Source organism: Legionella drozanskii LLAP-1 (genome assembly GCF_001467585.1).
Lineage (GTDB): Bacteria > Pseudomonadota > Gammaproteobacteria > Legionellales > Legionellaceae > Tatlockia > Tatlockia drozanskii.
In genome coordinates this window covers 431,002-603,331 of record NZ_LNXY01000027.1, presented here as the reverse complement: position 1 = coordinate 603,331, position 172,330 = coordinate 431,002, and the positions used below count along the sequence as shown (strand labels likewise).

The following is a 172,330-nucleotide window of genomic DNA, read 5'->3' as shown; positions in this document are numbered from 1 at the left end:
TTCTTGCCTCTTCATTATTGTCTTCTTTTTCGGTTTTTTCGTACATTAGGTTCTATGGTATCCAGCAGGGGTTTCATTGTATTTTTATTATTCATAAAAATCAAATTAAAAACACCCAAGCGCAAAGAGCTCTAGCTGCTGTCAGTATCTATAGATTGCAGGCTAAATAAATTAATGCGTCTGCATTTCTCCTAAATGGAAAGGGTACTGATAACGGCAGCGCTTAAACGAATGGTAAACATACTGCGGATCCTCCGAATAGCTATAATGGGTCGCATCATAAGCGCAACAGGGAATAGAGCTCATAAAACAACCGCGTTTGGCATTCCAAACAAAGCCAGTCGAACTTGTGGCAAGTGTTCTGCCATCAAAACAAACATAACGAGGACGGTCCGGTTTATTACCAATAATGCAACCTTGTGCAAACAAAAGGCTTGGAAAAAGGAAAAGTATAAGAGAGAAAATTCTGTTCATGCCACGACCCTGTAGCTCTGGTATACTATACAAATTATACGAACTTTTTTTCATTTCAAGACTTTTCTACAAAAACCTTAAGGTAGAGTTAAGAAATAAAGATTAAAATTAATTAATATAATTGCTATTTGTAAATCCGGAGTAAGCTCATGCCAAAAAATCAAGAATTTATTGACGCATTAAAAGACCCTCAATTGGCAAACCGACCAAATTCTATTTCTGCATTAAATGCGATATTAGAATCCATTGCTAGTAATGACGATGGTGCTTTTAGAGCCGCCATCCTTAGCCACCCTGCAGTTTGGAATGGCTTAGGAACAACAGCTCCATTTAGAGTAAGTTCAGCTGATCTCAATGATGCGCAGTTTTTGGACAGGGCTGTATCTGATTTTGCTCTGATGCAACGTTATGCAGCTGGATTGCGTGTACTTTACACTCTTAAAGAAGCTAGCGAAGCGCAGCTTGAAGCGATCATAGCAGCCAATTCTCATACTGAAACACGCAAAAAACTTTTCGGAGACGATGGAGTAAGTATTTTCGGGCAACCTCAGGTAACAATCCAACCTGCGAGCACAGGTGCGGGCAAATGGGACCCAGCAACTGAAGCAGTAATTACCAATCCTTGGGTTGACCACATTAAAGTAGTAGCGCGGCGTCAATTATTAATTAAAAAAATTGTGGGTTATCGTGATACTAACTATCTAAGGGAGCTACTTGTTAGTAAAAACGATAAGGATTTCCGAAATGCAGCAAGAGCAGTTTGTGAGATTGCGTCAGGAGGAGCTCATTTCACCGATAATATGTCCCATGCTGATCTTAAAGGGGCGATAACCCATGCCGCAGCTAAAAGAAGAGTTTCTCTAGTGATTGATGCGTCGTCGGATGAGCAAGTAACGAGCGCATTGGTCAAAAATATTCTCTTTAGGGCATCTGACTTTAAGGGTAGTATAGGAATAGATGGGGCTAGAGATCTAGCAGATAGCGATGTCGATGAGCTCAGAGGCCAGTTAGGTACTCGCTATTTAATTGCAACCTACTCTAGCTTACCCGCCAGAGATATTAAAGGCTTAGAAGCGATTGCTAGTTCTGTGAATACTGCAGCGCTCCTAAATACGATTAAAGGACTGCCAGAAAATGGTCCATATCTAGTCCATGCAGTAACGGATGCTACCTTTGCGAGTATCCGTCAGGCCGCTGCCAGTCGAGCGCTAAAAATAAGAATAGATACCTGCGAAGACGAGGCTGCTCTTAATGCATTAATAGCTGTAAAAGACAACAAAGAGCTACAACAAAAACTAGAGACTGAAGAGGCTTTTGGTTTTTCAGGAGTGATAGGAAAACCATTCCGTGAAGCTTTTACCGATCCTCATGTAGAAGATATCGTCGCACTAGCCCATATTCGTAAGAATATAACCTTTTTGCCAACAACCGATGAAAAGAATGATCGTTTAGATGTGCTGAAGCTGCTTGTATCTAATCCTAGTCATTTTGCTGCTAATTACCTAAATCATCTTGCAATCAACCAGCCTAAAGAGGTGCAAGATAAGATAAAAGCTTATTTTGATGCAGATGTTGAAAATAGCTACAAAACCTGCGCTCAAGCTTTGCTTACTTACCTAGAGCAAAAACTTCCAGATTTAACTACTACTGACTTAGATAATTTGATTCATGCCAGTGATGTTGCAAGTGTAATTACTCCAGTTAATAAATTATTAGGATTATCTCCGGGAGATAGAGGGTTAACAGCCTTAATTAAAAATTACGATAGAAACATAGGAAAGCAAATTCGTGCTTATGCTGCTGCCGAGTCAGAAATAAGACGGGCAAAACAACCAATCGATTTGCGGAACTGGGCGACTGGTAATAAAAATCAAACTGACTTATTAGATAAGATTAATAATCCTAATAGTAGTGTACATCTCGATGCCCTAATTACAACTCCTGACTTTCCCGCTAAGCAACAACAAAGAGTTCAGACAAGTTTAGTCGAATCTTTAATCCGCAATTTACCTTCTGAAAAAATTCCTGCAGTAGCTACACCAGCTTCACCCAATGTATTAGAAATCTTAGCCAACGCAGCGGATATCGATCAGTTTAAAGCAGCACTTACCACGCTCCAGGTCACTGATCATAGCTGGGTAAACGCTAAAACAATGGAGCAGATGCAAAAAGCAGCTTGCACTCAGCTTGTTAAACTAGATCTGAACCGGCGTTTGTCGTTTTTTGGTTCTCTACATCCAAGATTAATCAATTTAGTAGATAGCCTGCCCTTAGATAAACAACGTGCTTTACTCGCAAACCCTAAAGCAGTGGTTGCTTTAAGCGAAGCGAAAGAAGATAAAGAAGTTTATCGCATATTGGATGGAAAATTTGTTGATGCTCTCATAGTTTCTGCATTGGTTGCAGAAAATAAATATTTAACTGCTATGTCTAGCATTCCAAATAGTGCACTGGCGAATGTATTAGTAACGATACAACCCTCTTTAAATAAAGATCAAATCGATCAAGTAACTGGCTATGTTTTAAGTCTTAATCAAACTAATTTTGATTACGGTGTTGAATATGATACTAGAGTTAAACATATTATTTACAACATAATGGGTTTGACTAAACCAGCTGATAGGGTAACTATTAATACGATAAAGGGTGCCTTTAACGCTAATCAAATTCAGCAGAGTATTAAGAATCAACACACCTATAATCAACATGTATTAGCAGCATATAATGCCCGACCAGCTCCAAATGCAAAATATAAAGCAATCTATGCGATGATAGCTGCCTTAGGCAAAACTGCTCAACTATCAAATGCGCCAGCGCCGGGAGAGGTAGCAGAGCTTCGCACAGCTTTAGCTGCTGAGACTTACAGAGAGTTTCTTGAGAAGATTAATAAGAAACCTGCACCTTCTTACTTAGCGAAATTTGACCCCTCTCTAGATAAACAAATCACGCCAAAACGTTTTGCCGAAATGAAAATTGCGGGAAGAAAGCAAGCTCTACTGGACAGTAATTCGTATGTAGCAGAGCTTACTGTCCTGGATAGAAGGCTCACAACTCAAACAGAACAATTTACTAACACAAAATTAAGTTCTCTCTCGCCGCTAAAGCGACTTGCTACCGCTAAACCCTTGTATTGGCTTAATCCGGCGTTTCAAGCTGCCTCAAAAGAAAATGCAAAAAAAATGGGCAGCCAACTTCGCGAGGTATCAACAACTTGCGATACCATGATAACCCATCTGCGAGACCAATTTAACCAAGCTCAGCAAGAATTAGATAGTTTGCCTTCTAATAAGGATATTGATGATATTCGTCCTCGTCTCTCAATCCAAGATAAAGAGGAAATGCAGGAAGCAATGACTGACAGAAGAACAAAAATAACCAAGCTACAAGCTCAAATTAAGAAAGAACTAGACGAATACGAAAAATTACAGATTTTATTTAGGGGAGAACCCACTGCTCCGGATAATGCTCCTCTTGTTATCAGACAAGGAATTTTAAAAACCCTTAAGCAGGCGGAAGAAGGCAAAACAGATATTCGTATAAAGGGTTCTAAAAGTTATGCGAAGGATTATCCAAATTCTGATCGGGCAAGGCATTTTACTGCGACCTGGAAAAGTGAAGGTAAACCCTCTGATGATGATAAAAATCTTAAGCTAATATCAGCGGTGTCTCCAGATTGTTTTGATCTTGTGGGCATGGTTGAGCCAGGTCACTTTCGCGAATATACCGTGATTTATGAAAAAGTAGATAAAAATACTGGAGCTGTCACAGGTGAAGAAAAAAGTTCCTACATAGAAGAACGTAGAGCGGGTGATTTAAGCCCCATAGTTGACAGTAAAGGGGTTACCCAATATCAGTCAGCAATGACGCTGACGGCTAATAAGTTTCCTCAAGACACGGGAGCTCAAGTTCATCAGGTGATGGACATGGCAACTCGAATGATTGCTGCACGTGGCAAACCACCGACCCCCGATGATCCTATTCTTTTAAAAGGTTCACTTGAACAAGTGAAATTTGCATGGACGGCGTTAATGGTAATCGGAAGAAATGATCCCAATATGAGATTTGATGAAAAATCAATCATTATAGATAATGCACAGTTTAATCCAGAAAAAGAGTTTGGAAGCGTATACGGGTTTGCAAAGGGATCTGCTTATGAAAACTATTTTAAAGATCATCCTAGCGTCACTGTACTCCTTAAAAACATAAAGAAAGTTGATGAGTTAAAAGTAGATAAAAAATCTAAGCAAACGACTGAGAAAGATACAACTCATTTGACGAGGTTTTATAAAGGAAAGCGAGAAGAAATTGAAAGTGTAGAAAAAAAGAATAAAGAGAGTGATGATACTATCAGGCCAGCCCCGCCTGTTTAAAAGTGGAAAATGGATTTTTAAACGATTAAGAAGAATAAAATGAATAAAAATAATTTGCCTATAGGTGTATTTGATTCAGGGATGGGTGGTTTGACTGTACTGCGTGCCTTAAAGACCACCCTTGTAAAAGAGTCCTTCATTTATTTGGGCGACACCGCGCGGCTGCCCTATGGAACTAAAAGTCCTAATACCATCCAGCAATACGCGATTCAGATGGCACGCGTTCTCGTGGAAAGACAAATCAAAGCCCTGGTAATTGCTTGTAATACAGCAACCACTGCTGCGTTGCCGCATTTGCAAGCCATGCTCCCTGATATGCCAGTGATAGGTGTGGTGACTCCAGGAGCCTCAGCGGTCGTTGCTGCCACTAAAAATCATCGCATCGTCGTATTAGCCACTGAAACCACGATTGCTTCGAATGCGTATCAGAGCTTAATTACAGCCCATTTACCGCAGGCGACGATTAATGCGCGTGCTTGTAGCCTTCTAGTGGCCTTGGCAGAAGAAGGGATGATTGGGAATGCTATCGCGCGAGAAACTTTAAAACATTACCTAGCCGATTTTGGCAGTGAAGATACCCTGCTTTTAGGCTGTACGCACTTCCCAGTTTTCAAACCATTACTCACCACGCTTTTGCCAGAAGGGGTTACCATCGTCGATTCTGCTGAAGCCACAGCCAAAGCACTACAGAAGGTGCTTGGAGAGGCTAATTTGTTTAACCAAGAGCAACCTTCGGGCAAGCGAATCAATTATTTAGTGACTGACTCGGTAAAACGCTTCCAAGCCGTGGGCGAAATCTTTTTAGGTGAACCCTTGCAGATTCATCAGATCGAACTAGTGGACGCCCAAAGCCCTTCTTAAAGACAAGCTATGAATATAGGTTGGCCAAGCCCTAGAAGATCTTTACTTTTTTTTTTGGATAATATTTCGAGCCAAATCCAGTGTTTTACTGAACCGTTCAGCCTGAGGAGGAGCGCCAGCGACGTCTCGAAGGCCTGTCCTGAGGCAACCTCGAAGGGGCTTTGCACCAAGGCTTCGAGACAGCGCTACGCGCACCCGAGCATCCTGAGGCTCTCGAAGGACTCAGCCGAACGGATCGAGCTACTGATTGGAGCAACACCTATTTTTGTTCAAAAAAAGTGAAGATACCTCAGGGCCAAGCCCTAGCCGTCAGGCTAAGGTGATTTCCCTCTCCCCAACCCTCACAGCCATTAGCCAACATGCCTACGTCATCCCGAGCACAACGAGGAATCTCCTTCATGGAGCACTGTTCCTAAATCAGAAGATCCCTCGCTGTACCTTTCCAATTAGCCCTGAGATATGGAATTTATATGTTTCTAATCCGTTCGTGCTGAGGAGGCGCATTAGCGCCGTCTCGAAGCATAATGTTTTAATGTACTCCAATCTTGAGAAATAAGCGCTTCTTTTTTTCTACGACTCCATCCTTTAATTCGTAGCTCGTCTGCAAGAGCTTCTTCCCTTGTATTAAAGGATTGAGAATACATTAATCGGATAGGTAAGCGAGTACTTGTGTAACCATTTGGAATATCTTATTTTGATGTTGATGAAGACGATGTTCAAGATTATCAGTATGACCTGACCTGTATAATAGCTACGATCATTACATTGAAGAATGTATACACAAAACACGCTGAACTCCTTTGTAGTGTTGGACTATAATGCTTCGAAACGGCGCTAATGCGCCTCTTCAGCACGAACGGATTAGAAACATATCAATTCCATTTGGCAACAAATACTTAGGGTCAATTGGAAGCGTTATGCTCCGGATGACGTGGCTCAACTATTGAAGCAACTCCTTCTCCTTCCCAAGTTTTTTATGCTCAATTTGCTTTTCACGCGCCGATTGATAACGAGCCTCCATTTCCACATCGATATAACGATCGGTTGTTATGCTAGAACCATGACCAGCATCATCACGCACATGCTCGCGGGGGCGGATTTTTACATCTTCTGAAATACCGGTGTGCCTTAACCAATGCACAGTAGCAGAGGCTAAACTATCGGCAGCTTCCGTCTGACCCTTTAGACGTAATTCTTCTGCCGCTAAATCAAAACAAAGTTGAACTAGTCGTCTAATGGGGGCGGTATCACTCATTGGCCCCGTCCCTTTAATTTTTGGAATGAGCGGGGAGTTTTCTGAAGGAGAGGGTAGCGGGGTTAAACCTAAAAAACTTCGCCAACGCATCAGACTTTCCAACATGGCGTCACTGACAGCAACCTGACGTTCCTTATTGCCTTTGCCCACGGTTGTAAACCACCAATAACCATTACTGTCTTTTGCAAAGTCATTCATGGTAGGAATCCATCGTTCACTGGCAGCAAGCTCAGAGATACGCAAGTACATTCCAAAAAGCATGCTCAGAATAAAACGAGTCCGCTCATGCTTTTCAGGATTTTCTTCAGCCAATCTCTCGCCTGCACTTAAAACCGCATCCCATTGCAGCATACTAAGGCGTCGAATAGGCGCATTTTGCTGCCGTTTACGAATAAATTTGCTTTTTTGACGGATCAAAGCGACTGGATTTGATACCAGATATTCTTCTGCAATTAAGAAATTAAATAAGGTACTTAAAATTGCAAAAATTTCCTGAACTGCACCCTGAGATAAATTAAATTCCTCAATCGATGCGGTGCTGCCCTGTTTTCTCGCTGCTTTTTTTACCGTAACAACAAAAGGTCGCCATTCTAAATTAGGTACTCGTTTTCCTTCTTTCTCGATAAACCGCGGGACCTTTTTTAAACTAATCCAACTTTCGGGCGGGTTTTGGCAAAAGCGAACGAATTGCTCGATATCTTCACGTTTAAGGGCAGTTAGCGCCATTTTTTTTATATGCCAACACCATTGTAAAAGGCGTTCTGTCTCGCGCCGATAACTATTAAACGTACCCAAGCTACCGGTGTAGCTTTTAAGAAAGTTGAGGCAATAATAAAAATCCTTGTGAAAAATAGGATTGGGTAAGAGGACATTGTCCAGATTTTTATGCAGATTATCTAGACTATCAAACAAAGGTAAAAGTTGTATTTTCATGTAAAACTTGGTGATAGAGAATAGACTAATGCTAGCTTATTCTGACTTCAAGCAGCAAACTTAAAATTTATCGAAATAAATTATTGACCTCAAGTACAGCTCCGAGTATTATTTGCGCTCTGTCCTTGGGGACGGGTTTAAAAACGGGGTGTAGCGCAGCCTGGTAGCGCGCCTGCTTTGGGAGCAGGATGTCGGGAGTTCGAATCTCTCCACCCCGACCAAATTTTTTTGCGCCCGTAGCTCATCTGGATAGAGCATCGGCCTTCTAAGCCGAGGGTAGCAGGTTCGAATCCTGCCGGGCGTGCCAGCCTTAGAGCAAGATTCTCTTAAGATAAAAATGGTGAGCGTAGCTCAGTTGGTAGAGCCCCGGGTTGTGATCCCGGTTGTCGTGGGTTCGAGTCCCATCGTTCACCCCAGACTTCGAAATGTTTATGCTAAAGATTTATTCTGAGTCTTTACAAGATAGACTTACTGTTTGATAATTCCACCCTAATTTGCGAAAGTGGCGGAACTGGTAGACGCGCTGGATTTAGGTTCCAGTGGGGTAACCCGTGAGAGTTCGAGTCTCTCCTTTCGCACCATTTCATGACATTATCCGAGAGGTGACTAGATGCAAGTTTCTGTTGAGACCTTGAAAGGTTTGGAACGTAAAGTAACAGTTTCGGTACCCACCGAAAAAGTCGAGGAAGAAGTGAGCCTTCGTCTCCATAATCTTGCTCGTAAAGTAAAAATGGATGGGTTTCGTCCTGGTAAAGTACCGTTTCACCTGGTGAAGAGCCGATTTTCCGATAATGTGCGCGAGGAAGTTGCCAGAGAAATGGTGCAATCGACCTTGTTCGAAGCATTGCAACAGAATGAACTAGTGCCTGCTGGTTCGCCGGCAGTTGAGCCTGAGCAAATTGAATCAGGGAAAGATTTCAAATACACCGCTATTTTCGAGATATTCCCAGAAGTGAGCATCACTGAGTTAAATAAGGACGAAATTGAAGTAATCCATGCTGAGCTCAAAGACAGTGATGTAGACCAAATGATAGAAAAATTGCGCGAGCAGAACAAAGAATGGCAAGAAGTTTCACGCGCTGCCGCAAAAGATGACAAAGTTATTATTGATTTCGAAGGATTCATTAACGATAAAGCCTTTGAAGGCGGTAAAGCTGAAGGCTACGAAATCGTTATCGGTTCAGGTGCAATGATTCCAGGTTTCGAAGATGGTTTAATTGACGGTAAAAAAAATAAAACCTTCGATATCAAAGTCACTTTCCCAGAAAACTATAATCATCAAGAATTGGCTGGCAAAGAAGCTACTTTTAAAATTACTATCCATCAAGTGTTGGAAGGAAAGTTACCTCCATTAGATGATGCTTTTGCTGAGAAATTTAATATTAAAGAAGGCGGTATGGATGCGCTGAAAAAAGATATTAAAGAAAATATGATTCGTGAGCTTGAGCGTCGCGTGAGTGCAATGAATCGTGAGCGCATTTTTGATAAATTGCTTACGGTTAATCAATTCGACTTGCCCAATGCACTAATTGATAAAGAAATCGAACATCTGAAGCATGATATGTATCACCGTCTCTTCGGTCATGAGCATTCAGACAATGAGCAAATTCCAGATTTCCCTCGTTCATTATTCGAAGAGCAGGCAAAACGTCGCGTTCATTTAGGTTTACTGTTCTCAGAATATGTCAAAAAACATGAACTTGTTGCTGATAAGGAAAGAGTTGATGCGATGATTGAAAAGTTCGCAAGTGCATACGAAAATCCTGATGAGCTGCGTGCATGGTACCAAGGAAGCAAAGAACGTTTGGCAGAAATTGAAGCGTTAGTGATGGAAGAAGTCGTTGCCGAAAAAATGAGTGAAAATGCTAAACTTGTTAAAAAAGCAATGAATTATGATGCTGTAATGAATCCTACTAAAGAAAATGAAGCTGCCGCCAAGGAAACTAAAGGAGAATAAATAGATGGGTTATTCAGAAAACTTGATTAGAAGTGCCAGTGGCTTAGTACCTATGGTTATTGAGCAAACCTCAAGAGGTGAGCGCTCCTATGATATTTATTCAAGGCTTTTGAAAGAACGTATTATTTTTCTTTTAGGAGAAGTTGAAGATCATATGGCGAATTTGGTTGTCGCTCAGCTATTGTTTTTAGAGTCAGAAAACCCTGAGAAAGATATTTCTCTGTATATTAATTCACCAGGTGGTGTGGTTACTGCTGGGCTTGCAATCTATGACACAATGCAATTTATTAAGCCTGATGTCAGTACTCTCTGTATTGGTCAGGCAGCAAGTGCTGCCGCCTTATTGCTTTGTGCTGGTGCTGATGGTAAACGTTTTTGTTTACCAAATTCTCGTGTAATGATTCACCAACCTTTAGGTGGCTACCGAGGACAGGCGACTGATATTGAAATTCATGCCCGCGAAACTTTAGCTGTTCGTGAACGTTTGAATAGCATTATGGCTAAACATACTAAAAAAACGTCCGATCAAATTATGCGAGATACTGAGCGCGATAACTTTATGAGTGCAACTCAGGCTTGTGAATATGGTTTAATCGATAAGGTACTCTACGATCGCGAAGCGATAGCTACAGTTGAATAGTCTATAATAAGCTTGCCAATTTGTTATAGTTGTTAACAAATTGGCAATTTTACTGGCGTTATTATTTCAATTGTCTAAAATTTTACTAGAGTATCTAGTTTGGGCTAGATAGCAGTAAGAAAGGGGTTTGTAGATGAGTAAAACCGGTAACGGCAATGGCGAAAAAGTTTTATATTGTTCATTTTGTGGAAAGAGTCAGCATGAAGTAAAGAAACTGATTGCCGGCCCTTCCGTTTTTGTTTGTGACGAATGTGTTGAGCTTTGCAATGACATTATCCGTGAAGAGACTCAGGAAACACCTGAAGAAGCTGAAACCCATTTGCCAACACCTAAAGAAATTTCCAATTTTCTTGACGAGTACGTTATTGGTCAACCTCATGCTAAAAAAGTATTGTCGGTTGCTGTCTATAACCATTACAAACGATTACATCACAAAACAGAAGATGGTATCGAATTAGGTAAGAGTAATATTCTTCTTATTGGTCCAACAGGTAGTGGTAAAACCCTGCTGGCTCAAACTTTAGCTCGATTACTCAATGTTCCATTTACCATGGCTGATGCAACAACCTTAACGGAAGCAGGCTATGTAGGTGAAGATGTTGAAAATATCATTCAAAAGCTATTGCAAAAATGCGATTACGATGTCGATAAAGCCCAACAGGGTATTGTATATATCGACGAAATCGATAAGATTTCGCGTAAATCAGATAATCCTTCAATTACTCGTGATGTTTCAGGTGAGGGAGTGCAACAAGCCTTACTGAAGTTAATCGAAGGGACTATTGCATCAGTACCTCCACAAGGCGGACGTAAGCATCCACAACAAGAGTTTTTACAAGTTGATACCTCAAATATTTTATTCATTTGTGGCGGCGCTTTTGCTGGACTTGATAAAGTGATTCGTGAGCGAAGTGACAAATCAGGTATCGGTTTTTCTGCTCAATTGAAAAACCAAAAAAGTTCTAAAGACTTGGAAAAAATCTTAGACCAACTGGAATCTGAAGATTTAGTGAAATATGGTTTGATCCCCGAGTTTGTAGGACGATTACCTGTAGTGACAACACTACATGAATTAAATGAAGAAGCATTAGTAGACATCCTCACTCGTCCTAAAAATGCACTTACTAAGCAATTTCATGCTCTATTTAAGATGGAAAATGTGGAGCTTGAATTCCGCGATGAAGCACTTCTCATAATTGCTAAGAAGGCCTTAGAGAGGAAAATAGGTGCTCGAGGTTTACGTGCCATCCTTGAAAATATACTTTTAGACACCATGTATGAATTACCTTCTCTTGAAAGGGTTAAGAAAGTGGTGATTGATGAAAGTGTCATCAATAATACTGGAAAGCCTATCCTTATCTATGAAGGTGAGGAAAGCAAACAATCTGCTGCAGGTGGAAGGGAATAAGAAGTCGTGTAGCAGCGTGTTGCCGTTCTATTATCGGTTGGTTACATTTAACTGTTGTAGAGTTGGTTTAAAGTTTCTGTTTACTCTCCAAGTGAGAGTAAACAATTCAACTCAAAGGCTGTGCTGTTTCTCATAAGATTGTCGTTTGAATAAGGGCTCATTATGTCTAGCGAAAGCGAAAATGAAATCATGCCGTCTAAAAATGAAGTAATGTCACCTTTACCTGTATTACCTCTCAGGGATGTTGTAGTTTACCCGCATATGGTCATTCCTTTATTTGTAGGGCGCGAAAAATCCATTAAAGCATTAGAAGCTGCTATGGTGGATAACAAGCAAATTTTCTTAGTTGCACAACGAAAATCCTCTAATGACGATCCGAGTCCCGAAGATGTTTATAACATAGGAACCGTTTCCAGTGTTTTGCAGTTGCTGAAACTTCCTGATGGCACCGTGAAAGTTCTTGTAGAAGGGGAACAACGTGCCAAAGTTATTCAATACACCCAGGAAAATGGGTTCTTGGAAGCTCACTTAGAGCCGATCGATGAGATCAGCGACTCTTTAAAAGAACAGGAAATTGAAATTTTAATGCGCTCTTTGATGTCTCAATTTGAGCAATACATTAAACTTAATAAGAAAATTCCGCCAGAAGTGTTAAGTTCTTTAACAAGCATTGAAGAGCCAGGTCGCCTTGCCGATACAATCGCAGCCCACCTGAGCTTAAAAGTAGATGATAAGCAGGATTTACTAGAAATTGTCGATGTAGGCACACGTTTAGAACGATTAATGGCCGCTATTGAAGGCGAAATCGATCTGTTGCATGTTGAAAAACGGGTCCGTGGACGCGTAAAACGACAGATGGAAAAAAGTCAAAGAGAATACTATCTTAACGAGCAAATGAAAGCGATTCAAAAAGAACTCGGTGAGCTTGGGGAAGAAGGCAATGAATTAGAACAGTTGGAAGCCTCTATAAACAAAGCGGGTATGCCAAAAGAAGCGAAAGAAAAATCGCTAGCGGAACTGCAAAAATTGAAGATGATGTCACCGATGTCAGCTGAAGCAACCGTCATTCGCAATTATTTGGATTGGATGCTCAGTGTGCCATGGAAGAGAAAAAACAAAATTCAATTTGATTTACGTAAGGCTGAAAAATTGCTAGATAAAGAGCATTATGGTCTTGAGAAAGTCAAAGAGCGCATTATTGAATATCTAGCTGTTCAACAGCGTGTAAAACGCTTAAAAGGCCCTATTTTGTGTTTGGTTGGACCACCTGGAGTGGGCAAAACTTCTTTGGGTCAATCGATTGCTAACGCAACTGGAAGAACTTTTATTCGTATCGCTTTAGGGGGCGTAAGGGATGAGGCTGAGATTCGTGGCCATCGACGCACCTATATTGGTTCTATGCCTGGAAAAATTATTCAAAAATTATGTAAAGCCGGGGTAAAAAATCCGCTTATCATGCTTGATGAAGTCGATAAAATGGCGATGGATTTTCGTGGCGACCCTGCTTCTGCCTTGTTGGAAGTTCTTGATCCGGAGCAAAATCATACGTTCAACGATCATTATCTAGAAGTGGATTATGACTTGAGTGATGTAATGTTTATTGCAACGGCAAATTCCTTAGAAATTCCGGCACCACTGCTTGATCGGATGGAAGTTATCCGCTTGGCAGGGTATACAGAAGATGAAAAAATAAATATTGCTGAGAGTTACTTAGTACCCAAACAACTGGTTCTAAATGGGCTTAAACCTGAGGAAATAAGTATTGGAGAAAGTGCGCTTCGCGAGATCGTGCGTCATTACACACGTGAGGCTGGGGTACGTAACCTTGAGCGTGATATAGCTAGTATTTGTAGAAAAGTAGTAAAAGAAATTTTAACAGGAAAACGCGTCAAAAAAGTCTCAGTAACTCGCACTAATATTGAAAAGTATCTTGGTGTAAAAAAATTCCGCTATGGTCTTGCTGAAGAATTTGATCAGGTTGGTCAAGTGACAGGCCTTGCTTGGACAAGTGTAGGAGGGGAATTACTGACTATCGAGGCATCCATGATGCCAGGTAAAGGTAAAACGACTCATACAGGTCAGTTAGGTGAAGTCATGCAGGAATCTATTCAGGCGGCTATGACTGTGGTGAGATCTCGGGCTAAATCGTTTAATTTAGCTGAAGATTTTTACGAAAAGAATGATTTCCATGTCCATGTTCCAGAAGGGGCAACTCCTAAAGATGGGCCTAGCGCTGGTATCGGTATGTGTACCGCACTTGTTTCGGTGGTCACACAAATACCGGTTCGCGCAGATGTCGCAATGACAGGCGAAATCACCTTACGTGGTCAAGTTCTTCCTATTGGTGGTTTAAAAGAGAAACTTCTCGCCGCTCACCGTGGTGGAATCAAACATGTTCTTATTCCTGAGGAAAATCGCAAAGACCTTGAAGAGATTCCAGATAATGTGCTGAAAAAGCTTGTAATTCATCCTGTAAAAACGATTGAAGAGGTTTTAGAGCTCGCTTTACAGCGTAGTCCTATTGGAAATTCTTCCGAATCAGGCTCTTCTAAGATTATTTCGAGCGAAAGTTCTAAAAAAAATAAAAATAAGGATTTACACGCTCATTAATACCGGGTATATTTCACTCCGTTGCCCGCTACTGGCGGGCGATGCAAGGATGTGACTGCTTGACTGAGGTAAATGATTCTGTTTTAATCGCCTCGGCTAAAGGAAGAATAACTGATAGGGGAAATGATGAATAAGAGTGAATTGATTGAAGCAATTGCAAGTGGTTCTGGTCTAACTAAAGCAGACGCTAGCCGAGTTCTCGATACTTTTATGATGACAGTTACTGACGCTTTAAAGAAAGGTGATCAGGTAGTATTGCCAGGTTTCGGTTCTTTCTCCACCGGCAACCGTTCTGCGCGAACAGGTAGAAATCCGCAGACTGGTGCAACGATTGAAATAAAAGCTTCAAGAGTTGCTAAATTTAAAGCTGGTAAGGCTTTGAAAGAAGCTGTACAAGAAAGCTAAAATTTTGGGTGCTTAGCTCAGCTGGGAGAGCATCGCCCTTACAAGGCGAGGGTCGCAGGTTCGATCCCTGCAGCACCCACCAAGAATAGGAGTGGTAGTTCAGTTGGTTAGAATACCGGCCTGTCACGCCGGGGGTCGCGGGTTCGAGCCCCGTCCACTCCGCCAGATTAACGCGCCGAATGGCGCGTTTTTTTTATCAAGCATTTCCTTGCGAATTTACCAAATATGGAATTTCGAACATGTTGCAGAAGCTGAACGAACGCATACAGGGTGTTATAGCCTGGGTAGTTATTATTCTGATTGCTGTTACCTTTACATTATTCGGAGTAGATTACTTCATGCAGTCTCATCAAACCTCGGATATCGAAGTTGATGTGAATGGGCATCCTATAAGCAAACAGGCTTTTGAAAATAACTATCGCCGAGCTCGCCAGCAACGCGATCCTTCGCAATTCACAGCTGCTACTGAAGCAACGCTCAAGAAGCAAGTACTAACTGACATGATTACTAATGAAGTCAGTGTGCAAGCCGCAAGAAAAGCCGGTTTTGAAGTCAGTAGAGATCAAGCGAATGCTGCAATTCTAAATATTCCGCAGTTTCAACAAGATGGTCATTTTTCTCAAGAAAGATATCAACAAGCCTTGACTAACGCGATGTTTACTCATGAATCTTTTCAGAACGAAGTAAAACAGGGCATGTTGCTTAATCAACAACGATTTGCATTCATAGGTAGCTCTTTTGTTCTACCCGCTGAGATTAAACGTTTTGTTAAACTTTATATGCAAACACGGGATTACGATTATTTAGAAATTCCTACCAGCTTGTTTACCCAAAACAGTCAAGTTTCTGACGGCGTAATTAATGATTATTACCAGCATCATCAGAAAGAATTTTTAACTCCTGAAAAGGTTAGTATTGATTTTGTTCTTTTATCCACACAAGAGATGAAAAACAAGGTTCAAGTGAGTCTCGAAGATCTAAAACGCTATTATGATGAGAATCAAAGTAGTTTTCAGACTCCAGCTCAGTGGCAGGTAGCACATATTCTTTTTGCTGTCCCTGAAGATGCTTCAGAAGAAGTACAAAATCAGGTGAAACAAAAAGCAGAAGAAACTTATCAAGCCTTACAAAATAACCCCGCAAAATTCGCGGATTTTGTCAAAGCAAGCTCAGATGATAAATTATCAATCGCCAATGGTGGATTGCTTCCTTGGTTAGTGGCTGGTCAATCAGGGTTTGATAAAACTTTGGCGAATTTAACACAACCAGGACAAATTACTCCGCCGGTCAAATCACCTCATGGGTATGAGCTTTTTAAACTTATAGCTTACAAGCCTGCAACAGTGAAGCCTCTGGAAGAAGTACAAGCCAATATAAAAGAACAATTAGTTTCAGATCTTACTCAGGCACAATATGCCCGAGCTCTAGAACAACTTGGTGATCTGAGCTATCAAAGTCCTGATTCACTAAATCCCGTTGCAGATGCTTTAAAGCTACCAGTTGAACATACCGAAGCTTTTTCGCGTCAGGGTGGCAGTACTGATTTAACCAAAAATAAGCAGATAATTAATGCTGCATTTAGCCATGATGTTTTGGGACTTGGTAATAATAGCGATCCAATACAGCTTGATAATGACTCTGTTCTCGTTTTACGAGTTAATCAACACCTTCCTGCTGCAGAAAAACCATTAGCAGAAGTCAAAGATTTTATTGCTAAAAAATTAGCACTTATAGATGCTGAAAAACAAGCAAAGCAGCTAGGCACTGAATTATTATCAAATAAGGAAAATGGTAATCTGCGAGAGAAATTAATAAAAGACAAGCAATTGCAATGGCACGAAATCGAAAAAGCAACACGCGATACCGATAAAGCCGATGTTGCGATTAACGATTTAGCGTTTAGCTTGCCTCGCACTAATAGTTATAATGGCCGAGGTTTAACTAATGGCAATTATGTGATTGTGCGTTTAAAGAAAATTAATGACGGACAATTGAAATTACTAGATAAAGAACAGCAAGGCAGTATAGCCCAACAGATTGAAGCGAACTATGGTGTTATGGATTATGATTTGTACATTAACCATTTAGTCGCCGCTTCAAAAATTCAGAACCCTTAATTACCAGGGAGATTTAAATGGCGGATAAGTTTACCGACAATTTACTTACTCAATTTCAACTGAGTATGTTAAAAGATTTTCAGAAATTACAGGCGGAAGGGAAATCTATCAATGAGATTTCTAAGTTTATACGTGAAAAATTTGAATTCAATCTAAGATATAATCAAGATAGTTCTTTATACGGTCTACCTGATGGAGAATGGCAAAAAGCGAAAGCAGTACTTGATACCTTTTTAGTCGCTGTATTACCTAAAGAAGAAGCAAGTTCACCACAATTGTTTTTCCCACCAATTATGTTTACTCTTATCCAAATAAAAGAGTTTAAAAGTAATGAGGATTACTGTTATTGTTCTACTCTGGATGCCATTTTCTATTGGTCTTTGCTAGATAGTCTTACTTATCATCATCATTTGCATGGTGTCGGTGCTATCGCTGTCGGCGGGGTTCATGATCATTCTGCTGGTGATGCTCTTAACAATGTTAATGATAAAGATAAAGCTAATTTATGGGCTTTTCTGCTTTTGTTATTACTTTGTACCGTAGCAATTATTTTGACTTTGATTGCCCTTGCTTATCTTTTTGTTGAATTTTTTGACTCTATGGAGCGTTTGTGGCATAACGAAGGTTTATGGCAGGCAATGATATCCATGTTGAGTGCTGTAGCCTTTGGTGCTGCATCAGGCTGGCTGACTGCTGCCTTTCTTGCTGCACCTATAACCGCTTTGGCTGTTGCTGCAGGTGCAAATCCTGTTGGTATGGTGATTTTAGGCGTGATCTGCTTAACATTAATCGGTGCTGGTGCCGGTTGTTTTATTACTAATACCCTACAAACTAAACTCCTTACAATAAGAAATTCTGATGCGCTTGATCCTACAGATTCTCGATTTACTCTTACTAAAGCGGAAGAAGCCAATTTAATTGAGCAGAATCTTGATCCGATAAAAGTAAAATGTGCAATAGCAGCTCTTCGCCAGAAATTAGGTAAGGGGGATATGCCTTACTATATTACTCGCTTATTTAACAGTGATAAGCAAGAGATTTTAGATCAAGTTAGAGACTTGCGGCGTGGTAAATTAGCAAAAATTGAGATAGAAGTTGGTGGTGTTCAAATGAATTTTGATTTGCGACCTTTATCAAAAGAACAATATCAGGCTTCTAATCATGACCATTATAATTCATCAGAAGATACTAGAGAAGAGGATATAGAACCATCAGATGATGTACCTCCTCCCTACTTTGTACCGTACTCTGGACATCATTACTATCCACAACAACCGCAACAGTTCTATTCCCAACAGCAGCATAGCGGTCAGCAGCAGTTTTACCCACAACAGCAGCATGGCGGTCAGCAGCAGTTTTATCCACAACAGCAGCATGATGGTCATCAGCAGTTTTATTCCTCTACTCAGCAGCAAGTTCCCTTCCAGCAGCCTCCATATCCTGGATTTAACCCTTATATTCCTCAAGGATGTTATCCTTATCAACCAGGCGGACAACAACCTATATATCAGAACCCAAACAATTTTGGTTAAAGGGTTATCAAATTAGGCCTTGATAAGCTTTGCTTATTAAGGCTTACAGAGTGAGAATCATGAAAGTCGGTTGCCTTGGGTCAATCTGTTTATTTTTTCATTTATGATGAATTATTGGAGCAAAGCACAACTTACACCTTTGTCGGCTTTTATAGATGAATTGTTTGGTTTAAATCGCTTGGGCTTTCCCAAGCGATGAATACTTTGAATACAATAACAAATTGTTTTATTCTAAATCAGACATTGCTATAGCATGATATCCAGCGTCAACATGGACTACTTCAGCAGTTATACCAGAAGCTAAATCAGAGCAAAGGAAAGCAGCAGTATTGCCTACTTCTGCTGCAGTAACATTCCGTTTCATTGGTGTAGTATTGGCGTAGGCAGCTTGCATTTTACGAAAATCTTTAATACCTGCAGCAGCTAGGGTTTTAATAGGCCCGGCAGAGATAGCATTGACGCGTAATCCACGTGGTCCTAAGCTTGCTGCCAAATATCGCACTGAAGCTTCTAAGCTCGCTTTGGCAATACCCATGACGTTATAGTTAGGAATTGCTTTTTCAGCGCCATAATAACTCAGTGTCAGAATTGCTCCTTGTGAATCTTGCATCAAGGGTAAAGCTGCCTTAGCAAGACCAATTAAACTATAGGCACTGATATCATGAGCGATGTGAAAACCTTGACGATGCACACAATCCACAAAATCACCACTAATTTGATCGGCTGGTGCAAAAGCAACTGAATGAATAAGAATGTCTAATTGATTCCAGTGACGGCCCAATTGCTCAAAAACTGCTTGAATATCCAAATCATTGGCTACATCACAAGGAAAGGTCAAATTGGAGTTAAACTCCGCTGCCATCGTTTCAACACGACTTTGTAACTTTTCATTTTGATAAGTAAACGCCAATTCAGCACCTTGCTCATGAAATGCTTTAGCAATTCCGTAAGCAATAGAGCGATTGCTTGCTAGTCCAACAATTAATGCTTTTTTTCCTTGTAAAAACCCCATCTTAATCTCCTCTAACCGTCTAAGTGTTTCGCCAGTAATTCACGCATTTTCGCCTGGATCATATCAATAGCGATACGATTTTCTCCTCCTCGTGGAACAATGAGATCTGCATAGCGACTGGAGGGTTCAATGAATTGTAGATACATTGGCCTGACTGTCGTCTCATACTGATGAACAACAGATTCAAAAGATCGTTGACGCTCAACGACATCACGCTTTAAGCGACGGGTTAAGCAAACATCTAGAGGCGTTGACATAAAAATACGAATATCCATTATTTCGCGTAATTGCTTGTCAGTAAATAATAAAATACCTTCCAAAACAATAATTGCATGTTGCCCAACACGACGAGTTTCTGTCAATCGTAGGTGTTTGGAATGCGAATAGATAGGAATCTCAACGGATTCACCTTGTCGTAATTTACGCAAATGCTCGCACAGTAGGGCATGATCAAATGCATCAGGATGATCGTAGTTAATTTTTTCTCGTTCAGCGAAGGGTAGATGGCTATTGTCTTTATAATAGGCATCCTCTGATATGACAACCACTTGCTCAGAGCCTAATTCATTGACAATCGTATTTGCTAGAAGACTTTTTCCGGAGGCTGACGGGCCAGAAATTCCGATAATAATTGCTTGTTTGTTCATGACGCCACTATTCAAAATTTTGTGCAAATGTTAAGGCTTTATGACAATAAATTCAATTTGTTTCTTTTAAGAAGAACATATAGAGCTCCTTCGCCACCATCTCGAGCTAAGGCACTGTGAAATGCTAACACCTGCGAAAATTGTGGTAACCAGTGATTAACTAAATTTTTTAAGACAGGCGTCTCGCCTTGGCGACTTCCTTTTCCATGAATGATTAAAAGGCTACGATGGGCTAAATTGGTTTGCTGTGTAATAAATTTAATTAAAGATTCCCTAGCTGCCTCTGTCTTTTGACCATGCAGATCTAATCTCGCCTCCCAAGGAATTAACCCCATTTTGAGCTCGCGTAGGCGTTTACTTGGAATACTATGACTAGAGTAAGATAAAATTGTTTGCGCTTGGACTTCGTTGGTGTAGTAATCCGAAAGATAAATTGTCGGTATATCCTGCCTTGGAATCGACTCCCTTTTGTGGATTTTGGTTACCTTGGGGGGAGTGGATAATTGAATTTTATTGGTTTTCTGCAGTGGTTTTACGCCACTCATCATCTTACGAAACAAGGCTTTGTCTTCGTCAGACAAAGAATCATCAGACATACGGATATAAAATCGAAACAAGAATATTAAAATTATAATGTATTTATTAGGGTAAACGCAGGTATTGGGCAAAATAAACCTAAGTTTACGGGTTGCGAGAGGGCTAACCTAGGCTTGGCCAAGGCTAACTTAGGCAATTAAAGTGAGGACAAAATCTCTAAGTTAGCGTACAATTTGTGATAATTATGTTCGTTACATTAACACCTTTAAAGTTGTGTCTATCAACTAGCACATTTTAATAGTACAAGGCAATTTATGACTGACTCTTATGCGACAATGACTACTCATTTTGAAACAATTATTGATTTTCTTCGTTTTGGTATAAGCCAAGCCTATGCCTCTAATCTTTATTATGGCCATGGGACTGATAATGCTTGGGATGATATACTTGCATTGATCCTTGATAGTCTATCTTTACCTATAGATTGCGATCCAATGCTTTTACAAGCTCGCTTGACCCCCGCAGAAAAGCAAACTCTGGTGTATCGTTTATCGCGACGAATTATCGATAAAGTTCCTGTCCCTTATTTGACGAATGAAGCCTATTTCTGTGATTTAGCGTTTTATGTGGATGAGCGTGTTTTAATTCCGCGCTCGCCAATTGCTGAATTGATTCAACAACAATTTTCTCCTTGGTTAGAAGCAGAGAGGGTAGAGCGAATTTTGGATCTCTGTACAGGTAGTGCTTGCATTGCAATTGCCTGCATTGATGCCTTTCCGAATGCCCATGTTGATGCGGTCGATATTTCTGCAGATGCTTTAGAAGTTGCTGAAATTAATCGAGAGCGTCACGGTGTACAAGAGGTATTGACTCTGCTTGAATCCGATTGCTGGTCGAATGTACCGAAAGAACGTTACGATTTAATTGTTAGCAATCCACCCTATGTTGGTGCAGAGGAAATGCAAACTTTACCTGAAGAGTATCTTTATGAGCCACGACTTGCTTTAGAAACAGAGAATAATGGCTTGGCAATTGTTGAAAAAATTCTTGCAAACGCCCATGATTATCTGACAGAAGATGGTATTTTGGTAGTTGAAGTGGGTAATAGCGATGAAGCACTGGCTAATGCTTTTCCGCAAATCCCTTTTACGTGGCTTGATTTTGAGCATGGTGGTCATGGTGTATTCTTACTGACTCGTCAACAATTGGAAGCCTATTTTGCATCTGCAGGTAATTAAATGAGTGGAAACACATTCGGAAAATTGTTTACCGTAACAACTTTTGGTGAAAGTCATGGTCCCGCTTTAGGTTGTATAGTAGACGGTTGTCCTCCAGGATTAGCCTTATCAGCCGAAGATATTCAACCTTTTCTTGATAAACGCAAACCTGGACAATCAAAATACACAACACAAAGACGAGAAGAAGATAAAGTTGAAATTCTTTCAGGTGTATTTGAAGGATTAACAACAGGCACTCCCATCGCTTTATTGATTCAGAACAGTGATCAACGCTCCAGTGATTATGAAGCGATAAAGACTATTTTTCGCCCGGGACATGCCGATTTTACCTATCATCATAAATATGGTCACCGCGACTATCGCGGCGGAGGACGTTCCTCTGCTCGCGAAACAGCAGCGAGGGTCGCTGCGGGTGCAATTGCACGCCTTTATTTACAACGTGTTTTAGGTATAGAAATTCTTGGTTATTTGCAGCAAATGGGGTCGCTTGTTCTTGATTTTGTTGATGAAAAAGAAATAAACAATAATTCCTTCTTTTGTCCCAATCAGCATCAAATCCAAGTCTTGGCCGACACTATTGATCAATTGCGTCGCCAAGGTGATTCGGTGGGTGCTCGTGTGACGGTAATGGCACGCGGAGTACCTATCGGACTGGGCGATCCGGTTTTTGATAAATTGGATGCCATGTTAGCTTATGCCATGATGTCAATTAATGCCGTAAAAGGTGTGGAAATTGGTGCTGGGTTCGCTTCAATAAGCCAATTGGGTAGCGAACATCGAGATGAGATGACGCAAAAAGGTTTTCTCAGTAATCATGCTGGTGGCGTACTCGGAGGCATCTCCACAGGACAACCCCTCGTTGTCAGTATGGCTTTAAAACCTACGTCGAGTATCATTAAACCAGGTAAATCAATGAATACCGAAGGTGAAGAAGTTAGCGTAGTAACGAAAGGACGTCACGATCCCTGTGTGGGTATTCGTGCTGTTCCTATAGCCGAAGCCATGATGGCTTTGGTGTTAATTGATCATTATTTGCGGGATAAAGCACAGAATAAATGACGTGCCTAATTTTTTTTGAAATGATAATAATTTGGTTCCTAATTTGAGGTAGTGATGAGTAGACGACTTAATATTGCAATTGTGGGTGCAACTGGTGCAGTGGGAGAAGCACTGCTTACCGTTTTGGAAGAGCGTGATTTTCCAGTTGATAAGCTTTATCCTCTTGCAAGTCATCGTTCAATAGGTAAGACGGTTATCTTTAACAATCGCAATTTAGATGTGCTTGACCTCGCTACCTTTGATTTTAGCCAGGTGGATATTGCATTATTTTCTGCAGGGGGCTTGGTCTCTAAAGAGTATGCACCCATCGCTGCTAAGGCCGGCTGTGTTGTTGTGGATAACACTTCATTTTTTCGTAATGAAAAAGATATTCCCCTTGTGGTCCCAGAGGTCAATCCACATCGCATCGCTGATTATAAAAATCGCGGAATTATCGCTAATCCGAATTGTTCAACCATCCAAATGGTTGTCGCGTTAAAACCGCTGCATGATGCAGTAGGTATTAGCCGCATCAATGTTGCAACCTATCAAGCGGTTTCAGGAACGGGTAAGAAAGCGATCACCGAATTAGTGACTCAAGTAGGCGAGTTATTGAATGGTCGAGCAGCAAAGGCTGAGGTTTATCCTCAACAAATTGCGTTTAACGTTATACCACATATTGATGAGTTTCAAGAGAATGGTTACACCCGTGAAGAAATGAAAATGGTGTGGGAAACTAAAAAAATTATGGAAGATGAGTCGATTCTTATAAATCCAACTACAGTTCGTGTGCCTGTCCTTTATGGCCATTCTGAAGCGATTCACCTGGAGCTGAAAGCACCGATGTCGGTCGAAGAAGCCCGTAAGCTATTATCAAAGGCCCCAGGCATTAAGTTAATTGATAATACATCTAAATTACAATATCCAACACCTCTTACCCATGCAGTTGGTCGTGATGAAGTATTTGTTGGACGCATTAGAAAGGATATTTCTCACCCTAATGGCTTAAATTTATGGGTTGTCGCCGATAATATTCGTAAAGGGGCAGCGACAAATGCTGTACAAATTGCAGAAATTCTGCAACGAGAGTATTTATAATTTATAATTAAACGTATGAGCGAATTTAGTAAAAGAGACATTGATTTTCCAACCCGATTATCTGGTAATAATCGGGGCGGTTCCATTTTGAAAGATGAAACCTGGGAAATGGAAAATAAACGACGTGAAGCGGAAAAAACAGGTCATCGTAAATTGGGTGCAAAAGTTCATGATCGTGAGCATTATGAACCACAAGCAGGGCAAGAACAAAATTTTCAAGAAACCATTCAGAGCCATCCGCTCTTAGATAATCCTTATTTTGACGGAATTGCAGATAATGAAAATCCGAGGGGTGATCCTGAAGCATTGATAAAAGCCCAAAATGCTAGAAATGAACAAGAGTTGCAACATCGTATGAAATTAGGGCTTCAACCAAAATTAAGCTCAGCGCCTGAATATAAGCCTTAGGACCGCTAAATGACTATTGCCAATGATATTATCAGCTCACGCATGCCTGATTTTGACCATTATCTACGTCAAGGTGAATCTTTAGACGATATTGATGAATATGGTTTTACACCACTTGTTGAATGCGCAATTGCTCGTCAAACCGACATCGCTGAGCAATTATTGTTGCGTGGCGTTGATGTGAATAAAGGGGATATGACAGGAAGGACACCACTTCACTGGGCAGCTGATAACAATGACATTGAGTTAGCGCGATTGTTATTAAATCATGGGGCTAATCCTAATGCTTACACGACTTCTGGTCTTTCTATTTTAGTTTATCCTGTCTTAAGGGGAAATGATAATCTCAAGCATTTACTCTATCAACATGGAGCAAGACTTGATTTTGCTCTCGATTTTATTAATGGCAAATTGATAGGGCATCGCTATGAATTAACGGGCCATGTCGATATCGCTAATGCTGAAAATGAGTTTGTCGAGCTCAATTATGAAGGCTTTATGCTTGAATTTACTGTGGCTGTGGTTAAAGATTCTCTGCGTCGCTTTATAAGCAGTTATTCCACACGTCATTTAAGAGAGTATTTTCCGTTTATTTATCCCATCATGGATGCTTTCTCTGTCGCAGGCGAGTTATTAAAATTACAACATAATTTCTATTTGAATTTAAATGATAAGCATAAAGCCAAGCTTGCAAGTCTATTAGCACAATCACCCATGTTAATTTTACCAGCAGCGAGTCGTGGCCATGCTCTTGGTTTTCTGCGTTATAAAAACTGGTGGGTCAAAATAGATCGAGGTGAAAATAGTTTAAAGGAAGGAACGGTTAATATTTATCGTATCTCGCGCCCTGATGCCCTTAATCTTAATTTTTTACTCGAATTTCTTTATAAAAAACAGCCTCGTAGTTATTTTCATGAAACGATCAATAAAAAATTAGGCTTAGTACCTGTCGCTAAAATGCCTATCAGTGCACAGATTACAGGTAACTGCTCTTGGGCTAATATACAAGCCATTGTACCGGTCGGTTATGCTTTACAACAACTCGATTTAACTGGCGAATTTTCTACTCAAGCCTCTATCGATCTTTATAACACCTGGGTTGAATGGGATAAGGATCGCGCCCTGGATGAGTGTATCCAGCGGTTTTATCTAGCCAATTACGTACGTAAAGCAAGTTTTGTAGCCATGCTGGGCGCAATACTTTTTCAAGCTTGTGATTATAGTAATGCTCACCACGTAGAGCGTGCTGAGAAAATTCTTACCATTCTCACTCTGCCGGAATATTATTATATTTTGGAGAGTTATTTAGAGGCCTACTGTACTAAGCGCTTAACTCGTCGAGGCAATAACTTACTTAAGCTTCTTGATGATTGTGGGGTCAATCCAAATATTGGTATTACGCCAATAGCAACGGGTTTAAAAGAATCGGAGTAGGACTCCCTCCCGCGAAGAGGGGTAAATCGGGTTGTCTATCTACTTGCCTGCGAAAGAAGTTCAATAAATAGTATGATTTCCTTCGGGGGGAGGGGATAGAACAAAGGTCTGAGAAAAAATTGCTGCAGAACTCTCAGAGTCCAAACAAGTAATTGTTAACCTTCAAGATCGAATTATTCGCTAAATAAGGCTTAGCCTGACGGCTATGGGCCAATGTCCAATACCAATCTGCGAATCCCCATGGCTTGATACCATGGGGATTCGCAGCAGGTTTCGAGCTATGAATTATTCTTTATTCACTGATTCCTTTTTTTTATTGGAATCAGGTTTTAAAGGCACGACACGACCTGTGGCTTGTTGACCCGGTTGATTTCTGCGTCGTTGTGGATTACCACTGGTATTATTACGCTGTTGGTTTCCTGAGCGGCGACGACGGTTAGATTGATTCGACTGACGTTTTTCCCCACTTGCACCTTGGTTTGTTTGACGATGCGGTTGAGGGCTGCGAGTACTTCTCTCCTGGGAGGTAGGCGTATCAGTAGGTGCCGATGAGGAGGTAGATGCTTCCGAAATACTACCGAACAAACTAGACCATAGACGCTTAATGAAACTATTGTGTTGCGTTTTTGCTGGTTGTTGTCCAGAAAAACCCTTCACTGCAGGCTCATCATGCTTAGTAGCTTCCTGATCGGAGCGAGTTACCGTAAGTTCCGGTTGCTGAATCAGCGTGTAGCTGGGTTTCTTATTTTTTCCAACATTGTCTTCTTTTAAACGTATAATGTTGTATTGTGGTGGATGCATGTAAGGATTAGCAATGATTAGTACCTGCACATTATGACGCTTCTCGATATTTAGAATAAATTCTCTTTTTTCGTTGATGATGAAAGTAGCCAATTCAACTGGCAATTGCACTTGCACCTCAGCGGTTTTTTCTTTTAAGGCTTCTTCTTCAATAAGCCTAGTGATTGATAAACCATGCGATTGAATATTTCTTACAGTACCGCGCCCTTCACAGCGTGGGCATACTTCTTGTGCATTTTCACCCAGTGAAAGACGTAGGCGCTGACGTGACATTTCAAGCAAGCCAAAGCGAGATATACGGCCCACTTGGATGCGCGCTCTATCGGCTTTAAGAGCCTCTTTCAAGCGATTTTCAACATCGCGTTGATTTTTGCTAGAGCTCATATCAATAAAATCAATGACAACCAGACCACCTAGGTCTCGTAAACGTAATTGACGAGCAATTTCATCGGCTGCTTCAAGATTAGTGTTTAAAGCAGTTGTTTCAATGTCTGCACCGCTGGTTGCTTTAGCGGAGTTGATATCAATTGAAATTAATGCCTCCGTACGGTCAATCACTAATGCGCCACCAGAAGGAAGCAGGACTTCACGTTGGTAAGCGGTTTCAATTTGACTTTCAATTTGATAGAAATTAAATAAGGGTATTGTGTTGTTGTAGAGTTTTAAGTTGGGTAGAAAATCAGGCTTTACCTGCTCAATGTATTGTTTCGCTTTAACATAAGAAACTTGGTCATCGATGATAATTTCATCAATGGATTTGCGCAGATTATCGCGAATAGAGCGAATAATAACGTCGCCTTCTTGATGAATCAAGCAAGGGGCAAGTTGAGTATTATAAGCTTGACGAATGGCTTGCCACTGATTGCACAACATATCAAGGTCAGCCTGCAACTCATCTATATTTTTGCCGACACCTGCGGTGCGAATAATAAGACCCATACCATCAGGTAACTGCAATGCATTTAAAGTTTCTTTAAGCTCATCTCGATCATCGCCTTCGATACGACGGGAAATGCCACCAGAATTTGGATTATTAGGCATTAAAACGAGGTAACAGCCTGCTAAGGTGATATAGGTAGTGAGCGCCGCGCCTTTATTTCCTCGTTCCTCTTTATCAACTTGAATAAGTAATTCTTGGCCTTCACGAATTAAACTAGTAATAGGTGGCTTATCATCACCAAAGTCATCAGGATTTCTACTGAGGTATTCTGGTGCGATTTCTTTAAGTGGTAGAAAACCTTGGCGTTTGGCACCATATTCAACAAAAACAGCATCTAGACTCGGTTCACGGCGCGTTACTAGTGCTTTATAAATATTCCCTTTCTTTTTGACCTCTGAAGGACATTCAATGTCCAGGTCATACAAATCATTATCTTTTACCAGCGCAACTCGAACCTCTTCGGTTTGAGTCGCATTTATTAACATTTTTTCCATTATTTACCCCATAAAAGGGCGCTATACACTCAAGCAAAGATAGTATAAGGCTATCTATTTAGTGTTTTGAGGCTAGGTTTTGCTTGAGCCAGATTTTGGCCTGAAGCTTCACTGGAAAATTTCCAAGAGCTTAATGTAGCAATAAACCCATATCTCATTTGTAACTATTGTCAATTTAAACTTAGGTAAGCTGACAACAATCCCTCAATAACAAAAAATATCCACTTTAAGCAACACCCAAGACCATAAAGACAGACCGCACGCATGGTACCGGTAAATATAGCGGCGCATACTGGGTAGGATACATCTGTAATAACTGATTTCGTGATAAATAAGGTGTAATGGTTGTTTCATGCATATGAAACCCCCTCTTGCCTAAAATCTGCAAAATAAGTGGTGACTGATGTAAGGCATGTCTGACATGCGTGGGTATCTGATATATTCGTTTTCAATTTAGCTCTGGTATTGGGTTGCTTCCTTATATCATACACTTAAGGGGAAGCGCGTTTGGTTTGTTTTCTACTCTACTAAATTATAGCCTCAAATAAGCGCTTTTCATCGAAAGAACTGTAACGCTAGGAGAAATACTAGGTTCCAGTGCTTGAAAATCTCTTATTTAAAGCTCATGCTAGCGAGCAAATAACAGAACCCCAACATTTGGTCGAATTGCTTTCGACCGATAAACTTTTTCTTTGTTTATGCGTTATAATTCGGTCGTGTGATAATTTTCACACGATTCTGAATAGTAACAAAAAAAAACAGCTACAGCAAATAGGTTTGTACAATGAGTGACGTACGTTACACTGAAATCAGTGCCGAAGAAGAAGGGCAACGCCTTGATAATTACTTGATGCGAATTTTGAAAGGTGTCCCTAAAAGCCATATTTATCGCATAATACGCGCAGGCGAGGTACGTATTAATAAAAAAAGAGCACAAGTCTCTTCACGATTAGTTAAAGGGGATTGTGTACGCATACCACCGGTACGCACCGCTCAAGAAAAAGAGATTCATGTGGGTGCAAAATTGGAGCAGCGTCTGCGAGATAGTGTTATTTTTGAGGACTCTAGTCTATTAGTGATCAATAAACCTGCTGGAATTGCAGTCCATGGAGGTAGTGGTTTGAGTTTAGGGGTCATTGAAGCGGTTCGTAAAACCCGCGATGATTTGTCCTATATTGAGCTTGTTCATCGTTTGGATAAAGAAACTTCAGGTTGTTTATTGCTGGCAAAAAAGCGCAGTATGTTACGTGCGATTCAAGCCTTGTTAGAGGCTCGAGAAGTCAATAAAATGTATTGGGCATTATTGCATCATCCATGGCTGGGCAAAAAAACTATTGTGGTTGATGCTGCACTCGAAAAAAACATTCTTAAGTCAGGTGAGCGTATTGTTGTAGTGAATGAAGAGGGTAAATCATCGCAGACACGCTTTAAGCTACTCGAAAATTACCAGCAGGCCTGTTGGGTCGAGGCATCACCTAAAACGGGGCGTACCCATCAAATCAGAGTGCATAGTGCCCATTTAGGCCATGCGATTGTAGGTGATGAAAAATATGGAAAACCGGAGCCAATCGAAGGTTTGGAAGCAAAATCGCGACTATATTTGCATGCTAGGGCAATTCAATTTAACCTGAACGGAAAAAATTATCTGTTCGAAGCAAACTTAGACGAACGGTTTGCCGAAACACTGAAAAGATTACGTGCAAGGAGTTTGTTGACTCATGGGTAAACCATATCGTTTGGTGGTATTTGATTGGGAAGGGACCTTAGGCGATATCCTAGGACAAATTTTAAATAGTGTATCCACCGAAGCTAAACGGTTACAATTTGGTGAATTAGATGAACAGCTAGCTCGTCAGTCGGTAGGGCTTGGCTTGGTTCTCGCTTTGAAAAAATCATTCCCACACTTGAATGAAGAACAACAAGAGCAGCTTTTGCTGGCGGTACATCAATCTTTAGTTTCCCGAACAACTGAAGTCTATTTGATTCCAGGCGCACGAGAAATTGCTGAGCGTTTGCAGCACGCAGGTATCGATATAGGAATTGCCACCAATAAAGGGCATCAATCCTTACAACGAGTTTTGCAAGCAAGTGGATTAGATCAATTGTTCAAGGTGACTCGTTCCGCTGGTCAGACTCCTGCAAAGCCTTGTCCACAAATGCTGGAGGAAATTATGGACACTTATGGAGTGAACGCAAAAGAGACTTTAATGGTGGGTGATTCAGTGAGCGATATCGAAATGGCAAAAAGCATTGCTGTGGATGCAATTGGGGTGGACTTTTATCATCAACAAGAAGCTGCACTCCTTAATGCAGGTGCTTTGGCCGTTTTTGATGACTATCAGCAACTTGCTAAGTATTTACAATTGGATTAAAGGGGATTTTAGTGACTAAGATAACCAATTTACCCAATTTATTGACTTTGATGCGTATCGCATTAATACCTATTTTTATTATTGTTTTTTATCTCCCATTTTCTTGGGCGCATGGTTTCGCTGCTGCTATTTTTGCTTTGGCTAGTTTTACTGATTGGTTAGATGGTTATTTAGCCCGTAAACTGGAGCAAATGTCGCTTTTTGGTGCTTTTTTAGACCCTGTAGCGGATAAGTTATTAGTAGCCTGTAGCTTACTCCTTTTGGTTGGCGCGAAGAATGTGGAATACATTACTATTCCAGCAATTGTCATTGTAGGGCGTGAAATTGTTATTTCGGCTTTGCGAGAATGGATGGCAGAAATTGGAAGCCGTGCAAGTGTTACAGTCAGCTATATTGGCAAGATAAAAACAACATTGCAGATGTCAGCGCTTTTTTTACTCATCGCTTTCTCACCTTCAGAGTCTTGGTGGGGTGTTTTTGGGTTTATTATGCTTTACGTGGCAGCGATTTTAACGATTTGGTCAATGATTATTTACCTTAGTATTGCTTGGCCACAGTTGATGAAAAAAGGGCATGCGATAAGTTAATTTTTTTAATTTTTATTTGTTGACAGCAGTTTAAATTTCGGTAGAATTGCACCCCGTAGAGACGCGGGAATAGCTCAGTTGGTAGAGCACAACCTTGCCAAGGTTGGGGTCGCGAGTTCGAGTCTCGTTTCCCGCTCCAAATTAAAGCGACGACAGTCGCTTTTTTTTTAGCGAGTTACTATAGGCTAGGCCCATAGAATTCCTAGTAGTAGCTCAAATCAATTATCGACCCCCTAAAACAGGCGCGTCGAGTGTAGATTGAGTGATTTACGACGGTTCGGGAAAACTGAACTGCTAGTCTTATAGTTTGGCTGTGTGGCAGAGTGGTTATGCAGCGGCCTGCAAAGCCGTGTACGCCGGTTCGATTCCGGCCTCAGCCTCCAAGATTTGCCCAGGTGGCGAAACAGGTAGACGCAAGGGACTTAAAATCCCTCGGGAGTTAAATCCCGTGCCGGTTCGATTCCGGCCCTGGGCACCATTAATTGTTCGCAAGTATCAAATTACAACCTAATCACATTAACTCACTACCCCTTTTATTTCAGCTTGGGCGCTAATTTAAATATTGCTTTGCAATGAAGTCTCATAAAGGGTAATTATTCGAGTATAATACTGCCTTCCCTGTTTTTATAATTAATCCATGCCACACTTCATTATTGGTAATTTCGGTAATCATTCTTTAGCTGTTATGCAGGCTTTGGTTGAAAGAGATTTGGCTGAGCTTCATTTTGTATGCGTTAATACTGGTTGGGCAGCCACTTCCTGGCCTGAACGAGTGTTGGCTTGTTCTGATTATGCAAGTAGTCAGGGGGTAAAGGTTCATTTACTGGATGCTCAAGCAAGTTTTTCTGAAATGGTTAAGGATCGTAAACAGTTTCCTAGTCATAAGTTTCAATGGTGTGCTAGTTTTTTGAAAGGGCTAACTATACTAAATTTTTTGGATGAATCTGATCCTTCTTGTGAAGCGCTCATCGTATCCGGCAAGCGCAGATGTGATTCTCGTCGTTATGCCAATTTGCAAGAGTTTGAGAAAGAGGAGGAGTTATATCAAGGCAGAACAATTTGGCACCCGCTTTGGCTAATGAATAATCAGGAATTTGCTGAGTTAATCAAAAGAACCGGGTTTAAACCTCTTCCTCACCAAAGTTTAGAATGTAGTCCCTGCATTCACACCCAAACAATCGAATTAACTTACCTTGATGAGCAGTCTATAACGCGACTAGAGACGCTTGAGCAGGCGATTGGGAAGTCAATGTATAAAGATCCTATCCGTGTCCAATATGCAGCCGCAAAAGATTCTGAGCGTTTAGATAGCTTAGATTTACAGCAGTTTGATCGGGGGTGTGGTGCTGCTTGGGGGTGTGGAGAATGAGATACTGTTGTTATTGTGATATTTTATTTCAGAAAGAGCAATATTGAAAATCTCATTCCTTGACGGCTTAGTTGGCTCTCTCCTGATTTTTTTCGTCGAAGTCTAGCGCAAGCGAGTGAGGTGAAATTTTATTCTTCTCTTGGGGAGCGACTCATCAAATTAGTCACTGCTTGTTGAGGAGTAATTTTTCCTTGTAAAAGACTGTTAACTTGCGAGCAAATAGGCATTTCAACTGCAAATTGCTCTGCTAAATGACATATTTGTGCCGCATTATGTTTGCCTTCTACAACTTGCCCGATTTGTTTCTCTGCATCGATTAGATTCGTGCCTTGGCCTAGCTGGATACCAAATCGTCGGTTACGAGATTGATTGTCGGTGCAGGTGAGTACTAGATCGCCAAGACCAGCCAAACCCATAAATGTTTCTTCGCGTGCTCCCATTTTAGTACCCAAACGCCTCATTTCAGCTATGCCTCGGGTGATTAAAGCCGCTTTTGCATTGGCCCCATAGCCTAAACCGTCACTAATACCACAGGCAATGGCTAATACATTTTTTACTGCCCCGCATAATTGCACACCTATAACATCATTACTCAAATAAACACGAATATTGTCATGATGCAGCAACGTTCTTATTGTTTTTTGATAGATAGGATTATTTGAAGCCAAGGTGAGTGCAGTGGGTAAAAAGTTAGCTACTTCTTGGGCAAAAGAAGGGCCAGAAATGACCGCCAAAGGGAAGGTTTCTCCCCATTGTTCTGCGACCAAGTGACTAAGCAAGCGATGACTATCTGGGTCGACTCCCTTTGTGAGCCAGGCAATGCCGTGTTTGGGTTTATCTAATTGTCGCAACAAACTCGCAAAAGCATGAGAGGGTACTGCGATAATTGTCTCCGTGGCTTCAGTGAAGCATTGCTTGAGTTCATTCGTTGGGACAAGTAAATCTGGAAAAGGAATAGAGGGTAGATAACGTTGATTAGAACGTAGTTTAATCATTTCTTCAACATGCTGGGGATTGTGTGCCCATAGCATAACTTGACTACCATTTTTAGCTAAATGGATAGCAACAGCAGTGCCCCAAGAGCCGGCACCAAGTATGGCAACCGTTGATTTTTTCATGGTTTAAGTACTCAGCCCCACCTAGGAATGGCCATATCTGACTCACTTTCGAGCAAAAACAGCCATTCGTGAAAACATTACACTCCTCGAGTTAGAGCTTCGTGGTTTAGTGTGTTGTTGATTCTGTCTCTACTTGCTTACCTTTTTGTTTCTCTTCAAGTTGCTGCATGTAGAGCGCATCAAAGTTAATCGGAGCTAGCACTAATTGTGGGAAGCTACCACGAATAACCTGAGCAGTAACCGTTTCGCGCGCATAAGGGAAAAGAATGCTGGGGCAGAAACTGCCTAGTAAATGATCGAGTTGTTCAGATGGAGCGCCTTGAATAGTAAAAATACCAGCTTGTTTGACTTCGGCTAAAAATGCGACGGCATTTTGGTTTTTTACTGTAGCAGTGACCGTTAAAACTACTTCATATACACCCTTTTCTAACTCAACATGTTGAGTGTTTAAATCTAAAGATAATTCAGGTTCCCATTGTTGTTGGAAAACCGCAGGAGTATTTGGAGTCTCAAAAGAAGAATCTTTAACATAAATGCGTTGGATCATAAATTGCGCTTCATCTTGTTGAGGAGCATTGACTTGTTCTGACATTTTTTTTCCTATTTTTGTAAAAGTTCATCTAATAGCCCTTTACTTTCTAGGGCGTACATATCATCACAACCGCCAATGTGTTGGTCGTTTATGAATATTTGTGGCACGGTATGTCTTCCACTTTTGGCTATCATTTCATCGCGTTTACTAGGCTCTTCATCGACACGAATATCAGTATACTGTACGCCTTTTTTTTCCAGCAGCGCTTTAGCTGAGTGGCAATAAGGACAATAACCAGTACTGTACATAATTACTGTGGCCATATTCTATTTTCCTTTTACTAAGGGTAATTCAGCAGTTTGCCAAGCGGCTATTCCGCCGGCTAAAACCATGAATTTTGAAAAACCCTCTGTTTGTAATTTAGCTGCGAGTTGCGCAGATTGCAAACCGCGAGCACAAACTAATATTAGCGTTTTCGCTTTATACTTATCCATGCGTTGTTGAGAAAAATCATCGGGAGTAGCGCGTACTGCATCAATGATATGGCCATTACGGAAAGCATCTACCTCACGTAAATCGACTACCACAGCATTTTCATGGTTGATTAAATTGACTGCTGTTTGAGGAGATATTTCTTTTGCTCTTTTTTTACGAGAGAGAAGTTCATTGATGAAAATTAACAATAAAATCACGACTAAGGCGAGCCAAAGTCCCCAATGATTAGTAATAAATTGGCTTATATATCCCATATTTTACCCGGTAAGCTAGCTACAAAAAATGAATTATCCTTAGAATGGTGTTTCAACGCAAGTTATCAACCTCTATACACTTAATATTTTTCCTAGGCTGATTAATCATTCTCTGGGACAAGGGGAGATGGATAATTTTTCCGGCAGTGTCACCATTCCACCGCAGGCATTGTTTAATTCTTCTTGGGTTAAACCGTAGGAATTACGCAAGTCAGCATTAGTAAAATTGGTGTTTTGAAAGACGACTTGATTAAACCAGGCATGTTGTAGATTGGCTCCGGCGAAATTAGTCATAATGAGATTTGTCTTATCAAATTTACTAAAGGTTAAATTAGTATTTGCTAATTTGGCTTGCGTTAAATTTGCCTCCTTAAAATTGACGTATTGTAAATTTGCTGAATTCAAATTGGCGTCAATTAAATTTGCTTGAGATAAGTCTGCATTTCGCAAATTAGCTTTGACTAAATTGGCTCCTTGTAAATTAGCATTTGAAAAATTGATATTACGTAAATCACGGCCTTCGAGATTGGCGTTTTTTAGGTTTGCCCCCACTAAATAACCCTGTGAATTAAAAGGATTATTTGGATTAATGATATCTTGTTTGTTCAGTAGTCGCGAGAGCTGTAACTTTGAGGAAATCTTGCCAATATTAATCAAAGGCAAAGCTAAGATGAGATAAATTAATCCGATCACAAAGGCCATAATCGTATTCGCATTTTTTATCATAGATAGCCAAGGTTTAGAACTAAAGAAAATGGCTAAGCTATACCAAAAGTGGTAGGCAAAAATAAATGCAAGTAATAGAAATAATAGAAAAACTTGCGGTTTAAAACCATAATTCTGTATTTCAAGAAGGGGGAATTTCAAAATATAAAAACTATAAATTGTGATAAGAATAAATGATGCATAGACGACAATAGAAAACCAGCGTGGATAGGGTGACTGGGTAGAGCTAGCTTGAAAAATTCCATTAAACAAGAGAATGTTAATGATGCTTAAACCGACAATAACTAGCCAAAAATCGGCGAAATCTTTGTGTGCAAAGGGTAGGATTAACAAGAAACTTAAACTAATGACGACGAAAATTGGATAAAGGAATTGACAAAAAGCCAATAAAATATTGCGTAATTTAGTTAAAATATCTTCAAAATGATACAAGATAGCCATTGCGACACCAAAGAAAAGAGGAGGCAAGATATAGGTGAATGGTTTACTAAAAACTAGGTTACTTATTATAGTAATATTCAACAATTCGAATAACTTCGCTGCCAAAATAAATAAGCCCCAAGTTAAAGAAACAAGTAGCTTCGCAAAAAATAGTTTTAAAAGTATTTGCCAAGATTCACTAAATAAACTGGAATAGGGAAAATGGAAATCTCCCTCTTCAACAATCACACAATAAAAAACAAAAAAGATAAAAAGACTTACACCACATTGGACAGCTAAAAGAAAGGCAAGAAAACCGCTCGAAGTTTGTAACGTTTCCATAAGATGATAGGCAGCAAAACCGTAAATGAGCCCCATTAAAATAAGAATCGTCAGACCCAGGAAAAGGGTTTTTTTAGAAGGTAATTTTATTTGCAAAGCGAGCAAAGGGAAGGTGAAAACAATAAGAGCGCAGACAGTACCTGCTATAGAAAGATGAGCCTTTGTGATTATAAAATAAGCAGCTACCCCTTGGATTAATCCAAGCAACGGCCTTAAAAAAGTAATCATCTTTTCTTCCTGTTGAACTTGCAATTCTATTGTAAGCGCTCAGTTTTTGCTGACCTGGGCGATTACAATTTATTCCATTATCTCATCTTACCCATGATTCTTTTGCCATCGCTTGTAAACGTCTTATTCGTTCTTCAGTGGGTGGGTGAGTAGAAAATAATTGGGTCAATTTTTCTGCGCTTAACGGATTAACAATAAACATATGGGCGGTATTTGGGTGTTCATCTGCTGCTTGGAATTGGCCTTGCTGATTGGCTTCTTCGAGTTTTGCTAACGCACTAGCTAACCACAAGGGGTTCCCACACAGTTTAGCACCACTGGCATCGGCATCAAACTCACAAGAGCGTGAGACAGCCATCTGAATCAGTCCTGCTGCTATAGGTCCAAGAATGGTCATTAATAATGCACCGATGGGATTAACGCGATCGTCTGAATCTGATGAGCGGCCTATTGAAGTCCACATGAAAATATTGGCTAAAGAACTAATAGCTCCGGCAAGAGTGGCTGTCACAGCACTAATAAGGGTGTCTCGATGAATGACATGTGACATTTCATGAGCAAGCACCCCAGCTAATTCTTCTTCATTCATACGATTTAAGATACCTGTAGTCACTGCGATACTCGCATGCTCGGGATTACGACCAGTGGCAAAGGCATTCGGCACAGGTGTTTCAACATAATAGACTTTGGGCATTGGAATTTGTGCTTTTTTTGTTAATTGAGCAATGATGTTGTAAACAGGGTGGCTTTCATCCAATGGTTGTGCTTGATAGGCGCGCAATACGATTTGGTCAGAATACCAGTAGGCGCTAAAGTTCATAAAAACAGCTAAAGCGAGCGCTATGAGCAGCCCGATGTGTCCTCCTAACAAATTACCAATAATAAGAAGCAAGGCTGTCAGGGCCGCTAAAAGAACGAAGGTTTTTGCTTTGTTTTCCATAACCTACTCTTGGATTTTAGACCCTTATTGTTTAAAAGTAGCCAGAAGCGAGGTTAATTGCAAGATGACTTTTTAACTTCCTTAGCTTTTCACCTCAAATTCGTGCAGAACTTCCATAAGTGGTTGCCCAACCGCTGCAGAAGGCTGTTTGATAGTCAAGAGAGCCGCTAAAGTAGGTGCGATATCGGTGGTGTTCACCGCATGATAAATACGTTGTGCTTTAAACTTAGGATTGACGAATAATAAAGGGACGTAGCTATCATATTGCCAGGGTGTACCATGAGCGACGCGTTGTTCGCTTTTATCAGCCAATGCTTGATAAGGTGGCGGCACTAAATACAGATCGCCAGAACGCTCAGGAAATGCCATTTTATCGACCTTAGCACTTAACCAGTCGCGTTCAATATTGGTTAAAGGCAGGGAATAAGCTTGGAAAATGCCAGGTTGTTGCCGCAAAACATCAGCTAAGTAAGCACTCACTTCATGAACTGATAATTGCCGTTCATGAATTAATTGATGATTAAGATAAATGTAGGGTAATGAGATTGCTTGCAAGGTATTCGCAGCTAAGTGATAACGTTTAGCTAAGGTATCTTCGATGATGGTTTGCAGTTGCGCTGTTTTTAAAGAATGATTTTGGCGAATTTGATGAGCAGCTAAGTAAGCTTGCGAATCACTGACCCCATGATCAGCGGTAAGTACGATCAAAGTATTTTCCAGTCCAACCTGTTGCTGAAGAGCGGCTAATAATTTTGCCAAGGTTTTGTCCAAGCGTAATAAATTATCTTCTGATTCAAGGCTATTCGGTCCAAACTGATGTCCTATTCCATCGACAGCTGAAAAGCTGATGGCTAAATAATCAGTTTTATCCTTAGTTTTACCCAAATTTTCTTGTGTTAATAAGGTAATGGCAAAATCGGCGGTTAATTCATCGGCTAAGGGGCTTATGGATAAAAATTTGAAATACTCGGCACTGCCCGGAGTCCCCAAATGATGAGGGAAGTTTTGTCCAAAGCCAGGAAAGCGATTGATGAAGCGTGGGGCTTTGGCAAAATGATAACTATCCACTTGTTGGCTTAGATTCCAAGTCTCATCTTTGGTTTCATAGCGTTTATTCCATTCGATTGCCCATTGAGGATAAGAGGAATAATAGTGCTGACTGGTAACAAAACCACCATTTTCTTTATCAAACCAAAATGCTTTACCTGCATGACCTGCCAAGGTAATGGCAGAACGATCTTTTAAAGATACGGCGAAAGCACGACCTGCCTGTGCTAAGACTAGCTCGTCACTCAAAGTGGAGGCCATTAGTTGGCGAGGAGAGCGTCCTTCCAGCATTTTTTGCGTGCGGGCTGTCGGTAAGATCGCACTTTTTTCATCTTCGACACAATAAAGGCTTTTAGCTATTTTTTTATCATACCAATCATTATTAACGATGCCATGTAATGCAGGGTATGAACCCGTTGCAATGGTCGCATGCCCCACACAGGTTACCGTATTGGCATGAGGATGATGGGCATTATGGTAGTCAAGCGCGTGGGCTAACAAGTAATTAAATCCATTTTTGCCAAACTCATGGCGATATTGATTGATTAAATCGCCACGTAATTGATCAATGACCAGTTGAACGACGAGTTTAGGCGGATTAGCGAATGATATAGAAGAGAAAAACAATACGATTAAAAACAGCCCTTTTTTCATCTTGATCTCTTAACGAAAAAATTAATGTGTGCATCCTAAATGAGTTTCAGTTGAGCGTAAATAGCAAAAAAGCAATTTAAAACGGGAAAAATGATTTTAAATAATTCAGATTGATTTTTATGCGATGCTCTAACATTGCTCAAACGATTTTTTTTTAGTCTAATCATGAGCTTTCTAATTGGTTAATTAGTTTAAAGAAAATCCATGACGAATTAATTTAATTAGTTTACACTGAGTCCTCGATGTACTTTATCAACCTATTTCATGGAGTCTAAGGAGAGAAAAGATGGGTGATTTTGTTATTAGGCCGTATAGTGAACAACTTAACGGATCTGTACCTAAAGAAGGACAGCTTCGTAATCCAGGGTTTGTGCATGCTATTGAAGATTTAAGAAGAAAACATGGGAAGGTTCTTACTGTTGAAGAATTACCTCCTCACCGTAAATACCAAGCTCAATTTTTAAATCGAATAACTGAGCTATTTCTCGAAGCTGAAACTGAAAAGTTAATGGAGCTGCTTTGTGAATCTGATCGCGATGCAGTCAATAAACTTACAGAACAAGAACAACAGCAGGAGTTACTAAGGGGGATAATCTTCACCAGTCTTAGTACGCTGGTAGCTGCAGAAATCGCAACTGGCAATAGTGAAAGCATTATGGATCCTAGGCATGTCGAAGGGGCAAGTACTACCTACAAAGGGGGTTACATAGGGGACGGAAGTGAATTTTTCCGTGGATTACTCGCGAGTTCTGGCCGTACTAAAGAGAATGAGATGAGCCATGAGCGGATGCAAACCTTTATGCAAACTGCGAAGAATTTTATTGAATCTTATGTTTATGTTCCACACGAACATATGGATAAGCAATCCACTCAAGGATTTAGGGAAAAGCATGCGTTTTCTGATATTCAAGATCTCGATGTAAGTGCCTATCTTAAGTTAAGTTCTAACATAATCCTTGAAGCTTCGCTTGGGATTGTTGAGCGAAATGTGGCTAAACAGGCAGAAGACCTAAAAGCTCGAAAGGAAGAAGAGCTGAAGCGTGCTAAAGAGGAACATGAAGCACAATTGGCAAGAGTAAAAGAAGAGAAGAAAAAAGAACGCGAAATGCAAAAACTGGAAGATGCGAAAAAAGGTGGGTCATCATGGGGCTTAACTGATTACCTTTCTTCTTTTGGCATTTATACCACTCCTAAACCTGCCCCAACTGCTGCGTCAACTACCGACCCGAGCAATAGGCAAGACAATGCTGAGCCTGCACCTGGTGCTACTCTAAACTAATTGCTAAATGCCTTAGTGTCCTCATCCCGTATTAGCATTGTTAATACGGGGCTATTCAAAGGATTCTACTGGATAACCAACCATCGCCCATTCAGCAATCCCGCCATCGATCGAATACACTTCTTGATAACCCATATTAAGTAAACAATTTGCAGCATAGAGAGAACGTACTCCCGCTTTGCAATGTAAATAAATAGGTCTATCTCGTTCCGGGATTAGCGCCTCGATGTTAGCCGGTAATTCATCCTTGGGAATATGCAAAGCACCTGGGATACGTAGGGCTTGCCACTCATGTGATTCTCGTACATCAATCAAACATAGGTTCAGGTTTGCATCACGTCGTTTTTTTAATTCATGGACATCGATGGTATTGATTTTAGCTTCTCTCATAATGATTCTCTCTGAGCATAGGTCTGGTAAGAGTGGAATGGTGAATAAACCAATAAATTGCAGCAGTAACTACCCCGCCAAGCAGCGTAGCAAAAGCCCAGGTTCCTGCAGATACTAAGGCAGGGCGTTGGCCTAATTGATAAAGGTTTCCTGCATCACGTGCTACAGCGCCGGCAAAAAGGACATGCAGAATTGCATTAATAAGTACTAATAAATAATGAAAGGTCTGAATTTGATTATCATATTGTTGAATATAGTCGGTTAGCATGTCCTATGCGCCCTGAATTGTTTTTGATTGCCGCCATGATAACAGAAAAAGTGCAGAAAGCACGCAGGCAATCGCTAGGCTCTGTAACGAACTGGGTTTCTCGTGAAAAATAACAAATCCCCAAAATAAACCGGTTAAAGCGACAATTCCACCCGTCAAACTATAAAAAACCGGGCCGGCTAGATTGACTAATTTGAAGAAAAGTAAGTAGCCGATACTTGAAAGGGCAATTTCTAAGAGTACAACTCGCTCAACAGGCGTAAAAGACAAAGTAAGCGGGTAGAAGGCATGTTGCTGGATTACCAGCGGAGTGAGTAATAAAGAGGCGCTAAGTAACATGCCACTCGCTGATTGCAAAACGTTTAAAGTCGATGGCTGTTTCGCAGTGATGTAAATTGAGCAGAACGCAAAGGCTAAAGGGCTGATTAAGGCAAGTAAAGTCCAACCTGAGACTAAGTCTTGGTTGGTTGGAGAAATAATTAACCAAATACCAGTCATACCTAATAAAAGAGCAAGAATGCGCCAGCTATCGAAACGTTCCTGACCTGCTATTAACGCCATGGGATAAACCAGTAGAGGTACGGTATTCACCAATACGGCAAGAAGGCCTGCTGGAATATGGCTGGCGATGAAATACATATTCGTATTGGGAATGGCAATACCGACTAAACCACAGACGAGAAAATAGATCCAATATTGTGGTTGAAACAGGGGGCAGGATTGCTTACTGAGACAGAAGAGGGTTAATAATAAAGCGGGTCCGAGTGATTGCCAAAAAGCATAGCCTAAAGGAGGTACGCCATTAGTCATTGCAAATTTGGCGAGTGTATATCCTGAACCCCAGATAAATCCTAGTACAATTAAAATAATTAAGGCGAGCACGGTTTTGGCGTTATTCACAGTTTAGTCTCAATTAGAGCCACGAAGAATTATGACAGGAAGGTGGTTATTTAGTAAGTATTTTATAACCCTCGTCCGCGAAGGGTTTGAACAGAGAGTATGACCCTATTGGAAAAAGGGAGTTGATAGAGCGGGTTTAGTGAGGAAAAAATTGGTAGGAACTTTCAGCGAGGGAACCGATCAGTAGAAAATTTTCTAACTTTTTCTATAATAAATGAATTCATAAAGTTTTATTTCATTCAATCCTTAACCTGAGTTAACATCCTTTGATAAAGCTTGTTACTGGAGAAATTATGCATGCAGAGGATGTCCCCGTACCTCATTTAACTACTGCCCACAGTGGTCCCTTATATCATGTGGAAAAAATTATTTTAAAACAAATTGTTACCATTGAATCCTGGTTTCGCGAAAAGTGGCAAGAAACCGCTCCACCGATTACTTCCTCCGTGGATTTACGTCATGCTGGATTTAAACTAGCGCCGGTCGATACTAATTTATTTCCCGCAGGATTTAATAATCTTAATCGTGATTTTCTACCGTTATGTATTCAGGCAGCTCAATCAGTTTTGGTTGATTACATGCCAAGTTGTAAGCATATTTTGCTCTTACCCGAGAGTCATACTCGAAATCGCTTTTATTTAAGCAGTTTATTGATGCTGCGTGATATTTTTATGAAAGCGGGATTTGTAGTGCGAATAGGAAGTCTAGATCCTGAAGTAACCGAAGATACAGAAATGACTACGGAAGAGGGACAAACTCTATTAATTGAGCCTCTACATCGTGAGAAAGATAGAATAGGGCTAGATAATTTTGACCCTTGTATGATCCTGCTTAACAATGATCTCTCTTCGGGTGTTCCCCAAATTTTAGAAAACTTGCAGCAACGCATAAGACCTACACCTAAATTAGGTTGGGCTTCCAGGCTTAAATCCAGCCATTTTCATTTTTTTGATGAGGTAGCTACCGAATTTGCCAAGTTAGTTGGCATGGATCCTTGGTTAATCAATCCCTACTTTAATGCAGTAGACGGAGTCGATTTTATGGCTCAAGAAGGCGTGGATAATTTAGCTGATCATGTGGATAAATTATTGGCAATGATCAAAGACAAATATACAACTTATGATATTTCAGACAAACCCTTTGTCGTAGTTAAGGCTGATAACGGCACTTATGGTATGAGTGTCATGACGGTGCATGAAGGTGATGAGTTGCGCCAACTTAATCGCAAACAAAGAACAAAGATGGCGGCAAGCAAGGGAAGCCGTAAAGTCGAGAGGGTGATGATTCAAGAAGGAGTCTATACCTTTGAAACAATGCCTAATGGTGCGGTGGCTGAACCTGTGGTTTATATGATTGGCCAATTTGTTGTTGGAGGTTTTTATCGAGTACACCAAGGTCGTGGTATCGATGAAAATCTTAATGCGCCGGGTATGCATTTTGAACCACTTGCTTTTGCACAAGCCTGTAATATGCCACGTAACGATTTAGCGGCTGTGGATTGTCCTAATCGGTTTTATGCCTATGGAGTTATAGCGCGATTGGCGGCTCTTGCTGCGGCAAGGGAAATTGCAGCGATTGGAGGCGAGTAATGAAACTAGCCGTATTGATGGATCCAGTACATAAACTTAAGGCTTATAAAGATTCGACAGTTGCTATGCTTAAAAGTGCGCAGGCTTTGGGCTGGTCCTGCGTTTATTTTACTCAAGACGATTTATACTGCCGGCAAGGTCATGCCTATGCTCGCGTGTTTTCAATCAAAATAGGCGATGAAAACGCTAGTCAGTGGGCTGAGATTAAAGAGCAAGGCGAACAGGCTTTAAATGAATTCGATATCCTATTGATGCGCAAGGATCCGCCTTTTGATATGGAATACATTTATTCAACCTATGCCCTACAACTTGCTGAACGAGATGGCGTTTTAGTTGCGAATAAACCAAGTAGCCTACGCGATGCGAATGAGAAATTTTTTACCTTAAATTTTCCTCAATGTTGCCCGCAAACTCTTGTTAGTCGCGACATAAAGCGACTACGTGCCTTTTGGAAAGAACATCAAAATGTGATCTTTAAACCACTCGAAGGCATGGGAGGTAGCTCTGTTTTTCATGTCAATGAGAATGCCGAAAATTTATCTGTCATTTTGGAAATGCTAACCGAAGGTCAAACAGCTAACATTATGGCGCAGCAATATATTCCCGAAATTACCAGTTTAGGCGATAAGCGAATTTTATTAATCAATGGCGAACCTGTTCCCTATGCTTTGGCCCGTATTCCTGCCAAAGGTGAACTGCGTGGTAATCTTGCTGCAGGTGCTCGAGGTAAGGTGGTGGCGATCACCGAGCGTGATCGTTGGTTATGTCAGCAGATTGCTCCGACGCTTAAATCGATGGGCCTCTACTTTGTTGGTATTGATGTTATTGGCGATTATTTAACTGAAATTAATGTGACTAGCCCAACTTGTATTCGCGAAATCGAAGCTGAAACCAATTTAGACATCGCGGGAGATTACCTACGTTGCTTAGCTGAATTAGTTTCCTCTTGGCTATAATTACTGTATTCGGCCATGGCCCTAGCAGTAAGGATACTCTATGAGTCTCGATAGCTATCATAAAAAAAGGAATTTTAAAAAAACACGCGAACCGAAGGGCCAAGTGCATAGCACTAAAAATTCCCTTTTTGTCATCCAAAAGCATGCGGCAAGTCATCTGCATTATGATTTTCGTTTGGAATTGGAAGGGGTACTTAAAAGTTGGGCTGTTCCAAAAGGACCCTGTCTTGACTCTAAAGTAAAGCGCTTGGCGATTCATGTTGAAGATCATCCAATTGAATATGGAACCTTTGAAGGCATTATTCCCAAAGGAGAGTATGGCGGTGGTACTGTCATGTTATGGGATGAAGGACAGTGGCATTCGCTGGATGATGATGCCGTCAAAGCCTATCAAAAAGGACATCTTCGTTTTGAATTAATTGCTAAAAAATTACAAGGTCGTTGGGATTTAATTCGTTTTAAAGAGAAAGAATGGTTTTTGATTAAATACAAGGATCAATACGCTAAATCCGAAGAAAATTATGATATTACTCAAGAAGAATCGCTCAGTGTGCTTCATCATCAATCGATGGAAGAAATTAGTCTCCATTATGATGGCATCTGGACTAAAAAAGGTTATAAGTCCAAGGATATTAACTCCGAATTAAAAGCAAAGTTAGGCTCTTCTAGTCTATTTCCACAAAAGATATCTGCCCAATTAGCAACTTTAGTCGATAAAGCGCCGCAAGGAGATGAGTGGTTGCATGAGGTAAAATTAGATGGCTATCGTATGTTTGCTGTGAAAAAAGGAAAGGATCTGCAGTTCTTTTCTCGGAATGAAAAAGATTGGACAAAGGAATTTAAAAGTTTGATCCCCGATATCCAAAAACTTCCCCTTACGAAGGGTATTTTTGATGGCGAAATTGTCATTTTGGATAAAAACAGCCGCTCAAATTTTCAATTATTGCAAAACGCTATCAAATCAGAAAAAAATGTTCATTTTTATTATTATATTTTCGATCTGTTATACCTTGAAAAATATGATTTACGTTCCTTACCGCTTATTGAACGAAAAACGATTTTGGCTTCACTGTTGCAAGAAGCGCCTTCCTCCATCAAATACAGCAACCACATTGTGGGACACGGTGAAGAAATGCTGGAACGGGCCTGCGAGTTTGATTTGGAAGGAATCGTATCGAAACGCGTGGATAGTCGTTATATCGGTAAACGTAATAAATCTTGGTTGAAAATTAAGTGTTCAAGCCGACAGGAGTTTGTAGTGGGCGGATTTTCAAAACCTAAGCGATCACGAGAATATTTTGGTTCACTTTATCTAGGTGTATTTAACGAAGAGGGCGAGTTGGTATTCACCGGCAATGTCGGAACTGGATTCTCTGCGGCATCTTTAAAAGCGGTTTATGATGAGTTAAAACCGCTAATTAGCAAAAAAAATCCTTTTAGGACGCTTCCTCCAGAAGCAAAAGTTGCCACCTGGGTTGAACCAAAACTGGTTGTTGAAGTTGAGTTTTCACAATGGACCCAGGAGGGGAGATTAAGACATCCAAGTTTCAAAGGATTGCGAATGGATAAAAAATCAAAAGAAGTAACCGCAGAGAAAGAAACATCGATAGAAGCAATTAAATCGAACGCTTCTTTATCGAGTTCTTTGCAGCTGACTCATCCAGAAAAAATTCTGTATAAAGAGGATAAAATTACCAAGCAAGATCTTTATCATTATTATGATGAAATCAGTGATTATATTTTACCTTATATAAGTCATCGGCCATTAACTTTAGTGCGATGTCCCTCTGGGTACGAAGAGTGTTTTTATCAAAAACACCTCAATAAATCCGGTAAAAAATTGCATAGCATTCCTGTTGAAAATAAAAATGGTACCGTGGAGCAATATATTTATCTGGATAATAAAGCCGGGCTGCTTAATTTAGTGCAGATGGGCGTATTAGAAATTCATCCCTGGGGAAGTAAAATCGAACATCTTGAGTATCCTGATATTCTTATTTTTGATTTGGATCCCGGGCCTGATGTTGAGTGGAAAATGGTTGTTGAGGCAGCGTTTGATATCAAAGAGCAATTAAGACAGTATCAGCTTAGATCTTTTGTAAAAACGACAGGAGGGAAGGGGCTTCACATAGTCATACCAATAAAACCTGAATTCCATTGGGATGAGGTGAAGAATTTTACTCGTATTTTTGCTGAATATTTGGAAAAAAGGAACCCGGAAAAATACGTTAGCAAAATGGCAAAAGTAAAAAGAAAAGGGAAAATTTTTGTCGATTATTTGCGTAATCAACACGACGCCACAGCAATTGCCCCCTATTCAACCCGCGCCAGGCTTCACGCTCCAGTCGCTACTCCAATTAGTTGGGATGAGTTAAGCGATAATTTTGCAGAGACCTTTTATACTGTTCGTACCCTCCCCAAACGATTAGCGAAATTAAAATCGGATCCTTGGAAAGAGTTTTACACTATTCGGCAGTCTTTAAGGTTGGATGAGCTGGAATAGTGCTTTCATTTTAAGAACCTAAATTGATAGCTGAATTCAAAAGGCCCGCTTTGAGACGTTCCCCTGATCAAAGAAACCGAGATATCCGGAGGGATTTTTCTTGGCCCGCGAAGGAGTGTTTGGTAACTGTCTCCTCCACTTGCTGTTTGGGAGTTTCTATAGTGCTTAACTTTGTTTTCTATCAAAAGAAGTAATACTTTTTCTTACCCTGAACTGGGCGGTAAAACTAAAGTTAATGGTATTGATATATATAACTTTCTATGTTTAGATGCTTTACCATTTTCACCTCTGTAGAGCCGGTTAAGGTTTGCGGCCTGAAATGTCGCGTAGGGATACATTATGAAATTATTGCGTTTGTTGCCTCTATTAGGTCTTAGTTTAATTAGTTTGAATTTTTTCACTGTAGCTCAGGCTGGCGTTCCTTTATGGACATTTACGCCAGATCCAAGTTTTCCATCCAAAATTACATTGAGTCCAACGGGAACTGCAACAATTAAGTATCTCGTAACTAATCAATCAAATAAATCACATACTTTAGTCATGCAACCGATTCCCGGTATCACCCAAATGTCGTCAGGATTCGGAATCTGTGGTAACCCTTTTCCATTAGGGTATTTACAATCCTGTACCTTAGTTTTGCAAGTGAATGGCAGCGACATACCAAATAATTTATCCGGAGGTCCTGTGGTTTGCAGCCAAGGCAATCCTTTACAGTGTTATCAACCGAGCGCCTCAGATGTCTTGAACGTCACTACAGCAGCGGCGACAAGACTCTTCGTTAATGGAAGTTTAGCTGTAAATGGTAATGGAAGGAGTTGGGCTACCGCATTTAATAATTTACAATCCGCGCTAGAAGCTGCTGCGCTCAATGCGAGTGCAGTAGAAATTTGGGTAGCAAGGGGGGTGTATAAACCTACTCAAGTCTATTCCGTTCAAGGAGTTGTGGGTGGTGCTTTTGGAGTTAATACTCCTAAGCTAAGAACTTTCCGTATAGGAGCTGATACGGCCATCTATGGAGGTTTTCTCGGGAATGAAACTTTACGCGAAGAAAGAAATGGATTACTTCATCCCACAATTTTATGTGGTGATATGGCTTCCAATTGCCTGACTCCCTATACCCCTAGCAACGATAGAGTTTGGCATGTGATTATGGTTGGCGATGATATTCCTCCGGGTTCAGGGTCTAAGAATGTTAAACTTGATAGCTTGATTGTCAGAGGTGGATTCGCCAATGGCCCGGATCAAGGAGTTTTGGGAACGAACAATGTACTCCTAAGTTTAGATTTCGCGCATGCTGCAGGTGGAGGTCTTTTAGCTCGCTATGGCTCAACCGTTGAACTAAGTAGAGTGCTCTTTGACCAGAATGCAAGTGATGGTGTTAACTCATCGGTGACAGAGACCTTAGCAGGAGTGCTTCTTGCTTTAAGTTCAGGGGGAGGGGCTGCTGCAGCAGTAGATTTTGGTACCTCAATAACTATTAATTATTCACAGTTTTTTAATAACGTTGCTCTATTCCCGGGCGGAAGTGGCGGGGCTTTGACAGCTATGATTGGTGCCAGCTTTAACGTTAGTTCAAGTCAATTTGAGGGAAATGCTGCTTTTCGTAATGGTGGAGCTATTCGAAGTAAGGATTCTGCAGCCCTCACTGTTTCATCCTGTAGTTTCAATAATAATGCATTGTTAGGTCCTGAGTCAGATTCTAGCGGCGGAGCCATTGGTACTATTAATACTAATTTATCAGTATCTAATTCAATTTTTACACGAAATGTAACTACTTCTACAGGTTTCGGTGGCGGAGCCATTTTCTTCCACGTTCCTTTTGATGATGGTAGCCCTCATTTTTTAACTGTTACAAGCTCAAAGTTTGCAAATAATTTTGCCGCAGCATTTGGAGGAGGAGGGGTCAATGTTTTTGGAATACTCCCCAATGCAGGTTCACAAGCACTGATTAGTGGCTGCGAATTTACTCACAATCTCGGGGGTGTTGGGGGAGCAATTTATTTGGACTCCATCGCTACAACAGTAACGCAATCTTCTTTTTCTGGTAATGCAGCGCAATTGCAAGGCGGGGCAATTTTTTCCTCTAATTTTGGGAATTCTGTATTTGGTGTTCCTCTGCCCACACAATCGCGAATTGTAAATAATGTTTTTGCAAATAATGCAATTGTGGGAGTACCAGCGGGTACCTCCTCGCCTCTATTCTTCTTTAACCAAATAGCTAATCAATTTAGTAATAACAACAGTGGTACAGTAACCACTATGGCACCAGGAGGAGGAGCAATTGCTGTTGATCTTTCTGGAAATGCTAAGATTTCTAGTAATGCTTTTACAGGAAATATTGCTATAAGTTCCTCAGTGGGAGAGCCTGATCGCGGGGGAGCAATATTAATAGGTGGTTCAGCAGGTACACCATTGACCATGAATCAAGCTCAGGTTTGTCTTGCTTTAAATTTATTTACCAACAATAAAGCGGATATAGATGATAATGTTGCTGTCTACAACCCAGCAAATATCCCAGGCGCTGTAGGTCTGAGTTTCTGCCCTGTTCCTGTTAAAAGTTAAGAGTGCCACTGTTTAAGTGGCTCTGTTGAACAAATCAACCCCGCGGTCACCGCCGCGGAGAGTCGCTTGGACAGGAGGACAGAATCTCATGACAGTTACTACCTTCCTTAGTAAAATTGAATAAATAGGTTCTGTTTATTGGTTTTAAAATAGAGTAATATCTTGATGCTAGTTTGATTCTAGTGTGCAAAAAATATCTAACAATAAGGTTGTAAAAATGAAGAAATTACTTTCTATCTCTGCGATTACTCTTATTATCAGTGGTTGCGCATCGATTCCTCCCGATCCGCAGGCAGCTCGTATCATTGCTTCGCCTAATCCCGTTCCTAAAGGATGCAAGTATCTAGGTCAAGTGGTCGGTAACCAGGGTAATTTCTTTACCGGCGGATTTACTTCCAATCGTAACCTAGAAGAAGGTGCGATGAATGATCTTAAGAATAAAGCGGTGAAATTAGGTGCAAATTATATACAACTAGTAACTAATCGAGCAGGAGTCACCGGATCAATGAGTGGATCATTTGATCGCCATGGTGGTTTCATGAGTGGCGGTTCTCAGCAAACTAACGTAACTAATTTAGGAAATGCTTATCGCTGCCCGTCCAAATTAATTGGATTAGAATAACCTCATTGAGTAATGTAGTTCAAGGTTATTCTTGGATTCCCGCGAAAGCGGGAGTCCAGGAATATAGATTTAAGACGACTTCTCCTGATTATCTACCTTCTATTTTTACTGCTAAGGCGGATAAAACTCGAGGCACCATCGAGTAAAAACTAGCCGTCATTACTAATTCAATCATTTCTGCTTGGGTAAAATGCTGTGCGGCTTCTGCATGAATGTCATCACTGACCTGGCCTTGTACTATCGCCTCTGTTAGGCTTAAGGCGGCTTTTTCTTTTGCGCTAAATGCATTAGAGGAACGCCACATAGGTAATTCAGCAACTTGATGTTCATCGACTCCAGCGGCAGTGGCCATCTTTCTATGTTGATACCATTCGTAAGCCGAATTCTGTAGTTGTGCAGTTCTTAAAATCATTAATTCTCTTAGCGGTCGTGCTGTCTTCGCTAAAAACCGTATGCTATAGGCAAACTCTAACCAGGCATCCAACATTTCAGGTTGATTTGCTAAAATTCGATAAAGATTAATCGGTTTTCCACCCAGTTCTATGATGCGGTCAGCAGTTAGCTCATTAATCTCTGCAAAGGTGTATCGCTCCGTCATACTTAACCTCGTCTGTCTGAATAGTTGATATTACGAGAAAAATTATAGGAATATTATCCCTCGTTGCGTCAAGTGAAAGCGGTTATTTCTTTTTTTTTTTTCGGTTCATCGAATAAATTGGACAAGGTGATATTAGACAACTAAACTTATATTGTGCGTTGCAGCATAAGGAGAATGCCATGCAAAATAAAATGAAAGATACTTATAAACGACTTCAAATTCCTATGCAGGAATTGGTTCAGTTAAATATTAAGACTGTACAAAGTATGTCCTATATTAAACCTGAGGAATGGGCACGGTTAAGACAGCCACAAGATATTTTTGAAAAGCAAGTAAGTGTTTTTATAGAGAATGGTCATAAAGTGCTTGATTATTTAGAAGAGGCTACTGAAATTTTAGAGAAAAATTTGTTCTCTGCTACCGCAGAAATTCGAGAAAATGCTGAGCGAACCATGCGGGAAGCTAAATCAGCCATGAGCAAGAAACCAAAAACGACTAAGAGAAAAATGAATTGATTAGTTATATCTTATTTTAAGGAAACTAAAATGAACATTGAACCTAATAAATCCAAACTTAATCAATATAGTTCCCACCGAGAAGAAATTGCTGAGCAAGCTGATCATGTCTACCAAGAGGCTAAAAAATTGGGTGGCCAAATATATGACGAAGGCAGAAGCCAATTTGATCATTTGCATGGAAATATAAAAGAACATTCGGATAAAGTTGTACAAAAGGTCCATGAAAGCCCTCTATCAGCTTTAACGGTCGCTGCAGGGATTGGTTTTCTATTAGGCCGACTATTTTTGCGAAAATAATTAGTATCCAGCTTGCAAATGTAGCAATTGTCTTTTCAAGACAGCTGCTACATTCTTTGCGGGAAATTTAACATGAAACAACGCCCATTGTTGCGCGAATTTGAATGGGCTAGAGCTAGCCTACTCAATGCATTTCATGGAACTCTTCCCATTCAAAATCTACATAATTTTCAATTAATTTTTTAATCTCTATCTTTGCACCTTTTTCACTAAAATGTTCCGTATGAAATTTTTGTGGTGCGGAAGATTGTTCTTTTCCTTGCTTAATCACTTTCCCATCCGCTTTGTATAAACGATTTTTAGACGAATTTATCTCATAGGAAATCTGAAATCCCCTATAACTATATTCCGGCATGATTATTTTCTCTCATAATTTTTTGATTCATTCACTATAAGAATAGGATATTAAATAGATTAAATCTAAAAATTTCTTGGTAAATGCTCAGGTCTTAATTTTTTTTTGCGATTAAAATGAGTTTATCGATATACTGGGATCAAACTGACCGAGATCAAGGACGAAAGATGGACGGTGCCCAGGAGTTTGTTGATGCGTTAAGAGAGGGAGATTATTTTAAGGCTCTGGAGTTGTCTCGTTTTATAAATCAAAAATACGAACAGATGAAGAAGGTTCTTGGTGCAGATGAACTAGTTCAACTGGGGGCCTACGAGCTAAGCAAGACCGATATCTGTGAAAAGGATATCTTGCCAATTAATTTTTTATATAACTACATCCAATATCATCGCTCACTTGCTTATGGCGAAATAGGCTATACCCTTACTACTTTTCTTGCCCTAATCAACATTGTTTTAGCAATTAAGATGGATGTGAATTTTCAAACGACCATTGATATAACTTCTATTAGCGATTCAACTCAATTTGTAAGTTTTCTTCAAGATACCTCCGATTTTTCCAAGCTTGTAGAAAGGAATATGAATCAGCCTGGATGGATGGTCGTGATGACCATCCCAATGAATGAGTTTGAGTTATTAGAAAGCATAGCGGCTATGAGCGACAATGTTTTTGAAAATTTCCGCAGGTGCGTGCAGCAAATCCAGCTGAAATTGCATGCCGATGCGGTTAACTTTTTTTGTCCTTTAGTGCAAGCTTTTGAAAACGTAAGCGCTTTGAAAGAAAATGTAACGAGTTTTAAATTGCGTTTGCAAAATAAGTTAATGTTAGAAGAGATAAAAGTGACTGAGAAAGGAGAGGTTGTCTCACCCGATGAGCCTACTAGCAAACAACAAAAATTAATCAATCGATATCAAGCATTGCATGTATTGTGTCAAGAACTTCAAGGTAAGAAATTGTTTGATTGCAAAGATAGAGAAATGATCGCTGGAGTTTTAGAAATTTGTGCTTTGAATGGGGCAGATTGGCATGAAAGAGATTTTAATCAGAAACTCACCGATATTTTAAGCGTAGGTTTAAAACCTTTTTATCGCACTTTTTTTTCAAAAGAAGCTGCATATCAACAGGCAATAGATGGAATAGTTCCCAATTTGCCGTTTACAGCGTAATTGATGAGCGGTTCTTTCCTCCAGCCAAGAGAACCTCGCGGTGGTGACTGCGAGGTCCATGGATCTAGATTAGCTCCCTTTAAAATAGATCCTGCGTTGAAGCCACGGGAATTCGTTTCACTGCCCTTTTATAATATGACGATTCAAACACTGCCAATAAAATCAATCTGTCGCCAAGCTTCAAAAAGTATAATGGCTACAGAATTTGATAAATTCAGGCTGCGATTATTAGGGCACATCGGAATGCGAATCGCAGTGTAGCCTTCTCTTAATTCGACAGGTAACCCGCGAGTTTCGGCGCCAAAAAGCAACATATCTTCGTCTTGATAAGAAATGTCGTTATAATTTTTTTGCCCTTTTGTCGAACAGGCAAAAATCCGCCTTTGTTGGTTCTTCTCTATAAAATCTTGATCATTTGAATAATGAACAACATTGGCCCATTCATGATAATCTAGCCCTGCACGACGCATACGCTTATCGTCAAGAGTAAATCCTAAAGGGTGGATTAGATGCAATTGTGCGCCAGTGTTAGCGCACAAACGAATGATATTTCCTGTATTAGGCGGGATTTCTGGTTGATGTAACGCAATATGCAACATGTCTATTATACTAAATCGTGTTCATGAAAAACTATTTCGCCTTAGCTTGTATAACTGGTTTTTTCGTGGCGGGGTTTTCCTCATCCACATACCCATTAACATCATCCCCGTCGACATATAATGAAGCATCGGTGTCTGCTTGCTCACCCGTAATTAAGAAATTACGATGTTGTAAGTAGGCATCTCGGATAAATGAATATTTATCAATGGCTTGCTCCATAAGTGGTTCAGCCTCAAGCAATTGTGAGCGTAGATCTACGTATCTTAATCCAGCAATGGAATAGATAGCTACTCCACTAGGCAGATAAGGATAGGGAGTAAAGAGATAATCAAGGGGTAAGCCTAGCCCATCACGAATCGTGCTTGGACCTAAGAATGGGATAACGATATAAGCTGAGTTTTTATTTCCCCATTTAGCAAAAGTTAAGCCGAAATCATTGTAATGAGGTGGTAAGCTGAAACCTTTATCGGCTACATCAAAGAAACCCGCAATTCCGATAGTAGAATTGATTAGAAAACGCCAACTGTCTTTGACTGCTAGATTAAACTGGCCCTGAAAAACATCAGAGGCTACAGTGGGCAACATATATACGTTGTTATACATGTTGTTAATACCCCTACGGAGAGGAGAAGGAACGACTTTTTTATAAAACTTAGCAGGCGGTTTTAACATGGTTGCATCAAATGCCATGTTAAAATTGTGAATATTTCGGTTAATTGACTCGTAAGGATCAACAGGGTTAGTGCCTTTATGAATGCAGGCAGAAAGCAGTAAGGATCCTATTAAGATTGAAAGAGTAGCAATTAATCGCATGATTCTTCTATTTTTTTTAAGTGCGAAAATTGATGTTACACCACTTTCTTAGTCTTGGGAATATTCTTCAGCTTTCAAGGTAAAACCTCGCCGTAAATACCTAAAACTGGAGTAAAAAAGTGACCGGCCCCTCATTGCATAAATGAACTTTCATATTGGCCCCAAATTGACCACTCGCGACAGAAGCATATTTTTCCCGAGCGAGATCTATTAAACGCTGAAACAAGGTGAGGCTAGAATCAGGGGAAGCTGCATTGGAAAAGCTAGGACGTAAGCCTTTTTTAGTATCAGCCATTAAAGTAAATTGCGGTACAAGCAAAAGTCCGCCATTAACCTCTTTTAAACTTAAATTCATCTTGCCCTGCGCATCACTAAAAATACGATAATTCAAGCATTTTTCTAACATACGCAAAAGGGTTGCTTCTGTATCCTGGCTTTCAAAGCCACAAAGAATCATTAAGCCTTGAGTGATTTCTCCGACGGTCTGTTTATCGACGACCACTTTTGCTTCACTTACTCGCTGAACTACCGTTAACATGCATCTAAACCCTGGCGTGAAATTTCTTTGCTGGCATCAATAATGGCGTCAATAATTCCTATCTCTCGATCAGAATGGCCAGCGTCTCTAACAACTCTTAAACTAGAAGCAGGTAAAGCTTGGTATAATTCCCAGGCTCCTTCGAGCGGGCATATCATATCGTAACGGCCATGAATGATAAAAGTAGGTATGTGCCTGATTTTATGGGCATTAGCGATAATTTGATTTTCTTCGATAAAATAATGGTGGTTAATGTAATAAGTTTGTAAGCAAGCGAGGGCCAGGGCAAAATGAGGATCGCTATATTGATCAATGACGGTGAGATGAGCTTGTAAGCTGTTACAGTGTGCTTGCCACATAGCCCAGTTTTTTGCAGCAGACATTCGCACTAATTCATTATCGCCTTGTAAGCATTGGGCATAATAGTGTGGAAGGTTATCCTGATTTTCACAAGGTACAAAATTAAAAAATTCCTGCCAATAATCAGGAAAAACGAGACTTGCTCCGCTTTTATAAAACCAGTCGATATCTTTTTTTCGTCCCAAGAAAATTTGATGCAACACTAAAGTGGACACCTGCTGGGGATAAAGTTGAGCATACAATAATGCAAGCAAAGAACCCCAACCACCACCAAATAAGATAAATCGGCTAAGTCCTAAATAATCACGTATCTTATCAATGTCTTCTAGCAAATTTTGCGTGTTATTCTCTTGTTGTTCTATATGAGGAGTAGAGCGCCCGCAGCCCCGTTGATCAAAAAGGATAATGCGATAGATTTGTGGATCAAAAAAACGCCGCAAATGATTATTAGCACCTTCACCAGGTCCTGAATGTAGGACTATTACTGGCATTCCTTGAGGGTTTCCTACTTCTTCTATATAAAGAATATGGGGTTCGTTAACCAATAACTCATGGCATTTATAAGGTTTTATGGTTGGATAAAGAGTATGCATAATTGTCTCAGCAATTTTGGGCGTTCAGTTCTTAAATCTTATACCTAGCTCGATGAAATTGGAAAGGGAGTCTTGAAAGATATCTTTCAAGAACGCCGGCCAAGCCCCTGCGATTTGCTAGATTGGGTAGGGTGGGCCTTGGTCCAACCGACTATTCAAGAAAAGGAGTTTCTTTCAAGATATTAATAAACTGCTGTGCATTTGTGCTGAGTTTGTGTCCTTTCCGATAAATTATGAAATATCTCACTGATAAATCTTCGTGCTCATAAATGGTTACCAACTCTTTATCAATGATATTTTTGGGAAGAAAACTCCATCCAAACCCTAATTTGCTTAACTTAAGTAAAGCAAAAATAGGCTCTGCCTCATGTTGGATATGTAAAAATAAATTTTTCCGAAAAAGGTGATTATCCAAAACTTGTCGAGGGGGAGCGTATTTGGGCATGACTATGCCAGGGTAATTGATTATCTCTTCTAGCGTTACTTTTTTCTTTTTTGCTAAAGGATGTGAACGAGCTACTTTAATCACAAACGGAAGAGTAAATAGCGGTATCAACTCAAATTCGTGGATGATTTTATTACTAATACAGTTCAAACAAATCTCTATTTCTCGATTGCGTAATGCCCGCATACTCATCAATGGGGATAAGTAATTGACAGAAAAATCAATATCAGGATGGTCTTTGTTAAAAAAAGCCAGTAAGTCAGGAAGCATGAAGCTGCCCATTAAAAAATCCAAACCCACTTTCAATGGTTTTTTTTGTTTTTCAAGAAACAGATTCACCGATGAAATACCCGTTTGTACGGTTTGTAGTATTTCTATTGCATAGGGTAAGAAAATTTTTCCCGCATCGGTGAGTATCAGACGATTGTGATCTCTAATAAATAATGGAGTCTTAATTTCCGATTCCAGCGAGGCAACACGTTTACTTATTGCCGATTGTGTAATGTAAAGAAAATCAGCTGCTAGTGTGAAGGACCCAAAATCTGCAGCAGCCATAAAAGCGCGAATTTGATTGAGATCCATATTAATATTATGCATAAGGGGTTTCGCTGTAATTTAAGTATAACTTATAAGATTGGGTTAGCAATTAAAGGTAAAAAAGGTATTGCTATACTTATCTAATTTCAATTTTAACTAATATTAATATATTTTAATTTGTGAATCCCCTTTTATTGGGCGTTGCTGGAATAAAAGTCTCAGAATAAGTGCTGTAATTATAAAAAAACTCAGCAAAAAAACTTTAAGAGGAGTCTCTGATTCCAATCGGAGATGATCTGCTAAATCAACTCCGGTTTCTTTTTTATTGAATGTTGCTCATAATCTTAGGCATTTATTTAAAGCAAAGAGGATTTTAAATGCAAGTGAAAGCAGCGGTTGCGCATCAAGCAGGGATGCCTTTAACTATTGAAATGGTTGATTTAGAGGGACCAAAGCAGGGTGAAGTGCTTATTGAGATAAAAGCAACGGGCGTCTGTCATACCGATGCGTTTACTTTATCCGGTGATGATCCGGAGGGTATATTTCCAGCCATTTTAGGTCATGAAGGGGCTGGGGTTGTGGTTGAGGTCGGTCAAGGCGTGACTTCTTTAAAACCCGGTGATCATGTTATCCCTCTGTATACTCCTGAATGTAGAGCTTGTGAATATTGTCTTTCACAAAAAACAAATCTTTGCCAAGCAATTCGAGCTACTCAAGGTAAAGGATTGATGCCAGACAGCACCAGTCGCTTCAGTTTGAATGGTGAAAAATTGTATCATTACATGGGCACCTCGACTTTTGCTAATTACACCGTATTGCCAGAAATCGCTGTGGCCAAAATTCGCAAAGATGCGCCTTTTGAAAAAGTATGTTACATCGGTTGTGGCGTTACTACCGGGATTGGTGCCGTCATTTATACTGCAAAAGTAGAGCCTGGCTCAAGGGTTGTTGTCTTTGGTTTGGGTGGGATTGGATTGAACGTCATTCAAGGAGCACGCATGGTTGGAGCGGCTCAAATTGTCGGTGTGGATATCAATCCTAACCGTCGTGCTTTGGCAGAAAAAATGGGAATGACTGATTTTGTTAATCCCAATGAATTGAAAGGAGATCTAGTTAACTATTTGGTTGAATTAACAAAAGGCGGCGCTGACTACAGCTTTGAATGTGTGGGTAAGGTAAATCTTATGCGCCAAGCTTTGGAATGTTGCCATAAAGGTTGGGGGGTTTGTACCATTATTGGAGTGGCGGGGGCGGGTCAGGAAATTTCCACTAGACCGTTTCAATTAGTCACTGGCAGAGTATGGAAGGGATCTGCCTTTGGTGGTGCGCGAGGGCGAACTGATGTACCCAAGATAGTTGATTGGTATATGGATGGCAAAATTAACATCGATGATTTGATTACTCATGTCTTACCCATAGAGCAAATTAACGAAGCATTTGCGCAAATGCACAATGGGGAATCGATACGGACAGTTGTCACATTTTAAAAGGAACAATTCATGTCGATTGAATTGGTTGAAGAGAATCGTTGTTTTGGTGGGATGCAATATGTTTATGCACATCCTTCATTGGTAACTAAGTGCACGATGCGTTTTGCCTTATATCTTCCTCCACAGGCAAAGCAACATAAAGTTCCGGTATTATATTGGCTTTCTGGATTAACCTCCAATGAGCAAAATTTTATTACTAAAGCGGGTGCTCAACGAGTCGCAGCTGAATTGGGATTGGCTCTCGTTGTTCCCGATACCAGTCCACGGGGTATTGAATTACCTGGGGACAGAGTCTCTGCGGATTTCGGTGTTTCAGCAGGTTTCTATCTCGATGCAATAAAAGAACCTTGGTCTAAGCATTACCGAATGTTTCAATACATCACTGAAGAATTGCCAACTATCGTCAATACTCATTTTCCCCTGGATGAAGAACGTACAGGAATTTTTGGCCATTCAATGGGGGGGCATGGTGCATTAACAATAGCGTTTAAACGACCGCAACAATATCGTTCTCTATCAGCTTTTGCTCCCATTTGCGCCCCGATGCACTCGCCATGGGGGCAAAAAGCGTTTAAAGGTTATTTAGGCGAGGATAAAGCGCTTTGGAAAAACTATGATGCCTGTGAATTGCTAGTAGAAAAAGGCTGGCCCCATGGTACGATCCTAATTGATCAAGGAACAAAGGACCCTTTTCTTGAGAAGGAATTAAATCCTAAGTTACTCGTAGCGGCCTGCGAACTTGCCGGTGTTAATTTAAATCTGCGATGGCAGGAAGGATATGGTCACAACTATTATTTTATTGCTAGTTTTATCGATGATCATTTACGCTTTCATGCTTCTCAATTAAGTGAATAAAAAAGAATGGTTTTTACAACAGATAATCGAATTGAAACAAGCTCTGTTTGGCTGACGGATTGGAAGTTATCGCGAGTTTATTTTAAAAACGAAGCTCATTTTCCTTGGGTTATTTTGGTGCCAAGAGAAGAAAATATTCAAGAAATTTATCAATTATCACCGACTCAGCGCCAAATTCTTACTGAGGAAATTGCAGAGATTTCAAAGATCATGCAAGAATATTTTCAACCAGAAAAGTTAAATGTCGGTGCCTTGGGTAATATTGTTTCGCAGTTGCATGTCCACGTTGTTGCACGGTTTAAACAAGATATCGCTTGGCCCCACAGTATCTGGCAGCCCAATTTGCCTGCAAGCCCTTATCGAAAAGAAGTATTAACCGAGCTGGTTAATGCATTAAAAGAACGGTTAGTTCGCTTATAAGTATTCAGGTAAGGGCTGTTGATCGGGGAAAATTTCTGCCAGCGAAACAGAAAAACCATCTTCCCTAACAATACGTGCATGACTGCGTTGTAATTCTCTCGGCTCATTAACCCCACAAGAATGACATAACACAGCAACCTCGTGCGCCATATTCGTCGCATAATGATAAACACGTTCTGCTTTATCTTCAATGACTAAACCACGTTGCAAGCGGGCATCATGGGTGGTGATTCCTGTAGGACAGGTATTTTTATGACATTGCATTGCTTGAATACAGCCTAAAGCAAACAAAAATCCTCTCGCTGAAATGACAAAATCGGCACCGGCACAAAGTGCCCAGGTCACACCAGAAGGAGTGATCAGTTTTCCACTAACAATGACTTTAATGCGCTCTCGTAAATTATAAAGAATGAGAATATCAACAAGGTTAGGCAAGGATTCTTGAATAGGTATGCCCATGTAATCCATAAGACCTTGTGGAGAAGCCCCGGTACCACCGTCTGAGCTATCCAAGGAAATGAAATCGGGAGCAAACTCTTTACCTCGTTGATGAATGGCGTAACAAAGATCATTAACCCATTCATAGCTTCCTAATACAAATTTACAGCCTACGGGTTTACCAGTAATTTGGCGAACGTGTTCAATCTTGTCCAAAAGCTCATCCACATTTGCGATATCGGTATGCCGATTAGGGCTAATTGAATCGTGATAAGGCGGGATCCCGCGAATAGCCGCAATTTCCTCTGTAACTTTGATTGCAGGTAGAAGCCCGCCTTTCCCTGGCTTGGCTCCTTGGCTTAATTTAATTTCAAACATCTTAATACAGTCATGTGCTGCCATTTCGCGTAAGCGATCATCGGATAAATTACCTTCTGCATCCCGAAAACCATATTTCGCAGTGCCAATTTGGGCCACAATGTCACAACCTTCTTCAAGATGATAAGGCGAGACGCCTCCCTCGCCGGTATTAAGCCAGCAGCCCGCTTTTTTTGCTCCCTTTGCAAGAGCGCGAATGGCTGATTTTGAAATCGCACCATAACTCATCGAAGAGATATTAAAAATATGGGATGAGGTGTAAGGATGTCTGCAATAAGGTCCGATGGTGACAGGTCGAATGACTGCTGTATTCGTTCCTAAGGGAGGAAAAGGAGCGCTCACAAAATAAACTGTGCCTGTGCTGTGCAGAGGACGTGTTGAGCCGAATCCAATGGTGGTATCTAAATTCTTAGCTGCTCGATAAACCCAAGAACGATCAGCTCTATTGAATGGGAGTTCTTGCCTATCATCAGCAAAAAGATATTGACGCAAAAAGACGCCTAAGTATTCGAGGAAATAGCGAAAATGACCAATAATAGGAAAATTACGTAAAACGGTATGCTCTTTTTGGTTTCTATCCCAGAGATAAAGTGAAACCAATAAAGCAATTAGAGCAACACTCAATAATACGATGAGAAACTCATCAGTTTCTAACGCTCGTAAAAAAAATACATCCCGCTTCTTAAGTTCAATAGATTCCACGAAAATATCCTTATACAACCTATTCGAGAATAAGAAGTATACACCGTGTTTTAAGTGAATGAGAACTTGTTTTAAGTGTTTGTATCCGGTGGGCGTTGTTGCATGGTTGAATTGAGCCTTGGGCCTTTGCTCAGCACTACATGATGGGTGCAAAATTCAACCCTGCAACAAACCTAAAAAAGTCAATTCAGCTTGTGATTAAAAATAAATCACTTAGGTGAATTTATTTGGTATATACTTAAATTAAATCTAGTGAGATCTTATATAGGGAGGTAGACATGGCACATCAATCCTCATTGGCCAACCACCTTCTGATAGCCATGCCCTCCCTGACTGACCCTAATTTCGAACGGTCTGTAATCTATATCTGTGAACATCATATTCAGGGAACGGTAGGTTTAATTATTAACCGGCCGATGCAATTTCCATTGAGCTTGGTTTTTGAACAAATGCAAATTCAGCCCACATCGATCGAACGCAATCAAATGCCACTTCTTTTTGGTGGTCCAGTACAACCTGAACGTGGTTTTGTTATTCATCGTCCTATTGGGGGATGGCGGTCGAGTCTGTCTCTACGAGATGACGTGACGGTTACAACTTCGAATGATATCATCCGAGCAATAGCCGCTGATGCAGGGCCAAAAGATGTTTTAGTGACCTTGGGTTATGCGGGTTGGAATGGAGACCAGTTAGAGAAGGAAGTACTTGCTAACGTTTGGTTAATTTGTCCTTTCTCTTCCGAGCTTCTATATGAAGTACCATTCTCTGAGCGATGGGAATATGCTGGTTTGACAATAGGCGTTAAAATGAATGAATTAACTGGTCATGCCGGTCACGCATAGGAATAATGGCTCTCACTTTTGTTTCCATCAGTTCAATAATACTATTCAAATCTAAAAGGGGAGTTCATGCCAGAAGGTTTTTTTGTAGGGTTTGATTTTGGCTACAAACGAATCGGTGTTGCTATAGGTCAGCAAATTACATGCAGTGCGCGGCCAATAACGACGCTGGATGCCAAGCAAGGTGTTCCCAACTGGCTTGATGTGCAAAAAATAATCAATGAATGGCGTCCCCAAGCATTAATTGTTGGTTTGCCTACCTGCATTGATGATTCAGAATTATACACAACTGAAGCAGCGAGGGAATTTGCACGTCAGTTACACCAACGCTTCTCTCTTCCGGTGCATTTAGTGGACGAACGTCTGTCGACAGTTGAGGCACGTGCCCAGTTGTTTGCTAAAGGCGGGTATCGTAAAATTAAGCAATCTAAAGTCGACAGTTTTGCTGCTTGCATTATTCTCGAGCAGTGGCTGCAGCATCCAAGTGAAGACAATGAAGCATTTTTTAGAAATTAGTCAACTTTCAAGCAAGCAAATTAACTCTCTCTTAGAGCGTGCCCTTCATTTTAAAAAAGGCGGGCAATTGCCTAACTATTCTCAACATACAGTAGCGAATCTTTTTTATGAGAACAGTACTCGAACGCGCGTAAGCTTTGAGTTAGCAGCCAAAAGGCTGTCCATGTCGGTTATTAATCTTGATTTGCACAACTCCTCGGAAGCTAAGGGCGAAGTGATTGAAGACACCATCGATACCTTGTCGGCAATGGGTATCAATGTATTTGTGATAAGGCACCGCCAGGATGGATTGCAAAAGGAATTAGCAGACAAACTGACGAACCCAGTTCATATAGTCAATGCAGGGGACGGACAACATGCTCATCCTAGCCAAGCCATGTTAGATCTGATGACTATTGCCGAAAGAAAACCTGATTTGAGTCAAATTAAGATTGCTATTATTGGAAATATTCGCCATTCAAGAGTCGCCAATTCACTACAGTGTCTTTGCGCCACTTTAAATGTTGGTGAATTGGCTTTGGTGGCACCCACTATTTGGCAACCGCAAACAATTCATTATGGTCGAGTGACTAACTCTCTAAAAGAAGGACTCGCTGACGCTGATGTCGTGATCTCTTTGCGGGTTCAACATGAGCGCTTAATGGAACATGAGCAGATGGATTTAGCCACTTACCGTCGCGAATATGCTCTAACTCAAGCTGCACTCAATTATGCTAAGCCTGATGCAATGGTTATGCATCCTGGGCCTCTTAATCGGGGTGTAGAAATTGATAGCGAGGTTGCTGACGGCTCCCAGTCTTTTATTTTACAGCAAGTAGCTAATGGTGTGTTTATGCGCATGGCAATCCTGGATTCACTTATTTGTGATTAAATAGACCTCTTGAAGACATATAAGACAAAGAATGGTCTTTAAGGGCCTTATGTTCCCCTTTTTCCCTTATAGTTTCCATTCTGAAATGGGGCGATCTTCATATTGATTATCCAAATAGCATCCCATCATATTATGGAAATCCTTGCCGTATTTTTCGATGAAACTGATTTGCCATTCGCTGCCATTGGTTTTTGCTTTCACTCGTTGTTCTATAATTTCCAAATAAAATTTACTATCTATTAAAGAAACCCCAAGTGCCTCTAAACCTTTATGAGATAAAGGGAGTAATTCTTCCAACAGTTTTAATGCAGAGATTTCATGATTAGCAAACCATCTAAATTTAGCTTTTAAGCCGAAGCGCGCAGCATTTAAAAAATTTCGACGAGCGTCATAGAAGGGTAAGAGATGATCAATCGGGACAGTCTGAGTGGCATAATAATAAAGAAGGCCATAAAAAAAAGCCGCATTGGCAACCATATCTATAACAGTTGGCCCGCAAGATGGGCCACGATGCTCAATACGTAAATGAGGTTTTAAATCTGAATTGAAATCGATGACAGGGCGGTTCCAACGATAGACTACGCCATTTTGTCGTTTCACATGATCCATTTTTTCTGGCGGTAAATTGAAGAAAACTTCGGGCATCAGTCGCGGAAAAAAATGAAAGTTTTGATCGAATAATTCGAAAAAGGAATCCCGGAGATAATTAGTGCCAAATAAACAAGATGTAAATCCGCTTTCTTGACCAAATAAATGCAGTGCCATGGTTTGTTCAAATAAGGCGATTCTTGTTTCACTCCAAAGTTGCTTGCCAAATAAAAAAGGACTATTAGCAGTGATTGCCAAAATGGGGCCTGCAATTGCTTGGGCTATATTATAATATTGAACCGATTGGCTTTGCCCAACTTGAATATGTAACTGGAAGGCTGACATTAATCCACTAATTGCCAACGATTTAGGTACTATTGATAAGGTTTCTTGACCTTCAATATGCAATTTTGGCATCTTTCCTTTACAAAGACTTTTCATGTTAGAAGTCAGCGTTTGATACCTTGATTTATTGGTCATAAACTTGAGTGAATTATATTCACTCGTGGCGGTGGGTAGCGTACCTATGAGAGCCAAATGATAATTATGGTCTTTGGCCACCTGCAGACAACGCTGCCAGTACTCTAAAATATTATTATGAAAAGAGCTAAAGCAATCACCGATTAAGCTGAAATGCGAACTATTGATTTCAAGCTGAGCTGCGCCCACCTCGGGTTTTAAAAAAGGTTGATTGACTAAGTCAATGAATGTTAAGTTTTTTGGGAGAGGAGTGTAGTGTTTATCAAGAAGAAAAAATTCAATTTCAGCACCAATAGCTAGTTCACGCTCCATGAAATCTTGCTTAATAAACCACTCTTCAAGCAGCGCTGTTTCGTCAAATAAATGCTGCTCAAATTCTTGAGGGTCAATCTTAGATGTCTGGGTAAATAACTTTCTCTGATAAGCCATTAATAATCCGTTATTAATTGATTGCTATAAAAATTATAGCCACAAAAAAAAAAGTTACTTTTTATTTTAATAACTAGATTACTAACGTTCTGAAAATTAACTGAGTTTCTTTTGATTAAAAAATTAGTCTATATTTTATATAGAATGTTTTGTTTAATCTTATTAACTCGAAGTCTTACCTGGCGGAGAACTTTTTGGAGAAAAAGATGTCTTTAGTAAAACGTGAAAAGGGAGAGCAAAAATTAAGTAAAGTTGTTATTGACCTACGTTCAGAATTGGAAGAAATTTGTTTGGATACACAAGAAAAACTTGCGAGAACCAAAGAGGATTTTAAAGAACAATTAAAACATACCATCTTAATGTTAAAAAATGAAATCGATCACGCCGATCTGATGAGCATGAAAGATATAGAAGCAATAAGTCAGTGCAAAAATAATGAAATTGATCAATTACAAACTCTATTAAATGAAATGATTAGGAAGCTAGAAGTGGGTAGTCATAGGAATAAAAACTAAGTCATCAAAACGGATTAGATGGTAAAATAGGTTGGGCCGAAGTCCAACCTAATAGGTTGTAACGCACCTAAACCGAGGCTTTAATCGTTTGCTTAAACGATAAGGCCTGTTGTAGACAGCCAAGTTCAACGCTCTCTAGCTCATTCATATCCGCAATTGTTCTAGCTACTTTCAAAAGACGATGATAGGCCCGAGCTGATAATTTCAGTCGCTCTAAAACTTGACTTAAAAATTGTTGTTCCTCTTGTTTCAGGGCGCAAAATCGTTCGCAATCTTTTGTGTTTAATTCCGCATTCAAACAAGCTTGACGGTTCAATTGTATAAGACGAGTTTTTTCTACGCGCTGCTTGATTGTCTGGCTTTGCTCCGCTTCTTTATCACTAGGTTTTACCAACTCGGCCTGTGAGAGGGCTTGCACAGTAATTTGCATATCTATTCGATCGAGCAGCGGAGCTGATAATTTAGCCAAATAACGATTAATACGATCCGGCGAGCAGACGCAATTTGCTTGTGGATTCCCCCATTGACCGCAAGGGCAGGGGTTCATTGCTGCAATAAGTTGAAATTTTGCAGGAAATTCAATTTGAGCTGCTGCCCTTGAAATGCAAATATGGCCCGATTCTAAAGGTTCACGCAATGTTTCTAAAACACGGGTATGAAACTCAGGTAGTTCATCAAGAAATAAAACCCCACGATGAGCAAGTGAAATTTCACCCGGTTTAGGCGGATTACCTCCGCCTACCAAGGCCGCTTGCGAGGCCGTGTGGTGAGGTGAGCGAAACGGTGGATAACGCCATTCATTATAATTGGGCAGTCGCCCATGTATTGAATTAATTGCTGCACACTCAAGGGCTTCTGTTTCAGTTAATTGAGGTAATAAAGTACTAAAACGTCTGGCTAGCATCGTTTTCCCACTACCCGGTGGACCACTTAACAATAGGCTATGCCCCCCACAAGCGGCTATCTCAAAAGCGAGTTTGGCGTGAGCTTGCCCTTTTACCTCTGACCAATCAATTGCATTCTTGGAAGAATCGGACTGAGGTTGAGGAGGAAGAGCTTGTAATGGAGTATCTTGGCATAAATAACTGCATACTTCGCGAAGATTGTTTGCTGCATAAACATTGTTTGGTCCCGCGAGCGATGCTTCTTCGGCATTAGCTGTGGCGATAATTAATAATTGTTGGTCTCGACGAGCGGCAAGCACAACAGGGATAATTGCAGAGACGCCTCGTAGATTACCGCTGAGAGCGAGTTCGCCAATAAATTCATGGGAGGCTAATTTGTCGAGAGGTATTTGTCCCGAAGCTGCAAGAATACCAAGGGCTATAGGTAAATCAAAACCACTTCCCGATTTGGGTAAATCAGCAGGGGCCAGATTAACGGTGATTTTACGGCAAGGAAAGTCAAACTGACTATTAATGATTGCACTACGTACGCGGTCTTTACTTTCTTTGACGGCAGTTTCTGCTAAGCCAACGATAGTAAAACTGGGTAAGCCATTAGATAAATGGACTTCAACAGAAACAGGTTGCGCCTGAATGCCTACCGTCGAACGGGTTTTGCTAAAAGCGAGATTCATAAATCTTCCTTAAGATTGGACTAATTTTACTCTGCTAAGAAGAGTTCCTATCCCCTAGCGAATAATTTGAGCAGCTCATAGCTGATTAAGGCTTTGCTTTTTTCTCTTTGATTTGTTTTGCTGTCTGTTGAGCTAACAAGGCATCGACCTGTTCTTGTAATGCGTCTAATTTCTCACGGGTTCTTGCTAATACTTTGGTTTGCACATCGAATTCTTCGCGAGTAATTAAATCCATACGAGCAAAAGTTGCTTGCAGGATTTCCTTAAATTTTTGTTGAATATCATTTTCAAAATTTTGAAAGCTAGTTGGTAAGCTAGAAAACAGTTTTTTGGCTAACTCATCGAATTGTTTTGGATCGAACATTGCTAAACTCCCGCATGATAGTTGTGATAGCACAGTCTAGCAATGCTTAGCTAGTAATTCTACTAGCAGATCGGCGGCAGGCTTTATTTCTCGATGAATAGGCTTAACTTCCTAGACAAGAAGACAACGGTAAGGAAGTCATTGGACTATCTGGGTCAACTCTATGCATTAAGCTTTCTGCTCTTTCGCTTTCTTTGGCAGCCTCTTCTTGTTTTGGAGAAAAGAAAACAGGATAAGAATTTTGAGCATATTGAGGGCTTGTCTTTTTTTGAGGAATGGAGACGGGTAATGATGATTGATAGAATATTTTAGGCATAATTCTCTCCCTAGATAAAGATTGATTTATTTACAAAGCGATTATATTTTAATTCATATTAATCTCAACATATCGATTTTACAATAGCAATAATTTATAAATTTGTTCTTAAAAAATTCTCGGTGTTTTTTTTAATTTCAATCAATCTAATTGTTATTTTTCATGGAAAGGTTGTAAGTTCATGGATTAGTGCACAATAATAACTTTTGCAAAATCAAATTCATTCGGTAAAGGGAGATTCTAAACTATGAAATTTGATGCCATGGTGCTTGGTGGCGGAATTGTTGGCGTATCAGTTGCGATACATTTGCGCATGCGAGGGTGTTCGGTCGCTTTAGTTGATTTAAAAGTTCCTGGCTCTGAGACTTCTTTTGGTAATGCTGGATTGATCCAACGTGAGGGTGTCTACCCTTATGCTTTTCCCAGAGATATGCGCTCCCTGATTAAATATGCATTTAATCGCTCGCCTGAAGTCAGATATCATCCAGGTTCAATACCAAAATTGGCACCTTTTCTATGGAAATATTGGTTTAATTCTCATCCTCAACGGCATGCTCAAATTGCTCGAGCTTATGCAACATTGATCCAACACAGTGTTAGCGAGCATCATCGCTTAGCTGAATTAGCTGGGGCTAAGCATTTATTGCGTGCGGGCGGATGGCTAAAAGTGTTCAGAACTGCGAAAGTACAAGATACAGAAACACGATTTGCTGAAAAATGCCAAGATGAACACGGCATTCAATTTGAACATTTAGCTGCGGCTTCATTGCGTCAGGTTGAACCTGATCTTGATCAAACTTTACTCGGAGCTCTTCATTACACTGAATCAGAATCAGTGAGTGATCCTGGCGGATTAGTAGCTGCCTATGCAAACTATTTTGAACGCATAGGTGGTCGCTTCTTTTTCGGCGATGCGCTTAGCTTAGCTAATCGATGGACTGTTAAAACAAAAGAAGGTCAAATCAAAGCCGATTCGGCTGTGATTACTTTAGGACCCTGGTCAGATCTGTTGAGCTCTCGACTGGGCTATCGTTTTCCACTAGCGGTCAAGCGTGGTTATCATATGCATTACAATGCTAAGCCAAACACGCGCCTTACGCACCCAGTATTAGATATTGAGAATGGTTACATGGTGGTTCCGATGGCACGTGGCGTTCGAATAACAACAGGAGCTGAATTTGCTAAGCGAGATTCGAAAAAAACACCGGTACAACTTAATACCGTAGAACCGATTGCACGAAGCCTTTTTCCTATTACTGAACGACTTGAAGAATTGCCTTGGATGGGATCTAGACCCTGTACACCTGATATGCTTCCTATTATCAGTAAAGCCTCTCGTCACAAGGAGCTTTGGTTTGCATTTGGACATGCTCATCATGGATTGACATTAGGTCCTGTGACTGGACGATTAATTGCGGAAATGATGACCGGAGAGGAATTACTAACTAATCCACAGCCGTTTAGTGCGAGTCGTTTTGGAGAATAAATTATGAAAATGCTGACAGCGATTATCAAGCCTTTCAAACTTGATGACGTTCATGAAGCTTTGATGGAAATTGGCGTGCCCGGTATCACTATTTCGGAAACAAGAGGTTTTGGCCGGCAAAAGGGGCATACTGAACTTTATCGCGGCGCGGAGTATGTTGTCGATTTTTTGCCTAAAATAAAAATTGAATTGGCTTTAGCCGATGATATGGTTGAGGCAGCGATTGATGCTATTTGCAAAGCAGCCTACACGGGCAAAATTGGTGACGGTAAAATTTTTGTCTATGAATTACAACAGGTAGTTAGGGTAAGGACAGGCGAAGTAGGGGGGGATGCGCTTTAAGCTCATTAATAGCGAATCCCCGCGGGCATTGTCACTCATCCCGCATTCAACTCCTGTGTGATAAATAACCATTCATCACGACTGACAGGCAAAACAGATAAGCGGTTGCCTTTACGAACTAGAGGCATGTTTTCAAGTTCAGGGTAGCGTTTTAAGGTATCTAGTGGAATAAGTTCTTTAAATTTCTCTTTGAAACGAATATCGACCATAAACCATCGTGGATTATCAGGACTACTTTTGGGATCGGGGTGTTCGCTAGTCGGATCAAAAGCAGTATAGTCGGGATAAGGTTTAGAGGTGACTTCTGCAATCCCAATAATCCCTGGTGGGTTACAATTCGAATGATAGAATAAGACTTGATCACCAATTGACATCTCATTGCGAATAAAATTACGTGCCTGATAATTGCGTACACCATCCCAATGAGTGGTTTGATTGGGTGAGGCACGTAAGTCGTCGATACTAAAACAGGAAGGCTCTGATTTCATTAACCAATATTTAGTCATTTTCTCTTTTACTCCAGTGCGTGTTTCGTTCAGTTATTACTGCCTTGAGGGGAATATCCCAGGTCTGTGGTTCAATATAAGGATAGCGTTGAAATTCATAGGCAACCCCAATAAGCATAGGATGATCCTCATTCGCTAAAGTCCGATCATAATAGCCAGCACCCATACCTAGTCGAGTTCCATAAAGATCAAAAACAACTAAGGGCATAAAAATAATATCGAGCAATTTAGGTGCTATAGCTAGAGATTTATCCACATCGGGTTCTGCAATCCCGTACTGATTATTAACAAAAGGGGTTGCAGGGGTGGCAGGCAAAAATAATAAGGATTTACCCTCAGTAAGAACGGGAAAATAACAAAATTTCCCCTGAAGAGGAGCTGAATTCCATAATCGATTTAAGTTGATTTCACCACCCTTTGCTTGATAAAGAGCGATACGCTTAGCATGACGATATTGGTGTAAGTGGCTTATACGTGTGCAAACTTTTGCGGAGGCTGCATGCTGGTATTCAAGTGATAATTTTTCACGTACTTGTCGGCAACTTCGTCGAAGGGCCAGCTTAAAGCGATTAGACATGGTTTGATTTTTCGGCATTTTTACTCGATTATTGCTCAGATAGATACCTTACCCATCCTACCTGAAGAACCTGTATTTTTGCTATCGCTTTTTGCGCCTGAGAAATCTAAAAAATCGCAATAGAGCTTGCTATTCCTCGCATTTTTAAAAATTCTCAGGCACAAAAATCAAATGACAGGTTCTTCAGGTAGGATGGGTCTAAGTTCAAGTCAGGAAAAATGAAAGATTTTTTTTTCAGATCTAGGCAGAATGAAAAAAATAAGGTATATACCGCAAAGTTATTGCTGTTATCTAACTCATAGAATAAGTTAACCCTTGAGAGATTGAAATGAGTGATATGTTTGAAGAAGATGAAGATTTAGTAGAGAGTGATGCGTTTGCTAATCCTGTTGAAGAGGTGGATATTGAAATAAGCGAAAACTCGACAATGGATGCACGTCGACGACTTGAGAATAAGCTAGATGACCTGCGTTTAGAGGCTGAGCTTAAAGATGAGTTTGATGAGGATTATTAAGCGCTAATGCCTACGCTCATTTTTATTCAAGAAAATGAGGCAGATTTTTCTTTTGCTCTCGATGATCGCATTTTTATAGGAGAGGGCCTTTTTGAGACAATTCGGATTGTAGAAAAGAAGCCTTGTTATCCCAAAGCTCACTGGCAGCGGTTAAAAAAAGCTGCCGCTTTTTTGGGTATAACATTCGAGGTTTCTTTTGAGCAGTGGCTCGAAAATCTTAAGCACTGTATTCGTTTAAAAAAAATACAAGAAGGGGGCGTTAAAGTTATTTTAAGTGGCGGTAGAGCACCGCGGGGCTTAGTTGCACAAGGCAGTGAAACCTATCTTATTTTTAACGCATTCCACTACAGCAGAAATTCACAAGCACTTGATCTTATTAGTGCTCCCTGGCGACGCGATGAAAAAAATCCCATTTATCAATTGAAATCGATAAACTATTTAGAAGCGATTATTGCTCGTCGCGGTGCCGAGACAGCGAAGGCCAATGAAATCTTATTTTTTAATTTTCAAGATCATGCCACTGAAACTTCCGTGGCTAATTTTTTTATCATCAAAAATGATTGTCTAATAACTCCCCCCACCCAAAGCGGTGTTTTACCTGGAATAATCAGAGGGCGATTATTGGTTCTTTGCAAACAACGCGGAGTGAATTGTTCAGAGCGTGAATTAACGAAAGAGAATTTGATGCAAGCGGATGCCGCTTTTACTTGCAATGCATTACAAGGACTACAACCGGTTCGTTCTTTTGATGGGCAACTGTTTAATGTGAATCATCCAATGCTGCCATTACTTTCACAATTATTGGTTGACGATCGGGGCTAATTATTTTTTACAATTCTGGTGATAATGACTGACAAGCTTAAATACTAGAAAAAGTATCACTAAACTAAGCAGGGTAAGAAGGCTGATATTTTTATAAAATGGCGCTGGACGAGTAAGCGCATCCATCCCTACATGTCCACAATAAGTGTAAATAATTTCACCGGGAATTAAAAAAATGAAGGTGGTTATTACATAATGACTAAATTTGATGCGAGTCATTCCTAAACTATAATTCACTAAACTAAAGGGTACAGGTAGTAAACGTAGCAAAGCAACCGATTGCCAACCGCTACGTTCCACTTGTGAAATTAACTTCTCTAACTTAGGCCCACGTTTAGCGGCCAGCCAATCAATAGCTAGATGACGACTAATGTAAAAGGCAGATGCAGCTCCGAGTGTTGCACCCATCAAATTAAATAGGGTGCCTAGCAAGGGACCAAATAAAGCGCCTCCTGCAAGGGTCAAAACCATGGTAGGTAGTAGAAAAATACTAGCAAGACAATAAATCAACAGAAACAAAATAGGTGCTAGCCAACCTAATCCTTTAATCTTATTAAGAATAATCGGCACTTTCTCTTGAAAAACTATCGCACAGATGATGAACGCTACTATTATTATTAAAAGAGCAAGCGTTTTTAGATTTTGATGTTTAAGCCACATGCCCTCCACTTTATTACACCACAGTATTTTGGGCAAGTATTGCAATGGTTAGGGCAATTAGGTATATACTCAAAAATGCTAGATTTTAGACTAACCCCTTTTGGGATTAAAAACATGTTAGAAAGGAATTGGCAGACATTCTTAGCAAAGCCAATGCATCGGCTGATTAAACTCATTTTAAGTGCATGGTTTCGAGTAACAATCAAAAATGACCACAATCAACTCGACAGACCCGCTATCATCATTGCAAATTGCGCCTCGAAGATTGATCCGCTATTGTTGACCTTATTTTTTTCTGAGCGACTAAGTTTTGTACTTCCTCCGCGACTCAGGAATAAGCTATGGGTTAGGATTCTGTGCTTATTCGCTGAAGTCATTTTTCTTGATCTGTCGAAGTTGTTAGATAAGCAATTGCTAATCAATGCGCTTCAGTCTGGAAAATCCTGGGTATTATTCCCGCAAGAATTCACAAAAGAAGTGAAGAGTTTTGATGAGTATGGATTTGTCTTGGGGCATTTGAAGAGGAAAGTTAACCCTGTGCGGATCGAGGGCGCTCAGTACAGTTTGTTTTCGCTTGCTAAAGATAAGTACGCCGTTCATTTTTTTCCCAAAATTACGCTTCATGTGATGAGAGGGTTGTCTTTTATTGCTGAACCGAACAGGTCGAAAGATGAAAAACGGATTGGCAGGAAGCTGTTCCTACTAATGAGCGAAATGAGTTATGCAAATTTTAATCCAGAAAAATCTCTTTTTTCTGCGATACTTCAAGGTGCAAAACACGCCAGTAAACAATCAGCTCTTATTGAAGATAGTAAGCGCGAGCCTATCTCTTTTCGCCAATTTATCACACGTTGCTTTATTCTAGGACGACAATTTAAAAATGAAACGCAAGTTGCTGAAATTGTTGGTGTGATGATGCCATCGACTATTGCTGGAATAGTTAGTCTTTTTGCTTTACAAGTGTATCGACGAGTTCCAGCGATGCTAAATTTTAGCAGTGGTTTTTATAATCTCTATTCAGTCTGTCAAATTGCGGGGATTAAAACTATTTACACTTCGCGCCAATTCATTCAAACAGCCAAACTGGAAGGGTTAGTGGAAGAGTTACGCACTGCGGGATTTAAATTAAAATATCTTGAAGATTTTGCCCCTAAAATTAACTTATTTCACAAAGTTGCAGGTTTGTTAAAAGCGGTATTGCCGAATTTAACTTACTCTCTGGTTGGTAAAGCCGTTAAGCCAACAGATACCGCTTTGGTGTTATTTACTTCAGGCTCAGAGGGTGTGCCCAAAGGGGTGCCCTTAAGTCATAAAAATATTTTGGCCAATTGTTATCAAATGATGTCGCGAGTCGATTTTTCTTCTCAAGATATCTTTTTTAACGCCTTGCCTATTTTTCATTGTTTTGGTTTAACCGCAGGGTCTATTGTACCTTTGCTTGTAGGAAATTCTTGTTTTTTCTATCCTTCGCCTTTGCATTTTAAACTAATTGCAGGACTAGTTTATGAAACTAAAGCGAGCATTTTCTTTGCCACGAATACTTTTTTAACAGGATATGCTCGCGTAGCTGGACCAGAAGATTTTCGTTCCTTACGTTATATTTTTGCAGGAGCGGAAAAAGTTAAACCCGAAACAATACATCATTGGCAAGAAAGATTTAAGGCCCAAATCTATGAGGGTTATGGTGCAACAGAAGCTTCACCAGTGATTTCACTCAACTGCCCCCTCGCCTCGAGAGAAGATAGTATAGGTTTAGTGTTGCCAGCCATCGAATATCGTATCGAACCTGTCGAAGGAATTGCGCAAGGAGGACGGCTATTTATTCGCGGCCCCAATGTTATGGCGGGTTATTTGACTGAGGATATGAGCAAATCCATTGAAAATGATGGATGGTATGACACCGGTGACATTGTCAGTACAGATGAGGATGGATTTTTATTTATTAACGGTCGAGTGAAACGCTTTGCTAAATTGGGCGGTGAAATGATTTCTTTATCGGTGGTTGAGTCAATCGCTTCCGCATTGTGGCCGGAACAGTTGCATGCGGCTCTAAGTAGAAAATGTCCTCGCAGAGGAGAGCAGATTATTCTCTTCTCAGAATATTCTGAGGCTAGCAAATCGGCTTTTGTTCATCATGTGCATGCACAAAAATATCCTGAAATACTTGTTCCTCAGGCCATTTTTTCAAACGTTAAAATTCCATTATTAGCCTCGGGCAAAATTGATTACCCTTCTTTAGAGCGCAATTTAGCGAACTTTTTCCCAGATTCGTCTTCTGCAGAAGCAAATTTTTTGTAATTTCTTAAGATATCTTAAGAAAACCTTAATATTTTACTGTTATGATGAAATTATCAAAATTCTCTTCGGAGCTAATCATGGCAAAGGGCAGCAGCACTTTAAATATTTTAGGAGGCTTAGTATTAAAGCCGGCTAAGTCACCGAGTGCACAGAAAAAAAGCAATACACATGATGCCGCCGCAGCAGATAAAAAGAAAAAGCATGCTCCAGCACAAACTATTAATTCTTCTTTAGGAAATCCTGCTACTGCACCCGCCCTTGCTCGTAACCTTATCAAGCCAAAAGGAAATGAATTAAACCTAGGTGATGAATTAAAAGCGATTCTTACACCTAAAAAGGGTGGTCCTACTCTTACTCCCAAATCATAAGTACTCTTACAAAATTTAACTAATGAATGTTGTGCCAAGGATCAGCCTGCAGGCACAAAATCCTGTAGCCAGCGTTGGGCCTTGTCCTGAGGTCGTCACTTTTTTTTGAATAATATTTCGAGCCAAATCCAGTGTTTTACTGAACCAAGGCTTCGAGACAGCGCTACGCGCACCTGAGCATCCTGAGGCTATCGAAGGACTCAGCCCGAACGGATCGAGCTACTGGTTGGAGCAACACCTATTTTTTTGTTAAAAAAAAGTGACGATACCTCAGGGGCCTTGTCCCAACAAATTCTTTGAGATGAGAAAGTACCACATTAAACTTTGTTCCCTTTCTATCCCCTTGAATTCTCAACACTGGACGATATACTTAATTTATATTGTTTTTTCATCCTTGAGGTTTTTATGGCAGGTTTTGCTGAAACATCACACTGGCGCGATTCAGCTAGAAATGCTCGTTTCTTCCTAGTCGATGCAAGAGCCGCTTTCCCTATTTTCCTTTTTTTAATGCACATAAGGGTTTGGACCGGTGTTTTAGTTCTTCTCTCTGCTGTTTTTTTTGGCGTTATTGAACACTATGGGTTTACCGTTCCGGTTTTTTTGCGTTGGCTTAGAAGTTTACTGGCTGGCTCCATGCGTTCATCACAACCTTGGTGGAAGTAATGGAAACTGATATTCGTAAATCTTTGATTAAAATTGCAGCCGCCTTAAATGCGAAATTCTATTTAAATGATCGTTTTGTTAGTTTTGAAGAAGTATTTGCTGATACTGGCTTACTACCAGCGATAGCTCGGCGTGCTGACCAGCTCTGCTCGCTATGTCTTGGGTATGGCTTAGGTGCAACCTTCGATGAAGCAGAAAATGCATTGTTAGGCATCCGGGTGGTGTTTGATGAAGTAACACCTAATTCCTTGCGTTTACTATGTATGACGGATGTATTAAATGAGTTAATTCAAGGAGGTCCGAGCAAGGACTACACCCCTTTAGACGAGTTAATGTATGATTAGTTGTTTTTATCAAACAAAGTGTAAAAAAAGTGAAAGTTTAACCCTCTTTAAGTTTAACTTAAGGAAATATTTGGTATCGTTATACTAAATTAGAATTTGGTGTTGGAGTACCGTTTATTATGCCAATAAATCCTTATGCTCATTTTAGTAATCTGCACAGAGAACAAAAAGAAAATTCTGCGCAAGAGAGTACTGAACAAATTTCTAGGACGCTAGGTGCTGAAGTAGCGCGTGGAATTAGGACATTATTGACCCAAATAGAGAAAATGGACGCGATTCGACCTAATGAAACACATAATTTAGCAAAGCAAGTTGTAAAAAAATGTTACAATACGATTCATGGTAATACAAGCGGTAACGAGAAAGAGGTCAAAGTCGAAGCTGAACAAGAAGAAATAACTTCAAGTTCACCAAGATCTTCCATGTAGCTAACAGTTACTCAGCGTTAGAGGCTGAATACTGTTATAATTTCTTTAGAAACTTAATTTTATCAGTGTGGATCTGATGTTACCTTTATTTATGCTATGAAAGATGAATTAACGAAAGAACAAGCTAATGCGATTCTAGCCGCTTTAGATGAAGCATTGGAGGCAGGTCCTTGGGAAGAGTCAAATTTTTTACGTGTAATAGGTAAGAATCTTCAAGAAATACGTGATAAATTTGCTTCTCATGTTAGTGGTGCCCATTCAGATACCCCAAAAATTGAAACCCATCATATTAATCGAGTTGTACCGCGCCCCGGTCAATTAGAAGTATTTATTTCTCTCTATTCTTCTGAGGGATCTAACATACAATGTTGGGAGCGTATCCTCGCTAATCTATCTCGGCAAATTATTGCCCGGCCAATCTATTCCGATGAAGAAGCAATCCAATTTTCTATTAAATCAAAAGAAAACAAGGCTAATGAAGCCTATGTGGCTATTTATATCAACGAGGCAGACATATTAACGATGCCTCCAGATAAGATACCATTAGATAAGTTTGGCAAGCCTCTATTAACTCTTAAAGGTCATGCTATCAATTTGGAAAGTATAACGCGATTTGTTCATCTATCCGGTACTTATCATTATTTTAAGGGCCGCTTAGTCAAAAATACTCAATCAGAGTAAGTTGAATAGTCGCGTGGCAGTAAAACAAAGTATATACTTGAATTTATAATCAGTTTATTGAAAATTGCATGGGTCAACAATCACAACAGCAAGGCGGTGGTAGTAGTGATAATTCGATGGCACCCGTATGGATTACGGTGCTGCTGTTCCTTACTGCCTTTATCATTTGGAAAAGCGCGCATGAATACATCGTTGCCTTTGTGTTTTATCTGAATGTATTGCAGGCCAAATTGGTTGGGTATTTTGTTAGTAATCCTCAATTAGAAAATAATGTTTATGTCATGCAGACCATTGATCCCGCAACAGTTGACTGGGAGCAATTTGTTGGATTAACTCGAAGTGTAGGCGATTACATTCGCTATCCGGTGGTTGTTATACTCATTGTACTCGCTATTTTTCTTTATAAATCAGATATTACCCTTAAATTTCGTAAAGCCCATAATATGAAAAGCTTACGCGCCCAGGAACAACATAACTGGCTTGCGATTATGCCAATTATCAAAGAGGATTTAACAAATAGTGATATCAGTAAAGGCCCCTGGGCAATGGCGCTAACTCCTATGGAATTTGCGCGTAGATATCATCTTCTAAAGAAAGAGGATGCAATTTTAGATAATCCCGTTCCTGGGCAAGAAATGACTGCCGGAATTAGAAAAGGGGATGCTAAAAGAGTATTTACTTTGCAATTAGGTCCTTATTGGGATGGATTTGAGCGCTGTTCTCCACAAGCCTATGCTTTAGCGGCTGTGTTTATGGCTCGTATGAATCGGGATAGGGATGCAGCCACCTTAGTTTTAGAAACACTAGATAAAACCTGTACGGCTGGAAAACCTGACTTCAGTGTCGCAAGACCGGTATTAAGGAAGTACCAGAATTCGGAAAATGTACAGGAAATTATAGCGAAACACGCTTATCTTTTAACTGTGTTAGCTTCTCTATTAGCAGGAGCACGTGAGGATGGTGTGGTTCCAACCGCAGAGTTTTTGTGGTTAAAACCCCTCGATCGTCGATTATGGTATATGCTTAATAGTATTGGTAGACAAACTCCTTTCGCAGAGGTAGGCGGGCCTTTTGCTCATTGGAGGGCTGAGAAGGAAATGGGTAGACGTTCGTTAGTACCCATGATTGATGAAGCAATTAAAGCACTCGAACTGGCTGTGAAAGAAGTTAAATTGACCCCAAAAGAGTTGCAGGAGTTAGAGCCGTAATGCGTGGTATAGATTCGCGTCATGAAATAGATCCTACTTTATTGCTAAGGGACACTCGTACTCTTGGCCAACGTATGGGTGATTTTTTTTCTGACCCAACTAATGTATCTATTTTTTTAATTTCCGCAGCGGCCGTTGCTTACTATCTTCCTGAAATTGCAAGTTTAGTCCTGGTCTTGGGATTTTTATTTTTTCTTTTTAGCTATTCCCGCAAACAAAAATTACCCTTTAGATTGCCTCAAATTGCCAGAGTGAAAGATTACAATGACTTAAAGCCTGGAGTGGGCACTCCGAATATTGCCCGAGGTATTGCTTTTTTTGGTAATGACCGAAAAACCAATGAAGAATTATGGTTTGCTAACGACGATTTAAGAACTCATGCGTTAATTTTTGGTTCTACCGGTAGCGGTAAAACGGAAGCTTTAGTTTCACTCGCTTACAATGCCTTAGTGCAGGCAAGTGGTTTTATTTATGTCGATGGAAAAGGAGATAACTCTCTCTATGCTAAAGTGTTTTCCATGGTGCGCAGCATGGGTCGAGAAGACGATTTATTGCTGATTAACTTCATGACAGGTGCTCGAGATATTATTGGCCCTCAAGAAAAACGTCTATCCAATACACTTAACCCTTTCTGTCAGGGCTCCTCAAGCATGTTAACTCAGCTTGTAGTCAGTTTGATGGGATCTTCTCAGCAGTCATCTGACGGCGATATGTGGAAAGGTCGTGCGATTAGTTTCGTTGAAGCACTGATGAAATTGCTCGTCTACATGCGCGATGAGGGCGCTCTTTTACTTGATGCAAATACCATAAGAAATTACTTTGATCTACAACGTTTAGAGGCGATAGTGATCGACAAAGTCTTTCCACGTGATGAACAGGAAAGCATCAATATTGAATCAGTACCTAAACTAGTTACGGATCCGCTGCGTAACTATGTTTTCAACTTACCAGGTTACAATAAAGAGAAAAAAGGTAAGCAAGTTTCACAGGTTTTAGAGCAGCATGGTTTTATTACCATGCAGTTGGTGCGGGTATTTTCATCACTTGCCGATACTTATGGCCATATCATTAGAACTAATTTAGCAGAAGTGGACTTTAAAGACGTTGTACTTAACCGACGTATTCTGGTTGTGTTGTTACCTGCTTTGGAAAAATCACCCGATGAATTATCCAACTTAGGCAAGGTCATTGTCTCTTCCTTAAAAGCAATGATGGCTGCAGGTTTGGGCGATCAAGTGGAAGGTGATTATCGCGATGTTATTTTAAGAAAACCCACCAATGCACCTACCCCTTATATGTGTATTTTGGATGAGTATGGTTATTACGCCGTACAAGGTTTTGCTGTTGTACCTGCGCAGGCGCGTTCGCTTGGCTTCTCCGCAATTTTTGCAGGACAAGATTTACCTGCATTCCAAAAAGCGTCAAAAGAAGAAGCCGCTTCAATCGGTGCGAATACCAACATAAAAATTTGTATGAAGCTTGAGGACCCAGGAGAAACCTGGGACTTTTTCACCAAAACTGCAGGCGAAGCGTATGTAACTAAAGTGGATTCATTCCAAACCAAAGATACGAGCATTGCCAATAGCTATATGGATACGAAAAGTTCTTCTTTTGAAAAACGCTCTCGTATCGATTTATTAGATTTAAAAGATCAAACCGAAGGTGAGGCGCATATCTTCTTCAAATCCAAGATTGTGCGAGCGCGGATGTTTTATGCTAATCCGTCGCCAGTTAAGCACTTGAAGCTGAATCAATTCTTAAAAGTTGAACCACCACCCGATGATTATTTAATTAAATTACAGAAACAACTTGCTGGCTTCCAACAAGTATTGGACAGCGGTAGTCTCAGTATCGACAAAACCGTTGAAACGGAAGAAATTACCTTAATTACTAAAGCGCTGCACGAATCCAATATTACTGAGCCTATTGAACGGGGTGTAGCAGCCTTGCTGGCATTCCATGGTTTCCACGAACCTGAGCCCATCGAAGAATTAGTTGAAGAAGAGGAAGAGGGGGCATTGACTATCTTTAGTAGACTGCGTCGTTCTGGAGTTGGCTTACCATTATTGGTTAAAGATATTGAACAATTTTCAATGCCCTTACTGCCGATTAATGAGACGAGGAATTATCTTTCTGCCGTTGAGCGGGCCAGTGGAGCAAAAGATAAATATGCTGGAACCGTGGCCAATGAATTAATCAAAGATTTCCAAATGGCAACAAGTTATCCCCCCTATGAACGTGATGCGATTAATCCTGAGGACTTAACGCTCATGGTGAGTGAGCTTGCAAATAAGATTGCCAGCGAACGGGAAAAAGCAAAAGCTAAGGCTCAAGAAGAAACCTAATCTTAAGCTAATACTAACGCAGATTATTGCCGCAAAAACCCAGCGCTTACAAATACCAAACAATGGAACTAATCATGGTAGAGCAAATATTGCTTTCTTTGCCATGGAACTTAGCTTAATTATTAGAATTTTCAAGAACTGCTTGTAACGCAATGATTTGTATGTTTTTATTTCATTACTATGGGTAGGTCTATATTTAATGAATCTGAGGGGTTTAGGTGAGACGATTGCGTGTTGGTTTATTTGCTATTTCAACATGGCATGTTGTTACTCTACTTGCACTTATAATCCTAACGGGGTGTGGGAAGTTAAGGGTGTATCGTCCTTTGGAAGGCGAGGCTTTGAAGTTACCCTATAAAGTAGAAGGCGCAGAAGATAGAGCAATAATAGGATTGCAAAAAAGTCTTAAGCGCTGCGGTGTTGCCGTCATTACTATAGGTCAAGATTATTTAATCAGTATCCCTTCTGCTTCACTGTTTCCAAACCAATCCCCTCAATTAACCTGGGCTTCTTATGGATTACTCAATAATGTGGTGCGGTTTTTAAAGCAATTCCGTAAAGTTGCTGTAAATATTACCGGTTTTAGTGGGAAATATGTTTCCGAGAGACGTGAACATGCTTTAACATTAGCGAGAGCAAGAGCGGTTGGCGATTATTTATGGTCACAAGGCATTGATAGTCGTTTTATTTTTACCGAAGGAATGGGAAGTGATAAACCGATAATGGGGTACACTTCGGGTGGTGATAAATCACCTAATTCACGCATCGAGATTACTTTCAGAGATGCAATTGTTTAGATGAGGCAGCGATGAGTCGAGAGACTTGGAATACAATAATAAATTCTAAATCCTTTTATGTTCGCACTTATCGAATGGGAGGAAGAACTCTTATTATTTCGTTGATTATCAATATATTATTAGGACTGGCTATTTACTACCTCTATTTCCACCAACCTGAACGTGATTTTTATGCGACAAGTGGCATTACTCCACCGATCCAATTAAAACCAATGGATGAGCCGAATTACTCGGCAACGCCATTGCTTGCACCTGATCCAATTGAGAATAATACCGTTAAGGTCATACCGCAATAATGAGGAACTTATGGCTCAAGATGCTCTAACTGCTGTTAAACTGAGAAATGAATTTTATCGTGATGGTCAACGTAAGATTATATTTGCTTTATTATTTTCTGTTCTTATTAATTTTATTTTGGCTTCGCTTTTGGTCTATATGTTAACGCATCCGCCCGCACCCAAATATTTTGCGACAAGTATAAGTGGTCGAATTACTCCCTTGTACCCTTTAGACGAACCTAATCAATCGGACTCAGCAGTATTGCAATGGGCAAACCAGGCTGCGATTGCAGCATTTACCTATAACTTCGTGAATTATCGCGATGAACTACAAGCGTCATCTGGATTTTTTACTTCGGATGGATGGACACAGTTTTTGAATGCTTTACAGCAGTCCAACAACTTAGATGCGGTTAAAGCAAAAAAACTTATTGTGTCGGCGGTGGCTACTCGTGCTCCGATCATTTTACAAAAAGGTTTATTAAATGGAGTTTATTCCTGGCGGGTACAAATGCCCATTTTGGTTACTTATCAAAGTGCTAGCGAATTTTCTCAACAAAATAATGTGGTGACAATGTTGATAACACGCGTATCGACCTTGAATTCTCCACGCGGCATTGGTATAGCTCAATTTGTGGTAGGCCCTGCTAGTGGTGGAATAGGTCAATGAAGAAAAAGAAGAATTTATTCCCTTACATCGGATTGGCCATAGTGCTTATGGCTAATTCTATCTCTTTTTTAGCGCATGCGACTGCGGAAACTGATTCCGCACAGCAAGCCCTTCAGCAGCTTCGTCTTTTACAGCAACGCTTATCTCAATCAGGTATAACTCCTCCTCAACCAACTGGGGGAGCTAACCAAGCAGCTCAGCCTAATAAATTAGCTGATGCACCTAATCCAAGAACATCGACAGGAAGGGTTGTTCCACCTCTTGCAGCTGCAGGCGCCAGTCCTACAGCCGGACAACAAAATGCTGAAGCTGTTTTAACTACTGAGGATAATGAATTAATTGATATTAAGGCTTTTGAAGGGGTAACTAGACAATTATTCCCGCTTACCCCGGAGCAGATTCTTCGCTTGAAGCAACTCTATCATTCCAACGAATTTGCTGAAGCCTCTACAGCTGGAACCCCACCGAAACCGACAGCAACCTCACAAATTGTTAACTTATCGCCAGGTTCTACCCCACCTGTTATTCGTTTATCTCAAGGATTTGTGTCTTCATTGGTTTTTCTAGATTCAACTGGAGCTCCTTGGCCAATTAGCGCCTACGATTTAGGCGATCCTTCCGCTTTTAATATTCAATGGGATAAAACAAGTAATACCCTCATGATTCAAGCCTTAAAATTATACAATTATGGCAACCTTGCTGTAAGACTACGTGGTTTAAATACCCCAGTTATGTTAACCCTTATTCCTGGCCAGAAAGCGGTAGACTATCGAGTAGACTTAAGAATTCAAGGCTTTGGTCCTAATGCTAAAACGATGCCTATGGAAGAGGGTTTACCCCCTAGCGCAAATGATGTTCTTTTGCACGTGCTAGATGGAGTACCCCCCGCAGGAAGCCAACGCTTAACAGTAAGCGGTGGCGATGCGAGGGCATGGATACTTAATGACAGAATGTATGTCAGAACAAATCTTACAATTTTATCTCCAGGCTGGATAGGAAGTATGACTAGCGCAGATGGTATGCATGCTTATGAGATGCAAAAATCACCAGTGCTACTCGTTTCATGGCATGGAAAAGTTATGCAGCTCAAGGTAGAAGGGTTATAATCAAATGGCAGGTAGAAAAGAGAATCTTAAATCGCTATTTACTAATACTCGGACACGAGTGATCATTGTATTCACTGCTATATTGCTGATTACTGCGGTAGTTATTGGTTTTTTCAAATTAAAAGTATCAAATGAAATAGGTAATGTTTCATCGAATGTATCTAATGCGCCAGGAATTCAATCCATTCCCGGGGCACTAAACCCAACAGTGCAATATGCGAAATTACAACAAGCACAAAATGTCGATCAAGCTACTTCTGCACTCAAAACGGGGGGCAGCGCAATCCCCACGATTATCCGCACTCAAGAATTAGGTGCGGGTGTACAACCGATAGATCAGCCACCAAACGGCCAAGGGGGAGTGGGATTTGCAACCCTCGCTCGTGAAGATGAAGCCGGAACACAGCGTAATAGCTGGATACAATCATTACAAAATAGCAGTTGTAGTAAAGCGGAAGTTGCTAATGTAGTAAGTCAAGGTGCTAAGCTGACGGATTTAAAAGCAGGTTGTACTTGTACTCAATTAAAAGATAATGGTTATCAGATCAGTGACTTGCAACAAATTTGCTCTTGCAAAGAATTAAGAGCATCTGGGTTTAATGCACGTCAGTTGAAAGACGCAGGCTTTACGGCAGGTCGATTACGTCTTTGCGGATTCGATGCTTGCGAATTGCGTAATGCTGGTTTTACGGCTCAGCAAATGAAAGACGGTGGTTTTTCTGACGGCGAGTTAAAAGGAGCAGGATTCTCCGATGATGATATTGCGAAAGCAAGTGGCTTACCGAATGGCATCAGCGAAGCAGATGTTCGCAAAGCAGATTGTCAGGTCGATGCGTTAAAACGTTTACGTGCGTCCGGAGTTAGTGCTGCAGCAATTCGTCGGATAAATGGTTGTAGTGCAGCTCAATTAAAAGCAGCAGGTTATAGTCCTGCCGATTTAAGGAATGCAGGGTTTAGTGCTGCTGATCTCAAAAATGCTGGATTTACACCTGCAGAACTTAGACAGGCAGGGTATACCGCAAGAGATTTATTGAATGCCGGATTCAGCCCCGATGACCTTGCTAATGCAGGTTATACACCTGGTGAAATCTCATCAGCGGAATCGGAGTTACCGCCTGGTATTAGTCCTGCGGATATCAAGAGTGCAGGCTGTGACGTTGAGGCACTCAAGAAAGAACGTCTTGCAGGTGTCAGCGCTAGACTCATAAAACAATATGCTGGTTGTAGTGCAAAAGCACTAAAAGACGCAGGTTTTACTGATGCCGATTTAGCGAATGCAGGATTTACACCCGAACAAATTCGTGCAGCAAGCCTTAGTGATGATGCCATCCGTGCATCAGATTGCGATCCCAATAAATTGAAAGTCCTCTTTGCTCAAGGCGTTTCTGCTGCAAAAATTCGCTCTTTGAATGGCTGTAATGCTGCGCAATTAAAAGCTGCCGGTTATGATGCAAAACAGCTTGCTGAAGCAGGTTTTACTCCTCAGCAACTTTTAGCGGCAGGCTATACGCCTGATCAGGTGCGAGGAGCATTGACTGATGATGCCATTCGGGCTGATGATTGTGATCCCGCAAAACTAAAGCAGTTGTTTAATCTTGGTGTATCTGCAAAACGCATTCGAGATTTAAATGGTTGTAGTGCTGCGGCTTTAAAAAATGCTGGTTATGGTGCAAAAGCACTATCCGATGCCGGTTTTACTCCAAAAGAGTTATTGGATGCTGGTTTTAGTCCAGATCAACTTAGACAAGCTGGTGTAGGCGGTGCAGCAGTTATCGCGGCAGGACGGACAGCCGATTGTAGTGTTGCTTCTTTACAAGCAGCACGTGCAGCGGGCGTGTCAGCTACTACGATCAAACAAACCTTAGGTTGTAGTGCGGCAGCTATGAAAGCTGCAGGCTATACCGCGAAGGAATTGAGAGATGCTGGTTTTACTGCGGGTGAGTTAAAAAATGCAGGTTTTAGTGCCGCGGATCTTAAAAATGCTGGATTCTCTGCGAAAGAGTTGCGTGATGCAGGATTTAGTGCGGCCGATCTTAAAAATGCAGGTTTTAGTGCTAAAGATTTAAAAGACGCTGGTTTTGATGCCACAGCCTTACGCCAGGCTGGTTATCCCGCTAAAGATTTAGCTAATGCAGGATATTCCGCTGCGGATTTAAAAAATGCAGGTTATAGTGATGCCGATATCAAGAACGCGGGACTAACTACAGAAGTTGCAGGTTTAGGAGGCGCTAATATTCCTGGGGCCGCTCCATCTAATGTTTCCCCAATTCCTAGCCTCCCTGGGTTACCTGGACAAACACCTAACGCCGCAGTAACTGCTCAGGCAGCCAATGCTAAAAAACTCCAAGATATTTTAAGAAAGCAAAATCAACAATTGGCTGATCAGAAATATCAGCAAAAAATTCAACAGCGTACTTCGCAGATGCTAGGTACAGCAAATCAATCCCTGAGCGCTTGGCAAAAAGTGACTACTCAGACCTATGTTGCAGGTAATGAGGATAAAAAGGATTCAAGTATGACTGGAATAGCTAAGGGTCGCTCTTTAATTGCGCAAGGCCCTGAAGCAGAAGGAGATAATGCTCCACTCAGACCGCAAGGGGCTTTAATTAAAACAGGTGATGTCCTTTTTGCAGTGCTTGATACTTCAGTTAATAGCGATGAGCCAGGCCCTATACTCGCAACGATTGTTTCAGGTAAATTGAAAGGTGCAAAATTAATTGGCAGTTTTAACTTACCCACTAATGCAGAAAAGATGGTGATTAGTTTCAATACCATGTCTGTACCTGGTGCTCCTAAAACGACTTCAATCAGTGCTTATGCGATTGACCCTAATACGGCGCGTACAGCCATATCAAGCAATACCAATCATCATTATTTGTTACGCTATGGTTCGTTGTTTGCTTCTTCCTTCCTGGAAGGTTTTGGTAATGCCTTCCAATCAGCAAATACAACTGTAACGATTGGTGGTACTGGAGGTGGTCAAAATATAACCGTCCAGAATGGCATTGGCCGGTCAGCGCTGCAAAATGCGGTAATTGGATTGGCAACACTCGGTAAAGCATGGGGACAGGTTGCTCAGCAGCAGTTTAGTACGCCAACGACTGTCGAAGTTTATTCGGGCACTGCTTTGGGGATATTATTCACTCAAGACGTGACCTCACTTTAACATGATGAGCAGGTAAGAAATGGCAGATAATGAGTACAATGATGAATATCAGTTCGCTGACTTAGATTCAATGGGTTCTGATCATATAGGAGATGAAGAACCTATTGCCGGCGGAGAAGAGGAACTAGAAAGAAGGCAGCCTCGCCCAGGTAAGAATATTCTGCGTAATGCATTGATTGCGGTTATTCTCATTGTTCTTGTCATGCTAGGTTATAAATTTTTTGGATCTTATTGGGCTCATCGCAAAGCAGCTGAGGATACCATTGTTCCTTCAATAACTACTACGACTCAACAAGCTCCGCCCCCAGTGGAAGCGCCGCCCGTTCAGGCAGTACAACCCGTTCAGATTGCGCCAGTGACTCAGCCAACGGTGGATAATTCGCAAGTCACCCAGAAGCTTTCTGATTTAGAGATTTCGGAACAGAATGTTCGCTCTGAAATCAATTCAGTGAATAATCAATTAGGTGGTATCAATTCAAATGTGAATGATCTCTCTGAAAAAATTGCTAGTCTTAACCGAATAATTAGTGTTCTGGCTAGCAAAGTTGATCAACAATCCACCCAAATTGCTATACTCACAGAAAGGACAAAACCAAAGCCTCCACCGGTTCGACCTGTTGTTACAAAACCAATCACTTTACCGATTTATTATATCCAAGCAGTTATACCTGGCCGGGCTTGGTTAATTGCTCCAAATGGGTCTACACTTACCGTTAGAGAAGGAACCCAAATTACCGGTTACGGTGTTATTAAATTGATTGATCCAAATCAAGGGCGCATCCTAACCACCTCAGGAAGAGTGATCAGGTTTAGTCAGCAAGATAGTTGAGGGCTTTATGTCTGGAACTGGTTTGCCACAATGGTTAACAAATCAAGTTGATATACTAAGTAATATAGCGAACAATTTGTTACCTGTTGAGCGCCTAATAACAGGAGCGGCCTATTTAATTGGTTTAGCTTTCGCTTTTAAAGCGATCTATACTTTGAAATCTTACGGGGAATCTCGCACGATGATGTCGTCGAGTTCGAGCCTCAAAGAACCTATGATTTATTTGATAGTCGCGGGTATCTTTATCTATTTCCCCACGGGTCTAGCTATTATGCTGCAAACTACGTTTGGGTCTTCAAATATCTTGCAATATGCTCCCGTGAATAGTAATAATCAGACTATTAGTGGGGTATTTGGTAGTGGTAGTCTTGTTGGAAGGCCTTTAGCGATTATAATACAAACAATTGGTGTTATCGCTTTTGTAAGAGGTTGGGTTCTTATTGCACGATCTGCTTCACAAGGACAGCCTCCAGGCGGTACAGGGAAGGGTTTAGTGCATGTTTTTGGTGGAATTTTAGCCATGAACATTGTCGCCACACTAGAAATCATCAATAATACATTATATGGTACAGGTTAACAGTCTTTATACAAAAGGAGAGAGAACAGTGAAAATGCCATTAAATATTAAGCGTTATTTAGAGCCCTTGCTAACGTGGGTTGCTTGCTTTAGCTTAATGGCCATAGCCGGTGAAGTGGCGGCGTCGACAAGTCTTGGTACAATGGCATCAAGTATAACGTCTTCGTTTACCAGCGTGGCTAAACTAATTACCGCAGGATCCTATTTGGCAGGCTTGGGTTTTGCTGTTAGTGCGATTTTGAAGTTCAAGCAGCATAAAGATAACCCAACCCAAATCACAATCGGTACGCCAATTGCGTTAGTTTTCATAGCAGCAGCTTTATTATTCCTACCATCGATTCTAGGTGTTGCTGGACAAACTATGTTTGGAACTACTGGTTCTGTAGCTGGTCCATCAGGTACAATCTTTGGTAGTTAATATAGTTAGGAGGCAAAATATTTGCCTCCGCTATTTAAAGTTTTGCTAATTTGTGAGCATATTTTATGGCTGTTAAAGAGCAAAATAGGTTGAAGCTCGTTGCTAGCCCGGGTTCCTGGCGATTATATTCAGCCAGAAAAGCGGACGAACGCTTTAAAGGTTACGAACTTAAGGTATTTCAGAGAGATCGGTATACCTGCCAATTTTGTGGATTTCAGGCTAGGTTATTTCAAGAAGTAGTTAATCTTGATCATGATTTCACGAATAATAAATTGCCTAACTTGGCGACCGCATGTTGCTTTTGTGCCCAGTGCTTTTTTATTGAGTCTGTAGGTGTGGGCGGATATGGAGGTGGTACATTAGTCTACCTGCCTGAGCTTACCCAGACAGAGTTAAATAGTTTATGTCACGTGCTTTTTTGTGCTATTACAAATGATACTGGCTACAAAAATAGTGCGCAAAATATTTATCGAAGTTTTAAATTCCGTTCCCAGTTAGTTGAAGAGAAATATGGTGAAGGAACCAGTGACCCGGCTATATTTGGCCAGTTGATCATTGACTCAGGAATAACTTCAACAGAGCTTTCTGACAAACTATTTAAGGATGTTCGATTATTACCTTCAAGGGCTAAGTTTCGAAAGCAAATCGAACGTTGGGCTGCGAGTGCCCTGGAGGAGATAACTGAGAGCAAAACCTAGATAAGCTATGAATTGGTAGGGAATGATATGGGAAAATGGGCAGATTCTTTTTTTGAAGGCGTTGATACTTTTTTTGCCTGGCTAAGTACTTCTCTTAAACAGACAACAGAGTCCTATTGTGATTTGGAAACGGCCGATAGCCCAACAGTTTTGGTTAATCACGATGGTTCTTTAGTTTCAGTTATAAAAATTGAAGGGGTCACAGCGCTTGCTGGTGCCGAAGAATTTGAGCGACTGGTTGAAGGCTTAAGTAATGCTTTTCAGGCTGCAATGGGACGACCCGGTCATGCTTTGCAAGTGCATTTTAGTCATGATAAACAAAATATCAGAAAAGTTATTCAAGATATTTATTCGCCTGCAGAAGCAACTGCAAAGCGACTTGAACTCAATTTAGATGATTTATTTCATGAACGTGTAGGCTTTCTTGCGCAGTATTGTGCAGAAGAACGTCTGTACTTTGCTTTATTTACCAGACCTTTCAATTTACCGCAAGAGCAACTCAAAGCGGCCAATAAAGCTAAGCTAAAAATGATCAAGGATAAAAAAGCGCCTTCGTTTAAAAATAGTCAAACTATCTTTGCCGCTATTCCTGAGTTACGCGATACACACGATGCTTATGTGCGCTCCATTCTTAATGATCTTGATGCCTTAAATATCTATGCAAGATTAATGAATGTTCATGATGCTGTTCATGCAATACGGATGACAGCTGATCCAGATTTTACTGCTGATGATTGGCGAGCTAGCCTGCCAGGCGATAAAATCATACCTCGTGAAGTGAATAGCTATAATGGAGACCCCTCTGACTTACTTTGGCCATCTCTAGCAAAACAGGTTATTCCTAGAGATGGTGAGATTTTGGATTTAAGAACAGTTAGAGTGGGTAACAAAATCTATTCTTCTGTCTTTATTGATTTATTTCCAAAAGATATTCGGCCTTTTATTAGTTTATTTTCACGTATCTTACCTTCACATATACCCTGGCGAATTTCATTTTTTCTTGAGAGCGAAGGCTTAAACACGATAAAGTTAAAGGGATTGCTTTCTTCTATTTTAAGTTTCTCCTCAGCACAAAACCGCTTAATTAGCGACTCGGTAAACTTGCTAAAATATTTACAACTGAATACTGATGATGCCATTATCCGTTTGCGTGTTGTAGCGGCGACTTGGGCTCCTGAAGGCGAGCTGCCTTTGTTGCGTCGCCGTAGTTCCGAATTGGTTAAAGCCATTCAGGGTTGGGGTTCGACAGATATCTCTGAAATTTGCGGTGATGCATTTGCAGGGTTTGTTTCAAGTATGTTAGCTACTACGCAGAATAGTGCTGCAGTGCCCTCAGTAGCCCCCTTATCTGATGTGATTTCCATGTTACCAATCACGCGACCAGCATCCCCATGGGAGCAGGGTGCTTTACTTTTCCGCTCCCCTGACGGTAAACCTTGGCCTTTTCAACCTGGTTCAACCCAACAAACGACCTGGATTGATTTGGTTTATGCGCGTCCAGGTTCTGGTAAATCAGTGTTATCCAATGCATTAAATTTAGCGCTTTGTCTTTCTGGTGGATTAACGCGCCTGCCGCGAATTGCGATTATTGATATTGGCCCATCAAGTAGTGGATTGATTTCACTTCTTAAAGAAGCGCTGCCTGCTCCGAAAAGGCATTTGGTAGCTTATCATCGATTAAGAATGACGCCGGAATATTCAATTAACCCCTTTGATACTCAATTAGGATGCCGTTACCCTACAGCGACCGAACGTTCGTTTTTAGTTAACTTTTTAACCTTGTTGACTACTCCCCTTGGTGCCGCTAAACCCTATGATGGTATGCCTGATTTGGCAGGGATGGTTGTTGATGAATTATATAAAAGCCTGGCGGATGAATATAATCCGACGCCTTATGCGCCTGGAGTGGAAGAATTTATTGATAGTATCCTTGAAGAAATTGGTTTTGTGAGGGATTCAAAATCCACTTGGTGGGAAGTGACCGATTCTCTCTACTCAGCGGGCTTTATTCATGAAGCGATGCTGGCTCAACGTTATGCGATGCCTTTATTAGCGGATGCCGCGTCAATTTGTCGTACTCCATCTATTGAAGATTTATATGAGAAAGTGACCGCACCGACAGGTGAGTCCTTAATCAATGCTTTTTCACGGATGATTTCTGGAACCGTACGCGAATACTCAATTTTGTCTCGGATAACCAGCTTTGATATTGGTGATGCGCGTGTGGTATCCCTTGACTTAGACGAAGTCGCTAAAAGTGGGGGAGATGCGGCCGATCGTCAAACATCCGTAATGTATATGTTGGCTCGTTATGTTCTAGCCCGACATTATTACTTGACGGAAGAAAGTGTAAGTAATATGCCTGAGCAATATAAAGAATATCATAAAGAGCGAATTCTAGAGATTAGAGAAGATCCTAAGCGTATTGTTTACGATGAATTTCACCGTACTGCTAAATCCAATGCGGTTCGTGATCAGGTTATTATTGATATGCGGGAAGGTCGTAAATGGAAGGTGCAAATTGCGTTACTTTCTCAATCCGTAGATGACTTTGATCCGGTGATGATCGATTTTAGTACCGCTATCTACGTGATGGATGCAGGTCCTTCACAGGCAGTGGAAAAAACTGCTCAGATTTTCGGTCTATCAAGCACCGCTAAAGTTGCCTTACGGACTCGAGTCCATGGTCCACGCCAAGGTGGGGCTACTTTCCTTGTACAATATGCAACCAAAAATGGAGTAAACGTTCAACTATTAACTCTGACACTGGGGCCGGTTGAGTTATGGGCTTTTAGTACCACTGCTGAAGATGTGACAGTGCGCAACCAATTATATCGTCATTTAGGGCCTGGAGAAGCGAGAAGGTTGCTCGCTGCCTTGTTCCCTAATGGGTCAGTAGCAAAAGAAATTGAAATGCGTCTAGCGTCTATGAGAACGGAAACTGGGCTGATTGAGGAAGATGCAAAGGCATCTGTTGTGTCACAATTAGTTAGTGATATTCTCAATGCTTATGCGAAAGATCCGAATATCAAAATGTTGCCCGCAAAAATATAGTAGGTTGGGCTAAGGTCCTGGTCCTGAGGTATCTTCACTTTTTTTTTGAATAATATTTGGAGCCAAATCCAGTGTTTTACTGAACCGTTCAGCCTGAAGAGGAGCGCCAGCGACGTCTCAAAGGCCTGTCCTGAGGCACTCGAAGGGCCTGTCCTGAGGCACTCGAAGGGCCTGTCCTGAGGCACATGAAGGGTGCTTTGCACCAAGACTTCGAGACAGCGCTACGCGTTTCCTCAGCCCGAACGGATCGAGCTATTGATTGGAGCAACACCTATTTTTGATTATGTCTTGAGGATCTATTAGGCCACGTCTTGCTTAAGTGCAAAACCCGATAAAATCCCAGGACTGAAAGGATTAATTTGGTTTTGGGTTTTCAGTACATATCGCCCCGAATTTCCATTCACTTCAAACAAGATCTGTAAGCTTGAACTGTCATTACTGTCCACCAAGACATTCACTTTCTGTAACATCTTAAAGAACGCCCAGGGGCCTGTTTCTTCCAGTTCGTAGTGGTTTCCTTCAATCGAATATAACACCAACTTCGCATTAGTTTGTGGCCAATTGAATTGGGTGAAAGAATCAGAGCTTTGACTATCAGTCAATTTAGTCGGTCCAATAGTGAGCTCGAAGTTCGCAACAACGGGATCTAAATTGATTTTTTGTAAACTAAATTCAATCTTACTCGTCTCGGTATTGTCCGGGAAGAACATATTAGAAATCACATTGGCACGTATCAATTCATTCGTTATATTGCTTGATATAGGGAGTACATAACCATTTAACTCTTTGGGTTGCCATTGGGGAATAGTGGTATCCAAGAATGGTTTGATATTGTTGTTTACAAAAGAGTTGAGTGTGCCATGTGGTGCAAAAAAATGATCAAAATCGGAAATACTAACTTCGCTCGTTTGTGTCGAATCCAGCGGATAGCGATTGGCGATTGTCATTTGATATTCACGATAAACTACCTGTTGCCATTGCCTATTCAGATAATGTTTACTTTCATTGATAAAAATAAACCAAGTGTCGTCAGCTAATTGTTTTGCCCAAGCTGCAACGGGTTCAGGTAGTTGGCGTGAGCGGTTATACAAAGTACTGAGTGGATCGGAGAGGGTGACGTCTTGGAATCTTGATTTAGTCAATTCAAATACGGTTTTTCCTTGATCGTTAACCAGGGATAAGGTTGTTAAGAATTTTTCCAATTCATTAATGTTTTGGGTCAATTCATTGCTAGCCGAAGCGCTCATCAAGTTCAGATTGGTGAAGTGATTGGCAATTTTTTCATTAAATCGGCTCGAGTCGTCGTTTACTTCGGGGCTGGTTTGTTGCTGAATAAGCTCAATGAGTTTGGCAATGGAATTCGATTGATGCATGCTTAAAGTAAGCTGGCGAGCTTGCTGATAATCTTGATAATGCTGTGGCTTAGTATGGCGGATAAAATTTTGCCACCAAGTGACGTATTCAAAGCTATAAGCTTCTTCCAATAAAGCGGGTAAATTATCAAGATCTTGTCTCGCGAGAACCCAATTTTCATGTTGCAATTGCTGTGCAATTTTAGGCAGCTCAGTAGTGATCTCTTTGAAACCTTCTTTAGTATAAAATTTAGGTAAATCTTGTGTCGCTAACTCAAAGCCTGGGGCTGAAATTTTTTGTTTTTCTTGCGGCAAATGATTCTTAGCGAGCGAATAATAGAGATAAGTAGCGGGCAAAGCATTGAGATAATTACGTACGTCACTGACTAATTGTCGATTAATAACTAGGGATTGGATAGGTTGCTTTAGCGCATTTTTGAGTAATACTAGTTGCTTATCGATATTTTTCTGTTGGCTATGAGCTATCCAATATTGACTGAACCAATTAGTGACCTCTGATTCGGAGTAATGTTCAGGTTCTGCCAGCATTAAATAAATTTTTAATGCTTCATAATGCGCCATTTGAGTTTGTGTTGGATCAGAAAGAATCTTTTCTATGTCAGCAACCAATTCTGGAATAAAATTATCATATAAGCGATGTTTATTATTATTTTGTAATTGTGCTTTTAATTGATCAATCGTTGGAACTGAGAAGAAATTGCTGGGAATTTGCTCCAGTTTCGTCGTTGCCAATGAAAGATGATAGAGTGCTGAAGTTTGGTCCTTATCCTGACCAAGCAGCGCTTCATAAGTCAGTAATTCCTTGCTTGCGTCATCTAGAAGCTTGGTTGTTTTAAAATGATGACTGATAAGCCAAACCAGCGTCAATCCAACGCCTCCAGCTGCGAGACTGGCTAGCCACTTTTGCGAATTACTAATTTGTGGAATATAACGTTTGGTCTGCTCTTGAAAAGCTTTTAACGCGCCTTCAATAAAATAAGCGCGATAATTATTCGATTGCGGAAATTTATCTTGGATGGTTAACGCATATTCATGTTGAATCTTTTTATTTAAACGATCGACGCTCATGCCACCCTGTTCAGCACTAGTAAAATAGATCGCTTTTAAGCGAAAAAGTTGCAAGGGTAAATTCTGAATTAATGATTGAACCGATACTCTTAAGCTTGCGAGTTGCAGGGGAAATTCTCTAATTAGGGTACGTTTGACTGTTGAGCGAGCCGGATGCATTTTATTAATAATTTGCTGGCCTAAAACCTCCAGCATTTGGTCAAATTGTTGGCGATAATTTTCCAGTAACTTTTTCCTTTGTTTGGCGTAATCTAGTGAAAAACCTAAAGGTTTGATTAAATCACTGGGATGATCGGCCTGAAAAAAATCACAAAATCCGGCGACGGCATCAAGTTTAGTAAACAGAAGAGCGGTGTCGACCGTGTAACCCAAGCCTTGGCCAAAGCGTCCAAGTAATTGAGCATGCGATTTACATAGATCCAAGAGATGAATGGGTTCAGCGAGTAATAATTCACTCGAATCCACACACAAAATAATTCCTGAAATTCTGACGTTTTTATGACAGCGATTTAACTGTTTAAGCGTATAAGCAATTAAATTTTCAGTTTGATTAAGCCATGATTCGCCAAGTTCTAGAATCACACCCTGTTGATTATAAAAAAAATTCGCAGAGGTATCATTGTCTACCGGATAGTAGGTTAAATTGCTTTGGCGTAAGAGGGTGGTTTTGCCTTGATTTATTTTGCCAGTCATCAGTAAAAAAGAAATGGCATTATGTTGAGGTTTCAAATGTCCAAGGATTTTTTTTAGCGCGTCACAAAGCGCGGTCAGCGATCTATCCATTAATCATCCAGTTTTGCAGTTACGGTATGCCCAAACTGGACTGTTTTAGCCTGTTTTTCGAGGAGAATTTGACTCGCAAAATAACTTGCGGCTAGTATACCTAAAGCAATAACAGAGACTGCAAGCAAAGGTTTACGATTTTTAGGAAAACTCTCAACTCCTTTTTGCTCGTTGAATAGACGATGAGATTTATTAACTCGATGTTGCTTAATGAGTTGATACAGTTCCTCAATTAAATTATCCAGAACTTGCCTGCCATCAGCACGACCATGTTGTTCACCTTCAAAGCCTGTAATCAAGCAATAATAAGCAAGCTCAAGAAGATCTAGATATTGATTAGGTCTTTGCTTGATGTAGTCAACAATGTCGAAAAATCGACGTTGCGGGCCTTTGTCGTCATGAGATAAAGGAGTAAATGCTTGAAATTCGGCGATTTTTCCATAGAGGCGAAGGTAGTTTTTTCCAATTAATTCGTCAATAGTAGCGCAAAGTAGATAATGCGCAATGGCATCAAATTCCTCAGTGTAGGCTTTGCTATTTAAACGACTATGAAACGCGCGCAATTCATGTTCAATATTTTCGCGGATGCTGTTGATCGGAGGAAGTGAGGGGGTCACATACATACGTTCTAATAAAGATAATAAAGGTCCAGCTGCAGCGACTAACAGATTGGTCGTAAAAGGAGCAATAAATAATTTAGAGCGATAATAGCCTTGTGGCATTTTTTGAGTGCCAGGTAATGACAGGGGGCTGACAAAAGAAGCAGAAATTTGCTCGGCAGCCATGGCTTTCACTCCAAAGTGTGGTATTAAAGTTACTAAATTAGTTGTATTTTGTTTAAGCTCTTCGGCCGTGTTGAATCTAGATTACACCTGCGTTAATGGCGTAAAGAGTTCCTTGATAATACGTCATCTAAAATGCCTTGTCGATAAGAGACAAGAAATTATTAAAATTGTTTTATTCCTTAAGTAATGGAATCTATTGAGTGTTCCGAGTTAAAATAAATTGTCTTTAAAATATCCAGGTTAAATCTAATGTTTGCCAAACTAATTATCGCTTTAAGCCCCATGGTGCTCGCATTGCCTTTAGCAATGGATATTTATGTGCCTGCTATTCCTCATCTTACTCAAGAGTTTCATGCCAGTGACACGCAAATGCTGATGACTTTAAACCTGTTTATGCTAAGTGCGGGTTTCATGCAATTGATAATTGGTCCTATTTCTGATCAGTTTGGGCGAAGAAGAATTGCAATTCTAATGGCATTTTGTTTTGCTTTAGGGTCGATTTTTTGTGGTTTAGCAACCAATGTTAACGAGCTAATAGCTTATCGAATAATTCAAGCTTTAGGTTCTTGTGGCATGATGGTACTTGGCTTTGCGATAGTTCGCGATCATTATGCCGGCGATAAAAGTGCAAAAGCCTATAGTTTTTTAAATGGGATGATTTCGTTCTCGCCCATTTTTGCCACATTTATTGGTAGTTATCTTGATTTATATTTAGGATGGTCATCGACTTTTTGGGCTCTATTATTCGTTGCAATCCCAGCACTATTTACGGTTGGGTTTTGGTTAGATGAAAGCTTACCACTCGAAAGGCGAACCCCCTTAACGACCAAAGTATTTGGGCAATATCTCCATGTCATTCGTAACCAAGAGTTTGCCATTTATACTCTGGCTTCGTCCTTTGGTCATTGTTATTTTTATTTATTCTGTGCTTTATCTCCTTATTTAATTATACGTGTTCTAGAAATTCCTCAAACTCAATATGGTTTTTATTTCTGTTTTATGGGCATCTCCGTATTGGTTGGTAGTTTTATAGGCGGTTCAATTGTTGAGCGTTTGGGCATTTTTAAGACCTGCCTACTCGGTTATTTTCTGAGTTTAATGGGCGGATTATGGATGTTAGTTTGGTATCTCACCCAGGGCTTAAGTATTCATAACTTTATTTACCCTATGCTCGCTATCGGAATCGGTGGTTCATTTTGTATGGGAGCGGGGTCTGGTGGCGCAATGGCACCTTTCGAGGAAGCAAAAGGTGCAGCGGCTGCAGCCGGAGGTGCTCTACGTTTCTTATTTGCAGGAGTTGTAGGTTATTTTCTAATTAATAAGACGGTAAACTCGACTCTACCTTTAGCTGTTCCTGCCGTGGTATTTAGCTTAATTGGCATGAGTACACTTCTTTTAGCATCCAAAGAAGTCGATCACAATGTAGAAAGTACCATAGTTAATATTGATTGATGTAATCGAGATATTCGATTTTACTTATCGCTCTCTTTTTCCTAAAGTAACAATATGAACTTTAAAGCGGTTGGAGTTCTTAGCTTTTTTAGAACTTTATAGGAGAGAAAAATGAGTAGAGTAGGTAGCCAATTTCCCCAGTTTAATTTGAAAGCAACAGTGAGTACTGAAATAGCTGAGGCGTTTCAAACTATTTCTAACGAAACTTATAAAGGTAAGTGGTTAGTGGTATTTTTCTGGCCTAAAGATTTTACTTTTGTTTGTCCCACAGAGATTGCAGCATTTGGTGAATTAAATGCTGAATTTAATGATCGAGATGCGCAAATTCTCGGTGCAAGTATCGATAGTGAATTTGTTCATTTAGCTTGGCGAAATCAGCATCCTGATTTACGCGCCCTCCCTTTTCCTATGCTTTCAGATATTAAACGAGAGCTGACAAAGGCCTTAGGAATATTGGATGAGAAGGAAGGTGTGGCTCAGCGCGCAACGTTCATCGTGGACCCAGAAGGAGTCACTCGTTTTGTTATGGTAACTGATTTAAATGTGGGTCGTAATCCACAAGAAGTACTTCGAGTGCTCGATGCGTTACAGACCGATGAGCTTTGTCCCTGTAATTGGAAAAAAGGCGAAGAAACAATTCATGTGGCATAAGAGGAATTAATCATGCTAGAAATTACAAAACAACAATTACCGGAATTTGCTAAAGATATACGTTTGAATCTGGCAAAAGTATTGGATTTGACGCAAACCGACGGTCTAACTGAACAACAAATTATCGGTGCAGCATTAGCGGTAGCTTATCATTTAGGCGATAAATTAGTTATTGCTGATTTACTCGAAATGAAAAGGGATGAAAAAATTACCGAAGCTGCGAAGCTTGCCGCTAGTTTAATGGCGATGACTAATATTTATTATCGCTTTGTGCATCTGAGTCATCATGCCGAATTAGCTCAAGTTCCAGCGGGTCTCCGTATGCAGGGGATAGTGAATCCTGGAGTTGATCGTTTAACTTTTGAAGTCTTTTCACTAGCGGTATCGATTTTAAACGGCTGTGGTACTTGCATTAGTTCCCACACTGGGCAATTGCAAGAGCAAGGTTTATCGACGCAAGCGTTAGCTCGTATTGGTCGAATCGCAGCGGTGATTCATGCCGTGCATGTGAGTCTTAATTTATAGGCAGATGCCTATGGCTTAGATCAGGTTGGGCCATGTGGCCCAACAAATTCGGAGTCTACTTTCAAAGGCTTTTTCCAATAGATTCTTGTTGATCCGGTTCATTTTTTTCTAAAGTACCATCCTCTTTAATTGTATAAGCTTTGTTATTTGCCAAGTAGTCTTCAATCTGTTTGAGAGGTCCTTGCACGAATTTATTGCCATCAGAGTAAATGCAATGATCCTTCTTTTCATTATAAACCTGGAAGGCCCGACCTTGCTTAGCTTGGTCTTTAAAAAAACTAATGGCATCGTTTTTATTCGCAAAAACAAAAGAAATAGTTTCATCCTTTCTAATCACTTTTCGACCCGTTTTTTCATAATCTTCAATAATCGCATCCCAGTTCGGATTATTTTTTCTTATTGGCAGAGTGTAATTCGCTAGTTCTTCCTCTTTTTTCTGCGCTTTTATTATCGAGGGATCTGCAAGGATGTCATTGCCATATTTAGTTATAAGCTCCTCATACTCCGCTTCTTCCTGCTTATTTCTTGTCCTTTTGTGGAGTAAACCAAGCTTTTCAAGATCTGCTGCTCGCCTAAGCTCTTCTTTTGAGGTAGCCATAATAACTCCAATTTTTAGTTTATCTATAATTAAAATAATCGATCTTGGTCTTTTTTAAAAATTGTAATCTGTTCAAGAAATTATTTAATATTTGGTATTTCTATGTAAGTTAAAGTATATTTTTTGTGAAAAATGAATCCGCTATGTTTGCATTTTGTATGAAATTAGTGGCATCTTTAACTTCCAAAGGGCGACTAAAATAATATCCTTGAATTTCATCACATCCGTTTTCACATAAGAATTTGAGTTGAGTCTCAGTTTCGACTCCTTCAGCAATAACCTTGAATCCTAAACTATGTGACATAGCAATAATTGCAATGACAATAGCAGTGCCGCCTTGCCCAGTTTCTATATCTCTAACAAAGGATTGATCAATTTTTATAATATCAATTGGAAACCGTTTTAAATAACTCAAGGAGGAGTAGCCTGTACCGAAATCATCAAGGGAAATTTTAAGGCCCATATCTTTCAAACCACATAAAATGAAAATATTATTTTCCACATTGTCCATTAAAACACTTTCTGTTAATTCAATTTCCAATGAGTTAGGGTTAAGTTGAGTTTCTTCTAAAATACGCTCTATGACCCCTAATAGCTGTTGGTTTAAATTTCTAACCGATAAATTAATAGACATAATAATGTTAGGAAAGCCTGCATTTTGCCAAGCTTTATTTTGTAAACAGGCGGTTCTTAAAACCCATTCACTAACGGGAATAATAAGGTCACAACTTTCTATTGCAGAAATAAATTGTGCGGGCATTATAATTCCTTCAGGTTTTTGCCATCGAATTAAGGCTTCCATTCCTACAATTTTTTGAGTCAGTACATCAATTCTAGCTTGGTAATATAAAACAAACTCTTTCTTTTCTAACGCCAGGCGTAAATTGTTTTGCAACGTTCCTTTATTTTCAGCTTTTTCTGTCATTTCACGGGTACAGAACTGAAAATTATTCCTACCTTTCTCTTTAGCGGCATACATGGCAATATCAGCACCCTTAATTAAACTCTGGGCAGAATCCCCATCCTCAGGGTAACAACTGATTCCTATGCTTACTGTTATTAAATACTGCTTATCTATTAAGACAATTTGATTTGCCAATTGTTGATGTACTCTATTTATTTCAATAATTTCTTTGTTCTCATGGATTCCTGGAAGAACAATAACAAATTCATCTCCACCTACTCTGCTCACTATATCTTGAGGTCTAAAACATTTAAGAAAGCGGTTTGCTATTTCTTCCAATAAAAGGTCACCTGTTTGGTGTCCCAGAGAATCATTAACATATTTGAAGTGATCTAAATCTATAAACAGAACCGTTAATTTTTGATCTTTCTCCTTTGCTACTTCTAGAGCGGTATATAAACATTGCTCTAATAAACTTCGGTTTGCAAGCCCTGTTAAGACATCATGTTCGGCTAAAAACAACATTTGATTTTCCATATGTTTTCTCTTTAGGAAAAGTCCAAACTGATTGCCAATAGACTCGAACCAGAGCAACATATCATTTTTGGGCGCAATTATGTTTCTACTAAAAAACTCAACTACGCCTAATACCTCATTTTCATAAATAATTGGGAATGCTACTCCCGTTTTTAAACCAATCTTAAGAGCCGATTTCTTTCTAAGAAATAATTCATCATTAGATATTTCTGATCGCCAAATCGCCTTTCGTTCTTGCCACACTTGACCAAGTAGTCCATCTCCAATGGAATAGGTGAGTAGTTTGTTTTCTTCTTGAAAATCGCTATCTTTTATTTGGTCGGTCTGCCATGTCCTTGAGCAGCGCAAAACATCTGCTTGCTGATCTACAGCCCAAATAACGCCGCAATCCCATTGCATACGTTCACAAACTATTTTTAGAATTTTTGAAGTCGCCATATAAAGGGTGGCAGACTCAGCCAAAACCCATGCTATCGCATATTGGACCTCTAATTGTAATTGAGACTGGGCACTTTTTGTAATGTCCCTAATTATCATATAAACAGCAGGTTTTTCATGATAGATAAAATGACTTACAACAATATCCACATCAAGTAATTCATTTTTCAAATTAGTGATTTTTACCTCTGGAAGTAAGGTGGATAATTGATCATTATGCGACTTCAAATTATCTTGAACAATTTTTAAGTACTGTGGTGGAAAAAATTTATCCAATGATTTGTTGAGTAACTCTTCTGAACTATGAGTGCGTAGCAGATTAATCGCAGATTGATTCGCAAACACAAACTTTTTATCTTGATAAATTAAAATGGCATAGGGTGAAATTTCAACGATTTGTCTGTATCTTTTTTCAGAAGAAGTAAGTTTCTCAAAAGTGGAAGCCAAAGCGATTGATTGACCTAATTGATCGCCCAAAGTACGTATAAATTCTTTGGTTATTTCACTGGATAAGTTAGCTAAATTCGAGCCTAAAAATAAAATTCCGACACAATCTGTACCTGAAAACAGAGGAACAAATAAAGCCGATTTTATTTTAGCATTATTAAGAAAAGACTTTAGATCAAGACCAGAACACCGTTCGGAAGGAATTGAAAACGTTATATTTTCTTTTATTATTTGGGGTATTAAAGTTGACAATCCAAAAAAGTCTTCAACATTTGCTTCTTGTATCTTGTTAAACCCTATTTGTTGACACAGGTTCATTTTACCATCGGACCCCATCAGGTAAAGTGCACCTTTAGAAAGCCCTGAAGCGTCTACGCAGAAATACAGTACTTCTTTAAGGGAATCATTGATATCATGACCCGTAATTGTTAAGGAATTCGCTATTCCTGAAATGATGGCTAATTGAGAAGTGAGCATGGAATATCGTTGTGCGAGTTTGGTATTATCTAATACTTGTTGCTCTAGCTGGCGAATTGTCCGAAGTGTATGTTTTTCTTTAATTTTATTAGTTAACTCATGGGGTGCCTCCTTGGAAGGAATTAATTTTTCTTGCAAAATTTTATTTAATTCATAAAGTAACTTTTCCTCATTAGGAGTGCGGGTTAAATAACAGCTAGCTCCTACGCTTTTCGCTAATTCTAGATCTTCATTTTCTAGATAATGCGAAGTGAGCAATATCACTGGTATACTGGAAAGTTCAGGATCACGTTTTATTTCTACACATACATTAAAACCATCCATGTTTGGCATTAAAATATCACTAATAATCACATCAGGTCTTTTGACTTTTGCTTCTTTCAGAGCAAGGACACCATCGACGGCAGTAGTTACTTTAAAACCCGCATTTTTTAATTGCATATCCAATAATTTAAGTTGGATTGGATTATCATCAGCGATCAAAATATGTTTTCCTTTTCCAATGTCGGCATCTGATGAATTAGAAATGGGTAGATGCGCTTTAACCACATCCAACAAATAGGATGGATCTATTGGTTTTAATAAAAACGTGGTAAATCCGGGATGTTCTGATTCTTTATTGAGTTGACTTAAAAATCCTGACAAGCCAAAGATTGGAATACCTTGTATCCCTGGTAGCTCCCTTAATTCTTTATTTAGCGCAAAACCATCAATATCAGGCAAAAATAAATCCTGAATTATGAGATCAAATTTTTGTTTCTCAATTATTCTAAGCGCTGTAGCTCCATCTTTCGCTTCAAAAACGGTATAATGATCACTCTCCAAAGCCAAACGTAACATCTTGCTGGAGATGGGATTATCTTCAATAATTAAAATTTGAATATTATTTAGAACATTCGGCAAATCCTTTTTTTTGAGAGGTACTACTTCTTTTTTTTTATGCAAATATTTTGCAATCTCAAGAGGGAGGGTAGCAATAGAGATTGGCTTGGTTAAATAACCATCACATCCCGCGGCCTTGGCTTTATCCTCATCTCCTTTCATGGCGTAGGCCGTTAAGGCGATAATAATAATGTCTTTATATTGGGGGTCTGACTTCAACTCCCGTGTCAGTTCGAGACCATTTTTCCCTGGTAACTGGATGTCCATGAGAATAAGTTGTGGGTGATGAGTTGATAGAATTTGTAATGCCTCAACTGCATCTACCGCAGAAAGCACTTTATACTGCTCTGCTGCCAAAAGTAAGGTCATTAACTTTAGATTAGTGGGATTATCCTCCACAACTAATATTTCTTCACCAGCCATAGTAGTCCTATATAAAGATAAAGAATAAGTTGGTTGCCTATTACTCACTTCTCACTGAAGTAGGGCAAATACGTTTTATTTCTGTTAGAAGATTAGTCATCGATCCTCCTCCTTTTTGTACAACAGCTGCTACAGACGCTTTCAAACGCCTTCTATCAATGTCCCCCATATCTTGGGAGGTGCAAATAATTACAGGGGTATTTTTTCCATATTCTGTGCAGCGAAAGCGACGTAAAAACTCCAAACCATCCATCTCGGGCATAAGAAGATCTAATATAATTACATCAGGATGTTTTATATTAGCCAGAGTTAAGGCCTTTTCAGCATCACTCTCACAAAAAATAACGGAACCATGATCTCTAAGATATTGCTTACATAAAGCGAGCATTTGCGGATCATCATCAACAAATAGAATAGTTTTATTTTCATTGGGATGAACATCTGTTTGTTCCAAGGCTATTATTAAATCTTCAGATTTGATGGGTTTAGTTAAAAAATTTTGAATCATAAATCCAAAACTTATGGCCTTAGACACCACAACGGTTACCACTATACTCGGTGTTTCAAGATTAGAGCCTTTGGCGCGTAAAGCACGTAGCACCTCCCAACCATTCATATCTGGAAGCAACAAATCAAGAGTAATGAGGTCAAAATGTTTTTTATTAGCTAATTTAATGGCTTCAGCCCCATTAAATGCTACTTCAACGGCATAACCCTCATCAGTAAGTGCGTTCACAATTAATTGACTATCTTCAGGATTATCTTCAATCACCAGAACGAGGGGTGATTTGACAATAGGATCCGTTGTTAATTGATTTAAAGTTACAGTTTCTTCATTACTTATAAGACTTGTTGGTAAATTAGGACTGGGTTTAATGGGGTCAATAGAGCTGGCAATAGTTAATTCCTCTGGGGTAGATCCCGGGCTTGTATTTACACTTAATTTCGGAGCTATCTTGTTAGGCTCTCTAGGTAGAATAATGTAAAAAGTACTGCCTTTAGCGACAACACTTTTTACGCCAACTTCTCCCCCCAAAGCTTCAGCTATACGTCGGGTCAAGGCTAGACCTAAACCTGTTCCTTGGTATTTTTTATTAAGACTGGAATCAAGTTGTTGAAATTCAGCAAACAATTTAGGGATATCCTTTTCACTTATCCCTATGCCACTATCCTCGACTTCTAAACGAAAGAAATCAGCCCCTTCTGGAGAAACGCGGATGGCGATCGTGCCTTCATCTTGAGTAAATTTTATTGCATTTGATATATAATTATAAAGAACTTGTTTCAATTTTGCTGGATCTATAATGATCTTATTAATATGAGGATCGACATCGATGCTAAGATGTATTTTACTTTTGGCAATTAGGGTCCGCAAAATATCACATACCTCAGTGATTACCTGATTAATATCTATTGTTTCAGGATGAAATTCCATTTTTCCTGACTCCACTTTTGCTAAATCTAAAATATCATTAATCAACTGTAATAAATGTCGGGAGCTGGAGAGGATATCGCCCAGATACTCTTTATGTTCTGGAGAAACAGGTCCTACTTTACCTAAATGCATTAATTCTGCAAAACCAATAATTCCATTCAATGGGCTACGTAATTCATGAGACATATTTGCTAAAAATTCACTTTTTAAGCGATTAGCCTCTTGGGACATCTGATTTTGTTTTATTAACTCCACATTTTTGGTTACTAAAACTTCTTCTCGTTTTTGATTAGTAATATCTTTTGAAATTAACACGTAACCAACTGGATTTCCGTTCGCATCTTTACGCAAAGTTAATGCAAGAGACGCTGTAAACCGTTCGCCATTTTTTCTAACACTTTCCAAGACTCCTTCTTCCTTGCCCGTTTTAAGTGCTGAATCCAATACTGTTTGCAGACGTCCAGAAGCAATATCTTCAGGAGCGTGCAATATTCGAGTATTTTGCTTACCAACCATTTCTTCTGCTGTATAACCGTAATTAATTCGCGCGCCTTCATTCCAGGCGAGAATATTTCCTTCTAAATCTTCAGCAATAATTGAATAAGCTGTCGAACTCTCCAATACATTATTTAAAAATCCTGTGGCTTCATTCAGTTTTCTATTTTGAAGGGAGCTTTCTTCTTCTAACCGTTTTTGCTCAGTAATATCGCGAGCCACTGCAAACACGCCTCTAAGAGTCTTATCAGTCCCCTTAAAGGTTGTAGCATTACAAGACATCACCGTTTCCTTTCCATCTTTAGCCTTGATAGTGAGCTCATAATTCTTGACTATCTCATCGGCTAAAACATTGCGGATACAATTTTCAGCTTGCTTATGATTAGTGAAGTAATCCTTAAATTCGGTACCAACTAACTCCTGAAGGGTATAGCCTGTTAAAGCAGACATTTGTTTATTGGCATCAGTGATAATCCCTAAGGTGTCTGTAGCGATTAAAACGTCTATGCTCGATTCGAATAAGCTTCGGTTATAGCTTAATTGCTCCCGTAACTCTTGCTCTTGTTGTTTTTGTACGGTGATGTCTTTAGAGATGATCACATAACCTACCGGTCTACCTTCCTCATCTCGGCGAGTAGTCACAGAATACATCGCTGGAAATCGCCCACCATTTTTTCTTATATGTTCCACTACTCCATCACTGCTGCCTGTTTTAAGAGCTTCATCCAACATTTCTTTGGCCAAACCGGATTGAATATCTTCAGGAGTATTTAAGATATACAGATTTTTCTTGCCTACCATATCATCGGCAGTGTAACCATAGTTGCGTTTAGCGCCTTCGTTCCAAAGAAGAGTTGTACCTTCCAAATCTTGTGCAATAATGGAGTAAGCAATAGAACTTTTAAGCACATCGTTTAGTAAATTAGTGGTTTTTAATAGGGCAATACTTTGTTTGCTACTTTCCTCTTCTAAACGTTTCTGCTCTGTAATATCACGAGCAGTAGTAAAGATTCCCTTCAAATGACCATCAATGGTATGGAAAGTTGCACATTAAAAGAAACGGGCGTTTGATTATTACTCAGTGATTTTATTACCAATTCGTAATTAGCTATTCGATTGGCAGACAGCACTTTTCGGATCAGATCCTCAGCACGCTTTGGATCCGTAAAATATAATTTAAAGGGAGAGCCTATCAATGCTTCGAGAGGTCTTTCTGTCATTTCACAAAACTGTTTATTTACATCAGTTATGATGCCTAAAGTATCGGTTGTAATTAAAACATCGATATTCGATTCAATTAAACTTCGAGTATATTCCTTGGATTCTGTTAAGGTCTTTAATTTATTAGAGAATTCTGTTTGATCATAATCAATAATAGTATAGCCAATGGGTTTTCCTGTTGGATTTGTTCTTAAGGTTATCGTGCTTAAGATAAGCACTGGCGTACCACCTTTTCTCAGGCATTTTAACTCTCCCCGCCAGATCCCCGCTTGTTTAGCAGTATCCAGAATTTTTAGTGAATTACCTGATAGAACTTCTTCTGGACTGAGAAGATCGGAAAGACTTTTTTTACCTATCATCTCATCAGAGTCATAACTATAGAGACGGCATGCCCCCTCATTCCAAGCAATAATTTTCGCATCTAAGTCTGTCGCAATTATGGAATACTCAGTACAACTTTCAAGGATTGAAACAGCAAGAGGTAGTTCATTATCCATAAGGTTTGCTTCATTAAGCACCACTATTCCTTATGTTTGCTATATTTATTAAATTATAGTCCATTGTTGTCATTATAATTTGCTAAGTATTGCAATACCCGTACTTCTCTGTTTCTCCCATTTAGCGAGTTTATTAAGAGGATGGTATATAAACTTGCCTTCGCGCCATGCTAAATGGGCTGTTCACTCGAAACGACTCTCTTGCCTAAAGGTGCGCCTGTTTTACTTTACTATCCCACAAGCGATACGAGCTCCCCCGCCGCCAAGGGGAGGATTATCACTATAATTATCGCCCCCTGCATGGATCATCAGAGCTAAGCCTTTTAGATCCGAGGTTTTTAATCGTGGGGCTAAAATGGGCGTATTTGCATTACCGTCTGTGCCTACGTACAACACAGGCAAATCGCCTAAATGTCCCTTTCCATAAGGTCCTTGATGGCTGTTGCTTTGATTGGGATCAAAATGACCGCCGGCTTCTAAACCGTGATCAGCGCAATTAGGATGTTGATGGAGGTGAAAGCCGTGAAGGCCTGGTGGTAAAGAGGAAAGAGCAGGGAGGATTAGTAAACCATATTCTGTATCATTGAAAATGACTTTGCCAATCTCTTTATTCCCGTCTGTGGAGTAAATAGGTACAGAAGTTTGAGCAGAACTGATAACAGAGAAAAAAGAAGTTAATAATAAAATAAATAATTTATTCATGATATCCCTTAAAAGTTTTATACTGGATTTTTCGTCTTTAGTGTGAGTGCTTCATGGAACTGAGAATCGATAATACTCCCTTTAAGGCTATTTTTCAGCCTTTAGATTTAGGATTTACTCAACTAAAAAATCGCTTGTTAATGGGGTCGATGCATACTGGCTTAGAAGAAGATAAAGAGGGGCTGGATCGCTTAGCTGCTTTTTATCGTGAAAGGGCTCAAGGTGGCGCTGCACTTATCGTTACTGGTGGTTTTGCGCCTAATCGGGCAGGGCGCTTAGCGCCTTTTGCAGCTAAGCTTAGTTCTAGCAAAGAACAGCAACGCCATGAAATCGTCACACATACTGTGCATGAAGCAGGGGGAAAAATCGCCTTACAAATTTTGCATGCAGGTCGTTATGGCTATCATCCCTTCATTGTTGCTCCAAGCGGTATAAAATCACCCATTAGCCCCTTTAAACCTTGGGTGATGAGTAAACGACGCGTGATAAAAACTATCAAGCATTTTGCTCGCTGTGCTCGTTTAGCCAAAGAAGCAGGTTATGACGGGGTGGAAATTATGGGGAGTGAGGGCTATCTCATCAATCAATTCATTGTCGCGCATACCAATCAAAGGCAGGATGAGTGGGGCGGTACTTTTGCCAATCGTATGCGCTTCCCGGTCGAAGTGGTAAAAGCGGTGCGAGAAGCGGTGGGTAGTAATTTTATTATCATATATCGTTTATCCATGCTCGATTTAATTGCCGAAGGCTCAAGTTGGGAAGAAATTGTTCTGCTAGCTAAAGCCATCGAGAATGCGGGTGCCACTCTGATTAACACGGGCATTGGCTGGCATGAAGCACGTATTCCTACTATTGCGACGATGGTCCCTGCCGCTGCATTTACCCAAATCACCAAACATCTCAAACCGGAAGTAAGCATTCCTTTAATTACTTCCAATCGGATCAACACGCCAGAACTTGCCAATGAGTTACTCGCACAAGGGGTTGCCGATATGGTGTCTATGGCGAGACCCTTTTTGGCTGATCCTCAATTTGTAGAAAAAGCAAAATTGGGAGAAAGCGAGGCAATCAATGTGTGCATTGCTTGTAATCAGGCCTGCTTAGATCGTGTTTTTGTTAATAAAACAGCTTCTTGTTTAGTAAATCCTCGGGCTTGTAATGAGACTGAGCTAGTTTATCAGACTGTTCATCATCCTAAGGAAATTGCCGTAGTGGGTGCAGGACCAGCAGGACTGGCCTTTGCTGCCGTCGCCGCTGAACGGGGTCATAAAGTCACCTTGTTTGAGAAGGCTGAGGTTTTAGGTGGCCAATTTAACTTGGCAAAAAATATTCCCGGTAAAGAAGAGTTTCAACATACCATTAATTATTTCAACTATCAGTTGAGAAAATATCAAGTTGATATTCGTTTAAAAACAGCTGCAGATATCGAGCGTTTAAAAGGATTCGATGAAGTAATTTTAGCAACGGGAATTACGCCTCGTATTCCTGAGATTAAAGGCGTAAATCATGAAAAAGTAATGACTTATGTTGAGCTTATTCAAGGTCGAAAAAGCCCGGGAGAACGTGTTGCAGTGATGGGTGCGGGAGGCATAGGATTTGATGTTGCCGAATGGTTAACTCATGAACATCAAGCAGAGAAACCGCAGTTTTATGATGAATGGGGTATTGATATCACCATGAACCATCGCGGAGGAATAAAGCAAGCTGAAATTACAAAAAGTCCACGCGAAGTCTATTTATTGCAACGTAAAAAAGAAAAACATGGTAAGCGCTTAGGTAAAACCACAGGTTGGATCCATCGTTTAAGCTTGAAGCATAAACAAGTAAAGATGCTTGCAGGTGTAAGTTACGAACGCATCGATGATGAGGGTTTGCATATCCGTATTGATGACGAGCCGCGGTTATTAGAGGTCGATTCGATAGTAATTTGTACTGGACAAAATGAGTTGCGTGATTTATTTGAACCTTTAAAAGAAATGGGGCAATCAGTCCATCTGATTGGCGGTGCGTTCAAAGCCTTAGAATTAGATGCCCGTCATGCCATTGATCAGGCTTGTCGCTTGGCGGCTTTGATATAAAAAGCAGGTCGGGGCATGGCCTGACCTGAACATGGATTTTACAATGAAAACTTATAGAAAAGAGTTGTGGTTTCATATTTCCGAGCGCATGGGATTTCTGAATATAACCGACCAAGTCATTCTGTGCTTAGAGGAAAGTGGGATTCAGGAAGGATTGATTTTAGTTAATGCGATGCATATTACTGCTTCGGTTTTTATTAATGATGATGAACAAGGTCTGCATCAAGATTATAAAAAATGGCTTGAAGTAATTGCTCCTCATGAACCAATATCACAATATCGGCATAATAATACCGGTGAGGACAATGCCGATGCTCATATTAAGCGGCAAATTATGGGGCGTGAAGTGGTGGTCGCTATTACAGAAGGGAGCTTAGATTTTGGCCCCTGGGAGCAAATTTTTTATGGTGAATTTGACGGACGCCGCGATAAAAGAGTCTTAGTCAAAATTATTGGACAATAGAGCTAATGGGCCTTGGCCTGTATCAGATCCTCGTTCTATTAGAGTCATGATATGATCTAGAAAATTATAGGGCCTGATTTAACGCTCTATTTGACTAGTGGGGCAGCAAATATGTCAATTTGCATCAAGCACCATTAAATACATTGAAGCAACTTTCTCTTTTACCGACGATGAAAGCAGCTTCTTCGACTTCACAAAGCAGCAACTTAAAACGAGTTAGTCAGACTGGACAAGTTAGCATTATACGTTACCAGCAACTGTATAAAGGCATTCCAATTGATGCCATTTCAAGTCATAGTACTAAGGGAAATTTTGAAGTAGAACAAAACCTGATCCCTCTCCGTTGGTGCAATGATGGTCAACAAATTGTGGGTTCTCAATTCATTTATTTCAAACTGGCAATTTGTCGCAGGGCGGTGTCGAGATGGTGGTAGGAAAATTTAGCTGGTCAATAGAGAATGAACAGCTCATTTACAACAATGCATCGTCACTATTTAAAGATGGTAGTTTAGCCGATGATGCTTCTTCCCATTGTGTTTATAACAAAGAATGAGGGAGGTCTAATCTGGATCTAGCGTATGCGGTCGTCCAGATTAGATGAATTACAAGTTATCTCAGTTCTGATAAGTCATTACTGAGCTTCTATCGTCGTTCTCTTCACCCTCAACAGCACTAGTTACCTCTTCAATGAATGCTTGATATTGATCCGGAGTAGTTGCGTTAACTACCCATTTAATAGGGTTTACTAGACAGTATTCTATCGCGATAAAGGTTAAAGCAGGTGGAAGAGTTACAGCATAGATAGCAAGATTTAAGGTGAGAACAAAGGGAATAAGAAGTAATCCGATTCCCAAATTTAATTCCGTAGCACAAAGGTAGTTCAATAGAAGTAATCCATTGGCGCAGAACATAGCCGCGCAAAATAAATCATAGCCAAAGCTATTTTCATAGCTGGATTCTTCTTTAATTGCAGCAAATACCGCTTCCAAATCGTACTTATTTAAAGATTGCCAAGTTTCCAAGTCTTCTACATAAGATTTAGGCGCCTTATTTAGTCTACCTTTTACTTTCACTTTTTGAGTGACGATATTATCGTAATTATCTATGCCTATATTGAAAAATTTACGAGTCCAAATACGATGACCCATATCGCTAATATGAAATAAGCGATAACCATTTTTTGCTAGCTCACCATCTCTGTATTCCTCTGGATAATTAGTCCTCTTGTCTGATATACCTCGATCAGCGTGTAGTTTTAATTCATCGACACCAAAAGAGGCAAGGAAGTTGCGAAATTGTGCCGTTAAATTAAATGAACTCTTATCTTTGACAGCGGAACGAGCTTCCATTAATACTTTTAATGCAACGAATTTTCGCAAAAGAGGGAGATTACTTTTCAGTTCACTAATTTTTATCTTATCAAGAAAGATATGTTGTCCTGCTCTAGGCATTTTTATAAAAGCGGGAATGGTCATAGCGTCGAGTTCGGCTGACATGTCAATTATCCATAGGTGAAAATGGCTCAATATTAATACAGCATGGGCTTTGAGTCAACAAATGCATTTTTGGTTAAACAGCTCATTGGAAATGAAATGTTAATTCCGAGCGAATGAAGTCACTTTAAGTGACTTCATTCGTCTTAATCTAACAGCGCTACTTGAGTAATAACCAACACTCTGTAAGTAATTCGGTTTCAGCCACTTCATGGTCGAAGTTGTAATAACAAAAAATACAGGGTAAATCACCTAATTCCTCACCTGATTTAGGAAGCCAGTCCCGATACAAGCCATAGACGGTATCACCAATTAAATCTCGTGAGCCTTTATGTACTGCTACTGCATATCGGCCAGCGGGTAGACGTTTTTCAATGACCTCGCCTTCGAGTTTTAATTGTTCTGGTACTTTAATCGCCAAATCGAAGCGAAAATCGGCTGGCAACGTTGTCTTTGGATCATCATAAGCAAAGCCAAACGATTCTCCCGCTTTTGGTTTTAGGTTCATCGCTTGAGATTTTGCCCAGTTAATCAACTTATTGACGCTAGATTGTAACTTTTCAGGGGAACCGCGATGCTCTACGGCTGCCAAACGTTTAGCATCCATGTTTTTAATTAGGACCTTCATCATTATTTCACCTTGTTTAGGCAAACAATAGGGTTGTTTCTCCCAGAGCTGCCAGTTTGAATGCAAGCGAAATGCTTTAGGACTCATACCACAACTCTGTTTGAATGCACGAGCGAATGCTTCATGAGATTCAAAACCCGCATTGACTGCAATTTCAATAATTGTTTTATCTCTATTAATCAGTAATTGATGGGCCGCTCGTTTTAACCGCAGCCATCGAATATATTGCTGTAAAGATAAGCCTGTATAGACCGTAAATAAGCGATGAAAATGATATTTTGAAAAGCAGGCCAGATCACTCAATTGGCTTAGAGTCAGTTTTTCATCAAGATGTTTCCCGATAAAGGCAATGACTTTTTCTAATTGATGTTCATAATTCATAGTTTTCTCGATTCAGATTCACTTAATTACAAAACAAATGTTAATTGCTTAGTGAAACAAAAATTTGACCATTTTTGCTAAATTGAGTACTGGGTCTCTTGTCAATGCGTCGTTAAATTGTTAAATTATTGCGCAATTTGCTCCATCCCTGATTTAGGTTCATAATTAATAGAGCAACCTCCTTAAATCCCCGATGAAATTAAAAGGACTTTATGCAAGGACAGAATAGCATTTTTAAGTACAAGAGTAATTCTGACTTAATAGAAGCTCATCGTCGTCAATATTATATAATTCAGTATATAACTGTTGAATTCTTTATTATTTGCGCTCTTGGCTTATATATTTATATTTCTTTAAAGCTTTGGTATTTAGTGGCGCTAATTGGTACGGCAACTCTCTTAGGCTTGGGGAATTTGTACCTACTAATTCGCAGTAAAAACACATTGTTTTGCGGGCATGTGATCACTTTAATTATCTTTTTAACGGTTTTGATCGCTAATTATCTAGTGCGAGGAATAGGGGCAACTTTTTCAGTCTGGTTTTATATTATACCTGTCCTCAGTGTGGCGCTTGTGGGACGCTCTGGGTTATATGTATATTCAATACTAGTTTTTCTAATTATTGTTGGATGCAGAATCGTTTCAATCCCTCCTTACTATTCTATTCCTGACACTTATTTGTCGGTTATTGAGTGGGTTAACCATTTATTCGCCTTTGTAATCATTGCTACCACGCTAGACAGTTTAATGCGTGAAAGTAAGCGCTATGAACAATTATTATACAATAGAAATTACTCTTTACAGCTTGAAAAAGACAAGTATCATTATTTGGCCTGTTTTGATGAACTCACTGATTTACCCAATCGGCAATATTTTAAATTTAATTTAGAGGCGATTGTTGCTTCTCTATCTCATCAACACTGTGTCACTATTTTTTTTATGGATCTTGATAATCTGAAACATATCAATGATCATTGGGGCCACGATGCAGGTGATTATTTACTTGCAGAAACGGCAAGACGGCTAAGAGGCTGTTTTCGTGAGGCTGATTTTATTGCGCGATTAGGAGGAGACGAATTCACTGCAATTGTAGTACACTCCCGGGGCGAAAAAATTTCAGAAGTCATTACTAAACGAATTAAACATGCCTTCAAACAAGTCTTTAAGTTTAAAAATAAAGACTTTTACAGCTCGATTAGCATAGGATTGGCAACTTATCCCGATGATACTCAATCAATTGAGGAATTAATGATGCTAGCAGATCGAGCAATGTATCTTGCCAAAATGCAAAGAGATGAAATAAATTCCATGAGGCCCCGAAAAATCAAAGGCTGAGGATGGTATTTTCGCAGCCGAATCGGTTGAGCAATTGCAGATTTTCTCTTTTTGTTCAGTCTATTCTGAGGGGTAAAGAATAAAATTTCGTGCATAATCTTGCATATTTTGTTATTATAGTGAGCAAATTTTACATTACTAAACCCATTTTTTGATTATTGCTTTATTTTTGGAACTTCATATGACACAACAATCTCTAAACTTCGCAGACCTCAATTTATCTAATAATATATTAAAAGCACTTGAGGATATGAAGTTTAAAACACCTTCTCCAATTCAGGCACAAACTATTCCTTTATTACTTCAAGGCCGTGACTTAATCGCTCAGGCGCAAACAGGTACGGGTAAGACGGCTGCTTTCGCATTGCCTATTCTCCAAAATATGTCACATTCTTCATCAGCGACGCAGGCCTTAATTTTAGCGCCAACTCGCGAACTTGCCATTCAGGTTGCTGAGCAATTTGAGTTGTTAAGTGCTCGTCAGAACATTACCGTTTCTGTTCTTTGTGGTGGTCAAGATTACCGCCGTCAATTAAAGCAATTACGTGATGGAGCGCAAGTTGTAGTAGGTACTCCAGGCCGAATTCTGGATCACATTGATCGCGGAACCTTACAACTTGGTCAACTTTCTACGTTTGTTCTTGATGAAGCTGATGAAATGTTGCGTATGGGATTTATTGAGGATGTCGAAGCAATTCTCTCTAAATTACCTGCTGCAAAACAAATGGCCTTATTTTCAGCAACAATGCCTCATCAGATTCGTCAAATCGCGAATAATTATTTGAATGACCCTGTCTCCGTAGAAATCCGCGCAGATACCGCTACAGTAAAAAGCATTGAACAACGTTTTGTCTTTGCTTCTGTAGCTCAGAAACCAGATACCTTGCTTCGTGTCTTGTCTGTTGAAGATTATCAAGGCGTCATCGTTTTCGTGCGTACTAAAAGCAGCACTGAAGAAGTCGCTGAGTTGTTACAGCAACAAGGCTATCGCGCTATGGCAATCCATGGTGACATCACTCAAGCGTTGCGCGAGCGAATTATTGCGCAATTTAGACAAGGTGCAATTGATATTCTCGTTGCAACAGACGTTGCTGCTCGTGGCTTAGACGTTGAACGTGTTACTCATGTTATTAACTATGACGTTCCTCATGATTGTGAAACTTACGTGCATCGCATAGGACGTACAGGAAGAGCGGGACGAAGTGGGGTGACGGTTTTGTTTATCACACCTAAAGAGTCACGTATTTTAAATACTATTGAGCGTCATACTCGTCAGCGTATTGAAAAAATTAATGTGCCTAATGATCACATGATTCAAGTCGCGCGACAGCAGCGATTTATGGCGAATATTACTTCACGTTTGCAGCATGAAAATCTTCCTGCTTATCAGCGGATTATTGAAGAATTTCTTAAGAATAACGAAGTATCACCAGTGGATGTAGCGGCAGCACTTGCGCTTCTGCTTAATCAAGATAAGCCTTGGCAGCAGGAATTTCCAAAAGCTCCCCGTGCTGCTAAAGAAGCGCGAGTTAGGGATGGCGAATTTAAAACCGGTCGTGGTGGCTCAAGTCGAGGAATGAGTGAGCGTGGAAAAGTCGATAAAAAGAATTTCCGTGACGATCACCCGCAAGAATTATTCCGTCTTGAGGTTGGCCGAGTTCATGGGGTAAAACCAGGTAATATTGTCGGTGCAATCGCCAATGAAGCAGGATTGCAAAGCCGCTTTATTACAGGATTAAAAATTCATGATGATCATTCGACAGTACGCCTGCCTAAAGGTATGTCAAAAGAAGTCTTCCAAGATTTAAATAAGGCATGGGTTTGTGGTAGACAATTAAAATTGACTTCTTTAGGCGCTACGCAGGAAAAAAATTAATCTTTTATGCCTCTCGAAGAGCGCTAGTGTTGGAACTTCAAGCTAGTCATTGCGCAAAAAAAGCATCCTCATTGATAGCTCGCTACTAAGCGAGCTATAACGCCTTAATCTTCCCTTAAGGTTTTCTCTATATGATGTGCATCTTTTCATCAACCTCTAAAAGAAAATGTACTTAACTTATCTTGCCCAGTTAGAAAAAAAAATTAATGAAACTAGAATACTCTGTAAATCAGCTAACTTCACAGCAGCGAATATACATCTTCAGGATATATTTAAGCTGTTGAAACGTAGCTCTTTTTATAGAACTGAAAGTAGTGTTTATGGGGCAGAGGAGGGGTTCAATGCGCAACTCCATGCTACTTTACTAAGCTATTATGGTTTAATCAATACGGTATATATGGCTGATGCTTATCAGTTGATGGAAGATTGCAATGAATGCATTTTGAAAGGAGATCTTACAAAAGCCACCTTAATTCACCGAGTCGCTTTAAAAAAGCTCGAAACATTAGATCAACTTTATGGTAACGCATTACAGAATGGCATCCATAAGACAGACGCTTATATTGATATGCCAAGGGAGTTTTCCTATTTATATCGTTACCTTAAGCAGGTAGAACATAACTATACTGAAACTATAGCGAATAGACTTTTTAGAACACTAAACAATTATCCAATGCAGGTCCACATCAACGTTGAGAGTCAAATCAGCGTTGGTAAGAATAGACATAGTCAATTTGGTTGCGTTGGAGGAAATCGCCCTGCGGAAGCTGCGCTTAAGCCAGCTCCAGAATACTCGGATGAAGATATTTCAACTGCTATCGATGCTTCACAGCGGTCCTTGTTTAATATCACTTAACGAATTTCTGCAAATATTGTAGCATCTGTCTTCAAGTCAGTTGCTACGCGAGCTAGACAGTTCCTAGCCCCCGCTTTCCGGGGGCAAACAGCGTGGCTTGAGCCTTTAAAGAGCTTCCCTGCAAGAGACAGTTGCCTCGTGTATAAACTTGCCTTTCAAAGCTCCACAACACTTAATTTTGGTTGCTCTAGCCCTCGTTGATTACGTAACAAATAACCAAGAAGTCCACACAGGCAAGCTCCAAGTATTGCGCAATAAGGAATCATAATCAAGGATGAATAATAAGAGTTCAAAGTGTATAACCTTAATCCTTCATTGCTCATTTCGCCGGCCCAGGTGGAATCCATAAGATGTCCAATAAGTGTGTGGAAAAACGAGCCGCCCAGCATATTTATGCAGTTGAGAAAAGCAACCGTAACGCCCAATAGCTTGGGGCTAACTAAGTCGGCGCCAGCAGCAAAAACAATGACTTGATAACAGCACATGATACCAATGACAAAGAATAAGCCGGCAAACCAAAACCAGTTATATTCTGAAGTGGATAGCAATAATAAGAAGACAATCGCCATCAGTACGCCAGCTAAGCTTATCGTTAAATAATTACCAAATCGATTGCTAAGAAAGGCCAGCAACGGACCGCCAAACAACATACCGACAAAAATAAACGAAACTAATTGTGCCGCATCTCCCTTAGGTAAGTGAAAGGCTGTCATAAGGTAGGAAACCCCCCAAACATCAGCAAAGCCTTCTAAGGATCCTACCATCAGAAAATTAGCGATCGCTAAAAGCCATATGAGCGGCGACGAAAGTAGAGTTTTAAAATACCCAAGTTTGAATTGATTTTCGGTGCTTGAACCCTGGTTTTGACCAGGAGTCGACAAGAAAAAATAAACGATAAAACCAAGTAAAATTGCAGTTACAGCTAAACAACTGGCCACGCTTTGCCAACTATAATTTGCAATGAGTAAGCTGATGGGTTTACCCCCATAAATTGCGCCAAGAAGGCCAAAACTAAAGGAGAGACCTACCATTCTGGCATAGCGATTTTTTGGGAACCATTCCGATACAACCTTAGAGACCCCAAGAAAACCAATTGCCGAACCAGCACCGACCAATAGACGGCTTAGGCAGGCGAGATACCAATTATTGGTGTAGGTGAACGTTAGAGTAGCGATACCACAAAGCAAAGCAAAGACACAAATTACCGAGCGAGCGCTAAAGCGTTCAAGCAGAATAGCAGCAGGAATTTGCATACCAGAATAGCCATAATAATAGAGTGCGGCAAGAAAACCAAAATGACTGGCATTAATAGAAAATTGACTCATAATTTGCTGCATCATCAAGCCTGGCCATAAGCGCAAGATAAATTGGTAAGCAAAAAAGAGTAGGGGCAAAAGCCACATGGAGTAGGGGAGGTAATTGTTTTTCTGGTAAGTCATAAGTCACCTTATCGCTTGGTGTTTAAAAAGGTTTTGGAGATAAATTTTGATGTGAGAGTATGAGATCGGCTATCAGCCGATAATTGGACGAGAAATAATTGTAATGTTGATGAGGCGATATAGTTGCATTGTGAAACAGGAAAATATGCGTATAAAAAAACTATACAGTAGTTTTTAGAATCAGAAAAGCTTTTTTTTCCTGAGTAGCTTAATTTTATATACGTCAGGCCGAGCATGCTCAATTTAATGTCGCGATTGTAATAGTTCTCGCACTGCCTTCGGGAGGATGGATTGGACTTTTTTCGTAATTAACGCTTCATGCTTTTGCCATAAAGTTCCAAGATAGATAATAATTAAACCAATCAAGGAAAGGGCAAAAGGGAAAAGTAGGCTATCTTTGAATATTTCAGAGGCAAGATGTCCTAAATATATACAGCATCCCAAGGCGCCAAAAATGACGAAAACTTTCCTAACTAGGATAACTCCTACACCAATCATGAGCAGATTAAGACACATATAAAAGAATTTTGATAGCTCACTATCCGATTGTTGACAAGTTAAGCCACCCCAAAAAGCCATTACCCCGAAAAGATACAACCAAAAAGCATAATCCGCAGAATGACGTGATTTGATATCAGTCAGGAAGGCGATTAGCATAGTCAATAAACCAAAATACATGGATACCTTGGAACTGAGATCAAAACTAGCATCACCGCCAGTAAGCATGGGAGTTAGATCCATCGACATATACCAAAGCGTCACAGCAATAGGCATAATCATAAAGGGATAGCGATAAATCCAGGCCAAGATCAAGCCCACAATTAAAGTACCCAATTCCATAAAAATCCAATGCCATTTAATGAAAGTATGGTAATCGCGATAAGTGGTATCATCAGGCCACCAACCCATACCTCGTTGCAATCCATAAATCGCTAAAGGGGTTAAAGCAACGACAAAGGTTGCACATATACCTGCTGGGATAACGAGATTTTTTTTCTTAAATTTTGAAGATAGGTATAGACCAATGATGGCATAGAGCAGGGACAGATAAAAAATTCCCCAACCACCAAAGATTTCCCAACCAAGATTCATAAACAAGGTCATTGCCCCAATGGCAATTAATCCTCCTAAATAGTAAAGCACATTAGTCATTGTAAAATCGGGACTTTGTTTGGATTCATTTTCGATAAAGTCGAACAAGGCATTTGCCTGGGGCTTAGTGATAATTTTTGCCTCTACAGCCTTAGATAAAAGAGTTCGAGAAATTTGCATCAATTTATCTCAATGAGAGGTGTCTTAAATTAAATTATAGGGTATTGGGAATAAAGCGTTGCATCAGGAAAAGATTCAGAAACTAAACAAGGGCTTAGCCAAGCAAGAAGGCGGGTGATTCACTAATAAAGTCGTTCAGATATTCATAGTGTAAAAAAAATTGATTGCCTAGTGATTTGGATGTTGTATATTATAATCCGTTCGACGTTTTATGAATCTAATTGATAAGGTTGCAGATGAGAGTCCTATTTACTTTATTTGCGTTTTTATTTTCCAGTCTTATTATGGCTAGTCCCTTGAATAATATAGTTATTTTTGGTGATAGCTTGTCTGACAATGGTAATCTTTATGAATACATGGGGCGTAAAATCCCCCAATCCCCGCCTTATTTTGCAGGCCGTTTCTCAAATGGGCCGATTTGGGTTGAGCGTTTAACAGAATCTTATTTTCCCACGAATCTGAATGAGCATTTATTTGATTATGCGTTTGGTGGTGCAGGGATCTCTGATGAGGAAAGTGATGTATTAATGACCTTAAAACGGGAACTTGATATTTATTTGAACGCTCATCAAGGCAAAGCAGATGAGAATAATTTATATATCGTTTGGATTGGAGCGAATAATTACTTAGGTGTTCCAGAAAGCGCAGAAGATACTTTAACCGAAGTCAACAGGGGAATCGTGGCGGGGCTAAAGCGCTTAGCGAATGCTGGAGCTAAACATATCATGGTTGTCAATATTCCTGATTTAGGAAGGACGCCGATTGCCAGCGAGTTTGAAGAGAAAAAAGCGCTCTCTTTTTTTAGCAAACGACATAATTTACTCTTACGTAAGACTGTGAATAAGTTAAAAGAAACGGATCCAGGAGTGCAGTGGATCTATTTAGATGTCGAAAGCGAGATGAGTAAGTTACTTAATTCTCCTGAGAGTTATGGATTTACAAATATCAAGGAGACTTGCTATGCGGCAAAGATTGATAAATCCACAGGAAATTCCATTATTCGGATTGCAGCCCAAGGAAAATTAAAAGCTTCAGATGATATTTGCGAGGGATATTTCTTTTTCGACCCCGTTCATCCTACAGCCCCAGCTCATAAATTGTTAGCTGAATATGCTAGAGCTAATTTGGATGCTGAAGGAGTTGAGTTTGCTGAGTAAGCTAGGTTGGGCCTTGGCCCAACCGTTTTTGTAAATGCCATAGTTAAACACATGAAAACTTGGCAGATTGTTAACAACGCTAGATCTGGCGAAACCCCGTTGCTTGACCATGGGGTCCATTTTCAATAGGGCTAGAAAGCAGAGCGAGCAAGATCTATGAACCCCGCAATCAAGCCGCGGGGATATCGTAAATACAGTTTGCTACGGTTCAACCGAAAAACGCCTGGCCTATCTAACCATTCAACCACTCCGAACAACCGAAAAATTCCTAACAAATAAGGCAGGATTTTTGCTTTATTAATCTATTCTCCACTAAGACTAATTAACAATGCGACTATTTATCGGAATTTGTTTATTGGTCATTTTGACAATTTCTGAGGGTAAGGCTGAAAATCTTGAGATTCAAGCCAATGGACAAAAAATAAGCTTAGCCTATTGGCCTGCGCAAACTAAAAAACAATACGGTGGGATTCTCATTGTAAAAGAAGAGCCATTTGGAGAAGGTTTTACTATATCGACTAATTTAGCGAAACGTTTTGCGAAACTAGGCTGGTCTGTTGCGATATTAGATGCGCAACAAAAAGATAGAATGGCCTGGATTGGGCAATTACCTGATGCCCTGTCAAATTTACGCCAAAAAACGAATAAGCGGATAGTGCTGCTCTATTATGGTTCTCAATTACAAGTCTTATTAGGTTATTTCTCCAAATTACAAGCCAAACAAGTCAATGGATTAATTTTACTCTCGGCGTTTAGTGAACCTATGGCAAAAGACGAGCCGGAGTTACTGAAAAAAATAGCATTTCCCGTGCTGGATATCATGGGGCAATTTGATTACACGCCCGTTTTAAATCAGATTGCAGCCCGTCGGAAGACTAATCAGAATCCACAGTACAGAGTCATACAGCTTCCTGGAGCAACTCATGATTATTTATACAATAGGCGAATGTTGGTGGCTTATTTACATGGATGGATGAAGCATTTACGCCGCACTGAGCGTGCGAAACCACCAGTCACGCTAATGAATGGCTTTCCGACTAGGCATTCTTGAGGTGACAACATCAAGATATTTTGCTGACTTTCTAAAATTACCAACCTTTACTCGTGCAAATTTGTTCATAAGCTTTAGTTATTTTCTGCGTTTTGTCATTAGCAATTTTAATCATTTCTTCAGGTAAACCCTGAGCTATCAATTTATCAGGATGATTTCGACTGATTAGTCGTCGATAAGCTCGTTTAACTTCTTGTTTACTTGCATTTTGGTTTAATTCCAGTATTGCATATGCATACGCTAAACCATTTTGCTGAGGAGGAGCTTGATAACCACGACTGCGGTTATAGGTATAAGAACGTTGATTGCCCGACCGGGATGAGCTCCCTGTATTTTGAAAACCAAAATCTTCATAAAAGCGATACTGGTTACGTATAGGGGCAAAACCTAAACGTTGAAAAACTACATCAAGCGCCTGAATTTTTCTTTCTGAGAAACTATCCGTTAGAGCTGCGCGATATTGGATATCCATAAATAATTTCAACAAATCAGGATTATCACGACAAGCATTTTCTAAAGAATTAAGTATTTCTACCATATCAAAGGTTATTTTTTTTCCTTCATTAAAAAACTGCTGAGCTGCCGTTCTTTGTTCACGATTTAGACGCATCTCATCCATTAAGTTTTTTGCCATTTGTATTTCTTGTTCCGATACACGTCCATCGGCTTTAGCAATATGGCCCATAATGGAAAAGGTGGCTTCAAAAAATACTTTCTGCACGGCATCTCGTTTTTCTGAATAATAATACCAATCAGGTCGATTGTAGTATTCAACGAGCGCGCGATCGAAAAAATTACCAATTAAAAGGCCAAATAGAGCACCTGCTGAGCCCCCTACTATATAGCCTAGGAAGGCACCAATCAGTTTCCCCCACCATTGATTGCTGATAAAAAATTGGCGAAAATTCATTAGCTCGCATTCCAATTTTAGTTATTTCTAATTTTAGCTTTAAAATAGCTTAGACGACACTGTTATTAAGATTAATTTTTACTTAATATGCGTAATTTTTGATTTTATCCCTGAATCCAAAAATTAGGTCAATACCATCAAACTTATTTAAAATGACTCATAACCTGGCTCAAAACAATAAAATAACGATATAATTGCGATTTTTCACCTGAGAATGTTATGCGTCAGATTTATTCTTTCTTAATGTATTTATTGACCCCGTATTTAATTATTCGTCTTTGGTGGAAAGGACGTCGTTTGCCTAGTTATCGTCAGCGCATGTCTGAACGTTTTTCTCTTGATAAGCGGCCGGCACCAGAGGTAGATATTTGGGTGCATGCAGTTTCTCTAGGAGAAGTTATTGCAGTAACCCCTTTGATTGATGCATTGCTCGACAAAAAATGGCGAGTTTTAATTACGACAATGACACCTACTGGAGCGGAACGCGTTAAAGTTCGTTTTGGCGATAAAGTAAGTCATCGCTATGTTCCCTATGATTTGCCTATCGTTGTGAGGCGGTTTTTTAAGAAAACAAAACCACGTTTAGGGCTATTTGTGGAGACAGAGCTTTGGCCGAATTTGATTCATTATGCAACGAAAGCAAAAGTCCCTCTTTTTCTTATCAACGCACGATTATCCGAGCGATCCTGCCGGGGCTATAAAAAAGCAGAATTTTTATTCAAGCCAGTGCTCAACCAATTTAAGGCTATCTTTACTCAAAGCGAAGATGATGCGAAGCGATTTAAATCCCTCGGTGCTGATTTAGAGAGGGTTGTTGTATTAGGCAATATGAAGTTTGATTTACAAACGCAAAATATTAATTCAGAAATCTTTTCACAATTAAAAAATTGCTGGGGTAGTGAGCGTACTGTTGTTATGGTTGCTAGTACCCATGATGATGAAGAACAGCAAATCTTATCCCGTTTAAAAAAGCTACAGGCGGGGTTAGCCAATATGGTTTTATTAATTGCTCCCCGTCATCCTGAACGTTTTCAAAAAGTATATCAATTGTGTGTCGATCAAGGCTTTAATACCGGTCTTCGCTCTAAAATCGAAACCTTAAACACTCAGAATGAAGTAGTTGTTTTAGATTCCTTAGGTGAATTGCTAGGCTTTTATCAAGTCAGTGATTATGCCTTTGTGGGTGGAAGTTTGGTGCCAGTAGGCGGGCATAATGTTTTAGAGCCTATTGCCATGCGTGTTCCCGTTTTTAGTGGACCACAGGTACATAATTTTAAAACAATATGTCGCGATCTGCAGGAAGCACAGGCTATTGAGCTAGCAGATAATGCAGATGATTTAATTGATCGCATCATTTCACTACATCAAGATGAAAATCGCAAAAGAAGCCTGATAAACAGCGCAACTTCCGTGCTCGAAGCTAATAAAGGAGCTGTGAATCGTTATGCTGCTAAGGCGGAGGCGATTTTGGCCTAGAGTAAATTTCATCTTAGGTCTTGGGTCACCTGTTTCTGAGATCCAAAGCTGCATTAGCTTAAAAATTGATTTATCTTTTGTTTTGTTTATACTAAGCAAGTTTTCATTTTGTAAGCAATGTGAGTAATTATGATGCTAAAGGAATACTGGGCAAAAGAATTAAAAGTAATAGCTAATGCAAATGCTAAGAATCTCAAAGAGTTAGCTAAACTTTTTGCAACTTATGGAACCATAAACTCTCGTGCGCAAGGACTAACTGGTCAGTTCTTTGAGTTCGTATCAGATTATAGTGATATAGAAAAAGCAAGAAATGAAATTTGGAACCCTTATTATGAAGTCCCTGATTGGCAGCGAATGGATGAAATCCATGGTGCGCTTTATAGAGGATGGGGCAACTATCGTGGGCCGGGTTACCGTGATGAGTTTAAAGCGCTGAAATCAAAAATATTAGCTGAGCGTAGGGATGAAGATGAGAGTAGTTATAATGTTATTTTTGATAGATTTGAACTAGCCGCGGAACGTTATCTAAGGCATCTCGAGATTAGGCATGAGTGCCTCAAGAAATGGATTAAGGTTTATGAAGAAGGGGAAGAGGATATGAATCCTCATGCCCAATATGGGCACTTAGAATATTTTATTCGAGGATTACAGAATGAGATTGATGATTTTCATAATCATCTCTACGACTGTTATTTATATTTTAGTGAAGATTCCTTGGAAGAGCCGCTGCCAGAAGAAAATTTAGATGAGATTTTGGAAACCCTTCATAATAGTTACAAAGCCAGCTATCAAGCGATGAATTTTCTTTGGCGATTGATAAAACAGTTTTTTCAAAGAAGTGAGAGAGACCAAGAGATTGAATTTCTCGCTACTTTATCGAAGACGGAAGGTTGCACTGATTCAATAAGAATGGATGCCATTGCCTTGGTGCACAATAAGATTGCGAATGAAACCTTTGGTTCAGAAACTACCTTTGGTTCAGGCAGTAGGTTAAGAGAGATATTAGCTAATTTATTTGCTCAAAAAGAAGATACTGTCGAGATGAGTGAGGAAGATGAGTTATCCTTATTTATTAATGAGCATAATTTAGAGCTGCCTCCGGAGTTAGCTGCCTATTATAAAACCGTGTACTCCGCTGAAACTATGGCGATCTAGCGTAGGTTGGGCCTGGCCCATAGCCGTCAGGTTAAACCCTTTAGCTAATAATTCAATCTTGTAGGCTAACAATTAGCTTGACGGTTATGGACCTTGACCCATCCTAGGTTTGCATGACTCCGTTGCTTCCTCCCCTATTCGCCTCGTGTGTAGTATAAATTTTCTTCTAATTCGCATGTTTACATTAAATTCATTATGTATTAAAATAGAACAATATTGTTTGTATAAGTAGTTAAACAATCACTGTGAAGAGCAATGTTTACACCCCTACCGGCTGTAATTTCTGTGATATCGCCAGTGAACAATAATCGTAGGTTGACAGCAACACAGGTTCTACCTGCTAAAATATCGAGGTACTAAACAATGTTATTTGAAAAAGGTAAACATGGGCGCATCTTAGTTCGGGTTGATCCGAGTGACCTCAAGGATGGTTCTTTTGAGATTCCTAGTGATGTAACCTCGATCGCTAAGCGGGCATTTTTCCCCTGTCGCAATCGTCTAAAAAAGATTAGCTGTCCTGAGGGCCTGCTCTGGATTGATGAAGAGGCTTTTTACAAGTGTGAAGCTCTGCAAGAAGTCAATCTTTCTCTTTCTAAAAACCTAACCTCGATTGGTAGAGCGGCATTTATGGATTGCAAAAATCTTCGGGAGATAACTATACCCGAGAGTCTGGCCTTGATTCAAGAAAGGGCATTTTGCGGTTGCATAAATCTTCAACAAATCAATTTTCCAGAGAGTCTGCTCTCGATTAAAACTCATGCATTTTGGGGCTGTGATAACTTGAGACATGTCGTTTTTCCTGGAAGTCTCATCGCGATGGGTGATGAGGTATTTACTAACTTAGATAAGGTATTCATTAACAGCTCAAATGAAAATACAAGAAAACGCATTATCGAATTATTACCAGAGCATTTAAGAACTAGGGTTGTAATGTATTCAGAAAAAGAACTTTTTGAGCTATGGGGTCGAGAACTTCGTAGAATCACAAATACAATAGCAATGTACCATGAAGCGGAGGCTTTAATAAAGCATCTTCCTTTGCCTACAAGGGCTGCGGATATGGAAGCTTATGAAACAGAAATAGGCTTTATTGTGGATAACTGCATTCAAAATGCACTAGAGCTTAAAGAACCTATTGATAACTCTTCTGATTCTTTCTTGTACAATGCCGTCACAATGACTACTACTGTAGGTGGTTTGGCATTAAAATTAGCGGCTTTGGCTGCCGTTCTTGTGTCTGCTGCTATACTCCATGGTGCTACCATGAATGTCAAAGCTATAGTTCGTGTAAGCTCCGCTGCTGGAACTTTTTTTAACCAGTCATGTTCTGAGTTAAAGGAAGCATTATCTACTGCAGCGACACCAACAGCATAGCTTTGCTATGCTTCCAAGAACAGTCTATAAACCTATATACACTCTTTTGAACTAACTTCCACTCTATTGCATCATAAATTGCTTATCTTATTTTCTTTGATTATAATGCTGACTTTTGTAATATTTTATATACAATTTGGGAAAATTATGTCAAAAGAAAAGTGGATAAAAGAATTAAAAAGTGCCTCTGAAATCAATACAGAAAAGCTTCAAAATTTGGCTAAGCCCTTTGCAGTTTATGCGAAAACTGATCCTCGCGCTAATGGACGTCTAGGTGTGCGTCGTGATTTCAGATCCGATGATAAGGAGATGAATAAAGCAAACAAAAAACTTTGGAGTGATAAGGAAAATCCTAGTTGGGATGATATAGATAAAATAAATGGCACTATATCTTCAGGACCTAAACCATATCGTGGAGTTCGGTACATTAGAGATTTTGAAAATATGAAATCAGAACTGGCTCGACCTGATGCTTATGCAAAAGATAGTCCTTTTCTGCACAACTTGGAACAAACTGCGGAAATTTGTCTGAGGCATCTTGAGATCCTGCATGAGTGTCATCAAAAATGGATTCTGGCGTATGAAAGTAGAGAAGAGCATGGGGATGATGAGGAAAATTATGTCTGGATGATACACAATATCAAAGATCTAACAAAAAAGGTTGATAAGTTTTCTGCTGATCTCGAGGAGTGTGCGGACTACTTTCACGAAAGCTCGTTAAGAGTGCCGCTACCAAATGACAGTTTAGAAAGCAGTTTAGAGAGACTTGGTACTAATTATCAGGCTGCCTATCAATCGATGAGTTCCTTTTGGCGATGGGTAAAAAAGCTATTTCAACAAGGCGAAAGGGACTTAGAAGTTCAGTTTCTGCAGACCTTATCGCAAACGGAAGGCTGCACGGATTCTATAAGAATTAGAGCTGTTGAATTGGTGCACAATAAAATTATGGATGAATACTTTGGTTCAAGTAGTCTCTTTGGTTCAGGCAGTAGGTTAAAAAATATACTAGGTCTCCTTGCTCAAAAAAGAGTTGAGGTCGAGATGGGTGAGGAAGATGAGTTATTCTCATTTATTGATGAGCATCATTTAGAGCTGCCACCGGAGTTATCTGCCTATTATGAATCAGTGAAGCCACAAGTTCTGGAGTTCTAGCATAGGAGTGACTGGCCCCCCCCCTCGTTTTCGCGGGGGGACTGAATGCTGAAAATAATAAGGTTCGTCAACCTCCGCGAAAGTGGAGGTGATCAAGCTGTGGGTTTTTAGGATTCGGTTGGGTAGCGCGAAATTCAAGACAGGTTGCCGCTCGGTAGTGTTGAAACTGTGGTAAAGCATACAACGCCCGGTGGTCGCAAGCGACCATCCAGGTATTTAGGGAGTTAAAACTAACCGCCTTGGTTTTGACGTTCTTTAATCTCAGAAAGTGTTTTACAATCGATGCAAAGAGTAGCAGTAGGACGTGCTTCCAGACGGCGGAGGCCGATTTCGATACCGCAGGCTTCACAGTAACCAAAATCTTGATCACGTAAGCGCTCGAGCGCATCTTCAATTTTCTTGATTAATTTACGTTCTCGATCACGAGTTCTCAATTCAAGACTAAACTCTTCTTCTTGGCTCGCACGATCGGAAGGGTCGGGAAAATTAGCTGCTTCATCCTTCATATGAGTTACAGTTCGGTCCACTTCTTCCATAAGGGATTGGCGCCAGGCAAGCAATATTTTTTCAATATGTGCCAGCTGCTTTTCGTTCATGTACTCTTCGCCTTCAGTTTCCTGATAAGGAGCTATTCCCATACTGCTAACGGCGTCATTTTTCACGTTTTGTTTACTCTCATTATTTGAATCAATTAATTGTTCTGGCATCTATGCCTCCTGCTTTTGTATCTCTCCAACAAGCCATTTATGGCGTGCGCTAGAAAACCGCTAGGTATATCAAAAAACCGTTCAGCCATCAACCCTTTCGTTTACCGCCGCTGACTCGGTCATTACCTTGCCAGTCTTGCCAACACTGTGTTTCTCTATACCCATGATCATTAAGCATAGACTCTACAGCAGATTTTTGATCAAAACCATGTTCGATTAATAATAGCCCGCCTGGATGAAGCCTAGCAAGACTATGTTGAATGATATATTTTATCGCTGCTAAACCATTATCGCCAGCGACCAAAGCTAAGCGTGGTTCGAAGCGGACATCTCCTTTTATTAAATGAGGATCATTGCCTGCAATATAAGGAGGATTAGTAATAATGGCGTCAAATTTCTGTGGTTCACAGATTTTTTCAAACCAATTAGAATAGAAGAAATCAACATTAGTGATGTTAAGACGAGCCGCATTTTCTTCTGCGGTCTGTAATGCACCTAAACTGCAATCACAGGCAATGAGTTGCCAATCAGGTCGCTCAGAAGCGCAGGCTAAAGCGATAGCGCCGCTTCCTGTACCTAAATCAAGAATTTGAGCTTTAGATTTATCCTTAAGCAGGCTTAGGGTAAGTTCAACGAGAAGTTCGGTTTCGGGACGGGGTATAAGGGTATCTTCGCAAACTGTTAAAGGTAGGGACCAGAATTCTCTCGTACCGGTTAAATAGGCAATCGGCACACCCTGAGCTCGTTTAGAGAGGAGTTGTTGAAAGGTTTGCCACTGCGCTTTTGTTAATTGTTCGTCAGGATAGGTATAAAGGTAGGTGCGCGATTTCATGAGGACATGGGCAAGCAGAATTTCTGCGTCCAAACGTGCGCTATCACTTTCAGCTGCAAGTTGAGCCGTAGCTTGCAATAGCGCCGTTTTTATCTCAGTCATGGCGTCCTAGCTCGGCAAGTAATTCGGCATGATATTCGCGTTTCAGCGCATCAATAACAGGTGATAATTCGCCTGCTATGACATCATTTAGTTGGTAAAGTGTTAAATTGATGCGGTGATCGGTTAAGCGACCCTGGGGGAAATTGTAAGTGCGAATACGTTCGGAACGATCGCCGGAGCCGACTAACGATTTACGCGTTTGAGCCTGTTGCTGGCGCTGTTTAGTTTGCTCAGCATCCAGTAGACGAGTTCTGAGAAGGGCCATCGCTTTAGCGCGATTTTTATGTTGAGAACGCTCATCTTGGCATTCAACCACTAGTCCAGTTGGTAAATGCGTAATTCGTATCGCAGAATCGGTTTTATTGACGTGCTGACCGCCAGCGCCCGAAGAGCGGTAGGTGTCGATGCGCAATTCATCGCCATTAATTTCAATGTCATCAATTTCTTCCACTTCCGGCATAATGGCGACAGTACAGGCTGAAGTATGGACACGCCCCTGCGACTCAGTTTCAGGAACTCGTTGGACTCGGTGGGCACCGGATTCAAATTTTAATTGCGAATAAACGGAGTGACCACTTATTCTCGCAATGACTTCCTTATAACCGCCATGTTCGCCATGACTCGAGCTGACCACTTCCACTTGCCAACCTTGCGTTTCAGCGTAGCGACTATACATACGAAATAAATCGCCGGCAAAAATTGCCGCTTCGTCACCGCCGGTGCCGGCTCTTACTTCAAGGTAAATATTACGTTCATCATCTGGATCTTTAGGGATTAGATGCCATTGTAATTGCTCATCCAACCCTTCTAGTTTTTCTTTCGCAGCGTCTATTTCATCCGCTGCCATTGCCGCTAATTCCTTATCTTCTCCTTCAAATAATTCTTGGAGAGAGCTTAAGTTATCGCGAGCTTGAACATAGCTATTATAACAATTAGCAACGGGCTCCAGTTGTGCATATTCTTTGGATAAATTTTTGAATTTATCATGATCAGCAATGATGGATGCTTCGGAGAGTAGGCGGCCTACTTCCTGAAAGCGCTCGAGCATTTGCTCGAGTTTCGATTCAAGAGATTTCTTCATAAGGTGTTTGAGTTATTGTGGAATTAAATAAATAATGGACTAAATCGAGGAGTTCTTCACGCCCATCCTGCGCTGCTTGGCGAAGACCAACGGTTGGATGATGCGTTAGCTTATTGACTAAGCGCTCACAAAATTCTTGTAAGACATTATCATGACCATAGCCGGCAAGCAGTTTTTCTTGAGCCCGCTGTAATTCGCGCTGTGCTAAATCTTGCATGCGAGTACGATAGTCGCAAATGACATCTTTAGCGCGCAATGAACGATGCCAGCGAATGTAATTGTCTAATTCGGATTCGATGAGTTGTTCAGCTTGAAGGGCAGCAGAGCGGCGCTCATCCATACCTTTTTCGATCCTGGATTGGAGATCATCGATATTAAAAAGATGAACGTTCTCTAAGTCTGCGACATCGGCTTCGATATCACGAGGTACCGCTAAGTCGAGAAAAAACATCGGCGCATTAGCCCGTTTACTCAAGGCGTGCTCAACTAAGCTTTTATTAATAAAGGGCAAGGGGCAAGCTGTTGCTGAAATAACGACATCCGCTTGAGCAAGATGTTGGGGAATATCCCCAATTGTTAACGCTTCCCCATCAAATGCTGCTGCAAGCTGTCTGGCATTTTCACTTGTGCGACTTGCAACGAGGAAGTGTCTAACCCCTTGTTTATGTAAATACTTAGCAACAAGAGTGGCTGTTTCGCCTGAGCCAATTAAAAAAACATTTAAGTCATTAAAATTAGAAAATAATTGACCGACAAGCTGCACCGCTGCGTAAGCAATGGATACTGGATTGGTGCCAATACCACTGCGACTTCTGATGCGCTTACTTGCGCTAAAAATGTATTGAAAAACTTGGCGTAAATTAGTTTTAACCGTACCTAATTGGCAAGCATATTGATAGGCCTGCTTCATTTGTCCGAGAATTTGTGGTTCACCTAACATCATAGAATCTAAACCACTTGCTACGCGCAAAGTGTGACGAATACCCTCATGGCCATGATGCATATAAAGGTAGGGTGACAAGGATTCAGGTGAGAGTTGATGCTGATGAGCTAGCCAGGGCGCAATACTTTCTGGCTCATTGGTTTCACAGTAAATTTCAGTGCGATTACAGGTAGATAAAATAGCTGCTTCATTGACCGTGCTAATATTGACCAATTTGTTAAGCAGATTATCATGCATAGCAAGGGGCAATGCGATTTTTTCACGCACAGATAGAGGAGCGGTTTTATGATTTAGCCCACAAGCGACAAAGACCATAAGAACTTAAGACCCACAGAATAATCCTTGAATTGTAAACCATTAGGGGAAAAATTTGTAGCCTCAATCAAAAAGAGTACATTAAAGATGGAATAATTCTGCTTCTGCACCTTGTTCAGCTTCTCCCGCAGCCAGTTCAAGTTCCGGAGATAAGTCCTGCTGTAAAACCTTAGTAAGTTCTGCTACGGTTTGACGGGCGTTACTAAAAAAACTATTGGGGATTAAAGAAACTTTAGGAAAATTAGCACGTTGAGCCATCAGACTAATGGTTTCATCCCAACGACTAACCTTTAATTGAGTCATCAAGGGTTCTGAAATTTGTTCTAAAGTTTTGCCTTGATAAGCATTGTTAATCATTACGTCCGAGAAAGGTCGTAACTTTTCGCATATCATTAAACTTTGCAAGGCGTTCGGATAGAGCTTAAATGAATAATAAACGCTAGTAAGTAATAAGAATCCGGGCGTCCAATAATATTGAGCAGCGATTTGCGCATAAATAATTGCCTTTAAAGGTTCATTCTTTTTTAAAGCGCGAGCGCAAAGGGCATTCAAGGCGGGAAAATAGTTTAATTCTGCCGCTAATTTTAAATATTGCTCGCTAGATTTTTGATTCTTTAAGTTAGTCTTGCTCAGTTCAATATATTGGCTATAAACAAAAAGTCCTTTGATTAATTCAAAGGTAGTGATAGTGGGCTGAGGTAAATATTCATGAATGGGGTTATGATTGGTTTGGGCTCGCTCACTAGGGTTACGTCCACATTTGCGCCATTTCTCATTCCAAAAATCATTTAAGCTGGGGTGGTTACATAGGGTATTGACCGCAGGATTTTGGATAGAAAGCTTAATCAACAGCGCAACATCGCTATTTTCTATAAATTGATGCAAATAATGAAGGTCTTCAGGAGTGAGTGAAGGTTCAGGATCAACTTTTGATTTCTCTGATGAAAAGTTTTCGATACTCTCAAGCAACTTCCTCAGGTGAAGCTCTTCTGTAGGAGCAAGGTCTTCCTTATACTGAGTGGTTGGTTCTTGAGAACCCTCATCCCTTTGAGCAGCTTCCTTACTGGAAGCTAATCGCGTAGCGAATACAATAAATGAGGCTGTATCAAGCTTTTCTGAGTGACTGAGCGCAAGTAAAGGCAGTGTATAAGCGTTAACTCCCATAAATATCAATAAACTCTTTCGTATTTAATTCGGCCATTATACAGCAAATTATCCCAATTGGTTTAAAAAACTGCAATTGACTCTCGTTAAATTGCTAAAGGAGTAACTTCAAGCCGAGCGTGGCTTGTTTCTTCTTCCCGATTGCTCGTTGCTTCCGTTTCTTGTGAAATGAAGGGCAGTTCGATATTGCTGTCAACTTCTTCAGAATTATATTTTTCGATTGCTGCGTCAAACTCATCAATTTTAGGCGGGGCCTTTGCTTTAACTCCAAAAAGAGTGGATGGATTACTTGATATTTTAACTTCCTCTTCCGCTTTTTTAGGTGCTACCCAAGCTACTTTGACTTTAGGCTCAACTATTGCCGGTTCGTTATGGAAAATAAAGTACTGTTTATTTAACTGAAGCAGTACCTTATCGGGCACCTTGTCTTTTAATCGATCAGGATGATCAATGCCCAACGGTTCTTTAGAACGAAGATCTAGAATCTTATCTGTCAATTCTAAGCATTCTTTCGGAGTGAGATCACCCTCCATACAAACACTAATGAGCTCAAAAAGCTCTCCACGAGTCGCGTGATTAATATCAGGCATATCGAGGGAGTGGACTTTACGATGAGTCTCGGCTGAAAACTTATCAGGAAAGACAGAGCTTAAGATCTCAACCATTTTAGGGATGGTCCAAGAACTGCGAAAAATCCCAACCGTTGCACGGCTTTCACGAGGAAGTTTCTCGGCATGTTTTTGCACGCCATCAATGAAGGCTTTGTTTTGATCTAGACCAGTACCAAGTGCTCCGGCCGCTCCCCAAGCCATTATACTTCCATCAGGAGAATACGTACCCAGCGGGATAATTTCAGTTTCCGATTTATTAGTGCTGGTTGCTGATGGAATTCCAGGAAATTCATTTTCTAATTGGCATGCTAGAAATCCCTTTAAATTTTTAGTTAAGGGATGAGGTTCCTGACCAATCGAGACTACTAAGTGGTCGCAGACGATGGTTTTTTGCGCTTCATCTAAAGTTTTATTCTTTCTAGCTTTGGTAGGTTTGCCAAAAGATAAGGTCAATTCTCCAGCGCTTAGTTCCTCAATTTTAAGAAGTTCACCTAACTGCATTTTGCATCGTGGGTCTGCATCTAAATCTTGAAACATGCGATTAAACATGCTGTTGGTATCAAAATCTTCACCATTACGAGCAATCCAATTGAATTCTGTTACCTTGGGTTGATAGCCATTTAAAATATCAAGAATCATCGCAGCATTTCTTCCGCCGCCGCCATAAAAAACAACCCTACCTGCTAGCTCTGCATTTCCCTTATCTTGTCCATAAATAATATTGTTTTGTTTGATTAATTTTTGGGCTGTCGGTGGAGCAATTTGGCTGTCCATTAATTTTCGAGTGGGCCCAGGGCCGGTACAAAGGTCGATATGGTTTGTATAGATGTAGCGGGTTTCTTCCCCTAGGGTTATTTTAATACGGTGAAGCGATTTAGGGTCATCCCAGTCAGGTTGAATAGCTTGGGCATCAAAGGTTTCTAAACTGCTAGCAGAAGCATGTAAAACCTGCATCATTAAATCATCCTGTGAGCAGACCAAAGACTGATCGAAATCATCAGCCATGACATATTGATAAGGATTACGAGCTTCTATTTTATCTTTAGCAAAATCTTCGGAGTGGCTGCTAAAAACTTGAGGAGTTTGTACTTTTGCAGGCTGTCCCATTAAAGTGTTGCCATCTTTATGCCATTGATTAGAATTTGCTGGGTCATTAAGGACAAGGACGGCTGGAAAGCCTTGGGGAGTGACTTTCTTGCGTAGTGTTTGGGGGAGCTCAGCAAAAAGAGCGGTACCGCTTACACCGGCACCAATAATGATCCGCTCAACAGAAGGACTTTCTGTTGTGGTCAATAAGTTCTTTGTTAAATAAAGAGAGTTTAATTCCTGAGTAATTTGCGCTAAACGACTTGAGATATTATTGGTTTGGATTCTTAGCTTATCTAAATCCGTTGCGACTAATCCGGTTAATTTGCTTGCATTAGATTGAAACTTCCTTTTTTCAACAGTGACTTGAATTTGTAGTTTCTCTAATTTTTTGATTTCTAGCTCTAAATTTAAAAGCATTTGAGCGGATTGAGTATTTAACATAGTTGCACCTAGTTACGACTATCCGCTGTCAGTCATTTGTTCATAGGATTTATTCTAAAAGGTAAAAATTAAGGAAATATTAGTCGTTGCTCAAAAAAAAGGTTTTTTTGATAAAACTTGCGCATTTATTCTCAAGTACTTTTATTTATCGCCGTTAACAAGGGTAGGCACTTTTTGAACAGGTATTGTCCTGATAAGGGGTGGCAATGGATATCATTTTTCAAGGTAACCACAATAGTGAAGAGGCAGCAGAAAGTTTATTGAGTGTGCTGCGTTTGTTTAAAGAGCGGTATCAAATCGGAAATTTTCGTGAAATGCATTTAACGGTTACTTTAGTAGATGATCAAGGGGATGAGGTAGAACTTGTGGATAGCGAAACCTGCCAGGCTTATCGAATATTTGAGGTTTATCGAAGAGGACACGAGTTAAAAGGGCGAAAAGGCCAGCCGTTGTTGCAACTAGTCGTTGATAATACGGTTAAATAATTAGTCTTCTCCAAAAGGATTTAAAATGAAGAAGCAAGTTGACCAGGGAGAAATACATGATCTTGGCGTTACTTGCCATGGTTATCACTTTAGTAGTAGTAGTTGGTATCCATGAAGCAGGTCATGCGTTAGCAGCGACGTTGTTCGGCGTAAAAATCAAGCGAGTGGCTATTGGTTTTGGCAAGCCTTTGTTAACTCTTAAGGATAAATCAGGCCGTGAGTGGGTTTGGGCTTTGTGGCCGCTGGGTGGCTATGTGCACTTACTCAATTCACGCATTGAGAAAGTTCCTAAAAAAAACTATCCCCTTTGTTTTGATAAAAAACCGATTTGGGTGCGCTGTATCATTTTAGTTTCTGGTGCTTTAGCCAATTTGCTCACCGCTTGGTTAGCATTGACCCTCCTATTTATGATGGGATTTGAACAACAAAGACCATTTATTCAAAAAGTATATACACCTAGTATTGCTTCTCAAGCAGGCTTACAAGCCCATACTCGGATTGTTGAAGTGGCGGGTTGGAAAACAAATTCTTGGCAAGAAGTGGGGATGAGCCTTATCATGGCGCTGGGAAAAAACAAGGTACCTATTTGGGTGAGTAATCCAGAAGAAACATTACACCCAGTCAATTTAGATTTGAGTCAGTGGAGGTATCAAAAAAAGGAGCCTTCTTTATTGAGTGCCTTGGGTATTGAACCTGCTCCTGCCCAGTTGCACACTCAGCATGTCCCAGGTAAATCCTTTGCTTCCTCTGCCCGCTATGCGATGGAGCAATTAGGCCATTTACTTACTTTCTTTGTGGTTATGCTTAAGCAATTGATCACGGGAGTGCTTCCTTTTGCTGTTTTATTGGGTCCACTGGGATTATTTGCTGCTTCGGTTAGTTCATTCTTTCAAGGCCTAGCCGTTTTTCTGTCTTTTATTGCTAATTTAAGTCTTGCGGTGGGGTTGGTTAATTTATTTCCAATTCCGGGATTGGATGGCGGGTCTATTATTTATGCTCTCATAGAAAAATTGCGTGGAAAGCCCGTGTCTATTGCGGTGGAACTGTTATTGTACCGTTTGGCCTTTATTATCTTTGCTATCTTGTTAGTTCAACTGTTGATGAATGACCTGCAGCGCTATCTCCATTAAACCGCTCTTGCACAACACCAAAGATCTACTTGAGCGACGCCTTGTTGCTTAAACGCTAGCGCTAATTCATTGGCTGTGCTCCCAGTCGTTAAGAGATCATCCACTAAAGTAATATGTTGATAAGGCGACAATTGGCTTTGAAAAGCATTTTGTAAATTTTGTTTTCTTTGCTTTTTATTTAAACTGGCCTGTGGTGCTGTGTGAATAATCTTTTTACAAAGATTTAATTCGTAGGGAAGAGCTAATTTTCGCGCTAAAAATTTGCAAAGTTCGGCTGCTTGATTAAACCCTCTTTGTCTCAGCCGTTTCGGATGCAAAGGAACGGGGACTAGACATTGTGTTTCAAGGACGCCATTGGGTAAGGCATTCAACATCAATCGCGCTAAAAAACTCACTAGATAAAGCGCTTCGTGGTATTTAAACTCATGCACTAAGGTCCGCAAAGGTTCTTCGAATAGATAAGCAGTTATGGTCTTATCAATAGCAGGTTTTTTTTTGCTGCAAACACCACAGCTTAAAAAGGTATCATCGGGTAAAGGAAGGGCACAATAACGACAAGCTGGGCCAATTTGTTTGAGTAAATTAAGACAACTATCGCAAACTGCAAAAGGTTGACGATGATATTGATAGCAAAGCACACAGACGGAGGGCAAACGCAGCATCTGTGTTATACTGGCGATTTTCTGACGCACGACGTTGGATTTCCATAATAATTTTAATCCATGATGAATCTTAGAACTGAAATTTGCAATGCTTTTAGTAAACATGCCGCAGAATATGAACAAGCAGCAAAAGTGCAAAATGAAATTGGTGAGCGTTTATTCGAACGGCTCCATTATTTGAAAATTAATCCGCGTTATGTGCTTGATTTAGGCTGTGGCACGGGTCTTTTTACCAAAATGTTAAAAAAACTCTACCCACAAGCAGAAATCATTGGTTTGGATTTATCCTATGCCATGCTGAAACAATCTCAAAGAAAACAAGGATGGCGACGTAAATGGCCATTAATCAATGCGGATATGGTCGCGCTACCTTTTGTTGATGGTTTATTTGATTTGGTCTTTGCCAATCAAGTGATTCATTGGTCGCAACCGCTTTCAGCGGTCATTCAGGAATTAAATCGGGTCATGAACGTGAACGGTTGTTTAATGTTTTCGACGCTGGGTCCTGATACTTTCAAAGAATTAAAGCAAGCATGGTTACAAGCAGACCAATACGCACACACTAATGATTTTATGGATATGCATGATGTTGGTGATTGTTTATTGATGGAACAATTTCTTGATCCAGTTGTCGATATGGAGTTATTGTCAGTACACTATTCAAGCCTCAATCATTTATTGCAGAATTTAAAGGCACAAGGAGTGCGTAATATCAATCAATCGCGCAATGAAGGTTTGACAGGTAAGACCTCGTGGCAAGCGTTTGAGTCGGCGTACCAAGCTTTATGTACACCACAAGGTAAATACCCACTGAGCTATGAAGTAGTGTATGGGCACGCCTGGAAGGGGAGTCAGCGACGATTGGAAAAAGGCACGGAAACCTTTATACCTATTTCTCAAATTCGGCGAAACCAGAGGTAGGGTTAATAATGGGATGCCTTTTTTTAGCATTAGGCGACAAATTTTCGTCCTTCCGGCTTGACCGGAAGAGGACGAAAGAAGCACCCAACTTATGGCAGTGTATTAATGGCGACCCCCATTGATTCAACAAAAATAACTGGAATAATAACTATGAAAAAGTATTTTTTAGCCTTCGCTTTTTTTGTATCTTTTTTCTCAACAATGAGTTTTGCAACTGCAACTGTCGAGTCTGAACAGCTTGCTGAAAAAATACAAACGGCTTTAAAAGACTTTGGTGAAAATATAAACATTGGCATTTTGGTTCAAGACGCAAAAAGCGGCAAAGTCCTTTATAAAAAGGATGTCGATCGTTATTTTACGCCAGCTAGTACTCAGAAATTATTCACCGCCTATGCAGCCTTGCAAGCACTGGGTCCTGATTTTAGATACCACACCCAATTATTTTTGGATTACACCAAAATTCATAAGGGTATTTTAAAAGATAATCTTTATCTGCAATTTTCTGGGGATCCCAGCTTAACCGCGCTGCAATTTGAGCAGCTCATCAATTCATTAGCAGAAATAGGACTTCGTCGCATCAAAGGTAAAATAATTATCGATGATACAGCCTTTGATGAAATGAAAATGAGTCCCGGAACAGCCTGGGATGATCAGGATTTTTGCTGGGGTTCGCCCATTAGTGCTTTGATTATTAATCATAATTGTGTCACTGCGACATTAGTCCCAGCCTTAGAAGCGGGGCAACCTGCAAAACTTGAGTTGCCGAACTATCCTCAATCGATGCAATTTATTAATCAAGCGATAACAGAACCCACTTCAGTTAAAAATTGCGCCGTTAAAGTGAAACGACATGATGAGACAAGCTACGTCATTAACGGCTGTCTTAAGACTTCTGCTGCTCCTTATCCTATCGAAATGGCAATTAATAATCCACGTACTAATGTGCAAGTTTTATTAAAATATTTATTCGATAAAAACCAAATTGCTACTTCTGGAGAGATCGAGTTTAAAAAATTTGAAATGACGTCCAAACCATTTGCTCGTCAAGATTCACCTCCTTTAAAAAAGCTGGTGGCCATCATGTTAAAAGAATCGGATAACACGATTGCGGATGCGTTATTTAAGACCATGGGTTCTAATTATGCGCATGAAGCAGGCAGTTTTCAGAATGGCCATCGTGCTGTGCGTGATATTTTGGCTCAGTCGCTACAGTTTAAATTTCCTAAAACCACGCTAATCGATGGAGCCGGTGCTTCTCGTTATAATTTTTTAACGCCCCAACAGTTAGTTAATTTATTGCAAAAAATTTACTCCTCTTCTGGGGCCAATGATTTTATCGCCTCTCTCGCTGTTTCAGGTATCGATGGCACTCTTAAAGATCGAATGAAAGAGGTAGCAACTTTAGGAAAAATACATGCTAAAACCGGTTCAGAAACCGCAGTGACTGCTTTGTCAGGTTATCTTGAGACTGACAAAAAGCAGACCTTAATTTTTTCGATTATGATTAATGGTTTTACTGGACCCAGTGCGAAGTACAAGGCTTTAGAGGATAAAATCTGTAAGATTTTAGTTGAGTCTTAAGTTCAAGCGAATCCCGTGGGGATTCGCCAGACCTTAGCGTTGGGCTTGGCCCCGCAAAACAAACAAGAATACGGAATGGTATTGCACATTAAAGCAAAGCGCTATAATTTAAACAATAAGGTTCAGATTAAACTTATTTGTTAGTTTTAGGAGTTACTATGGAATTTGTCAGTCGTTACGTTGCTCACCGCCCTAATGCACAAGGTTTGGTGGAATATTCAAATGAAGAGCATCGCATCTGGCAAATACTCTATGAACGTCAGATGAAGGTAGTAACCGGACGAGCTTGTGATGAGTTTTTGAAAGGGTTAGAGTGTCTTAATTTATCTTCAAATCATATTCCACAATTACCCGAACTGAGTCGTCGTCTCAATTCCCTAACTGGATGGCGAGTTGAGCCAGTGGAAGCATTGATTTCCGCACGTGCTTTTTTTGAATTATTAGCGGATCGACGCTTTCCTGCCGCAACGTTTATTCGTTGTGAAGAAGAGATCGATTATGTGAAAGAGCCTGACATTTTTCATGAAATCTTTGGGCATTGCCCGATGTTGACGAATCCTGTCTATGCGGATTTTGTTTGTAATTATGCCTGTAAGGTATTAAGTCTACCCGAAGAGAAATGGGCCTTATTGCAGCGACTTTTTTGGTTTACCGTGGAGTTTGGGTTGATTAAAACGCCCCAAGGTTTACGAGCTTACGGAGGGGGGATTTTGTCCTCAATCAGTGAGACGGCTTATAGCGTTGAAAGTGATAAAGCAATGCGAGTGATTTTTGATCCTGTGGTTGCTTTTCGTATGCCTTATCGGATTGATATGTTGCAGGCTGTGTATTTTGTCATTAGTGATTACCATGAGCTTTATGATTTTGTTGAGGCAGATATGAATCACTTTATCGAGCGTGCCAGAGAGTTGGGTGAATACCCACCTTTATTCCCGGTCGATCCGAATAATCCCAACATTCATATTTTAGCTTGTTAGTTTAGAGGCTGTTGAGAGACAAATTTTCATGATCAACAGCCTCTAATTTTGTGCTCATAAGGCAATATTTTAGCAAAAAGATGATAAAGCTCACGGCTAAAATGAGATCTAATTGTAATGCTAAGTCAGTCTTGCTAATATCGTTGCATGTTTTCTGTTCATTGACATAAAGAGTCAAGGAGCAACGCTTGATAAAAGTACTAATTGTTGATGACCATGCTCTAGTGCGAATGGGTATTCGACGATTATTAGATGATCTTCCTGATATGGAAGTGGTTGCCGATGCTGAGAGCGGTGAGCAGGCTTTGGCTTTGGTTAAATCCCATAAGCCCGATGTTGTGCTGCTGGATATGAAAATGCCGGGTATAGATGGTTGGGAAGTCACTAGACGACTTAAAAAATCAAATCCGCAAGTTAAAGTCATTGCTGTCACAGCTATGTGTACCGAACCATTGCCTACAAGAGTTTTGCAACTAGGTGCTATGGGTTATCTAACTAAAGAGTCGGGTGCCGAAGAAATGGCTGCAGCTATCCGGAAAGTAGCTAAAGGAGAGAAGTATTTAAGTGCGGAAATTGCGCAAAAAATGGCAATTAATAGCTTAGAAGCCGTACAAGATTCTCCTTTTGACTTACTATCTGAACGTGAAATGCAAGTAATGTTGATGATTACCAGCGGCATGACCGTACAAGATATTGCTGATCGCTTATTCTTAAGTTCAAAAACGATCAATGGTTATCGATATCGTATGTTTGAGAAGCTAGCCATAAAAAATGATGTTGAGCTTACTTTCTTAGCAATGAAACACCGCGTCATTGAACAGCCTAATGATGCATTGCATGATGAAGGATAGGTTAGTTTGACGTCGCGCCTATCCAGGTTGGTTAACTCTTTTACTCTGAATCCTGGGTCGTTACGCTCACTCGCAGTGACGACACCGGCAATAAAGCTGGCTTGATCAGGGGTGCCAAAGCGGTAAAGCCATCGAGATTTGCCCTATTAGAAGTGTCTATACTTTAATAGATTAAACTCTGCATTTAGACTGGTTGTAGTACATGACTGATAAAATCACAATCGATCTCACCAAATTTCTGACAAATCTGACAACTGAACCTGGTGTTTACCGGATGGTAGATTCAAGTGGTACAGTGCTTTATGTGGGCAAAGCGCGAAATTTAAAAAAAAGAGTAAGTAGTTATTTTAACAAGCAAAATGTTGGGGTAAAAACACGATCGTTGATTAGCCAAATCGCGACGATTGACCTGAGTGTGACTCGCAGTGAAACCGAAGCGCTTTTATTAGAATCTAATTTAATCAAATCACTTCGACCTAAATACAACGTTCTTCTTCGTGATGATAAATCCTATCCTTATATTCATGTGACTTCTAATCATCCCTTTCCTCGCATGGAGTTATACCGTTCTAAGAAAAAACCACGCAAGGGGGAGTTTTATGGGCCTTATCCAAGTGCAGCGGCAGTGCGGGAGACTTTAGGTACGATTCAAAAAGTATTTAAAATTCGCAATTGCAGCGATAGTTATTTTAGCACGCGTTCTCGACCTTGTTTGCAATACCAAATTAAGCGATGTACAGCACCCTGTACCGGCTATATTTCCGCTGAGGACTATCAACAATCAGTGGATGATGCAACGCGGTTTTTACAGGGTAAATCACAGCTTCTTCTTGAAGAACTGGCTAAACGCATGGAGCAAGTAGTCAAGCAATTGGCGTTTGAGGAGGCGGCAATTTTGCGTGATCAAATCAAAAGCCTACGCTTAGTTCAAGAACAGCAGGGGGTTGTACAGCTTAGTGGGGATGCTGATGTGATCGCTATTGAGGCGCAACCAGGGTTTGCTTGTATTCAATATGTTACTGTTCGAGAAGGGCATGTATTAACGAGTCATAATTTTTTTCCATCAGTACCGAAGCAAGGTTTTACTGACAATGAAAATGATGAGAATAGTCTGTGGCAAGAAGTGTTTACTGCTTTTATTTCTTTTTATTATATTGATACACCAGAGCGCATTCCGGCACTTATTATTACTCATCAAGCCGTCCCTGAGCGCGAAGCTTTGCAGCAGCTGTTGAGTGAGTTACGCGGCAAAAATTGTCAGATCCAAATTCAGCCACGAGGCATAAAGGCACGATGGGTCGATTTTGCGCTTAACAATTTGCGACTTTCTATCGCCGAGCATATTGCCTCCTCATCGACAATAAGAATGAGGTATCTAGCCCTGGCCAAGCTGCTCCAGCGAGAAGTGAGCATTCTGCGCATGGAGTGTTTTGATATTAGTCACACGCAGGGGGAAGAAACCGTAGCTTCCTGCGTAGTTTTTGATGCAGAAGGGCCGCGAAAGACCGATTATCGCCGTTTTAATATTAGCGGCATTACCCCGGGAGACGATTACGCGGCGCTGGAGCAGGCTATAACGCGACGGTTTAAGCGTCTTCAGCAAGAACAACAATTACCCGATGTGCTTATTATTGACGGTGGGAAAGGCCAGGTGGCGGTGGCAGAACGGGTTCTTGAGTCTCTACAGGTCGAGGGAGTGACTCTTTTAGGGATTGCCAAAGGTCCTGACCGAAAAGCGGGATGGGAGCGTTTAATTTTAGTGGCCGAGGATAAGGAGCTAACCCTACCTTCGGATTCCCCAGCTTTACATTTACTCCAGCATATTCGTGACGAGGCGCACCGCTTTGCAATTACCTCACATAGAAAAAAACGTCAACATGCCAGTCTTGATTCTTCGCTGGAATCAATTGAGGGCGTCGGTCCCAAAAGACGACAAGCTTTGTTACGGCGCTTTGGAGGATTACGTGAATTAGCCAAGGCACCACTCAGTGAAATTGCGAAGGTAAATGGGATAAACAACGAATTAGCTACACGAATATATGAGCATTTTCACGGAAATGGTTAGGGTGCTCAAAATCAAGCTATTTAAGCCCAAACTAGCGAAGTGTAAACAGCCCCTAATTTAACAGAGCATATTTTGTTAAAAATTCTTTTAGCTCATTCAGTGAAAGAGGAGGGCAATAATAAAACCCCTGAGCATAGCGGCAGCCTAAATTTTTTAGTGCCTCATTCTGACTTTTGTTTTCAACGCCTTTTTGAATCACCTGTAATTCCATTTTATTTGCCAAATCGATGATACCGCTAATAAATGCTCTGTGACGTGGTTGAGTTTCCAAAGTATGAAGAAAGTTTTGGTCTATTTTTACAACGTTAATGGGCACCTCGAGTAATCGAGAGAGAGAGGAATATTCACTGCCGTAGTTATCTAAACTTAATTGAATACCTAGTGCATGAATTTCTTGTAAATGCTCATCAAGATGACGGTATTGAATGGTGGATATCTGCTCTGCTAAGTCTAAGATAACCAACTCATTACTGACTTCAAAACGATTGATATTTTCACACAAATGCTCAATAAAATGATGGTCATTAAGTTGTGATAGAGCAATATTTAGCGAAAGTTTAGCATCCGAAATGGACATCATCGTTTTTTGATAGTCTTGCAGTGCTTGCTTAATTACCCAATAACCAATGGAATAAATCGCGCCAGTCTGCTCCGCAAGAGGAATAAATTCGTAGGGGGAGATTAAACCTTCTTTAGGGTGATGCCAGCGAACGAATGCTTCAAAGCCAATTATTTTTTTGGATTGCAAATCAAACTGAGGTTGATAATTAATAGATAGCTGATTGACTAAGTCGGTGCCTTTTAAACTCCTTTTTATAAGGGTTCGCCGTTTAGACTCACCATTATGTCTGACGTTAGAAAATAGACAATATTGGTTTCGGCCATTTTTTTTCGCTTGATACATTGCTATATCAGCATTTTTAAGCAATTCGCTTGTCGTGACGCCATTTTGTGGGTAAAAACTAATTCCGGTACTGCAAGAGCTTTCGATATGGTATTCGCCGAGTTCAAACGGTGAGCAAAGGACTTGATTGATTTTTTCGGCAATTTTGTAGATATCGCTAACTTTATGTATTTTTAAAAGAACTACAAATTCATCACCACCCAAACGAGCAATAAAATCTGAGCTTCTTAAACAACCCGATATTCTTCGCGTGACTGTTTTTAATAGGCGATCGCCAATCGGATGGCCGAAGGTATCATTAACGGATTTAAAATTATCAAGATCAATCAGTAAAAGAGCTAATTGTTGGGCATTATTTTTAGCATCGATTAGCCAATGATTGAATGTCGTTTTAAAGTATTCTCGGTTAGCTACATTGGTTAGCGTGTCGAAGTTGGCAAGATTACGCATTTTTTGCTGGGCCAATTTGAGTTCGCTGATGTCTATTGCATAAATATTGATTTGCGAAAAGCTTTCAATCCAGACCAGAGTGAAAAGATAAACTCGATGATTGATTGTAAATTCTTCTCGAATCCCCTCCTCTTGTTGTTGTGCACGTTGACAGGCTTCCATGAGGATGTTGGGAGTTTTGTTGTCCCGCATTGACCACTGGTTAAGAATTTCAAAACCTGATTTATTGGCATAAAGAAGGGTACCATCTGAGTCGATACGTATCACAGGATTGGGATCCTGTTGTGGAAAGCTGGCTAGGAATTGTAATTTTCGTTGCGCGAGTAGCCGTTCAATTTCTAGACTTATTCTATCCATAAACAGTTGAAACAAAGTCTTATAGAGAGAACTGACTTTAAACTTTTGTTCAGACATCACGACTAAGCTACCAACCACTTCGTCCTCGGAATTAATAAGCGGACCGCCTAAATAGGAATTGATATTGAAATCCGTTAAGAACTGAAATTTGGGAAATTTAGCGCGAACATCGCCATTATAATAACAAATTTTCTTTTCTTTTCTTACTTGCTGACAAGGAGTATCGGCTAGCGCATGAGAGAAATTCGGTTCTTTTCCCTGATGAAAATAGCTAATGGAATGAGTAATTTCCTGATCGAATAGACTAACTACTCCATACTCGGCATAAAACACTTCGGAGGCTAATTCAGTTATGTCATCGATGATGTCGTTTATACAACCGTAATTATTAATTTTTGCCAACGACCAAAGTGCCCATTCAAAGGTTTTTACTTGAAGGATGTCTATAAATCGAATAATGGTCACTTTTTTATCGTCAAGAATTGTCGCATTAAAGATCACATTAAAGGCTTGAATCGGGTGTTTCCCTTTTTCTTCTACCCAATGAAATTCTTGTGGGATGCCTGTAGTTGCCAGAGAAAAATATTTTCTTGCTTTGCAAAATAACCGTCTCTGGGCCATTGAGTTCAGAGGTACTAATTTTTCTATCGGTTTTCCGATGATTTGGCTAAGTGGGGAAGGGAAATATTTTTTTGCAGTGTCATTCAGAAAAATCACTATGCCCTGCCTATCGAAGACAATCACACCATCTTTAGTCTCTTGTAAATTCCGTTTAGTTTCCTCATTCACAATGAGATTCTCCAAAACCTTGTTTGGCGGAGGATGTTCATTAATAAGGAATTTTTTTGTGCTCATAGAGTCTAAATTAAAGTCCACTTTAGCTAATTATAGTTATTCGTTATAAAGTTTGCCCAAAAGCTAAACTTTTTAAGCATTCTACCGACACAGGGTCTAGAGCTTGTTTTTTAGCTAGCAATGTGGATTTGAAATAATAATAACGAGTAAGAAGAAATTTTTTGCATTTAAGCATGCTTCTTGCATCAGAAAAATTGAAGACGAATTAGGGGAATCACGACATGAAAAAAATAACAGGAGTGATTGCGCTGATGATACAGGCAGCCGCAGTTAATGCTGCAAATTATTACGGCACTGCTCTGTGTTCGTACCCAGATTATCAATGCATAAAGGTTGGTTCTGGGCAAACTTGGGAAAAATTGTTTCCTGACGAACTACAGCGTGATGTTGTTCAACGCTTAAATAGAACCTATAACTATTTATGGGCTGGTAAAGTCATTGTGGTCCCACGTAATCTTGCTGAAAAAAATCTTCTTGATTTTTCTCCTTTCCCATTAACCATTAAAGCCGAAGGTGAAAAACAAGTGATTGTTGATCAGGATAAATTAGCTTGGGGAGCTTATGATAAAGAGGGGAAGTTAGTGAAATGGGGTCCCATTTCCTCAGGAAGGGACAGATGTCCAGATGCTGCTCGCTCATGCCGCACGATGACAGGTATTTTCCGCTTTTTCAGCAAAGAAAATGAGCGCTGCCGATCCAATGTGTATCCTATCGGACGTGGCGGAGCAAAAATGCCCTTTTGCATGTATTTCCATAAGGGCTTTGCTTTACACGGCTCGCCGGATATTCCTGGATATAGAGCAAGTCATGGTTGTGTGAGAATGTTTACCCGCGATGCGGAATGGCTAAACCATAGTTTTGTCGACTTATCTAATGATGCTAATCACTTTTTGGGTACCAAAGTAGTGATTCGCCCAGTTCTGACAAAAGAAAAAGAGGAGCCACAGGAATGAACATAATCAAACCAAATCTAGGCCTAAGCTTATTCTTGACTTTATTGTCAGCTGGCATTGCGAATGCTGGAGTCCAGAAAGAAGAAAAAGTGGAAAAAGATGATAATAGACCACCTATTGGTTGTTATAACTCTGGATATCAATTTGAATTGCAAACCTTACATTTGATTACCGGAGCAAATGGCCAGAATCAATCAATGTATTTTTTATTTAACACCCTGGGCCAACCTGTGAACCTTTTTCAGATGCGTAATGAAGAAAGTTCACGTAGTTTGTATTTAAATCATGTTATTGGAGCTCACGAGTGGGGAATTTTATCGACGAGTGAAAAAAAGGTTAAATTCATTTGCACGATTCCTGATAAAAAATCTCAATATGGACAAGTCATTGATTGTGCGCAAAGTTTGAGAGTATGTGAGTACACCAATGTGAAGTATGGGTTAAATAATCGGGGTAATTATTGGTTAGTGAATAGCAGTACCAGGAATGGCGCGGTAAGTGCAGTTGTGCACTATGGCATTATTCCAGGGCAGTAAATAAGTGAGTACCCAAATAGATTTCTTGCAGTAAACATATAGATGAGAGGGAGTTACCATGAAATCATTCGTGCCATGGTTTTACTTGGTTGCAGCTGCCGGAAGCCAACTGGCTTATGCTACAGATGGATTAGACGCTTATCGTCAAGGAAATTATCCACTTGCTGCACAAACACTTAATCAGTCTAAAAGTGATCCCGTGGCTGATTATTATATGGGCCGGATGCGTTTATATGGTTATGGCCAATTAAAAAATAATACCTTGGCCTTACGTTATTTTAATCAAGCGGCTGAAAAAGGTATTTTGCCGGCTCAGCAATTACTTAGCCGTTATTATCTCCTCGAAGAAAAAGATCCGGAAAAAGCACTGTACTGGTTTAAAAAATCGGCTGCAGCTGGGGACATCCAAGCGCAAATGTATTGCGCTGGGGCTTATCTCTTTGGTTTAGGTACGAAAAAGAATTCTGATACAGCAAGAAAATATTATATCGATGCTGCTAAAGGAGGTAATGCTCTCGCCCAATATACCTTAGGTATTCATTTCCTAGACAGCCGTGATCAAAATAGTAAAAAATTAGGTGCCATTTGGTTAACTAAAGCAGCCGAGCAGGGCCAGATTGACGCCCAAGCGAAATTAGGTGAGTTGTATGCCAATGGCACAGGGGTGACACGTGACATGGGCAAGGCGGTTGAGCTATTAACGAAGGCAGCCTCACAAAATTCAACCGCAGCGATGGTAACGCTTGGTGAATTGGCAATCAAACAAAATCAAATGGACACTGGTAAAGATTGGCTAACAAAAGCAGCCAACGCGCATGACGTACGTGCAGAGATGGCTTTGGCTCGCTTGTATTCCGATCCTAAATCGGCTTCTTTTAATCTTCAAACTGGATTTATGTGGACTCTTCAAGCCGCGCAAAATGGTTCTGTTGAAGCTCAGCAAACCTTAGCACTTCTTTATAAAGACGGTAAAGGAGTGATTGCCAACCAACAATTATCCGACCAATGGCAACAAAAAGCGAAACAAAGCTTGGCAAAAAAAGACTCAGAAATTGCCGCGGATATTCAAGTTGCACGTTGGTTAAGCAATGGTCGAGACGATAGTTTTGCGGCTGATAATTATAGTTTAGGCGGTATTTATAGTGCTTGGCAAAATCCACTCGCCTTAAAAGAAAATAGCTATAATTCTGCTCCTCAAATGGAAGCTTTATCACGCGCTGAACTCTACAAACCTAACTTTAGCATGGCTCAGCCTAGTGAGATTCCAATCAATGATTATTTTGATCTCATTGCCCCCATGTTAAATGCAAATCATATCGCAACCTGGACTTTCCCTCGTTACCCCTTGGATAAGCAAATCGAGGCTCTGCAAAAAAATGAATCACTTGCTGTGGAGCATAAGCCAAGAGAATCCATGGTTAACGAAGGTGCGCCTTTCCCTGACAAAGCAGGACCACAAGATTTTAATTATTTTAAAGAAAAAACAGTAGGCTGGGAGAATAAAGCAAACTATCAAGCAGTTCTCAGCCAACTTTATGGTCAAGCCATTTTAGGTAATTCCTCAGCGCAATTTGAAATCGGCCAGCTCTATCAATATGGTATTGGCGTGGTTAAAAGTCCGCAACAAGCCATCATCTATTATCAATTAGCAGCAGCACAGCAAGATGTTCGCGCTGAGTATAATTTAGGTATTTTATATCTAGAGGGCCAAACAAATCCTGTTGATTATAAGCAAGGTATGAGTTGGATGACTGATGCGGCGTTTAAAGGAAATGTTTATGCTCAATATACGCTAGCTAATATTTATGATAAAGGCTTCACTGATGCGAATGGTAGCATTATTGTTGAACCTAATGTTCAACAAGCTTTAGCCATGTATTACTTAGCTTCTTCTAACGGCTATGGCCCAGCAGAATATCGTTTGGCCGAGTATTTAGTTAAACAAAAGCAAGTTGGATTGAGTGTAGTGGCTAAGCAAAATCGCACACAATTGATCCGACGACTCTATCAAGGTGCGGTTGCTCAAGGTGTTGCAGAAGCCGAATTGCCTTTAGCTTATTACAATGCAATGGATACTGCTCATCCTGATAAACAAATGCAAGCCTTCGATGTCGCTAAAAAAGAGGCAAAAAGTGGAAATGGCGAAGCAGCCCTCTTATTAGGAATGATGTATGAACGAGGCATTGCGGTGCCAGCCAACCAAGTTGAAGCCCTTTATTGGTATCAACAAGCGCCACTAAATCCGGTAAATGCCTTTGTTCTTGGTACTTACTACAGTCAAGGAATTGGTCTTAGTAAAGATGCGGAAAAAGGCTTGGCACTATTGCAACAAGCTGCCGATGCTAGTTTTTCTTATGCAAGTCTCAATTTAGCTGTGCTGAAACATCAGCAAGGCGAATCCTTCCTTGATGACTTAATTAAAGCGCGGGATGAAGGTAATACCACAGCTAGCTTGCTGCTTGCCGATTATTACCTAGCTCAAGCTGATGATCCTGCCAACATGCAACAGGCACGCGAAATCTACCAGTATCTAGCAGAAAAAGGAGATAAAGAGGGACAAGTAAAACTCGGTTATCTCTACGATACTGGTTTAGGTGGACAGCTTGATCGCGAATTAGCAGCAAAATGGTATCTGGCTTCAGCGGAACAGGGCCAACCTATCGCGCAATTCTTGCTAGGTCAACTTTATCAATTAGGACGGATCGGCAAAGAGCCAAATTATGCTGAAGCTAAAAAATGGTACGCTGCTGCACAAGCAGCCTATCCAAAAGCAGCAGTGGCTCTTGGGTTCATCTATGATACCGTTGAAGATAACTACCTCAAGGCTTTGGAAAGTTATCAGCTAGCAGCCCAAAAAGGCGATGCAGTAGGTGAATACGACCTAGGCTTAATCTACGAAAAAGGCAAAGGCTTACCGGTTGATTATGCTAAAGCACAAGCGCTATTTACGAAATCATCTGATAAAGGCTATAGCGAAGCGATGACTCAATTAGCAGGAATGTATTTTAATGGCTTGGGTGCAGAGAGAAATGAACAAAAAGCATTGCAGCTCTATAAGCAAGCCGCTGCTCTAGGGGATCCCGATGCGCTTTATCAACTTGGACTGCTCTCTGAGACTGGTGTTGCAACCAAGCTGGATTTCCCAAGCGCAGTAACTTATTACCAAGAAGCTGCTGCGAAAGGCAACGATACAGCAAAACTTGCTCTGGCTCGGATCTATCAATATGGTTTAGGTGTGAGTCAAGATAATGAGCAAGCAAAACAATTGTATGGTGAATTAGCAGCAAACAATAATGGTTATGCGCAATATCAACTCGCAGTCATGCTGTTCAATGCCGCGCCTGATCATAAATCAGAAGAGGGTAAACGCCTATTACAGCAAGCAAGCGATAATGGTAGCTTCCAAGCACGTAAAATGCTGCAATGGCTAGATGCACAACAACAAGAAAGGATCAGCTTTATCGAGCCAATTTCGATAAATCGCTCCCCTGTTCTAGCCCGCCAACCTGCTGATTTAATGTACTTCGATGCGCTAAGCGAATGGAACCGTGGTGATGAAGATTTATCACGTTTGATTCTGAAACGGTTGATGACTCAATTCCCACAATACGTTCCAGCAAAACGAGCTTATGAACAGCTTAATCAGCATTCTGCTTCGTTTTCGGTAGTATATAATGAACGTAGTCAACATGAGTAATGCTGTTGTTGCATCCTGTACCTGGATCAACGGCAAAGCTATATAGACGGAGTTCAATCAAAAACGATTTGTTCAATAAAGGACCGAACCGGAAAAAATACCGGTTCGGGTGTTTACGGACTTAGAGCGACGGAAACGCGGGGTTAAGCAGCCATAGCTTTAACACGTGCGCTCAGGCGGCTTTTAATACGAGCAGCTTTATTTTTGTGAATTAAACCCTTTCCAGCAGCTTTATCAATAATTGGTTGTGCTTTAGCATAGGCAGCGCGAGCAGCTTCTGAGTCACCGGCTTCGACGGCTTTAAGCACATTTTTAACGTAAGTGCGGTACATAGAGCGTGCACTAGCATTATGTTGACGCAGTTTTACGTTTTGGCGAGCACGTTTGATCGCTGATTTAATATTTGCCACTTAAAAATCTCCACATCAATCAGATGTCACAAAAAAATGGTGATCATGCCCAATAAGGTTGAATTTGTCAATATATTAAACCTAAAGGTTGAATCATTTTGATTAAATATTCTCAATTAGATACAGTAGGATATCGGACAAGTCAATATTTAAATGATACTCGCCGCTGTCTAAATGTGATGTGTTTAAGCTATTTGTGATGTTGTGTAATCATTTTGTCCAAATGATTTGAGAAAAGCTGAATATCCTTGGCGCTGAAAGTATTTAAATTGCTGCGCAACATTCCATTTTCTCGCAGAGATTCATTTAAATTGCGCATCGTTAATATTTGTTTGATATTGTTAACTGAGTAAAGCGTACCTCTTGGACTAAGAGCAAATGCCTGTTTTGTAATGATCTGATCCGCCAAAATAATATCGGCAGTAATTACAAGGTCGCGTGGTTGAACCTGATCGACAATATAGTTATCTGCACTGTCGAAACCTGATTGTACCAGTACTTTTTTTATAAATGGGGAAGGAGGCGTCATCGCTAAATGGTTGGCGACGATAGTCATTGGAACCTGACGTTTTATTGCTGCTCGAAATAAAATTTGTTTTATTGCCTTAGGACAGGCATCTCCATCAATCCAAATGATCATTTATTATCCAGTTTAATTCTTTCTTAATCAGGCGCTAGTAAATATTATTAATTATACAATTTTTAGGGGGGCATTTCATATGATCGGCAATAAAGTACACTTCAGCGATGAGGTTTTTGGCTGTCACCGAAAAGAAATATCAACAAGATACTACTAATCCTTATCCTGCTCATCTTACATTCAAAGATAAAGAGAAATTTTGATGCCTTATAAGATAGCGGAAGATGCTGGCTTTTGAATTTAAAGGTCTAAATCTACTAATAACGCAGAAGCTAGTATTTCCAATTAAGGAAAAAGTGCAAAAGTTTAATATTTTGCAGCATTGAAATACCCTACTCGGAGTAGGGTATTTTTCCTGTTTCTTAAGCCATTAACCCGCCATCTATTCCAACAATTTGTCCAGTAATGTAAGAGGATGCCTCTGAACTTAAAAATAAGATGGTCTGCGCCACTTCTTCAGGCTTTCCTGCGCGTTTTAGGGGAACCAACGAGGTAAAGGTGGTTTTTCCTTCTTCGGTTTGGGTAAAGCGATCAAACATTTCGGTCATAATCGGACCTGGAGCCACTGCATTGACTCTCACATTAGAATCCGCCGCTTCAAGGGCTGCAACTTTTGTAAAGCCTTCTACGGCATGCTTAGATGCACAATAAATTCCGGCTGTTGGAAATCCCTTTTTTCCGGCAACTGATGACAGATTAATTATAGAACCTGAACCCTGCGCCATCATTACCTGAAGTTCATATTTCATACATAAAAAGACGCCTAATACATTCGTGTCAAAGGTCAATTGATAATTATCCAGGGTTGCCTCCACAAGAGACATCATCGCACCTTCTGTTCCTGCATTGTTCACTGCAACATCAAGACGACCAAAATGTTTTGCAGTCTGTTCGACAAGCGAGCGCACTTCAGGTTCATAACGAACGTCAGTCTGAATAAACTCTACTTCGCAGCCAAGCGCTTTGAGGTCTTTTGCGAGAGAAATCCCTAACTCCTTTTTGCGCCCTGAAATAACAATATTTGCTCCTTGTTGAGCAAAAGCTAAAGCGGTTGCCTTACCAATTCCTGCGAGGGCTCCAGTAATGAGAACGACTTGTTTTTTCATGTAAAATTCCCTTTAATCAGTACGATTTTTGATCTGCAATGAGTATAGTACAAATTATTTTTACTGTTTCTACAGCCTCCTTTTTGTTCAATTTACGCTGCCGCCTAACCCTGGCATTGAACTTTGTCCAAATGTTTCTGAAATCAGTGTAGTTTGCCCCGTCGTTTGTTCGGGAATCCGGGGAGTTTGTGTATCTGTTTCTGCTGTCGCAAAAAATCTTGCTGTCGTGTAGGGTTGACTTGATTTAACGGGTTGAAGTACTTGCGAATCCACTGCTTCGATTAATTTTTTTATATCTTCTGAATTGCTGGTGGGCATTATAAAATCAGCCTCGGCTTTAGTATCCAGAACAAAATGTAAATTAGGGATAATATTTTTCTCATAATAAGCTAGATTCTCTTCTATAGACGTGCCGCGCTCTATTTCATCTCTACGAAGGCGCCTAGCAAGGCATATATCGAGGCGAGTATCGACATAAATTTTGAAATCGTTTATTTCGCCGAGTTTTTCATTTAAAGCAAAAATCCCCTCAACAACAATGATCATGCCTTCAGAGGGAGTGATAGGTTTCGTTTCAGCTAGCCGAGTACTCTTTGTAAAAGAATAAGTCGGTACCTCAATAGTCTCTCCCTCTTGTAAGGCTTCAAGATGAGCTGCGAGTAATTCCAGCTCAACTGCATCAGGATGATCAAAGTTCGTGCCTGGTTGTGGGTCTTTTTTATAATAATCATCCACAGATATTTTAATACAACGCTTGCCTTGAAGTTGATAGTGTTTAACTACCTCATCTGCAACAGTGGTTTTTCCTCCTCCTGAAGGAGCTGCAATTCTAAGAACAAAAACATTGGCCATAAATTCCCCTTAAAAGATGTTCAAACATAGTCTTACCGGTATTTCTCAGGCGAACTCAAGCACTCAAGAAACAGCATGATATTTTTATTAACACTATGATAAATAAGCAATAAGATTAACAAGTTATAATCAGAGAGTGAAGTCTTAAGGACTAAAAAGAGCGATTAATTATGGAGTGAGGACTGATCCACCCATTGCAAAAAACGTTCTGCCTGCTTAACCTAAAATTCTAAATTTAGCAAAGTAAAATGGCCGCACGAAAGAGCAGTCAACAAACATTTTATCCAGCAAGATTCTCAAGAATTAAAATACCTAAAAAACCCATAAAAAAGCTCGCCGTTATGAGCGGTGTTTCCTCAATTTCATGTTCATGTGCCTCAGTCAATAATTCTTCGGTGACTAGAAAGAGTAAAGCGGCAACGCCAAAGGAAAGGAGTCCCTCTGTAATCGCTTTTGGAAGCTGAGCTAACAAAGTTGCCCCCAAAATACTTCCCAGAGGAATTAATAAAGCGAGGCAGAGGCTGAGTAGAAGTCTTATTTTAACACTTACCGATCGTCTACCTAAGGTTGAGGAAGTGGATAAACCTAAAAAGAGAATTTCCAAGGCTAGGGCGACTGCAATCAACATACCGCCTTGTTTACCGGTCAAAAAGGCAATTCCAATGAGGATTCCATCGATGAATAAATCAATCCCGACCGAAGAAACTAATCCCAAAGATAGACCCGTGGATTGCTCTTCTTGTTCATTAAGCTTGTTGGTCAGCGCCTTCAACAAAAGCATCAAAATGACCCCTAAACTAAAGCCCACAATTAAAGCGACGGGGGTCTTGCCTTCTCCTAATTTGGGTAATAACTCTTTGGCAACCGCGGCAAAAACTACCCCTGCTGCAAAATGTTGCGTGGCGCTAGTCAATTTGTCACTGGGTTGATAAAGGCTTGCTACGGTCCCTCCAATGATCATCGTAAAAGCGGGAAGAAGAGAATATAGCGCAATGCTAGCAATTGATGGGTTCATCACGGCATCCTTTTTCAAGTGCAAACTTAAAATTTGGCAGTTTCGAAAAAACTTTTTAAAAATTTCTCAAAACATTCTTAATAGGGTATATCATAGAGGTTCGTTTTGTGAATTAATTCGAATTATGTCTGCGATTGAAACCATGGTACCTAAACGGCAAAGTCTATTACGTTCCACCTCTCTTGTATCGCTAATGACTTTGATCTCACGGATGGTTGGGTTTGTACGTGATATGGTCATTGCCCAACTATTTGGCGCGCAAGCAGGGATGGATGCCTTCTATGTTGCATTCAGGATTCCTAATTTTATGCGCCGCCTCTTTGCTGAGGGGGCTTTTTCGCAGGCGTTTGTGCCTGTACTTGCTGAATATCAACAAACACGCCCTTTCGATGATGTACGTCTTTTTATTGCACGAATAGCGGGACAGTTGGGTGCTGTGCTTACTTTGGTTACGGTGATTGGGGTAATTGCCGCGCCGTTTATTATTTTTCTTTTTGCACCAGGATTCGGTGAGGGAAGCATGCGCTCAGTACTTGCTACAGAGATGCTGCGCATCACCTTTCCCTTTTTAATGCTGGTGTCCATGACGGCAATGGCCGGAGCGATATTGAACACCTATGGATATTTTGGTGTTCCTGCATTTACTCCGGTGCTCCTGAATATTTGTATGATTTTCGCTGCAATCTATTTGAGTCCCCATCTACAGGTTCCCGTGGTGGGCTTAGCTTGGGGTGTGCTAGTGGCCGGAATAGTGCAATTCTTCTTCCAGATTCCTTTTCTTTATAACCGCAGATTATTAGTAAAACCGCGAATGGCTTGGGGCGATCCGGGTGTTAGGCGCGTATTAAAACTCATGGTTCCTGCTTTATTTGGGGTGTCTATTGCCCAAATTAATCTGATGATAGATTCTATTTTCGCCTCTTTTCTTAAAGTGGGCAGCGTAACTTGGTTATATTATACCGACAGACTGACTGATTTTCCTTTGGGTGTTTTTGGCGTGGCTATAGCCACCGTCATTCTGCCGCATTTGTCTAGACGGCATGCTGAGGAAGGGGGGGAGAAATTTTCCAAAACTTTAGATTGGGGCTTGCGTTCCTTGTTGTTAATTGGCGTACCGTCAGGCCTGGGGCTAGCCATGTTTTCCATGCCGCTTATTGCAAGTTGTTTTACTTATGGTAAATTTTCTCCCAATGATCTTCTGCAAACACAAAAAAGTCTTATTGCACTTGCTTCGGGCGTCCCCGCTTTTATGATGGTGAAGGTTCTTGCTTCTGGTTTTTATGCTCGCCAAGATATAAAAACCCCTGTAAAAGTAGGGGCCTGGGCTATGGTTACGAATTCGATTCTCTGCTCTATATTTATTTGGCCTTTGGCGCATGCAGGCCTTGCCCTTGCTTCTGCTTTGGCCGGGTATGTCAATTGTGGGATGTTGTTGTACTTGCTGAGACGTAGAGGTATCTATAAGCCCTCGTCAGGATGGATAAAATTTATCATACAGTTATTGATTGCCAATGTTGCTATTGCTCTGTATTTATACCTGATGGTCGGTGGTGTGCAGCACTGGTTAGAGCTCTCCGCTGTGATGCGTTTAGTTCTGTTAATATTCCATGTAGCGGTTGCAGTCATTATTTATTTATTGTGTTTAGGATTAACGGGCGTTCGTGTAGCCCAATTCCGTGGTCAAATGAAGGAGCAATAATGCCTGCTGACATGTTTTATGAAATTCAATCTGAAAAAGCAATCCCACTATTTTTAGTGACCGAAACTCATTGGGAACAAGGATTGGAAGCATTGGCTCCTGCAGAAAGGTCTTGTCTTCTGAGTCGTGAATTCACTGGCAAATTGGGTGACTACAGCCTGATTCATACAGCGGATGGACATGTAAGCAAGGCCTTCATCGGTGCGGGCAAGGGTAATCAAATGTTAGCGCTTGCTCATGCAGCAACCCAATTACCTAAAGGCTGTTATATTGCTCAGGAAGTTTTGTCGCATAGTGCAAAGGTTAACTGGTCCTTGGCGCAATATCGTTTTAGTGAATATAAAAAACAGGAGCCCTCAGCGCGTACTTTATTGGTTAATAAAGAAGAATTACCAGGGATTTTAGCGGAGTCCGAGGCCATTTTTTTGGTTCGTGATTTGATCAACAGACCGACGAATGCATTAGGACCACAGGAATTGTCCATGGAGGTATCCAGGATTTCTGTGAAATATAAAGCCCATTTCAAAAGGTGGCTTGGTGAGCAATTAGTCAGCTCAAACTTAAATGCAATCTATACCGTCGGTAGAGCCTCAGCGACTCCCCCCCGTTTATCAACGCTAACCTGGGGTAATGAAAATCATCCCAAAATAACCTTAATTGGCAAAGGTGTTTGCTTTGACAGCGGCGGTTTGGATCTTAAACCATTTGCGGCTATGCGTTTGATGAAAAAAGATATGGGCGGGGCTGCTCATGCGATAGGTTTGGCACAATGGATTATGGACCAACAGTTACCTGTTTATTTGCGATTGTATATTCCTGCTGTTGAAAATTCAGTAGGCCCTAATTCGTTCAGACCAGGCGATGTTATCAAAATGCATAATGGTTTAACGGTGGAAATTGATAATACCGATGCGGAAGGGCGCTTAGTATTGGCCGATGCAATCTCCAAGGCTTGTGAAGATCAACCCGATTTATTGATTGATTTTGCAACTCTAACAGGAGCCGCACGAGTTGCGGTAGGTACTGACATTGCTGCTATGTTTTCAAATGATGATCAATTAGTGCAGGGTATTACTGAATCTGCTTTAGCTGTTAATGATCCAGTATGGCGATTACCCTTGTTTTCTGGCTATGAAGAGATGCTTAATTCTTCGGTTGCTGATTTAGTGAATGCGAGTCCTTCGCCCTATGCTGGGGCAATTACGGCTGCTTTATTCTTACAGCGCTTTATACCGAAATCTTTATCCTGGGTCCATTTTGATATTATGGCTTGGAATCTCGCGAGTAAACCAGGCAAGCCTGAAGGTGGCGAAGCTATGGCTCTACGAGCATTGATGCATTATTTAAAGAAAACTTATGGGCATCATTAAGCGAAAATCAACTATGTTACAGGGATTTCTGATTTATGGTTGTGCTAAGAGGATCTTCGCTAACTTCTTCTCTTGGAAGCTGCTGCCATTGTGCTTTTTCCCTCTCTGATTTAACTTTTTCAGGCTGAGCCTTAGTCACTGGCCCGGACGGTTGTTGCTGTTCTTTTTCTTTGGTATCAGATTGTTCAAAGAGATTATTCATCAGGGATGTGCTATCGCCAGCGGGTGTCAATAACTCCTCCATCGGCTGCTCCAAGATCTTTTGAGGGGCAATTGTCTGGGGAATTAGAGGTTGAAGCTGCATAATATTTTCGCTGGTTTCTTGCGACATCACATCATTTGTTGCTACTTCTAAGTCTTTTGCAGAAGCGCCTGCACGGAAAAAACCAATCACCGCATTAAAAATTTGGCTGATTTTGCCGGGTGCAAACATCAGCTCAGATAACACCGAATTCATTTCGTTAGGAGTCGGAAAATAATGAGAAGAGGTGAGGTATTGACCAATAAGTAAGGGACTTGCAACCAGAGCATAAGTAATAACGATAGGGACTCGTAAGACAGCACCCACTAATTCCCAGCTCATTCTTACCACATTGGCCATTGCCCGCACGATTAACCCAAAATCAACCCTTGCCTTATTCAGCAAATCTTGCACTGGCTGAAAACTAAAACTGCGTTCACGGAGCTTGGGATTAAAAAGGGAGGCAATGGCCAATCCTGAAATTAAAATCAGAGCTACGCTTGCTCGACTTAGAGCAGGAATATAGGAAAGAGCCATTTTTATGGAGCCGGCTAATCCTCCAATTCGTTCATGCCCACCCATTAATTTATATTTTACTGCAGAAATATATTCGGGATTGTCTGCATAATGGGTGTTGACATAATGCATTATTTTATATTTTTCATCTTGCGGTAAGTTATCTGGCTCAAGTTGCAAAATTTGATGACGTATGCGGGCACGCTTGAAGTTGTCTTGCAATTTGGGGATTATGTTGTCCTTCATTTCTTCGGAAGGCGAAGTATTTCTGTGGACATAGTCGGCAATGGCCTCTTCAAGCGAATTGACCATCAAATCAGAGTAATCTGAGCGCAGAGCATCTTTGAATGCGTCGAGGTATTGGGTCGTTTGGACATCGATTTGTTTTTCCTCTTCTGGGGATAAATTTTCGATATTTCGCTCTTTTTTGTAACCTACCGTAATCGCTGCTTTAATTTCAGGGCGTAAATCTTCTATACTTGCTCGGGCTTGATGAACTGCTTTGGTATTGGCTTGTTGAATAGCTAATTCTTTTTCCCCTGCATCCATCTCAGGCTCTTGTTCAAATTCTTCTTCCCAGTCATAGCGAATACCACTTTCGATAACGATGGCTGCTAATTTTGCGCCTGAGATCCCAAGCTCAAGATAGGGAAAAGCCGCGTGCCTCACTTCGTCTGCTATTGAACTACTTAACCAAGGAATATTGGCCTTATAAGCAATTTCAAAACCTAATCCAATAGCGGCTGTACCAACGATGGCGGCTAGCACTGGATTTTCAATGAGCATTTCTGCACCACGGATAGCAAGACTGTTTTTACCACTGGTTAAATCGGTGAATAGAAAAGCGGCTTTCCCATTAATCAGAGCGGTAGAGAAAGACGACATGAGTCCCTGCGTTTCGCCCACCAAGGCTTTTGCTATGGGGATATTCAGTTTCGTGTACATAAAATGAAAGAAAGAGTATTTTACTAGGAAGGGCATGGCCATTGGTGCTGCAGTACAGGCTGCTAAAGTAAAGGCGAGACTGCCAATGGGATGAGCACGATAAATTTCTTTGCTAAACACTTCAACGATACTTCGCGTAAAATCATTAGAAGCCCAGGATACAAAATCTTCTGGACTATCTGGATTTAACCGATAATCGGCAGTTGCTTCGATATAATGATCAAATTGTTTAAATATTTCGCTGTGAGATGGAATTTGATTTTTATAAGTACGATGTAAGTCCCTAATTTTTTGCTGATGGAGATGAGTAATTCTTTCATCGTCTTTTAGACGTGAGTTGAGTAGTTGTAGTAGGTCATTATCGCTGATTGGATTTCTGCCAATGGTTACATCATTATAAATATCTTTTATACCTTCCCAAAAATGAACCGTGACGCCTTTAATCACTTCACCTAAGGGGTTCAGAGTAAAATTAGTGAGTTGCTGACCGAGAAATTGCATGCCTGTTACAAAGATACCGCCATTGGGCACTTGGGTAAGCGCTTCGTCATCAAAAAGGGCTTGAGTTTCACTCAGTGTTTTATATTTAGCCTCAGCAATATCCCATTTTTGTAAGAAAGCTTGCTCGCTAGGAAAGGCAGGAATCTTAAAAGGCGCGCGACCGAAGGCTCTAAGAGCAAGATTCACTCCACCTCCTGCTACAAAGACGCCTGAGTACATGAGATCAAGACCAAAGGAAACCACATCGATGCCAAAATTAACGAGGACAAATAAGCCTTTTTTGGCGGCGGTGTAGCCGGGTATTTTTCCCTTCTCCCCTCTGAAGTTAATCAACATGACAGTGTCATCACTGTCTTTGTATAGCTTGCCACCCTCTTCGTTTCGTGTGATTAAAGCAATTCGCTTTGCTAAATCGACCTTCGATTTGGGTTTGAAACCATATTCAGCTAAATCAACAGTCACTAGCTCATTTTGTTTTTTTGCAGAAAAATCCAAACTGTGGGCTTTAGTGACGGTGTTATGATAATCCGTCATTTGACTGGAATAGCCTTCACCAGTGAATTGAGCATCAAGCAAAGCTTGAGATAAACCGCTAGCATCTTGATATAGCCCAGTAATGCTGTAATTTGTATCGATCGTTATTTGAGTGATCGTATTTATTTGCTGCTGTAAAAAATATTTTAATAAATTATCACTACTACCATAACTGCCTAAAATTGCTCTGACCTGCTCTTCTGAGGGATTTTTTATCGCTGCTAGCGATTTTTCATATTGGTAGGTCGCGTATTTCAGGGTGGCTGCACAATGGATGAGCCCAGAGTAGGGGGCTTGTTCTTTTTTGTCCTTCATGCTGTCAATTTTTTCTTGCAAATTTTCCCTGAGCTTTTTAAGCTTTTTAGTAATCGTTGCTAAATTTTCTTCAGGTGTTTTGACAGACTGATAGCGATTAACAGAGCGATTCAGCGGCTGTAAAGCCTCAATCAACCTTTGTGCCATATCGGCAACGACCAATCTTTCTTCGTTTTTTCTGACTTTTAACCCTAATTCGGTGGAGCGCTCAAAGACTGTGCGTTTATATTCACCGATTTGTGCAATCATTTTAGCGAGAGGATCTTGAATACTACTTGCTTCAAAAACGCCATTACGCAGAGCGCTTCTTATTTTTTCTGCTGTAGTGACATAGACAGTGGTCTGATAGTTATTATCTTGATTGACTATTGAGAGCTTGGCTTCGCCATGGGAATAAACCTTTTTCTTTTCTAAAGTACTGGGGGTTGCTATTTCACTGAGCTCACTAAATGAAGGTAAACCGCCGCCTGGTGGAGTGCCGATTGCACGGAATGGGGTTAATAAAACTAGTTTTGAGTCATCAGCTCCATGCAATATGAATTTTCTCTTCAAAAATTCATTATAAGCAAGCATTGCTTGGTATGGGGTCTTAGGCATGATACCTCAATCTCAGGATGAGAAAAATTAAGTCACTTTTACTTTTTTTATACATTATGCTAATCATAGCATAAGAGACTTATGGGATTATTAAACTAGCAGAAACAGAAAGTTGCTGTGGTTTTTTGGGGATTTTTAATGAGATGTTGTGGGTCTTAGCCTTAAAGAGATTTGGACCCTAAACCCTCTGTGAAAAGAGGATTCCGGATCTCTATCTACTTATTAAGAAAAGTAGTCATTAAATGCTTGGCCCCTCGCTTTCGCGGAGGGGCACGGGGGAGCAAACTAGCTTATAAGGGGCAGTTTTGCATCAGAGTTGTTATCTTCATCCTGAGACACTTTCGATTCCAGTCTTTGCTGCTGCAACTGTCTCAGACTCTTATGTGCTTCTTCTGCCGCATTAGCAACAACAGTTTCAGAGAAATCGGGGAAAAAGCGCGCTCTATAAGTTTCACCTTTCCAGGCTTTAATTCCCCAAGTTATTGGTCGCAAAAGCCAATTGATAAAGTTATTTAAGCTATCTGCGACCTCAGTAGACAAGCGATGATAGTTGGATTGTTCTGATCTAAGTGCTTGACTTATCGACTTTATGGAAAATGTAATGAAATCATCTGAGCTATTCGGTGGAGAATTAGCTAGTTCACCTAATTCATCTTTCATGCATTGGAGAATCGGAATACGAAGATCATTATTATCAAATTCCTTAATACGTTCAATTTCCTTAGCAATTTTGTCTATCATTGTTTTAATAATTTGAACTTCTTCTATAGGGGCATTTTCACTTTCAGAGACTTTATTTGCTGCAATTTCAATAACAGTTGGTGTTTGTAATGTTTGAGCAGCGGAGGCTATTTCGTCGTCAAGCGATCTGGAAGTAGCTTCTTCTTTACCCAATTTCTCCAACATGCTCTTAATATCTTCTTGCACTGCAGAATCACTACCATGGTTACCTTTGGCGAAACTCGGAGTTGTTTGAGGCTCACTTTTCCGGACTGGTTGTATTATAACAGGGTGTGCTTCAGTGCTAGGTTTAACTGTCTTTTGCTCAAGAGGAGCGGGGGTAATAGAGGCTTGCCTGTTTAATATCTTCTCTGAATTTTTTTGTATTAGATTTGCAGATACAGAGGGTCTAGTACGATTTTGTACCATAGAAGCTTTTTTTATCTGTTTTGCTTTTTCAATGGCCTCATCGATTGCTAGGTTTTGCTCTCCAAGTTGCCTATCTAGCCGCGTTAATTTTTGGAAATCTAAACGGAAAGGATTTGATAAATCTTTCACTTGAGGTCTAGCTACTCCCTTCAATGTTGTTTCTATCTTATTTAAACATTCTTCTGCATGAGCTAATTCATTCGGAGTCAACTTAAGTAAATTGGAATTATTTTTAACTTTCTCTCTTAAAATGCTTAGATTTTTTTGTAACTCAACCGCTTTTTGCAGAAAAGCCCCATTCCCTGCAGATAGCTTAGCTTCTAAATCAAATTTAACCATTGCTAGCAAACTTAAATAATCTCGTTTTTTAGAGTCATAGATGAGAGGTTGGGGGTATGCGTTATATTGAGTGAGAAGAAATTTTCCAAGCTTTTCTGCTTTGGAAATTTGTAATTTTATATTGTCTAAATCGTTCTCAGACAGACCATAAGCTTTGGCATGGGGTTGGGTTTTTTCAAATAAATCTTTGACGGCCTGAAGCGCATCTACACATTCTTGATTAAATTGCGTTCTCTCATTTAAAACTGCGTCAACAGCTCCATTGTATTTTTCAATATGATCGTGAAGAATGTTCAATCTATCATTTAATAAAGAAATTTCAGATTGAAAAGTTGTCGCTCGTGCTTTAAGTTCATCTATCTGCAGCATCGGGATCTTACTAAGTTCCTCAATACGCGTCCCTACATTGATGACAGCCAGATTTTGGTCTGCTCTAAGGCTGTTAAGTGTTGAAGACAACTCAGTTAACTTAGCACCTACAGGAGCACTTGGCAGCTCTTTGGTTGTCAAAAAAGTTTCATTAAAATTCTTGCAGAGAGCATTATATTCTTTTTCAGCCTTAGCTAATTCAGCTTTTTGCTCGTAGAGTGCTTTATATTCTTCTTCAGACTTACTGAGTGGACCTTCTTGCTCAACTAGTTCTTTATATTTTTCTTCAACCCTAGTCGCTGGTAAGGAGCTAAGGATTTCTTGATGGTGAATTTCATTAATTCGTTGATTAATTCGCTCACTTTCTTGCTCAGCTTCATTACAAAGTTGAGTTAGTTTTTCCAAGTATTCCGTTTCTTTAACAATTAAAGATTCTACAGTAGCTCCATGGTGAGATGTGGAAAACTCGCGCTTAACATCATTTAATGATTTAGCTATACCTAAGAATTGAGTAATGTTTGACAAGGTTTCTTGCTGAGAGGGAATAATCGATTTAACAGTGTCTCCAATCTGCGAAGCAATAGACTCTTTCTCTTTTAGTTCCTTAATTTCTCTTTGCTCACTATCGCTTAGAATTCTCGATAGAAGTATTTTTAAATAAAGTTTGTAGGGACTTCTTTCTCTATTTAATACAGCTATCTTTTCGTGAATTTTCTTAATTTTATCTTGTTGATCTTTGATCACCCGATCGTTATAGGCGTTTAATGCTAGCTCTCTGCCTTTATTTTTAGCATCTAGCTTCTGCAGTTTTTGATTTACCTCTGCTGTGTCTGCATCGATTGTATCAACTTGTTCTTGATAAGAGGGAGAGGTCGTTTTAGTAGGCTCAGAAACCAAAACCACCTTTTCCCTTCTCTTGATTATATCTGCATCAGGAGGAGGATCACCTTGGAAGGTAATTGTTGTTCTTCTGGGTTTTCTTTTTTTATCACTTGCGGTTTTAATAACCGAAATGGTGGCAGAAGGGGTAGGGCTATTATCTAAGGCAGTTGCTGATTCTATTTGCATCGCGTAGTGAACAATTTTTTTAAATTCTTCAATTAGCGATACCATGGTTTCTGGTGCTAAGCGGGTAAAGCGAGTCTGATTAAAAATCTCTTGATATTCTTCCAATTTCTTAATGTAGGCTGTCGCTTTATTGTCATTAGCTTGTTTTAAGAAATATTCCATCATCTCAGTTTGTGCTGATCTAATTACGAGAGAAAGCTGTTGGTGTGCGGCTTTTAATTCTCGGATCTGCTTGCTATCAATCCGTTTTAACGCCTCATTCAGTTTAGTTATTGCTTTAATAGGATTAGATAAATCTATGGGAAGATCACTAAAAAGCTGAATATATTTTGGCACATCTTCAATAATAAGCTTTGCATCCTCTTGCAGTTTTGCATTTGGATTTAGAAAATTATTATATTCTTCAATTAAAGAAGAAAAATCTTCTATTGAAAATGGAGCATTCGATTTGGGTAATTTTTCTTTTACATTTTTAGCACTAGCTTGATGATGTGTTTGATGCTTTATCAGCGCTATAATTTCTTCTTTAATCTCTTTTATTAAAGGTGAAATGACTTCCTCTAATAGATTGATTTCCTCTACGTTTTTTTCATCAATACTCTTTAATTTTCCTATAAAAGAATTGACTGTTTCTATTAGAAGCGACAAGTTTTCCATACCTGAAGGATCTTGTTGTGATAGAAAAGAATTAAAACTAGCTATGTAAGAATCTGCATTGATCTGAATTTCTGTTTTACTACGCATTCAAGTCGACCTTAAATTGAGGTATAAAAATATTTATATTGTAAAATTTTAGTATTAAGTAAATATTAAATCGCACTATATTTTTTCAAATTAATGCAACATTGGCATTCAAAATACCTTTGCTAAATTCATTGAAATAAGACTAAGAGTTAAAGCTGATATAAAAAATCAAATGATTTCATGTGTTTGTAATTCACAGTGCTTAGCGCGATACTCTCGATAATGAGCTCGGCTCACTTCTTTAGCGGATTCATCATTAGTGACAATTTCTATTACTCGACGAAAACGCGGATAAAAAATCGGAACTTCAGTGGCTAAATTGAAAAGAACATCGTTATAACCGCGTGGCTCATCGCGATAACCAATTTGTATAGGGGGAGGAGGTTCAGGGCCTTCTCCTTGCAGATTATGCGGGATGAAACTGTTGTCTTTATAGGTCCATAATAATTCATCTAAGGATTCCGCTTCTTGCTGATTATTACAGTAAACAAATACACGATGGCCTCGTAAATAGGCTTTTTCCAACAAACGACAAGCAAGCAACCACTGGGCTTGCTTGTCACTATTAGCTAATAAATAAAAATCAACGCGAATCGGTGGCATGGCGTAATAATTGAATAAGTAATGAAACAGGTCTGCCGGTCGCGATACGTTTTTTACCAGAGATCCAAGCAGTGCCAGCGATATCGATGTGTGCCCAACGATATTTTTTAGTAAAGCGAGAGAGAAAACAAGCTGCAGTAATGGCTCCAGCACTACGATCAAAGGAGGCATTAATCATATCAGCGAGTGGGCTATCCAGCGCTTCTTGATAAAGTTCATCCAAAGGCATGCGCCAGATCTTATCATCAGCTTCTTTTCCCGCACGCAGAATTAATTCTGCCAGCTCTTCATCTTCAGTCATAAAACCTGAGGTAGCATAACCTAAGGCAACGATGATGGCACCAGTCAGTGTGGCTAAATCAATGACCAGTTTCGGTTTGAAACGTTCTGCGTAAGTGAGAGCATCTGCTAACACCACGCGACCTTCGGCATCGGTGTTTAAGATTTCAATCGTTTGTCCAGACATACTAGTGACAATATCACCTGGTTTGACTGCTGTGCCACTCGGCATGTTTTCTGCACTGGGGATCAAGCCAATCAGGTTGATGGGGAGTTTCATCATTGCGCAGGCCTTCAAAGTTCCAAGCACAGATGCAGCACCGGACATATCATATTTCATCTCATCCATTGCATTAGCAGGCTTTAAAGACAAACCACCTGAGTCGAAGGTTATTCCCTTACCTACTAAAACAACGGGAGGTGTATCGCCACCACCACAATAATGAAGTTCAATGAAACGGGGTTCTTGTTGGCTTCCTTGGCTTACAGCAAGCAAGGCTCCCATGCCTAAATCGCGCATCTCTGCAGGTCCCATCACTTTAGCCGAGACGTTTTCATGGGATTGAGCTAAAGCAGCCGCTTGTTCACCCAAATAAGTTGGAGTACAGATATTCGAAGGCAAATCGGCTAGCGTACGAGTCAATTTAATTCCTTCAGCAATGGCTTGGGCTGATTGGATAGTCTTGTTGGATGCATCGGCTAAATAAAATTGCACAGTATCAAGTTGAGTAAGTTTATTATTTTTAGTTTTGAATTCTGACAGCTGATAAAGTTGTGAATCAATTTGCAGGAGCATTTGCTGTAATTGCCAATCTGCATCATTCTCAACAATTTGCGGAAGGCAAAAAGTAGCAGAACTAAAGCGCTGCTTGATGAGTCCTGGAACAATGTCGTTTAGGGTTTTGCGCAATTGTTTCATTTTAAATGAAGCTTTATTGCCGCAATGAACAAGTACTAAGCTATAGCCCTCAATATCCGCTTGCCATAATGAATCCCCCATCTCGCCGAGTTTGGCAAAAAGTCGAGTAATGAGATTGCTATGCTGCTCATCCATTTTTTTAACAAAATCAGGAAACTCATTATCAGCAAAGAGACCAAGAACCAGGCATTCACTGGTTTTTAGGGTGGGCGTGTCCAGAAGACTATAATGCATTTTGCTTCCTCTAACCAAAAGCGGTAGTTTACCTGTCCTTGGTCATCAATTCTACTGTCTAATGTATCGTCATTGCCCTTTCGCTGACGCAGAGGGAAATCCGATGCTATGATAATTTACTCCCCAGTCGACCTATTTGACAGTAAATTTCCAAGATCTTAGGCAAAGTTAATTTCAAAGGGTATAATGTGACACCAAATTGGATTTGTAAGAATTTGCGCATTAAGCGTTTGCTAATAAAGGTAGAGAAATAGGTCGTGTTGATTTTTCGTTATCTAGCCAAAGAAGTTTTCGTTACTTTAGTGGCTTTAACCAGCATATTAATGCTGATTTTCATGTCGAATCAGTTTGTGCACTATTTAGATCGTGCAGCGAGTGGACAGATTCCAGGCATGATCATTATGAAAGTAATGATGCTGGAAATGCCTAATTTAATGGCTCTATTATTGCCACTTGGCTTTTATGTGGCGATTTTGGTTGCCTATGGGCGTTTGTACGCTGAGAGCGAAATGCCAGTATTGCAAGCCTGTGGTTATGGGCCTAATCAATTACTCAAACACACCATGATTATGGCTGCTTTGATTTTTGTTGTAGTAACTATCCTTATGACTTGGGCTAGTCCTATCATCAATACCCAACGCACTATATTGCTGCGGACTTCAGGCGTACAAACATTAGTACAACTCATTGTTCCCGGTCGCTTTCGAGCAGAATCGAGTGGTAAAAGGATCTTTTATGTGGAATCAATGAATCGTGATCACACTAAAGCAAAGAATATTTTTCTGGCTCGTCATATCATCAAAAATAATACGCCCCAGTGGGACATTCTCTGGGCAGAAAGTGCTTTTGCTGAAACCGATCCTAAAACCTATGAAGACTATCTTGTCTTTCAGGGAGGACATGCTTATGAGGGCTCTCCTGGATTAAACACCTATCAAGCGGCAGAGTTTGCACAATTTAAAATGCGATTACCGCATCCAAAAATTGATAATTTAAATAAAGACCTACGTACAGCCAGCTTCGGAAGTTTATTACCTTTGAACAATAGCGACAAAGCAAAGGTCGCGGAATTACAATGGCGCTTATCAGTGCCCATTATGGTATTGGTTCTAACCTTAGTTGCAGTGCCGCTTAGTAGAGTGAATCCCAGGTCGGGGAAATATGCAAAATTATTACCAGCACTAGTCCTTTATATTATCTATGCAAACTTTATCTTTGTTGCACGTGACTGGTTAGCAGCTGGAAAAGTGCCCTGGTGGATAGGCGTTTGGTGGCTGCATCTCTTGGTTGCTTTGATAGGTTTAGCATTGATTTGGCGTAATCGGGTGAAATTATCGTGAAATTACTTGATCGCTACATTGCAAAATCGGTACTCGCAGCTATCTCTTTAGTGACTTTGATGTTGGCAGGTTTACAAATTTTCATTCTATTTGTTAATCAACTTGATGATATAGGCAAGGCTGACTATGGCATTATCCAAGCTGCTCTCTATGTTTTTTTACAAATGCCTTACCAAGTTTATTTGTTTTTCCCTATGGCTAGCTTATTGGGCTGTTTAATTGGCTTAGGCATTATGGCTAATCATCGTGAGCTAATCGTGATGCGAGCGGCGGGTATGTCGATTGGGCAAATTACTTTGGCCGTGTTGAAAGCAGCGATGGTCGTTATTGTTATTGTTACCCTATTGGGTGAAACCATTGTTCCAAGATTGTCTCATTTAGCCAATGATCAAAAGTCTCAAGCGCTCAGTTCAGGACAAACTCTGCGAACAGCGGCTGGCGTTTGGATGCGTCATAAAAATGATTTTATTTTCATAGGCGCTATTTTACCGCAAAATAATTTAGTACTCGTTTATCAATATCGTTTCGATGAGGAGCATCATCTGCGAATGTCAAGGATGATTAACAAAATCAATTTAGTGAATAATCACTGGGTAGCCTATGCGATTGCTGAAACAACCATTAATCATGGGAATACCGCGTCACGGTATATTCCTTCGATGGTTTGGGATGTGAATGTCAATCCGAAAATTCTCAGTGTAAGCTCCAATGAACCTGATGAAATGACCTTGCACCAATTGAATCAATTTTTGCGTGCCCAAAAAATGAGCTATCAAAATGCGTTAAATTATCGTTTATCGTTTTGGCAGCGCCTGATTCAGCCTTTGACGACGATGGTTATGATGGTGCTTGCAATTCCTTTTATTTTTGGACCGCTGCGTTCCTCCACCATGGGTTCTAAATTATTGACAGGGGCAACAGTTGGGTTTGGTTTTCATATTATCAATCGATTTTTCGGTCCAGTAAGTCAGGTCATGCAATGGCCTCCGGAAATTGCAGCGATCGCGCCAACCTGCTTATTTGCTATCTTAGGACTTTATTTAATGCGCAGGATGAGATAGTGGCTATTTATCGTCATTTATTCGAAGTAATTTTAAATCCCTTTTTTATTAGCTTGCTGCTTTTTGCTGTTTTTTTAACATTGCTTTGGATAATAGGGGACAGACTTATTGTTCGCGGCGGACTGCTATTCGTTTTTCTTTTATTGATTTTTTTCAGCACAGGCTGGCTCGCTGAAAACCTGACCCGCAATCTTGAGGATGACTATTTACCTGTCATTACAGCGGATCCAAAAATTCATTGGGTTGTTGTCTTAAGTGGTGGTCAGGCTGAAAAAGACTACATCCCTCCTAATTCCCTTTTATCAACAGTGAGCATTAAACGTTTGATGGAAGGTCTGCGTTTATATCGGCAATTACCCGCGGCTAAAATAGTTTTATCCGGCGGAGGTTATGGATTTGAAGTGCCGGAAGCAAAAAATTTATCAGAGGTCGCTTCATGGTTTGCTATCCCGCCGAGCAATATCGTTTTAGAAACAGCCTCCATAAATACAGCAGATCAAGTGAAAGCAATCAAATCCCTCGTTAATAATGAGCCTTTTTATTTAGTAACCTCAGCGCTTCATATGCCCCGTGCTATGAAACTTTGTTGGGCGCAGGGTTTACACCCAATTGCTGCACCGACAGATTTTACCCTTTATTGGAATGATGAGCGTTGGGCTAAACGTTATTTACCCAACCCGCAAAATCTCTTTTATTTAAGCCTGGCAATGCATGAATTTCTAGGAAGAATCTGGGCGAAAATGCATCAGGATTTTAGATGAATCGTGGTTAAATATTGCAACTGTCTACCTGCCAAACAAATCTCTAAGTTTTGACCTCTGCTTGGACCGCGAAAGCGAGATACCAGGCCCTATAATAAAATAAAAAAAGTATAGGTATAATCTCCAGGCAAAATTGGGTAAAATAGGGCATTTGACTTTTTCTCTGTCGTAATCATGCCTAAACGTACTGATATCCAATCCATTCTTATCCTCGGTGCAGGCCCAATTGTTATCGGCCAAGCCTGCGAGTTTGATTATTCAGGCACACAAGCAGTTAGAGCCTTAAAGGAAGAAGGGTATCGGGTCATTCTTGTTAATTCTAATCCAGCAACAATTATGACGGATCCTGAGCTTGCTGACGCAACTTATATCGAACCCGTACAATGGCAAGAGGTCGCACGCATTATTGAAAAAGAGCGTCCTGACGCCTTG

147 protein-coding genes, 9 tRNA genes and 1 pseudogene (1 of these 157 cut by a window edge) are annotated in these 172,330 nt (G+C 40.3%); 96 read left to right on the top strand and 61 right to left on the bottom strand.

The window, feature by feature from the left end; genetic code table 11:
* Nucleotides 1-171: 171 nt before the first annotated feature.
* On the bottom strand, nt 172-474 hold the full coding sequence (locus Ldro_RS11870) for a hypothetical protein (RefSeq protein ID WP_058496617.1): 303 nt from the start codon (nt 472-474) through the stop codon (nt 172-174).
* 149 nt (nt 475-623) lie between these two features.
* Between Ldro_RS11870 and Ldro_RS11865 the strand changes: the two genes are divergently transcribed.
* Together Ldro_RS11865 and murI are read left to right on the top strand one after the other, a co-directional pair.
* Nucleotides 624-4,844 carry a hypothetical protein gene (locus tag Ldro_RS11865; protein ID WP_058496616.1) on the top strand — a complete coding sequence of 1,407 codons (4,221 nt, stop codon included), beginning with the start codon at nt 624-626 and terminating at the stop codon, nt 4,842-4,844.
* A gap of 39 nt (nt 4,845-4,883) precedes the next feature.
* Nucleotides 4,884-5,705, top strand: a complete 822-nt coding sequence (gene murI, locus Ldro_RS11860; RefSeq protein WP_058496615.1) for a glutamate racemase — start codon at nt 4,884-4,886, stop codon at nt 5,703-5,705.
* Nucleotides 5,706-6,645: 940 nt separating this feature from the next.
* On the opposite strand, the gene Ldro_RS11855 is transcribed toward murI, so the two are convergent.
* Nucleotides 6,646-7,893, bottom strand: a complete 1,248-nt coding sequence (locus tag Ldro_RS11855) for a tyrosine-type recombinase/integrase (RefSeq protein WP_058496614.1) — start codon at nt 7,891-7,893, stop codon at nt 6,646-6,648.
* Between the two features lie 144 nt (nt 7,894-8,037).
* Between Ldro_RS11855 and Ldro_RS11850 the strand changes: the two genes are divergently transcribed.
* The 13 genes from Ldro_RS11850 to Ldro_RS11790 all read left to right on the top strand — a co-directional run bounded on the left by Ldro_RS11850 (nt 8,038) and on the right by Ldro_RS11790 (nt 18,562).
* Nucleotides 8,038-8,114, top strand: a tRNA-Pro gene (locus Ldro_RS11850).
* 9 nt (nt 8,115-8,123) lie between these two features.
* A tRNA-Arg gene (locus Ldro_RS11845) sits at nt 8,124-8,200 on the top strand.
* Nucleotides 8,201-8,233: 33 nt separating this feature from the next.
* Nucleotides 8,234-8,309: transfer RNA gene (locus tag Ldro_RS11840), tRNA-His, on the top strand.
* A gap of 80 nt (nt 8,310-8,389) precedes the next feature.
* Nucleotides 8,390-8,474: transfer RNA gene (locus tag Ldro_RS11835), tRNA-Leu, on the top strand.
* A gap of 29 nt (nt 8,475-8,503) precedes the next feature.
* Complete coding sequence (tig, locus tag Ldro_RS11830; protein WP_058496613.1) at nt 8,504-9,850, top strand: trigger factor; 1,347 nt, start codon at nt 8,504-8,506, stop codon at nt 9,848-9,850.
* Between the two features lie 4 nt (nt 9,851-9,854).
* Nucleotides 9,855-10,490: an ATP-dependent Clp endopeptidase proteolytic subunit ClpP gene (gene clpP, locus Ldro_RS11825; RefSeq protein WP_058496612.1), complete on the top strand. Its 636-nt coding sequence runs from the start codon at nt 9,855-9,857 to the stop codon at nt 10,488-10,490.
* A gap of 133 nt (nt 10,491-10,623) precedes the next feature.
* Nucleotides 10,624-11,898 carry an ATP-dependent Clp protease ATP-binding subunit ClpX gene (clpX, locus tag Ldro_RS11820; RefSeq protein WP_058496611.1) on the top strand — a complete coding sequence of 425 codons (1,275 nt, stop codon included), beginning with the start codon at nt 10,624-10,626 and terminating at the stop codon, nt 11,896-11,898.
* A 162-nt stretch (nt 11,899-12,060) separates the two neighbouring features.
* A complete protein-coding gene (lon, locus tag Ldro_RS11815) occupies nt 12,061-14,508 on the top strand; it encodes an endopeptidase La (RefSeq protein ID WP_058496610.1) in 2,448 nt (815 codons plus the stop codon).
* Between the two features lie 126 nt (nt 14,509-14,634).
* Nucleotides 14,635-14,913, top strand: coding sequence for an HU family DNA-binding protein (locus Ldro_RS11810; RefSeq protein ID WP_058496609.1), 279 nt, complete (start codon nt 14,635-14,637; stop codon nt 14,911-14,913).
* Nucleotides 14,914-14,919: 6 nt separating this feature from the next.
* Nucleotides 14,920-14,995, top strand: a tRNA-Val gene (locus tag Ldro_RS11805).
* 6 nt (nt 14,996-15,001) lie between these two features.
* A tRNA-Asp gene (locus Ldro_RS11800) sits at nt 15,002-15,078 on the top strand.
* 74 nt (nt 15,079-15,152) lie between these two features.
* Nucleotides 15,153-17,030, top strand: coding sequence for a SurA N-terminal domain-containing protein (locus Ldro_RS11795; RefSeq protein WP_058496772.1), 1,878 nt, complete (start codon nt 15,153-15,155; stop codon nt 17,028-17,030).
* Nucleotides 17,031-17,047: 17 nt separating this feature from the next.
* On the top strand, nt 17,048-18,562 hold the full coding sequence (locus Ldro_RS11790) for an aromatic acid exporter family protein (RefSeq protein ID WP_058496608.1): 1,515 nt from the start codon (nt 17,048-17,050) through the stop codon (nt 18,560-18,562).
* A 226-nt stretch (nt 18,563-18,788) separates the two neighbouring features.
* Here the strand turns inward: Ldro_RS11790 and Ldro_RS11785 are convergent, their stop codons facing one another.
* Genes Ldro_RS11785 through Ldro_RS11775 form a run of 3 tightly spaced genes read right to left on the bottom strand, consistent with a single transcriptional unit; the run spans nt 18,789 to nt 20,817 of the window.
* Complete coding sequence (locus tag Ldro_RS11785) at nt 18,789-19,574, bottom strand: enoyl-ACP reductase FabI (RefSeq protein WP_058496607.1); 786 nt, start codon at nt 19,572-19,574, stop codon at nt 18,789-18,791.
* An 11-nt stretch (nt 19,575-19,585) separates the two neighbouring features.
* Entirely contained in the window at nt 19,586-20,221 is a 636-nt protein-coding gene (gene udk / locus Ldro_RS11780; protein WP_058496606.1) for a uridine kinase, read from the bottom strand.
* Between the two features lie 38 nt (nt 20,222-20,259).
* On the bottom strand, nt 20,260-20,817 hold the full coding sequence (locus tag Ldro_RS11775; protein WP_058496605.1) for a Smr/MutS family protein: 558 nt from the start codon (nt 20,815-20,817) through the stop codon (nt 20,260-20,262).
* Nucleotides 20,818-21,072: 255 nt separating this feature from the next.
* On the opposite strand from Ldro_RS11775, the gene prmB reads away from it, so the two are divergent.
* Genes prmB through ankH form a run of 5 tightly spaced genes read left to right on the top strand, consistent with a single transcriptional unit; the run spans nt 21,073 to nt 25,974 of the window.
* Nucleotides 21,073-21,996 carry a 50S ribosomal protein L3 N(5)-glutamine methyltransferase gene (gene prmB, locus Ldro_RS11770; RefSeq protein WP_058496604.1) on the top strand — a complete coding sequence of 308 codons (924 nt, stop codon included), beginning with the start codon at nt 21,073-21,075 and terminating at the stop codon, nt 21,994-21,996.
* Nucleotides 21,997-23,055 (top strand): chorismate synthase, encoded by a 1,059-nt coding sequence (gene aroC, locus Ldro_RS11765; RefSeq protein WP_058496603.1) that lies wholly within the window; start codon nt 21,997-21,999, stop codon nt 23,053-23,055. It abuts the gene before it with no gap.
* A gap of 54 nt (nt 23,056-23,109) precedes the next feature.
* Nucleotides 23,110-24,132 (top strand): aspartate-semialdehyde dehydrogenase, encoded by a 1,023-nt coding sequence (locus Ldro_RS11760; protein WP_058496602.1) that lies wholly within the window; start codon nt 23,110-23,112, stop codon nt 24,130-24,132.
* Nucleotides 24,133-24,147: 15 nt separating this feature from the next.
* Nucleotides 24,148-24,540: a hypothetical protein gene (locus Ldro_RS11755; protein WP_058496601.1), complete on the top strand. Its 393-nt coding sequence runs from the start codon at nt 24,148-24,150 to the stop codon at nt 24,538-24,540.
* A gap of 9 nt (nt 24,541-24,549) precedes the next feature.
* Complete coding sequence (ankH, locus tag Ldro_RS11750) at nt 24,550-25,974, top strand: Dot/Icm T4SS effector AnkH/LegA3 (protein WP_058496600.1); 1,425 nt, start codon at nt 24,550-24,552, stop codon at nt 25,972-25,974.
* Between the two features lie 285 nt (nt 25,975-26,259).
* Here the strand turns inward: ankH and Ldro_RS11745 are convergent, their stop codons facing one another.
* Nucleotides 26,260-28,209, bottom strand: coding sequence for an Rne/Rng family ribonuclease (locus Ldro_RS11745; RefSeq protein ID WP_058496599.1), 1,950 nt, complete (start codon nt 28,207-28,209; stop codon nt 26,260-26,262).
* Between the two features lie 784 nt (nt 28,210-28,993).
* On the opposite strand from Ldro_RS11745, the gene Ldro_RS11735 reads away from it, so the two are divergent.
* The 7 genes from Ldro_RS11735 to Ldro_RS11705 all read left to right on the top strand — a co-directional run bounded on the left by Ldro_RS11735 (nt 28,994) and on the right by Ldro_RS11705 (nt 32,537).
* Nucleotides 28,994-29,935 (top strand): RluA family pseudouridine synthase, encoded by a 942-nt coding sequence (locus Ldro_RS11735; RefSeq protein WP_058496597.1) that lies wholly within the window; start codon nt 28,994-28,996, stop codon nt 29,933-29,935.
* A complete protein-coding gene (locus Ldro_RS11730) occupies nt 29,928-30,581 on the top strand; it encodes an HAD family hydrolase (RefSeq protein ID WP_058496596.1) in 654 nt (217 codons plus the stop codon). Before Ldro_RS11735 ends, Ldro_RS11730 begins: the two co-directional genes overlap by 8 nt.
* Before the next feature lie 11 nt (nt 30,582-30,592).
* Nucleotides 30,593-31,168, top strand: coding sequence for a CDP-diacylglycerol--glycerol-3-phosphate 3-phosphatidyltransferase (gene pgsA / locus Ldro_RS11725; RefSeq protein WP_058496595.1), 576 nt, complete (start codon nt 30,593-30,595; stop codon nt 31,166-31,168).
* A gap of 63 nt (nt 31,169-31,231) precedes the next feature.
* Nucleotides 31,232-31,307: transfer RNA gene (locus Ldro_RS11720), tRNA-Gly, on the top strand.
* Between the two features lie 170 nt (nt 31,308-31,477).
* A tRNA-Cys gene (locus Ldro_RS11715) sits at nt 31,478-31,551 on the top strand.
* 6 nt (nt 31,552-31,557) lie between these two features.
* A tRNA-Leu gene (locus Ldro_RS11710) sits at nt 31,558-31,646 on the top strand.
* Nucleotides 31,647-31,805: 159 nt separating this feature from the next.
* Nucleotides 31,806-32,537 (top strand): phosphoadenosine phosphosulfate reductase domain-containing protein, encoded by a 732-nt coding sequence (locus tag Ldro_RS11705; protein ID WP_083497956.1) that lies wholly within the window; start codon nt 31,806-31,808, stop codon nt 32,535-32,537.
* 128 nt (nt 32,538-32,665) lie between these two features.
* Here Ldro_RS11705 and Ldro_RS11700 read toward each other — a convergent pair whose 3' ends face one another.
* From Ldro_RS11700 to Ldro_RS11670, 7 genes are all read right to left on the bottom strand, one after another.
* Nucleotides 32,666-33,655 carry an NAD(P)H-dependent glycerol-3-phosphate dehydrogenase gene (locus Ldro_RS11700; RefSeq protein WP_058496593.1) on the bottom strand — a complete coding sequence of 330 codons (990 nt, stop codon included), beginning with the start codon at nt 33,653-33,655 and terminating at the stop codon, nt 32,666-32,668.
* Nucleotides 33,656-33,761: 106 nt separating this feature from the next.
* Nucleotides 33,762-34,247: a protein-export chaperone SecB gene (secB, locus tag Ldro_RS11695; protein WP_058496592.1), complete on the bottom strand. Its 486-nt coding sequence runs from the start codon at nt 34,245-34,247 to the stop codon at nt 33,762-33,764.
* A gap of 8 nt (nt 34,248-34,255) precedes the next feature.
* The gene (gene grxC / locus Ldro_RS11690) at nt 34,256-34,510 is read right to left on the bottom strand and encodes a glutaredoxin 3 (RefSeq protein ID WP_058496591.1); all 255 of its coding nucleotides are present in this window, start codon (nt 34,508-34,510) and stop codon (nt 34,256-34,258) included.
* Between the two features lie 3 nt (nt 34,511-34,513).
* Complete coding sequence (locus tag Ldro_RS11685) at nt 34,514-34,936, bottom strand: rhodanese-like domain-containing protein (protein WP_058496590.1); 423 nt, start codon at nt 34,934-34,936, stop codon at nt 34,514-34,516.
* 105 nt (nt 34,937-35,041) lie between these two features.
* Nucleotides 35,042-36,652 carry a pentapeptide repeat-containing protein gene (locus Ldro_RS11680; RefSeq protein WP_058496589.1) on the bottom strand — a complete coding sequence of 537 codons (1,611 nt, stop codon included), beginning with the start codon at nt 36,650-36,652 and terminating at the stop codon, nt 35,042-35,044.
* Between the two features lie 82 nt (nt 36,653-36,734).
* Complete coding sequence (gene htpX, locus Ldro_RS11675) at nt 36,735-37,592, bottom strand: zinc metalloprotease HtpX (RefSeq protein WP_058496588.1); 858 nt, start codon at nt 37,590-37,592, stop codon at nt 36,735-36,737.
* A gap of 81 nt (nt 37,593-37,673) precedes the next feature.
* Nucleotides 37,674-39,293 (bottom strand): alkaline phosphatase family protein, encoded by a 1,620-nt coding sequence (locus Ldro_RS11670; protein WP_058496587.1) that lies wholly within the window; start codon nt 39,291-39,293, stop codon nt 37,674-37,676.
* 286 nt (nt 39,294-39,579) lie between these two features.
* Here Ldro_RS11670 and Ldro_RS11665 point away from each other — a divergent pair, with 286 nt between their 5' ends.
* Complete coding sequence (locus tag Ldro_RS11665; RefSeq protein ID WP_058496586.1) at nt 39,580-40,572, top strand: hypothetical protein; 993 nt, start codon at nt 39,580-39,582, stop codon at nt 40,570-40,572.
* A 51-nt stretch (nt 40,573-40,623) separates the two neighbouring features.
* Here Ldro_RS11665 and Ldro_RS11660 read toward each other — a convergent pair whose 3' ends face one another.
* The 3 genes from Ldro_RS11660 to Ldro_RS11650 are packed head-to-tail and all read right to left on the bottom strand — an operon-like array spanning nt 40,624 to nt 42,130.
* Nucleotides 40,624-40,962: a rhodanese-like domain-containing protein gene (locus Ldro_RS11660; RefSeq protein WP_058496585.1), complete on the bottom strand. Its 339-nt coding sequence runs from the start codon at nt 40,960-40,962 to the stop codon at nt 40,624-40,626.
* Nucleotides 40,949-41,230: a hypothetical protein gene (locus Ldro_RS11655; RefSeq protein ID WP_058496584.1), complete on the bottom strand. Its 282-nt coding sequence runs from the start codon at nt 41,228-41,230 to the stop codon at nt 40,949-40,951. Before Ldro_RS11655 ends, Ldro_RS11660 begins: the two co-directional genes overlap by 14 nt.
* 3 nt (nt 41,231-41,233) lie before the next feature.
* Complete coding sequence (locus Ldro_RS11650) at nt 41,234-42,130, bottom strand: DMT family transporter (protein ID WP_058496583.1); 897 nt, start codon at nt 42,128-42,130, stop codon at nt 41,234-41,236.
* Between the two features lie 293 nt (nt 42,131-42,423).
* Between Ldro_RS11650 and gshA the strand changes: the two genes are divergently transcribed.
* From gshA to Ldro_RS11625, 5 genes are all read left to right on the top strand, one after another.
* Nucleotides 42,424-43,719 carry a glutamate--cysteine ligase gene (gene gshA, locus Ldro_RS11645; protein ID WP_058496582.1) on the top strand — a complete coding sequence of 432 codons (1,296 nt, stop codon included), beginning with the start codon at nt 42,424-42,426 and terminating at the stop codon, nt 43,717-43,719.
* Entirely contained in the window at nt 43,719-44,675 is a 957-nt protein-coding gene (gene gshB / locus Ldro_RS11640; protein WP_058496581.1) for a glutathione synthase, read from the top strand. The genes gshA and gshB overlap by 1 nt, the downstream gene beginning before the upstream one ends.
* A 40-nt stretch (nt 44,676-44,715) precedes the next feature.
* On the top strand, nt 44,716-47,178 hold the full coding sequence (ligD, locus tag Ldro_RS11635) for a DNA ligase D (protein ID WP_058496580.1): 2,463 nt from the start codon (nt 44,716-44,718) through the stop codon (nt 47,176-47,178).
* 339 nt (nt 47,179-47,517) lie between these two features.
* Nucleotides 47,518-49,740 (top strand): hypothetical protein, encoded by a 2,223-nt coding sequence (locus Ldro_RS11630; protein WP_058496579.1) that lies wholly within the window; start codon nt 47,518-47,520, stop codon nt 49,738-49,740.
* Nucleotides 49,741-49,957: 217 nt separating this feature from the next.
* Nucleotides 49,958-50,362: a DUF4156 domain-containing protein gene (locus Ldro_RS11625; RefSeq protein ID WP_058496578.1), complete on the top strand. Its 405-nt coding sequence runs from the start codon at nt 49,958-49,960 to the stop codon at nt 50,360-50,362.
* A gap of 88 nt (nt 50,363-50,450) precedes the next feature.
* Here the strand turns inward: Ldro_RS11625 and Ldro_RS11620 are convergent, their stop codons facing one another.
* Nucleotides 50,451-50,960 (bottom strand): carboxymuconolactone decarboxylase family protein, encoded by a 510-nt coding sequence (locus Ldro_RS11620; protein WP_058496577.1) that lies wholly within the window; start codon nt 50,958-50,960, stop codon nt 50,451-50,453.
* Nucleotides 50,961-51,139: 179 nt separating this feature from the next.
* On the opposite strand from Ldro_RS11620, the gene Ldro_RS11615 reads away from it, so the two are divergent.
* Both Ldro_RS11615 and Ldro_RS11610 read left to right on the top strand, forming a co-directional pair.
* Nucleotides 51,140-51,475, top strand: coding sequence for a hypothetical protein (locus tag Ldro_RS11615; protein ID WP_058496576.1), 336 nt, complete (start codon nt 51,140-51,142; stop codon nt 51,473-51,475).
* 30 nt (nt 51,476-51,505) lie between these two features.
* Nucleotides 51,506-51,775, top strand: coding sequence for a hypothetical protein (locus Ldro_RS11610; RefSeq protein WP_058496575.1), 270 nt, complete (start codon nt 51,506-51,508; stop codon nt 51,773-51,775).
* Nucleotides 51,776-51,899: 124 nt separating this feature from the next.
* Here the strand turns inward: Ldro_RS11610 and Ldro_RS11605 are convergent, their stop codons facing one another.
* Complete coding sequence (locus Ldro_RS11605; RefSeq protein WP_058496574.1) at nt 51,900-52,130, bottom strand: hypothetical protein; 231 nt, start codon at nt 52,128-52,130, stop codon at nt 51,900-51,902.
* Between the two features lie 116 nt (nt 52,131-52,246).
* Between Ldro_RS11605 and Ldro_RS11600 the strand changes: the two genes are divergently transcribed.
* Nucleotides 52,247-53,293 carry a hypothetical protein gene (locus Ldro_RS11600; RefSeq protein WP_131764193.1) on the top strand — a complete coding sequence of 349 codons (1,047 nt, stop codon included), beginning with the start codon at nt 52,247-52,249 and terminating at the stop codon, nt 53,291-53,293.
* Nucleotides 53,294-53,436: 143 nt separating this feature from the next.
* Here Ldro_RS11600 and trmL read toward each other — a convergent pair whose 3' ends face one another.
* The 5 genes from trmL to Ldro_RS11575 form a co-directional block, all read right to left on the bottom strand.
* A complete protein-coding gene (gene trmL, locus Ldro_RS11595; protein WP_058496572.1) occupies nt 53,437-53,892 on the bottom strand; it encodes a tRNA (uridine(34)/cytosine(34)/5-carboxymethylaminomethyluridine(34)-2'-O)-methyltransferase TrmL in 456 nt (151 codons plus the stop codon).
* 31 nt (nt 53,893-53,923) lie between these two features.
* Nucleotides 53,924-54,706, bottom strand: coding sequence for an MlaA family lipoprotein (locus Ldro_RS11590; RefSeq protein WP_058496571.1), 783 nt, complete (start codon nt 54,704-54,706; stop codon nt 53,924-53,926).
* A 100-nt stretch (nt 54,707-54,806) separates the two neighbouring features.
* Nucleotides 54,807-55,244 (bottom strand): D-aminoacyl-tRNA deacylase, encoded by a 438-nt coding sequence (gene dtd, locus Ldro_RS11585; RefSeq protein WP_058496570.1) that lies wholly within the window; start codon nt 55,242-55,244, stop codon nt 54,807-54,809.
* Entirely contained in the window at nt 55,238-56,197 is a 960-nt protein-coding gene (pip, locus tag Ldro_RS11580) for a prolyl aminopeptidase (protein ID WP_058496569.1), read from the bottom strand. Before pip ends, dtd begins: the two co-directional genes overlap by 7 nt.
* 151 nt (nt 56,198-56,348) lie before the next feature.
* Entirely contained in the window at nt 56,349-57,239 is an 891-nt protein-coding gene (locus Ldro_RS11575) for a LysR family transcriptional regulator (RefSeq protein ID WP_083497955.1), read from the bottom strand.
* A 317-nt stretch (nt 57,240-57,556) separates the two neighbouring features.
* Between Ldro_RS11575 and Ldro_RS11570 the strand changes: the two genes are divergently transcribed.
* The 3 genes from Ldro_RS11570 to Ldro_RS11560 are packed head-to-tail and all read left to right on the top strand — an operon-like array spanning nt 57,557 to nt 59,944.
* Nucleotides 57,557-58,666 (top strand): S-(hydroxymethyl)glutathione dehydrogenase/class III alcohol dehydrogenase, encoded by a 1,110-nt coding sequence (locus Ldro_RS11570; protein WP_058496567.1) that lies wholly within the window; start codon nt 57,557-57,559, stop codon nt 58,664-58,666.
* 12 nt (nt 58,667-58,678) lie between these two features.
* Nucleotides 58,679-59,524, top strand: coding sequence for an S-formylglutathione hydrolase (gene fghA, locus Ldro_RS11565; protein WP_058496566.1), 846 nt, complete (start codon nt 58,679-58,681; stop codon nt 59,522-59,524).
* Nucleotides 59,525-59,530: 6 nt separating this feature from the next.
* Nucleotides 59,531-59,944: an HIT domain-containing protein gene (locus Ldro_RS11560; RefSeq protein ID WP_058496565.1), complete on the top strand. Its 414-nt coding sequence runs from the start codon at nt 59,531-59,533 to the stop codon at nt 59,942-59,944.
* On the opposite strand, the gene Ldro_RS11555 is transcribed toward Ldro_RS11560, so the two are convergent.
* Entirely contained in the window at nt 59,939-61,462 is a 1,524-nt protein-coding gene (locus tag Ldro_RS11555; RefSeq protein WP_238584011.1) for an FMN-binding glutamate synthase family protein, read from the bottom strand. The two genes, Ldro_RS11560 and Ldro_RS11555, sit on opposite strands and share 6 nt — an antisense overlap.
* 278 nt (nt 61,463-61,740) lie before the next feature.
* Between Ldro_RS11555 and Ldro_RS11550 the strand changes: the two genes are divergently transcribed.
* The 3 genes from Ldro_RS11550 (at nt 61,741) to Ldro_RS11540 (ending at nt 63,688) form a co-directional block, all read left to right on the top strand.
* Nucleotides 61,741-62,304 (top strand): YqgE/AlgH family protein, encoded by a 564-nt coding sequence (locus Ldro_RS11550; protein WP_058496564.1) that lies wholly within the window; start codon nt 61,741-61,743, stop codon nt 62,302-62,304.
* 66 nt (nt 62,305-62,370) lie between these two features.
* Nucleotides 62,371-62,817, top strand: coding sequence for a Holliday junction resolvase RuvX (ruvX, locus tag Ldro_RS11545; protein WP_058496563.1), 447 nt, complete (start codon nt 62,371-62,373; stop codon nt 62,815-62,817).
* The gene (locus Ldro_RS11540) at nt 62,795-63,688 is read left to right on the top strand and encodes an aspartate carbamoyltransferase catalytic subunit (RefSeq protein ID WP_058496562.1); all 894 of its coding nucleotides are present in this window, start codon (nt 62,795-62,797) and stop codon (nt 63,686-63,688) included. The genes ruvX and Ldro_RS11540 overlap by 23 nt, the downstream gene beginning before the upstream one ends.
* Before the next feature lie 66 nt (nt 63,689-63,754).
* Here Ldro_RS11540 and Ldro_RS11535 read toward each other — a convergent pair whose 3' ends face one another.
* On the bottom strand, nt 63,755-65,185 hold the full coding sequence (locus Ldro_RS11535; protein ID WP_058496561.1) for a glutamate-cysteine ligase family protein: 1,431 nt from the start codon (nt 65,183-65,185) through the stop codon (nt 63,755-63,757).
* A 206-nt stretch (nt 65,186-65,391) separates the two neighbouring features.
* Between Ldro_RS11535 and Ldro_RS11530 the strand changes: the two genes are divergently transcribed.
* Nucleotides 65,392-65,700, top strand: a complete 309-nt coding sequence (locus Ldro_RS11530) for a hypothetical protein (protein WP_058496560.1) — start codon at nt 65,392-65,394, stop codon at nt 65,698-65,700.
* Nucleotides 65,701-65,767: 67 nt separating this feature from the next.
* On the opposite strand, the gene Ldro_RS11525 is transcribed toward Ldro_RS11530, so the two are convergent.
* From Ldro_RS11525 to Ldro_RS11515, 3 genes are all read right to left on the bottom strand, one after another.
* The gene (locus Ldro_RS11525; RefSeq protein WP_058496559.1) at nt 65,768-67,279 is read right to left on the bottom strand and encodes a YifB family Mg chelatase-like AAA ATPase; all 1,512 of its coding nucleotides are present in this window, start codon (nt 67,277-67,279) and stop codon (nt 65,768-65,770) included.
* Nucleotides 67,280-67,364: 85 nt separating this feature from the next.
* Nucleotides 67,365-67,643 (bottom strand): ubiquinone biosynthesis accessory factor UbiK, encoded by a 279-nt coding sequence (gene ubiK / locus Ldro_RS11520; protein ID WP_058496558.1) that lies wholly within the window; start codon nt 67,641-67,643, stop codon nt 67,365-67,367.
* A gap of 103 nt (nt 67,644-67,746) precedes the next feature.
* Entirely contained in the window at nt 67,747-67,959 is a 213-nt protein-coding gene (locus Ldro_RS11515) for a hypothetical protein (RefSeq protein WP_058496557.1), read from the bottom strand.
* Nucleotides 67,960-68,206: 247 nt separating this feature from the next.
* Between Ldro_RS11515 and Ldro_RS11510 the strand changes: the two genes are divergently transcribed.
* Nucleotides 68,207-69,445 carry an NAD(P)/FAD-dependent oxidoreductase gene (locus Ldro_RS11510; RefSeq protein ID WP_058496556.1) on the top strand — a complete coding sequence of 413 codons (1,239 nt, stop codon included), beginning with the start codon at nt 68,207-68,209 and terminating at the stop codon, nt 69,443-69,445.
* 3 nt (nt 69,446-69,448) lie between these two features.
* On the top strand, nt 69,449-69,787 hold the full coding sequence (locus tag Ldro_RS11505) for a P-II family nitrogen regulator (protein WP_058496555.1): 339 nt from the start codon (nt 69,449-69,451) through the stop codon (nt 69,785-69,787).
* 35 nt (nt 69,788-69,822) lie between these two features.
* On the opposite strand, the gene Ldro_RS11500 is transcribed toward Ldro_RS11505, so the two are convergent.
* Both Ldro_RS11500 and Ldro_RS11495 read right to left on the bottom strand, forming a co-directional pair.
* The gene (locus Ldro_RS11500) at nt 69,823-70,293 is read right to left on the bottom strand and encodes an EVE domain-containing protein (protein WP_058496554.1); all 471 of its coding nucleotides are present in this window, start codon (nt 70,291-70,293) and stop codon (nt 69,823-69,825) included.
* Nucleotides 70,286-70,888: a 5-formyltetrahydrofolate cyclo-ligase gene (locus Ldro_RS11495; protein WP_238584010.1), complete on the bottom strand. Its 603-nt coding sequence runs from the start codon at nt 70,886-70,888 to the stop codon at nt 70,286-70,288. The genes Ldro_RS11500 and Ldro_RS11495 overlap by 8 nt, the downstream gene beginning before the upstream one ends.
* Nucleotides 70,889-71,198: 310 nt before the next feature.
* On the opposite strand from Ldro_RS11495, the gene Ldro_RS11490 reads away from it, so the two are divergent.
* Nucleotides 71,199-71,384 (top strand): PA3496 family putative envelope integrity protein, encoded by a 186-nt coding sequence (locus Ldro_RS11490; protein ID WP_058496553.1) that lies wholly within the window; start codon nt 71,199-71,201, stop codon nt 71,382-71,384.
* Nucleotides 71,385-71,390: 6 nt separating this feature from the next.
* Nucleotides 71,391-72,206 (top strand): aminotransferase class IV, encoded by an 816-nt coding sequence (locus Ldro_RS11485; RefSeq protein WP_058496552.1) that lies wholly within the window; start codon nt 71,391-71,393, stop codon nt 72,204-72,206.
* On the opposite strand, the gene Ldro_RS11480 is transcribed toward Ldro_RS11485, so the two are convergent.
* Nucleotides 72,207-72,866: a TVP38/TMEM64 family protein gene (locus Ldro_RS11480; RefSeq protein ID WP_058496551.1), complete on the bottom strand. Its 660-nt coding sequence runs from the start codon at nt 72,864-72,866 to the stop codon at nt 72,207-72,209.
* A gap of 114 nt (nt 72,867-72,980) precedes the next feature.
* Here Ldro_RS11480 and Ldro_RS11475 point away from each other — a divergent pair, with 114 nt between their 5' ends.
* The 18 genes from Ldro_RS11475 to Ldro_RS11390 all read left to right on the top strand — a co-directional run bounded on the left by Ldro_RS11475 (nt 72,981) and on the right by Ldro_RS11390 (nt 92,794).
* The gene (locus tag Ldro_RS11475) at nt 72,981-75,164 is read left to right on the top strand and encodes an AMP-binding protein (RefSeq protein WP_058496550.1); all 2,184 of its coding nucleotides are present in this window, start codon (nt 72,981-72,983) and stop codon (nt 75,162-75,164) included.
* Nucleotides 75,165-75,241: 77 nt separating this feature from the next.
* Nucleotides 75,242-75,532: a hypothetical protein gene (locus Ldro_RS11470; protein WP_058496549.1), complete on the top strand. Its 291-nt coding sequence runs from the start codon at nt 75,242-75,244 to the stop codon at nt 75,530-75,532.
* Nucleotides 75,533-75,937: 405 nt separating this feature from the next.
* Nucleotides 75,938-76,195, top strand: a complete 258-nt coding sequence (gene icmT / locus Ldro_RS11465; protein WP_058496548.1) for an IcmT/TraK family protein — start codon at nt 75,938-75,940, stop codon at nt 76,193-76,195.
* The gene (locus Ldro_RS11460; protein ID WP_058496547.1) at nt 76,195-76,539 is read left to right on the top strand and encodes a type IV secretion IcmS family protein; all 345 of its coding nucleotides are present in this window, start codon (nt 76,195-76,197) and stop codon (nt 76,537-76,539) included. The genes icmT and Ldro_RS11460 overlap by 1 nt, the downstream gene beginning before the upstream one ends.
* 119 nt (nt 76,540-76,658) lie before the next feature.
* Complete coding sequence (locus Ldro_RS11455) at nt 76,659-76,967, top strand: hypothetical protein (RefSeq protein ID WP_058496546.1); 309 nt, start codon at nt 76,659-76,661, stop codon at nt 76,965-76,967.
* 96 nt (nt 76,968-77,063) lie between these two features.
* Complete coding sequence (gene icmQ, locus Ldro_RS11450; protein WP_058496545.1) at nt 77,064-77,648, top strand: Dot/Icm secretion system protein IcmQ; 585 nt, start codon at nt 77,064-77,066, stop codon at nt 77,646-77,648.
* A gap of 68 nt (nt 77,649-77,716) precedes the next feature.
* The gene (gene icmP, locus Ldro_RS11445; RefSeq protein ID WP_058496544.1) at nt 77,717-78,856 is read left to right on the top strand and encodes a type IVB secretion system coupling complex protein DotM/IcmP; all 1,140 of its coding nucleotides are present in this window, start codon (nt 77,717-77,719) and stop codon (nt 78,854-78,856) included.
* The gene (locus Ldro_RS11440; protein WP_058496543.1) at nt 78,856-81,201 is read left to right on the top strand and encodes a TraM recognition domain-containing protein; all 2,346 of its coding nucleotides are present in this window, start codon (nt 78,856-78,858) and stop codon (nt 81,199-81,201) included. Before icmP ends, Ldro_RS11440 begins: the two co-directional genes overlap by 1 nt.
* 218 nt (nt 81,202-81,419) lie before the next feature.
* Nucleotides 81,420-81,998: a type IVB secretion system protein IcmN/DotK gene (gene icmN / locus Ldro_RS11435; protein WP_238584009.1), complete on the top strand. Its 579-nt coding sequence runs from the start codon at nt 81,420-81,422 to the stop codon at nt 81,996-81,998.
* An 11-nt stretch (nt 81,999-82,009) separates the two neighbouring features.
* On the top strand, nt 82,010-82,294 hold the full coding sequence (gene icmM / locus Ldro_RS11430) for a type IVB secretion system protein IcmM/DotJ (RefSeq protein ID WP_058496542.1): 285 nt from the start codon (nt 82,010-82,012) through the stop codon (nt 82,292-82,294).
* Between the two features lie 10 nt (nt 82,295-82,304).
* A complete protein-coding gene (locus tag Ldro_RS11425) occupies nt 82,305-82,946 on the top strand; it encodes a type IVB secretion system apparatus protein IcmL/DotI (RefSeq protein WP_058496541.1) in 642 nt (213 codons plus the stop codon).
* Nucleotides 82,943-84,052, top strand: a complete 1,110-nt coding sequence (locus Ldro_RS11420) for a DotH/IcmK family type IV secretion protein (protein ID WP_058496540.1) — start codon at nt 82,943-82,945, stop codon at nt 84,050-84,052. Before Ldro_RS11425 ends, Ldro_RS11420 begins: the two co-directional genes overlap by 4 nt.
* A gap of 4 nt (nt 84,053-84,056) precedes the next feature.
* Nucleotides 84,057-87,218, top strand: a complete 3,162-nt coding sequence (dotG, locus tag Ldro_RS11415; RefSeq protein WP_058496539.1) for a type IVB secretion system protein DotG/IcmE — start codon at nt 84,057-84,059, stop codon at nt 87,216-87,218.
* Between the two features lie 19 nt (nt 87,219-87,237).
* Nucleotides 87,238-88,047 carry a type IVB secretion system protein IcmG/DotF gene (gene icmG / locus Ldro_RS11410; protein ID WP_058496538.1) on the top strand — a complete coding sequence of 270 codons (810 nt, stop codon included), beginning with the start codon at nt 87,238-87,240 and terminating at the stop codon, nt 88,045-88,047.
* A gap of 7 nt (nt 88,048-88,054) precedes the next feature.
* Nucleotides 88,055-88,624 (top strand): hypothetical protein, encoded by a 570-nt coding sequence (locus Ldro_RS11405; RefSeq protein ID WP_058496537.1) that lies wholly within the window; start codon nt 88,055-88,057, stop codon nt 88,622-88,624.
* A 97-nt stretch (nt 88,625-88,721) separates the two neighbouring features.
* Entirely contained in the window at nt 88,722-89,042 is a 321-nt protein-coding gene (locus Ldro_RS11400; RefSeq protein ID WP_420795407.1) for a type IV secretion protein IcmD, read from the top strand.
* A 65-nt stretch (nt 89,043-89,107) separates the two neighbouring features.
* Nucleotides 89,108-89,740, top strand: a complete 633-nt coding sequence (gene icmJ, locus Ldro_RS11395) for a type IVB secretion system protein IcmJDotN (RefSeq protein ID WP_058496536.1) — start codon at nt 89,108-89,110, stop codon at nt 89,738-89,740.
* A 27-nt stretch (nt 89,741-89,767) separates the two neighbouring features.
* Nucleotides 89,768-92,794 (top strand): type IV secretion protein IcmB, encoded by a 3,027-nt coding sequence (locus Ldro_RS11390; protein ID WP_058496535.1) that lies wholly within the window; start codon nt 89,768-89,770, stop codon nt 92,792-92,794.
* Nucleotides 92,795-93,093: 299 nt separating this feature from the next.
* On the opposite strand, the gene icmF is transcribed toward Ldro_RS11390, so the two are convergent.
* Nucleotides 93,094-96,018, bottom strand: a complete 2,925-nt coding sequence (gene icmF, locus Ldro_RS11385) for a type IVB secretion system protein IcmF (protein WP_058496534.1) — start codon at nt 96,016-96,018, stop codon at nt 93,094-93,096.
* Nucleotides 96,018-96,803 (bottom strand): type IVB secretion system protein IcmH/DotU, encoded by a 786-nt coding sequence (gene icmH, locus Ldro_RS11380; RefSeq protein WP_058496533.1) that lies wholly within the window; start codon nt 96,801-96,803, stop codon nt 96,018-96,020. Before icmH ends, icmF begins: the two co-directional genes overlap by 1 nt.
* A 249-nt stretch (nt 96,804-97,052) precedes the next feature.
* Here icmH and Ldro_RS11375 point away from each other — a divergent pair, with 249 nt between their 5' ends.
* The 3 genes from Ldro_RS11375 to Ldro_RS11365 all read left to right on the top strand — a co-directional run bounded on the left by Ldro_RS11375 (nt 97,053) and on the right by Ldro_RS11365 (nt 99,431).
* Nucleotides 97,053-98,255, top strand: coding sequence for a multidrug effflux MFS transporter (locus Ldro_RS11375; RefSeq protein WP_065235932.1), 1,203 nt, complete (start codon nt 97,053-97,055; stop codon nt 98,253-98,255).
* A 111-nt stretch (nt 98,256-98,366) separates the two neighbouring features.
* A complete protein-coding gene (locus Ldro_RS11370) occupies nt 98,367-98,906 on the top strand; it encodes a peroxiredoxin (protein WP_058496532.1) in 540 nt (179 codons plus the stop codon).
* A gap of 12 nt (nt 98,907-98,918) precedes the next feature.
* Nucleotides 98,919-99,431, top strand: coding sequence for a carboxymuconolactone decarboxylase family protein (locus Ldro_RS11365; protein WP_058496531.1), 513 nt, complete (start codon nt 98,919-98,921; stop codon nt 99,429-99,431).
* Between the two features lie 61 nt (nt 99,432-99,492).
* On the opposite strand, the gene Ldro_RS11360 is transcribed toward Ldro_RS11365, so the two are convergent.
* The 6 genes and pseudogenes from Ldro_RS11360 to Ldro_RS11340 all read right to left on the bottom strand — a co-directional run bounded on the left by Ldro_RS11360 (nt 99,493) and on the right by Ldro_RS11340 (nt 108,487).
* Entirely contained in the window at nt 99,493-100,029 is a 537-nt protein-coding gene (locus tag Ldro_RS11360; RefSeq protein WP_058496530.1) for a hypothetical protein, read from the bottom strand.
* Nucleotides 100,030-100,138: 109 nt separating this feature from the next.
* Entirely contained in the window at nt 100,139-103,777 is a 3,639-nt protein-coding gene (locus Ldro_RS11355) for an EAL domain-containing protein (protein ID WP_238584008.1), read from the bottom strand.
* A 30-nt stretch (nt 103,778-103,807) separates the two neighbouring features.
* Nucleotides 103,808-104,137 (bottom strand): annotated as a pseudogene (locus tag Ldro_RS17025) (response regulator); the annotation flags it as partial.
* Between the two features lie 40 nt (nt 104,138-104,177).
* A complete protein-coding gene (locus Ldro_RS11350) occupies nt 104,178-107,087 on the bottom strand; it encodes a hybrid sensor histidine kinase/response regulator (RefSeq protein WP_058496528.1) in 2,910 nt (969 codons plus the stop codon).
* Entirely contained in the window at nt 107,084-107,806 is a 723-nt protein-coding gene (locus tag Ldro_RS11345; RefSeq protein ID WP_058496527.1) for a PAS domain-containing protein, read from the bottom strand. The genes Ldro_RS11350 and Ldro_RS11345 overlap by 4 nt, the downstream gene beginning before the upstream one ends.
* Before the next feature lie 201 nt (nt 107,807-108,007).
* The gene (locus Ldro_RS11340) at nt 108,008-108,487 is read right to left on the bottom strand and encodes a superoxide dismutase family protein (RefSeq protein ID WP_058496526.1); all 480 of its coding nucleotides are present in this window, start codon (nt 108,485-108,487) and stop codon (nt 108,008-108,010) included.
* A gap of 53 nt (nt 108,488-108,540) precedes the next feature.
* On the opposite strand from Ldro_RS11340, the gene Ldro_RS11335 reads away from it, so the two are divergent.
* From Ldro_RS11335 to Ldro_RS16895, 3 genes are all read left to right on the top strand, one after another.
* Nucleotides 108,541-110,565 (top strand): NADPH-dependent 2,4-dienoyl-CoA reductase, encoded by a 2,025-nt coding sequence (locus Ldro_RS11335; RefSeq protein WP_058496525.1) that lies wholly within the window; start codon nt 108,541-108,543, stop codon nt 110,563-110,565.
* Between the two features lie 43 nt (nt 110,566-110,608).
* A complete protein-coding gene (locus Ldro_RS11330) occupies nt 110,609-111,028 on the top strand; it encodes a secondary thiamine-phosphate synthase enzyme YjbQ (protein ID WP_058496524.1) in 420 nt (139 codons plus the stop codon).
* Between the two features lie 424 nt (nt 111,029-111,452).
* Nucleotides 111,453-111,581 carry a hypothetical protein gene (locus Ldro_RS16895; RefSeq protein ID WP_274519116.1) on the top strand — a complete coding sequence of 43 codons (129 nt, stop codon included), beginning with the start codon at nt 111,453-111,455 and terminating at the stop codon, nt 111,579-111,581.
* A 61-nt stretch (nt 111,582-111,642) separates the two neighbouring features.
* Here the strand turns inward: Ldro_RS16895 and Ldro_RS11320 are convergent, their stop codons facing one another.
* Nucleotides 111,643-112,524: a hypothetical protein gene (locus Ldro_RS11320; RefSeq protein WP_058496522.1), complete on the bottom strand. Its 882-nt coding sequence runs from the start codon at nt 112,522-112,524 to the stop codon at nt 111,643-111,645.
* A gap of 157 nt (nt 112,525-112,681) precedes the next feature.
* Nucleotides 112,682-113,530 carry an AraC family transcriptional regulator gene (locus tag Ldro_RS11315; protein WP_058496521.1) on the bottom strand — a complete coding sequence of 283 codons (849 nt, stop codon included), beginning with the start codon at nt 113,528-113,530 and terminating at the stop codon, nt 112,682-112,684.
* A 212-nt stretch (nt 113,531-113,742) separates the two neighbouring features.
* On the opposite strand from Ldro_RS11315, the gene Ldro_RS11310 reads away from it, so the two are divergent.
* The 3 genes from Ldro_RS11310 (at nt 113,743) to Ldro_RS11300 (ending at nt 117,596) form a co-directional block, all read left to right on the top strand.
* Nucleotides 113,743-114,864, top strand: a complete 1,122-nt coding sequence (locus Ldro_RS11310; RefSeq protein ID WP_065235931.1) for a GGDEF domain-containing protein — start codon at nt 113,743-113,745, stop codon at nt 114,862-114,864.
* Nucleotides 114,865-115,045: 181 nt separating this feature from the next.
* Nucleotides 115,046-116,740, top strand: a complete 1,695-nt coding sequence (locus Ldro_RS11305) for a DEAD/DEAH box helicase (RefSeq protein ID WP_058496520.1) — start codon at nt 115,046-115,048, stop codon at nt 116,738-116,740.
* 166 nt (nt 116,741-116,906) lie between these two features.
* Complete coding sequence (locus tag Ldro_RS11300) at nt 116,907-117,596, top strand: hypothetical protein (protein ID WP_058496519.1); 690 nt, start codon at nt 116,907-116,909, stop codon at nt 117,594-117,596.
* A gap of 155 nt (nt 117,597-117,751) precedes the next feature.
* Here Ldro_RS11300 and Ldro_RS11295 read toward each other — a convergent pair whose 3' ends face one another.
* The gene (locus Ldro_RS11295; protein ID WP_058496518.1) at nt 117,752-119,035 is read right to left on the bottom strand and encodes an MFS transporter; all 1,284 of its coding nucleotides are present in this window, start codon (nt 119,033-119,035) and stop codon (nt 117,752-117,754) included.
* Nucleotides 119,036-119,278: 243 nt separating this feature from the next.
* Nucleotides 119,279-120,307, bottom strand: a complete 1,029-nt coding sequence (locus Ldro_RS11290) for a hypothetical protein (protein WP_058496517.1) — start codon at nt 120,305-120,307, stop codon at nt 119,279-119,281.
* 236 nt (nt 120,308-120,543) lie between these two features.
* Between Ldro_RS11290 and plaA the strand changes: the two genes are divergently transcribed.
* Entirely contained in the window at nt 120,544-121,464 is a 921-nt protein-coding gene (plaA, locus tag Ldro_RS11285) for a GDSL family lysophospholipase PlaA (protein WP_058496516.1), read from the top strand.
* A gap of 328 nt (nt 121,465-121,792) precedes the next feature.
* The gene (locus Ldro_RS11280) at nt 121,793-122,515 is read left to right on the top strand and encodes an alpha/beta hydrolase family protein (protein ID WP_058496515.1); all 723 of its coding nucleotides are present in this window, start codon (nt 121,793-121,795) and stop codon (nt 122,513-122,515) included.
* A gap of 37 nt (nt 122,516-122,552) precedes the next feature.
* Here the strand turns inward: Ldro_RS11280 and djlA are convergent, their stop codons facing one another.
* Complete coding sequence (djlA, locus tag Ldro_RS11275) at nt 122,553-123,425, bottom strand: co-chaperone DjlA (RefSeq protein ID WP_058496514.1); 873 nt, start codon at nt 123,423-123,425, stop codon at nt 122,553-122,555.
* Between the two features lie 219 nt (nt 123,426-123,644).
* Between djlA and waaA the strand changes: the two genes are divergently transcribed.
* The 4 genes from waaA to Ldro_RS11255 all read left to right on the top strand — a co-directional run bounded on the left by waaA (nt 123,645) and on the right by Ldro_RS11255 (nt 128,582).
* Nucleotides 123,645-124,901: a lipid IV(A) 3-deoxy-D-manno-octulosonic acid transferase gene (waaA, locus tag Ldro_RS11270; protein ID WP_058496513.1), complete on the top strand. Its 1,257-nt coding sequence runs from the start codon at nt 123,645-123,647 to the stop codon at nt 124,899-124,901.
* A 129-nt stretch (nt 124,902-125,030) separates the two neighbouring features.
* Entirely contained in the window at nt 125,031-126,056 is a 1,026-nt protein-coding gene (locus Ldro_RS11265; protein WP_058496512.1) for a hypothetical protein, read from the top strand.
* 363 nt (nt 126,057-126,419) lie between these two features.
* Nucleotides 126,420-127,430 (top strand): leucine-rich repeat domain-containing protein, encoded by a 1,011-nt coding sequence (locus Ldro_RS11260; RefSeq protein WP_058496511.1) that lies wholly within the window; start codon nt 126,420-126,422, stop codon nt 127,428-127,430.
* 147 nt (nt 127,431-127,577) lie between these two features.
* Nucleotides 127,578-128,582 (top strand): hypothetical protein, encoded by a 1,005-nt coding sequence (locus Ldro_RS11255; RefSeq protein WP_058496510.1) that lies wholly within the window; start codon nt 127,578-127,580, stop codon nt 128,580-128,582.
* Between the two features lie 230 nt (nt 128,583-128,812).
* Here Ldro_RS11255 and dksA read toward each other — a convergent pair whose 3' ends face one another.
* From dksA to Ldro_RS11225, 6 genes are all read right to left on the bottom strand, one after another.
* Complete coding sequence (dksA, locus tag Ldro_RS11250; RefSeq protein ID WP_058496509.1) at nt 128,813-129,289, bottom strand: RNA polymerase-binding protein DksA; 477 nt, start codon at nt 129,287-129,289, stop codon at nt 128,813-128,815.
* 88 nt (nt 129,290-129,377) lie between these two features.
* A complete protein-coding gene (gene prmC / locus Ldro_RS11245; protein ID WP_058496508.1) occupies nt 129,378-130,223 on the bottom strand; it encodes a peptide chain release factor N(5)-glutamine methyltransferase in 846 nt (281 codons plus the stop codon).
* Nucleotides 130,216-131,304, bottom strand: a complete 1,089-nt coding sequence (gene prfA / locus Ldro_RS11240; RefSeq protein WP_058496507.1) for a peptide chain release factor 1 — start codon at nt 131,302-131,304, stop codon at nt 130,216-130,218. The genes prmC and prfA overlap by 8 nt, the downstream gene beginning before the upstream one ends.
* Complete coding sequence (gene hemA / locus Ldro_RS11235; RefSeq protein WP_058496506.1) at nt 131,288-132,562, bottom strand: glutamyl-tRNA reductase; 1,275 nt, start codon at nt 132,560-132,562, stop codon at nt 131,288-131,290. Before hemA ends, prfA begins: the two co-directional genes overlap by 17 nt.
* 81 nt (nt 132,563-132,643) lie before the next feature.
* On the bottom strand, nt 132,644-133,726 hold the full coding sequence (locus Ldro_RS11230) for a DUF5630 domain-containing protein (RefSeq protein WP_058496505.1): 1,083 nt from the start codon (nt 133,724-133,726) through the stop codon (nt 132,644-132,646).
* A gap of 86 nt (nt 133,727-133,812) precedes the next feature.
* Nucleotides 133,813-135,867 (bottom strand): hypothetical protein, encoded by a 2,055-nt coding sequence (locus tag Ldro_RS11225; RefSeq protein WP_058496504.1) that lies wholly within the window; start codon nt 135,865-135,867, stop codon nt 133,813-133,815.
* 206 nt (nt 135,868-136,073) lie between these two features.
* Here Ldro_RS11225 and Ldro_RS11220 point away from each other — a divergent pair, with 206 nt between their 5' ends.
* A complete protein-coding gene (locus Ldro_RS11220; RefSeq protein ID WP_058496503.1) occupies nt 136,074-136,352 on the top strand; it encodes a hypothetical protein in 279 nt (92 codons plus the stop codon).
* Between the two features lie 56 nt (nt 136,353-136,408).
* The gene (locus Ldro_RS11215) at nt 136,409-137,482 is read left to right on the top strand and encodes a M50 family metallopeptidase (protein WP_058496502.1); all 1,074 of its coding nucleotides are present in this window, start codon (nt 136,409-136,411) and stop codon (nt 137,480-137,482) included.
* Here the strand turns inward: Ldro_RS11215 and Ldro_RS11210 are convergent.
* Entirely contained in the window at nt 137,479-138,174 is a 696-nt protein-coding gene (locus Ldro_RS11210; RefSeq protein WP_058496501.1) for a ComF family protein, read from the bottom strand. The two genes, Ldro_RS11215 and Ldro_RS11210, sit on opposite strands and share 4 nt — an antisense overlap.
* Before the next feature lie 33 nt (nt 138,175-138,207).
* Here Ldro_RS11210 and bioC point away from each other — a divergent pair, with 33 nt between their 5' ends.
* From bioC to uvrC, 5 genes are all read left to right on the top strand, one after another.
* Nucleotides 138,208-139,065, top strand: coding sequence for a malonyl-ACP O-methyltransferase BioC (bioC, locus tag Ldro_RS11205; protein ID WP_058496766.1), 858 nt, complete (start codon nt 138,208-138,210; stop codon nt 139,063-139,065).
* 150 nt (nt 139,066-139,215) lie between these two features.
* A complete protein-coding gene (gene dacB / locus Ldro_RS11200; protein ID WP_162263976.1) occupies nt 139,216-140,646 on the top strand; it encodes a D-alanyl-D-alanine carboxypeptidase/D-alanyl-D-alanine endopeptidase in 1,431 nt (476 codons plus the stop codon).
* A gap of 158 nt (nt 140,647-140,804) precedes the next feature.
* Complete coding sequence (gene phhA, locus Ldro_RS11195; protein WP_058496499.1) at nt 140,805-141,623, top strand: phenylalanine 4-monooxygenase; 819 nt, start codon at nt 140,805-140,807, stop codon at nt 141,621-141,623.
* A 188-nt stretch (nt 141,624-141,811) separates the two neighbouring features.
* A complete protein-coding gene (gene letA / locus Ldro_RS11190) occupies nt 141,812-142,474 on the top strand; it encodes a two-component system response regulator LetA (protein WP_058496498.1) in 663 nt (220 codons plus the stop codon).
* A 202-nt stretch (nt 142,475-142,676) separates the two neighbouring features.
* On the top strand, nt 142,677-144,539 hold the full coding sequence (gene uvrC, locus Ldro_RS11185; RefSeq protein ID WP_058496497.1) for an excinuclease ABC subunit UvrC: 1,863 nt from the start codon (nt 142,677-142,679) through the stop codon (nt 144,537-144,539).
* 52 nt (nt 144,540-144,591) lie between these two features.
* Here the strand turns inward: uvrC and Ldro_RS11180 are convergent, their stop codons facing one another.
* Nucleotides 144,592-147,039, bottom strand: coding sequence for an EAL domain-containing protein (locus Ldro_RS11180; RefSeq protein ID WP_165481632.1), 2,448 nt, complete (start codon nt 147,037-147,039; stop codon nt 144,592-144,594).
* 287 nt (nt 147,040-147,326) lie between these two features.
* Between Ldro_RS11180 and Ldro_RS11175 the strand changes: the two genes are divergently transcribed.
* From Ldro_RS11175 to Ldro_RS11165, 3 genes are read left to right on the top strand one after another with little or no spacing between them, the layout of a single operon-like run.
* The gene (locus Ldro_RS11175; RefSeq protein WP_058496495.1) at nt 147,327-148,058 is read left to right on the top strand and encodes a L,D-transpeptidase; all 732 of its coding nucleotides are present in this window, start codon (nt 147,327-147,329) and stop codon (nt 148,056-148,058) included.
* Nucleotides 148,055-148,594, top strand: coding sequence for an endopeptidase IV (locus Ldro_RS11170; protein WP_065235930.1), 540 nt, complete (start codon nt 148,055-148,057; stop codon nt 148,592-148,594). Before Ldro_RS11175 ends, Ldro_RS11170 begins: the two co-directional genes overlap by 4 nt.
* Nucleotides 148,595-148,652: 58 nt before the next feature.
* On the top strand, nt 148,653-152,291 hold the full coding sequence (locus Ldro_RS11165) for a tetratricopeptide repeat protein (RefSeq protein ID WP_058496494.1): 3,639 nt from the start codon (nt 148,653-148,655) through the stop codon (nt 152,289-152,291).
* A gap of 143 nt (nt 152,292-152,434) precedes the next feature.
* Here Ldro_RS11165 and rpsT read toward each other — a convergent pair whose 3' ends face one another.
* The 5 genes from rpsT to Ldro_RS11140 form a co-directional block, all read right to left on the bottom strand.
* Nucleotides 152,435-152,701, bottom strand: coding sequence for a 30S ribosomal protein S20 (gene rpsT, locus Ldro_RS11160; protein WP_058496493.1), 267 nt, complete (start codon nt 152,699-152,701; stop codon nt 152,435-152,437).
* A 190-nt stretch (nt 152,702-152,891) separates the two neighbouring features.
* Nucleotides 152,892-153,341, bottom strand: coding sequence for a YaiI/YqxD family protein (locus tag Ldro_RS11155; protein WP_058496492.1), 450 nt, complete (start codon nt 153,339-153,341; stop codon nt 152,892-152,894).
* 362 nt (nt 153,342-153,703) lie between these two features.
* Nucleotides 153,704-154,447, bottom strand: a complete 744-nt coding sequence (locus tag Ldro_RS11150; RefSeq protein WP_058496491.1) for an SDR family NAD(P)-dependent oxidoreductase — start codon at nt 154,445-154,447, stop codon at nt 153,704-153,706.
* Between the two features lie 87 nt (nt 154,448-154,534).
* Nucleotides 154,535-155,299 (bottom strand): uridine kinase family protein, encoded by a 765-nt coding sequence (locus Ldro_RS11145; RefSeq protein WP_058496490.1) that lies wholly within the window; start codon nt 155,297-155,299, stop codon nt 154,535-154,537.
* Between the two features lie 280 nt (nt 155,300-155,579).
* Nucleotides 155,580-156,314: a ZIP family metal transporter gene (locus Ldro_RS11140; RefSeq protein WP_058496489.1), complete on the bottom strand. Its 735-nt coding sequence runs from the start codon at nt 156,312-156,314 to the stop codon at nt 155,580-155,582.
* Nucleotides 156,315-156,438: 124 nt separating this feature from the next.
* Between Ldro_RS11140 and murJ the strand changes: the two genes are divergently transcribed.
* Both murJ and Ldro_RS11130 read left to right on the top strand, forming a co-directional pair.
* Nucleotides 156,439-158,013 carry a murein biosynthesis integral membrane protein MurJ gene (gene murJ, locus Ldro_RS11135; protein WP_058496764.1) on the top strand — a complete coding sequence of 525 codons (1,575 nt, stop codon included), beginning with the start codon at nt 156,439-156,441 and terminating at the stop codon, nt 158,011-158,013.
* The gene (locus tag Ldro_RS11130) at nt 158,013-159,383 is read left to right on the top strand and encodes a leucyl aminopeptidase family protein (protein ID WP_058496488.1); all 1,371 of its coding nucleotides are present in this window, start codon (nt 158,013-158,015) and stop codon (nt 159,381-159,383) included. The genes murJ and Ldro_RS11130 overlap by 1 nt, the downstream gene beginning before the upstream one ends.
* 16 nt (nt 159,384-159,399) lie before the next feature.
* Here the strand turns inward: Ldro_RS11130 and Ldro_RS11125 are convergent, their stop codons facing one another.
* The 4 genes from Ldro_RS11125 to Ldro_RS11110 form a co-directional block, all read right to left on the bottom strand.
* Complete coding sequence (locus Ldro_RS11125) at nt 159,400-163,032, bottom strand: hypothetical protein (protein ID WP_058496487.1); 3,633 nt, start codon at nt 163,030-163,032, stop codon at nt 159,400-159,402.
* 285 nt (nt 163,033-163,317) lie between these two features.
* Nucleotides 163,318-166,701 (bottom strand): hypothetical protein, encoded by a 3,384-nt coding sequence (locus Ldro_RS11120; protein WP_058496486.1) that lies wholly within the window; start codon nt 166,699-166,701, stop codon nt 163,318-163,320.
* 168 nt (nt 166,702-166,869) lie between these two features.
* The gene (locus Ldro_RS11115) at nt 166,870-167,304 is read right to left on the bottom strand and encodes a DNA polymerase III subunit chi (RefSeq protein ID WP_058496485.1); all 435 of its coding nucleotides are present in this window, start codon (nt 167,302-167,304) and stop codon (nt 166,870-166,872) included.
* Nucleotides 167,285-168,736, bottom strand: coding sequence for a leucyl aminopeptidase (locus tag Ldro_RS11110; RefSeq protein WP_058496484.1), 1,452 nt, complete (start codon nt 168,734-168,736; stop codon nt 167,285-167,287). Before Ldro_RS11110 ends, Ldro_RS11115 begins: the two co-directional genes overlap by 20 nt.
* Before the next feature lie 257 nt (nt 168,737-168,993).
* Here Ldro_RS11110 and lptF point away from each other — a divergent pair, with 257 nt between their 5' ends.
* The 4 genes from lptF to carB form a co-directional block, all read left to right on the top strand.
* Nucleotides 168,994-170,076, top strand: a complete 1,083-nt coding sequence (gene lptF / locus Ldro_RS11105; RefSeq protein ID WP_058496483.1) for an LPS export ABC transporter permease LptF — start codon at nt 168,994-168,996, stop codon at nt 170,074-170,076.
* Nucleotides 170,067-171,137: an LPS export ABC transporter permease LptG gene (gene lptG, locus Ldro_RS11100; RefSeq protein ID WP_058496482.1), complete on the top strand. Its 1,071-nt coding sequence runs from the start codon at nt 170,067-170,069 to the stop codon at nt 171,135-171,137. Before lptF ends, lptG begins: the two co-directional genes overlap by 10 nt.
* Nucleotides 171,137-171,898, top strand: a complete 762-nt coding sequence (locus tag Ldro_RS11095; protein ID WP_058496481.1) for a YdcF family protein — start codon at nt 171,137-171,139, stop codon at nt 171,896-171,898. Before lptG ends, Ldro_RS11095 begins: the two co-directional genes overlap by 1 nt.
* Nucleotides 171,899-172,072: 174 nt before the next feature.
* Nucleotides 172,073-172,330, top strand: partial view of a carbamoyl-phosphate synthase large subunit gene (carB, locus tag Ldro_RS11090; protein WP_058496480.1) — the start only. The gene runs 2,949 nt beyond the window's last position; the window shows 258 of its 3,207 coding nt (coding positions 1-258); the start codon lies at nt 172,073-172,075; its stop codon lies off the right edge, out of view.

Coding starts and splice junctions, on each gene's coding strand:
- Ldro_RS11870 (WP_058496617.1), bottom strand. CDS start 474: ATGAACAGAATTTTCTCTCTTATACTTTTCCTTTTTCCAAGCCTTTTG.
- Ldro_RS11865 (WP_058496616.1), top strand. CDS start 624: ATGCCAAAAAATCAAGAATTTATTGACGCATTAAAAGACCCTCAATTG.
- murI (WP_058496615.1), top strand. CDS start 4,884: ATGAATAAAAATAATTTGCCTATAGGTGTATTTGATTCAGGGATGGGT.
- Ldro_RS11855 (WP_058496614.1), bottom strand. CDS start 7,893: ATGAAAATACAACTTTTACCTTTGTTTGATAGTCTAGATAATCTGCAT.
- tig (WP_058496613.1), top strand. CDS start 8,504: ATGCAAGTTTCTGTTGAGACCTTGAAAGGTTTGGAACGTAAAGTAACA.
- clpP (WP_058496612.1), top strand. CDS start 9,855: ATGGGTTATTCAGAAAACTTGATTAGAAGTGCCAGTGGCTTAGTACCT.
- clpX (WP_058496611.1), top strand. CDS start 10,624: ATGAGTAAAACCGGTAACGGCAATGGCGAAAAAGTTTTATATTGTTCA.
- lon (WP_058496610.1), top strand. CDS start 12,061: ATGTCTAGCGAAAGCGAAAATGAAATCATGCCGTCTAAAAATGAAGTA.
- Ldro_RS11810 (WP_058496609.1), top strand. CDS start 14,635: ATGAATAAGAGTGAATTGATTGAAGCAATTGCAAGTGGTTCTGGTCTA.
- Ldro_RS11795 (WP_058496772.1), top strand. CDS start 15,153: ATGTTGCAGAAGCTGAACGAACGCATACAGGGTGTTATAGCCTGGGTA.
- Ldro_RS11790 (WP_058496608.1), top strand. CDS start 17,048: ATGGCGGATAAGTTTACCGACAATTTACTTACTCAATTTCAACTGAGT.
- Ldro_RS11785 (WP_058496607.1), bottom strand. CDS start 19,574: ATGGGGTTTTTACAAGGAAAAAAAGCATTAATTGTTGGACTAGCAAGC.
- udk (WP_058496606.1), bottom strand. CDS start 20,221: ATGAACAAACAAGCAATTATTATCGGAATTTCTGGCCCGTCAGCCTCC.
- Ldro_RS11775 (WP_058496605.1), bottom strand. CDS start 20,817: ATGTCTGATGATTCTTTGTCTGACGAAGACAAAGCCTTGTTTCGTAAG.
- prmB (WP_058496604.1), top strand. CDS start 21,073: ATGACTGACTCTTATGCGACAATGACTACTCATTTTGAAACAATTATT.
- aroC (WP_058496603.1), top strand. CDS start 21,997: ATGAGTGGAAACACATTCGGAAAATTGTTTACCGTAACAACTTTTGGT.
- Ldro_RS11760 (WP_058496602.1), top strand. CDS start 23,110: ATGAGTAGACGACTTAATATTGCAATTGTGGGTGCAACTGGTGCAGTG.
- Ldro_RS11755 (WP_058496601.1), top strand. CDS start 24,148: ATGAGCGAATTTAGTAAAAGAGACATTGATTTTCCAACCCGATTATCT.
- ankH (WP_058496600.1), top strand. CDS start 24,550: ATGACTATTGCCAATGATATTATCAGCTCACGCATGCCTGATTTTGAC.
- Ldro_RS11745 (WP_058496599.1), bottom strand. CDS start 28,209: ATGGAAAAAATGTTAATAAATGCGACTCAAACCGAAGAGGTTCGAGTT.
- Ldro_RS11735 (WP_058496597.1), top strand. CDS start 28,994: ATGAGTGACGTACGTTACACTGAAATCAGTGCCGAAGAAGAAGGGCAA.
- Ldro_RS11730 (WP_058496596.1), top strand. CDS start 29,928: ATGGGTAAACCATATCGTTTGGTGGTATTTGATTGGGAAGGGACCTTA.
- Ldro_RS11705 (WP_083497956.1), top strand. CDS start 31,806: ATGCCACACTTCATTATTGGTAATTTCGGTAATCATTCTTTAGCTGTT.
- Ldro_RS11700 (WP_058496593.1), bottom strand. CDS start 33,655: ATGAAAAAATCAACGGTTGCCATACTTGGTGCCGGCTCTTGGGGCACT.
- secB (WP_058496592.1), bottom strand. CDS start 34,247: ATGTCAGAACAAGTCAATGCTCCTCAACAAGATGAAGCGCAATTTATG.
- grxC (WP_058496591.1), bottom strand. CDS start 34,510: ATGGCCACAGTAATTATGTACAGTACTGGTTATTGTCCTTATTGCCAC.
- Ldro_RS11685 (WP_058496590.1), bottom strand. CDS start 34,936: ATGGGATATATAAGCCAATTTATTACTAATCATTGGGGACTTTGGCTC.
- Ldro_RS11680 (WP_058496589.1), bottom strand. CDS start 36,652: ATGATTACTTTTTTAAGGCCGTTGCTTGGATTAATCCAAGGGGTAGCT.
- htpX (WP_058496588.1), bottom strand. CDS start 37,592: ATGGAAAACAAAGCAAAAACCTTCGTTCTTTTAGCGGCCCTGACAGCC.
- Ldro_RS11670 (WP_058496587.1), bottom strand. CDS start 39,293: ATGAAAAAAGGGCTGTTTTTAATCGTATTGTTTTTCTCTTCTATATCA.
- Ldro_RS11665 (WP_058496586.1), top strand. CDS start 39,580: ATGGGTGATTTTGTTATTAGGCCGTATAGTGAACAACTTAACGGATCT.
- Ldro_RS11660 (WP_058496585.1), bottom strand. CDS start 40,962: ATGAGAGAAGCTAAAATCAATACCATCGATGTCCATGAATTAAAAAAA.
- Ldro_RS11655 (WP_058496584.1), bottom strand. CDS start 41,230: ATGCTAACCGACTATATTCAACAATATGATAATCAAATTCAGACCTTT.
- gshA (WP_058496582.1), top strand. CDS start 42,424: ATGCATGCAGAGGATGTCCCCGTACCTCATTTAACTACTGCCCACAGT.
- gshB (WP_058496581.1), top strand. CDS start 43,719: ATGAAACTAGCCGTATTGATGGATCCAGTACATAAACTTAAGGCTTAT.
- ligD (WP_058496580.1), top strand. CDS start 44,716: ATGAGTCTCGATAGCTATCATAAAAAAAGGAATTTTAAAAAAACACGC.
- Ldro_RS11630 (WP_058496579.1), top strand. CDS start 47,518: ATGAAATTATTGCGTTTGTTGCCTCTATTAGGTCTTAGTTTAATTAGT.
- Ldro_RS11625 (WP_058496578.1), top strand. CDS start 49,958: ATGAAGAAATTACTTTCTATCTCTGCGATTACTCTTATTATCAGTGGT.
- Ldro_RS11620 (WP_058496577.1), bottom strand. CDS start 50,960: ATGACGGAGCGATACACCTTTGCAGAGATTAATGAGCTAACTGCTGAC.
- Ldro_RS11615 (WP_058496576.1), top strand. CDS start 51,140: ATGCAAAATAAAATGAAAGATACTTATAAACGACTTCAAATTCCTATG.
- Ldro_RS11610 (WP_058496575.1), top strand. CDS start 51,506: ATGAACATTGAACCTAATAAATCCAAACTTAATCAATATAGTTCCCAC.
- Ldro_RS11605 (WP_058496574.1), bottom strand. CDS start 52,130: ATGCCGGAATATAGTTATAGGGGATTTCAGATTTCCTATGAGATAAAT.
- Ldro_RS11600 (WP_131764193.1), top strand. CDS start 52,247: ATGAGTTTATCGATATACTGGGATCAAACTGACCGAGATCAAGGACGA.
- trmL (WP_058496572.1), bottom strand. CDS start 53,892: ATGTTGCATATTGCGTTACATCAACCAGAAATCCCGCCTAATACAGGA.
- Ldro_RS11590 (WP_058496571.1), bottom strand. CDS start 54,706: ATGCGATTAATTGCTACTCTTTCAATCTTAATAGGATCCTTACTGCTT.
- dtd (WP_058496570.1), bottom strand. CDS start 55,244: ATGTTAACGGTAGTTCAGCGAGTAAGTGAAGCAAAAGTGGTCGTCGAT.
- pip (WP_058496569.1), bottom strand. CDS start 56,197: ATGCATACTCTTTATCCAACCATAAAACCTTATAAATGCCATGAGTTA.
- Ldro_RS11575 (WP_083497955.1), bottom strand. CDS start 57,239: ATGCATAATATTAATATGGATCTCAATCAAATTCGCGCTTTTATGGCT.
- Ldro_RS11570 (WP_058496567.1), top strand. CDS start 57,557: ATGCAAGTGAAAGCAGCGGTTGCGCATCAAGCAGGGATGCCTTTAACT.
- fghA (WP_058496566.1), top strand. CDS start 58,679: ATGTCGATTGAATTGGTTGAAGAGAATCGTTGTTTTGGTGGGATGCAA.
- Ldro_RS11560 (WP_058496565.1), top strand. CDS start 59,531: ATGGTTTTTACAACAGATAATCGAATTGAAACAAGCTCTGTTTGGCTG.
- Ldro_RS11550 (WP_058496564.1), top strand. CDS start 61,741: ATGGCACATCAATCCTCATTGGCCAACCACCTTCTGATAGCCATGCCC.
- ruvX (WP_058496563.1), top strand. CDS start 62,371: ATGCCAGAAGGTTTTTTTGTAGGGTTTGATTTTGGCTACAAACGAATC.
- Ldro_RS11540 (WP_058496562.1), top strand. CDS start 62,795: ATGAAGCATTTTTTAGAAATTAGTCAACTTTCAAGCAAGCAAATTAAC.
- Ldro_RS11535 (WP_058496561.1), bottom strand. CDS start 65,185: ATGGCTTATCAGAGAAAGTTATTTACCCAGACATCTAAGATTGACCCT.
- Ldro_RS11530 (WP_058496560.1), top strand. CDS start 65,392: ATGTCTTTAGTAAAACGTGAAAAGGGAGAGCAAAAATTAAGTAAAGTT.
- Ldro_RS11525 (WP_058496559.1), bottom strand. CDS start 67,279: ATGAATCTCGCTTTTAGCAAAACCCGTTCGACGGTAGGCATTCAGGCG.
- ubiK (WP_058496558.1), bottom strand. CDS start 67,643: ATGTTCGATCCAAAACAATTCGATGAGTTAGCCAAAAAACTGTTTTCT.
- Ldro_RS11515 (WP_058496557.1), bottom strand. CDS start 67,959: ATGCCTAAAATATTCTATCAATCATCATTACCCGTCTCCATTCCTCAA.
- Ldro_RS11510 (WP_058496556.1), top strand. CDS start 68,207: ATGAAATTTGATGCCATGGTGCTTGGTGGCGGAATTGTTGGCGTATCA.
- Ldro_RS11505 (WP_058496555.1), top strand. CDS start 69,449: ATGAAAATGCTGACAGCGATTATCAAGCCTTTCAAACTTGATGACGTT.
- Ldro_RS11500 (WP_058496554.1), bottom strand. CDS start 70,293: ATGACTAAATATTGGTTAATGAAATCAGAGCCTTCCTGTTTTAGTATC.
- Ldro_RS11495 (WP_238584010.1), bottom strand. CDS start 70,888: ATGCCGAAAAATCAAACCATGTCTAATCGCTTTAAGCTGGCCCTTCGA.
- Ldro_RS11490 (WP_058496553.1), top strand. CDS start 71,199: ATGAGTGATATGTTTGAAGAAGATGAAGATTTAGTAGAGAGTGATGCG.
- Ldro_RS11485 (WP_058496552.1), top strand. CDS start 71,391: ATGCCTACGCTCATTTTTATTCAAGAAAATGAGGCAGATTTTTCTTTT.
- Ldro_RS11480 (WP_058496551.1), bottom strand. CDS start 72,866: ATGTGGCTTAAACATCAAAATCTAAAAACGCTTGCTCTTTTAATAATA.
- Ldro_RS11475 (WP_058496550.1), top strand. CDS start 72,981: ATGTTAGAAAGGAATTGGCAGACATTCTTAGCAAAGCCAATGCATCGG.
- Ldro_RS11470 (WP_058496549.1), top strand. CDS start 75,242: ATGGCAAAGGGCAGCAGCACTTTAAATATTTTAGGAGGCTTAGTATTA.
- icmT (WP_058496548.1), top strand. CDS start 75,938: ATGGCAGGTTTTGCTGAAACATCACACTGGCGCGATTCAGCTAGAAAT.
- Ldro_RS11460 (WP_058496547.1), top strand. CDS start 76,195: ATGGAAACTGATATTCGTAAATCTTTGATTAAAATTGCAGCCGCCTTA.
- Ldro_RS11455 (WP_058496546.1), top strand. CDS start 76,659: ATGCCAATAAATCCTTATGCTCATTTTAGTAATCTGCACAGAGAACAA.
- icmQ (WP_058496545.1), top strand. CDS start 77,064: ATGAAAGATGAATTAACGAAAGAACAAGCTAATGCGATTCTAGCCGCT.
- icmP (WP_058496544.1), top strand. CDS start 77,717: ATGGGTCAACAATCACAACAGCAAGGCGGTGGTAGTAGTGATAATTCG.
- Ldro_RS11440 (WP_058496543.1), top strand. CDS start 78,856: ATGCGTGGTATAGATTCGCGTCATGAAATAGATCCTACTTTATTGCTA.
- icmM (WP_058496542.1), top strand. CDS start 82,010: ATGAGTCGAGAGACTTGGAATACAATAATAAATTCTAAATCCTTTTAT.
- Ldro_RS11425 (WP_058496541.1), top strand. CDS start 82,305: ATGGCTCAAGATGCTCTAACTGCTGTTAAACTGAGAAATGAATTTTAT.
- Ldro_RS11420 (WP_058496540.1), top strand. CDS start 82,943: ATGAAGAAAAAGAAGAATTTATTCCCTTACATCGGATTGGCCATAGTG.
- dotG (WP_058496539.1), top strand. CDS start 84,057: ATGGCAGGTAGAAAAGAGAATCTTAAATCGCTATTTACTAATACTCGG.
- icmG (WP_058496538.1), top strand. CDS start 87,238: ATGGCAGATAATGAGTACAATGATGAATATCAGTTCGCTGACTTAGAT.
- Ldro_RS11405 (WP_058496537.1), top strand. CDS start 88,055: ATGTCTGGAACTGGTTTGCCACAATGGTTAACAAATCAAGTTGATATA.
- Ldro_RS11400 (WP_420795407.1), top strand. CDS start 88,722: ATGGCCATAGCCGGTGAAGTGGCGGCGTCGACAAGTCTTGGTACAATG.
- icmJ (WP_058496536.1), top strand. CDS start 89,108: ATGGCTGTTAAAGAGCAAAATAGGTTGAAGCTCGTTGCTAGCCCGGGT.
- Ldro_RS11390 (WP_058496535.1), top strand. CDS start 89,768: ATGGGAAAATGGGCAGATTCTTTTTTTGAAGGCGTTGATACTTTTTTT.
- icmF (WP_058496534.1), bottom strand. CDS start 96,018: ATGGATAGATCGCTGACCGCGCTTTGTGACGCGCTAAAAAAAATCCTT.
- icmH (WP_058496533.1), bottom strand. CDS start 96,803: ATGGCTGCCGAGCAAATTTCTGCTTCTTTTGTCAGCCCCCTGTCATTA.
- Ldro_RS11375 (WP_065235932.1), top strand. CDS start 97,053: ATGTTTGCCAAACTAATTATCGCTTTAAGCCCCATGGTGCTCGCATTG.
- Ldro_RS11370 (WP_058496532.1), top strand. CDS start 98,367: ATGAGTAGAGTAGGTAGCCAATTTCCCCAGTTTAATTTGAAAGCAACA.
- Ldro_RS11365 (WP_058496531.1), top strand. CDS start 98,919: ATGCTAGAAATTACAAAACAACAATTACCGGAATTTGCTAAAGATATA.
- Ldro_RS11360 (WP_058496530.1), bottom strand. CDS start 100,029: ATGGCTACCTCAAAAGAAGAGCTTAGGCGAGCAGCAGATCTTGAAAAG.
- Ldro_RS11340 (WP_058496526.1), bottom strand. CDS start 108,487: ATGAATAAATTATTTATTTTATTATTAACTTCTTTTTTCTCTGTTATC.
- Ldro_RS11335 (WP_058496525.1), top strand. CDS start 108,541: ATGGAACTGAGAATCGATAATACTCCCTTTAAGGCTATTTTTCAGCCT.
- Ldro_RS11330 (WP_058496524.1), top strand. CDS start 110,609: ATGAAAACTTATAGAAAAGAGTTGTGGTTTCATATTTCCGAGCGCATG.
- Ldro_RS16895 (WP_274519116.1), top strand. CDS start 111,453: ATGGTGGTAGGAAAATTTAGCTGGTCAATAGAGAATGAACAGCTCATT.
- Ldro_RS11320 (WP_058496522.1), bottom strand. CDS start 112,524: ATGTCAGCCGAACTCGACGCTATGACCATTCCCGCTTTTATAAAAATG.
- Ldro_RS11315 (WP_058496521.1), bottom strand. CDS start 113,530: ATGAATTATGAACATCAATTAGAAAAAGTCATTGCCTTTATCGGGAAA.
- Ldro_RS11310 (WP_065235931.1), top strand. CDS start 113,743: ATGCAAGGACAGAATAGCATTTTTAAGTACAAGAGTAATTCTGACTTA.
- Ldro_RS11305 (WP_058496520.1), top strand. CDS start 115,046: ATGACACAACAATCTCTAAACTTCGCAGACCTCAATTTATCTAATAAT.
- Ldro_RS11300 (WP_058496519.1), top strand. CDS start 116,907: ATGTACTTAACTTATCTTGCCCAGTTAGAAAAAAAAATTAATGAAACT.
- Ldro_RS11295 (WP_058496518.1), bottom strand. CDS start 119,035: ATGACTTACCAGAAAAACAATTACCTCCCCTACTCCATGTGGCTTTTG.
- Ldro_RS11290 (WP_058496517.1), bottom strand. CDS start 120,307: ATGCAAATTTCTCGAACTCTTTTATCTAAGGCTGTAGAGGCAAAAATT.
- plaA (WP_058496516.1), top strand. CDS start 120,544: ATGAGAGTCCTATTTACTTTATTTGCGTTTTTATTTTCCAGTCTTATT.
- Ldro_RS11280 (WP_058496515.1), top strand. CDS start 121,793: ATGCGACTATTTATCGGAATTTGTTTATTGGTCATTTTGACAATTTCT.
- djlA (WP_058496514.1), bottom strand. CDS start 123,425: ATGAATTTTCGCCAATTTTTTATCAGCAATCAATGGTGGGGGAAACTG.
- waaA (WP_058496513.1), top strand. CDS start 123,645: ATGCGTCAGATTTATTCTTTCTTAATGTATTTATTGACCCCGTATTTA.
- Ldro_RS11265 (WP_058496512.1), top strand. CDS start 125,031: ATGATGCTAAAGGAATACTGGGCAAAAGAATTAAAAGTAATAGCTAAT.
- Ldro_RS11260 (WP_058496511.1), top strand. CDS start 126,420: ATGTTATTTGAAAAAGGTAAACATGGGCGCATCTTAGTTCGGGTTGAT.
- Ldro_RS11255 (WP_058496510.1), top strand. CDS start 127,578: ATGTCAAAAGAAAAGTGGATAAAAGAATTAAAAAGTGCCTCTGAAATC.
- dksA (WP_058496509.1), bottom strand. CDS start 129,289: ATGCCAGAACAATTAATTGATTCAAATAATGAGAGTAAACAAAACGTG.
- prmC (WP_058496508.1), bottom strand. CDS start 130,223: ATGACTGAGATAAAAACGGCGCTATTGCAAGCTACGGCTCAACTTGCA.
- prfA (WP_058496507.1), bottom strand. CDS start 131,304: ATGAAGAAATCTCTTGAATCGAAACTCGAGCAAATGCTCGAGCGCTTT.
- hemA (WP_058496506.1), bottom strand. CDS start 132,562: ATGGTCTTTGTCGCTTGTGGGCTAAATCATAAAACCGCTCCTCTATCT.
- Ldro_RS11230 (WP_058496505.1), bottom strand. CDS start 133,726: ATGGGAGTTAACGCTTATACACTGCCTTTACTTGCGCTCAGTCACTCA.
- Ldro_RS11225 (WP_058496504.1), bottom strand. CDS start 135,867: ATGTTAAATACTCAATCCGCTCAAATGCTTTTAAATTTAGAGCTAGAA.
- Ldro_RS11220 (WP_058496503.1), top strand. CDS start 136,074: ATGGATATCATTTTTCAAGGTAACCACAATAGTGAAGAGGCAGCAGAA.
- Ldro_RS11215 (WP_058496502.1), top strand. CDS start 136,409: ATGATCTTGGCGTTACTTGCCATGGTTATCACTTTAGTAGTAGTAGTT.
- bioC (WP_058496766.1), top strand. CDS start 138,208: ATGAATCTTAGAACTGAAATTTGCAATGCTTTTAGTAAACATGCCGCA.
- dacB (WP_162263976.1), top strand. CDS start 139,216: ATGAAAAAGTATTTTTTAGCCTTCGCTTTTTTTGTATCTTTTTTCTCA.
- phhA (WP_058496499.1), top strand. CDS start 140,805: ATGGAATTTGTCAGTCGTTACGTTGCTCACCGCCCTAATGCACAAGGT.
- uvrC (WP_058496497.1), top strand. CDS start 142,677: ATGACTGATAAAATCACAATCGATCTCACCAAATTTCTGACAAATCTG.
- Ldro_RS11175 (WP_058496495.1), top strand. CDS start 147,327: ATGAAAAAAATAACAGGAGTGATTGCGCTGATGATACAGGCAGCCGCA.
- Ldro_RS11170 (WP_065235930.1), top strand. CDS start 148,055: ATGAACATAATCAAACCAAATCTAGGCCTAAGCTTATTCTTGACTTTA.
- Ldro_RS11165 (WP_058496494.1), top strand. CDS start 148,653: ATGAAATCATTCGTGCCATGGTTTTACTTGGTTGCAGCTGCCGGAAGC.
- Ldro_RS11155 (WP_058496492.1), bottom strand. CDS start 153,341: ATGATCATTTGGATTGATGGAGATGCCTGTCCTAAGGCAATAAAACAA.
- Ldro_RS11150 (WP_058496491.1), bottom strand. CDS start 154,447: ATGAAAAAACAAGTCGTTCTCATTACTGGAGCCCTCGCAGGAATTGGT.
- Ldro_RS11145 (WP_058496490.1), bottom strand. CDS start 155,299: ATGGCCAATGTTTTTGTTCTTAGAATTGCAGCTCCTTCAGGAGGAGGA.
- Ldro_RS11140 (WP_058496489.1), bottom strand. CDS start 156,314: ATGAACCCATCAATTGCTAGCATTGCGCTATATTCTCTTCTTCCCGCT.
- murJ (WP_058496764.1), top strand. CDS start 156,439: ATGTCTGCGATTGAAACCATGGTACCTAAACGGCAAAGTCTATTACGT.
- Ldro_RS11130 (WP_058496488.1), top strand. CDS start 158,013: ATGCCTGCTGACATGTTTTATGAAATTCAATCTGAAAAAGCAATCCCA.
- Ldro_RS11125 (WP_058496487.1), bottom strand. CDS start 163,032: ATGCCTAAGACCCCATACCAAGCAATGCTTGCTTATAATGAATTTTTG.
- Ldro_RS11120 (WP_058496486.1), bottom strand. CDS start 166,701: ATGCGTAGTAAAACAGAAATTCAGATCAATGCAGATTCTTACATAGCT.
- Ldro_RS11115 (WP_058496485.1), bottom strand. CDS start 167,304: ATGCCACCGATTCGCGTTGATTTTTATTTATTAGCTAATAGTGACAAG.
- Ldro_RS11110 (WP_058496484.1), bottom strand. CDS start 168,736: ATGCATTATAGTCTTCTGGACACGCCCACCCTAAAAACCAGTGAATGC.